This window comes from Serratia sp. CoH_122_TC_1, from assembly GCF_058191755.1.
Genome location: NZ_JBXWLA010000007.1, coordinates 114,410 through 281,010 on the forward strand (window position 1 = coordinate 114,410; position 166,601 = coordinate 281,010).

Annotated in this window: 157 protein-coding genes, 2 tRNA genes and 2 pseudogenes (1 of these 161 cut by a window edge); 67 read left to right on the forward strand and 94 right to left on the reverse strand. The window is 55.0% G+C overall.

Going from position 1 to position 166,601, the window contains the following annotated elements; genetic code table 11:
- Together ttrC and ttrB are read right to left on the reverse strand one after the other, a co-directional pair.
- Window positions 1-920, reverse strand: the 5' portion of a protein-coding gene (gene ttrC, locus AC2FC2_RS10860) for a tetrathionate reductase subunit TtrC (RefSeq protein WP_490659201.1). The gene continues 139 nt to the left of window position 1, outside the view; the window shows 920 of its 1,059 coding nt (coding positions 1-920); it begins with the start codon at window positions 918-920; its stop codon lies off the left edge, out of view.
- Window positions 917-1,651: a tetrathionate reductase subunit TtrB gene (ttrB, locus tag AC2FC2_RS10865; RefSeq protein WP_490659202.1), complete on the reverse strand. Its 735-nt coding sequence runs from the start codon at window positions 1,649-1,651 to the stop codon at window positions 917-919. Before ttrB ends, ttrC begins: the two co-directional genes overlap by 4 nt.
- A 153-nt stretch (window positions 1,652-1,804) precedes the next feature.
- Between ttrB and ttrS the strand changes: the two genes are divergently transcribed.
- Entirely contained in the window at window positions 1,805-3,562 is a 1,758-nt protein-coding gene (ttrS, locus tag AC2FC2_RS10870) for a tetrathionate respiration histidine kinase TtrS (RefSeq protein ID WP_490659203.1), read from the forward strand.
- Window positions 3,537-4,136, forward strand: a complete 600-nt coding sequence (ttrR, locus tag AC2FC2_RS10875; RefSeq protein ID WP_490659204.1) for a tetrathionate respiration response regulator TtrR — start codon at window positions 3,537-3,539, stop codon at window positions 4,134-4,136. The genes ttrS and ttrR overlap by 26 nt, the downstream gene beginning before the upstream one ends.
- 81 nt (window positions 4,137-4,217) lie before the next feature.
- Here the strand turns inward: ttrR and secF are convergent, their stop codons facing one another.
- The 5 genes from secF to queA all read right to left on the reverse strand — a co-directional run bounded on the left by secF (window position 4,218) and on the right by queA (window position 9,828).
- Window positions 4,218-5,186 carry a protein translocase subunit SecF gene (gene secF / locus AC2FC2_RS10880; protein ID WP_209636579.1) on the reverse strand — a complete coding sequence of 323 codons (969 nt, stop codon included), beginning with the start codon at window positions 5,184-5,186 and terminating at the stop codon, window positions 4,218-4,220.
- 10 nt (window positions 5,187-5,196) lie between these two features.
- On the reverse strand, window positions 5,197-7,044 hold the full coding sequence (secD, locus tag AC2FC2_RS10885; protein ID WP_209636581.1) for a protein translocase subunit SecD: 1,848 nt from the start codon (window positions 7,042-7,044) through the stop codon (window positions 5,197-5,199).
- A 25-nt stretch (window positions 7,045-7,069) separates the two neighbouring features.
- A complete protein-coding gene (yajC, locus tag AC2FC2_RS10890; protein ID WP_004949246.1) occupies window positions 7,070-7,402 on the reverse strand; it encodes a preprotein translocase subunit YajC in 333 nt (110 codons plus the stop codon).
- Window positions 7,403-7,559: 157 nt separating this feature from the next.
- Complete coding sequence (tgt, locus tag AC2FC2_RS10895; protein WP_209636583.1) at window positions 7,560-8,687, reverse strand: tRNA guanosine(34) transglycosylase Tgt; 1,128 nt, start codon at window positions 8,685-8,687, stop codon at window positions 7,560-7,562.
- 70 nt (window positions 8,688-8,757) lie between these two features.
- The gene (gene queA / locus AC2FC2_RS10900) at window positions 8,758-9,828 is read right to left on the reverse strand and encodes a tRNA preQ1(34) S-adenosylmethionine ribosyltransferase-isomerase QueA (protein ID WP_265554630.1); all 1,071 of its coding nucleotides are present in this window, start codon (window positions 9,826-9,828) and stop codon (window positions 8,758-8,760) included.
- A gap of 246 nt (window positions 9,829-10,074) precedes the next feature.
- Here queA and AC2FC2_RS10905 point away from each other — a divergent pair, with 246 nt between their 5' ends.
- The 3 genes from AC2FC2_RS10905 (at window position 10,075) to ggt (ending at window position 13,481) form a co-directional block, all read left to right on the forward strand.
- Window positions 10,075-10,656, forward strand: a complete 582-nt coding sequence (locus AC2FC2_RS10905; RefSeq protein WP_209636588.1) for an ACP phosphodiesterase — start codon at window positions 10,075-10,077, stop codon at window positions 10,654-10,656.
- A gap of 229 nt (window positions 10,657-10,885) precedes the next feature.
- Window positions 10,886-11,488: a peroxiredoxin C gene (locus tag AC2FC2_RS10910; protein ID WP_012005499.1), complete on the forward strand. Its 603-nt coding sequence runs from the start codon at window positions 10,886-10,888 to the stop codon at window positions 11,486-11,488.
- Window positions 11,489-11,717: 229 nt separating this feature from the next.
- Window positions 11,718-13,481 carry a gamma-glutamyltransferase gene (gene ggt / locus AC2FC2_RS10915; RefSeq protein WP_265554634.1) on the forward strand — a complete coding sequence of 588 codons (1,764 nt, stop codon included), beginning with the start codon at window positions 11,718-11,720 and terminating at the stop codon, window positions 13,479-13,481.
- Window positions 13,482-13,546: 65 nt separating this feature from the next.
- Here the strand turns inward: ggt and malZ are convergent, their stop codons facing one another.
- Window positions 13,547-15,370: a maltodextrin glucosidase gene (malZ, locus tag AC2FC2_RS10920; protein WP_490659205.1), complete on the reverse strand. Its 1,824-nt coding sequence runs from the start codon at window positions 15,368-15,370 to the stop codon at window positions 13,547-13,549.
- 247 nt (window positions 15,371-15,617) lie between these two features.
- Between malZ and AC2FC2_RS10925 the strand changes: the two genes are divergently transcribed.
- Window positions 15,618-16,883 (forward strand): mechanosensitive ion channel family protein, encoded by a 1,266-nt coding sequence (locus tag AC2FC2_RS10925; protein ID WP_209636594.1) that lies wholly within the window; start codon window positions 15,618-15,620, stop codon window positions 16,881-16,883.
- Window positions 16,884-17,014: 131 nt separating this feature from the next.
- Window positions 17,015-17,278 (forward strand): hypothetical protein, encoded by a 264-nt coding sequence (locus tag AC2FC2_RS10930; RefSeq protein ID WP_490659206.1) that lies wholly within the window; start codon window positions 17,015-17,017, stop codon window positions 17,276-17,278.
- A 540-nt stretch (window positions 17,279-17,818) separates the two neighbouring features.
- Here the strand turns inward: AC2FC2_RS10930 and proY are convergent.
- The 5 genes from proY to phoB form a co-directional block, all read right to left on the reverse strand.
- Complete coding sequence (gene proY / locus AC2FC2_RS10935) at window positions 17,819-19,225, reverse strand: proline-specific permease ProY (protein WP_265554642.1); 1,407 nt, start codon at window positions 19,223-19,225, stop codon at window positions 17,819-17,821.
- 71 nt (window positions 19,226-19,296) lie between these two features.
- Window positions 19,297-20,616, reverse strand: coding sequence for a branched-chain amino acid transport system II carrier protein (gene brnQ / locus AC2FC2_RS10940; protein WP_209636599.1), 1,320 nt, complete (start codon window positions 20,614-20,616; stop codon window positions 19,297-19,299).
- Between the two features lie 600 nt (window positions 20,617-21,216).
- Window positions 21,217-22,155: a PstS family phosphate ABC transporter substrate-binding protein gene (locus AC2FC2_RS10945; protein WP_209636602.1), complete on the reverse strand. Its 939-nt coding sequence runs from the start codon at window positions 22,153-22,155 to the stop codon at window positions 21,217-21,219.
- Window positions 22,156-22,170: 15 nt separating this feature from the next.
- A complete protein-coding gene (phoR, locus tag AC2FC2_RS10950; protein WP_265554646.1) occupies window positions 22,171-23,487 on the reverse strand; it encodes a phosphate regulon sensor histidine kinase PhoR in 1,317 nt (438 codons plus the stop codon).
- A gap of 24 nt (window positions 23,488-23,511) precedes the next feature.
- On the reverse strand, window positions 23,512-24,201 hold the full coding sequence (phoB, locus tag AC2FC2_RS10955; protein WP_004949222.1) for a phosphate response regulator transcription factor PhoB: 690 nt from the start codon (window positions 24,199-24,201) through the stop codon (window positions 23,512-23,514).
- A 215-nt stretch (window positions 24,202-24,416) separates the two neighbouring features.
- Between phoB and sbcD the strand changes: the two genes are divergently transcribed.
- The 3 genes from sbcD to licT all read left to right on the forward strand — a co-directional run bounded on the left by sbcD (window position 24,417) and on the right by licT (window position 29,939).
- Window positions 24,417-25,649: an exonuclease subunit SbcD gene (sbcD, locus tag AC2FC2_RS10960; protein ID WP_490659207.1), complete on the forward strand. Its 1,233-nt coding sequence runs from the start codon at window positions 24,417-24,419 to the stop codon at window positions 25,647-25,649.
- Window positions 25,646-28,897 (forward strand): exonuclease subunit SbcC, encoded by a 3,252-nt coding sequence (gene sbcC / locus AC2FC2_RS10965; RefSeq protein ID WP_490659208.1) that lies wholly within the window; start codon window positions 25,646-25,648, stop codon window positions 28,895-28,897. The genes sbcD and sbcC overlap by 4 nt, the downstream gene beginning before the upstream one ends.
- A gap of 193 nt (window positions 28,898-29,090) precedes the next feature.
- Entirely contained in the window at window positions 29,091-29,939 is an 849-nt protein-coding gene (gene licT / locus AC2FC2_RS10970; RefSeq protein ID WP_209636611.1) for a BglG family transcription antiterminator LicT, read from the forward strand.
- On the opposite strand, the gene AC2FC2_RS10975 is transcribed toward licT, so the two are convergent.
- From AC2FC2_RS10975 to mak, 3 genes are all read right to left on the reverse strand, one after another.
- Window positions 29,936-30,322, reverse strand: coding sequence for a type II toxin-antitoxin system VapC family toxin (locus tag AC2FC2_RS10975; protein ID WP_265554654.1), 387 nt, complete (start codon window positions 30,320-30,322; stop codon window positions 29,936-29,938). The two genes, licT and AC2FC2_RS10975, sit on opposite strands and share 4 nt — an antisense overlap.
- The gene (locus tag AC2FC2_RS10980; protein WP_209636615.1) at window positions 30,319-30,552 is read right to left on the reverse strand and encodes a type II toxin-antitoxin system Phd/YefM family antitoxin; all 234 of its coding nucleotides are present in this window, start codon (window positions 30,550-30,552) and stop codon (window positions 30,319-30,321) included. The genes AC2FC2_RS10975 and AC2FC2_RS10980 overlap by 4 nt, the downstream gene beginning before the upstream one ends.
- A gap of 102 nt (window positions 30,553-30,654) precedes the next feature.
- Complete coding sequence (gene mak / locus AC2FC2_RS10985) at window positions 30,655-31,563, reverse strand: fructokinase (RefSeq protein WP_404760184.1); 909 nt, start codon at window positions 31,561-31,563, stop codon at window positions 30,655-30,657.
- A 210-nt stretch (window positions 31,564-31,773) separates the two neighbouring features.
- Here mak and AC2FC2_RS10990 point away from each other — a divergent pair, with 210 nt between their 5' ends.
- Window positions 31,774-32,514 (forward strand): response regulator, encoded by a 741-nt coding sequence (locus AC2FC2_RS10990; protein ID WP_209636619.1) that lies wholly within the window; start codon window positions 31,774-31,776, stop codon window positions 32,512-32,514.
- Here AC2FC2_RS10990 and AC2FC2_RS10995 read toward each other — a convergent pair.
- The 6 genes from AC2FC2_RS10995 to AC2FC2_RS11020 all read right to left on the reverse strand — a co-directional run bounded on the left by AC2FC2_RS10995 (window position 32,489) and on the right by AC2FC2_RS11020 (window position 38,871).
- Window positions 32,489-33,502 carry a carbohydrate kinase family protein gene (locus AC2FC2_RS10995; protein WP_490659209.1) on the reverse strand — a complete coding sequence of 338 codons (1,014 nt, stop codon included), beginning with the start codon at window positions 33,500-33,502 and terminating at the stop codon, window positions 32,489-32,491. The genes AC2FC2_RS10990 and AC2FC2_RS10995 overlap by 26 nt on opposite strands.
- The gene (locus AC2FC2_RS11000) at window positions 33,502-34,362 is read right to left on the reverse strand and encodes a ketose 1,6-bisphosphate aldolase (RefSeq protein WP_490659210.1); all 861 of its coding nucleotides are present in this window, start codon (window positions 34,360-34,362) and stop codon (window positions 33,502-33,504) included. Before AC2FC2_RS11000 ends, AC2FC2_RS10995 begins: the two co-directional genes overlap by 1 nt.
- Before the next feature lie 11 nt (window positions 34,363-34,373).
- Window positions 34,374-35,060, reverse strand: a complete 687-nt coding sequence (locus tag AC2FC2_RS11005; RefSeq protein ID WP_265554665.1) for a D-lyxose/D-mannose isomerase — start codon at window positions 35,058-35,060, stop codon at window positions 34,374-34,376.
- A 185-nt stretch (window positions 35,061-35,245) separates the two neighbouring features.
- A complete protein-coding gene (locus AC2FC2_RS11010; RefSeq protein ID WP_265554668.1) occupies window positions 35,246-36,187 on the reverse strand; it encodes an ABC transporter substrate-binding protein in 942 nt (313 codons plus the stop codon).
- Window positions 36,188-36,328: 141 nt separating this feature from the next.
- Window positions 36,329-37,318, reverse strand: coding sequence for an ABC transporter permease subunit (locus AC2FC2_RS11015; RefSeq protein ID WP_209636630.1), 990 nt, complete (start codon window positions 37,316-37,318; stop codon window positions 36,329-36,331).
- Window positions 37,319-37,350: 32 nt separating this feature from the next.
- Complete coding sequence (locus AC2FC2_RS11020) at window positions 37,351-38,871, reverse strand: sugar ABC transporter ATP-binding protein (protein ID WP_209636632.1); 1,521 nt, start codon at window positions 38,869-38,871, stop codon at window positions 37,351-37,353.
- A 141-nt stretch (window positions 38,872-39,012) separates the two neighbouring features.
- On the opposite strand from AC2FC2_RS11020, the gene AC2FC2_RS11025 reads away from it, so the two are divergent.
- Entirely contained in the window at window positions 39,013-41,625 is a 2,613-nt protein-coding gene (locus tag AC2FC2_RS11025) for an ATP-binding protein (RefSeq protein ID WP_404760186.1), read from the forward strand.
- 88 nt (window positions 41,626-41,713) lie between these two features.
- Window positions 41,714-42,625, forward strand: coding sequence for a recombination-associated protein RdgC (gene rdgC / locus AC2FC2_RS11030; RefSeq protein ID WP_006321205.1), 912 nt, complete (start codon window positions 41,714-41,716; stop codon window positions 42,623-42,625).
- Window positions 42,626-42,804: 179 nt separating this feature from the next.
- On the opposite strand, the gene ppnP is transcribed toward rdgC, so the two are convergent.
- The 3 genes from ppnP to AC2FC2_RS11045 all read right to left on the reverse strand — a co-directional run bounded on the left by ppnP (window position 42,805) and on the right by AC2FC2_RS11045 (window position 44,022).
- Window positions 42,805-43,095 carry a pyrimidine/purine nucleoside phosphorylase gene (ppnP, locus tag AC2FC2_RS11035; RefSeq protein WP_044548616.1) on the reverse strand — a complete coding sequence of 97 codons (291 nt, stop codon included), beginning with the start codon at window positions 43,093-43,095 and terminating at the stop codon, window positions 42,805-42,807.
- A gap of 275 nt (window positions 43,096-43,370) precedes the next feature.
- A complete protein-coding gene (locus AC2FC2_RS11040) occupies window positions 43,371-43,571 on the reverse strand; it encodes a YaiA family protein (RefSeq protein WP_037423273.1) in 201 nt (66 codons plus the stop codon).
- Between the two features lie 46 nt (window positions 43,572-43,617).
- Window positions 43,618-44,022, reverse strand: coding sequence for a nuclear transport factor 2 family protein (locus tag AC2FC2_RS11045; RefSeq protein WP_404760187.1), 405 nt, complete (start codon window positions 44,020-44,022; stop codon window positions 43,618-43,620).
- Between the two features lie 101 nt (window positions 44,023-44,123).
- Between AC2FC2_RS11045 and AC2FC2_RS11050 the strand changes: the two genes are divergently transcribed.
- On the forward strand, window positions 44,124-44,873 hold the full coding sequence (locus tag AC2FC2_RS11050; protein WP_209636641.1) for an AraC family transcriptional regulator: 750 nt from the start codon (window positions 44,124-44,126) through the stop codon (window positions 44,871-44,873).
- A 109-nt stretch (window positions 44,874-44,982) separates the two neighbouring features.
- Here AC2FC2_RS11050 and aroL read toward each other — a convergent pair whose 3' ends face one another.
- From aroL to AC2FC2_RS11070, 4 genes are all read right to left on the reverse strand, one after another.
- Entirely contained in the window at window positions 44,983-45,507 is a 525-nt protein-coding gene (gene aroL, locus AC2FC2_RS11055; protein WP_037423282.1) for a shikimate kinase AroL, read from the reverse strand.
- Window positions 45,508-45,622: 115 nt separating this feature from the next.
- Entirely contained in the window at window positions 45,623-46,141 is a 519-nt protein-coding gene (locus AC2FC2_RS11060; RefSeq protein WP_265554678.1) for a GNAT family N-acetyltransferase, read from the reverse strand.
- Window positions 46,142-46,231: 90 nt separating this feature from the next.
- Window positions 46,232-48,355, reverse strand: a complete 2,124-nt coding sequence (locus tag AC2FC2_RS11065) for a TonB-dependent siderophore receptor (protein WP_490659211.1) — start codon at window positions 48,353-48,355, stop codon at window positions 46,232-46,234.
- Entirely contained in the window at window positions 48,348-49,463 is a 1,116-nt protein-coding gene (locus AC2FC2_RS11070) for an ABC transporter substrate-binding protein (protein WP_490659212.1), read from the reverse strand. Before AC2FC2_RS11070 ends, AC2FC2_RS11065 begins: the two co-directional genes overlap by 8 nt.
- A 220-nt stretch (window positions 49,464-49,683) precedes the next feature.
- On the opposite strand from AC2FC2_RS11070, the gene AC2FC2_RS11075 reads away from it, so the two are divergent.
- Complete coding sequence (locus AC2FC2_RS11075; protein WP_209636649.1) at window positions 49,684-50,145, forward strand: GNAT family N-acetyltransferase; 462 nt, start codon at window positions 49,684-49,686, stop codon at window positions 50,143-50,145.
- Here the strand turns inward: AC2FC2_RS11075 and AC2FC2_RS11080 are convergent, their stop codons facing one another.
- Window positions 50,146-50,703, reverse strand: a complete 558-nt coding sequence (locus tag AC2FC2_RS11080) for a class I SAM-dependent methyltransferase (protein WP_209636651.1) — start codon at window positions 50,701-50,703, stop codon at window positions 50,146-50,148.
- Between the two features lie 246 nt (window positions 50,704-50,949).
- Window positions 50,950-51,234, reverse strand: a complete 285-nt coding sequence (locus AC2FC2_RS11085) for a YdgH/BhsA/McbA family protein (RefSeq protein ID WP_209636653.1) — start codon at window positions 51,232-51,234, stop codon at window positions 50,950-50,952.
- A gap of 308 nt (window positions 51,235-51,542) precedes the next feature.
- On the opposite strand from AC2FC2_RS11085, the gene AC2FC2_RS11090 reads away from it, so the two are divergent.
- Window positions 51,543-52,721 (forward strand): low temperature requirement protein A, encoded by a 1,179-nt coding sequence (locus AC2FC2_RS11090; RefSeq protein WP_209636654.1) that lies wholly within the window; start codon window positions 51,543-51,545, stop codon window positions 52,719-52,721.
- A gap of 32 nt (window positions 52,722-52,753) precedes the next feature.
- Here AC2FC2_RS11090 and AC2FC2_RS11095 read toward each other — a convergent pair whose 3' ends face one another.
- Window positions 52,754-54,118 (reverse strand): esterase-like activity of phytase family protein, encoded by a 1,365-nt coding sequence (locus tag AC2FC2_RS11095; RefSeq protein ID WP_490659213.1) that lies wholly within the window; start codon window positions 54,116-54,118, stop codon window positions 52,754-52,756.
- Window positions 54,119-54,562: 444 nt separating this feature from the next.
- Here AC2FC2_RS11095 and aqpZ point away from each other — a divergent pair, with 444 nt between their 5' ends.
- Entirely contained in the window at window positions 54,563-55,258 is a 696-nt protein-coding gene (gene aqpZ, locus AC2FC2_RS11100) for an aquaporin Z (protein WP_037423302.1), read from the forward strand.
- A 102-nt stretch (window positions 55,259-55,360) separates the two neighbouring features.
- On the opposite strand, the gene AC2FC2_RS11105 is transcribed toward aqpZ, so the two are convergent.
- Window positions 55,361-56,131, reverse strand: a complete 771-nt coding sequence (locus AC2FC2_RS11105) for a class I SAM-dependent methyltransferase (protein ID WP_490659214.1) — start codon at window positions 56,129-56,131, stop codon at window positions 55,361-55,363.
- 115 nt (window positions 56,132-56,246) lie between these two features.
- Between AC2FC2_RS11105 and AC2FC2_RS11110 the strand changes: the two genes are divergently transcribed.
- From AC2FC2_RS11110 to AC2FC2_RS11120, 3 genes are all read left to right on the forward strand, one after another.
- Window positions 56,247-57,032 carry a helix-turn-helix transcriptional regulator gene (locus AC2FC2_RS11110; RefSeq protein ID WP_265554692.1) on the forward strand — a complete coding sequence of 262 codons (786 nt, stop codon included), beginning with the start codon at window positions 56,247-56,249 and terminating at the stop codon, window positions 57,030-57,032.
- Window positions 57,033-57,158: 126 nt separating this feature from the next.
- Entirely contained in the window at window positions 57,159-57,914 is a 756-nt protein-coding gene (locus AC2FC2_RS11115) for a DUF2076 domain-containing protein (protein WP_209636663.1), read from the forward strand.
- 98 nt (window positions 57,915-58,012) lie between these two features.
- Window positions 58,013-58,564: a GNAT family N-acetyltransferase gene (locus tag AC2FC2_RS11120; RefSeq protein WP_265554694.1), complete on the forward strand. Its 552-nt coding sequence runs from the start codon at window positions 58,013-58,015 to the stop codon at window positions 58,562-58,564.
- Here AC2FC2_RS11120 and AC2FC2_RS11125 read toward each other — a convergent pair.
- The 5 genes from AC2FC2_RS11125 to AC2FC2_RS11145 all read right to left on the reverse strand — a co-directional run bounded on the left by AC2FC2_RS11125 (window position 58,561) and on the right by AC2FC2_RS11145 (window position 61,565).
- Window positions 58,561-58,815, reverse strand: coding sequence for an ABC transporter ATP-binding protein (locus AC2FC2_RS11125; protein ID WP_209636667.1), 255 nt, complete (start codon window positions 58,813-58,815; stop codon window positions 58,561-58,563). The genes AC2FC2_RS11120 and AC2FC2_RS11125 overlap by 4 nt on opposite strands.
- Before the next feature lie 86 nt (window positions 58,816-58,901).
- Entirely contained in the window at window positions 58,902-59,354 is a 453-nt protein-coding gene (locus tag AC2FC2_RS11130) for a thiol-disulfide oxidoreductase DCC family protein (protein ID WP_209636669.1), read from the reverse strand.
- 64 nt (window positions 59,355-59,418) lie between these two features.
- Window positions 59,419-59,754, reverse strand: a complete 336-nt coding sequence (locus AC2FC2_RS11135; protein ID WP_209636671.1) for a hypothetical protein — start codon at window positions 59,752-59,754, stop codon at window positions 59,419-59,421.
- Window positions 59,755-59,924: 170 nt separating this feature from the next.
- Entirely contained in the window at window positions 59,925-60,551 is a 627-nt protein-coding gene (ycaC, locus tag AC2FC2_RS11140; protein WP_209636673.1) for an isochorismate family cysteine hydrolase YcaC, read from the reverse strand.
- Window positions 60,552-60,677: 126 nt separating this feature from the next.
- Window positions 60,678-61,565 carry a pirin family protein gene (locus AC2FC2_RS11145; RefSeq protein WP_265554697.1) on the reverse strand — a complete coding sequence of 296 codons (888 nt, stop codon included), beginning with the start codon at window positions 61,563-61,565 and terminating at the stop codon, window positions 60,678-60,680.
- 126 nt (window positions 61,566-61,691) lie between these two features.
- Between AC2FC2_RS11145 and AC2FC2_RS11150 the strand changes: the two genes are divergently transcribed.
- Window positions 61,692-62,600, forward strand: a complete 909-nt coding sequence (locus tag AC2FC2_RS11150) for a LysR family transcriptional regulator (protein ID WP_209636677.1) — start codon at window positions 61,692-61,694, stop codon at window positions 62,598-62,600.
- On the opposite strand, the gene AC2FC2_RS11155 is transcribed toward AC2FC2_RS11150, so the two are convergent.
- Window positions 62,601-62,984, reverse strand: a complete 384-nt coding sequence (locus tag AC2FC2_RS11155) for a VOC family protein (protein ID WP_209636679.1) — start codon at window positions 62,982-62,984, stop codon at window positions 62,601-62,603.
- Window position 62,985: 1 nt separating this feature from the next.
- A complete protein-coding gene (locus AC2FC2_RS11160; RefSeq protein WP_490659215.1) occupies window positions 62,986-63,768 on the reverse strand; it encodes a DeoR/GlpR family DNA-binding transcription regulator in 783 nt (260 codons plus the stop codon).
- Between the two features lie 134 nt (window positions 63,769-63,902).
- On the opposite strand from AC2FC2_RS11160, the gene AC2FC2_RS11165 reads away from it, so the two are divergent.
- Window positions 63,903-64,592, forward strand: coding sequence for a ZIP family metal transporter (locus AC2FC2_RS11165; protein ID WP_490659216.1), 690 nt, complete (start codon window positions 63,903-63,905; stop codon window positions 64,590-64,592).
- Window positions 64,593-64,699: 107 nt separating this feature from the next.
- Entirely contained in the window at window positions 64,700-65,317 is a 618-nt protein-coding gene (locus AC2FC2_RS11170) for a hypothetical protein (RefSeq protein WP_209636685.1), read from the forward strand.
- Window positions 65,318-65,326: 9 nt separating this feature from the next.
- Here AC2FC2_RS11170 and AC2FC2_RS11175 read toward each other — a convergent pair whose 3' ends face one another.
- The 3 genes from AC2FC2_RS11175 to pagP form a co-directional block, all read right to left on the reverse strand.
- Entirely contained in the window at window positions 65,327-65,590 is a 264-nt protein-coding gene (locus tag AC2FC2_RS11175) for a putative hemolysin (RefSeq protein ID WP_209636687.1), read from the reverse strand.
- 108 nt (window positions 65,591-65,698) lie between these two features.
- The gene (locus tag AC2FC2_RS11180; RefSeq protein ID WP_209636689.1) at window positions 65,699-66,184 is read right to left on the reverse strand and encodes a YjjA family protein; all 486 of its coding nucleotides are present in this window, start codon (window positions 66,182-66,184) and stop codon (window positions 65,699-65,701) included.
- A gap of 248 nt (window positions 66,185-66,432) precedes the next feature.
- Window positions 66,433-67,026, reverse strand: a complete 594-nt coding sequence (gene pagP / locus AC2FC2_RS11185) for a lipid IV(A) palmitoyltransferase PagP (RefSeq protein WP_404760200.1) — start codon at window positions 67,024-67,026, stop codon at window positions 66,433-66,435.
- An 809-nt stretch (window positions 67,027-67,835) separates the two neighbouring features.
- Between pagP and AC2FC2_RS11190 the strand changes: the two genes are divergently transcribed.
- On the forward strand, window positions 67,836-69,512 hold the full coding sequence (locus AC2FC2_RS11190) for an alpha-keto acid decarboxylase family protein (RefSeq protein ID WP_404760201.1): 1,677 nt from the start codon (window positions 67,836-67,838) through the stop codon (window positions 69,510-69,512).
- Window positions 69,513-69,533: 21 nt separating this feature from the next.
- On the opposite strand, the gene AC2FC2_RS11195 is transcribed toward AC2FC2_RS11190, so the two are convergent.
- Window positions 69,534-70,406, reverse strand: a complete 873-nt coding sequence (locus AC2FC2_RS11195) for a LysR family transcriptional regulator (protein WP_490659217.1) — start codon at window positions 70,404-70,406, stop codon at window positions 69,534-69,536.
- Window positions 70,407-70,513: 107 nt separating this feature from the next.
- Here AC2FC2_RS11195 and AC2FC2_RS11200 point away from each other — a divergent pair, with 107 nt between their 5' ends.
- Window positions 70,514-71,356 (forward strand): alpha/beta fold hydrolase, encoded by an 843-nt coding sequence (locus AC2FC2_RS11200; RefSeq protein ID WP_490659218.1) that lies wholly within the window; start codon window positions 70,514-70,516, stop codon window positions 71,354-71,356.
- A 28-nt stretch (window positions 71,357-71,384) separates the two neighbouring features.
- Window positions 71,385-71,990, forward strand: a complete 606-nt coding sequence (locus tag AC2FC2_RS11205; RefSeq protein ID WP_490659249.1) for a glutathione S-transferase — start codon at window positions 71,385-71,387, stop codon at window positions 71,988-71,990.
- On the opposite strand, the gene AC2FC2_RS11210 is transcribed toward AC2FC2_RS11205, so the two are convergent.
- A complete protein-coding gene (locus tag AC2FC2_RS11210; RefSeq protein ID WP_209636697.1) occupies window positions 71,987-73,105 on the reverse strand; it encodes a DUF1615 domain-containing protein in 1,119 nt (372 codons plus the stop codon). The genes AC2FC2_RS11205 and AC2FC2_RS11210 overlap by 4 nt on opposite strands.
- A 130-nt stretch (window positions 73,106-73,235) precedes the next feature.
- Here AC2FC2_RS11210 and AC2FC2_RS11215 point away from each other — a divergent pair, with 130 nt between their 5' ends.
- The 4 genes from AC2FC2_RS11215 (at window position 73,236) to AC2FC2_RS11230 (ending at window position 77,272) form a co-directional block, all read left to right on the forward strand.
- On the forward strand, window positions 73,236-73,706 hold the full coding sequence (locus AC2FC2_RS11215; protein ID WP_209636699.1) for a GNAT family N-acetyltransferase: 471 nt from the start codon (window positions 73,236-73,238) through the stop codon (window positions 73,704-73,706).
- Between the two features lie 122 nt (window positions 73,707-73,828).
- Window positions 73,829-74,689, forward strand: coding sequence for an SAM-dependent methyltransferase TehB (tehB, locus tag AC2FC2_RS11220; RefSeq protein ID WP_490308957.1), 861 nt, complete (start codon window positions 73,829-73,831; stop codon window positions 74,687-74,689).
- A gap of 168 nt (window positions 74,690-74,857) precedes the next feature.
- Window positions 74,858-75,496 carry a leucine efflux protein LeuE gene (leuE, locus tag AC2FC2_RS11225; protein WP_209636703.1) on the forward strand — a complete coding sequence of 213 codons (639 nt, stop codon included), beginning with the start codon at window positions 74,858-74,860 and terminating at the stop codon, window positions 75,494-75,496.
- A gap of 276 nt (window positions 75,497-75,772) precedes the next feature.
- Window positions 75,773-77,272: an aldehyde dehydrogenase family protein gene (locus AC2FC2_RS11230; RefSeq protein WP_209636706.1), complete on the forward strand. Its 1,500-nt coding sequence runs from the start codon at window positions 75,773-75,775 to the stop codon at window positions 77,270-77,272.
- 36 nt (window positions 77,273-77,308) lie between these two features.
- On the opposite strand, the gene feaR is transcribed toward AC2FC2_RS11230, so the two are convergent.
- Window positions 77,309-78,223 (reverse strand): transcriptional regulator FeaR, encoded by a 915-nt coding sequence (gene feaR / locus AC2FC2_RS11235; protein ID WP_490659219.1) that lies wholly within the window; start codon window positions 78,221-78,223, stop codon window positions 77,309-77,311.
- A 250-nt stretch (window positions 78,224-78,473) separates the two neighbouring features.
- On the opposite strand from feaR, the gene AC2FC2_RS11240 reads away from it, so the two are divergent.
- Complete coding sequence (locus tag AC2FC2_RS11240; protein WP_265554714.1) at window positions 78,474-79,196, forward strand: acid phosphatase; 723 nt, start codon at window positions 78,474-78,476, stop codon at window positions 79,194-79,196.
- Window positions 79,197-79,199: 3 nt separating this feature from the next.
- On the opposite strand, the gene AC2FC2_RS11245 is transcribed toward AC2FC2_RS11240, so the two are convergent.
- Window positions 79,200-79,841: a DsbA family protein gene (locus AC2FC2_RS11245; protein ID WP_209636712.1), complete on the reverse strand. Its 642-nt coding sequence runs from the start codon at window positions 79,839-79,841 to the stop codon at window positions 79,200-79,202.
- Between the two features lie 210 nt (window positions 79,842-80,051).
- Here AC2FC2_RS11245 and AC2FC2_RS11250 point away from each other — a divergent pair, with 210 nt between their 5' ends.
- From AC2FC2_RS11250 to AC2FC2_RS11260, 3 genes are all read left to right on the forward strand, one after another.
- A complete protein-coding gene (locus tag AC2FC2_RS11250; protein ID WP_209636714.1) occupies window positions 80,052-80,300 on the forward strand; it encodes a hypothetical protein in 249 nt (82 codons plus the stop codon).
- Between the two features lie 147 nt (window positions 80,301-80,447).
- Complete coding sequence (locus AC2FC2_RS11255; protein ID WP_209636716.1) at window positions 80,448-80,591, forward strand: hypothetical protein; 144 nt, start codon at window positions 80,448-80,450, stop codon at window positions 80,589-80,591.
- Window positions 80,592-80,651: 60 nt separating this feature from the next.
- Window positions 80,652-80,888 (forward strand): hypothetical protein, encoded by a 237-nt coding sequence (locus tag AC2FC2_RS11260; RefSeq protein ID WP_209636718.1) that lies wholly within the window; start codon window positions 80,652-80,654, stop codon window positions 80,886-80,888.
- Window positions 80,889-80,951: 63 nt separating this feature from the next.
- On the opposite strand, the gene AC2FC2_RS11265 is transcribed toward AC2FC2_RS11260, so the two are convergent.
- The 4 genes from AC2FC2_RS11265 to AC2FC2_RS11280 form a co-directional block, all read right to left on the reverse strand.
- A complete protein-coding gene (locus tag AC2FC2_RS11265) occupies window positions 80,952-81,536 on the reverse strand; it encodes a flavin reductase family protein (RefSeq protein ID WP_490659220.1) in 585 nt (194 codons plus the stop codon).
- Between the two features lie 215 nt (window positions 81,537-81,751).
- Entirely contained in the window at window positions 81,752-82,984 is a 1,233-nt protein-coding gene (locus AC2FC2_RS11270) for a YncE family protein (protein ID WP_209636722.1), read from the reverse strand.
- A gap of 46 nt (window positions 82,985-83,030) precedes the next feature.
- The gene (locus tag AC2FC2_RS11275; protein WP_490659221.1) at window positions 83,031-85,952 is read right to left on the reverse strand and encodes a condensation domain-containing protein; all 2,922 of its coding nucleotides are present in this window, start codon (window positions 85,950-85,952) and stop codon (window positions 83,031-83,033) included.
- A gap of 101 nt (window positions 85,953-86,053) precedes the next feature.
- Window positions 86,054-88,177, reverse strand: a complete 2,124-nt coding sequence (locus AC2FC2_RS11280) for a TonB-dependent receptor (RefSeq protein ID WP_209636727.1) — start codon at window positions 88,175-88,177, stop codon at window positions 86,054-86,056.
- Between the two features lie 506 nt (window positions 88,178-88,683).
- On the opposite strand from AC2FC2_RS11280, the gene AC2FC2_RS11285 reads away from it, so the two are divergent.
- Window positions 88,684-90,285 (forward strand): condensation domain-containing protein, encoded by a 1,602-nt coding sequence (locus tag AC2FC2_RS11285; RefSeq protein ID WP_490659222.1) that lies wholly within the window; start codon window positions 88,684-88,686, stop codon window positions 90,283-90,285.
- 72 nt (window positions 90,286-90,357) lie between these two features.
- Window positions 90,358-93,444 carry an amino acid adenylation domain-containing protein gene (locus AC2FC2_RS11290; protein ID WP_490659223.1) on the forward strand — a complete coding sequence of 1,029 codons (3,087 nt, stop codon included), beginning with the start codon at window positions 90,358-90,360 and terminating at the stop codon, window positions 93,442-93,444.
- Window positions 93,445-93,552: 108 nt separating this feature from the next.
- Here the strand turns inward: AC2FC2_RS11290 and AC2FC2_RS11295 are convergent, their stop codons facing one another.
- Complete coding sequence (locus AC2FC2_RS11295; protein WP_490308949.1) at window positions 93,553-94,899, reverse strand: condensation domain-containing protein; 1,347 nt, start codon at window positions 94,897-94,899, stop codon at window positions 93,553-93,555.
- A 500-nt stretch (window positions 94,900-95,399) separates the two neighbouring features.
- Between AC2FC2_RS11295 and AC2FC2_RS11300 the strand changes: the two genes are divergently transcribed.
- From AC2FC2_RS11300 to AC2FC2_RS11320, 5 genes and pseudogenes are all read left to right on the forward strand, one after another.
- On the forward strand, window positions 95,400-96,998 hold the full coding sequence (locus AC2FC2_RS11300; RefSeq protein ID WP_265554731.1) for an ABC transporter substrate-binding protein: 1,599 nt from the start codon (window positions 95,400-95,402) through the stop codon (window positions 96,996-96,998).
- 118 nt (window positions 96,999-97,116) lie between these two features.
- Window positions 97,117-97,641 carry a cytochrome b561 gene (cybB, locus tag AC2FC2_RS11305; protein ID WP_490659250.1) on the forward strand — a complete coding sequence of 175 codons (525 nt, stop codon included), beginning with the start codon at window positions 97,117-97,119 and terminating at the stop codon, window positions 97,639-97,641.
- Window positions 97,642-98,179: 538 nt separating this feature from the next.
- On the forward strand, window positions 98,180-98,719 hold the full coding sequence (locus AC2FC2_RS11310) for a hypothetical protein (protein ID WP_209636736.1): 540 nt from the start codon (window positions 98,180-98,182) through the stop codon (window positions 98,717-98,719).
- 200 nt (window positions 98,720-98,919) lie between these two features.
- A pseudogene (locus tag AC2FC2_RS11315) lies at window positions 98,920-99,051 on the forward strand (helix-turn-helix domain-containing protein); the annotation flags it as partial.
- A 321-nt stretch (window positions 99,052-99,372) separates the two neighbouring features.
- A complete protein-coding gene (locus tag AC2FC2_RS11320) occupies window positions 99,373-99,906 on the forward strand; it encodes a cysteine hydrolase family protein (protein ID WP_490659224.1) in 534 nt (177 codons plus the stop codon).
- Window positions 99,907-100,092: 186 nt separating this feature from the next.
- Here the strand turns inward: AC2FC2_RS11320 and proA are convergent, their stop codons facing one another.
- The 5 genes from proA to gpt form a co-directional block, all read right to left on the reverse strand.
- Window positions 100,093-101,346 (reverse strand): glutamate-5-semialdehyde dehydrogenase, encoded by a 1,254-nt coding sequence (proA, locus tag AC2FC2_RS11325; protein ID WP_490659225.1) that lies wholly within the window; start codon window positions 101,344-101,346, stop codon window positions 100,093-100,095.
- Between the two features lie 9 nt (window positions 101,347-101,355).
- Window positions 101,356-102,459 carry a glutamate 5-kinase gene (gene proB / locus AC2FC2_RS11330; RefSeq protein WP_182824943.1) on the reverse strand — a complete coding sequence of 368 codons (1,104 nt, stop codon included), beginning with the start codon at window positions 102,457-102,459 and terminating at the stop codon, window positions 101,356-101,358.
- A 115-nt stretch (window positions 102,460-102,574) separates the two neighbouring features.
- Window positions 102,575-102,976, reverse strand: a complete 402-nt coding sequence (gene crl, locus AC2FC2_RS11335; RefSeq protein ID WP_209636745.1) for a sigma factor-binding protein Crl — start codon at window positions 102,974-102,976, stop codon at window positions 102,575-102,577.
- A gap of 60 nt (window positions 102,977-103,036) precedes the next feature.
- Window positions 103,037-104,284, reverse strand: coding sequence for an esterase FrsA (frsA, locus tag AC2FC2_RS11340; protein ID WP_209636748.1), 1,248 nt, complete (start codon window positions 104,282-104,284; stop codon window positions 103,037-103,039).
- 226 nt (window positions 104,285-104,510) lie between these two features.
- Window positions 104,511-104,969 (reverse strand): xanthine phosphoribosyltransferase, encoded by a 459-nt coding sequence (gene gpt, locus AC2FC2_RS11345; protein WP_209636750.1) that lies wholly within the window; start codon window positions 104,967-104,969, stop codon window positions 104,511-104,513.
- A 324-nt stretch (window positions 104,970-105,293) separates the two neighbouring features.
- Here gpt and pepD point away from each other — a divergent pair, with 324 nt between their 5' ends.
- Window positions 105,294-106,754: a beta-Ala-His dipeptidase gene (gene pepD / locus AC2FC2_RS11350; RefSeq protein WP_490659226.1), complete on the forward strand. Its 1,461-nt coding sequence runs from the start codon at window positions 105,294-105,296 to the stop codon at window positions 106,752-106,754.
- Between the two features lie 78 nt (window positions 106,755-106,832).
- Here the strand turns inward: pepD and dinB are convergent, their stop codons facing one another.
- Window positions 106,833-107,894: a DNA polymerase IV gene (dinB, locus tag AC2FC2_RS11355; protein WP_490659227.1), complete on the reverse strand. Its 1,062-nt coding sequence runs from the start codon at window positions 107,892-107,894 to the stop codon at window positions 106,833-106,835.
- Between the two features lie 195 nt (window positions 107,895-108,089).
- Here dinB and AC2FC2_RS11360 point away from each other — a divergent pair, with 195 nt between their 5' ends.
- Window positions 108,090-108,974 carry a glycerophosphodiester phosphodiesterase family protein gene (locus tag AC2FC2_RS11360; protein ID WP_490659228.1) on the forward strand — a complete coding sequence of 295 codons (885 nt, stop codon included), beginning with the start codon at window positions 108,090-108,092 and terminating at the stop codon, window positions 108,972-108,974.
- A gap of 37 nt (window positions 108,975-109,011) precedes the next feature.
- Here the strand turns inward: AC2FC2_RS11360 and nqrM are convergent, their stop codons facing one another.
- The 8 genes from nqrM to AC2FC2_RS11400 are packed head-to-tail and all read right to left on the reverse strand — an operon-like array spanning window position 109,012 to window position 116,121.
- Window positions 109,012-109,239 (reverse strand): (Na+)-NQR maturation NqrM, encoded by a 228-nt coding sequence (gene nqrM, locus AC2FC2_RS11365; RefSeq protein ID WP_209636763.1) that lies wholly within the window; start codon window positions 109,237-109,239, stop codon window positions 109,012-109,014.
- A 7-nt stretch (window positions 109,240-109,246) separates the two neighbouring features.
- A complete protein-coding gene (locus tag AC2FC2_RS11370; protein ID WP_209636765.1) occupies window positions 109,247-110,278 on the reverse strand; it encodes an FAD:protein FMN transferase in 1,032 nt (343 codons plus the stop codon).
- Window positions 110,279-111,502 (reverse strand): NADH:ubiquinone reductase (Na(+)-transporting) subunit F, encoded by a 1,224-nt coding sequence (gene nqrF / locus AC2FC2_RS11375; RefSeq protein ID WP_490659229.1) that lies wholly within the window; start codon window positions 111,500-111,502, stop codon window positions 110,279-110,281.
- Between the two features lie 15 nt (window positions 111,503-111,517).
- A complete protein-coding gene (gene nqrE, locus AC2FC2_RS11380; RefSeq protein WP_012005400.1) occupies window positions 111,518-112,114 on the reverse strand; it encodes an NADH:ubiquinone reductase (Na(+)-transporting) subunit E in 597 nt (198 codons plus the stop codon).
- A 6-nt stretch (window positions 112,115-112,120) separates the two neighbouring features.
- Entirely contained in the window at window positions 112,121-112,750 is a 630-nt protein-coding gene (locus tag AC2FC2_RS11385) for an NADH:ubiquinone reductase (Na(+)-transporting) subunit D (protein WP_020825369.1), read from the reverse strand.
- Window positions 112,743-113,537: a Na(+)-translocating NADH-quinone reductase subunit C gene (locus AC2FC2_RS11390; RefSeq protein WP_209636767.1), complete on the reverse strand. Its 795-nt coding sequence runs from the start codon at window positions 113,535-113,537 to the stop codon at window positions 112,743-112,745. Before AC2FC2_RS11390 ends, AC2FC2_RS11385 begins: the two co-directional genes overlap by 8 nt.
- Complete coding sequence (locus tag AC2FC2_RS11395; protein ID WP_209636769.1) at window positions 113,527-114,768, reverse strand: NADH:ubiquinone reductase (Na(+)-transporting) subunit B; 1,242 nt, start codon at window positions 114,766-114,768, stop codon at window positions 113,527-113,529. The genes AC2FC2_RS11390 and AC2FC2_RS11395 overlap by 11 nt, the downstream gene beginning before the upstream one ends.
- Window positions 114,769-114,771: 3 nt before the next feature.
- A complete protein-coding gene (locus AC2FC2_RS11400; RefSeq protein ID WP_265554760.1) occupies window positions 114,772-116,121 on the reverse strand; it encodes a Na(+)-translocating NADH-quinone reductase subunit A in 1,350 nt (449 codons plus the stop codon).
- Between the two features lie 580 nt (window positions 116,122-116,701).
- Here AC2FC2_RS11400 and dpaA point away from each other — a divergent pair.
- Window positions 116,702-117,472 (forward strand): peptidoglycan meso-diaminopimelic acid protein amidase, encoded by a 771-nt coding sequence (dpaA, locus tag AC2FC2_RS11405; RefSeq protein WP_209636773.1) that lies wholly within the window; start codon window positions 116,702-116,704, stop codon window positions 117,470-117,472.
- Here the strand turns inward: dpaA and AC2FC2_RS11410 are convergent.
- On the reverse strand, window positions 117,404-118,210 hold the full coding sequence (locus tag AC2FC2_RS11410) for a class II glutamine amidotransferase (RefSeq protein WP_209636775.1): 807 nt from the start codon (window positions 118,208-118,210) through the stop codon (window positions 117,404-117,406). The genes dpaA and AC2FC2_RS11410 overlap by 69 nt on opposite strands.
- A 101-nt stretch (window positions 118,211-118,311) precedes the next feature.
- Entirely contained in the window at window positions 118,312-118,893 is a 582-nt protein-coding gene (gene lpcA, locus AC2FC2_RS11415; RefSeq protein WP_004949058.1) for a D-sedoheptulose 7-phosphate isomerase, read from the reverse strand.
- Window positions 118,894-119,138: 245 nt separating this feature from the next.
- Between lpcA and fadE the strand changes: the two genes are divergently transcribed.
- Both fadE and AC2FC2_RS11425 read left to right on the forward strand, forming a co-directional pair.
- Window positions 119,139-121,595 (forward strand): acyl-CoA dehydrogenase FadE, encoded by a 2,457-nt coding sequence (gene fadE / locus AC2FC2_RS11420; RefSeq protein ID WP_490659230.1) that lies wholly within the window; start codon window positions 119,139-119,141, stop codon window positions 121,593-121,595.
- Window positions 121,596-122,003: 408 nt separating this feature from the next.
- A complete protein-coding gene (locus AC2FC2_RS11425) occupies window positions 122,004-122,156 on the forward strand; it encodes a Hok/Gef family protein (protein WP_041414251.1) in 153 nt (50 codons plus the stop codon).
- An 86-nt stretch (window positions 122,157-122,242) separates the two neighbouring features.
- Here AC2FC2_RS11425 and mtnK read toward each other — a convergent pair whose 3' ends face one another.
- Window positions 122,243-123,442: an S-methyl-5-thioribose kinase gene (gene mtnK / locus AC2FC2_RS11430; protein ID WP_209636779.1), complete on the reverse strand. Its 1,200-nt coding sequence runs from the start codon at window positions 123,440-123,442 to the stop codon at window positions 122,243-122,245.
- Between the two features lie 144 nt (window positions 123,443-123,586).
- On the opposite strand from mtnK, the gene mtnA reads away from it, so the two are divergent.
- Window positions 123,587-124,615: an S-methyl-5-thioribose-1-phosphate isomerase gene (gene mtnA, locus AC2FC2_RS11435; protein ID WP_209636781.1), complete on the forward strand. Its 1,029-nt coding sequence runs from the start codon at window positions 123,587-123,589 to the stop codon at window positions 124,613-124,615.
- A gap of 17 nt (window positions 124,616-124,632) precedes the next feature.
- On the opposite strand, the gene AC2FC2_RS11440 is transcribed toward mtnA, so the two are convergent.
- Genes AC2FC2_RS11440 through AC2FC2_RS11450 form a run of 3 tightly spaced genes read right to left on the reverse strand, consistent with a single transcriptional unit; the run spans window position 124,633 to window position 126,472 of the window.
- The gene (locus AC2FC2_RS11440) at window positions 124,633-125,175 is read right to left on the reverse strand and encodes a 1,2-dihydroxy-3-keto-5-methylthiopentene dioxygenase (RefSeq protein ID WP_209636782.1); all 543 of its coding nucleotides are present in this window, start codon (window positions 125,173-125,175) and stop codon (window positions 124,633-124,635) included.
- Entirely contained in the window at window positions 125,172-125,861 is a 690-nt protein-coding gene (gene mtnC, locus AC2FC2_RS11445) for an acireductone synthase (protein WP_209636784.1), read from the reverse strand. Before mtnC ends, AC2FC2_RS11440 begins: the two co-directional genes overlap by 4 nt.
- On the reverse strand, window positions 125,858-126,472 hold the full coding sequence (locus AC2FC2_RS11450; protein ID WP_209636786.1) for a methylthioribulose 1-phosphate dehydratase: 615 nt from the start codon (window positions 126,470-126,472) through the stop codon (window positions 125,858-125,860). Before AC2FC2_RS11450 ends, mtnC begins: the two co-directional genes overlap by 4 nt.
- A 162-nt stretch (window positions 126,473-126,634) precedes the next feature.
- On the opposite strand from AC2FC2_RS11450, the gene AC2FC2_RS11455 reads away from it, so the two are divergent.
- Entirely contained in the window at window positions 126,635-127,795 is a 1,161-nt protein-coding gene (locus AC2FC2_RS11455) for a pyridoxal phosphate-dependent aminotransferase (RefSeq protein WP_490659231.1), read from the forward strand.
- Window positions 127,783-128,556 (forward strand): amidohydrolase, encoded by a 774-nt coding sequence (locus AC2FC2_RS11460; RefSeq protein WP_209636790.1) that lies wholly within the window; start codon window positions 127,783-127,785, stop codon window positions 128,554-128,556. Before AC2FC2_RS11455 ends, AC2FC2_RS11460 begins: the two co-directional genes overlap by 13 nt.
- 33 nt (window positions 128,557-128,589) lie before the next feature.
- Here AC2FC2_RS11460 and AC2FC2_RS11465 read toward each other — a convergent pair.
- The 10 genes and pseudogenes from AC2FC2_RS11465 to AC2FC2_RS11510 all read right to left on the reverse strand — a co-directional run bounded on the left by AC2FC2_RS11465 (window position 128,590) and on the right by AC2FC2_RS11510 (window position 137,480).
- Window positions 128,590-129,943: pseudogene (locus AC2FC2_RS11465) on the reverse strand (nucleobase:cation symporter-2 family protein).
- Window positions 129,944-130,086: 143 nt separating this feature from the next.
- Complete coding sequence (gene uraH, locus AC2FC2_RS11470; RefSeq protein WP_209636794.1) at window positions 130,087-130,422, reverse strand: hydroxyisourate hydrolase; 336 nt, start codon at window positions 130,420-130,422, stop codon at window positions 130,087-130,089.
- Window positions 130,415-130,915, reverse strand: a complete 501-nt coding sequence (gene uraD / locus AC2FC2_RS11475) for a 2-oxo-4-hydroxy-4-carboxy-5-ureidoimidazoline decarboxylase (RefSeq protein ID WP_490659232.1) — start codon at window positions 130,913-130,915, stop codon at window positions 130,415-130,417. Before uraD ends, uraH begins: the two co-directional genes overlap by 8 nt.
- On the reverse strand, window positions 130,896-132,170 hold the full coding sequence (gene hpxK / locus AC2FC2_RS11480) for an allantoate amidohydrolase (RefSeq protein WP_490659233.1): 1,275 nt from the start codon (window positions 132,168-132,170) through the stop codon (window positions 130,896-130,898). Before hpxK ends, uraD begins: the two co-directional genes overlap by 20 nt.
- Window positions 132,170-133,411, reverse strand: a complete 1,242-nt coding sequence (locus AC2FC2_RS11485; RefSeq protein ID WP_265554791.1) for a pyridoxal-phosphate-dependent aminotransferase family protein — start codon at window positions 133,409-133,411, stop codon at window positions 132,170-132,172. The genes hpxK and AC2FC2_RS11485 overlap by 1 nt, the downstream gene beginning before the upstream one ends.
- Before the next feature lie 158 nt (window positions 133,412-133,569).
- Window positions 133,570-134,316: an amino acid ABC transporter ATP-binding protein gene (locus tag AC2FC2_RS11490; protein ID WP_209636803.1), complete on the reverse strand. Its 747-nt coding sequence runs from the start codon at window positions 134,314-134,316 to the stop codon at window positions 133,570-133,572.
- Window positions 134,297-134,953: an amino acid ABC transporter permease gene (locus AC2FC2_RS11495; RefSeq protein ID WP_490308933.1), complete on the reverse strand. Its 657-nt coding sequence runs from the start codon at window positions 134,951-134,953 to the stop codon at window positions 134,297-134,299. Before AC2FC2_RS11495 ends, AC2FC2_RS11490 begins: the two co-directional genes overlap by 20 nt.
- Window positions 134,953-135,618 carry an amino acid ABC transporter permease gene (locus AC2FC2_RS11500; RefSeq protein ID WP_404760231.1) on the reverse strand — a complete coding sequence of 222 codons (666 nt, stop codon included), beginning with the start codon at window positions 135,616-135,618 and terminating at the stop codon, window positions 134,953-134,955. The genes AC2FC2_RS11495 and AC2FC2_RS11500 overlap by 1 nt, the downstream gene beginning before the upstream one ends.
- A gap of 12 nt (window positions 135,619-135,630) precedes the next feature.
- A complete protein-coding gene (locus tag AC2FC2_RS11505) occupies window positions 135,631-136,422 on the reverse strand; it encodes a transporter substrate-binding domain-containing protein (RefSeq protein ID WP_209636809.1) in 792 nt (263 codons plus the stop codon).
- A 218-nt stretch (window positions 136,423-136,640) separates the two neighbouring features.
- Entirely contained in the window at window positions 136,641-137,480 is an 840-nt protein-coding gene (locus AC2FC2_RS11510; protein WP_209636811.1) for a MurR/RpiR family transcriptional regulator, read from the reverse strand.
- Between the two features lie 269 nt (window positions 137,481-137,749).
- On the opposite strand from AC2FC2_RS11510, the gene AC2FC2_RS11515 reads away from it, so the two are divergent.
- From AC2FC2_RS11515 to AC2FC2_RS11540, 6 genes are all read left to right on the forward strand, one after another.
- Window positions 137,750-139,336, forward strand: a complete 1,587-nt coding sequence (locus tag AC2FC2_RS11515) for a gamma-glutamyltransferase family protein (protein WP_490659234.1) — start codon at window positions 137,750-137,752, stop codon at window positions 139,334-139,336.
- Between the two features lie 24 nt (window positions 139,337-139,360).
- Window positions 139,361-139,552 (forward strand): oxalurate catabolism protein HpxX, encoded by a 192-nt coding sequence (gene hpxX, locus AC2FC2_RS11520; RefSeq protein ID WP_265554804.1) that lies wholly within the window; start codon window positions 139,361-139,363, stop codon window positions 139,550-139,552.
- Window positions 139,549-140,949, forward strand: a complete 1,401-nt coding sequence (locus AC2FC2_RS11525) for an AtzE family amidohydrolase (protein ID WP_490659235.1) — start codon at window positions 139,549-139,551, stop codon at window positions 140,947-140,949. The genes hpxX and AC2FC2_RS11525 overlap by 4 nt, the downstream gene beginning before the upstream one ends.
- 3 nt (window positions 140,950-140,952) lie before the next feature.
- Complete coding sequence (gene hpxZ, locus AC2FC2_RS11530) at window positions 140,953-141,339, forward strand: oxalurate catabolism protein HpxZ (RefSeq protein ID WP_490308931.1); 387 nt, start codon at window positions 140,953-140,955, stop codon at window positions 141,337-141,339.
- Between the two features lie 85 nt (window positions 141,340-141,424).
- Entirely contained in the window at window positions 141,425-141,703 is a 279-nt protein-coding gene (locus AC2FC2_RS11535) for a CopG family ribbon-helix-helix protein (protein ID WP_209636820.1), read from the forward strand.
- Window positions 141,691-141,975, forward strand: coding sequence for a type II toxin-antitoxin system RelE/ParE family toxin (locus AC2FC2_RS11540; protein ID WP_490659236.1), 285 nt, complete (start codon window positions 141,691-141,693; stop codon window positions 141,973-141,975). Before AC2FC2_RS11535 ends, AC2FC2_RS11540 begins: the two co-directional genes overlap by 13 nt.
- Before the next feature lie 9 nt (window positions 141,976-141,984).
- On the opposite strand, the gene AC2FC2_RS11545 is transcribed toward AC2FC2_RS11540, so the two are convergent.
- Complete coding sequence (locus AC2FC2_RS11545; RefSeq protein ID WP_265554811.1) at window positions 141,985-142,869, reverse strand: siderophore-interacting protein; 885 nt, start codon at window positions 142,867-142,869, stop codon at window positions 141,985-141,987.
- A gap of 4 nt (window positions 142,870-142,873) precedes the next feature.
- Window positions 142,874-144,097, reverse strand: a complete 1,224-nt coding sequence (locus AC2FC2_RS11550) for an MFS transporter (protein WP_209636832.1) — start codon at window positions 144,095-144,097, stop codon at window positions 142,874-142,876.
- Between the two features lie 138 nt (window positions 144,098-144,235).
- Between AC2FC2_RS11550 and AC2FC2_RS11555 the strand changes: the two genes are divergently transcribed.
- From AC2FC2_RS11555 to AC2FC2_RS11585, 7 genes are all read left to right on the forward strand, one after another.
- On the forward strand, window positions 144,236-145,981 hold the full coding sequence (locus tag AC2FC2_RS11555) for an IucA/IucC family protein (RefSeq protein WP_490659237.1): 1,746 nt from the start codon (window positions 144,236-144,238) through the stop codon (window positions 145,979-145,981).
- Window positions 145,978-146,928 (forward strand): GNAT family N-acetyltransferase, encoded by a 951-nt coding sequence (locus tag AC2FC2_RS11560; protein ID WP_490659238.1) that lies wholly within the window; start codon window positions 145,978-145,980, stop codon window positions 146,926-146,928. The genes AC2FC2_RS11555 and AC2FC2_RS11560 overlap by 4 nt, the downstream gene beginning before the upstream one ends.
- The gene (iucC, locus tag AC2FC2_RS11565; protein ID WP_404760241.1) at window positions 146,925-148,673 is read left to right on the forward strand and encodes an aerobactin synthase IucC; all 1,749 of its coding nucleotides are present in this window, start codon (window positions 146,925-146,927) and stop codon (window positions 148,671-148,673) included. Before AC2FC2_RS11560 ends, iucC begins: the two co-directional genes overlap by 4 nt.
- A complete protein-coding gene (locus AC2FC2_RS11570; protein ID WP_490659239.1) occupies window positions 148,670-149,998 on the forward strand; it encodes a lysine N(6)-hydroxylase/L-ornithine N(5)-oxygenase family protein in 1,329 nt (442 codons plus the stop codon). Before iucC ends, AC2FC2_RS11570 begins: the two co-directional genes overlap by 4 nt.
- 161 nt (window positions 149,999-150,159) lie before the next feature.
- Window positions 150,160-152,397, forward strand: a complete 2,238-nt coding sequence (locus tag AC2FC2_RS11575) for a TonB-dependent siderophore receptor (protein WP_490659240.1) — start codon at window positions 150,160-150,162, stop codon at window positions 152,395-152,397.
- 286 nt (window positions 152,398-152,683) lie between these two features.
- Window positions 152,684-152,881, forward strand: coding sequence for a type II toxin-antitoxin system RelE/ParE family toxin (locus tag AC2FC2_RS11580; RefSeq protein WP_490659251.1), 198 nt, complete (start codon window positions 152,684-152,686; stop codon window positions 152,879-152,881).
- Window positions 152,868-153,197, forward strand: a complete 330-nt coding sequence (locus AC2FC2_RS11585; protein ID WP_490659241.1) for a helix-turn-helix domain-containing protein — start codon at window positions 152,868-152,870, stop codon at window positions 153,195-153,197. The genes AC2FC2_RS11580 and AC2FC2_RS11585 overlap by 14 nt, the downstream gene beginning before the upstream one ends.
- 26 nt (window positions 153,198-153,223) lie before the next feature.
- Here the strand turns inward: AC2FC2_RS11585 and puuE are convergent, their stop codons facing one another.
- From puuE to AC2FC2_RS11600, 3 genes are read right to left on the reverse strand one after another with little or no spacing between them, the layout of a single operon-like run.
- Window positions 153,224-154,162, reverse strand: a complete 939-nt coding sequence (gene puuE, locus AC2FC2_RS11590) for an allantoinase PuuE (RefSeq protein WP_490308925.1) — start codon at window positions 154,160-154,162, stop codon at window positions 153,224-153,226.
- Between the two features lie 19 nt (window positions 154,163-154,181).
- Window positions 154,182-154,925, reverse strand: a complete 744-nt coding sequence (gene hpxA, locus AC2FC2_RS11595; RefSeq protein ID WP_490659242.1) for an allantoin racemase — start codon at window positions 154,923-154,925, stop codon at window positions 154,182-154,184.
- A complete protein-coding gene (locus tag AC2FC2_RS11600; RefSeq protein ID WP_490659243.1) occupies window positions 154,922-155,671 on the reverse strand; it encodes a GntR family transcriptional regulator in 750 nt (249 codons plus the stop codon). Before AC2FC2_RS11600 ends, hpxA begins: the two co-directional genes overlap by 4 nt.
- A 165-nt stretch (window positions 155,672-155,836) precedes the next feature.
- Here AC2FC2_RS11600 and AC2FC2_RS11605 point away from each other — a divergent pair, with 165 nt between their 5' ends.
- A complete protein-coding gene (locus AC2FC2_RS11605; protein WP_209636850.1) occupies window positions 155,837-157,297 on the forward strand; it encodes an NCS1 family nucleobase:cation symporter-1 in 1,461 nt (486 codons plus the stop codon).
- 46 nt (window positions 157,298-157,343) lie between these two features.
- Here AC2FC2_RS11605 and AC2FC2_RS11610 read toward each other — a convergent pair.
- Window positions 157,344-157,420: transfer RNA gene (locus AC2FC2_RS11610), tRNA-Asp, on the reverse strand.
- Window positions 157,421-157,577: 157 nt separating this feature from the next.
- Window positions 157,578-158,318, reverse strand: coding sequence for a DNA polymerase III subunit epsilon (dnaQ, locus tag AC2FC2_RS11615; protein ID WP_209636851.1), 741 nt, complete (start codon window positions 158,316-158,318; stop codon window positions 157,578-157,580).
- A 72-nt stretch (window positions 158,319-158,390) separates the two neighbouring features.
- Between dnaQ and rnhA the strand changes: the two genes are divergently transcribed.
- The gene (gene rnhA / locus AC2FC2_RS11620; RefSeq protein ID WP_209636853.1) at window positions 158,391-158,858 is read left to right on the forward strand and encodes a ribonuclease HI; all 468 of its coding nucleotides are present in this window, start codon (window positions 158,391-158,393) and stop codon (window positions 158,856-158,858) included.
- Here the strand turns inward: rnhA and AC2FC2_RS11625 are convergent.
- A complete protein-coding gene (locus AC2FC2_RS11625; RefSeq protein WP_265554833.1) occupies window positions 158,855-159,574 on the reverse strand; it encodes a class I SAM-dependent methyltransferase in 720 nt (239 codons plus the stop codon). The two genes, rnhA and AC2FC2_RS11625, sit on opposite strands and share 4 nt — an antisense overlap.
- 170 nt (window positions 159,575-159,744) lie before the next feature.
- On the opposite strand from AC2FC2_RS11625, the gene gloB reads away from it, so the two are divergent.
- Window positions 159,745-160,500, forward strand: a complete 756-nt coding sequence (gene gloB / locus AC2FC2_RS11630; protein WP_209636926.1) for a hydroxyacylglutathione hydrolase — start codon at window positions 159,745-159,747, stop codon at window positions 160,498-160,500.
- 71 nt (window positions 160,501-160,571) lie between these two features.
- Window positions 160,572-161,960, forward strand: coding sequence for a murein transglycosylase D (gene mltD / locus AC2FC2_RS11635; protein WP_209636928.1), 1,389 nt, complete (start codon window positions 160,572-160,574; stop codon window positions 161,958-161,960).
- 64 nt (window positions 161,961-162,024) lie between these two features.
- Here mltD and AC2FC2_RS11640 read toward each other — a convergent pair whose 3' ends face one another.
- Together AC2FC2_RS11640 and AC2FC2_RS11645 are read right to left on the reverse strand one after the other, a co-directional pair.
- The gene (locus tag AC2FC2_RS11640) at window positions 162,025-162,819 is read right to left on the reverse strand and encodes an endonuclease/exonuclease/phosphatase family protein (RefSeq protein WP_490659244.1); all 795 of its coding nucleotides are present in this window, start codon (window positions 162,817-162,819) and stop codon (window positions 162,025-162,027) included.
- A 234-nt stretch (window positions 162,820-163,053) separates the two neighbouring features.
- A complete protein-coding gene (locus AC2FC2_RS11645) occupies window positions 163,054-164,229 on the reverse strand; it encodes an MFS transporter (RefSeq protein WP_490659245.1) in 1,176 nt (391 codons plus the stop codon).
- A gap of 105 nt (window positions 164,230-164,334) precedes the next feature.
- Between AC2FC2_RS11645 and yafC the strand changes: the two genes are divergently transcribed.
- Window positions 164,335-165,222, forward strand: coding sequence for a DNA-binding transcriptional regulator YafC (gene yafC / locus AC2FC2_RS11650; RefSeq protein ID WP_490659246.1), 888 nt, complete (start codon window positions 164,335-164,337; stop codon window positions 165,220-165,222).
- 42 nt (window positions 165,223-165,264) lie between these two features.
- On the opposite strand, the gene dkgB is transcribed toward yafC, so the two are convergent.
- Complete coding sequence (dkgB, locus tag AC2FC2_RS11655; protein ID WP_490659247.1) at window positions 165,265-166,068, reverse strand: 2,5-didehydrogluconate reductase DkgB; 804 nt, start codon at window positions 166,066-166,068, stop codon at window positions 165,265-165,267.
- A gap of 294 nt (window positions 166,069-166,362) precedes the next feature.
- Window positions 166,363-166,439, reverse strand: a tRNA-Asp gene (locus AC2FC2_RS11660).
- Window positions 166,440-166,601: the final 162 nt, after the last annotated feature.

Genomic DNA, 166,601 nt, shown 5'->3' on the forward strand with positions numbered 1-166,601 from the left:
GCATTGAATTTGGGTAACGTTTGGGTTTGCATCAGCAACATCCAACGCGTACCCCAGCAAAGCAACAGCGCCGCAATGCACTGCATCAACAGCCCATGAACACTTAGCCGCTGGTCGAACATTCGCCATGCCAACATCAACAGCAATAACGTCATCGCGATAAAGGCGATACCGGCCACCCACCAGGCAATGCCCTGAGCCGCCAACGTGTGTAACGCAGAAGAAGAGGTGCTGCCATCCACCCACCAACCAAGACAAGAAAGACACAACAGCACAAGCGTGACGGCCTGATAACGCGCCAGGCGTGGCTGCCATTGAGGTTCCTGACGTAGCCAGTAGGCCAGCAGCGGCGAAACGGCCTGCATGGCGGTAAGCAGCAGTAACCAAGGCAGCCAAAGGCTGAACCACAGCGGCTGCGACCGAAGAACGGAAACCTCACGCCCGGTATAGAGCAAGATACTGGCCGCCGACACCAAGGTCGCCAATGCCACCCAGCGCAGCCACGCTTCCTCACGCCATGCCGGTCCGACCATCAGCCAACGTGCCCAAAGCGGCAAGGTTTTTGGCCTTAACTGATTACGCAGCAGCAAGACGAAATAGCTGACCACTAACAGGGTAAACAGCGGTAAAAACAGCGAGCCGAGTGACATCCACGACCAGGGGGCGAAGTACGCGTAGAAATGCCAGATGCGCGCGGGTTGATGCAAATCGGCACTCAAGGCCAAGGGCGCAACGGTACCGCTTACCACTGCCAACGACACGGCAGCCAATTCCAGACGTGACGTCTTATTTGGATCGCGCCAACGCAGCCAAACGGCAATAATGATGCAGCCGCATGCCAGGCCAATAAAGAAAAAATACTGTACCGCCCAAGGTAACCAGGCGATCTCCTGCGGGCGGGCCATAATTTCGCGAATCATGCGTGCACCTCCTGCCACAGCGCCGGCTGTCCCCGAACGTGACTGACAAATGCCTCATCAAGCCCCAGATAGAACACCTGAGGATGGGTTCCCTGTTCAGGTTTCAGTACCTTAAGCTGCGCCTGATGCTCATCCAGAGCACGCCTTAGTGCACCTTGGCGATCGTTGAGATCACCGATCATTCGCGCACCACCAACGCAAGACTCGACGCACGCAGGCAGCAGGCCGGCATCCAGCCGATGCACGCAGAAAGTACATTTATCGGCAGTCTGGGTTTCATGATTGATAAACCGTGCCTCATAAGGGCAAGCCTGTACGCAATAGGCACAGCCGACGCAACGGGTGTTATCGATCACCACAATGCCATCCTGACGCTGGAAAGTGGCCTGTACCGGACACACCGGCACGCAAGGCGGATTATCACAATGGTTGCACAACCGCGGTAACAGCACGTTGGTGGTCGAATCCTGTCCTTCAAGAGTGACCTGGTATTGCAGTACACTGGTGCGAAATTGCCCCTGCGGCAGCCGGTTTTCTACTGCGCAACTGACTGTACAGGCCTGGCAACCGATGCAGCGGCGCAGGTCAATCAACATCGCCATGCGCCTTTTACTGTCACCTTCCCGCCGAGCTGGCTGCAACTGCCACCCTGACTGTGCCAATGGCACCAGTGCGGCACCGGCGGTCAGCGCACCGAGTCGTTGTAAAAATTGCCGTTTCCCACTGTCCATTGATTTCTCCCAATAAGTATTCGCCGGGGAATTGATACAACGGAGTGTAAAAACGGCAACCGATCGCCAATATTGTGGTTTACCACATTCCCGGCATCGGCTTGATCCAGGACAATTCAACCTGGTGATACAGATCATAAAAGCGGAGATGATGTGAAAAGAGCGGCGCTATTCCTGTTGCTGAGCAGTTGGTTAAACGCGGCTTGGGCGGGACAATGGACTATCGCAGTACTCGCACTGCGTGGTGATGCTCATGCACTGGCCCAATGGCAACCCTTGGTCGACCATCTCAATCGTCAGTTTCCCCAGGACAGCTTTCAATTGTCGCCGGTGAGTCTGTCCGGTATGGGTGAAGCAGTCCGCAGCGAACGCGTCGATTTTTTGCTCACCAACCCGGCACAATACGTCCAGTTGGATAACCGCTACCCATTGCGTTGGCTGGTTTCACTGCGTTCCTCCCCATCGTCGCAACAGGCGTCAAACAACGTGGTCGGTAGCGTCATATTGGTGAGGCGCGACAGCCCTGTCACCACCGCCAGCCAGCTCGTCGGTCGAAAAGTTGGCGCAGTCGCCGCTGACGCATTTGGCGGTTACCTGCTGGGATATAAAGAACTCCTTGGCGCGGGTCTGCGCCCGGAAAAAGATCTGACGCTGCACTTCAGCGGTTATCCGGCAGATGCCTTGCTGTATCAGTTGCGCGATGGCGCACTGGACGCCGTGATTGTGCCCGTTTGCCTGTTGGAAAAAATGCAAACGGAAGGGTTGCTGCAAGCCAGTGACTACCGCGCCCTGTTGGAAAAACACAGTGACCAGCACTGCCTGACGAGCACTGAGCTTTACCCTAATTGGTCATTTGCAGCCTTAAACCACGTGCCAGATCGGCTGGCCGACGAGTTGACCCGCCAGTTACTGCAAATGGACATACCCCGTTTACCTGTTTGGGGTGCCCCAGCATCATCTCATCAGGTCAATCAGTTGCTGCATGATCTGAATATTCACCCAACGCAGCGCTCACTCTGGCAGGACGTGTCTCTTTGGGCGCAACAGCACCTGCTGTTACTCAGCGCCATTATCGGCGCGATGGTGTTGCTGGGCGCCAACCATCTGTGGATTGGTCATTTGGTGCACCGGCGTGGACGTCAGATCGAACAGATGCATCAGACGTTACGCGCCAGAGAAGCAGCCCTGGCTCAAGCGCAAAGACTCAGCACGCTAGGCGAGATGGCCTCTGGCTTTGCTCATGAGCTGAACCAACCGCTGGCCGCAATCCGTCATTATGCGGAGGGGTGCCGCATTCGTCTTGAACGTAGCGATAGCCAACATGCGCTGCTGCCGATACTCGAACAGATTGGCCAGCAGGCGCAACGTGGTGCGGAAAGCATTGTCAATTTGCGACGCTGGGCGAGTAAAACACCGCAACATGAAAGCGCGAAGCCACTCTTGCTGCGCCCACTGGTGGAACACCTTATAAAATTGATGCAGATCGAACAACAGTACCCGCAGTGCCGTTTAACCCTTGCCATCCCGGCCCAAAGTCAGTTGTACAGCCAGGCAACGCTGTTGGAGCAAGTGCTCACCAATATATTGAGTAATAGCCTGCAAGCCGGTGCCCAACACATTTTTTTGCGGCAGGAAACCGACCAACATCAACAACGGCTAATCATAGAAGATGATGGCGGCGGCCTGAGCGCAGAACAACTGGCACTGCCGTTTGTACCCTTCCGCAGCACTAAGCAGGAAGGTCTCGGGTTGGGGCTGGTGATCTGTCAGAAACTGCTCAAGAGCCAGGGTTGCGATCTGACGCTGGAAAATTATATGGCTCCCTCACAACGGCAAGGGCTACGCGTTACCTTGCACTTCCCTGTTATTCAAAAGGAAACTCGCCATGGCGCTGATACATCTGGTCGATGACGATTTTGCGGTTACCGACGCCTGCCGCTTTTTACTCGAGGGACTGAACTACCGGGTACAGATCTGGCACGACAGCCAAAGGTTTGTCGACAAGGTCGATCTTTACCAATGTGGCGTAGTCATGTTGGATATCCGCATGCCAGGATTGGACGGGCAGCAAGTTCATCAGCAACTGCGCCGGCAGGAAAGTACGCTGGCGGTGGTGATTGTCACTGGTCACGGTGATATTTCTATGGCGGTGGCGGAAATGAAATTGGGCGCATTGGATTTCTTGCAAAAACCGATCGCCGCCGCCCCGCTGATTGAAGCGCTCGAACGCGGGTTAGCCCACTCCCAACGCCTGGTTGAGCGCCACCAACTGCAACAGCGTTTCAGTGCGCTGACGCCGCGCGAACGTGAGATTGCCCGTGCTGTGGCCGCCGGGATGACCAATAAACTGATCGCCGACCGGCACTTTATTGCGGTTCGTACCGTAGAGGTTCATCGGGCCAAAGTGATGGAAAAAATGCAGGCAGCCAGCCTTGCGGAACTGGTGAACTCACTCAACCAACTGACGTCGATTGAGCACCCGTAAACCCAAAAGTCATGGTCTATAGGCAAAAAAATGCCGGTCGGAATAAACCGACCGGCATTGTATTTTCAACTCACGGGCAAATCACGGCATAATCGAAGGCTGATCTGCGCCTTCTTTTTCCACTTTCTGCTGCAGCATGTGTTCGCGTTTCATACCCAGTTTCAACGCCAGCGCGGACGCCACGTAGATAGAAGATATGGTACCGATAGACACACCGATCAACATAGCCAGAGAGAAGCCATGCAGCATCGCGCCACCGAAGATGTACAGCATCAGAACAACCATCAAGGTTGTACCGGATGTCATCAGCGTACGGCTTAGCGTCTGGGTCAGCGACACGTTCATGATTTCGTAAGGCGTCCCGCGGCGGATCTTGCGGAAGTTCTCACGAATACGGTCAGAAACCACGATGCTGTCGTTCAACGAGTAACCGATAACCGACATCAATGAAGCGACGATGGTCAGGTCAATCTCAATATGGAACAACGACAACACGCCCATGGTGATGATCACGTCGTGCGCCAACGCAATAACCGCCCCCAGCGCCAAACGCCATTCGAAGCGGAAACCGACATAAATCAGAATACAGATCAGCGCAACCAGCAGCGCCATGCCGCCGTTTTGCGCCAGTTCGGTGCCCACGCTCGGGCCGACGAACTCAATCCGTTTTACGCTCGCGTTTTTATCGACCGACTCGTTAATGACGCCGATCACTTTGTTACCCAGTTCCTGGCCTGCGGTACCTGTCGCAGGTGGCATACGCACCATCACGTCACGGCTGCTGCCAAAGTTCTGAATAACCGGGTCCTGGAACCCGGCTTTTTCCAGCGTGTCGCGCATCAGATCGAGGTTGGCAGGTTTCTCCAGGCTGATTTCAATGACGGTACCGCCAGTGAAGTCCAGACCCCAGTTAAAACCACGCACCGACATAATGGCGATTGACGCGATCAGCAGCACCAGCGAGATGCCGAAGGCCACGTAATCCCAGCGCATAAAGTCATAAACTTTACGGCCGTAGTTGAGTTGTTCAACAGTATAATCCTGTGCCACAACGCACTCCTCAGATAGACAGCTTATTAATGCGCTTGCCGCCGTAAAGCAGGTTGACGATGGCACGGGTACCGACAATTGCGGTGAACATGGACGTCGCCACACCGATTGCGGTGGTAATCGCAAAGCCCTTGATTGAACCGGTGCCCACTGCGTACAGAATGACTGCGGTAATCAGGGTAGTGATGTTGGCGTCAACGATACTGGAGAACGCGCCTTTATAGCCTTCATGGATTGCCTGCTGAACGGAACGCCCGTTCTTCAGCTCTTCCTTGATACGTTCGTTAATCAGCACGTTGGCATCGACAGCGACCGCCAGCGTCAGCACGATACCGGCAATCCCCGGCATGGTCAGTGTCGCCCCGGGTAACAGGGACATCACGCCGACAATCAGCACCAGGTTGGCGACCAGCGCCGTGGTGGCGATCATGCCGAACTTACGGTACCACACCACCATAAATACGATGGATGCCACCAGGCCCCACAAGCAAGCTTCCAAACCTTGGGTGATGTTCTGTTGCCCCAGGGTTGGGCCGATAGTACGCTCTTCCACAATCTGGATAGGCGCAATCAGCGCACCGGCGCGCAGCAGCAGCGAAAGCTGGCGTGCTTCGTTCGGGTTGCCAATACCGGTAATACGGAAGCTGTTGCCCAGACGCGACTGAATGTTAGCCACGTTGATAACTTCTTCCTGTTTCACCAGAATTGCACGGCCGTTGGCGTCTTTCTTGCCGCTGTCCTTGTACTCCACAAACAGGGTCGCCATCGGTTTACCGATGTTGTCCTTGGTGAAGTTAGACATGGCAGTACCGCCGGCGCTATCCAGAGAGATATTAACCTGCGGCTGGTTGTATTCGTCGGTGCTGGACGTCGAGTCAGTGATGTGATCACCGGTCAGGATCACACGCTTGTACAGCACAACGGGCTGGCCTTCACGCGTGTCTTTTACTTCTGAGTCACCCGGCACACGGCCGTTGGCTGCCGCTGTGGCATCCGCATTGGTGTTAACCAGACGGAACTCCAGCGTCGCGGTAGCGCCCAGAATCTCTTTGGCGCGCGCAGTATCCTGAATACCCGGCAGCTCGACCACAATGCGGTCAGAGCCCTGACGTTGCACCAGCGGTTCGGCAACGCCGAGCTGGTTAACGCGGTTACGCAAGATAGTGATGTTTTGTTGCACCGCATATTCGCGAGCTTCGCTCAGACGGGCATCCGTCAAGCTGGCTTTCAGGGTGTTGGTGCCGTTGGCAGAGAACACCATATCGCGCTGACGCGGGCTGAGGTAGCTGATGGCCTGATCGCGGGTAGCATCGTCACGGAAGCGCACTTCCACGCCGTTGTTGTCCAGCTTGCGGATAGACGCATAAGGAATGCCCTTCTCACGCAGCTCGCTGCGCAGGGTATCCATAGTCTGCTCCTGCAGCTTGCTCAGCGCAGTGTCCATGTCCACTTCCATCAAGAAGTGCACACCACCGCGCAGGTCCAGACCGAGTTTCATCGGCTCTGCACCCAGCATGGCCAACCAGGCCGGCGTAGCCGGAGCCAGGTTCAGCGCAACGACAAACTTGTCACCCAACTCAGCCATTAAGGCTTCACGGGCGCGCAGCTGAATGTCAGGATTGCTAAAGCGAGCCAGGATAGCGCCGTTTTCCAGCGCAATCGACTTGCTCGCGATCTTGTCTTTTTCTAATACGGTACGGACTTGGTCCAGCGTAGTTTCACTGGCGGCGACACCGCGCGCGCCAGTGATTTGTACAGCCGGATCCTCACCATAGAGGTTGGGAAGCGCATAAAGCAGACCGACGATGATCACCACGATCAACATCAGATACTTCCACAAAGGATAACGGTTTAGCACGGCAATTCCCTTAGGGAAAACAAAATTACAGGGCCTTCATGGTACCTTTCGGCAGAACGGCCGCCACGAAGTCACGCTTGATCATCACTTCCGTGGTGTCGTTCAGCGCAATGGCGATGATGCCGGTGTCAGCCACTTTGGTTACGCGGCCAATCAGGCCACCCGTGGTCAGCACTTCATCACCTTTACCGATCGAGTCCATCAGTTTTTTGTGCTCTTTAGCGCGTTTCTGCTGTGGACGCAGGATCATGAAATAGAAAATCAGACCAAAAACCACCAGCATAATGATCAGAGAGTACGGGCTTCCCTGAGCCGGGGCCCCTGCGGATGCGACGGCGTCAGAAATGAAAAAGCTCATTGAAATTCCCTCATTAAGTTATCAATTATTAATTCAAGCGTTTCTACCCTTCATCTTTCAAACTGCGGCGGTGTTGGCTTTCCTCTTTCACCCCAGCCACTTAGCTATCTAAGCTCCTGGGGATTCATTCGGTTGCCGCCTTGCTGCAACGTGAAATCTATTGGGCAGTTAAAGGTGGAATCGGTTTACCGATCCGACCGTAGAAGTCCGCAACAAACAGCTCTAATTTACCCTGTTCAATGGCCTCGCGTAAACCCGCCATCAGGCGTTGGTAGTGACGCAGGTTATGAATGGTGTTCAATCGAGCACCCAGTATTTCGTTGCAACGATCGAGATGATGCAAGTAGGCGCGGCTGTAATTGCGACATGTGTAGCAATCACAGTCTTTATCCAGCGGAGAAGTATCATCCTTGTGCTTGGCATTACGGATTTTTACCACACCGTCAGTCACGAACAGATGGCCGTTACGGGCATTACGCGTTGGCATCACGCAGTCGAACATATCGATACCGCGACGCACGCCTTCAACCAGATCTTCCGGCTTGCCAACGCCCATCAGGTAACGTGGCTTATCTTCCGGAATTTGCGGGCAAACGTGTTCAAGAATACGGTGCATATCCTCTTTTGGCTCGCCTACTGCCAAGCCGCCCACAGCGTAACCATCAAAACCGATATCCACCAGCCCTTTTACTGATACATCACGTAAATCTTCGTAAACACCGCCCTGAATAATACCGAATAACGCATTCTTATTATTCAGTTCGTCAAAACGCTGGCGGCTACGCTGCGCCCAGCGCAGCGACATTTCCATCGAACGCTTCGCGTAATCCCAATCTGCCGGGTAAGGCGTACATTCGTCGAAGATCATCACGATGTCAGAACCCAGGTCATACTGGATTTCCATCGATTTTTCCGGGCTAAGGAACACCTTATCGCCGTTAATCGGGTTACGGAAATGAACGCCTTCTTCTTTAATCTTGCGCATCGCCCCCAGGCTGAACACCTGGAAGCCGCCTGAATCGGTGAGGATCGGGCCGTGCCACTGCATGAAATCATGCAGATCGCCGTGCAGCTTCATGATTTCTTGCCCTGGGCGCAGCCACAGGTGGAAGGTGTTACCCAACAAGATCTGTGCACCGGTCTCTTTCACTTCTTCCGGCGTCATGCCCTTTACCGTGCCGTAGGTGCCGACAGGCATAAAGGCCGGCGTTTCTACCACGCCACGGTCAAAAATCAGGCGGCCACGGCGGGCGCGACCATCGGTAGTGTCTAATTCGTACTTCACAAAGCCTCCAGCATCAGAGAAACAGTCTGATGTCATTAATACCCAATGATTTAGGGCATACCTCGAAAATTTATTTGCCGACGGACTCTTGTTCCGCCTGCGGGTTACGGCTGATGAACATCGCATCGCCGTAGCTAAAGAAACGGTATTGCTCGGCCACCGCCTGCTGATAGGCATGCATGGTATTTTTATAACCGGCAAAAGCGGAGACCAACATAATCAGCGTCGACTCCGGCAGGTGGAAGTTGGTCACCAGTGCGTCAACCACCTGGTAATGGTAACCCGGGAAGATAAAGATGCTGGTGTCGTCGAAGAACGGGGCAATTAATGCCTCTTTACTGGCGTTGGCGGCGCTTTCCAGCGAACGCACCGACGTGGTGCCGACGGCTACCACGCGCTTGCCGCGTGCTTTACACGCCAGCACCGCGTCAACCACATCCTGCGGCACTTCCGCGTATTCGGCGTGCATGACGTGTTCTTCAATAGTTTCGACCCGCACTGGCTGGAAGGTGCCCGCGCCCACGTGCAGGGTGACAAACGCCATCTCTATGCCTTTCTCGCGCAGCGCAGCCAACAGCGGCTCGTCGAAGTGCAGCCCGGCGGTCGGGGCCGCGACGGCACCCGGTTTTTCGCTGTAAACCGTTTGATAAAGCTCGCGGTCGGCGTCTTCGTCCGGGCGATCGATATACGGCGGCAATGGCATGTGGCCGGCAGCATTCAGGATAGTGAACACGTCGCGTTCATCGTTGAAACGCAGTTCAAAAAGCGTATCGTGACGCGCCACCATAGTCGCCGCGATACTTTCATCGTCACCCAGCAGCAGGTCGGTGCCTGGCTTGGGGGCTTTAGAAGCGCGCACATGTGCTAACACCCGATGATCGTCCAGCACGCGCTCCACCAGGACTTCAATCTTGCCGCCGCTGACCTTACGGCCGAACATACGTGCGGGGATCACACGGGTGTTGTTGAACACCAACAGGTCACCTGCTTCCAGGTTATCCAGCAGATCGGTGAAGACGCCATGCTTAAGCTCCCCGCTCGGCCCATCCAACTGCAGCAAACGGCAACCGCTGCGCTCAGGTTGGGGATAGTGGGCAATCAGGGACTCGGGAAGTTCAAACGAAAAATCGGCGACGCGCATGGCTCTATTCACTTCTTCATTGTTTATACCCGATGGCTTTCAAGTTGCAGTTAGGCAGCCAGCCTGCGCATCCCCGCTGGCTCACTTGAGTAAGTGACCGGGATGGGCAAGTGCAGCCAACAACACTGCGGCTTGAAAGGCGACGAGTATGTTGGTCATAAAAAAACAGGCGGCCTAGTCTAAAGCTGCGGGCGGTCAGCGGCAAGAAATAAGGAGGATTTGCATGACTTCAGGTATAGTTGCCCGATGAATTATCTCGCTCATCTCCATTTAGCCTCACTGGCGGAAAGCTCACTACTGGGCAATTTGTTGGCCGACTTCGTGCGTGGCAACCCCGCAGGCGAATACGCTCCCGAGGTCGTGGCCGGCATTATGATGCACCGTCGCGTCGATGTGTTGACCGACAGCCTGCCGCAGGTCAAGGCCTGCCGCGACTACTTCACCGATGAGCATCGGCGCGTAGCCCCCATCACACTCGACGTCGTGTGGGATCACTTCCTTGCGCGTCACTGGCAGCAATTGGAGCCCTCTCTTAGCCTGCAGGGTTTCACGCAGCAAGCCCGTAACCAGATCGCCCCGCATCTGCCGATGACACCACCGCGCTTTCAGAATTTAAATGGTTATTTATGGCCGGAACGTTGGTTGGAGCGTTACGCAGAGCTGCCGTTTATCGGCAACGTGCTGGCTGGCATGGCTAGCCGTCGTCCACGCCTGGCGGCACTGGCTGGCTCCTTCGCCGACGTGGAACGCAACTATCATCAGCTTGAAATACAATTCTGGCAGTTTTATCCGCTGATGATGCAACAAGCCAAAGATAAAAAGCTGTAAGGCCGAAGTAAAACCGTTGAAAATGCGACGCTTTACAATAAATTGCTTTTTAACCCTTGCCCTTTTGCGGGAAAAGGTTATTTTTAAAGCTCGCTAAATTTAATTGCCGATTTTGATAGGTAAAAGCTATCTCATCGATTGGTCTTTTACCCTTTATTCACCACGTCGTGGCCCCTATACTGGCCCTTGCTTTTACATCAACCCCTTAACACCTATTACAGGAGTAATTATGGTCCTGGTAACTCGTCAAGCCCCTGACTTCACCGCAGCTGCCGTACTGGGCAGTGGCGAAATCGTTGAAAACTTCAACTTCAAGAAGCACCTGAACGGCAAACCAGCTGTCCTGTTCTTCTGGCCGATGGACTTCACCTTCGTATGTCCTTCTGAGCTGATCGCTTTCGATCACCGCTATGAAGAATTCCAGAAGCGTGGCGTTGAAGTGGTTGGCGTTTCATTCGACTCCGAATTTGTACACAACGCATGGCGTAAAACCCCCGTCGAGAATGGCGGCATCGGGGAAGTGAAATACGCAATGGTTGCTGACATCAAGCGTGAAATTCAGAAAGCTTACGGCATCGAGCACCCAGAAGCAGGCGTTGCCCTGCGTGGTTCTTTCCTGATCGACAAAGACGGTGTGGTTCGTGCTCAGGTTGTTAACGACCTGCCAATCGGCCGTAACATCGACGAAATGATCCGTACCGTTGACGCGCTGCAATTCCACGAGCAACACGGCGAAGTGTGCCCGGCTCAGTGGGAAAAAGGCAAAGCAGGTATGGGCGCATCTCCAGACGGCGTCGCTAAATACCTGTCCGAGAACGCTTCCAAGCTGTAATTTCAGCCTGTGAGTGTATCAACCGGCCCTTGCGGCCGGTTTTTTTTGCGCCAAATTAGGGCGCGCTGCCCACTTTCCGTGCTTCATTTCCTTGTTTCCGCTCACATTTCTCCGGCTGTTTCCCGCGCAATCCCTTAACTGTAGCTAGTATCAATAGGCTGGCCCGCACTTTGCAGTGCAAACATGGCAAGCCAAACACAATAAGAAAACTGACAGGGTAGGAATAACTATGTTTTTACAAAAATGGAGCAAACCGCTGACCATGGCAGCGCTGCTCGTCAGCAGCAGCCTGTATGCTGCGTCCAATCCAGCTGTTGAAGCCAAAAACGGCATGGTGGTGACATCACAACATCTGGCATCACAGGTTGGTGTCGATATCCTTAAGTTGGGCGGTAACGCGATTGATGCCGCAGTCGCTGTTGGCTATGCGCAGGCGGTGGTTAACCCATGCTGCGGCAACATCGGCGGCGGCGGTTTTATGACGGTGCATCTGGCTGATGGCACCGATACCTTTATTAACTTCCGTGAAACTGCGCCGGCAGCGGCCAGCGCCAATATGTATCTGGATGCCGACGGCAACGTGAAGAAAGGCGCCAGCCTGTACGGTTATCTGGCGGCGGGCGTCCCCGGCACCGTGCTTGGCATGGAAACCGCGCGCAAGAAATACGGCAAACTGAGCCGCGAACAGGTGATGGAACCGGCCATCAAACTGGCGCGTGAGGGCTTTGTGCTGACCCGTGCCGATACCGATATCCTCGACACCACTGTCGCACGCTTTAAGCAGGATCCGGAATCCGCCAAGATCTTCTTGCGCCCAGACGGCACGGCGCTACAGCCGGGCGATCGTCTGGTGCAAAGCGACCTGGCCAATACCCTGGAAGCCATTGCCAAAGGGGGGCCTGATGCCTTCTACAAAGGAAAAATCCCGCAGGCGGTAGAAGCGGCAGCCAAACAAGGTGGCGGTATACTGACAGCAGCCGACTTCGCCAACTACAACGTCACCGAAACCCCGCCGATTACCTGCAGCTACCGCGGTTATAAATTTGTTTCGGCACCGCCACCCAGCTCAGGCGGCGTGACACTGTGCGAAATCCTCAACGTGGTCGAAGGTTACGATCTCAAAAGCATGGGCTTTAACTCGGCGGCAGCGATTCACACCATGACCGAAGCCATGCGCCACGCCTATATGGACCGCAATACCTACCTCGGTGACCCGGAATTCATCAAAAACCCGATCGACAGACTGGTCAGCAAAAGCTACGCCGAAGAGATCCGCAAGAAAATCGTCGCCGATAAAGCCACGCCGTCAGAGAATGTCCAACCCGGCATGGAACCTCACGAAAAACCGGAAACAACCCACTACTCGATTGTCGATCATGACGGTAACGCCGTCTCCACCACCTATACCGTCAACGGTCGCTTTGGCGCGGTGGTGATTGCTCCGGGTACCGGCTTCTTCCTCAACGATGAAATGGATGACTTCACCGTCAAAGTCGGTGAGAAAAACCTCTATGGGCTGGTGCAAGGTACCGCCAATAGCATTGCCCCCGGTAAGCGCCCACTATCGTCAATGAGCCCAACACTGGTGACCAAGGACAATAAAATCTTTATGGTGCTTGGCTCGCCGGGGGGATCACGCATCATTACTATTACCTTGCAGACGGCACTGAACGTGATCGACCACGGTATGGCTCCGCAAGAAGCCGTAGATGCGCCGCGTATCCACCATCAGTGGCTGCCGGATGAGGTTTACTACGAACAGCGTGGGGTTTCGGCCGATACGCTAAAACTTCTCAGCGGTATGGGCTACAAGATGGTAGAGCAAACGCCGTGGGGTGCAGCTGAATTGATTCTGGTCGGTTTACCCGGCGCGGTTGGCGTCAGCCCGGCCAACTCCGGCAACGACTCAGCAGTCTCTGGCAAGGTGCGCGAAGGCTACCTGTACGGAGCTAACGACGTTCGTCGCCCAGCGGGCTCTGCGGTAGGCTATTGATTTCACTGGGCGTGTGAACGCCCACTAACCCAGTCAGGGGCCGGTTTACCGGCCCCTGTACAGCGTTAACCGATTCGTCGCCACAGGGTCACTGATTCCTCGCCTAATTGCAGCGAGACAGCATTCTGCCCGTCATGCAACTCGCCGTCCCCTTCCAGCCGTTGCCATTTGCCTGCGGCCAGCAGTGGACTATGCTGCAAGGTCACTGCGCCACTGCCTCCACGCTGTAACGCCACCAGCACTTGCTCCTGTTGATAGATGCGCACAAACACCAACGTTTCACCGGAGGCGTGCAGTACCTGACAACCACCGCGGCGCAGCGCCAGGCTCCGTTTACGCAATGCCGCCATACGCTGGCACAGGGCCAACAAGCGCTGGTCCCACTGGTTTTCGTCCCACGGGAAAGGCTTGCGACAGAAGGGATCATTGGCACCATCCAGGCCAATCTCGTCGCCATAATATAAACACGGCACGCCGATCCAACTCATCAGCCACACCGCCGCCATCTGCATGCGCGCCTGATTGCCTTGCAATAGCGTCAGAAAACGTGCGGTGTCGTGGCTGTCGAGCTGGTTGAACTGGATCAGTTGGCGGCCATGTGGCAGCCCGGCTCGGTAGTCATCCATCCACTGGGCGCAGTCCGCAGCATCCATCTGCACCGGATGGTGTGCGACGTCCAGCCCAGCAAGGAACCCTCGTACCGGTAGAGCGAACCCCATGTAGTTCATTGCTGCATCTTCCACGCCGGCATGCAACCAGCGGCGTGCATCACCAAAATGCTCACCCAATACGTAAGCTTGTGGATTTTCCTGTTTTACCGCCTGATAAATACCCGCCAGATGCTGCAAATTGCCGGTAGCACCGCCGTTCTCCCCCAACATATGTACGACATCCAGTCGCCAACCATCAATGCTGTACGGCGGGCGTAGCCAGTGGCGCACCACGCTGCCCTCCCCCCGGTAAATCGCCTCCGCAACCTGCGGTTCGGCAAAGTTGAGTTTTGGCAGGCTGGCATTGCCTTTCCAATCAAGCGCGCGGCCATCCGGGTAGAAATTAAACCAACCACGGTACGGCGAGTCTGGGTGGTGGCAAGCGCCGTTCTCACCTTGCTGGTGACGATCAAACCACGGATGTGAATCGCCGGTATGGTTAAACACCCCGTCTAACACCAGTTTCATCCCTACCTTGTGAGTGCTCACTCGCAAACGTTGCAACGCGGCATTACCACCGAAATAGGGATCGACCTGATAATAATCTTCAGTATCGTATTTATGCACACTCGGTGCGGTGAAAATCGGGTTCAGGTACAGTGCCGTTACGCCTAACGCCTGCAGATAAGGCAGCTTTTGGCTGATACCATCCAAATCGCCACCATAGAAGGTGGACGCGGCATGACGGTCCTCCAACGGATGTTGCCAGTCATGGCGCACAACCTCACAACCCGCTGCATGATGCCTATAGCTCCCGTTTTGAATACCGTGCTCACCACCGCTACTGGCAAAACGGTCAGGGAAAATTTGATAAAAGACCTGATCCGCCACCCAGTCCGGGCTGCTATCAGGCACATCGACCGCAAACTGCGTCAATTGCGCAGGTGGCGTAACCAACCCCCCCAGTGGCCCAAACCATTGTTGGCGATCGTTCCAAACCAGCTTGAAGCAGTAACGGCGGGTCGGTTCTCCTTCATTTAGCGTCAGACTGGCCTGATAGCGAGACATGCCATCAACGCGCTGCACTTTCATGATCAACAGCCATTCTTCATTGTCCGGCTCGGCACGTAAAAACACGCGTTCGGGCAGATCATCCCCTTGTAACCAGAGCGTGATATCCAGGCGTTGTCCCTTTTTCACCACAAAGGGCGGGACCGGTTGATGCCAGGCATTAAGCATACTGTTCTCCTGCTGTACAAAACGAAATCGACGACGTTATTCAATGCCACGAACAATGCCACGTTGAGTGCAAGTCCCCCTCCTCTCTGGCCTGCAAACTCGGGGAGGAGCCGGGGGGTGGAGAGCGTCAGTCAGCGGCAACCCTATGTAAAAAAGGGTAAACAGGCGCACATTATGGCCCGCAGCCATTAGGCTAACGTCTTTTGAGTGTATTGGATATTTCTTGCGCATTTTTTAAGGAGCCGTAATGCAACAACAGATAACCCTTTGGCTGGAGAAGTTTGGGCTGGAATTCAGTGGGGTGATGTCTCTGCTCATGGTGCTGGGATTGATCGTGCTGATCTCGGTGGTGATCCACCTGGTGTTGCATCGCGTCGTATTGGCGGCGATCCAACGTCGTGGTCAACAATCGCAACGGGTATGGCAGCAAGCGCTTACCCAATACAAACTCTTCCAGCGCGTGGCTCTGTTACTACAAGGGGTGATCATTAATGTGCAGGCGGTACTGTGGCTGCACGCAGGCAGCCAGACACAGGCGATTATCGTCACCGCCGCACAAGTCTGGATTATGGGCTTCGCTCTGTTGTCGCTGTTTTCCCTCCTGGATACGCTGTTGGCAATGCTGCGCCAAAGCCCGATCTCAAACCAGTTACCGTTGCGCGGTATTTTTCAGGGGCTGAAGCTGGTCGCCGCCATTTTGATTGGCATCATGATTGTTTCGTTATTGATGGGCAAATCGCCATTGCTGCTGCTCAGCGGCCTGGGGGCGATGACCGCAGTGCTGATGTTGGTGTTTAAAGACCCCATTCTCGGTCTGGTGGCCGGTATTCAGCTTTCCGCCAACGATATGCTGACCATCGGCGACTGGCTGGAAATGCCGAAATACGGCGCTGATGGCGCGGTCACCGACATCGGTCTGACCACGGTAAAAGTACGCAATTGGGACAACACCGTCACGACAATTCCGACTTATGCCCTGATTTCCGACTCCTTTAAAAACTGGCGTTCAATGTCGGAGTCCGGCGGACGCCGCATTAAGCGCAGCATCAATATCGATACCACCAGCGTACATTTCTTGTCGGACGAAGAGCAACAGCGGCTGAACCGCAATCCGCTGCTGCAGCGTTATCTGAACGATAAAACGCAGGAGCTGAGCCAGCATAATCAGCAGATTGCCGTAGATCTCAGTTCTCCACTCAACGGCCGCCGTCTGACCAATCTGGGCACATTACGTGCTTATCTGGTGGCATACCTGCGCGCTCACCCAGGTATCCATCAAAATATGACGCTCATGGTGCGCCAGCTAGCCCCGCAGCCGGAGGGATTGCCGCTGGAGATTTACGCCTTCACCAACACCACGGTCTGGGCGGAATACGAAAGTATTCAATCTGATATTTTTGACCATATTCTGGCGGTGATTAACGAATTCGATCTGCGGGTGCATCAGATGCCAACCGGCAACGACATGCGCAGCATGCTCAGCCAAATGCGGCAGGCAACAGAGATTTCCTGACGCAGACTGACGTAACTGTTTCTGCCGGTAATGACTATCAACCTATGGGTAACGGATGTCTCAGACCTCTTTTCTTTCGGCATAAAAACAGCGTTAATGCGCTGATTATCGCCCGCTGAAGGAAAAGAGGATTGCAGAAAAAATTACGCCACCGACTGTTTACCCTACTGGCTGCCCTGATGTTTGTCGGCTGCCTGCACAGCGCCTCACTGGACGAAAGCCGTCTGAGCCGCACTTTGCAACCCGCACTGAGTACCCTGAGCAACAAAATGCAGGATATCCGCGAGATACTGGCACGCACCGCAGGCGATGAGCAGGAAGAACGATTGAATGACAGCAGCCTGCGCGTTGAAGCCCGCGCCTCTGGTGACGACGAACCGGAAGATAAGCGATAAAAAAACACCGGCGCCAGGCCTAATGCCGATCGGCTAAGCCCGATTGGCATTTTTTATTCGGTCTCTGTAGGTTCAGTGCAGCCAGAATTGCCGTAAATATCTTATCTTTCTCTGTAGCCACAATGAACGGCAATTGGAAGGGCCGAGGGCGCGGCCCCTATGTCTTCAGTGTGACGTTGCGAGATGAAAGACAGTGGAAATGATGAGATGAGCATTGTGTTGGACGCCCTTGAAGACGTCGAACGCAAGAACAACGCATAGGCGAAACCGCCATGGACGGCGGTTTCAGGCGAGACAGGCAGGGACGCCTGTCGTAGCCGGCCGTGATGCGGCGTGATGAAGTGAGAGCCGTTGGCGCAGCCAACCGTCTGAGTGGGCAAAGGCGCGGGTAGCAAGGGACCGCGCCTTACGGTCCCTTGCTCGGTCGAGGCGTATGAGCGTCATGGTACGTTGCTCGTTTATCGACCGAAAAAAACGCTGAGCCCGCTAAAAAAACACCTTAAGTGACCAGCATTCGGCGCCAGGCCGGTGTCTTTATGTTCAATCCTGCTGTTGCGCCAGCAACGTCAATTTCTTCTGGCGATTAACCTTGAAGTAATACCCCGCCAGCAGCACCACCACCCATACCAGACCGGCATACAGGGATACGCGGGTCGTTGGGAAGTAACCTATCAGACCGATGATAAACACCAGGAAAATGATCGCCACCACGGAAGTGAACACGCCGCCTCGTAGCGGGAAGGCCAGGTTCTTCACCTGTTCTTTACTCAGGCTACGGCGGAAAGCAATCTGAGAGAACAAGATCATGATCCACACCCACACGGTAGCGAAGGTCGCCAGTGAGGCGATCACCAGGAACACATTTTCCGGCATGATGTAGTTCAGATACACCGCCAGCAGCAACGCAAACATCATCACCACAACCGTGACCCACGGAATGCCGCGTTTAGAGACCTTGCTGAACATCTTCGGCGCGTGGCCCTGTTCGGCCATGCCGTGCAACATGCGGCCTACACCAAACACATCGCTGTTAATTGCAGACAACGACGCGGTGATCACCACAAAGTTAAGAATACCCGCCGCCACGGTAATACCCATGTGTTGGAAAGTCAGTACAAACGGACTGCCGTTAGTACCCACCTGATTCCACGGGTAGATCGACATGATGACAAACAACGTACCGACGTAGAACACCAGGATACGCCACGGAACCGAGTTGATGGCCTTGGGAATCGAGGTTTTCGGGTCTTTGGCTTCGCCAGCGGTAATGCCGATGATTTCGATACCGCCGTAGGCGAACATCACCAGTTGCAGCGAGAGGATCATCCCCATAAAGCCGTTGCTGAAGAAACCGCCGTTGGACCACAGGTTATGGATCCCGGTCGGTTGCCCGCCGTTGCCTATCCCCCAGATAATGATGCCGATACCGGCAGCAATCATGATGATGATGGTGGCCACTTTAAAGAACGAGAACCAAAACTCCAGTTCACCGAAGACCTTCACGCTCATCAGGTTGATGGCGCCGATCACCAGCACCACGCTCAGCACCCAAATCCAATGCGGCACCTCAGGGAACCAAATGCCCATATAGATACCGAAAGCGGTCACATCGGCAATGGCGACAATCAGGATTTCGAAACAGTAAGTCCAGCCCGTGATATACCCCGCCATAGGGCCAAGGTAGTCCTGCGCATAGCGTGAAAACGAACTGGCCTGCGGGTTGTTGACCGACATCTCGCCCAGCGCGCGCATGATAATAAAGGCGACGATACCGCCAATCAGGTAGGCCAGCAAAACGCTCGGGCCTGCCATTTTAATGGCGTCTGCCGAACCGTAGAACAGACCGGTACCGATAGCCGAACCCAGAGCCATAAAGCGAATGTGACGCGTACTGAGACCGCGTTTTAGCTTATTGGCCGCGGGGACGGCAGGTGACTGTTGTTGCATGAAAATAACCCGTGTTTTTTAAACGTAAAAAAGCCACGGACAAGTCCGTGGCCCAAAATTTAGCCGGGAGATTAGGAGTGCGCGGTCACTTCAGTGCGCGTACAAACCCGGTCATAAATGGCGACCAGCACCAGTATCAACAGAGACGGCGGCAACCATGCCAACCCCTGATCCGCCAGTGGCAGGTGATTCGTCCAATTCGGCAGTAAAGACTGGAAGGTGGACGCTTTCACTGCGTCAAGGATACCAAACAACAGGCTGACTAACATCACCGGCGCAATGATACGCGGCGCGCTGTGCCACCAACGCAGGGTGAAGCTCAGCACCACCAGGACGATACACGGCGGGTAAATCGCGGTCAGCACCGGGATAGAGATCTGAATCAGATGGCTCAGGCCCAGGTTTGAAACCAACATCGAGAACAGCCCCAGGATAAACACCAGCGTCTTATAGGAGAACGGCAGGTACTGGGCGAAGAACTCGGCACAGGCGCAGGTCAGGCCCACTGCCGTTACCATACAGGCGATGAAAATCAAGGCCGCCAGGAAGAAACTGCCCAACCCACCGAAGGTGTTTTGCACGTAAGCATGCAGAATCACCGCACCGTTGGTGGCATCAGGAACCAGCACGCCGCTACCGGAACCCAGTTTGAACAGGCTCAGGTAAACCAGCGTCAGGCCGACACCGGCGATCAAACCGGCCAGAATGGTATAACGCGTCAGCAAACCGGCATCTTTAACACCACGGGAACGCGCGGCATTAACGATAACGATACCGAACACCAGCGCACCCAGCGTATCCATGGTCAGATAGCCGTTAACGAAACCGGTAGAGAACGGAACGTTCTGATAAACCTCAGTCGCCGGAATTGGCGTACCCGCAGGCCAGGCCAGCGCGGCAATGCCGAGTGCACCCAGCGCAACAATTTTCAGCGGTGCCAACACGTGCCCCACGGTATCGAGCAGACGGCCCGGATACAGGGAAATGCCGATCACCAGTGCGAAATACACCAGGCTATAAATAAACAACGGCATGGCGCCATCACCGGTCAGGGGGGCAATACCCACTTCGAAGGAAACGGTCGCGGTGCGCGGTGTAGCAAACAGTGGGCCGACGGCCAGATAGCAGACCGTTGCCAGCAGCAAACCCGCGCGACGGCCAATTGGCGTGCTCAGGGCGTCAATGCCGCCACCCACACGAGCCAAGGCAATCACGGTCATTACCGGTAGGCCGACAGCGGTAATCAGGAAGCCGATAGCTGCGGTCCAGACGTGTTCACCGGACTGTAAACCGACCATCGGCGGGAAAATGATATTCCCAGCACCGACGAATAAGGCAAAGGTCATAAAACCCAATGCAATAATATCTTTTGACGTTAAACGATGACTCATACGATGTCGTGTTGCCTGTTCAAATGAAAAAAAGTGCCCGATATCGTGGTGGCGTTATGCCCCACCCGGTTGCCGGCTTGCCATTTCATCGCGAGACCAATAAGAGCAGAAAACGCATTTTTTCCGGCGTTTTGTCCTTATTCGAAAGTGACCACTCATGATGATGGGCAGAGTTTTAAGAGTTATAAATGGAGGTTTAGTCCGACAACGAGGCCTAAGTTAAACGTTTATAGCGTTGAAAGGCAAGGCGCATGACAAAAAGCAGAGCTATCGACCAGATAATCTTTAAGCACCAGTCGATCATAGTGGTTATCAATAAATATACAATACATGATTTGTATCATTTTTGAGCAACCATCTCACAAAACGTGAAACCTATAGCCAATGTCCGCGCGAAAACGCCAATAAACACTCAGTTTCCGCGCGGTATGAACGGGTTTCAGCCCTTATCAAAGCCGCCAAAAGAGGCTCATGACGTTTTTGCAGCTTATTCCACTGCAGCTGTCTGCCAACCTTTAACATGCGTGCAAGCCGCTGCAAAACGCGGCGCTTCGCCGCCGCCCGCGCAACGCCAAATCATGATGCGTGTTTCTGGAGCACTTATTTCAAGCCCAATGCCAATCGGGTTTTATGCAGGGTATCGGGGGGCAGCGGCAGATAACCGTCGTGATTAACCAGGTCTTGCCCGGTATCAGACAGTACGCGATCGAGGAAGGCTGCGGTCAGCGGCTCCAACGGCTGGTTGGGCGCTTTATTGATGTAGATATACAGGTAGCGCGACAGCGGGTAACTGCCATTGCGTACATTGGCATCATTGGGAGTGATATAGTTTTCACCAGACTCAGCCAACGGCAGTAGCCGCACACCACTGGCACGAAAACCGATGCTGGCGTAACCAATGCTATTGAGTGAACCGGCAACGGCCTGCACCACCGAGGCAGAACCGGGCAATTCATTGACGCGCGGCATAAAGTCGCCGCCGCACAGCGCACGCAGCTTGAAATAGCCGTAAGTACCGGAGGCAGAATTACGCCCAAAACGTTGCAAGGCTCGCTGCTGCCAATCACCGGTCAGCCCCAGTTCCCCCCAGCGCGTCAATGGTTGGCTTTCACCACAGCGCAGAGTGGCGGAAAAAATTCGGTCAAGCTGCTGCAGGTTAAGCCCACGCAGAGGGTTGTCCTGATGGACCAACACGACCAGCGCATCTACAGCGACCGGTACCGCCAACGGCGCATAACCGTAGCGGTGTTCGAACGCCGAAACCTCTGCCGCCTTCATCGGTCGGCTCATCGGCCCAAGCTGCGCCGCCCCTGCCGCCAATGCGGTGGGGGCAGTGGAGGACCCCGCGGCCTGGATCTGCAAATTAACGTTGGGATAATGCTGACTGAAATCCTGCGCCCACAGCGCCATGAGATTTGCCAGCGTATCGGAACCGACGCTCGACAAATTACCGGACAGCATGCCGTCCGGCTGCGCCAGCGCGCCACGACTCGCCAACAGCACCAGGCAAAGCAGTAGCCCTCGGGTAATTCGGATCATTGAGCCTCTCGCGCGTTAATTTTTCACCGCATTCTCTGATAAAGCTGCGGGAACAATCAACCGGTTAGGCAAGGTAAAAATGAATCGGGTACCCATGCCCTGTTCGCTGAGGATCTCCAGACGTGCGTCATGATGACTTAATGCATGCTTAACGATCGCCAACCCCAACCCACTGCCGCCAGTCTGGCGTGAACGGGCCTTATCAACGCGGTAAAAACGTTCGGTCAGACGTGGAATATGCTCTGCAGCGATGCCCGGCCCGTTATCACTGACCTGGAACTGCGCGCCGTTTGGCGTTTGTTGCCAGCTCACCTCAATATTGGTGCCCTTTGGCGTGTGATTCACAGCGTTATACACCAGGTTGGATACCGCACTGCGCAACTGGTCGTCGTTGCCAAAGACCTTAAGCTGTTCGTTCACCCGGAAAGTAATCTCATGGTTCCCGCCGCTCAATGACTGCGCTTCGCGTTGCAGCACTCGCAGCATCAACGGAATATCGACCCGCTCGTTCATTTCTACATTTGGCGCGGCTTCAATACGCGACAGTGTCAGCAGCTGCTTGACCAGACCATCCATGCGGCGAGTCTGTTCCTGCATGGTGCCCAACGCTTTGCCCCGCAGCGAACCATCCAGCTCTTCGTCGCTCATCATTTCCAGGTAGCCCTGCAATACCGTCAGCGGAGTGCGCAACTCATGACTGACGTTGGCAAAGAAGTTGCGCCGGGCGCCTTCAAGCTGACGCATTTGGGTAACGTCACGCGCAACCATCAACAGCTGCCCTTCTGAATACGGCATCACGCGAAACTCAACGTAATGCTCATTGTTCAACTGCAGCGTTAACGGTCGAGAGAACTCCTGCTGTTGCAGATAGTGGCTGAATTCCGGATAACGCAGCAGGTTCAGGATGTGTTGGCCGTTATCTTCAGGCCAACGGAAACCCAGCAGATGCTGCGCCAACCCGTTACACCAGAAGATGTTACCTTCAACGGTCGTCATCACCACCGCATCAGGCAGTGACTCTGCGCCGCTGCGGAAACGTTTGATCAATAACGCCAGCTCACGACGTCGGCGACGGTTTCGCTGTTGCATCTGGTATAAGCCGTAAAACAGCGGTTCCCAGCTCCAGCGCCCAGGTGGCGGTGTCATGCTGCGGTCAACCCACAGCCAGTGAGAAAGTTTAAGTTGGTTGTAGAAGTTCCACACCAGCGCAGCCAGCACGGAGGCAAGCAGCAACCAGGGCAGATAACCGAAAATCAGCCCCAGTAATAAGGCAGGTAGGCAGAAAAGGGCCAGCTCCAGGGCCAGCCTCTTCCAGGATAGACGTTCTAACACGGCATATTCTCCAGCGCGGCGCGATCAGTAGCGCGTTGAGAATCGGTAGCCTGTGCCCCGAACGGTTTGAACCATTTTGTCATGACCAGTGGTCTCTAACGCCTTACGGAGTCGGCGGATATGCACGTCAACGGTGCGGTCTTCCACATAAACGTTAGTGCCCCAGACGTGATTAAGCAACTGTTCGCGGCTATAAACTCGCTCAGGGTGGGTCATAAAGAAGTGCAACAGCTTGAACTCGGTCGGCCCCATATCCAGCGCTTGCTCGTTAGCCATCACGCGGTGTGAGGAAGGGTCCAGGCTCAGCCCTTGCATTTCAATCACTTCTTCCACTGCCATGGGTGAAATACGGCGCATTACCGCCTTGATACGTGCCACCAGTTCCTTCGGCGAGAAAGGTTTGGTGATGTAATCATCCGCACCGACTTCCAGACCACGAACCCGGTCTTCTTCTTCACCACGCGCTGTCAGCATCATCACCGGAATATCGCGGGTTAGCGCTTCACGCTTCATATGCTTGATAAACTGAATGCCGGATCCCCCGGGTAACATCCAGTCGAGCAACACTAAATCAGGGAACGGTTCAGACAGGCGTGTCACGGCACTGTCATAATCCTCGGCTTCCAACGGTTGGTAACCATTCTGTTCCAACACAAAGCACACCATCTCACGGATCGGCGCTTCGTCTTCCACCACCAATATGCGTCTTGCCATCGTCAATCCTGCCAATGTGTTAGCTATCTGCGGGCGCCATTATGCGTCAGTTTTATGACACTTTTATGAAAAGAACACCCTGTTATAGGCAGTAAGCATAGCGATTATTTCCAACGTCAAAGAAAAATCATTCAGTTGTCATAATGATTCCGTCACGACAGCCGCCGCGGTGCCCTTTATAATCACCGCCATTAGCTTATCGCCCCGGGAGTGTCATGCGCCTGATCCACACCTCTGACTGGCATCTTGGCCAGTACTTTTTCACCAAAAGCCGTGCCGCCGAGCACCAGGCTTTTCTGCGCTGGCTGATAGACCAAATCGAGCAACATCAGGTGGATGCACTGATCGTCGCCGGGGACCTGTTCGATACCGGTTCGCCACCCAGCTATGCCCGCGAACTGTACAACCGCTTCGTGGTAGAGCTGCAACATACCGGCTGCCAATTAGTGGTGCTGGGAGGTAACCACGATTCCGTGGCGACCTTAAATGAGTCGCGTGAATTGCTTTCTTGCCTGAATACGACGGTGATCGCCAACGCGCAGGCTGAAACCGAACAGCAAATCGTGGTCCTGAACCAACGCGACGGCCAACCGGGCGCCGTGCTGTGCGCCATCCCGTTCTTACGCCCGCGAGATCTGCTTACCAGCCGAGCCGGTGAGTCAGGCGTGCAAAAACAGCAGGCGCTGCAAGAGGCCATCGCAGAACATTACCAGACGCTTTATCACTCCGCCTGTGCACGCCGCGACGCGCTCGGCCTGGCACTGCCTATCGTTGCCACGGGCCACCTGACGACGGTTGGCGTTACCACGTCCGATTCCGTGCGCGATATCTATATCGGCACGCTGGATGCCTTCCCGGCGCAAGCTTTCCCACCGGCCGACTACATCGCCTTGGGGCATATTCACCGTGCGCAGAACGTCGCAAAATCCGAGCACATTCGCTACAGCGGTTCGCCGATCCCACTCAGTTTCGACGAATTGGGCAAAGCAAAAAGCGTGTTCATGGTGGATTTCTCCGCAGGTGCTTTGCAACAGGTCAGTACGCTGGACATTCCCAGCTTCCAACCTATGCAGCTTATTAAGGGTGATTTAGCGCAGATCGAGCACCAATTACGGCAGTTCGCCGATTATCAAGGTGAGTTGCCGGTGTGGTTGGATATCGAGGTCGCTACGCAGGATTATCTCAGCGACATTCAGCGCCGTATCCAACTGCTGGCCGATCAACTGCCCGTAGAGGTGGTGTTGCTGCGCCGCAGTAAAGAACAGCGCCGCCAGGCGATTGAACAACAGGACAAAGAAACGCTTAACGAACTGAGCGTCAATGACGTCTTCGAACGTCGTCTGGCGCAAGAACCTGATATGGCCGATGATCGCCGGCAACGCATGAGTCAAATGTTCCAGCAGGTCGTCGAAGCCGTTAGGCACCAAGATCAGGAGCCGAGCCAATGAAAATTCTCAGCCTGAGATTAAAAAATCTCAACTCCCTGCAAGGTGAGTGGAAAATCGACTTCACTGCGGAGCCTTTTGCCAGCAATGGGTTGTTTGCCATCACCGGGCCGACCGGGGCAGGTAAAACCACCCTGCTGGACGCCATCTGTCTGGCGCTGTACCACCAAACGCCGCGCCTGAATGTCACACCGAGCCAAAACGAGCTGATGACACGCCATACCGCCGAGTCGCTGGCAGAAGTCGAGTTTGAGGTCAAAGGTGTCGGTTATCGCGCATTCTGGAGCCAGCGCCGCGCCAAAAATGCGCCAGACGGTAACCTGCAGGCTCCTAAAGTCGAATTGGCACTGCGTGACGATGGCAAGATCCTGGCGGACAAAGTGCGCGACAAGCTGGATCTTACCGCCGCAATTACCGGGCTGGATTTCGGGCGCTTCACCAAATCGATGATGCTGTCCCAGGGCCAGTTCGCCGCCTTCCTTAACGCTGATGCCAATGATCGCGCCGAACTGCTGGAAGAGCTAACCGGCACCGAGATCTACGGCCAGCTTTCGGAGCGGGTTTTCGAACAGCACAAACAGGCCAAGGTCGAACTGGACGCGCTGCATCAACGCGCCAGCGGTATTGAACTGCTAAATGACGAACAACGACAACTGCTGGAAAACCAGTTAGTTGAATTGGCGACACAAGAAAATACCCTCAGCGACCAAACCCGTCAGCAGCAGCAGGCGTTGAACTGGTTGCAATTTTGGCAGCAAACGCAGCAAAAACAACAGGCATATCAACGCCAACTGGACGCGGTGGAGCTAGAGCAAACCGCAGCAGAACCGCAACTACAGCAACTGGCACGCAGCGAACCGGCAGAAAAACTGCGGCCGTTGCTTAACGAACGTAACCGCTGCCGTCACGATCACCAGACGCTACAACAGCAGATTGCCCAGTTGACGCAGCAGCAGGCGCAGCAGCTCGCCCAGATAGCACCGTTGCAACAGGCTGTGGAACAGGCCCGTATGCAACTACAGGCACATGTTGAACACCAGCAGGAACAACAGCGGTTGATCGACGATCACGTCGTCCCGCTCGATAACCGGATTGCCCAGTTAAAGAAAACGCAGACCGAACTGCAACAGATGTGCGATAGCGCCGCACAGCAGTATGCCCAGCAAAAAACGGCGCTGGAACAACTCGAGGTTCAGCGAACCCAGTTGACCGCACAGGCCGGTCAGCATCAGGAAAAGCTTAACGCCCTCACCGCCGCGCTGACGGCGCAGCAGCAACAGCAACATGCGCTGGAAGCCCAGTCGCCCCTGGCAGCACTGCGTCAGCGTCAGGCTGAGCTGGCCGAGTTACGCCCGGTGCGCCAGCAGTTATTCACCCTCTCCTCGCTGTTCAGTCAGGTCAGAGAACGTCTGGATCAACAACGTAAAGAGTTTGCCGCCCGTCAGGCGCAACTCAGCGAACATGAAAAACAGCTCGAAGAGACGCGGCAGCAATATAAACAACAAAAAGCACACCAGTCGGACGTGGAAAAAACCCTCGAACTGGAACAGCGCATTGTCAGCCTGGAAGCCGAACGCGCCCGCCTGCAAACCGGCGAACCCTGTCCACTCTGTGGCTCTTGTAATCACCCGGCCATTGAGCAGTATCAGACGGTAAAACCTTCCGAGACCGCATTGCGCCTGGCAGAGATGCGCATCAAAACTGAGGCCTTGTACACCCTGGGTACCGAACTGCGTACCCGTTGTGAAAGCCTGAGAGAACAGCAACAGCGCCAACAGCAACTCATCGCGCAAGATGAGCAGCACGTTGTTGAGCACCAGCAAAACTGGCAACGCTTGACCGCGCCGCTGGCATTTGACTTTACCCTTCAGGACAGCGATCGCCTGAGCCAGTGGCTAACCACCTGCGACAACGAAGAACGTCAGGGTCAGGCCGCTCTGTTGCAACACGAACAAGCGTCGCACGCAGTGCAGCAGGCCAAAGACCAGTTGGCTTCACTGCAAGCACAGCAGCAACAGGCACAGCAAGACAAGGCGCGACTGGACGAGCGTTTCATTCTGCTGGAGAAAAGCCTCGCAGAAGCCCTGTTGCAACAGCAGCGCCTGCAGCAACAGTGGCAGGAAGGTGAACAAGCTCTGGGCGAGCAACGCGCACAGCGGCTGGCCCTGTTTGGTGAACGGCAAATCGCGCAGGAGCGCGAACAGTTGCGCGCCAAACAAGGGCTTTGCGAACAGGCCAGTCAACAAGCCGCCGAGCACTGGCAGAAAGCACAGGAGCAACGCGATCGTCTGAGCGGCCAACTTGCTGGATTACAGCAACAGCTGTTGCAACAAAACGAACGGCTGCAACAGGCGGAACAAGACTGGCTGCAGGTGCTAGCCGCCAGTCAATTCAGTGACGAGGCCACGTTCAATGCCGCTCTGCTTGATGATGCCCAACGCCAACAGTTGCAACACCGCAAAGAGCAATTACAACAGCGACACGTTGAAGCCCGTGCACTGCTGGCACAGGCTGTCGAAAGCCTGCAACAGCACCAACAACAGCGTCCGCAAGGGTTGGATGAGACCCAGGCCGATCCCCAAATCCTGAGCCAGAGCCTGGAAACGCTGGCACAACGGTTAAAAACCTTGCAGCTGCAACAGGGGGAAGTGCGCAATCAGTTAGGCAGTGACGCCGCGCGCCGAATCAATCAACAGTCACTGTTTGAACACATCAGCCAGAGCCAGCAGCAGTACGACGATTGGAGCTATCTCAATCAGTTAATCGGCTCCAAAGAGGGCGACAAATTCCGTAAGTTTGCTCAGGGGTTAACCCTTGATCACCTGGTGTATTTGGCCAATAACCAGCTTGGCCGACTGCACGGACGCTATTTGCTGCAACGTAAAGCCAGCGACGCACTGGAACTGCTGGTGGTGGATACCTGGCAGGCAGACGCGCTGCGCGATACCCGCACCCTGTCCGGCGGTGAAAGTTTCCTGGTGAGTCTGGCGCTGGCACTGGCGCTATCCGATCTCGTCAGCCACAAAACCAGTATCGATTCGCTCTTCCTCGACGAAGGCTTTGGCACGCTGGATGCAGAAACCCTCGATACCGCGTTGGACGCCTTGGACAGCCTGAATGCCTCGGGGAAAACCATTGGCGTGATCAGTCACGTTGAGGCAATGAAAGACCGTATTCCGGTGCAAATTAAGGTGAAAAAGGTCAACGGCCTCGGCGTCAGTAGGCTGGAGCCACAGTTCCGGCTGGAATAGCCTGACTGGGCTGAGAAATGTGACCGCGGTGGCACTCCCTGGCGAAAAGCGTTGAGCCGCCGCGGACAAGGGTTATGATACTACCGATAACAGGATTGCTACTGTAGATATACAGGCAAAACCTGACGCACGGGATCGCTCCCGGGCGTCAGGTTTTTTCGTTTTCAGCGCGCTGAAACATCCGGGAAGAACCATGAAGATCGCTAAAATACTCAATAATAACGTGGTGATTACGCTGGACGACCGTCAGGAAGAGACGGTGGTGATGGGCAAAGGTATTGGCTTTAAAAAGAAGGCGGGGGATCTGCTGGACGAAGAGCTGATCGAGAAGATCTTTACGCTGAACGGCAGCGAAATGGCCGAGCGTTTTAAAACGCTGTTGTCTGAAATCCCACTGGCTTGCGTCACCACCGCCGACAAAATCATCACCCTCGCCCGCCAGCGCCTGCCAGGTAAGCTGCACAACATCGTCTACATCACGCTGACCGATCACATCCACTTTGCGTTGCAGCGCCATGCGCAGGGGCTGGACATTAAAAACGTGCTGCTGTGGGAAATCAAAAAACTCTACCCGGCCGAGTTTGCCGTCGGGCTTGAGGCGTTGGCGCTGATCGCCCAGCGGCTGGGCACCGCCCTGCCGGAAGATGAAGCCGGATTTATCGCCCTGCACCTGGTCAACGCACAGCTGAATGATGAAATGCATAACACCCTGCACATCACCCGCGTGATGCAGGAGATTTTGAACATCGTCAAATACCACTTCCGCTTTGACTATAACGAAGAAGCTCTGAGTTATCATCGCTTTGTTACCCACCTCAAGTTCTTCGCCCAACGCCTGCTGGGGAAAAACTACGTCGACAGCGACGACGATTCGCTCTATCTGGTGGTGAAAGAGAAATACCCTGAGTCCTTCGCCTGCGCGGGGAAAATTAATCAGCACATAGAAAAGAACTACCAACACCAGTTAACCAGCGAAGAGATGATGTTTTTGACTATTCACATCGAGCGGGTACGCAGCGAAAGCGAGACGAAAGAGGGTTAGCGTCGGGCGTCAAATACCCTGATGCCATATCTTGGAAAAACGGCATCGGCGGAAATCAGTGTTAACCCTTCCGCCTGCGCCTGGGCGATCAGCATGCGGTCAAAAGGATCGTTGTGATGCGGTGGCAACTGGCCCGCCTGCTGGCCGTGAAAAGCCGTCATTGGGAGCGACAGGAAATCTTCGGCATCAATCACCTCGAAAATGTCCTCCGGCAGCACCAACTTACCCAACGCCTGCTTAATCGACATTTCCCAAATGCTGGCCGCACTGATAAACACCCTATTGCCGGGATCGGCGATCTGCTTTCTTGCCCCTTCCCCCAGGCTGGCATCGTCTATCAGCCACCACAGCAGTGCATGAGTATCCAGCAGCAGGCGCCTCATTCATCGCCCTCAAACAGCGCGGTAATGTCTGCATCGCCGTCATTGAAATTCTCCGGCACGGTAAATTTGCCCTTGGCGGCACCGGGTTGGCGGTTTTTCCCCTTGATAGCCGTCAACTGAACATATGGCTTCCCTGCTTTCGCTATAATCACGGTCTCTCCCTGTGCGGCTTTATCCGCCAGTTGGCTCAGGTTAGATTTGGCTTCGTGCATATTGGCCTGGATAGGCATACGCGACCTCCTTAGCTAAGTTAGCTAAAGCATAAAGGAGAGTCTAGTTTTTGTACAGAGAATTGATTAAAGCGCGAGCAGGCCCGCGCTTTTTTGCAACGATTACAGCTGCGGCCACAGCCAGGCTGCACCACGCACGCCGCTGGAATCACCGTGGACGGCTTTGCGGATCGGGGTTTCGCACTCGCCGCCGAAAACCCAGGACTTCACCAGCTGTGGTACGTGCTGATACAAACGATCCACATTGCTCATGCCGCCGCCCAATACCACCACGTCCGGATCAAAAATATTGATCACGTGCGCCAGCGATTTCGCCAACCGCAGTTCATAACGGCTGATGGCTTGCTCTGCCAAGGCATCGCCTTGTGCCACCAGGGACATGATCTCATGCCCTTTGAGCGGGGTGCCGCTCAAGCGTGCATAGTCAGTGGCAAAACCCGTGCCGGAAATAAAGGTCTCGATACAGCCTTGTTTGCCACAGTAACAGGGGACCTCAGCACGAAAACGCAGTTCGTCACTATCCAGCCACGGCAGCGGATTATGCCCCCATTCGCCCGATATGCCGTTACCGCCCGAGTGCGCCTGTCCGTTGATTGCCACCCCAGCACCACAGCCGGTGCCAATAATGACGGCAAACACCGTTTGTTTGCCGGCGGCTGCGCCATCGGTAGCTTCAGAAACCGCTAGACAGTTAGCATCGTTTGCAATACGCACTTCGCGCGCCAGCATTCGTGATAAATCTTTATCCAGGGGTTGCCCATTCAGCCACACCGAATTGGCATTTTTTACCAGGCCGGTAAAAGGCGACAATGTGCCGGGAATGCCGACACCGACGGAGCCCTGTTGGCCGGTATTCTCTTCCGCCAGCATCACCAGGCCGGTAATGGCATTCAGCGTTTGCTGATAGTCATGACGCGGCGTGGCAATACGATGACGGAACAGCTCCTGCCCGTCATTGGCCAACGCGATTACTTCAATTTTGGTGCCACCCAGGTCGATACCAATGCGCACGATTTTTCTCCTCAATGCACCACAACGTTGCCACAGCCTAATATATTCAGTTGCCAGGATCACTCAATGACCGCCGAGTGTGACGGTGATGGCAATTTCCACATCCGAACACGTCCGTCTGCCGCTTATTAATTGGTCATCGGGTACACTGCATTTAAGCAGTTAACCTATTGATAACATTTTCCGCATAATATAATCCGGAGAGCAGCGATGAAACCTGCCGTATTGATCGTCGATGACGATCCCGCTATCTGTGACGTACTTTGCGACGTGCTCAATGAGCACGTGTTTACCGTCCACGCCTGCCACCGGGGCAGTGAAGCGCTCACCTTGATCAACCAGCAGCCGGATATTGCACTGGTGCTGCTCGACATGATCCTGCCGGACACCAATGGCTTGCTGGTACTACAACAGATCCATCGCCTGCGCCCGGATCTACCGGTAGTGATGCTGACGGGGCTGGGTTCCGAGTCCGACGTGGTGGTCGGTCTGGAAATGGGCGCCGACGATTACATCGCCAAACCCTTCAACCCACGCGTGGTCGTTGCCCGCGCCAAAGCCGTATTACGTCGTACCGGCGCACTGGCGCTGGAGCCGGCCCTGCTCTCCTCGAGTAAACCCGAAGGCTGGCAGTTCAACGGTTGGTGCCTGGACACAAGCCGCTGCACATTGCATAACCCCCAGCGACAACCGGTTGACCTCACCCAGGGCGAATACGGCTTGCTGCTGGCGTTGGTACAGCATGCACGTAAAGTGCTAACCCGCGATCGCCTGCTGGAACTGACCCATAGCGAAACGCTGGAGGTGTTCGATCGCACTATCGACGTTTTGATCATGCGTTTACGGCGTAAGATCGAAAACAATCCACATCAGCCCGAACTGATCCGCACCATTCGTGGGCTGGGTTATGTTTTTGCTGCTGACGTCAGCCAGCCTGTGGCTGCCGTCTGATGTAATCCAACAATTCCGGCAATGGCCGTGCGCCATCGATCGCGTTGGCGCACAAGAGATTGAAACGCGCGCAGGCATGCGCTAACTGCAACGTCTCCTTCAAAGACCCGTCTTCATGGCTGGCGTACAGCACTCCGGCACAGAAGGCATCCCCAGCACCCACGCTGCCAACAATCTCGGCGTCACTCACTGGCCACGACGGCTGCCAGCGTGCTTCGCCCGACGTTTCCAGCCCGTAGGCACCTTCAGGGCAGTGGATCACCACCCGCCGCCGCACACCGGCCCGTAATAATTGTTCTGCGGCTTGGGCCATCAAGGGCTGTTGCAACGCGCCGTCGGCCGCACGCAGCGCCAGCCCGGTAAACTCCCCAGCTTCTAACTCGTTGATCACCAGGTAATCCAGCCAGCGCAGCGCGGGCAGCACCAATGGTCGATAACGCGGATCCCCTTGGCGTGACACCAGATCGAGTGAGGTTTGATACCCGCGTTGCTGCATCTGTGCCAAAAGACGTGCGCTACGCGTACCGAATTCTTCATCCGGGCGATCCAGGCTGTCGAGCAGCAACAAATAGCCTAAATGGAAAATTTTATGTTGGCTGTACAGTCCGTCAAAATCGGCCAGATCCAGCAGCCGATTGGCGCCGAGCGCATGGAAAAACGTCCGCTGCCCACCCGGTTCAGTCATCACTTGTGACATGGACGTCATCGCCGCTTCACTGCGCCGTACAAAACTGCTGTCGACCCGGTGTTGCGCCAGCATCTGCAAAATGTAGTCACCGTCGGCGTCGCAACCAATCAGCCCAAGCGCAGCCAGCGGTAAACCGGTTTCCATACACGCCAGCGTCAACAACACATTAAGCGGCGCGCCGCCGGTGGCACGTTGGCTGTGTTCAATCTCCACCAGCCAGCCCGGCTGTGGCCAGTGGGCAATTTGATGCACATGATCCACCAGCATGTTGCCTGCCGAAAAAATACCGCGGCGGATCATCACAGGCGCCCGGCGCTGCCGAAAATATGCATTTGCTGCTGCACAACTTCAGCGATCGACTGTTCCACCGCCAGCAGCACTTCGGCAAACTCATCGTAAATCGCGTGACGTTGCGTTATCCGCTGCTCAACCGCCCCCAGCGCTGCTTGTGACATACCGGTGTAGAAATTAATTTTGTGAATCCCCAGGCCAATCGCCCGTTTGAAATCGGCATCGCTGATGCCAGAACCGCCGTGCAGCACCAACGGAATTCCCGCCTGATGCTCAATAGCCGCCAGCCGCTCAAAATCGAGCTTTGGCTCACCTTTGTATTTGCCGTGCGCATTGCCAATCGCCACCGCCAACGCATCAATTTCGGTCAATTCGACAAATTCACGCGCCCGCTGCGGATCGGTAAATTTATTGCTGTCGGCTTCGCCGTACAGCGCACCGCCTTCGTCACCGCCGACCGCGCCCAGCTCTGCCTCTACAGAAACGCCGACCGCATGGCACATGCGTACCACTTCTTGCGTCTGACGCACGTTCTCTTCGTAACTCAAACCGGAACCGTCAAACATCACAGAGCTGAATCCCAGCCGCAGTGCCTGCACCACCGCGTCGAAATGCAGGCCGTGATCGAGATTCAACACCACGGGAATATCATGCTGTGCCACTTCACTTTTAATCGCCGCCACCAGAGATTCCAGCGAGACATATTTAAAGTGCACTTCGGCAATATTAATAATGAAGGGCGACCGTGCCGCCTCCGCTGCTGCAAACAGGGCCCGCAGGAAGTGGCTGTCGAGCACGTTGAACGCACCTAACGCATAACCCTGCTGACGCGCATGTGCCAGCCCCTGTGCCAATGAAATCAATGCCATGCTGGTTCTCCTTAATCGATAAAGCGCAAATAGTCGTTACACAACAACCACTGCGGCGGCTGATCTTCTAGGATCTGGCTAAAGCGCTTGAGCGGTGTCAGGAAACGGTTGTCATTGTCGTCATCGTTCACCGTGGACACTTCACCGACCAGCACGTCGCCAAAGCCCTCCTCCCCCCAAAAACTGTGGTAGATACCTGGCGTCAGGCAAATGCTTTCTCCGGGTGCCAGCCGCAGCCGCGAACCGGCAGCGTGGGTCTGTTTGCAACCGTCCAGCGTGACGGTCACGGCGCTATCGGCCAGCGCTTCCTGCGAGTCGGCATTGTGTAACTCCACGATCAGGTTGCCTCCACCACGGTTGATGATGTCTTCCCGCTTACGCCAGTGAAAATGCATCGGCGTTACCTGCGCTTCGCGGCAATGCATGATCTTTTCCGCATAGCCTTTGGCATAGGGCTGCCCGCCGGGTGAACCATTACGCAGGGTAAACAACGTAAGTCCCTGACGGGCAAAATCATCGCCGCCGAACGCCGTAACATCCCAACCCAGCTTCAGGTCGAACACCTCTTGCCACGGCTGGCGATCAAGCTGCCGCCAAACGGGTGGGCTGAAATGGGCAAAAGGGGGTAACTGAACGTCAAAACGGGCAAAAAAGTGCTGGGTTTGCTGCAGAATATGATTCACGGCGGAACGGTTCATGGTGCCTCCGGAAGCGCTTAAGGAATGGGGGGCCCGATCTGGCAGGCCCCGTAAATATACCCAAAATCATTCAAGATGCGTCTAGCCGGCAACTGAGTGAATCCCGATGAGCTTACTCAGGTAAGTTGTTCGGGTTAACAAAGGCAGCCAACAAAGAGGCAGCTTGAAGGATAAGGGTATAACGGTTATTTCACCGTCCAGCCTTTGTAGCTGCCAATATTGTTTTTATCGATCATGGTGACCGGGATCAGCACCGGACCGGTCGGTGCAGGTTTGCCCTGCAGGATTTGATAACCGATCTCGACCGCTTTGGCCGCCATAACCTGGGGATCCTGTGCAGGCGTCGCCACAAACAGTGAATTGCCGCGTTTAAGCGCTTCCTCGCCGTCCGGCGATCCGTCTACGCCAACGATGAAGAATTCGCTACGCTGTGCTTGTTTCGCCGCCAGATCGGCACCGATCGCTGTCGGATCGTTAATCGCAAAGACACCGTCGATCTTCGGATTGGCCGCCAGCAACGCGGTCATGATCTCCAACCCGCCTTCACGGCTGCCTTTCGCGTTCTGGTTATAAGACAGCAGCTTGATCTCTGGGTGTTTCTTCAGCTCGGTCATGCAGCCTTCCACCCGGTTTTGCACGGCAGATACCGGTGGCCCATTGATGATCACCACGTTGCCTTTCTCTTTCAGGCGGTCGCTGATGTATTTACATGCCATGGCACCGGCCTGAGTGTTGTCCGAGGTAATGGTGGCATCGGCACCTTCGGCCGCCACGTCAACCGCCACCACCACGATACCGGCATCCTTGGCGCGTTTGACGGCTGGGCCAATGCCCTTGGAATCCGCAGCGTTCAGGATGATCATATCGACCTTGGCAGCGATAAAGTTATCAATCTGCGCCACCTGCTGACCAAGATCGTAACCGCTCGACACCAGCGTGACGTTTACCTTGTCACCGGCCAGCTCACGCGCCTTCAGCTCAGCCCCCTTGGTGATCTGCACGAAGAACGGGTTGGCCAAATCCCCTACCGTCACCCCAATCGATTTCAACTCTTTTGCCTGCACCAACGACGCACTGCCGAGCGCAGCGGTAACCAGTAAAGCGGTAATCAATGGCTTGAAACGCATAGTGTTTTCCTCATTATTTTCTAATCTATGAAAAACCTGCCCCGGTGGGCGCTAACCAACTGATTTCTCTCACTCACTCAAACTTGCTCTAGGGTTTTCAAGCTGCAGCCAGCAAGGCTGTCGCTTGAAAGACAACGGGTATTAGTGTTGATAATTACGGGTGCGGTATTTATCGATCAGCACCGCGATGATGATGACGGCCCCTTTGATCACTAATTGCCAGAAGTAAGAGACCCCCATCAGCGTCATGCCGTTGTTGAGGGTAGCGATAATCAGCGCCCCCACCAGCGTGCCGGTAATGGTGCCAATGCCGCCGACAAAGCTGGTACCGCCGAGGATCACCGCAGCAATCGCATCCAGCTCATAGCCCATACCGAGATTGCCGTTGGCGCTATAAAGCCGTGAGGCACTCATTATCCCCCCCAGCCCTGACAGCAAACCGCTCATACCGTAGACGAACAGCAGCACCGCACCCACCTTGATCCCGGTCAGACGTGCCGCCTGGATGTTGCCGCCCACGGCATAGATATGTACGCCCAGCGTGGTGCGGCGCAGGATAAACCAGCACAGCGCAATGACGGCAAAAGCGATGATCACCAGCCAAGGGATCGGCCCCAGATAAGCATTGCCGATCCATTCAAAACTGATATTGGAGTTGATAATGGTAGTACCGTCTGCCAGCAGATAAGCGGCACCACGCAGTGCGGTATAGGTCCCGAGCGTGACGATAAACGGCGGCAAACCGGCGTAGGCCACCAAGAAACCGTTAAACAACCCCATGCCCAAGCCGGCCAGAAGCGCCAGCGGAATTGACATTCCGGCGAAGCCCGGCATCAATGAGACGGCCATTGCCACCACTGCCGTGGTGCCCAGCATCGAACCGACCGAGAGATCGATACCGCCGGTCAGGATGATAAAGGTCATGCCCGCCGCCAATACGATGTTAATTGATGCCTGCCGGGCGATATTCAGTAGGTTGGCATCAGTGAAAAAGTTTGGCGCAACAAAACCGAAAACGGCGACGATCAAGATCAATATCGGCAAGATACCGACGGTTTGCATCATATCGCCCAGCAATGCCCGTTTTAGCGTAGGGTTCTTTGCACCTGGCGGCAGCGAATTTGATGTCATGGCAGGCTCCTTGAGCGTGGGGATAGAATTATTCATGCGGTTGTCACCTGCGGCTGAGGGGAGTCGACGCCGGTTGCCAGCGCCATAATATTTTCCTGGCTGATATCACCGCCGTTCAGTTCCCCAACGATGCTGCCTTCGTGCATCACGTAGACCCGGTCGCTCATACCGACCACTTCAGGCAGTTCACTGGAGATCATCAGGATCGCCACACCCTGCTGTGCCATCTGGCTCATGATGCGGTAAATTTCGCTTTTGGCACCGACGTCAACGCCGCGCGTCGGTTCGTCGAGGATCAGAATGCGCGGGCCGATCGCCACCCAGCGTGAAATCAGCAGCTTTTGCTGGTTGCCGCCGGACAGCCCACCGGCACGTACCTGGGCATGCGGCACGCGGATATTCAACAAGCTGATAGCGTCACTGGAAATACGCTGTGCCTTGCGGCGATTGAGCAGGCCATAGCGGCCGTCACGTTCCAGTGTCGCCATGACGATATTTTCATGCGCAGCCAGATCGAGGAATAACCCCTGCTCTTTGCGGTTTTCCGTAAGAAAACCGATACCCAGGGCAATGGCATCGCGCGGTGAATGGATATTGGCCAACGTGCCGTCAATCTCCACCGTGCCACCACTGGCCTTGCGCACGCCAAATATCAGCTGAGCCAGTTCGGATCGCCCGGCGCCTACCAACCCGGCAAGGCCAACAATTTCACCGGCGCGCACTTGCAGGCTGACGGGTTTCACCTTCTTGCCATCGGTCAGGCCGTGCAGCGTCAGGCGTGGTTCGCCTACCGCAATGCCCGGTTCCTTATTGAACAAATCACTTAATGGGCGGCCCACCATCATGCGCACCAATTCGCTGGCGGACAGTTTGTCGCGCATCAGGCTACCGACATATTGGCCGTCGCGCAGGACACTGACGCGGTCCGACAGTTCATACACTTCCGCCATGCGATGGCTGATGTAAATAATCGCCATGCCCTCATCACGCAGGCGCTTGATCAGCTCGAACAATCGCTGCGTCTCACGTGAAGAAAGCGCCGCCGTCGGCTCATCCATAACCAGGATACGGCTGTTGCGATGCAGCGCACGGGCAATTTCTACCTGTTGCTGCTCGGCGATGGTTAATTTCATCACCCGATCGCCGGCGCTGAACTGAGCCCCCAAACGATCGATCACCTTCTGCGCGTCCAGCAACATCTGTCCGCGTTTTACCAGGCCACCGCGCTGGATCTCGCTGCCCAGAAATATGTTCTCTGCCACCGTCAAGTTCGGTGCAAGGTTCATTTCCTGATAAATCAGCGTGATGCCTGCTGCCAGGGCATCTTTTGGCCCTTTAATGGCGAACGGCTGCCCATCGATAAAAATTTCCCCGCTGCTGGCGATATAAGCGCCGGCCAATATTTTCATTAAGGTACTTTTACCTGCACCGTTTTCCCCCATCAACGCGTGAATTTCCCCGCGATATACCGTCAGATTGACGCCTTTAAGCGCATAAAACTGACCAAAACGCTTGGCGATGTTGTGCATTTCCAGAATCGGGATCGCGCTCATCGTCATACCTCAGGTTAGGGTTCGGATTGAGAGCAGTTAACCACGCATAAATAAATGCAAAATGTCAGCGTCCATTCATCTTTGTCATATTGTTAATGGAACGGGGATCTATACTGCGAACAGTCAGTTACGGGAGATACGATGCGCAGATTGCCTTTCCTTGCCGGTGCTCGTGGGCGCTTGCTGATGTTCAACCTGCTGGTTGTGGCGGTGACGCTCATGGTCAGTGGGGTGGCAATCGTCGGTTTTAACCATGCGGGCAAGCTGCAGGAACAGGTGCAGGCGCAGACGCTGAAAGAGATGAACGGCAGTATGGCGTTGAGCCGGGACACGTCAAACGTGGCGACCGCCGCGATTCGGCTTTCGCAAGTGGTTGGCGCGCTGGAGTACCAAAGCGAATCCGCTCGACTGAAACAGACTCAGCTGGCGCTACAGGCTTCACTCAGTCGGTTGGCAGAAGCACCCCTGGCACACAGTGAACCGGCCCTGGTCAAACGCATCATCAGCCGCAGTAACGCGTTGGAAACCAGTGTAACCCGCATGCTGGATCTCGGCCACGCGCGGCATTTACAACGCAATATTCTTCTCAGCGGTCTGTATCAGTCACAAAGCACGCTGCGGCATATCGCCAGCCTTAACCAGCGCCATAACTTGAACCAACCTTCGCAGCCGCTTCTGAGCCAAATTGATCGGCTGCTGGCCATTGCCATTCAAACCCCAACGCCCAAGGCAGCAGCCCAACAGCTCGATAGCGTGATGGCCTACTGGCCGCAAAACAGCCCAGATGCGTTGGTGGATGAGAAAATGCGGCAATTTCGGGACAATGAACAACGGTTGCTGCCTGAAACACTGGAGTTGGAGCAAAGCGATCTCGCCCTGGCCTATTACACCTACCATATCAAAGCGTTAGTCGCGATGCTCAACGATGATATCAATCTTTACGTACAGAAAGTGGCGGACGAATCGGAGCTACGTACCCACCAAACGCACCATGAACTCAGTTCCATCAGCGTATTTATCGGCCTGTTTGCGCTGCTGGCGCTGGTGATTACCGGTTTCGCCGGGTTGTATATCTACCGCAACCTCGGCTCGAACCTGACCGCAATTGCTAACGCCATGACGCGGTTGGCACGGGGTGAGCGCGATGTCAGCGTACCCGCGCTGCAACGCCGCGATGAATTGGGCGAACTGGCACGCGCATTCAACGTTTTTGCACGTAATACCGCCTCACTCGAACAGACTTCCCGCCTGTTGAAAGAGAAAAGCACCCAGTTGGAAACCACGTTTCTGGCGATGCGCGACGGCTTCGCACTCTTTGATAACGACGGTCAATTGGTCGTGTGGAACCCGCAATATCCTCTCCTGTTGGGATTAAACGAACACCAATTACACCGGGGACAACACTACCGCGAGCTGCTGCAACACGTGACACCTCCGGCCGGCCAGCGTTGGGATGCGGTGTTGGCCAACCTCTCCAGCGAACTGCCGCAACCGCAGGAGCTAAGGCTGAGCGATGGGCGCACCGTCGAGCTGCGTTTTAGCCCAGTACCAAACCGTGGCGTGGTCAACGTGGTGCTGGAGCGTACCGAGCGTAAAGCGTTGGAAGAAGCACTGTTGCACAGTCAAAAAATGAAGGCAGTCGGCCAACTCACCGGCGGATTGGCGCATGATTTTAATAACCTGTTGGCGGTAATTATCGGCAGTTTGGAGCTGACGACCCAGCAGACACAGGACGCACAGACTGAGCAACGCATCGCTCGCGCACTGAAGGCTGCCGAACGCGGGGCACAGCTCACCCAGCGACTGCTGGCGTTCTCTCGTAAACAGGCACTGCACCCGCAGGCCATCACGCTTCACCTGCTGGTGGAAAATCTGCAGGAGTTGCTACGTCATTCACTGCCCACGACGCTGTCCCTGGTCATTGAGTCTCAGCATCCTGGCTGGCCGGCGTGGGTTGATGCTAACCAGTTAGAAAATGCGCTGATCAATCTGGTGGTCAACGCCCGCGACGCCATGGAGGGCCGCAGCGGCATAGTGAAGATCCGGACCTACAACCAACGCGTGGTGCGCAGCGGCGGCAAGAAACAGGACATGGTGACGCTAGAGGTGATCGACACCGGCTGTGGCATGTCGGAAGAGGTCAAAGCGCAGGTGTTCGAACCCTTCTTCACCACCAAGGCCGTGGGCAGCGGCAGTGGACTGGGGCTGTCGATGGTATACGGGTTTGTTCGCCAGTCAGGTGGCCGGGTACAGATTGAAACCACTCCGGGCCAAGGGACACTGGTGCGCTTGCAGTTGCCACGAGCGCCTACGCCAGCACTGATAGACGCACCGGCCCTGCCAACCGAGGAAGATAACGACAGCGGCAACCTGGTACTGGTATTGGAAGATGAAAACGACGTGCGCCATACGTTGTGTGAACATCTACACCAGCTCGGCTACCTGACGCTGGACTGTGCGGACAGCCATGAAGCACTGGCGCTGTTACGTCAGACGTCGGATATCGGCGTACTGATAAGCGACCTGATGTTACCGGGCGAGCTGGACGGCGCACAGGTGATTGGGCTGGCGCGAGAGATTAATCCGCGCATCACGGCCTTGTTGATCAGCGGTCAGGATATACGTCGAAACCACGAAGACACGCTGCCTAATGTGGAATTGCTGCGCAAGCCTTTCAGCCAGCGTCAGCTGGCGATGGCGTTGCAACGGGCACGTCGTTCAAACGCGGTCGACGACGCAATTGAGAGGGAATGAGGCGATTTTTCGCCTCTGATTCGTTATTATGCCGCCCTGCTTTTGATGAATAAGCGTGCCAGATGCACGCCCAGCCAGGGATAACATTATGCTGTGGTTTAAGAATTTGATGGTTTACCGTTTGAGCCGCGAAGTTGCGCTAAACGCGGATGAAATGGAAAAACAGCTCAGCGCCTTTGCTTTCACCCCGTGCGGCAGCCAGGACATGGCGAAAACCGGCTGGGTCTCCCCGATGGGCTCGCACAGCGACGCATTGACGCATGCAGTGAATGGCCAGATCGTCATCTGTGCGCGCAAGGAAGAAAAAATCCTGCCGTCGCCGGTCATCAAGCAAGAGTTGCAGGCCAAGATTGAACGCCTGGAAGGTGAGCAACACCGTAAACTGAAGAAAACCGAGAAAGACGCACTGAAAGACGAAGTGCTGCACAGCTTGCTGCCACGTGCCTTCAGCCGTTTTAACCAGACGTTTATGTGGATAGACACCGTCAACGATCTGATCATGGTTGATGCTGCTAGCGCCAAGCGTGCGGAAGATACACTCGCGCTGTTGCGCAAAAGTCTGGGTTCTCTGCCCGTGGTGCCGTTGACCATGGAAAGCCCAATTGAACTGACGCTGACTGAATGGGTACGCTCCGGCGAACTGCCTGCGGGCTTTATCATTCAGGACGAAGCGGAACTGAAGGCAATTCTGGAAGATGGCGGCGTTATTCGCTGCAAAAAACAGAACCTGATCAGCGATGAGATTGCGGTGCACATTGAAGCCGGCAAGCTGGTGACCAAACTGGCGGTTGACTGGCAAGAACGCATTCAACTGGTCCTGGCGGACGACGGCTCGTTGAAACGTCTGAAGTTTGCTGATGCACTGCGTGAGCAGAATGACGACATCGATCGTGACGATTTTGCCCAGCGTTTTGACGCCGACTTCATCCTGATGACCAGCGAGCTGGCGGCGTTAATCAAGAACACCATCGAAGCTCTGGGTGGCGAAGCCCAGCGTTGAGCCTGCAAAAACTGCGCCTTTGCTCCAGATGCGCAGCTTTTGCCAAATAAACAACCTACCCAAATTAATTTGAGTTGCAGCCAGGTGGCAAGTGCGAGAACCCCAGGGACTTACGCAAGTAAGTGACTGGGGTGAGTGCGCGCGGCCAACAGCGCTGTGGCGTCAAGTAAAGGGTAGGATTATTTACTTAAGTAGCGGCACAGATAGGCCGTTGCATCGGCAACCTGCAGGTTGAACTCACTGTGGCCCGGTACGAAGAACTTCTCACCCGGCATAAATACCTGCCAATCCGGCGAGCCCGGCAACAACACTTTCAACGCGCCGGTAATTACGGTCATTTCTTCCGGCTGGGCGGTGCTGAAGGTGTACTCTCCCTCTTCCATAACACCGACGCTGGTAAGGCCGATGCTGCTACTATCGAAACCGATAGACTTCACTTTTCCGGCAAAATACTCGTTCACTTTCAGCATAGACTGGCACCCGCGTAATCAACTTTATGGGGAATCCATATTGGGGGATTAAGGTTGATCTGTCACTGGTTTTTCACGCGAAATGCGATCGAGACGCAGAGTAAAGTTCTGCAGAGTGGAGACGTGCCAGATAGCCCTTCTGCATCCTGGCTTCAAAAGGCACCGCATACCAGATTCAGAAAGTGGCATACAACTTTATTCGCTATTTTAATCAGTCAATTAGCAAAAAAATGAATAAAAGAAACCGGCCTTGCGCCGGCTTCTGGGGATGTCGATTAATCTTCCAGCGCAGGATCTTCGTAGCGATGCTTGGCATCAAGCGCTTCCTGCTCGGTAGGATGCTCACTGAGCAGCGTGTTCGGCTCAATGTCATCGGTACGCACCTCAAAACGGTGCATATGCAAGCTTGGATCGCCCCGGTCAACGGCGACCACTCGGGCGGTTCTCGGATAACCAGGTCGGTCATTTTCGCGCATGCTCATCTCCCCTGTGATTCCACAAGCTTAAGTATAGCAGCGCTATTTAGACCGACACGCATGACCCCAGGTCGCGATCGCCGTGCTCCCCCTCCAGCAATTGCGTCAGTTCATCGCAGGCGCTGATTTTTCCGTCACGCACAGTGAAATGCGCCAGCACCTTGACCAAGCTACTGCCGCCATCGCGTTTTTCCACCCGTACCAGATGGTGCGTCAACACCGCGTCGCCCTGCCCGGCAACCGCGACAAACACCAATGTCATGCTACGGGTGAGCTGCTTCAGCAACGCCATATGTTGTACAAACTGCGAATAATCGAGCGTTTTACCATCCACCTGCTGGTGGTAATCCGCATGGAAGAATTCAGCGATCAGCGCCGGTTGGTGCTGCGGGGCAGCAACCACCTGCTGCAAGGCGTCGAGCACAATGGCGGCTGGGGTCTTCAAGGTCATCAGCAATCTCCAGAATTGAATGAAGCGGAGATCATAGCGCGGCCAGAGCGTGGCATAATAAGCGCACTGGGACTTTTTATACTGTAAATCGGCCAATCAATATGATCCTGCAAAGCGAGCGACTCTGGCATGAGAAAAAACACCTGACGCCTTGGCATCAACATACCGAGGGGCAAATCTATTTGTTAACCCATGGCATGATCGCGCTGGAAACCCACGAGCGGCAATGGGCAATGACCGCGGGTAATATTGGCTGGCTGCCCCCTCATTGCGCACATCAGGCGGTGGCGTGCGGCAACGTAGCAGGCTGGAGCCTATATGTGCCGGAAGCTTACTGTGGCGGATTACCTGAACAACCCCGGCTAAGTACCGCCTCCGGGTTGATTCAGGCGCTTGTGGAACGCATAACGCCCTTCGCCGGGCAAAAGTTGAACGCGCCGCAGCGGCGGCTATTGCATGTATTGTTAGATGAAGTCCGTGCTCAGGAAAGCGCCCCGCTCCAACTGCCGCTACCGCAGGACGCGCGGTTGTTGAAAATTGCGCGTGCACTGCTGAACGATCCTGCTGACAACCGGAGCCAGATTGAATGGGCTGCCTGGGCCGGACTGAGCGTCCGCACCCTGAGCCGCCGTTTTATTGGCGAAACTGGCGTCACTTTCGCCCGCTGGCGCCAACAAGCCCGGGTGATTCGCTCGCTGGAGCCATTGTCGCGCGGCGAGTCCGTCAATCGGATCGCCGGCGACTACGGTTACGAGAATGTCAGTGCCTACATTGCCGCTTTCCGTCAACGTTTTGGCATCACGCCGGGGCTGTATTTTACAGCGCACCCAGCCGATCAGGCACACTCGTAGTGTCCTCATCCCAACACTCAGACGCGTGAGGCGGTTCGACACGGGGGAAAGCAGGGGAAATGCAGAGAATCGGGCACAGCCTAGTGTGCCCGCACGTACCCTTTAGGTATTACTTTACCGTTTCACGCTGTAACGCGGCGAGGATCTGAGCCACCACCTGTTGTGGGTTGCCGGTACCGTCCATCACGTAATGCGCAGCTTCCTGATACAAGGCTTCGCGAGCGGCCAACACTTCCAACATCTCTTCGGCAATAGGGCGGCCGGTCAAGGTTGGGCGCTGTGCGTCTTGTGGGTATTCTTCCAGTCGTTGTGCCAGTACGTCAGCCGGCGAGCGCAGGTAAATCACCGTGCCGTGCTGACGCATAAAGCGGCGGTTCTCTTCTGCCAGGATTGCACCACCGCCGGTGGCAACTACAGTTGACGGTTGCGTCACGGTTTGCAGCGCGATGCTTTCACGGCGGCGAAACCCCAGCCAGCCTTCTTTTTCGACCATTTCCGCCACGCTCATCTGCGTGGTCTGCTGCATAAACAGATCGGTATCGATGAATTGATAGCCCAGCGCCAACGCCAGTGCATTGCCCACCGTGGTTTTACCGGCTCCGCGAGCGCCGACCATGAAAATGGTTTGTGTCATTACGGGTTGTCCCTTATACGGTGACGTGATTGCGTTTGCATGCCAGAATCTGGCGTGCAGATCGTGCGATGGCGTAGTTGCTGCATCATACCGCCATCAGCCTGTATTTCAATATTTACGACAGTGTAAATTCCATGGCACAGCGGCTGTCCGCAGCAAAACCCTGCGCACTGTCTTCAGCCAACTGATGCTTCAATGACGCACTGAGTTGCTGGGCGGCGATCGGCCTGAACCCAAGGCGCTGGTAATAGGGTGCGTTCCAGGGCACATCAATAAAAGTCGTCAACGTCAAACGCTGTGCGCCTTGCAATGCCGCCTGTGCTGCAACCTCCGCGATCAAACGTCGGCCAATGCCCTGGCGCTGCCAATTGGCGGCTACCGACAGCTCGGCGATATGCCAATCCTGTGATTGCGGTATGACGGCAATAAAGCCGGCGACCTCTCCTGACGCGCCTTCAACCAACCATTCGTGTTGCCGCTGAATAAAATCAGCATGCTGTTCTGAACTCATCACCGGGCCTTCGGCGATAAAACACCAGGCAGGCTGTTGATGAAACAGCTGCGCCGCCGAGCGCTCAACGGCGATCAACTGAGCGATATCCTGCGGCTGCGCTAAACGGATTTGCAGGCTCATCGGGTTCTCCTTAACGTCAGGGCCGGCTATTTAATCAGATTTACCCGGCGGCAGATACCCGCCGCCGGGCAGACATTCCTGTGCGTAAAATCAGAAGTCGACGCTGGCACGCAGCACCACTTCACGTGGTTCTCCCACCGCAACGCGCAAATTGCCACCGCTGGACGGGTAATAGGTTTTGTCGAACAGGTTCTTCACGTTTAACTGCCATTTCACCCGGTAACCCTTCACCGGTAGAGTGTAAGCAGCGAAAGCGTCGGCAACAGTGTAGTTGTCGAGATTAAAACTGTTGGCGGCATCACCAGGGCGGCGCCCCACATAGCGTGCACCTGCACCCACGCGCACGTTATCTCCGCTGTATAGCCCCGTTGATCCCAGATCCTGGGTCATAAACAGCGAGGCAGTATGACGCGCCACGTTGGTCATTTCTTTGCCTTTGTTGTCGGGATCATCCACCACCCGCGCATCGGTATAAGCATAAGAACCGATCAGGCTCAATGAATCGGTAATGTTGCCTGCAACATCCAACTCCACGCCCTGAGAGCGCACACGTCCTGCAGTGCGGGTGACTGTTTCACCATTTACCAATTCGTTGACCATCACGTTGCGTTTAGTGATGTCAAACAGCGCCAGCGTGCCGGTGATACCCTTTGGCAACTCAACCTTGCTCCCCACTTCCCAGGCCTTGCCTTGTTCCGGTGGCAGCGAACCAATCTGGCTGGCAATGGAAGAGTTCGGCTTGAAAGATTCGGTGTAACTGCTGTACAGCGAGACATTCGGCGTCAGCTTGTAGACCACCCCGGCACGCGGTATCAGCTTGCTGTCGGAACTGTCGGTATTGGTGACAAAGGGCCGCCCTTTCCCGGCGAAAACGTCAAAGGCGTCATAGCGCAAGCCGCCCATCACCAACCACTTTTCGGTCAGTTGGATAGAATCCTGCATAAACCAGCCATAACTGGTGAGGTTTTCACGCTGATCGCTGTCTTTGGCGCTGACGGCATTCGAGGTCGGCATCAGGCCATACACCGGATTATAGATGTTGAAATCGCTGTTCTTTTTGCCGCGAATCATGTCGCCGCGGTAGGTGCGGTTATCTTCAAAATCAAACCCGAATAGCATCTGGTGGTTGGTTTTGCCCCAATCGACGTCGCCATTGAACGTCAGCTGTACCGCGTTGGCATGGCTGACAGCATGGGCCGTAGAGTCGGCCTGGCGCGACAACACCCCCGTATCAGGGTTCAGCGCCAGCGCACGTGCCTGATTATCGCTGTAGCTATTGCGGCTGTAAGCGTAGGTCAGCGAGCTTTTCCAGCTTTCATTCAGTACCTGATCGACCTGCAGCGTAACGCTGTCCTGATCGCCCCGCGTGGCGTTATAGCTTTCGTCAAAACGGCGATCGCGCGGCGTATTCACCGGCTTGCCGGTGCGTGAATCAATGATGGTCCCGCGATCAAAGGGCACTAGGTATTCCATATGTTCGTAAGCCACACGCACCGTGGTGCTTTCGCCGTACCACATCAACGAGGGTGCAATCACCGTTTGGCGATTGCGTCCAAAATTGCGCCAGTAATCGGTTTCATCGTGATCGACAATCATCCGATAGGCAAAACCAGAGGTGCCCAGCGGCCCGGTAACGTCTAACTGGCCACCGCCGCCTTTAAAGCTGCTGCCCCACCCTTCCACATGCGTGTGCTGCTGCAACTGCGGCTTTTTGGTGATCATATTGATCATCCCGCCCGGCTCGCCCATGCCGTATAGCATAGATGCCGGACCTTTCAATACCTCAACCCGCTCAGTGGTCGGGGTAAAGTTGCGTGCCTGAACCGAACGCACGCCGTCGCGCAGAATGGAGCCATCGCGGTTATCGCCAAAGCCACGTTTCATTACCGCGTCCTGGGTGCCTCCCAACGTGTTTGCCTGTGTGATGCCGCTGACGTTATACAGCGCCTCGTCCAGGCTGCTGACAGCCTGATCGGTAATCACTTGTTGCGGGACAACGTCGATAGCCTGCGGCACGTTCAGCAGAGAGGTTTCGCTACGGGTACCGGTCACGCTTGTCAGCGGCTGGTAGCTTTTTACACCGTCCGATGGTGGTTGACCCACCACCACCAGGGTTTCGCTCTTTTCTGCTGTTTTGTCGACGCTGAACGCCGGGGCCGATGCACAGGCCGCCAGAGGCAATGCGCACCACCAGCCACGCTGGGTGTTATTCATTATTTAACTGACTCCAATAAGTCCCTGAAAAAGGTAACGGCAAAAATTGTTGATATAACTGCTTAAAGGTCTGCTGCGGGTTGATGTCTGCAAACAGATCCGGGTAGAAAGCTTTAGCGAACATCTCAACGGCCACAACGTGGTAAGGGCTGAGATAGAAGTTGTGCCAGATGCTCCAGGCCTGGTGGTTTTTTACCGCTTTCAGGTTGGCGAGCATCGGCTGCTTTTGCATGATCATCCGGAAGCTTTCGTCAGCTTCCTTCTGGGTGACCAAGGGCCCAAGGCGCAGATCGGAAAAACGCTTGCCCTCTGGCCCGGCCATGCCGGTAGCAATATAGATATCGGGATTAGCGGTCAAAATGGTTTCCGGGTTCAGCTCACCATAAACGCCTTTGATGCTGGCATTGGCGATATTGTCCCCGCCGGCAAAAGCCAGCAGATCGCCGAGGTTGCCATGTGCCGCCGTAGTGCAACAGGTTTCACGCCGCCCAAGGTGCAAATGCAGCATTACCTTGGGTTTTGGCCCCTTGTAGCCTGCCAATCGCTGCTGGATCACCGCCATATGCTGCTGGTAGAAGCTGATGAACTGCTCCGCGCGCTGCTGACGATTGAGAACTTCCCCCAGCAAACGGACACTCGGCACGGTGTTATTCAGCAAGTCGACCCGTAAATCAACGTAGATCACGGCGATTCCGGCCTTACTCAGCGTATTGAGCAACACGTCACTGTCACCCTCTTCCCGCGCGTAACGTGCGAGAATCACCAGATCCGGCTTTAACTTGATCAGGTTTTCGCTATTAACCTGACGGAAATTCCCCTTGCTAATAGAAGGGATCGCTTTGATCTGCGGAAACTTTTGTGTGTAAAGCTGCCAGCTTTGCGCATCAAAACGCGCCATGTCTTCCGGCCAGCCGACGATACGCTGAGCGGGATTCCCCGGCTCCAAGAGCGACAGCGTATACAACATACGGCTTTCGCCCAACACGATGCGTTGCGGGTTATCCGGCACTTCGACCTGACGACCGGTAATGTCAGTCACCATTTTCGCCTGAACGCTAAAAACGCCGAGCAACAGAGAAAGCAGCAGTAAAACGAGGGGATTGCGCATGAACAGGCCGGATCAAGGTAAGAAGATGCGCGCATGATAATCACTCTCATTAACACTTTCAATCACAACCCGCGCCAGGCGGCCTAAATCCGCTGAATGACGCTGTTTCGCCGCTGATACATGCAAAACCGCTGTAAATACGGTTTTATAAAGTTAAAAAATCGGGCGATAATCCAATAAAAGGTGGGCTAGCGTGGCAGGTAATCTAGGAGGAACAACGATGACCCAACGTATTATCCCATTGGTGGAATGTCCCCATTTTAGCGACGTCTGTGCCGCATGGGCATTTGGTCAGTGGGGCTCCCAGCGTGGCGGTTCGCTGGAACGCACGCGCCAACGATTTGCACAGTGCGCACAACCCAGTGAAGACTACACCACGCTGTTGGTGCTCGAGGGGGAATGCCCGCTGGGTATGGCTAGCCTATGGCCAAGTGACGATCATCACCGGATGGATCTTTCCCCTTGGCTGGCAGGCGTATTTGTTCATCCAGACCACAGACGACAAGGTATCGCTCAGCGCCTGGAGGCGGCCATCGTGCAACTGGCGCGCCAGCGCAACCACCCTGTCCTGCATCTGATTACCGATAAATCCGAGGCGTTGTATTCAGGTTGGGGCTGGCAAACCATCGAGCGTCGCCAGCAATATGGCGGCGACGTGGTAGTGATGGAAAAAAGGCTTTAGTTAACGCGGCGTGCAGATATAGACCAACGCCGGGGGGAAATTACGGACGACCCGTAGCCGTTTCCAATGGAAATAGCGAGACAACAGCTTTTCCGACAAATGGCTGTATTGAAACAACACCAGCGTGCCATTGCGCGCGCGCAAGCAGTGCTGCGCCTGTTGCAAAATACGAATACTGATTTTAAGCGGGATGGATAACAAGGGCAGGCAAGAGAATATCACGTCGTAATCGCGGGCCATCTCTTCGGCAGAACGGTCCATTACCTGCAAACGACGGTCGTCAATTTTCCGCAGTTGATGCACAAAATGAGATTGAATTTCAAAGGCCTCAAGCGAGGCATCGGCGCGCATACGTCCCAATATACGCTTGGTCAACACGCCGTCAGCCGCGCCTAATTCTGCAATGGACAGTGCCCCGGTCCATTCAATCTGATTCAGCATCGCCTGGCATAACCAAGGGGAAGAAGGCGCCAGCGTACCGACAGTACGCGGTGAAGCCATAAACTGCTGGAGATAGCTAAAGTGGTTCTTCAGTTGCAGCCGTGTCGCATTTAACATTGGGGCCTCCTTACGTTGAGTAGCCACCAATCTGAACTCAATTCCTTAAGTATTCATTAACATGTTTCCTAAAACCACCGACACAGTTGTAATGAAATGCAACCGACAGACGAAAAGATAAAAAAAGGCTGCGAAAATAATCTTCAGGTAATCAATAAACAGCATTACCGGTCAGATTATATTCCACAGCCGTTTGTTTTATCGGCCACCCTTTACAGTGACCGAGGTTTATTTACTGCCAGGCGATTAACGGTATATTTCTGCATTACCACGCCAGTTGCTGGAATCCCCCGGGGTGTCCAGCCCGATAATACGAATACTGCTGGCGCCATCCGCCTGCGCTTTTTCTTTCAGCGCGTGAACCGCATCGGCTGGAGAGCCACTAACGCCGGAAACCGACACTACGCCAAGGCTTTGCATGCTGCTGGCCTGTTCAGTATTCACCTGTTTTACTGATGACAGCGGCGCTGCAAATGAAGAAAATGAAGCGGCTGCCAAAAGAACTGCTGCGATGCCAGGTAATAGTTTCATGATTAACTCCAGATGTTTTTGTTTATTTTCTCGTATCAGTGGAGTTAATTATCTACCAGGCAATGAAAGCAGACGTAATCCAATGTAAAGAACATCAATCATTGTGATGAAAATAAGGAGGAAGTGCATGCAGATATGTCTTTGGCTGGGTAACGCGGGGGTAATGTTGCCACTCTACCCCTGGCAGATGACAATTAAAAGTCCGTTTGGCCAAATGCGATAAAAATCCTCATCTTTAAGATTCTTCTCTTAGCACCCGCGACTGAACTACGCTATTTCTGAAGGTTATCATTATGGAAGGACTCCCTATGTCGCAAACCTTACTGCGTGTGCGTGATGGCCATGGTGCCTCGGTTTCATTTTCAGAACTGCTGTTCGATCTGATTTACGTTTTTGCCGTTACCCAGCTCTCTCACTATCTATTGCACCACCTGACACTGACCGGCGCGCTCGAAACGCTGTTGCTTTGGTTCGCCGTCTGGCTGGCCTGGCAGTACACCGCTTGGGTCACCAACTGGTTTAACCCGGATACCCGCCCTATCCGCATCCTGCTGTTCGGCATCATGCTATTGGGGTTGTTCGCCTCTTCTGCGCTGCCACACGCGTTTGGCGAGCGTGGCCTGCTGTTCGCACTGTTTTACGTGGCTATCCAGGTTGGACGTTCACTGGTGATCTTAAATCTACTGCCCATCGGCCACCCATTAAAACAAAATTTCCGCCGCATTCTTGGCTGGATGTGCATTTCAGCGGTGTTCTGGATCCTGGGAGGGTTGGCGGAAGGCAACTACCGGCTGTTGCTGTGGGCAATAGCCGTATTGTGCGAATACGTTTCGCCAATGTTCGGTTTCCGCTTGCCGGTACTCGGTCGTTCCGACAGCAGTAGCGAATGGACTATCGAAGGCCATCACCTGGCGGAGCGCTGCCAATTGTTCGTGATCGTAGCGCTGGGTGAAACCATTCTGATTACCGGTTCGACCCTTAGCGAAATGGCGTCCTGGAACCCACCGGTACTGATTGCCTCGCTGGTTGCCTTTCTCGGCAGCCTGGCGATGTGGTGGGTTTATTTCGATACCAGCAGCAAAGCCGGCAGTCACGCCATTAGCCAGGCGGAAAACCCGGGCCAACTGGGCGCCAACTTTCACTATGTTCACGTGATACTCGTCGGTGCCATCATCGTTTGCGCCGTCGCCAACGAACTGGTGATTGCTCATCCTGACGGCCATATTAACAACGTCACGGCAGCGGTACTGCTCCTCGGTCCTGCAATCTACCTGTTCGCTAACGCCTTGTATAAAAGGTTGGTTTATCGTCGCTTTCCCCTATCGCATCTGGTGGGGCTCATTGCGCTGGCAGTGCTGGCACCGATCGCCTACCTCACCGATTTACTGATGGTGAACGGTTTGACCACGTTGATTATGGTGGCGGTCGCGGTGTGGGAGAGCATTTCACGAGGCAGGACGCCGCAGGTCAGCGGCACTCACGGATAAAAACAGGGGGCATCGGCCCCCTGTTGCCGTCTCTACTTCAGCGGCTGCGGCAGCGTCAGCACCCACAATTCGCTGAGCGACTCCGGTTTCTCCAGCGGTTGCAGCTCAATACGGGCCGACACGGCTTTACCGTCCAGGCTCAGGTTGCCCTGCTTATCCAACTGATAGTCGCCGATTTTCTTCGCCTTGGGCTGCGCGTCCACCAGTTTGGCCTGCAGGCCAAAATCGTTATCGTTAATCACCGCCAGAGTGTGATCGTCGATCAGCGATAGACCCTCTACCTTCTCCTGCTGCCAACCCAATTTGCGCAGATCGACCACTTCACGCTTCTGCGCCAGCTTCACGTCGCGCTTGGCGAGCGCTTGCGCATCGTCAAACTCCAGCGCTTTGCCCTTGCCTTCGAAGGCCGTCAGATCGGTCGCCTGGCTGAAATCGACCAGATAGATCTTGTTGATCATCTGCTTGTCTTTATCGCTGCCCTGCTCAACCAACAGGATGTGTTGGTTGTCTACAGCCACAATGTCACCCACTTTGGCGTCTTTGGCCTTTTTATAGCTGTCGATATCGATCGGGTAGCCGTACATCGCCGTTTTGCCGCTGGCCGGATCAAAACTGACCAAGCGCGTAAACTGTGCTTTGTTCTTGGTCTTGCCGTCCACGTCGAGCGTGCTCTGCACCGCCGCAAGAATACGCCCGTCCGGCAGGCGGGTGATGCCTTCAAAACCGCGGTTTGGCTGACGCCATTTGATGATATTTGGCAATCCGCCTGCCACCGCGTGCTCTCCCTGCTCCGGCGTCGGGCCGTATTTGGCGAGGATCTTGCCCTGATTGTCGATATGGATCAGGAACGGGCCATATTCATCACACAGCCAATAACCGCCTTTTCCATCCGCCGTAATGCCTTCAGTATCCAGCCCGCGCGGATCGCCCTGCAAGATTTTCAGCGTATCACTCAACGCAACTTCATTGGTTGAACCAATCAGACCTGCCGGCAGTGGCAGCCCGCTAATCGGCCCCTGCTGGTCATGCAGTGGGCGTGAATTGCTGGCAACCGCCTTCCCCCCACCGACACGAATATCCATCAACAGCGGAACGAAAGCAGGGTTAGCGAAAATTTTGGCGTCCTGTTCACCGACCGTAGGCGCATCGGCATTCGGGCCGCGATCGGTCACTGTCGTCAACAGCAGGTCATTGCCTTCACGACTATTGAATACCAGACCCGAGCCGATACCTACCGGCAATCCCTGTGGGAAGTGCTTAGCGAAGGCGCCCTGGTAACTCACATGCTCACCACCAGGAAAACTGACAATATAGCGTGCAACCTCAACGTCAGTGGCGGCATAGGACAACAGAGGGAATAACGAACTGATTAACAGTGAAACCGATTTTATTTTCATGGTTATGGCTCAAAATTAAGAATGTAGGCTTGGCAGTTTGCCAATGTATTCGCTCCACATGACAATCTTATGACAAGCCCACTAATACCATGAATTGGCTTGAAAATTAAAGATGGCAAATAGGAATTAACAATTAACGCGGACAAAACCAATGGAAAAAACATAGGAGAGTGAAAATTTAACGCTAGCTATTTTCAACAAAAAAAACCTGTCGCTTAAGCTTAGGGTAAATTCTTATAACAAAGATAAAAAAAACAGCAAACGCGCCGTAATTAGAAAAATATAGCCGTATTCGCATAGACAAAGTTAATTCCCAGGGATTTAATATCCACCGTTATTCAAGGTGCATTAAGAAAATATTGATAGAAACCTGCATTAATTTAAAAAGGTGTTCTATAGTTTTTAGTGCTAACGCCCGTTAGTATTTTCCGTAGGATGGAATCTATGTCAAAGCGACTTTTTGCCGAATTTTTTGGCACATTTTGGTTGGTGTTCGGTGGTTGTGGTAGCGCCGTATTAGCAGCAGCATTCCCACAGCTGGGTATTGGTTTTCTCGGTGTCGCACTCGCTTTTGGTCTTACCGTGGTAACAATGGCCTATGCCGTTGGCCATATTTCTGGCGGGCATTTTAACCCAGCCATTACCGTGGGGTTATTTGCCGGTGGCCGTTTCGCCGCAAAAGATGTTATTCCTTACGTGATTGCTCAGGTGATTGGCGGGATTGCTGCAGCGGCGGTGTTGTATTTAATCGCCAGCGGTAAAGCAGGTTTCGATGCCACTGCTGGCGGCTTTGCCTCCAACGGTTACGGTGAGCACTCACCGGGTGGTTATTCTCTGCAATCTGCTATCGTCATTGAATTGGTGCTGACAGCATTTTTCCTGATCGTTATTCATGGTGTCACGGACAAACGTGCGCCAGCCGGTTTTGCCCCCTTAGCGATTGGTTTGACATTAACGCTGATTCACTTGATCAGTATTCCGGTAACCAATACTTCTGTTAACCCTGCGCGCAGTACCGGCGTGGCCATCTTCCAAGGTACCTGGGCATTGCAACAGCTTTGGGTATTCTGGCTAGTCCCCTTAGTGGGCGGTGCTATCGGTGGCCTGATTTATCGCTGCCTGTTGGAAGACAAAAAGTAATTTATACCCGGTAATACTCTGTCAGGGCAGCCGCTATATCCGATGGTTTTCCGCGTATTTCTCGCGGAAAGAGGAAGGGTATATTGGTTGCCCTGACGTTATTTATCCCCTGCTCACTTCAAACATCATGATATCGCTGGTAAATGATCCGTCTGGCTGGATGGCGAAATGCCGCAGCACATCTTCAGAAACCCCTTGTTGAAACGCACGAATAGCCGTAACGAAATGCTCTGGCGTACGCATGCGCGCCACCCAGCTGCTAAATTCCAGATACAACCGATCTGACGTCACCTCTCGAACCTGCAACCCAGATTCTGTTATCAAGCTCAGCCATTCGCCCGGTGCATAATTGCGGACATGTGACGTATCGCGCAGGACTTCAACGGTTTGCAGATAGATATCCAACAAAGGATGCCCTGGTGAGACCACATCCATAAAGATAGCTTTTCCACCCGGCTTCAGCACCCGACGCACTTCGCGCAATGCCTGGCCAACATCATGCCAGTGGTGCGCCGAATAACGGCTGATCACCAGATCAAAGCTGGCATCATCAAACGGCAGTGATTCGGCTACGCCCTGCTGCACCTGGATATTAGTAAAGCCTTTCTCCACTGCGGCCTGGCTTACTACCGCCAACATCTGTACCGATAAGTCGTAAGCCACCACCTGCGCCACTTTTGCCGCAGCCGTAAAACTGGCGTGTCCTGCACCACAGCCCAGATCGAGCAGCCTGGCATCGGCATGGGGTTCCAGCAGCAACCCCAGTCGTTGTAAATCCTTCCCCTGCGCATGGACTGCGCTGGTCAGATAAGCGCTGGCCTGCTCGCCAAACTGACGATCGACCGCATTTTTATGGCTGTTGCTCTTGCTCATATGTGCCCCATTTATTGTATGGCTTACGCCTGTGCCGGATGACTTTTGTTACTATAATCAGCTTAATATACGGGTACAATATGAGCAGTTATCCTAGTATCAGGGGTACCAGTCTATGCAATCAGAAGCCTTATCCGGTCCCAAGGCACTCGGTGCCTTTTTGCGTGCCCACCGTGAGCGTATTACACCGGACATGCTGGGTTTACCCAGCGCACCACGCCGTCGCACCAGCGGCCTGCGCCGTGAAGAGCTGGCGCAAATCAGCGGTATTAGTGCCACGTGGTATACCTGGATTGAACAGGGCCGGGAGGTGTCCATCTCTCCGCATACACTGGCACGCATTGCCAAAGCGCTCCGTTTGGGGCATGCCGAACGCCACTATCTATTTACCCTGGCGCGGGTAGCCGATCCCGAACAAGAACAGCATCAGGAAATGGCTAACAGTGCGGTTTTACAAAGCGTTCATCAGGTAGCGGTGCCTTGCTATCTCCTGGATATCACCTGGAATGTCGCGGCCTGGAATGCGCCCGCGGAAAGCCTGTTCAGCGGCTGGCTGGGCCAAACCAACACGCCCAATCTGCTGCACTTTATGTTTTTCCATCCGTTAGCGAAAACGCTGGTCAGCGACTGGGAAGATCGTGCGCGGCGCGTGGTCGCCGAATTTCGCGCCGAAACCAGCCATCACCAAAATACCGAAGAGATTCGTGCTTTTGTGCGCAATATGACCCACAACAGCGAGGCGTTTAACCACTGGTGGAAACAGCACGATGTCATGGCACGCGAAGGGGGCGAAAGGGGGTTCGAACACCCCCAACGCGGTCCCTTACGCTTTCAGCAACTGACGTTTCATCCTGCGGAAAACAGCGGGCTAAAGCTGGTGATGTTAATCCCTTTGCCGTAACTGGTAACAAATTCATAATCAGGTTTACCTACCATTTATTTATTGCTTCATACAAACGCGCTAGGGTGAGAGTTACCGATGATATCGATCATCCAGTACCGTAATTAATCTCCTTGAGGTAATCCTATGCAATCTGAAGAACAACGCCTTATCGATGGTCTGTTTGGCCGCTTGAAAGATGCCGAGACCAAGACAGGCCAGAGGGATCTCCAGGCAGAGCAGCAAATCAATCAGCACATTCGTGAGCAGCCTTCAGCACCTTATTACATGGCGCAGGCAATGATTATTCAGGAAGCGGCCTTGAAGCAGCTGGACCAGCGGGTAAAAGATCTGGAAAGCCAGATTGCCCAACAACAGCAAAATAGCGCCAACCAGCAAAGCAGCGGCGGTTTCCTGGCCGGCCTGTTTGGCGGCGGTAACCGCAACACGCCAAGCCCGCGTGAGCAATATCAGGCGCAACAGCAGAACAACGCGGCATGGAACAATCAGCCGCAAGCAGGCTACGCTCCACAGCAGCAGCAACCCGCTTATAGCCAGCCACAACAGGCGGCACCTTCACGTGCTGGCGGGTTCCTTGGTGGCGCATTGCAAACTGCAGCCGGCGTAGCGGGAGGGGTGGTGCTCGCCGATATGCTAACCGGCATGTTCCGCCATTCACAGCCGGAAGAGATTGTGAACATTATCGATGAGACACCGGCAACGCCGGTAGATGACAGCGCAATGCGTAACTTCGACGCATCCAATAATCTCGATACCTTTAATAACGGTGGCGACAGCCGTTTCCTCAACCAGGATAACGGGTTCCAGAACGCGGACTATCAAAACGACGATAGTAACGACTTCTCTGATGACGACTACAACGACGACGATTCATTTATCTGATCCATTCCCCCTCTCCACCTGGAGAGGGGGGTGTGTTCCCTTCTCCGCACAGCGGGTCTACAGTTAAACCTGCCTTTTACCGCAGCTGACGAGAAACCATGCCACAGACTCACCCTACCGCTCCTTTTATTAGCGCCCGTCTGCTGATGCGCCCGCCCGTCGCCGACGATTTAGCTCGCTTTTACGCCATTTTTGGCGATCCCGACACGCAACGTTTTAATCCGGCCGGCCCCATTGCCAGCGAGGCGCAGGCGCAGCAGGCGTTGGCTGAACGGATCGAAAATTGGCAGCATCACGGCTACGGCTCTTGGGCTATTGTGCGGCTTGAGCGACCGGAATGGGTCATCGGTTTTGGTGGGATATCCTGGCGGCCGCTGGGCGCGCAGCGCACGGTGAATCTGGGTTATCGTTTTGATACGCAGGTTTGGGGCGGTGGGTTAGCCACAGAACTGGCACAGGCCTCACTCGAATTTGGTTTCGAACATCTACGGCTGGCAGAAATCTCTGCGATTGTGCGTGAAAAAAACCTGGCCTCACGCCGCGTGCTGGAAAAAGCGGGTTTACGTTTGGTCGATACCCTGGATGACGTGCCTGGCGATACGCCAAGCCTGGTTTACAGTATCACAAGCCGTGAATATCAGGGTCGCTAAGCCGGTGGTTCATCGTTGATTTTCGCCAAAACCCGGCGATAGGACTTCACTTTTTGACGCTTCTTCAGCCAGGTCGTGGTGGAGACGATAAAAATCAGCCCTGACATCGTCAAGACCCCCATCGGATGACCGTAAAACACCATCATGGCGAAGTAAATGGCAGAGACAATTGCTACCCATTTCGCCGTATTCCCCACCGCGTTCTTTTCCTGACTTAAACGGCGGAGATGCTCTTCTTCACTGATTCCCATACACGCTCCTTTTCGGCTGAATGCTCCATTATATGCGGCCAGAGTGCTGATATTTCAATCGATTAAAGGGTAAAGAAGCGTAAAGTTCAGCGGGTATAGTCAGAGCGATGATGCAAATAACGCCCCGGCAGATGCTCCCCGGGTAAGGCGGTGCCTTCATTGCGGCCAAACAGCCGGTAGCGGTTGCTGGCCACCAGGTTATAAAACGCATCCGCCAGCCGAGGGGGGAGAAAACGCGCCAGCGCCAGTAACCGAAATGGCCAACCAAGCTGGCGCATTGCCTGAAAAAAAGCTGCCGATCTTAGCCAGTACTGCCCTTGTTCAAGATACACAATGGAGTCAATACGGTCGGTCGGTAAGCCCAACCCGCCTAAGATGGCTTGCCCTTCCGCAGATTGCACCGTAGCCAGCAGGATCTTGCCCTGCCGATCCGCACGGATCAAAAATCTCACCAGTCCGTGGCACAGGTTGCATTCGCCATCGAATAACAACACCCGATCATCAGGTTGGAGATAAGGGGGGAGCGTTAATAGATTCATCCTGCCTCCTGAGGAAAACCTCCTCAGACTACCCTGCATTCCCCCTCAGAGCTAGCCGGTCCGTTTAAGGCGCGAGGGGCACGGGTGGCGTATCTGGCAAGGCAACGACAGAAACACGGACTTCATAATGTTTGGCGCTACTTGCCGGGATCACCGCAGTGAGCTTATTGATGGTTTCGGTTGGGTTATCGCTGGCAGACGTCGCGCAGAACAGTTCCCCTCCGTGACAGAAACCCGGTTTAGGCATATGTCCGCCCGGGAACGGGGGTAAGCGGAAACCTTGTTCTGCCAGCGGTGGGGCATTTTTCTCTGCCGGTGCCGGAGCGGAAAGCGCGCTAACGCTAAACAGCGTCACAGCAGCCAGAAAAGGCAGTGTCAGTACGTTAATTGCATTTTTCATGTCATGTCCTCATTTGCCGGGATTGGGCTTAACCTACCCCGCCCCCGGCCAATGAGAAAGCCGCTTTTCACGACCTTTTCACCCCGATGATCTTTGCTTACATCCCGCCGCTAACGTGATGAAAATTTAAGGATTATGTAAAGAATCATCGGTTTTTCTTTCTCGCGGGATTACTTGCCTTTGGTCAGCGTGCTGTAGCTGGTCATCAGGTTGCGGTAATCAGGAATATGGTTGGAGAACAAGGCCCCCAGCCCTTCCACATCATTGCGCCAGTCGCGGTGCAGTTCACAGGCGACGCCGAACCAGGTCATCAGCTGCGCACCTTCGGCTTCCATACGGCTCCACGCCGATTGACGCGTCAGTTCGTTGAAGGTGCCGGACGCATCGGTAACCACAAACACCTCAAAACCTTCGCTGAGGGCCGACAGCGCCGGGAAAGCTACGCAGACTTCGGTGACGACACCGGCGATGATCAGCTGCTTACGGCCGGTGGCTTTCACTGCGTTGACGAAATCCTCGTTATCCCAGGCATTAATCTGGCCAGGGCGCGGAATAAAGGGGGCATCGGGGAATTGAGCCTTTAGCTCAGGCACCAGCGGACCGTTAGGGCCATCTTCGAAACTGGTGGTCAGAATGGTTGGCAGGTTGAAATACTTCGCTAAATCACCCAGCGCCAGTACGTTATTTTTAAAACGATCGGGATCGATATCGCGTACAAGAGAAAGCAGCCCTGCCTGATGATCCACCAGCAAAACGACGGCCTGATCCTTATCGAGGCGTTTGTAGTTTGCAGTCATGGTTTACTCCTTTTGGGATTGATTATCGCGGTTAAAAGTTGCCTTTGACCGACAGGCCAAAGCGCAGAGGTTACCTAAGTGTAGAACCCGATCCGGAGATCACTTTCCGGATCGGTTCTGAGATGCTTATTGCGGGCTGGCGTCATGTTCTGCCGTCATGCTGCCAAACTTGCCACCGTTGAAGTCACGGAAAGCCTGCTGGATCTCCGCGTCGCTGTTCATCACGAACGGGCCATAACCTACGATAGGCTCGTCGATTGGCTCGCCACTCAACACCAGCAAAGCAACATCGTTATTGGCTTCGATAGTGATCGTATCGCCCGCACGATCAAACCTGACCATTTGGGTTTCACGTACCACTTCCTCGCCGTTAACGTGAACAGCACCGTGCAATATCACCAGCGCCAGCGTATGGCCTTCTTTTACCGTCAACGTGGTGGTATGGCCTGCATTTAACTTCATGTCCCAAACGTTGAGCGGGCTGAAGGTGCGTGCCGGGCCGTCGTGACCGTCAAAGTTGCCGGCAATTACGCGAATTTGCCCTGCCCCATCCGCCAGCGGAACGACCGGAATATCGGCATTCAGCAGCGTCTGGTAACCCGGCTCGGCCATTTTGTCTTTGGCTGGCAGGTTCACCCACAGCTGCACCATTTCCATGGTGCCGCCATTGCGCGAGAAATTCCGTGAATGGAATTCTTCGTGCAAGATGCCCGAAGCAGCGGTCATCCACTGAACATCGCCGGGGCCAATCACCCCGCCGCTACCGGTAGAATCACGGTGCTCCACTTCCCCCTGGTACACGATGGTGACCGTTTCAAACCCGCGATGCGGATGTTGACCGACGCCACGCGTGCCGGAGGCAGAACGGAACTTGGTGGGCGCGGCATGATCCAACAGCAGGAACGGGCTCATTTCCGCCCCCAGATCGTTATAGGAGAACAGCGAATTCACCAGGAAACCGTTGCCGACCCAGTGGGCTTCAGGGCTGTTGTAAATACCGAGGATTTTTTTCATCTTGAACTCCTGTTTCAGGTCTCACGACCTTACGTTGATGCCAGAAGTTTAATCCAGCCCACTTTGCTGCAGTAGTCGTCAAGATGTACACTCAGCGTTCTATATATAGGACGATAAGGACAGGCGATGTTCACCGATTTAAACGATCTGTTTTATTTCGCCAGCGTGGTCGATCATCAGGGGTTCGCCCCCGCCAGCCGCGCGCTGGGCATACCGAAGTCAAAATTGAGCCGCCGCGTAGCATTACTGGAAGAACGCTTAAACGTGCGCCTTATTCAACGCTCAACGCGGCGTTTTTCCGTCACCGACGTGGGCCTGAATTACTACACGCACTGTAAGGCGATGCTGGTTGAAGCCGATGCAGCGCAACAGGCTATTGAACAAACCCGCGCTGAGCCATGCGGCACCGTGCGCATGTCTTGCCCGGTAGCCATCCTGCATACCCGGGTCGGCAGCATGGTCGCGGCTTTTATGGCCGATTACCCGAAAGTCACTGTGCACCTGGAGGCCACCAACCGCCGGGTTGACGTGGTCGGTGAAGGATTGGATCTGGCGATTCGCGTGCGGCCGCCACCGTTGGAAGACAGCGATCTGGTGCTGAAAATTTTGGCACAGCGAACCTGGTGTATCGCCGCCAGCCCTGCGCTGGTGAGAACCCTTGGCCCAGTACAACGACCGGAGGAATTGCGTAAATACCCCACGCTGGATCTCGGGCCGGCACGTGCGCAGCACCTGTGGCAGTTGACCGGGCCCGACGGTGAAAAAATGGAATGGGAGCATAGGCCACGGCTGGTCACCGACGACATGCTGATGCTGCGAACCGCCGCAATTGCAGGGGCCGGGATTGTACAGCTGCCGTCTATGATGATGCGCGACGACATGTTGCGTGGCGAACTGGTACAGCTGTTGCCCGGTTGGCAGCCCCAGGGCGGCGTGGTGCATGCGGTCTTCCCATCACGCCGCGGACTGCTACCGGCGGTGCGGCTTCTGCTCGATTATCTGGCGCAGCAGTTCGCCACCCTCGAAGAAGAGTGATCAGGCCGTAATTTCTATGGCATTACCATCAGGGTCGCGGATGACTGCCTCGTAAAATCCATCACCGGTCTGGCGCGGCGCTGCCAGCAGGATCCCCTCTTGCTGCGCGCGCTGCGCCAACCGATCGACCAGGCCTTCGTCGCCGACCGACAGAGCTATATGCGCCCAACCCACACGCTCATTAGCCTGTTCCGCCGGCAATAATTCTGGCAGGCCCATAATTTCCAGCGTCGGACCGGTGGCCAGGCGAACAAAGCGGGACACAAATCCCGGGCGGTTGCGGCTAACATACAGCTCCCCGGCATCGCCGTTGAAATAACGCTGCCAAAATGCCACTTGTGCATCAATATCGCGGGTCCACAGTGCAACATGGGCTATTTGCATTTCACTCTCCCGTAATTGAAGGGTTGTACACGACTTTGCCGCCGCTGTGAGTCACTTGCTGCTCAAGCTGCGGATGTCGACCGGGCGGCGTGACCAAATAATCAACCCGGCTGGCGGCCAGAAAAGGATAAGGGGCGTAGGTATTGAGTTTGTCGTCGGTGCACAACACCGCCACGTTACCAGAACGCGTCAACAAACGTTTCTTGAACTGGGCATCCTGATAGTTCATCGCCGAAAAACCGCTGGTGGGGTCATAGGCACAGATGCCGGTAAACGCCAGATCGAAATGGAAACCGTCAATGTCCTGCACCGCTTTGGCGTCCACACAACCGCCAATATCCGCGTCCAGTTCACCGCCAATCAAAATAGTGCGGATCCCCGGTTGCTCCAGCATTTTACTGGCGATACTCAGTGCATTGGTCACCACGGTCAGCCGTTGGTCGCGCGGCAACAGCTCAGCCAGATAAAGGTGGGTGCTGCCGGCATCCAGGAAAATAACCTGCCCTTCTTTGATCAGCTCAAGCGCAGCCAGCGCCAATGCCTGTTTCTCATTACTGCTCAAATGTAGCCGCGCGCTTATAGGCCCGGTTGCTGGCGTGGGGGCCAGCGCGCCGCCATAAATGCGTTTGCACAAGTTTTGCGCCGCCAACTGGCGTAGATCGCGTCGAATGGTCGCTTCAGTCGTATTCAGGCGTTCCGCCATGTCAACGGCCAGCACGCGCCCCTGTTGCTGTAATGCAGTGAGGATAACCTCATGGCGTTGATTGGGTAACAGCTTGGACATTCTGTCTCTCAATGGCAAATAAGCGATCATAAATGTACACAAACGTACAAAAACGTACAAATGTTTTATGTCTTGCATCGACGAGTCAGGACTAAGCTAGACTGAGGTTCTACGTCACAGATAAAGGAATATTGATGACTTCTGCCGTGCTTTATACGCTGTTCCCCGCCGCAGCTACCCTTGTTGGTGCCGCCGTAGCGCTTTATCGCCGCCCTGGCGATGCGACCATGCGCATCATTCATCACTTTACCGCCGGTATTGTGTTTGCCGCCGCGGCGACCGAAATCCTGCCTGATCTCAAGCAACAATCACCCTGGGCGGTTCTGCTCGGGGGCAGCGTTGGCGTGTTGCTGATGCTGTTGGTCAGGCGCTTGGGGGAACGTGCTCAGGGGCCGGTTGGCTTTGTGGCCGCGGTCGGCATAGATATATTTATTGATGGCTTGGTTTTGGGGATCGCCTTTGCCGCCGGTGCAAAAGCCGGTTTTTTATTGACCCTGGCGCTCACGCTGGAAGTGTTATTTCTGGGATTATCGATCGTCGGGGACCTGCGTGATTTCCTCGGCAAACGGATAAGAGCCATGTTGGCAGTCGCCGGTCTGGCACTGTTGCTCCCCATCGGCGGGATGTTGGGTGCCCCCATTGCCACTCTGGGTGCCTTTTGGCTAACGGCATTTCTGGCCTTCGGCCTGATTGCCTTGCTCTATTTGGTCACGGAAGAACTGCTGGTCGAAGCACATGAAGGGGGTAAAGACACGCCGCTGACTACCGCTATGTTCTTTGCCGGTTTTTTATTGTTGTTACTGCTGGAAGAAGGGATGGGATGACTGCGCAATAATTTCATAGGGCAGAACAACTCACCTCGAACGATTTGGCTATACTGAGGCAAGCAACGTTACCGCAGAACGTAACGGCTTGGGCGCGAAGGAAAAAGATGCTGTCAAAAATTGCGAAGTGGCTATTTCAATTACCGGGCAGGCTGTTCGGAGGGGTTTTCAAGAATCGCCTGACAATATTTATCTTCTTTATGCTGATAGCTGCCGGGCTCTTCAGCGCTAAACGCTATCTGCGTGCGCATCAAAACGACGATGAGTTTATCAGCATTACCGCCACTGATTACAATCGGGCTATCCAGCGTGAATTGCCACTGCGAGAGGCGCGCGAGCAATGCGGTGGCCCGCTGCATGACAATGCGGGGCAGCCCTGGCCACCGTCAGCCGGTTACTTGCATCAACCGGAACACAAAACCACTGGCCGCTTGCAGCAACTGACGTTGGACAACCAAAACAACGATTTTGCCGTGCTGGTCAAACTGGAAACCCCCGGGGAACCACAACAACTGGCCGAGGTATTTATTCCCGCCGCAGGCAGCTTCAATATCAAAACCAATCCGGCCGGTGAATATGTGATGAAAATCAGAAATATCAAAAGCGGCTGTAACTTCCGCTCCAAGCCCTTCACCCTCAGCAGCCATCAAGACTGGCGCCTGCCGTTAAATACGCAAACGGGCGGCAGCGTGAAGCTGCAGCCCATCAGCGATCGTGAGTTTTAACCGAGGTACTTATTTCTTCACGGGATGATCGCGGCGGAACAACTCCCAGCTTTCAATTTCCTGGCCGTTAGGCAGGGTACAGGTGGAATACTGGCCATTGGCATTTTGCTTGGCGTTTAATTTCCCACCTATCTCTGTGCAATACACGTCTGCCGGGTTCGCCATACCGATAGGTTTCATCTGCGGCGGCGGTGGCGCGTCGTTGGATTTCATCGTGCACCCCTGTAGCATCGCCATCCCAGCCAGCAGGGAGACCATTAGCATTTTTTTCATTTCTTCTCTTACCACTCCCGGCCCCAGTCAAACAGCAGTTAGCCCGTTTACACTATGGCGGGAAGAATTGGAAACGGCGGCAGCCTAGGCATACCGCCGTTTATGCCATCAGGAAATAAAGGACGCGCCCTGCTTCAGAACCAGATCACAGGCTTTCTGTTTCACTTTTTCGGTGATTTGCGACGTTCCCAGGCTGTTCAGATCCAGGCTCTTGCCTTCGCCTGTTTTCAGCAAACCGCCCAGCCCTTGCTGGTAGTCCTGGCTTTTGGCATTTTCAGTGCTGCTGATACCCAGCTTGCTCAGCAGTTGGTTTTTCACTGCCTCGGTTCCATTGGCTGACAATACGTTATTTTTCACACAGTACTGCAAAATACCGGCGGCGTTAGTCATGCTGCTGGAACTCAAGGCTTTATCGCCACCGTTCAACAGACCGGTCAATGAAGACAGCGAAGTGCCGCCCGTGCTGCCACCTGATTTGCTTAGCTCACCGGCTGCGCTGCTGAGAGAATCCATCAGCCCGGCAGCCTGAGCTGCCCCGCAAGCCATAGTCGTGGTCAATGTCAGCGCCAACAGTAAACGATGCTTGGTATTCATGGGGTAAAACTCCTGTTTATCTCGCCATCCCTTCGTCTTTCCCGTTTTCTCTGGGATTCGGGAAATCTGCTGGGCATATCATGTGCAATAAGCGCAATGCGCCGGATCACCTCTTCGGACGCCACCTCCCGCGACAAGTTCCTTTTATCTGGCAATGCCGCGGTTTTTTCAGAATTCAGGTAATTTTCTGGTGGGAGAATGTACAAACAGGATGATAGAGAACGGCAGACCGAATGGCCCGCCGGTAATCAGAACTGCCAACGCAGCCAAGCGAAAAACACGTTGCCGTTATTGTAGGTACCAGGGATATAGGTCGCCTGGAAGGTCAATCGTTTATAACCGATAGATGCCAGCGGCAAAGGAGCCGGGATCGGAATGTATTTCCAGTTGTCGCGCGCAGTGACACTGGCCGTAAAGCCCAGACCCAGACGGAAATCCTTGTCATCGAGTGGACGCCAGATCTTCTCATAAGCGTAACCACCGATCGGTTCCCACTTATTGAACGAATCCTTAAACACCATCATATAGAGGCCGTGCCAGTCACCGTCGCTATCATAACGCGAGATACCATAGCCACCGCCCCAAGGCCGCTCGTTGTACGAGTCGATTTTTTCTTGGCTGTAGGTCAAACGGTTGTGCCAGGTGATGGCCGGCAGATAGATATCTTTATTGGGTGAGTTGTTCCAGGTCTCTGCCACGTTATCCGTGAAGCGCTGCCATAACCCCGGCTTTTCAGCCTGCGTAGCGTTGCTATTTTCTGCACCAACCTCAGCGTAAGAAGGTAGTGCAGAAAATATCAACGACATTGAGCAAGCTAACATTGTCCGTTTAAAAAACATCATAAACTCCTGTAAAAAATAAGGCCGGCGATTCTTACCGATCGCCACATCAAGATCAAGCTGTATCTTATTTACCCAACCTGTTTCTTACCCCTCGTTTTCCTTTGGTTAAGTTTAGTTGCCGCAAATGACAAAAGCCCGGCGTTGCGATCCGGGTCGCACAGGCTACTGCGCACCCAAGGCAGCGTCTGTCGGAATATTCCGCAATAGCGGCGATTCGCAGGAGCGACAGACAGCACACCAGCATGCGAGATAACTTCTTTTCTACGCTGAGCGTAGCAAAATGTTTACTGGCACCCGGCAACCGAATGTAACAGCGATCACGTTTTTGGTTGCTGCCGAAACCCCGCCTCACAGGCGATCCAACCCCGATGAGGCTTTGCCTGCGCAATGACAGTGTAAATGTCCAGTTACATACCACAGTAGAGAATGGCCGAACCCATAATTTTCAAGTTACAACTGGCGACGTAACCCACAGGTAAAGTACCGGACGTTCATCCCCCCCTGCATGATCTGGCTAGAGAAGCCGGATTTTACATCTCCATTACATTCAATGAAAAATACCATCCGCAATATCCACACTCTTTATAGTGAATGTTCAGCGCGTAAACCCGCGAATACAATCGACCGATCTCCCATACCTCTGCACCAACTTGAACAAGCCGACAGTTTAAATAATTGTTAAAGCTGATGAGCGCCCCCGGTTTGAAACGGGTGACGCATTATTTCACTGTTCGCTACACAACATCGCCAGCAATATTTTTTGCTGCTCTCTGCCTGATAAAAGAAAGATAAAAAATCCGGAGAAACACATGAAAATCACTATTGGAGCTTTCATCCTGCAACAGCTCCGCACCCTGAACATCGATCGTATTTATGGCGTGCCCGGCGACTATAATCTGGCGCTGCTGGAATTGATCGAGCAGGATAGTCATCTTGAGTTTGTCGGTAACTGTAATGAATTGAATGCGTCCTACGCGGCCGACGGTTATGCGCGGCTAAAAGGCGCAGGAGCACTGATCACTACCTACGGCGTCGGCGATCTGGCCGCGCTGTCCGGCATTGCCGGCGCTTACGCCGAATCTGCACCGGTAGTTTGCCTGTCCGGTACACCGCCACTGCACGCGATGAAAAACCATCTGCTGTTGCACCATACGCTGGCGGACGGTAATTTTGATAACGTCATGAACTGCTTTAAACAATTTACCGTTGCCCAAGCGCTCATCACGCCTGAAAATGCCGCAGTGGAAATTCCTCGCGTTATTTCCCGCGCCTGGACGGAAAAGAAACCGGTTTATTTGCAATTGCCTTCTGATATTTGTGATGTAGAAATTGAAATCGCTCAGGCTGTCACCGCGCCGCAATTACCCCCAAGCGACAAATATAATGTGCAGTTGGCCGCTATGGCGCTGTTGGCACGGATAAAACTCGCGAAAAAACCGATTATTCTGGTCGACCAAATGGTAGACCGTTTCCAGTTACAGCAATTAGTGATCGACGTCGCTCATAAATTCGCGATTCCACTGACCAATATGCCAACGGCAAAATGCATTATTCCTGAAACCACGCCAGGTTGGATGGGCGGGTATAGCGGTAATTTGTCGCGCCCTGAGCTGTATGAACACATGGCGCATGCCGACTGCGTATTGAGCTTCGGCGTGCGTCTGGTAGATTCCACGACCGGCTATTTCTCGCATCGGATCCCGTCCGACGCGCAAATTGATATTCAGCCGTTTTCACTGAATCTGGGCAACACCTCCTACCCGGCAGTCGCTGCGGCAGATCTGTTACAGGCATTGCTGGCACTGGGTGAAAACGTGGCAGACCACCACCCGGCACCGTTGCCTGAAGCACGCCATCGGTTGGCTACACCGAGCGAAACGCCGATCGACCAGGCTTATTTATGGCAACGTATACAGCGTTTTATTCGAGCCGATGACGTGGTTGTGGTCGAGAATGGCACCTCGGGTGCCGCGATTGGTGGCATGCGTATGCCGGACGGCGTTCAAGTGGTCAATCAGCCGATCTGGGGATCGATCGGGTACACACTGCCGGCACTGTTGGGTACCATGATGGCCGCACCGGATCGGCGGCACCTGTTGTTTATCGGTGACGGTTCTTTCCAACTCACCGCTCAGGAAGTTTCCACCCTGCTGCGCTATGATCAAAAGCCGATTATCTTCCTGATCAATAACGACGGTTACACCATCGAACGCTACATTCTGGGGGAAAACTCGTCGTATAACGACATCGGGCCGTGGGACTACGCCAAACTGCCAGCGGTACTCAACACCCAAGCAACGCCGTTCAGCGTGTCAGTTGAAACCACCCAACAGTTGGAATTAGCGTTGGAGCACGCCTCACGGCAAGATCGGTTGGCATTTATCGAAGTGAAGGTGCCCATGATGGACACCCCGCCCGTGATGAAAGAATTCTGCAACCGCTGCAATAACTTTAACTTCGGCCTGACCAATCCACGCCGCGCATAACGGCGCCCAGCCCGCCGTTGCTCAGGTAACGGCGGCCTTTCCCAGCGCTTGCACTACCTGCCGCTGCAACGTCTGCAGCAGCGGCTGTTGCCGCTTGGCCCCCAGACGCAGTGCATGTGCTACCGCCGGTAATGGCAGCATCTGATCAAAGGCCGTTTCAATCTGTACTCGCCGATCGATAGACTGCTGGCTGAGTAACCCAACCCCCATTCCTGCAGAGATGGCAGCCAGCATCCCCGCCACCGATGGGCACTCCACCGACACCTTATAAGCGATCCCCGCGGCCCTTAGGCGCTCTTCAGCCAATCGACGGTAAAAACAATCCGGCCCGTAACTGACCAGCTTTAGGTTATCTCCTGGCTGATAACGCCAGCCGGGTGGCACACACCAATGAATAGGTTCCGTCGCCAACACGATATCTTTTGCACTCAGTGCATCACAAAACTGCTGATGCAGTACCAGGTCTAACGTCCCATGATCCAGCGCGTTTCGCAGCACATGACTTTGCTCAATCACCAACTGTATATCAACCTGCGGATGCTCATGAGTAAATGCCGCCAACAAGGCCGCCAACTGGGGCAACGACATCTGTTCTGTGGCACCAAAACGCACCGTCCCCTGCAATAAAGAAGGGGAAAAATGCGCCAACGCCCGATCGTGAGCATGCAAAATTTGCCGCCCATGCGACAACAGCGCCTCGCCATCCACAGTCGCGGTCAAGATACTGCCCTGACGATCGACCAGAGTCCGGCCCAACTGCTCTTCCAGCCGTTTGATTTTCCAGCTCACCGCCGACTGGCTGAGATTTAGCTGTTGTGACGCACGCGTCATGCTGCCGGTGTCGATAACACTTTGCAGTGCCCGCAATGCATCAATAGATAAGCGCTGGTTCATAGGCCTGATCATGACAAAAATTGGATTTAACTACCATAACTTGTCATTAGCGTCATGGAAAGACGATGGGTATGGTTTATGTACAAGGCCAAAACGGGAGGAGCTTCATGAATGGCTTAGCATCTTTGCTTAATCAGCAGGTTATCATCAATGGTCATCGTATTGCTGCCGGCGTACATGGCGTGGGCGAACCTTTGGTACTGGTGCATGGCACCCCTGCCCACTCGATAATCTGGCGGGATCTGCTGCCCCGATTGACATCGGCAGGCTTCAACGTCCATATCTACGATTTGCTGGGCTACGGTGCCTCGGAACGTCCATTGTCAGCAGATACCTCAATTGCCGCACAAGCGGAATTACTGATCGGCCTATTGGACCATTGGCAACTGGCGTCCACCCACGTGTTTGGCCACGATATTGGCGGTGCATTGTCGCTACGCGCAGCTTTTAGTCACGCCGGGCGTTTTCGCTCGCTGAGCATTGCGGATATTTGCAGCTATGATTCCTGGCCTTCGCCTAGCTGGCGCGGCATCCGTGATAACTATCGTCAGTATGCCGTCTTGGACGCATCGCAACATGCGCAAATCCTAACGCGACAGCTGGAAATGGCGGTGTTCAATAAATCCCAGATGACGGGAACGCTATTACAACAGTATCTGGCGCCTATCGTCGGCGTGGTCGGCCAACCCGCATTTTATCAACATCAAATCGCCCATTACGACGCCCGCTATACTGATGATTTCGCACTGCGCTTGCCGGAACTACGTTTGCCGGTGCAAATTCTGTGGGGGGAAAACGACGAATGGCAGCCGGTCAGTTACGCTTACCGTTTACATGGCGACATTCCCGGAGCCAGGCTGCAGGTAATCCCGCAGGCGGGGCATTTTCTCATGGAGGATGCACCGGAAACCCTAGCTCAACAGCTGGTCGCATTTATTCATTCACTTTAAACCGGGCGAATAGGCTCAGGAGTACATGATGCAATTGATAGGCATGCTGGATTCACCCTACGTGCGCCGGGTCGCCATTTGTTTAAAATTATTGGGGATCGCGTTTGAGCACCATGCCATTTCAGTCTTTAGCGGCTTCGATCGGTTTAAAGCCATTAACCCGGTAGTGAAAGCCCCGACGCTGGTGCTGGCCGACGATCAAATCCTGATGGATTCTTCCTTGATCCTGGAATACGCCTCAAGCATCGCCCCCACAGGGAAGATCTTGCTGCCGACCCAGGGTGCAGAGCGGCTACGTGCCCTACAGCTCAACGGCTTGGCACTGGCGGCCTGCGAAAAAACGGTGCAAATCGTTTATGAACAGCAACTTCGCCCGCAAGAAAAACAGCACCAGCCTTGGCTGGATCGTATTCAGAACCAACTGCTGGCCGCCTATGCCGAACTCGAAAAGCAGTTGCCACAGGCCGCAATGCCTGACTCGATGGGCAGCGCAGAGGTCAGCGTGGCTGTTGCCTGGAGCTTCACCCAACTCATGCTGCCCGGGCAGATAAGCGCCGAACAACACCCTGCATTGGCGGCATTTTCCGCCAATGCAGAAAAACACCCGGCATTTGTCAGTACTCCGCAGGTTTAACCCGCTGAAGCGCGCGTCATGCAGCGCTGATGCCGCTCATCCACCCGCTTGGCGAACCAGGCGGTGGTCAACTTACGGGTGATTTTCGGGCTTTCCAGTTGAATACCCGGCAGCATTTCCCGCGGTAATTTCTTGCCCGTGCTTTTCTCCGCCAAGGCATAGACCCGCTCATACAGGTCAGTGTCAGAAAACTCGAACCTATCGCCCTTTTCCAGCGCCCGACGAATCGCCGAATCACTCATATTCAGCCGTTTGCCGAGGGTGCGCACTGCCAGCTCAGTGGTGCCGGGTTTATCCGTACCGTAGTTGATCAAATCGCCATCCAACGCCAACGGAATGCCCGTCGTTCGGCTGACTGCACTCTGGAACGCCGCGTTGCGGCTGGCGTACCAACCGGCATTGAAGTCGGCGAAGCGGTAAATCGGCTGACTGTAGTTAGCGGGGTAGCCCAACAAATGGGCGATCCCAAAATACATGCCACCACGGCGGCTGAACACTTCACGGCGAAGGGTACCGTCAATCGGATACGGGTAGCCTTTGGCATGCGCTTCGGCGAAGGCAACGCTCACCTGCATCGGCCCAGCGGTATGTACCGGATTCAGGTTACCAAACAGCGTTTGGCCCATCGGCACCGAATTGATCATGTCATCAAAAATATCGCTAAGATCTTTCTCGGTACGTACCTTATCCAGACGTTCGCTATAGCTCTTACCGTTCGGTGATTTGATCAACAAAGCGGTATGCACCAGGAAATTCGGAATATGCAGCTGATCAGCACGGCGGTCGATCTCTTTCCAGGCAATTTTTGGTAGCCCCGGTACCGGCGGATTTGCCTGGAAGGTCGACTCCTGCTCGGTGACCGCCAGAACCGAACATAGGTTTTGAACGCTAGGTTCAATGCCCTGCGCAGCAAAAGCGGCAGTGATGTCGGTGGCCCACCCTTGACGATCGGCCGTATTGGCCGGCATCAGCCTTACCAGTTGGGCTTTAACGTCTTCCGGGCGTTGTACCGGTGTCGTTGTCGTAGTCTTAGTGGTACAACCGACCAGCACCATCAGCGCAGCCAGGCTCAATGGACGCAAAGTCATCGGGTTGATAAAACGGCGAATAAGCATCTTTTCCCTGATCGTTTTAGCATAAACTGCACTGACGTTAGCCCAGCGGAGGGCCGTGATCCAGTTTAAATATGCCCTCGGCTATCAGAACCAGGCTATGACAGGACATTAATCGTAAAGGAATAGCGTAATGATTGAACTCATAGACATGAGCCAACAGGACTTCGAGCGTTATCGCGTTCATGGGATCGAAGAATATGCCCAGGATTTGGCGCGTTCGTTGTCGTTGAGCCAGGAGCAAGCCCGAATAGAGGCCACAACATCCTACAACGATGCGCTCCCCAATGGGTTGGCAACACCACACCATCGACTGGTTTGCGCTCGCTTAAGTGGGTCTACGGAAAAGATAGCCATCGTCTGGTACAGCATTAAACAACGCACCTTCGGCAGGCAGCTGTTTGTCTACGATTTTGAAGTGGATACTGCCTGGCGGGGCAAAGGCTATGGTGAGAAAATCCTTAGCGCCGTGTTGAATGCCGGACGAGCTGCCGGTGCAGAATATGCCGAGCTGGCAGTTTTCGACGACAATCCGACGGCGGCCCGTCTGTATACTCGGCTCGGCTTTAAGGCCGTCAACACACGAATGCATCGTAAACTCTAAATCACGCCTTTGATGATATCAGGCATGTTCAAAGCCCCCATAAACATGTATTTTATATGCAACATATAAAATCATTCTATTCGCCCGCCCTGTGCGGCAATACAGAACCTGAGGAGAGATGCATGACCGAGCTGCTGCGTTATAAAACCCTGCCGGAATGGAACAGCACCACGCTGCCAGAGAGTTTCCAGCAAAAGCACAACACCCAAAGTGGCACCTGGGCCAAACTCACCCTCCTGAGCGGCACACTGACCTTCGCGCTCATGACCGAAGAGGGCGAAACCACCGAAACCTGGCAGTTTAGCCCCGAAAGCCAACCGCCGTTTATCGAACCGCAGCAATGGCATCGCATCGTTTCATTTTCCGATGACATGACCTGCCAACTGGCGTTCTATTGTTCGCCTGAAGATTACTACCACAAGAAGCATCAACTGACGCGCACCCATTCCGAAGTGATTGAGGCCGCGCAACGTATCGCGCCCGGTAAAACGCTGGATCTGGGCTGTGGCGGCGGACGCAACTCGCTCTACCTCAACCTGAAAGGCTTCGATGTCACTGCCTGGGATAAACACACTCCCTCTATTGATAATCTCAACGCCATTATCGACAGCGAAGGCCTGTCACATATTCGCGCCAGCGTGCAAGATCTCAATACACACGGCTTCAGCGGTGAGTACGACTTTATTCTTTCCACCGTGGTATTGATGTTCCTCAACCCGGCGCAGATCCCCGCACTGGTGAAAAACATGCAGGACAGCACTGTCAGTGGCGGTTACAACCTGATCGTCGCGGCGATGGATACCCCAGACTACCCTTGCACTCTGCCCTTCCCGTTCACCTTTAAGCCAGGTGAATTGAACAATTATTACGCTGGCTGGGACGTGCTTAAATACAACGAAGACGTTGGCCAACTGCACAAAACTGATGCTGCCGGCAACCGTATTTCTTTGCGTTTCGCCACGCTACTGGCACGCAAGCCCTAACATTCCTGTACTCCCCGTCCAACGGGCTCGTGCCTGCCTGCGCCGAAATGCGGCAAACAACATGAAGTTTATTACGTTGCCAACCCGTGGCTGCGGCGTTAGGATCGCGCCCGGCTACGGGTGTAGCCAGTGTAATGAGTTGTCAGTTCCGCGCATGGAGAGGTAATTGTGTTAGAAAGTTTTGGCGTCCTGAATCTTTGGACCTATCTGGTCGGGGTGATTTTCATCATCATTTTGCCAGGCCCGAATACGCTGTACGTTTTAAAAACCGGTGTTACACGTGGCGTACGCGCTGGCTATACCGCCGCTCTGGGCGTGTTTATTGGCGATGCTATCCTGATTTTTTGCGCCTATATTGGCGTGGCCTCACTGATCCGCACGACGCCGTTTCTGTTTACGCTGGTGCGATTTCTCGGTGCGATTTACCTGTTGTTCCTGGGTGCAAAAATTCTCTATGCCACCTTTATCCAGAAAAATGCGGAGCAACATCCCCAGGTTGAAGGCGGCCATAGCATCCTGCGTAAATCACTGACGCTCAGTCTGACCAACCCGAAGGCGATCCTGTTTTATGTTTCGTTCTTCGTGCAGTTCATCGACTTTGACTATGCCCACACCGGCCTGTCGTTCACCATTTTGGCGTTGATCCTCGAATCGGTCAGTTTTATTTACATGACTACGCTGATCTTCAGCGGCGCCATGCTGGCACACTTCTTTAATCACAAGAAAGGTCTGGCAAAACTGGGTAACGGTCTGATTGGTCTGTTGTTCCTGGGTTTCGCTACCCGCCTGGCAACCCTCAGTTCCTAGCCTCGCTCACAACGGCTGACTTGCTCAGCCGTTAGCCCTCCCCCCGTTATGTCACGCAGGACAAACCGATTGTCAGGCAGACCAAAGTCGATCTTCTCAACCTGCTGTAGACTTTCAAGGTTAACGATTTACCCAAAATAATTGGCGTGGTATCAGGGCAGCCCGCGCGCAAATCCCGATGCGCTTACACCAGTCGGTGATTCGGATGAGTGCAGCCAACGCAGGTATCGCGTCAAGAATTAAGGGTACGACCTTTTTTGTCTGACAGGAGGGCGTATGCCTGACAATACCCTAGCAGTGATGGACAACGTTTCACGTTTTCTCGATCGTCATCATGGGCTGTATATCGACGGCCAGTGGTGTGAATCCAGCGCCGAAGGTCGGTTGGCAGTGTATAACCCCGCCGATGGGCAACAAATTTCCTCCACCGCAGACGCCAACGCGCAGGACGTCGCACGCGCCGTCCAATCGGCCCACAACGCGTTTACCTCTGGTGTCTGGGCGCAACGCTTACCCGCAGAGCGCGAACGCATATTATTGCGCTATGCCGATCTGGTTGAGCAACACACTGAAGAGCTGGCACAGCTGGAAACGCTGGAACAAGGCAAGTCGATCAATATTGCCCGTATGTTCGAGGTTGGCTGTACGCTGAACTGGATGCGTTACACCGCCGGGCTGACCACGAAAATCACCGGCCAGACACTCGATGTGTCAATCCCGATGCCGCCGGGTGCCAAATATCAGGTGTATACCCGTAAAGAACCGATTGGCGTGGTCGCCGGTATTGTGCCGTGGAACTTCCCACTGATGATCGCCATGTGGAAAGTGATGCCAGCGCTGGCCGCAGGTTGTTCTATCGTCATCAAACCGTCGGAAACCACCCCGCTTACCGTACTGCGCATGGCAGAACTGGCAACCGAAGCCGGTATTCCGCCAGGCGTATTCAACGTGGTGACCGGTAAAGGCAGCGGTTGTGGCAAAGCGCTGACAGAACACCCGCTGATCGCCAAAGTGAGCTTCACCGGTTCCACGCCCGTTGGCAAAGGGATCGCACGTGCCGCGGCAGATCGTCTGACACGCGTGACCCTCGAACTTGGCGGTAAAAACCCGGCTATCGTGCTGAAAGATGCCGATCCGCAACAGGTCATCGAAGGCCTGATGGCTGGCAGCTTCCTCAATCAGGGTCAGGTGTGCGCCGCCAGTTCGCGAATTTATATTGAAGCGCCGATCTATGACACTCTGGTCGCGGGGTTCGAGCAGGCGGTGAAATCACTGTCTGTTGGGCCGGGAATGGATGCCAGTGCGCAGATCAACCCGTTGGTCTCCAGCGATCACCGCAATAAAGTGGCCGCGTATCTGGATGACGCCAGATCCAAACATGCGGAGCTGATCAGCGGCGCATCCGGGCCAGACTCACAGGGGTTCTATATCCCCCCTACGCTGGTGATTAACCCGGATGACAAGCTGAACCTGACGCGCGAAGAAGTCTTTGGCCCGGTGGTCAATTTGATCCGCGTCGCGGACGCCGAAGAAGCCTTGCAAAAGGCCAACGATACCGACTACGGCTTGACTGCCAGCCTGTGGACCACCAGCCTGCAATCGACCATGGCTTATACGCCGCGCATTCAGGCCGGTACGGTTTGGGTCAACACCCATACGTTGATCGACGCCAATATGCCTTTCGGTGGGTTCAAACAGTCGGGCAGTGGGCGTGATTTTGGCCCGGATTGGCTGGATGCCTATACCGAATCCAAATCAGTGTGTATTCGTTACTGATCGTGCCCCAAAGCATCAGTAGCCCATTTTATGAGGCTACTGATGCTGTTTGCGGTATTCGCTCGGCGAGACGCCAAAACGGCTCTTGAAGGCGGTAGAGAAGTGGCTGTGATCGGTAAAACCCCAGTCATAACCGACAGTCGCCAGCTTTTGTCGTTCCGGTGCACGGCGCAAGGCCTGCGCACACAGATCCAGACGGCGGTGCTTGATATATTGCGCCACCACCAACCCCTGGCGGGAAAACATCCGATACAAACTGCGTACCGATACGCCCAACTCACTGGCAATCCATTCCGGCCGCAACTGCGGCGATTGAATATGCGTATCGATAAACGCCAGCGTTCGGGTGAAGCTGCGAGGGTGGCTATCAACCTCAACCTCGCGATCAACCAACGCCGGGCGTAACAGCGTCGCGACGGCGCTCAGTATCGCTTCGCTCTCTGGGGCGCTCATCAGCGGGTCCTGCATACAACCCAGCACCAGCTGCCGGCTAAGTCGCACTACGCTGCTTTGCGCGTCGAGACGCCGCGCACACTGCACATCGGCCCCGTGCGCCGAGGGTTCGAAATAACTGCGTGGCATCAATAACGAAATTTGGCGGGAATCTTGTTGAAAGGTAAAGCTGCTGGTGCGTGAAGCGTCGATCAAGGTAACGTCGCCGGCGGACAGTACCGCCTGCCGCTCCCCCTGTTCCATCAATGAACTGCCACGCAGTTGAAAGACGGTGAAAAAGTGCGAACCGTCGCTGCGGGAAATCTCTTGAGAGGTACGATACAAGCGGGTGTGAGCGGCATCAACCACACTCAGACGTAGCGCATGGGCGCGGAACTCTTGCATCGCACCGCTAAACCCTGGCCCCAGCGTCTTGGCGCAAAACCGGCCGCAGGCGGAGTTGATTTTCGCCAGCCACTCCTCAAAGCCAACTTCCCTGCTCTGGGCGGAAATTGTCATGGCTTTCCCCTTCAAACATCAGCGATAAACGCTGTCGAACCGCAAGCGGCATTGAACAGAAAACCAACATAACAATCCGATAACATACAATCAATGCCGTGACCGGGATCTGGCGCAGGGATCACATATTGCTCCCACCACACGGGCACAGTCATCAAATTGACACCCAGCCGTCATGTAACCATCACATGACTCGCCAAATATAGAGCTCAGTTTGATGACAGCCACCTTCACACCATGGGTATTCCTAATGAAATTATTACAAAAATCTGCGCTGGCACTGTGTTTGTTCACGGCTGCCGCCCTGCCTGCGTTCAGCGTTTATGCCGCCGAAGATGCACAACCCTTCACAACCTCACAGCAGGTTGATCTGACCCAGATCCTGCCGCCACCGCCGGCCAATGACTCCGTGCAAACCAAACGGGAACTGCAAGAAGTCGTGGATATGCAGCAGAAACGGACGCCGGACATGGCCACGCAGGCCAAGGCAGATGCGGAAGAGAATGTGTGGGTATACAGCAATGTGATGGGGCCGAAATTCAATGCCCAGGCGCTGCCGGTACTGAGTGCTTTCTTTGATCGCGTTGTCGCGACAGAAGCCGCCGTGGTTGATCCCGCCAAAGACTTCTGGAAACGCCCGCGCCCACACATGCTGGACAGCCGCATTGAACCGATCGTAAAACGCTCTACCTCCGGCTCCTGGCCTTCCGGTCACACCACGCTGGGCACGTTGATGGGCATTACGCTGGCCAATATGGTGCCGGAAAAGCGCGCCGAGATCATGGCACGCGCCTGGCAATACGGCGACAACCGCGTGGTTGCCGGTATTCACTATCCGTCGGATATTGAAATGGGTCGGATCGCCGGCAGCGTCATCAGCCAGCAGATCTCACACCAACAAGATTTCCAGCAGCAATACCAGCAGGCCCGCGAAGAACTGCGTCACGCATTGGGCCTGCCTGCCGCAAAATAATGCTTAAGGCTGGGTATCCAGCAAATAGCGAACGACGGCCGCGTACTCTTGTGCGTAGCCGTCGATGCTTTGACTCGACATGCCGGCATTGTCGATCTTGTACTTACCGGAAACGTAAAATGATGGCGTTGCGCGTACATCCAGCGCTTTTACTGCTTCATTCTGCTTGGCAATCATGCCTTTCACCAGCAGGCTGTGGCGCGCATTCTCATAAGCCGCTGCGTCAACACCGGCGGCGGCAAACACCCGCTGAATATCCTCTTCACTGTTGATGGCACGTTTCTTTTGCAGCGCGTCAAACAGCATTCCTTCAATTTTATCCTCAATGCCCATCACCATCGCCACCGACCAGGCTTCGGTCAGTTCATTGCCTAATTTCCCCATCAGGCCAACGTGATACTTGGTCAGTTTGGTGCCCTCAGGCAACGCCTGGCTAACGGTGCTACCCACGTGGTAGGTATCAGCAAACTGGTAGCAAGGGCCGCAATAGAAGGAGAAGAATTCCACGACAGCCGGCGCAGAGGCCACTGGCTTATCCAGACGAGTATATTGTTCGCCTGCACGATAATCCGCCGCGGCAGCAAGGGTCGGAAGTAACAGCACCAGTAATGAACCGGCGATCAATCGATTAATTTTAGCCAACATACCTACTCCATTTCAGATGAGATCATTGTCCCTAACGCCGGTGTTTATAATCAAATTGTCGGCTTAAGGCCAGGCTTTATTACCTTATATTTATGTGGGATTGATGCACATCAAAGCCATAGCCTGGCCTGTCAGTGGCATTCTCCAGCCCAGGAACTATGCTTGAAAGAGGGTGCGAATTGCCGCTGGCGTGCCTGAGTCGAGGTAAAAATGACAGTAATTAATAAAGGTATTGGCGAATATGACTTCACCGCAGAGAAGAGGGACGGTGTGATCACCGGAACCATCAGCGGCGAATTCCCAGACAGCGATGCCAGCCTCCCACTGTTGCCTTTCACCGGTACCTTTTCGGCTACATCGGTCGCAGAAGCCATTGACGATATTACCCGGCAATTCCCTGATATAGAGCCAGCGATTATCGATTTATTACGAGATGAAATGCTCAGCGCCGGATATTAACTCGCGTTATCTCAATGACCGATATCCTCCCGATTAGAATAATCTTACTTACAGAACCTTTTCGGTTTCCCTACCTTTTCCCTATTGCTAACGCCCTTAGCAGAAGATGATACTAACGGCCTCAATCTAAAGTTAAAAGGTTATATTATGCGTCGTATTCTGATGTTCATCAGTGCGCTGACTATTAGCGCCATGCTTTCCGGCTGTATATTCCCGCCACCAGGTGGCGGCGGTGGCGGTGGGCGTGGTGGCCCAGGCGGACCGGGGCATTATTTTAACGGGCCACGTTAAATAACGTTCATATCCTTGGCGCGTGACTTGAATATAAATTTAAGCCTGTAGGTCATCATAATGAAAAAAACACGTCTTATTATTTCATCCGCATTGCTATTAACCTGTGTATCGGTTTTTGCTGCGCCGCCTGCCAATGAATTTAACGGCAAGCCAGTGGTTCATCAGAATAATAAAAAACCTCATGACAATAAAGTACAGCCAAAATCACACCACAATAAAAAACCACTCAGGAAACCGGATAAGAAAGCGTCAGAAAAACGGGTTCAAGCGTTCCACCACGCGCGCAACGATTAATGTCAGTGATTAGGTCAGTCATGGCTAAACGATTCCCCCTACGCATGCGGCAGGGGGAATCGCTTACATCGCTTTAGCGCGCAGGGTATCGCCGCTGCGAATAAAATTGCCGGCGCCCAGATGATGAATAGTATGTAATTGCGGATCTGCGTCGGCAAAGTTCCAGCGGCCCCCCTGAAACACGCGTTCGTCTGCGGCGGCGGCAACCACCTCACCAAAACACGTATCGTATTTCTGTTGGGCACCACGTTCAGGTAACAGGCGACACTCCAACCACGCCACACACCCCTGCTCTATCAAGGGAACGTTCAGCGAAGCGCTGGGGAAGCTGGCAATATTAAAGCGAGAAAACTTGTCTTCCACGTCTTGCCCCGAGATGCTGCCCACCGCATAGGTCGTGTCGATAAACATAGCCGCCGGGATGCAGATGCCAAATACGCCACTCTCTTCGATCATCTGTCGGGAATGCGCATTTTTATCGACCACGATAGCAATCCGTGGCGGGGTAAATTCAACCGGCATCGACCAGGCAGCCGCCATCACATTACGCCGCGCAGCATCCTGGCTTCTGCTGGTAATCAACACCGTCGGGCCATGGTTAAGCAAGCGGCTGGCATGTTCCAGTGCAACGGGACGAAAATGATTCATGGGAGGCCCTTATTGATGTCTTTGGGTAATCAAACAGAAGGTAGTAACGGAGACTGTCTGTGTTTTGCAGTGTAGATCTGCGTTGCCGTGGGGATCAATCACGTTGGCGGCACAGAAGCACGGAATGTGTGCCTGTAATAAGCCTGATGTTGCAGAAGCCTTGAGGTTTGACGAGGAAATATTGCGCCAGCATCCACTGGCGCAATAGGGTAAAACTAGTTTTTTGGCAGTTGAATGCGCACGACGCTTTCTGGTTTGCCGGCCTTGGTACTGGCACCGTCATTTTTCACGCTCACAAACAACACGTTGTTGCGGGTATCGAGCGCCAGGCTGTTCGGATGCGGTGGCAATTCTACCGTCTGCAGCCGCTTAAGAGTCTTGGAATCAAACACCGTCAACGTACCTACCCCGTGCTCGACGCGTACCCCTTTGCGGTTGGTGACATATACCCGTTGATTGTTCTCATCCAGCAGCAGACCAATCGGCACCTCATCGGTCAGTTCGCTGGCCAAGACCTTGCCGCTGTCCGCGTCCAACGCAAAGACCCGGTGCCCGCTACTGCGCTTCACGTAGTCGTGCCCCAGATGCGTATTACGGTAATTGTCGCGATCGATCCCCTGATCCACACCCAGCAGACGGTTGTTCTTACCGTCATACACCAGGTTCAGCAATTGATCCGCCTGGATCTCTTTGGTGGACGTGATTGCCAGCGTATCGGCATTCAGCGTGATCAACTGCCCCTGCATATTGGAGACAAAGACGCGCCGCCCTTTCTCATCAAGCGTGATGCCTACCGCGTTATAGCCAAAACCGGGGATCATTTTCTCCAGTTTTTTGTTGCGGGTATCCACCACAAACAGCACGCTGTCCACCCCGAAGCCCAGTCCCGGTAAGAAAAGACGGCCAGTCTGCGCGTCGTACTTCATTTCACGGATACGGTACTGGTAGTCTTCCGTGATCTTGAAACGCTTAAGCTCCTCAAGTAAGAATTCCAGCCGTTTACCGCTGATGCCTGCGTCTTTATACGTCTTCTCAAGCATCGACTTTTCGGTCACCAGGATACTGCCCACCGCACGATTGGTGGTGGTATCCACCACACCGACCGAGCCGTTAAACCCCTGGGTCAGATACAACCGGTGACCGGCATCATCCAGCGCCACGCCGAAGCCTTTCACCTGCAAAGGGATCTCCGCCTGCACCGCCAGCGTGGTCGGATCTAAACGCAACACGCGGGATTTTGCCTCTTCTTTCCAGTCTGGTGCACTGACAAACAGCGACTGCTGGCTCGGGCTATAAGCCATCTCCACCAGCGCCGACGACAACGGCTGGCGCTTGATATCCTCAGGTTTGATCCCTGTGTCACGGGCCTGTGCCGCACCGGCCACCACCAACGACGTTGCGATCAACAGCGACAGTAAAGCGCGAGGTGTTCCTATTGTTCCAGACATCCATTTATCTCCATGAAAGTAATAAAGTCAGTTAGGGTGAACAACGTCATTGCTGCGGTGCCGGTGGCAGGTCCGCAAGCGGCATGTTCCCACCGTCCTGCTGGGAAAAATGCGCGAACACGTGCTGAATGGTCCCGGCGATCAGTCCCGCCTGTTGCGCGGTGTAGTGATCGGTCCGATAGGTCATCATCACGCGCAGGGATTTCACGCCGTCGAGGTTCTCTTCCATCACTTCAAACTGCAAACCGAGCAGTGATTCGGTTTTCTCCGGCTCAATCTGGCGATACGCTACCGTGCTGCCGTCTTGCAGGGTGAATGCCCCATTGAGCTTGATGCGGCTGTGGATCTGGATGAACACTTCAAACATGTGATTCTTGCGATCGGCATGCGCGCCAAATAGCCCCTCTTCCACCAGGTCAATCGGAATATCGGTGTAGGGCATCGAGCCATTGATGGTGTTTTTGACCTGATCGATCAGGCCAGCCACCGTGAGTTGCTCGGCGAAGCGCACCCGGTGTACCACCACGGTAGTGAAGTAGCCAATGGTGTCGAAGTACTCAGCATCGTTGCGCCCGGAAGTCGAGGTGCCCACCAGCAGATCTGCCGGGCCACCGAGAAGACGCAAAGCCGAGGTGATACCGGCATAGACCACGTTGAACAGCGAGGCATTGTTCTTTCTGGCCTGTGCGTACAAGCCGTCTGCCACCGCCGGGTCGACGTCGAACTCCAACCATCCTCCGTTGACATCGGCCTCTGCCGGTACTGCTGGATGGTGGGAAGGCTCCTGTTGGAACAGCGGCTGCCCCACTGGCGCATCCCGCAGGTTATCGAGCCAGTAATCCAGGTGTTGCTGTGCGACGCCGCCCGCCTGCTGCTGCCGGGCAAAGGCATAAAACTGCGGCACGTCGTTCGTCCACTGTGGCTTCTGCCCGGCAACGCGGTGGCGATAAGCGATACCCAGTTCGTCCATCATCAGGTTCAGCGACCATTCATCCAGCACGACATGGTGGAACAGCAACGACAACCATTGCTGGCCGGTGGCCGCGTCACGCAGGAAGGTGGCACGCAGCGGCAGCTCGATGGCGAGGTTGAAGCGGTGGTCGCCAGCATTGGCCAGCAATTCACTGCCGTTACCGGCCGGTGTTTCATGAGAGAAGCGGAACCAGGCATAGTCGAGCAATTCAGCTGCAGGCACCACTTGCTGGCATACCTCACCGTCACGCGTGATAAACAGCGAACGCAATACGCTGTGCCGTGTCATCACGTCGATAAATGCTTGGCGCAACGCCGTTTCGTCTACCGGGTCAAGGAAGCTGATGGCAAATGGCAGGTTGAAGATCTCGTCATGACCGAACGCCTCATACACTTTCCACAGGGAGTGCTGTGCCAGCGACAAGGGTGCCTGGACGGTGTCGCCCTGCTGTTGCATGACGCCTTCCTGGGCTGCCGGCGCTACAGCGGCCTGACGTTTGGCATAGACTGACAGCCCGCGGGCAGTGGCATGGCTGAACAGATCGTTAATATTGAGCTCTATGCGATGCAAGCTGAGCAAACGGCCGATCACTCGAGTAGCCACCAACGAATGCCCGCCGCGATCGAAGAAATCCTCATCAAGGGTCATCTCTGGCGCAACCAGGGCATCGCGGAACTCCGCCAAGATCAGTTGTGCAATAGCGTCGTTTTCTTGCCCATCATTTACGGGCAAAGCGTGCTCAACCACGGCTAACGGCGGCTCAATGGCAGGAAGCCGCGCCGTCGTGATCGTCCGCCCCGCAAGGAAAGCGACAAACTGTTCCAACAGGAACGGGGCCGCGTGCGGAGTTAAACGAGGATCCGCGCTCAGCTCAAGCACCACCGAATCCGGATCGGGCAGGCTCAGCGCCAGCACCAATTCAAAAGGCGTATGCAGAGGCGGCAACAGCAGACGTTCAGCATTGACGCCGTCAAGTTGCAGAGCCACTGACGGGTCCGCCAACCAGGTCACCAACAGTTGAGCCAACTGCGGATTAGGGGCCTCCGGCGTGTGCTGCGCCAGCAGTCGGCTTTCCAATTCGGGATCGGCAGACTGTAGCGTCAGGCGTTTCAACCGGGCAGCGCTCATCCACGCGTCCACGCCGTTTGCCTGTTGTGCATCGTCCTGTGGTACACAGAGTTGTACCGGTAATCCGCCGGACTGGGCTGAGATAAAGCAGCCAAAACGCGTCGCGATCGCCGCCAACAACGTTGCCGGGTTATCAGCAACAGGCAGGATTTTACGCGCAACACGGGCCGCTATACGTACCCCGGCCTGTGCCAGAACGTCATCCTGCACAACCGACGTACGATAGTCCCGCAATGTCGCCGCCTGTCGCGCCCACGGCAGCACGAGATCGGTCACTTCCGGCAGTGGCGCAACCGGTGGCATCCCCTCAAAACCTTGCGCAGGGTCATTCCCGTTATACAGTGCCGATAACGTCTTCAATAACTGTCGGCATGACAACGTTTCCGCCAAAATATCGTGCGCCACAACGCCCAATACCACGCCGCTACCGGTGAAAACCCAAAAGCGTACCGGCGCTTCACGTGCCAATTCGAGAGGGGTGGCCTGTGCCTGCAGCAAACGGCTAACCGCCTGTTGCTCATTCGCCACAGACTGAATGTTTACCGGGTTGAGCGCCGTATTACCGCGCAGCTTGCGTAAGCCTTGCTCGTCATCAAAGTCATAGCGAACATCCAGTTCCGGCATCAATCGGCTCAGGGCTTCCAGCGCACTGACCAATCTGCCGATATCCGGTTCACCACCTAACCGCCAGGCCATTGCCTGCTGGCTCCCACCATCACCCCGCTGCTGGTGCATGAACCATGCCAGCTCTTCCGCTTCGCTCAGCGACTGAACGGCATCTGCCGCACGCTCGCCCAGTGCCTCGAACGCCAGATCCAGACGCTGGGCCTCATCATCGCTGAGAATATTGTCAAAATAACCGCTCACTGCTCTATCTCCTTGCGCCCGGTCAGCCCGGAACATCGGGGAAACGCTGGTCATTAAAAGGGGCGTTTATACGCCCCTTGCGCAGACTGGCTGTTACCGCATCAGAATGTCAGTTCAAGTGCCGCACCCACCATGCGTGGACGCTGCTGGGTTGCCGTATACACGTCATTGCCACTGACCATCACACGACGCTCTGAATCAAACAGGTTCTGTGCATACAGGGTGGCGCGACCATAGGCGAAGGTGTACGCCAGTTGGGTATTTGCCGACCAGTAAGAACCGATATGTCCGCGAGAGTCATTGTCATACTGCGAGTAGTAGGAATCAGAGAATGCGACGTTGCCGCTCAGTTCCAACCCGGCCATCAATTGGTACTTGGCGCCCATATTGGCGGTATAGGCTGGCGCACGCGCCAGTTCGTGCCCATCTACACCGCTGCCCGAGAACTTCTTGATCTTGGTTTTCAGCAGGCCAACGTTGGTAAACAGTTCGAAGTCCCAGCGCGGTTGCCAGGTCGCCCCCATTTCTGCCCCGTAGGTTTCCACCTTGTCGGCGTTGCGGATCACCGATGAGTTCGGCCCCAGGGAATACGGCAGTTGCATGTCCTTGTAGTCGTTGTAGAAGATGTTGCTGGTCAGAATGACATTGGCGTCTTTCAGGTGGTGACGGGTGTACAGCTCATAGTTCCAGACATATTCAGAACCATAGGTGTAGTTGACCACCGGCGTGCCGATGGTGATGCCCGCGCCACCGGCGTTATAGCCACGCGCTACCTTGGCGCCGTAGGTCTGGGTATCTGTCGGCTTCCAGGCCAGATCGAGCTTCGGCAGGAACACGTCATAGGTTTCGTCGAAGTCGATACGCACGGCCTTGCTGCCGCCGGTACGCTGACGGTGCTCACGCTCCAGACGGCTGGCGGCTGTCAGGTCTACCTCAGGTGTAATGGCGTAGGTCAGTTCGGCAAAGGCGGAATGGGTGTCGGTTTTATCCTTGAAGGTGGAACCACCGAAAATATTGACGAACTCATCCTGCTTAGCGTGGAAATAACGCAGCCCCGCCAACCCATGCAAACGGCTGCCCGGCCCACCAAAGCGCGCCACCGGCTCCACGTGCACCTCTTTGCCGCCGATATCAGCGTATGGCAAGGCATAAGCGGTAGGACGGTTGATGTTAAAATCAGTGTAGATCACCCGGTTTTCGAGCGTCAGGCTGTCGGATTGCTCCCAGGCCAGATCCCAAACGCCGCTGTTGGTGTTGCTTTTAAACACCGCGCGGCGCGGATCGTGACGCAGGCTGGTCGGGTGCACCAGCGGATTGAGACTCTCGTTCTGTGGTGAGGTGCTGCCAAAATGGTTAAAGGTCAGCTTGGTGGTCAACTCGCGCATACCTGCCGGGTTGAACAACAGTTTGGCGCGAGCCGTCGTGGCTTCAACCTCGCGCGGATCGCCCACGGGTGCATAGGCGGGCAGGTCGACATCACTGCGGCGGCGCTGGCGATCGACGCTGACGCGGAACGCCAGTTGATCTTCCACCAGCGGGCCAGAGACCATGGCAGACAGCTGTGAAGAATGCTGATTACCCGCCCCACCTTTGAAGGCGCTTTCCCAGTCAAACGTCGGATCTTTACTGGCCATCACGATGGCGCCGGCAATGGCGTTACGCCCCTGAATATAGCTTTGCGGGCCAAGGAACACTTCGACGCGATCCAGATCCCACAGCGACTGCGGGCCGTATGCCTGCTCGTTATAGGTGAGAGAACGGCCATCCAGTGACAGGTTGAGGCGCGGACGGGTACCGCTGAGGAAGGCATTGGCGCCGGTGTTTGGACCAGAACCGTCGATACCACGCACGGTGGGGAGATCGTTACCGATGCCGACATCCATTACGTTGGCCGTCATGCGCAGCAAATCGGGGACCTGCAACGCATTGGGCATGGAAGATATCCGCTCGCTGTCGAAGACTTGCACGCTGGAGCCGGTATCAAAAATGCTGCGTTTAATTTTTTCACCGGTTACCAGCAGGCTCTCTGAGTCCTGCCAGTTGTCCTTACGTTTGCTGTCTGCGGCTTCCTGAACCTTTTCGTCCACTGCGGCGGCGTTAACGCTCCCTACAGATAAAGAACAAAGACCCAGAAAGAGTGAGGAAAATGCCCCAATGGCCTGTAAGCCTGCTTTTTCCTTGTTTCCTACGATTTTATGCCTTTGAGCCGCTGAATGCTTGCTCATAGATGTATTCTCCTTTCATCCCAGATGCACAAAAATTTACTTGTTTTCACATAGGTAACGACGCTGATTCTCACACTAACAATGGCATTACGGCCTTCCTGACCTTGCTATTGCATATCCCTGCCGCAGACGACCGCCCCACCCCAGACGCACAGCGGGCGAGAGCAGTTTTTTTGTCTGGAAACGTAAAGAAATGTTAATAATGATAATATTTTACATATTTTAATGCAAATCATTATCACTTAAGAAAATAACCGTGCAGATAAAAAGCCACAACGCACAGAAATAAAATCGAAGTTACCCGTAACGATACAAACCAATAATTTCATTTAAAATGAATGTAAAACATAACTATATTGAAATTAACAATTTCACCCGCCGAGCAAAAACCGGTATTAACCGTATTATTTACATGCGTTATTGAAACAAATAAAAATAGTAATAATTTTCATTCCCATTAACATTGACATATATTCTTACAGTCTCTCAATACTGATGGAAACCCGATGAAAGCGTTGACCACGATGCAGGCTGCCTACTGGGTTGGCAGGCAATCTGAAGCGCCGCTGGGGGGCGTATCTGCCCACCTGTATGCGGAATTTAACTGCAGTGACCTGGACGTCGAACGACTGAGACAGGCCGTTACCGCTCTTTACCTGCATCACCCCATGTTGCGCCTGCGCGTGACGGCGGATGGCCAGCAGACAATCGATGCCAGTGGCCCTCAACATCGCCTGCATCTGGACGATTTTAGCCACGCCGATGCTCCTGATGTTGCCAACCGGCTAGCCCATAAACGCCAAACGAAAAGCAGCCAAAAATTGCCGCTGGAACAGGGTGTCCCCTGCGATATCAGCCTTAGCCTGCTGCCCGGTGGTCACAGCAGACTGCATGTGGATCTGGACATGATTGCCGGTGATGCGATGGGTTTTCGTGTATTGATGGAGGATCTGGCGCGTTTTTATCATCAATGCCCAACAGCACCCGATGACAGCAGCATTCCCTATTTTGATTACCTGGACCGTCACCGTGCCGACACGGCGCTACAGGCACGCCGCGCCCGTGCCCAAGCCTGGTGGCGTGAACGTCTGACTCAGTTACCGCCCGCACCGCATCTGTTGCGCACGCCGGATCGCTGCCGTAGCGATCGGCTGGCGCTGCAACTGAGCGCAAGAGAAACCCAAGCGCTGGAAGAGGCCGCCAAGGCACATCACATCACGCTGTCATCACTGTTTCTGGCGCTGTTTGCCGTGACCGTCGGCCATGGCTGGAACCTGTCACGCTTCCGGTTGAATGTGCCGCTGTTCCACCGGGAAGCAGAAAACGTCGATAACATCATTGGCGATTTTTCTAATCTGGTGCTTCTCGGCATCACGCTGAATCCGACGGAAAACCTGTCAACGTTCAGCCGCCGCCTGATGGACCAACTGGCGGAACTGATCGCGAACGCCGACTACCCCGGCGTCAGCGTGATGCGCGACCTGTCGCGCCTGCAAGGCAGCATGCAACCTTCGCCTGTGGTGTTTACCGCCGGTTTTGGCATCCACGGCAAAGCGCTGTTTTCTGATGATGTCACCCGCACCTTTGGTCCGCTGGAATGGGTGATTTCCCAGGGCCCGCAGGTTGCGCTTGATGCCCAGGTCGCGCACGCCAACGGCGGCATTCTGATCAACTGGGATGTGCGTCAGGACGCTTTCCCGGATCGGCTGCTGCCGCAGTTGTTCGCTACCTACGGTGCCTTGTTAAAACGGGCCGCCAACCAGCCGGACAGTTTCAACCAGCCGTTGGCGCAGTGGCTGTCACAATGTTCCGCGCAGGCATTGAGCCGCCAGGCGCCGGTACGCCAACTGTTACACCGGCTGTTAGCGCGCGTCGCGCCGGACGCCCAGCTGGGTGATGACGACGACATCAACACCCTGCAGCTACCGCAGGATGGCCTGCTGGCCTTACTGGCCGTGCTTAACAAATATCTGTCGGTGGCGCTGACCCCAGAAGATGTGGCGGCCCACCCTACCCCAACGGCACTTGCCGCCCTGATCTGTGAACGGGCCCCCAATGCCGCTGAAGGTGTGCACATGCTGCTAAAGGTGCTGGCACCCAAAGCTTGATATCGGTTCCGGGTGCGTGGCCTCACGCGCCCTGTTTTCTTTTTCGTTGGTTAGCGACAATAGGGAAATACCATGGAGACACCATTAAGCACGCTGCAGCAGGCTTACCTGCTCGGGCGCAGCGAACAATGGCCGCTAGGCGGCGTGGCAATGCACGACTTTCGCGAATATCGCGGTCTGCAGTTGGACGTGGCGCGGTTGGAAAACCGACTGAGTGAACTGGTGCAGCACTATCCAGCGCTGCGCACCTGTATTGATCCTCACCGTTTCACCCAGCATGTACGACAGGAAGCTACGCTAAACTTGGATCGTCACGATCTGCGTGAGTGCGATCATGAGGTTGCACAACAACGGCTGGCAGCCCTGCGCGATCAATACTCGCACCAGCGGCACGATCCTACGCAGCCTTTGTGGCGTATCGCCGTCATTCAATTGCCGGAGATGCAGGACGCCCATCACGACAGCGTGGTTTTCACCAGCTTCGACGCGCTGATCCTCGACGGCCAGGGCATTTCCACCGTGATTGCCCGGTTATTTGACGACACCCCGCTGCGGCCCGTCGCCCCCCCGGTGCCACCCGCCGCCGCCAGCGCAGAACAGCGCCAGACGGATGCGGCCTATTGGCAGGCCAAGTTGCAGAACGTCACCACGCCGTCTGCGCTACCCTGGCGTACTCCGCTGGCTAATATCAAGTCTTCACGCTACCGCCGCGCCACGTTGACGCTGCCACGCGAAACGTTAAAACAGTTCTCACGCCTGGGCTCTGCCCACGCATTGCTGCGCAACAGCAGCCTGTCGGCACTGATCCTCGATACGCTGGCGCAGTGGACCACCGACGGCGAGTTGTGCGTCGGCGTCCCCGTCGCCTTTCCCGCTGCGGACGGCGCACTCAGCAACGCCTCCACCTTCGTGGCAGTACGCTATGCGCGTCAGGGTGGCACCTTTGTCAGCCGCGCGCAGGCATTGCAAGACGACGTATTAGGTGCGCTCGATCACCTGACATTTTCCGGTGTTGATTTGGCGCGACAGTTGCTGAACCACAGCCAGGGATCGCCTGCGCTGCCGGTGATCCTCACCAATTGCTTAGGTTGGGAGACGCTGCCAGCCAATGCCCCCGTGCGCTACCATGACGGCGTGACGCAGACACCGCAGGTGGCGATCGATATTCGGCTGACGCAGGACGCCGACAAGAATTTGCTGCTGTGCGTCGACTATGCCGAACAGGCACTGGACGGTGAGCAGGTACAGGCGATGCTGAGTGCGCTGCAACGCCGGATAACGTTAATGTGCCGGGACGGCGATTTGGAGATCGCTCCAGCGCAATTTATCGATTATCAGCACTATCGCCATAACCACAGCGAGACGGCATTTACCGCCTATCCATACCTGGCGCAGTTAGCTGACCGGCTGTTTAACGATCCACAGCCGCGACCGGCCTTGATCTGCGATCAACAGAGCCTGACATACCCAGAACTTGGCCGGCAAGTCGGCAGCGTAATGACCAATCTGCAACGGCGTGGCCTGAAACCTGGCAGCGTGCTGGCCTTGTATCTGGCACGCAGCCCAGAGCATGTGACGATCTCCCTCGCCTGTGCACTGCTGGGTATTATTTGGGTGCCGATCGACATCAACTCCCCCCCCGAGCGCACCGCTTATCTGCTGAGCAACTGTCGGCCGGATCTGGTAGTACACCAGGGTGAGCTGGAAACGGAGCACGGGGTAACGCCAGAAGAACTTTTGGCCCCCACGGCAGACGCAGCCAAGCTACCGGACAGCCAGACGCTGGCCGATCGCAGCGCCAGCACCGAGGCCAGTTATTACCTGTATACCTCCGGCACGACCGGCAAACCAAAATGCGTGGTGCTCAACAACCGCGCAACGGCCAACGTCATCGGCCAAACCCTGCAACGCTGGGCGGTTACCGCTGATGACGTGATGATCTCAGTCACGCCGCCGCACCACGATATGTCGATGTTTGATCTGTTCGGCTCGCTCAGCGCCGGGGCGACGCTGGTACTACCGGCACCGCATCAGGAAAAAGACGCCATCAGTTGGAACCAGTTGGTAGAGCGCCATCGCGTTAGCCTGTGGTGTTCGGTGCCCGCCATTTTGGAAATGCTGCTCACCTGCAAAACAGACGACAGCCTGCGCTCACTGCGCTTGGTGGCCCAAGGCGGTGATTACATCAAACCGGCAACGGTGCAGCTGTTACGTGGTTTGCGCCCCGACATCAGCCTGTTCTCACTCGGTGGCCCGACCGAAACCACCATCTGGAGCATCTGGCACCCGATTGCGGAACAGGATACCGGCACCGTGCCTTATGGCCAGCCGTTGCCGGCCAACCAATACTTTATCTGCCATGACGACGGCACCCATTGCCCGGCAGGGGTGGTTGGACGTATTCATACGGCGGGGGTTAATCTGGCATTGGGCTATCTGGAAGACGGCGCTCTAAAACAACATGACTTTGTCACCCTGGACGGCCCCGACGGGCAACCGCTGCGAGCCTTCCGCACCGGCGATCAGGGTTACTATCGTGCAGACGGCAATATTCTGTTCGCCAGCCGGGTAAACGGTTATGTGAAAATCCGTGGCGTGCGCGTCTCATTACCGGAGATTGAAGACGTGCTGCGCGGGCATGAGGCCATTCTCGATATCGTGGTCGTGGATTACCCAGGCGGCGACAATGCCGAAGCCACGCTGGGGGCGATGTACCTTACCCATGACGGCAAACCGCTGTCGCTAGCGGCCATCCGCGCCTTTTCCACCGGCTATCTGCCTTGCACCCATATTCCAACGCGCTTTATCCACGCCGAAACGCTGCCGCTTTCCGGCAACGGTAAAACGGACCGTCACCGCATCCGGGCGGCGTTCAGCGCTGAGCGTGCAGCTCCGGGGCTAAACGCCTGCGCGGCGCCGTTGCCACATGCACCCGCGGCAAACAGCGGCAAGATTTTGGCTATCTATTTGCAGGCCATCGGTGCAACGCCGCGCCCTGAGTGGGGGGAAGAAACGGCCTTTATCAGCATGGGGCTGAAGCTGCCACATATCCGGCAAGTGGCTACCCAGCTCAATGATGCCTTTGGCACCCGGCTCCCCCCCACGCTGCTCATTCCTTGTAAAAATGCGCGGGAGGTCGCAGCGCTGCTGGCGCGTTAACACTGTTTAAACGTCGTGGCGCAGCATGCTGCGCCCGCTCACAAAGGCAAATCGGGTCGAACGTGTTCGACCCCTACCGGTTGCGCTATTACGCCGGGTTATTCCCCCTCAGGCGGGCACCGCCATCAGTTCACCCACCGCGGTCTCCAACGCTTCTTCCCGCAATGCTCGCAGTAAAAAATCCTGCAGGGCGTTACCGTAGTCAGCAACCCCAATGCCAGGGAACTGCTGCACGTAGATATCAATATCCAGATGTAAATCGTCGGCATCGGTGCGCCCGCGGAAGGTCAGATTAGCGCCGTCACCCGAGCCACCCGCCAATACCTTGCGTGTGCTGTTGCACCCGCTGAAACCCGCAGGATCAAACGGCTGAACGTTGATAAACGGGGAAATAAACAGACGCGAAGCCGGCGTCACGCCACGATCGGCGGCGATCTGCCGCAGGCGATAACCGGCGTGGCTGCGTAGCTCACGCAAGGTCTGCGCCAGGTTGGAAAGAAAATGCCCGAGAGTCTCTTCCACGCGCAGCGACACCAAAAACGGCAGTGTATTGACCGCCAGTGCTGGTGTACTGGTCGCCTTGCTACTACGACGGTTCATTACCGGCATCCACATGGTGCGCGTATCGCCCTTATCGTGCGGTAGCGGCGGTAAGGTAAAGAACAGCCAGGCGGCGGACAGTGCCAGCAGCAAATCGGGCCAGCCGATGCCGCTACGTTCCGATAACCCACGCAGCCGCTGTGAGATCTCGCCCGGCAGCGCCGTGCTGGTGCTCAGACATTTCACGCCATATTCCCTGCCGCCTTTGCGTACCGTGGGTAACGTCTGTGACGGCGGTAAATAACGCTGCCAAAAAAGACGATCCTTAGTGCAGCGTTCAGACGTGGCATAGGCCAGCTCATGACGTTGGAAGGTGTCGAACGCCCCCAATGCTTGCCCTGCCGCACCCTTGCCAAGGAAGTGTGCATACAGCGCGGCGCAGCGGTGTTCGATCAGCGCCATGCCGAATCCATCGATGACGATATGGTGCGCACGAACGAACCAGATAAAGCGCGACGGCCCCAGTTTGATTAACCACATTGCCGCCAGCGGCCGATTGCACAGATCCATCGGTTGCCCAATATCCGCCTGGATCAAGCGCATCGCGGATAGGTAGGGATCGGGTTGCTCTTGCAGGTCGATACAATTCAACGCCGGTGCCCAGGAAGGATCATAACGCTGCTGCGGCGGACGGTTGCCAATACCCGCATTAAAGCGCAGTGCGAATGCCTGCGTTTCGGCAAGCGTGAGGGTAATCGCCCGGCACAGCGCTATCTCGTCTACCGCTCCGCGTAACTCAGTGGCGTGGGCGACGGTGGAAAACGGCTGCCCGGGATGCAAAGTAAACTCTTCCCAGAAGTCTAACTGAGCCGGTGTCAGCGGCAGCCATTCTGTAGCCAAAACAGTTTCCGACATGTTACCTACCTTTGATAAGCCATAAACAAATGTTGAAACAACGGAAGCCAAAACCCCGCCGCCGCAGATTGCGTCTAATAACGGCCAATACGGGGTAAATACCGGATACGGCCTGCCGCCCTATACACAGGCTGCCTGGCGTGATCCTTTTTATTGTGGTTTGCGTGCTTGCCCCCCTGGCGCACGTAAAACGGGACGGCGCATCCGCCTTTTGCAAGGCCATGACAACGCACAGAAGATGTTTCGGTTCGGTTACAAATGAAAATGATAATAACACTTATTATCATTTTCATGAATATAGAACAACCTGTTCATACTGTAAATTTGCCTGACGGGGAAGGCTCTATACCGAAAAGCGCTGTTGAGGATGCTGTGACAAAAACAACAATCGACAGCTAGCTCCCATATTCGCGATCAATCACTTATATTTAAATTGAGGGCTGCCTGAATGCCACAGCGGCGGCAGTGTCCTCGATTAACCTGAGGGAGCCATCCATTTTATGCATTTTAAACAAAGCACTGTGGGTCTGTTATTGGCGGGAACCGGTTTGTTGGCGGCGGGCAGCGCACTGGCCGCCACGGATACTCTGGTCTATTGCACCGTGGCCTCACCGGAATCATTCAACCCGCAGCTTTCCAGCTCTGGGACCACCTTTATCGCGACGTCGCAGGTGTTGTACAACCGCCTGCTGACATTGCGTGAAAGCGATAAAACCCCGGCGCCCTCACTGGCGACCGAGTGGACCATCAGCCCGGATGGCAAAACCTACACCTTTACGCTGCGTAAAGGCGTGAAATTCAACAGCAACAAGTTCTTCACCCCCACGCGTGACTTCAACGCCGAGGACGTCGTGTTCACCGTGATGCGTCAAAAAGACCCCAATAATCCGTATCACAAGGTATCCGGCGGCAACTACGAGTACTTTACCGACACCGGGCTGGACACGTTGATCACCAAGGTAGAGGCAGTGGATAACGACCACGTGCGCTTTACGCTGAGCCAGCCTAACGCCGCGTTCCTGGCTGACTGGACAATGGATTTTGCGTCGATCCTTTCCGCCGAATATGCCGACGCCATGCTGAAAAAAGGCACGCCGGAAAATGTCGATAACTGGCCTATCGGCACCGGTCCGTTCGCACTGCAACAGTACAAACAGGACTCACTGATCCGCTACATCGCCAATCCCCATTACTGGCAGGGCGAAGTGGCCAGCAAGCACCTGATTTTTTCCATTACACCCAACCCTGAAACCCGGCTGGCCAAGCTGAAAACCAACGAGTGCCAGATCATCCCTGCTCCGCTGGCGGAGCAATTTGACGCCATCAAGAGCGACAAAAACCTGCAGTTGAACAGTATCGACGGCCTGAACGTCGGCTATCTGGCGTTCAATACCCAGAAGAAGCCGTTTGATAACGTGCTGGTGCGCCAGGCGCTGAGCTACGCGGTAGACAAAAAGGCGATTGTGGCTGCGGTATTTAAAGACAGCGGCACACCGGCCTATTCGATACTGCCGCCGGGCATGCTGGGCTATAACGACAAACTGCCTGAATACGCTTACAACCCGGAAAAAGCCCGTGAACTGCTGAAGCAGGCCGGTTTGGAGAAAGGGTTTGAGACCGACATCTGGTCGATGCCGGTGGCGCGACCTTACAACCCTAATTCACGGCGAATTGCCCAGATGATCCAAAACGACTGGGCGAAAGTGGGTGTGAAAGCCAAAATCGTCACCTGGGAGTGGGGCCAGTACCTGGCCGGGCTGCGCAAAGGGGAACAACAGAGCGCCCTGTACGGCTGGATGTCGGATAACGGCGACCCGGATAACTTCGCTACCCTGCTCAACTGCGCTGGCGTGCAAACCGGTGCCAACGCGGCCCGCTGGTGCGACAGCAGCTATGACAAACTGATCCAGCAGGCGATTCAGGTCAGCGTCCCTGCCGAACGCGCCAAGCTTTATCAGCAAGCGCAGGTGATTTTTGCCCAACAGGCTCCGCTGCTGCCACTGGCTAACGGCAAGGTGTTCTACGCCACCCGCAGCAACGTTAGCGGTTATGTGGTTGACGTTAACGGCAGTGACTTTGCCAAAGCCAAGGTCAACTGAGTGTGACTGCCGCGCCGGATGAAATTCGCATCCGGCGCTTTCCTCGCCTGTAACATTTCGTTACTCTCAGCAGCTAGACGATTTAACATCAAAAGGTAACCCGGTGCAGAACTCTTATATGCCAATGCAGATCCGCCTGCACTGGTTGGTGGCGATCCTGCTGGTCGTGACCTGCACAACGATTGAGCTGAGAGGTTTTACCCTGCCAGGCACCCCATTGTGGTACCTGCTGGTCGTGACCCACTTCAGTTGCGGCGTAACGGTCTTTGTCTTGATGATCGCCCGCCTGTTCCTGCGCTGGCGCCACACCAGCCCCGCTATTGCCCCTAAACCGGCAAAATGGCAAACCGGCGCGGCTCATTTGGTGCATAGCCTGATTTACCTCTTACTGCTGACACTGCCGGTTCTGGGTGTCTATTCCCGCTATCTGGGCGGTAAAGAGTGGTTTCTATTCGGTTTGCCAATGCCCTTTGCCGACGTTGCCGACCGCCCGCAGGCGCGGGCTATCATCGGCTGGCACAAGACGCTCGCCTCTTTTGGCTACTGGCTGATTGGGCTGCATGCCGCCGCTGCGCTGTTCCATCACTACATCGTGAAGGACAACGCGCTGGTGCGGATGCTGCCGTGGTTAAATAAGCGCTAACATCAAATGTTAATAAACCGCCCTGCGGCTGATAGACCCTTGGTTAAAGGGCTGTTTATTACAGAGCGCCTATTCCAGGCAAGAAAATAATCAAAGCAATAATGACCACATGCATACATATCAATTGAAATAATAAATAGCCTCATTAATTAGAGGAAGACCTGATTGCAGGCAAACAGGGCTGACAAATTTACCGTAGATAAATATAACCCTTTGTAAGAAAATGAGTTATATCAACCCACCAACTCAACCTTAAATTCAAGATAAAAAATTCTTATATGTCGAGTTGTATCTATTCCAGATTTTGACTAAGGTTATTCATACAACGAATATGCCAGCCAACTGGCCGACAACGTTAAAACAACATTCATTTTATACAGCTTAAAAACGCCAGTTAATTTTCGGGTTAACTCGTCATTTCTCATATCTATATGAGACGACAGAGTGCTGCCTATGACTTTATTAATTAGATCCCACCGACTACACACACAGGAAAGTTAATAGGGCTTTCCATTCATAAAAAGTCAGGAGAAAAGTAATGAAAGTAATGACTGGCATTATTCTACCGACAGTTGCCGCCATCACTATGGTTGGTATGGCACAGGCAGCAGACAGCAAACAACCGGTGACCGGCAAAGAGACGGTCACCCTGGAACACGTTCATGCCGTACAAGAAAATGGCAGCCCTGCACCCAAGCACGATGCCGCCTGTATGAAAGAGCTTTCGATGCCCACATCCAAGTATGTCGGCATGAAAGTCACCAGCGAATACACCGTTAACCCCAGCTCTATGATGATGTCCGCAAAATCTATGCTGCCGTCCCCAATGGCCACGCAGCCGATGGAATTGACGATTGATTTATCGGCACTGGGTCTGGAAGGGGTTTATGCGTTTGGTGCCTTTAAACCCAGCGCTTTACCGCAGGACTATGTTTATTTCACCATCGGCAAAGATTTTAAAAACCCCGTCAGCACCTTTATGATTATTAATAAAGGCAAAGAATATAACTGCGTTATTTCCAGCTCAAACAAAGCGATGAGCAAAGAAGAACGAAAGCATCTTATGGTTAAGAAATAGCGTGGGATATTGATGGGTAATAATGGGGGCGTGGGTGGTGTTTATTGTCCAGCTCCCATGCTAATAAGACGATAACGTCCGTGGGTACCGGCTTCGTTTATTCATCATAATTAATTCCTCTAGTTAACTGATTGCTTAACAATCCCTTTCTGGGATAATTGCAGATATTCTGCTTTGGGATATCACTCGCGAAAAACGCCATGATTTCAGTTTATTCAACCGAGTATCAATTAGTTATAAAAATACTTCGGGATGCTCGTATAGAAAAAGGTATCACTCAGGCTAAGTTGGCCGAGGCGCTGGGCCACCCGCAGTCCTTTATCCCCAAGCTCGCTTAAGGTACTTTGTCTGGCCAGCCTGAGGCCGCTAAGGCCGAATTCCCTTCAGGCAAAATATTTATTGAAATCGGTATTTACTCAGTGCTACAAGAAAAGAGCAGTTTTTATAATTTCTGTTCCAAATACTCAACAAATACGAAAAGGTCAGAAAATGATTAAGTCAGTTCAGCCAGCAACCACATTTACCACCACCGATACCTTCGGCGAGGTGGACGTATCTGTGACTAGCTCCTGACAAAACAGATTCTGAATCCCCGCCAAACCGGACGGGGAAGAAAATCGCTCCGTTCATAACGTTCTGAATGGAGACACATCATGATTTTATCTGAAAATGCACTTTTAGTTATCGACATGCAAGAGGGGCTTTTCCGTGGCCCGGCTTCCCCGCAGTCCGCAGACGCAGTTCTGTCGAATATTCGTCTGCTGATTGAAAAAGCAAGGCAGGCTCAGGTACCCGTTTTTTTTGCCCGCCACACCGGACCCAATGATTCCCCATTCTCAGAGCAAAGTCCGTTAACGCAACTGATACCCGAACTGAACGTAAACGCTGAGCAGGATATCGTGTTTATTAAAAAGTATCCCAGTTGCTTCCGTGATACAGGTCTTCAGCATCAGCTCAGCCAGCGAGGCGTTAAACAGTTGGTTATCGCAGGTATGAAAACAGAATTCTGTGTGGATTCTACCTGCCGCGCAGCGCCAGAGCTAGGATTCAGGACCGTGCTGATTTCAGATGCGCATACAACAACGGATAACGAACATTTATCAGCGAGTGAAATCATCAGCCATCACAACGTTACACTGGCAGGGCCGTTTGTAACACTTGCGACCACGGCAGGCTGGAGTTTTTAATTCTGAAAAATGAGTCGCAACCTGGAGCCGCCCCCCGTGGCGGCTAAAATGTCCAACGTCTGCTCACAGCACAAAGCCGACTGTCAGATAAGGTTTCACCTAGGCCAGTAACGATGCCAGTTCAGGTATAAACAAAGGGCGCAGCATGCTGCGCCCCTACATTAAACCTAAACACCGCACCTAACGTTAACTGCGAACCAAATCGTCGCCATAACCGATCCACTTATAGGTGGTCAGTGCATCCAGGCCCATTGGGCCGCGGGCATGCAGTTTCTGGGTGCTGACGGCCACTTCTGCGCCCAGGCCAAACTGGCCGCCGTCGGTGAAGCGGGTGCTGGCGTTGACGTATACCGCGCTGGAGTCCACTGCGCGCACAAAGTGCTCGGCGCTGCTCAGTGAGCGGGTGAGGATCGCGTCGGAGTGGCTGGTGCCGTGGGTACGGATATGGTCGATGGCCTGATCGATGTCATCCACCAGCGCCACGTTCAGGTCCAGCGACAGCCATTCGTCGTCATAATCCTCCGCCGCTACCGCCACCACCGTTGCCGGGCCGTCTTGCAACAGCGGCATCGCGTTCTCTGCGGCATGCAGAGTGACGCCAACTGCAGCCATTCGGGTGCTCAGCGCAGGCAGGAACTCAGCAGCGATATTACGGTTCACCAGCAACGTCTCCAGCGAGTTACAGGCGCTTGGACGTTGGATTTTGGCATTCTCGATGACCGTCAACGCCTTGTCGAAATCAACGCTGTCGTCAACGTAGGTATGGCAAACACCAATACCGCCGGTGATCACCGGAATGGTCGACTGTTCACGGCACAGCTTGTGCAAGCCAGCACCACCGCGTGGGATCAGCATATCGACGTAACGATCCAGGCGCAGCAGCTCATTCACCAGTGCGCGATCCGGGCTTTCAATCGCCTGCACCGCTGCAGCCGGCAGGCCGCACTGTTCCAGCGCCTGCTGGATCACTTTCACTGTCGCCTGGTTGGTGTGGTGCGTTTCTTTGCCGCCACGCAGGATCACTGCATTCCCGGTTTTCAGGCACAGGCTGGCGACGTCGATGGTGACGTTCGGCCGCGCTTCATAAATCACGCCAATCACGCCGAGCGGCACGCGGCGACGCTCCAGCTTCAGCCCGCTGTCCAGCAGGCTGCCGTCCAATACGTGGCCGACCGGGTCGTTCAAACGGCACACCTGGCGCACGTCGTTGGCGATCGCTGCCAGCCGCGCCGGGGTCAGCAACAGGCGATCGAGCAGCGCTTCGGTCATCCCGCTGGCGCGTGCCTGTGCCATGTCCTGTTCATTAGCCTGTAAAATCACTTTGCTTTCGGCTTCCAGTCTGTCGGCGATCACCGACAACACCTGATTTTTCTTTGCCGTGCTCAGCACCGCCAGTTGCCAGGAAGCCTGTTTGGCGGCCTTCCCCATTTGCTCTAGCATGCTCACTCCTTAACTGACTATCATATCGTCGCGGTGCACTGCCACCGGGCCGTATTCATAACCGAGAATTTCGCTGATTTCCTGTGAGTGATGCCCGGCAATCATGCGCATCGCGTCGCTGTTGTAGCGGCTGACGCCGTGCGCCAGATCGCGCCCCGCCAGGTTGCGAATGCGGATCACTTCACCACGGGAGAAATCGCCTTTAACTTCGCGGATGCCCTTCGGCAGCAGCGAACTGCCACGCGCCATAATGGCGTCGACGGCACCGTCGTCTACGGTGATCTCGCCGGCCGGTGGTGCACCAAAGATCCAACGTTTGCGGTTTTCCAGCGGGGTTTCCAGCGCATGGAAACGCGTGCCCACCGGTTTGCCTTCAATCACGTCGCCCACGACGCCTGGCTTGCTGCCGGCGGCGATGATCACGTCGATACCGGCGCGGCAGGCCACGTCAGCGGCTTGCAGTTTGGTCCCCATACCGCCGGTACCCAGGCCGGAAACGCTGTCGCCAGCGATGGCGCGCAGTGCGTCGTCGATGCCGTGCACTTCACGGATGAGCTCAGCCTGCGGGTTGTTACGTGGGTCTGCGGTGTATAACCCCTGCTGATCGGTCAGCAACAACAGCTTATCGGCCCCGGCGAGGATCGCCGCCAATGCCGACAAATTATCGTTGTCGCCCACCTTGATTTCTGCGGTCGCGACCGCGTCATTCTCATTGATTACCGGCACGATACGGTTGTCCAGCAGCGCCGTCATGGTGTCACGTGCGTTGAGGAAGCGTTCACGGTCTTCCAGATCGGCACGCGTCAGCAGCATCTGCCCGACGTGGATACCGTAAATGGAAAACAGTTGTTCCCACAGTTGGATCAACCGGCTCTGCCCAACCGCCGCCAGCAGCTGCTTGGAGGCGATGGTGGCGGGGAGTTCGGGGTAACCCAAATGCTCGCGCCCGGCGGCAATCGCGCCGGAAGTCACGATAACGATGCGGTGACCCGCTGCATGCTGTTGTGCGCACTGGCGTACCAGTTCGACAATATGGGCACGGTTAAGACGCAGCGATCCGCCGGTCAACACGCTGGTGCCCAATTTCACAACCAGTGTCTGGCTGCCGTTCATAGTGTTTCTGCCGTATAAGATGAGAAGAATAATACTAGGGACTTTGTAACAGGAGAGACGCGTTATGCCAACAGGCACAACGCGAAATCAGCAGAATACTTGTGGTCAAACGGGGTCAGGCGGAAAGTTTAATCAGTTTTTCTTTGAAATCAGCGGCGGGCTCTAACGTCAGTTCCATTGTATTCAGCAGTTCGCCCAGACGGCGGTGGAAATCACGCAGGGTAGTTTCCAGCTTGGTTTTGACTTCAGTATCTTTAATCTTTTCCGGCGTCCAATGCCCTTCTTTATCAAACAGGCCGAACTGATAGGCATAGGTGAAGCGCGTATCTTCAGCATGCAGTTCGATCCACCAGCCCCAGAACTCGCGTTTCTCTGGTGCGGGCTTAACATTGACGCAAACGGCTAAACAATCAAAGAAAAAACGGTCGTTCTCACACTGCCCTTCACGCAGATACGGCCCCAAGCTGGCGAAACGTTTCATTAGTCGGCTTTTAGGGTGACCACTCGGTAACGTCATTCTTTAACCTCCTCAATGTAGACCACTCTTTTTAACAAATTGTTAAAATTTAGCAACTATTTAACGCATTTTATCTTTCATCCAATGTGTCATCTGTAGCAATGCCTTGTGGAAACTGCTGTAGACAGGCGCGCGCGGTATGGCGATCAGCTTGCCGTCCATAGAAGACGACGCGATCAGTTGCGCTTCCTCTTTCGGGCTGAGGGGATCTTGATCCCAGTAACCGGCCAACATCGGCGTCGGACAGCGGCGGCCCAACAATCCCTGGGTTTTCAGCGAATAACTGTTCAGCTCAATCTTCAACACGTTATCCGACGCGTTGGCCATGCCCATGCGGCTGGCCAGCACGTCCATATACATATCCGGCACGTGTCGCTGCGTGTTGATGTCGCACAACAAGCGGTGCACCACCGGCCCCAGACAAGCCACACCCCGCAGCCGCTGCGGCTCCAGGTAGGCAAGACGGACGGCGACGTTGGCGCCGAAACGGAAGCCAAACGCCGTCACCCGCTGATGATCAACCCACGGCACCGAGGCCAGTTGAGTGAGCACCTGCTGGTGCAGGAAGCTGGAATCTTGCGTGAGTTTCCACTTATAAGAAGAACCGATAGAAGGCATATCAATGGTCAGCATGGCAATGCCATGCGGTGCCAGATAGTCGCGGAAAAAGCGGTGATAATCGGTCTGTAACGTGTCCAAACTGCCGCACATCAGTACCGTTGGGAACGGCGCTTCGCCTTTCTCTGGCATATGCAGGAACCCGGTGATACTGCTGCCGCCCTCAATGCGGAACTCCAGCTCTTTCAACTGGTACGGCAGTAACAGCGCGGCCTCTTCGTAGGCCCGACAGGACAGCGCTTCAGCCTGTTCGGCCAGCTCATCCCCTTTCAGATGCGGGTAACCGGCGATGCTGTAAAAATTGGCGGCGTTCAGCCAGTGCTGCCCACCGATCAGGGGATCTTGCTGTTCCAGCGCGCTCTGCTGCCAGCGCATGCCCTGGTGTACCCACTCGTAGATCCAGTTGCCGTTACGGTAACCGACCACGGTATCGAGCCACTTGTCGTTGGTGTGTTCCACATCTGCGACCGCAATGCGCGCCAGCACTTCGTTGATCTCGATCGGATCGACACCGCGCCAGGTCCACAGCAGGGGGTTAAGCATGCGATACCAGTTACTGACGGTATTGCCTTCTAGCGTGGAATGCAGCTCTGCACTGACTTTGTTGCGCGCACGCATGACCAGTGTCGAGGTCTCTGGGTGCTTAAATGAGGGTTTAAACAGGATTTCAGAAAGGTTGGCCTGTGCCATGGTAACAACAGTCTCCGTAAATCTGGCCGTAGGCCGCAAACAGCCTACTAATTAACTCGAGGTAGTGTACCGAACTCTGGCGCGATATACCCGTCATACTTGAAGCGACATCTGTGTCGGCCCCGCTCGCTTGCTGCCTTGATGCACACCCCATGGCCCAGTGGCGAATATCAGAAACAAAAACGCCCGGCGGAGCCGGGCGTTTTCACGAATCAGTGTGGCGAACTTAACGGCCGCCGATCGGTGGCACAAAGGTCACCGCCATGTCCCATGGCTGTTCGATCCAGGTGTCTTGCGGGATATCAACCACATAGTCATCCACCAGCGGGCGACCCGCCGGCTTGGCGAAGATGGTGACGAAATGCGCTTTCGGGTACATATCACGGATCGCTTTCGCGGTGCCGCCGGTATCCACCAGATCGTCGATCACGATAAAGCCTTCGCCGTCGCCTTCCGCACGCTTGAGCACTTTCATTTCGCGTTGGTTGTCATGGTCATAGCTGGAAATGCAGACGGTATCCACGTGGCGAATACCCAACTCACGGGCCAGTAAGGCTGCCGGCACCAGGCCGCCGCGGCTTACGGCAATAATGCCTGTCCATTGGTCAGCAGGCAGCAGGCGGTGAGCCAGTTTGCGCGCTTGCATTTGCAGCATATCCCAGGTAACAACGTATTTTTCGCTCATAGAATGGTGTCCCAGCCAGCAGTGGTGCGGCTTACTCAGTAATCAGGGGAAAAAAGGTTGCGCGAGATTATAAAGACTGGGCGCACCAAATACCAGTTGAACCGTGGAATTCATAAGTAATTCGTCTGGTGATTGATGCTGAAGAAATGAGCAACGACGCGTCAAACGAGTGTGATCAAGCGCTTAAACAGCGCAATACGGTACGGGCACCGCCCGGAATAAAGTGATATTCTCTGGAGATCGTGCCAAAGCCGCACAGATGCCCCTAACCCTAACCGAGCGGCATTCCCGCCTTGCCGAGAATGCTGTTACAGGAGACTTATAGTGTCTGAATTGTCTCAACTTTCACCACAGCCGCTGTGGGATATTTTTGCCAAAATCTGCTCTATTCCGCATCCTTCTTATCATGAAGAAGCGCTGGCACAGCACATCCTCGAGTGGGCGAAAGAGAAACACCTGCACGCCGAACGTGACCATGTAGGCAACATTCTGCTGCGTAAACCTGCCACCAAAGGCATGGAAAACCGCAAGCCCGTCGCCCTGCAGGCGCACCTGGATATGGTGCCACAGAAGAATAACGACACGGTGCACGACTTCGCCAAGGATCCGATTCAGCCGTACATTGACGGCGAGTGGATTAAAGCACGCGGTACCACGCTGGGCGCCGACAACGGTATCGGTATGGCTTCTGCCCTGGCAGTGCTGGCCGACGACAGCGTTGAGCACGGCCCGCTGGAAGTGCTGTTGACCATGACCGAAGAAGCCGGTATGGACGGTGCATTCGGGCTGCAAGCTAACTGGCTACAAGCGGATATCCTGATCAACACCGACTCCGAAGAAGAAGGCGAGATCTACATGGGTTGCGCCGGTGGTATTGATTTCATCACCACCCTGCCACTGCAGCGCGAAGCCGTACCTGCTGGTTATCAGACCCTGAAGCTGACGATCAAGGGCCTGAAAGGCGGTCACTCCGGTGCCGATATCCACGTGGGTCTGGGCAACGCCAACAAACTGCTGGCACGCTTCCTGTTTGATCATACCGCTGAGTTGAACCTGCGCCTGCTGGATCTGAACGGCGGTACCCTGCGCAATGCTATCCCGCGTGAAGCCTCTGCAGTGGTTGCCGTACCGGCCGAAAAAGCCGATGCCTTGAAAGCGCTGACCCAGGCGTTTCTGGCAACCTTGCAAAACGAACTGGCCGCGAAAGAGAAAAACATTACCGTGCTGTTGGAGCCAACCACCAGTGCATCTCAGGCAATGACCGTCGACTGCCAACAGCGTTTCGTCGCGCTGCTTAATGGCACACCAAACGGCGTGATCCGCATGAGCGACGCGGTCAAAGGCGTGGTAGAAACCTCACTGAACGTAGGCGTGGTCACCACCAGCGACAGCGAAGCAGAAATCATCTGCCTGATCCGTTCACTGATCGACAGTGGCAAAGATTATGTGGTGGGTATGCTGACCGCTCTGGGCCAATTGGCTAACGCCAAAGTGGCACCAAAAGGGGGCTACCCGGGCTGGCAGCCAGATGCTGACTCACCGGTCATGCACCTGGTGCGTGAGATCTACCAGGATCTGTTTAACAAGACGCCAAACATCATGGTGATCCACGCCGGTCTGGAATGCGGCCTGTTCAAAAAGCCGTATCCAAATATGGATATGGTATCAATTGGGCCAACCATTACCGGGCCACACTCGCCGGATGAACAAGTGCATATCGAAAGCGTGGGCCTGTACTGGAAGCTGCTGACCGCACTGTTGAAGGCTATCCCGGAGCGCGCGTAATCTGCCGGGTTCGGCACGCTGAACCCCAAAAATGACCGAGCCGTTTACATAAAGGCGCAATCTTGCATTGCGCCTTTATTATTCCCACGGCAGCAGCAGCTGACGCTCCAGTTGCGGGTCCAACAGCGTCACGTGCAAGCCGACCAGCCGCACCCCACGCCCTTCACGCCGCTCGCGCCATACCTGCCGTGCCACGTTGATCAAGTCGTCTTTATTGAGCACCGGCCAGACGTGTTCCTGCGTCGTTTGCTGGAAATCCTGGAACTTCAGCTTCACCCCTTGGCGGGCAATGTGCAGATCCGGTTTCACTTTACGCAACCGCATCTCCAGCTCGGGATAGAGCTTATCGACGATCAAGGTTTCACACTCCTCCCAGTCATGGATATCTTCCGCCAGCGTACGCTCAACCCCCACCGACTTACGCAGCCGTTCTGGCGAAACCTCACGCAGATCTATCCCCTGGCAGCGCTCCCACAGCACACGGCCAAACTTGCCGAAGCGCTTTAACAGAGCAGCAAGATCGTACTGTTGCACATCTGCGCAGGTGATAAGCCCCACCTCTTCCAACCGTTTTGCGGTCACCTTCCCCACGCCGGGGATTTTGCTCAGCGGCAGTTGCTGTAAAAATGCCGGCACCTGCGCCGGCGTGATGACGTATTGCCCATTCGGCTTATTGAGCTCTGAAGCAATCTTGGCGAGGAACTTGATGGGGGCAATACCGGCAGACGCGGTGAGGTTCAGCTCATCGGAAATAGCCTGACGGATTTGCTGGGCGATCAGCGTCGCCGAACCGTTGCACTGGGTGCAGTCGGTCACATCCAGATAGGCTTCATCCAGGGATAACGGTTCAATCAGCGGGGTGTAGCGCGCAAAGATTTCGCGGATGTGTTGCGAGGCTTCTTTATAGGCAGCCATACGGCCTGGCAGCAGTTTAAGATGCGGGCAAAGCTTGAGTGCCATCGCTGTCGACATCGCGCTGTGCACACCATAACGACGCGCAGGATAATTGGCGGTGCTGATCACCCCGCGCCGATCGGCACTGCCGCCGATCGCCAGCGGAATCTCACGCAAACTGGGATCGTCGCGCATTTCTACCGCTGCGAAGAAGCAGTCCATATCGACATGAATGATTTTACGCATTGCGCCTCCAATAACACTGTATAAGTATACAGGCAAAAAGAGAAAGCTCAAGCCTCGGTTCAGTTCGAAGAAAACAGGGTTTCAACCAATTATCTTCGACTTGTTAAAAAAGCGTAATTTTTCAATAGTACGCTGTGAAAATTAATCCCCCCAGTGACTGACAACCATAACGCCTCGCACAGGATGGTGCCCTACATGAAAACATTATCTGTCTATTTGTTGGCTTCTGCTTTATCTCTGATATCCATTGCCGCTCAGGCCGCCCCTGCCATTATTGCGCACCGGGGTGGAACCGCCGACGCGCCTGAAAACACCCGCGTCGCTATAGAAACGGCACTGAAAAACGGCGCAGACGCCATTTGGATCACCTTACAGGAATCCAAAGACGGCGCGATCGTGCTGCATCGCCCTTCTGATCTGAAAGCGCTGACCAACGAACAGGGATTGGTTTCCGCCTTTACCGCCGCGCAGTTGGCAAAAGTCGATGCCGGTTGGTCATTCACCCAAGGCGAGGCACACCCGTTCCGCGGAAAAGGCATTGGCATTCCAAGATTGGATGAGATTCTGGCGGCGTTCCCCAAGGTCAACTTCTATCTGGATATCAAGTCGCCGGACGCAGACCCTGTTCAATTCGGCAAAGCCCTGTTGGCGACATTGGAGAAAACCAACAGCCTGGACCGCACCCGCGTGTATTCCACCGATGCCAACTATCTGCAGGCGCTACCGAAAGCCATCAAACGTTTTGAGACGCGCGATGAAACCCGCGACCTGCTGGCAAATATCAGCCTGTCACATCAGTGCGAGCTGAAACCCGATAATCAGCAACCGCGCTGGTACGGGTTGGAACTGAAGCGAGAAGTGGAAGTCGTGGAGAAATTTACGCTGGGTGAAGGGCGTTCCAAGGCGTTTTTGACCTGGGATAAAGAGTCGATCGACTGCTTCCGTTCGCAAGGACCTGCACACATTATTCTGTTCGGCATTAATTCACCGGCGGAATACCAGCAGGCGCTGGCGTTGGGTGTAGACGGCGTGATGGTCAACTCACCGGCCGAGGCGAAAAGCTTTCGCCAAGCCAAATAACAGATAGCGAAAGGGGCGCTGCATGCGCCCCTTGTATTCAAATAATCCGGTGCTTGTCCAACTGCTTCTGACGCATCGCCTCTTTCTCCAGACGCTTCTTGCGTGCATCGCAAGGTTCAGGGCAATCACACACTTTATCCATCCCCAGCGCGGTAATACCCCCACAGCTGCCTTGCAGGCTTTTGCGTTTGAACACGTAGCCCAATGACATCCCGCCGACAATCAGCAGAAACAACACGAAGCTGGCGATAAATACGGTCAACATAGCGACCTCACGAGTTATTGTTCAAATAGGGTTTAAACGCATCGGAGTAGCGCTCTTCAAAACCGGTCGCGGTTTTCACAATCATAAACACCGGGATCCCCATCAGGTTCGCCAGCGCCATGCCGCGTTCCGGCCCCAAAACGTTCAGCCCGGTCGACAAACCATCGGCAGCCATACAGGTAGGGCTTAACACCGTGACCGACACTAAATGGTGATGGATCGGCCGGCCGGTGATGGGATCTATCGTATGCGAATAGCGCACGCCGCCCTGCTCGAAGTAGTTGCGGTAATCGCCCGAAGTGGCGATCGACATCTCACCCGGTTGGATCACCAGTTGCGCTTTCTGCTCCATGCCGGCGGTTGGTCGCTCAATGGCAATACGCCATGGTTTTTTCTCGCCGTTATGGCCACGGGTACGCACCTCACCGCCAATATCCACCATGTAGTTTTTAACCTGCTGCGATTGCAGATATTGGGCAATCACATCCACACCATAGCCTTTCGCGATCGAAGAGAGATCCACATATAGCTCTGGAATGCGCTTAACCAACGCATTGCCCTGCACCGACAGCTTGTCGATCCCCGTCCAGGCGCGACGTTGTTCCAGTGCCGCAGCACTCGGTACCTTTTCCGGTCGCCCTTCTGGCCCGAACCCCCACAGATTGACCAACGGCCCGACGGTCACGTCCAGAGCGCCATCGGTGACGCGGTTAATCCGTAGCGCTTCCAGCACCACTTCGGTCGTCGCGGCAGAGACCGGGAAAGGCTTATCCACGACGCGGCTGGCATTGAAGCGGCTCAGTTCGGAATTCGGCCGGTAGGTAGACATTTGATCGTTGACCAACTCTAACCGCTTGTCGATCTCCGCCTGTATTTTAGCGGCAGACGGCGTGTCGTCGCCGGTAACATAGCGGATCGAATAAGACGTCCCCATGGTTTTACCGTCGAGATTCACCTGCTCCGGCCCGCAGCCAGTCAATAACAGGGTGGCGCTCAGCGCCACCGTCGTTATTAACCCCTTCATTGCCCATCCACGCATTTAGCCACCAAAGTCATCGAGCATGATATTTTCGTCTTCGACACCCAGATCTTTCAACATCTTGATCACCGCAGCGTTCATCATTGGCGGACCGCACATATAGAACTCGCAGTCTTCCGGCGCAGGGTGATTCCGCAGATAGTTTTCCAACAGAACATTATGGATAAAGCCGGTGTAACCCGTCCAGTTATCCTCCGGCTGCGGATCGGAAAGTGCCACGTGCCAGGTGAAGTTCTCGTTCTCTTCCTGCAACCGATTGAAATCGTCCTCATAGAACATTTCACGCAGTGAACGCGCACCGTACCAGAAGGTAATTCTGCGCTTCGACTTCAGACGATTGAGCTGGTCAAAGATATGCGAACGCATCGGTGCCATACCCGCACCGCCACCGATGAAGATCATTTCAGCGTCGGTGTCCTTGGCGAAGAACTCGCCGAACGGCCCGGAAATGGTCACCTTGTCACCGGCCTTCAACGACCAAATGTAGGAAGACATGATGCCCGGTGGCACGTCCGGATCGCGCGGTGGTGGCGTGGCGATACGCACGTTGAGCATGATGATGCCCTTTTCGTCCGGGTAGTTCGCCATCGAATAGGCACGCACGGTGGTTTCATTCACCACCGAACGGTAGCGGAACAGGTTGAACTTGTCCCAGTCGCCACGGTACTCGTCCGGTACGTCAAAATCGGCGTAGCTGATGTCGTGTGCCGGCGCTTCAATCTGGATAAACCCACCTGCGCGGAACGGCACGTCTTCACCGTCAGGAATTTTCAGCTTCAGCTCTTTGATAAAGGTGGCTTTGTTATCATTGGAAATAACCTCGCACTCCCATTTCTTCACGCCGAAGATCTCTTCCGGTAACTCGATTTTCAGGTTCTGCTTCACATTCACCTGACAGGCCAATCGACAGCCTTCTTTCGCTTCACGCTTGTTGATGTGTGACAGCTCGGTCGGCAGGATATCGCCGCCGCCCTCTTTGATCACGACACGACACTGGCCGCAAGATCCCCCGCCGCCACAAGCGGACGAAACGAAGATCCCCTGGCTGGAGAGCATATTCAGCAGCTTGTCACCCGCCGGAGCGGTAAAGCTTTTGTCCAGATCGCCGTTAACTTCCACCGCGATGTCACCGGTGTTCACCAGTTTTGATTTGGCGAACAGGATGAGCAGCACCAGCACCATGACGATGCCGGTAAACATCGCGACGCCTAAAATAATTTCCATATCTTCTTCCCGCCTTTACAACTGAACACCGGAGAAGGACATAAAGCCCAACGCCATCAGCCCGGTGGTGATAAAGGTAATGCCCAGACCGCGTAACCCAGCGGGGACATTGGCATACTTGAGTTTTTCGCGGATACCCGCCATCGCGACAATCGCCAACATCCAGCCAGTGCCGGAGCCGAAGCCGTACACGACCGATTCGGCAAAGTTGTAGTCACGTTGCACCATAAAGGAAACGCCACCGAAAATGGCGCAGTTCACTGTGATCAATGGCAGGAAAATACCGAGTGCGTTGTACAGCGACGGGAAGAAGCGATCGAGGATCATCTCCAAAATCTGTACCAGCGCTGCAATGACGCCGATAAAGGTAATGAAGTTAAGGAAGCTCAGATCAACACCTTCCACCAGCGCGCCGTCACGCAGGATCAGGTTGTAGACCAGGTTGTTCACCGGTACGGAGATCCCGAGCACCAAGGTCACCGCGATGCCCAAACCAAAAGCGGTCGATACCTTCTTCGACACGGCCAGGAAGGTACACATCCCCAGGAAGAACGCCAACGCCATGTTCTCAACGAACACTGCACGTACAAACAGGCTGATATAATGTTCCATCGGCCATTACTCCTTTTCGATCTGCGCTGGTTTCAGGGTGCGAAGCGCCCAAATCAGCAGGCCGATGATAAAGAACGCACTCGGTGCCAGCAGGAACAGGCCGTTTGGCTGATACCAACCGCCGTTCTGCACCGTTTCCAGCACGGGAATGCCAAACAACTTGCCAGACCCGAACAGCTCACGCAGGAAACCGACCAACACCAGGATCACGCCGTAGCCCAGCCCGTTGCCGATACCGTCCATGAAACTCTCGATGGGCGGCGACTTCATGGCATAGGCCTCGGCGCGCCCCATCACGATACAGTTAGTGATGATCAAGCCGACAAACACCGACAGCTGCTTGGAGATCTCGAACGCATAGGCACGCAACAGCTGATCGACCACAATGACCAATGACGCGATAATCGCCATCTGCACGATAATGCGCACGCTGTTTGGAATATGGTGGCGGATCAGTGAAATAAAGAAGCTGGAGAACGCCGTTACCAGCGTCACTGCAATGGTCATCACCACGGCCGTCTCCAGCTTGGTGGTCACGGCCAACGCAGAACAGACCCCAAGCACCTGCAGGGCGATCGGGTTGTTGTCGAACAACGGCCCCAAAAGGACCCGTTTAATCTCTTTGGAATCAGCCATTTTTCAGCGCTCCCTCACGAACTTTTTTCAGGAACGGGCCAAAGCCGTGCTCGCCCAACCAGAAGTCAAAAGTATGCTGCACACCGTTGGAGGTCAGCGTGGCGCCGGACAAGCCGTCCACCCCGTGTTCATCCCCCTGACGCGCCCCGCCTTTCACTACGCGGATCGCCGGCTGCCCGTTGTCATCAAACAGCTTTTTACCGATCCACTGCTGACGCCAGCTGGCATTCTCAACCTCACCACCCAACCCCGGAGTTTCCCCTTGCTGGTAGTAAGTGATCCCTTTCACCGTGTTACCGTCGTTATCCAACGCAACAAAGGCGTACATCATCGACCACAGGCCAGTGCCGTAGACAGGCAGGACAATTTTATTCACCGCACCGCTATCGTCACGCACCAGGTAAATCTCTGCCTGATTGCTGCGGCGTTTGATACCTGCCGGATCCTGAGCTGCCGGCAGTGCCGCGCTTTTACTGTCGTCACGCAATGCTGCAGCCAAATCGAACGCAGCCGCCTTGCCCGTCACAAACTCACCGCTGTTTAAATCCAGCAAGCGTGGTTCGATACGTTGTGTGAACAACGCTTTAACCTGCTCACCTTCCATCTTCGGTTGCAGCAAGCCTGCCACGTCGAGGATATTGCGCTGTTTGTCGAGCAACTTCTGTTCCTGCTGTTTGGACTTCAGGCCGACAGCGGAACCCGCCACCACCACAGAACACACCAGGCACAGCAGCAGTACCACCAGCAGCGTTTTACCGATGCTGTCGTTTTTAGATTCATTCGCCACGGGCTTTTCTCCGCTTGATGTTGGCCTGCACCACCAGATAATCGAACAGCGGCGCGAACAGGTTGGCGAACAGAATCGCCAGCATCATGCCTTCCGGGTAGGCTGGATTGACAACCCTAATCAGCACGCACATCACGCCAATCAGAATGCCGTACCACCATTTGCCTTTGTTGGTAAACGAGGCAGAAACCGGGTCGGTGGCCATAAAGATCATGCCGAAAGCAAAACCGCCCAACACCAGATGCCAGTACCACGGCATGGCAAACAGCGGGTTGGTGGTAGAACCGATGGAATTGAACAAGAAGGCCGTCGCCATCATGCCCAGCATCACGCCGGCGACAATGCGCCAGGACGCCACGCGACCAAACAGAATTATTGCGCCACCAAGCAGGATCATCAGCGTAGAAACTTCACCAACTGAACCGGGGATGTTACCGAGGAAAGCATCCATCCAACTGATAGACTGGCCAGTCGCCACGTTGCTCAGGCTATGCGCCCCACCCACGCTCCACTGCGCGAGCGGCGTTGCGCCGGAGAAGCCGTCAGCAGAGGTCCACACCAGATCACCAGAAATCTGTGCCGGGTAAGCGAAGAACAGGAACGCACGCCCTGCTAACGCCGGGTTAAGGAAGTTACGCCCGGTGCCGCCAAATATCTCTTTCGCGACCACCACACCAAAGGTAATACCCAGTGCGGCCTGCCATAAAGGCAGCGTTGGTGGCACGATCAGCGCAAACAGAATCGAAGTGACGAAGAAACCTTCGTTAATCTCATGCTTGCGAATGATGGCAAACAGCACTTCCCAAAAGCCGCCGACCAGAAACACCACGGCATAGATCGGCAGGAAGTAACAGGCGCCCAGCACCATTTTACTGATCCAGCCGGCATCCGCCGCCAGGGACGCCCCCAGCCATTGTGCAAGCCGGTAGTGCCAATCGCCCGCCAGCACCTGTTGCAGCTGATCGCCGCTGTAAAGGTGGTGCAGGGCCGGGATGGCCTGTTGACCGACGTTGTACATACCCCAGAACATCGCAGGGAATACCGCCAGCCACACCAGGATCATCATACGTTTCAGATCGATGGCATCGCGCACGTGTGAAGCGCCGCGCGTTACCAGACCTGGGGTGTAAAACACCGTCGTCGTCGCTTCAAATAACGGGTACCACTTCTCCAGCTTGCCGCCCGGAGTGAAGTGATGCTCTATCTTGTCAAAAAAATTCTTCAGGCCCATCGGTTATCCTTCCTGCTCAATCTTGGTCAGCACGTCGCGCAGCACCGGAGCGTATTCATACTTGCCGGGGCAAACGAAGGTGCATAGCGCCAGATCTTCTTCGTCCAGTTCCAGACACCCCAACGCCTGTGCACTGTCGCTGTCACCCGCCAACAGATCACGCAGCAGCAGCGTCGGCAGGATATCCAGTGGCATGACGCGCTCATAGTTACCGATCGGCACCATTGCACGCTCACCGCCGTGGGTGGTGGTCGAGAAGGCAAACAGTTTGTTCTTCAGGAAGTGGCCCAGCGTGGTGCGGGTGATAGAAAACTTATCCGGCGACGGTGCGATCCAACCGAATAACTCTTTATCGCGCCCTTCCTGCAGTACAGAAACCAGCGAGTGGAAACGGCCAAGGTAGGCGTTCGGCCCGGCGACATGCGTCCCGCTTAACACTGAGCCAGAAATCACGCGGTTTTCACCGGCTTTCAAACGGCCTGCTGTCAGTTCATCGAGGCTGGCGCCCAGACGGGTACGCAGCAGCACGGGGTTTTCCACCTGCGGTCCAGCCAACGCAACTACTCGACGAGTATCGAGCTTGCCTGTGGTGAACAACGTGCCAATGGCAATCACGTCCTGGTAGCCGATATGCCAGACGGTCTTTTTCAAACTGACCGGTTCGAGGAAATGAATATGGGTCCCCACCAGCCCCGCAGGGTGCGGGCCGGCGAACTCGTTATAGGTGACCTGCGCATCGGGCTGTTTACCCAGGTTCGCGCCGGCAGCGTGACAAACATGCACCTTGCCGTCGGTCATACGCGCCAATACCGCCAGCCCAGCGTTGAACGCCGCTAGCTGCTCGGCAATGATCACCTGCGGATCGGCAGCCAGCGGCTGGCTATCCATTGCGGTGACGAAAATTGCACGTGGGGTGGTACCGGGAGCCGGTGTTTTACTGAACGGCCGGGTGCGCAGCGCGGTCCACAAACCGCTGGCGAGCAGTTCGCTTTCGACCTGTTCACGCGGCAGCATGGCCAGCTCAGCTACGGGGTAATGAGCAAACGCCAGTTGATCATCACCGCCGTTCTCAACAGCGATCACAACCGACTGCAATACGCGCCGCTCACCACGGTTGATGGCCACAATACGGCCACTGGCGGGCGCGGTGAAGAAAACCCCGGGGGTCTTTTTATCTTCGAACAGCGCCTGACCTTTCTTCACGGTATCGCCTTCCTGCACCAGCATGGACGGGCGCATTCCGACGTACTCTTCCCCAAGCAGGGCGACATGCTGAATTATTGGGCCGTCCTGAATCGCCTGAATCGGTGCTCCGGCAATGGGCAGATCTAACCCTTTTCTGATTTTAATCATAGGATTTATACGATGTTGGTTAGTTTCACACGTCTTACCGGCCCCAGAGGCTGGTGCTGACGATGCCTGGATGATGAGGCTGCATCAACAGCCTCTGGGTTGGGCGCAACGGCATCACGCTCAACATGAAATCTTGCGCACTGACAAAATGGGGTCACGTACATTCCGTTGATTAACTCCTGCACCCATTTTTTGGCGCGATAAAAACGCTGTTAATATTTTGCTGCCGCCGAATGTCCACATACTAGACAGGGTGATGACATCAACACCTCTGCTCCGCGACCCTAACAGCAGGTTTATTCGAGACGGAATATTAACATTTTCCACAACATTTTTCTGCGTTGGGCAGTGACCTGAGTCAAGCAAACGCAATTAAATTTTGGCCCTTTTACATCACTAATCGTTAAAATCTGCCTGTCGATTCACTTTTATCGAAGTTTGTAGTTTTTTTATACATATCGCATATTGCTAAAATAGAACACACTGGTAATCTGACGGTGTTTTAAGACCGTAAAACAATAATCAGTGGCATGTTGGCCATGAACATTGAGCCAGCAGATAAATATAAGCAGGAATAATAATGAGAAAAATCGCACTGTTGTTTGCGATGCTTTTTTCTATGCCGATGATCACGGCCTGCAGCGCCAGCGAGCAGGTTCCCGAGGTTCCGGTAGTTAAACAGCAATTAGTCGGTTCACCGGTCTATATTCAGATTTTCAAAGAAGAACGCACGCTGGAATTGTATGCCAAAATGGGCAACGAATTCCGCTTGGTAAAGTCTTTCCAAATCTGTAATTTCTCCGGCGGCCTCGGCCCAAAACGCCGTGAAGGTGACTTTAAAAGTCCAGAAGGCTTTTATAGCGTTGACGCACGTCATCTGAAACCCGACAGTAAGTATTATCGGGCAATAAATATCGGTTTCCCTAATGATTACGATAAATCACAGGGGTATTCCGGCGCTTATCTGATGATCCACGGTGAATGTAAATCGATTGGTTGTTATGCGATGACCAACACGTATATGGACGAGATTTACCGTTACGTCGAAGCTGCATTCGCTTACGGCCAGAGCCGGATTGATATCAGTATCTATCCGTTCCGCATGACCGATCAGAATCTGAAACGCCACGGCTCATCCAACTACATCGCCTTCTGGCGTCAGTTGAAGCCAGGCTACGACTACTTCGTCAAAAACCATCAGCCGCCGATGGTCAGCGTTGCCAACGGTCAGTACGTGCTGGGCCAACCCGTGCTGAGCAGCAGCCAGATGACGCAATATGCGTCAACCACGGCTCCCGCTGTCAGTACCAATCCCTTCGCTCAGGCCAAGCCGCTCACCGAAGTGAAATAGCGCGAATTCGCCTGGTGCAATCTTGTGCCAGGTTTCATTCGCCGTCAGTGGCTGGGTGGCGATCACCGTGACCACATCGTTAGGTGTGGTCTGCTGCTGAAAATCAATCTCTACATCCTGATCGAGCAGCGTCGCTTTACCAAAAGGTGCGCGACGCGTAATCCAATACAGATTGGTGGAGCAATAGGCCATCACAAAGCGCCCATCCGACAGCAGCATATTGAATACCCCTTTCTGACGCAGTTGATCCGCCAGCAAAGCGATATAACGGAAGACCGGTGGCCAGCGGCTAGGGGTGCGCGGGTATTTAAGTGAAAGCTGGTGCAGCAACCAGCAGAAAGCGTACTCACTGTCGGTCTGACCAACAGGGCGGAAAGTGCCGGTTTCCAGCTGGCGGTAGCCTTTCAGCTGGCCATTGTGTGCGTAGGTCCAATTACGTCCCCAGAGTTCACGGGTGAACGGGTGTGTATTTTCCAGCGAAACTTCACCGCGATTGGCCTGACGGATATGCGAGACCACAGCGCAGGATTTGATGGGGTATTCTTGCACCAGGCGTGCTATCGGCGAGTCGAAACTCGGCTGGGGATCCTTAAACGTGCGGCAACCGTTCCCTTCGTAGAAGGTAATGCCCCAACCATCTTTATGTGGCCCTGTACGGCCACCGCGCTGAACCAACCCGGTAAAGCTAAAGCAAATATCGGTCGGTACGTTTGCGCTCATCCCGAGCAGTTCACACATCGCCAGCACTCCTTAACCACACTGACACCGTCTATCTATACGGGTGCAGTAGGCGGCACCCGTACTATAATTAATGAGGGACCAGGGCCCCTCAGCAGCTATTACGCCTTAACCATCTCTTTTTCGATCAGTTGAATCAAGATGTGAATCGCTTTGATATGGATTTCCTGAATGCGGTCGGCATAGCCGAAGTGCGGCACACGGATTTCCACGTCGGCGGAACCCGCCATTTTGCCGCCATCTTTGCCGGTAAGGGTGATCACTTTCATTCCCTTCGCACGCGCCGCTTCGATAGCTTTAATGATGTTGCCGGAGTTGCCGGAGGTGGAAATGCCCAGCAATACGTCACCTTCACGGCCTACCGCTTCCACATAGCGTGAAAACACGTACTCATAGCCGAAATCGTTGCTGACGCAGGACAAGTGGCTAACGTCGGAAATGGCAATCGCCGGATAGCCCGGACGGTTTTCACGGTAGCGGCCCGTCAGCTCTTCGGCAAAGTGCATGGCGTCACAGTGGGAGCCGCCGTTGCCGCAGGAGATAACTTTCCCACCGGCTTTAAAGGAATCGGCCAGCAGCACCGCTGCACGTTGAATCGCGTCGATATTGGCGTCGTCATTGATAAATTTTGCCAGGGTATCGGCCGCTTCGTTCAGTTCACTACGAATAAGGTCGTGGTACATGAGGAACCTCTTGTTATCGTCAATCTTCCGCCCCGCAGTGTAACGGATCGGGGAAAAACCGAGAAGCACTGTGAGTTAAACAGCACCGCGGTTGAGGCACCAATGAGGTTTTTGATTATTGATGCGGTCAGTTTGTGACTTAAGTTGTAATTAAACTGTAAATGCATTGATAAAAATATGGCGTTGTACTAAAACCTATTACATACACACAACAGGTCAGACCTCTTGCCACTTTGGAGCTTCTTATGATGGTTCTTAGTATTGTTGTTTTGCTGGCACTCATTGGTGTGGTGTTTTATCACCGAGTGAACCTCACCCTCAGTAGCCTTATTCTTCTGGCATACACCGCTGCTATGGGCGCCATTGGTCTGTGGACCTTTTGGATGCTGCTGCCGCTGGCGATTATCCTGCTGCCATTGAACGTCGCCTCATTGCGTCGTTCAATGCTCTCTGCCCCGGCGCTGCGTGCGTTCCGCAAGGTAATGCCACCTATGTCCACCACCGAAAAGGAAGCTATCGAAGCCGGTACTACCTGGTGGGAAGGCGACTTGTTCCGCGGTACGCCGGACTGGAACAAGCTGCATAACTACCCGAAACCGCAATTGACCGCCGAAGAGCAGGCGTTTATTGACGGCCCAGTGGAAGAAGCCTGCCGTATGGCGAACGACTTCCAGATCACCCATGAACTGGCCGATTTGCCGCCGGAACTGTGGGCATATCTGAAAGAACACCGCTTCTTCGCGATGATCATCAAGAAAGAATACGGCGGCCTGGACTTCTCTCCTTATGCACAGGCACGCGTGCTGCAAAAACTGTCCGGCGTTTCCGGTATCCTGGCCATCACCGTTGGCGTGCCTAACTCCCTCGGCCCAGGTGAATTGTTGCAGCACTACGGTACTGATGAGCAGAAAAATCACTACCTCCCAGGCCTGGCTCGTGGCGATGAGATCCCTTGTTTCGCCCTGACCAGCCCGGAAGCAGGCTCCGATGCCGGCGCTATTCCAGATGTCGGTACCGTCTGTATGGGCGAGTGGCAAGGCGAACAGGTCTTGGGCATGCGCCTGACCTGGAACAAACGCTATATCACGCTGGCTCCGGTTGCGACTGTGCTTGGCCTGGCGTTCAAACTGTATGACCCGAACCATCTGCTCAGCGATAATGCATCTCCGGGCATCACCTGTGCGCTGATCCCAACCAGCACCCCAGGTGTGGAAATCGGCAACCGTCACTTTCCGCTGAACGTCCCCTTCCAAAACGGTCCGACGCGCGGTAATGACGTGTTTGTCCCCATTGATTACATCATCGGTGGGCCAAAAATGGCCGGCCAGGGCTGGCGTATGCTGGTTGAGTGTCTGTCTGTCGGTCGCGGTATCACGCTGCCTTCCAACTCCACCGGCAGCGTGAAATCCATGGCGCTGGGGATTGGTGCTTACGCGCATATCCGCCGTCAGTTCAAACTCTCTATTGGCAAGATGGAAGGTATCGAAGAGCCGTTGGCACGCATCGCCGGTAACACCTATGTGATGGATGCAGCAGCTACGTTGATCACCAGCGGCCTGATGCTGGGCGAAAAACCGGCTGTCCTCTCAGCTATCGTGAAATACCATTGTACCCACCGTGGCCAGCAGGCAATCATTGATGCAATGGATATCGCCGGCGGTAAAGGGATCATGCTCGGCAAATCCAACTTCCTGGCCCGTGCCTATCAAGGTGCACCTATCGCCATCACGGTTGAAGGGGCGAACATCCTGACCCGTACCATGATGATCTTCGGTCAGGGCGCTATCCGCTGCCACCCATACGTTCTGGACGAAATGGCAGCAGCGCAGAAGAACGATCTGAACGCCTTTGACAAATCACTGTTCGGCCACTTGGGCCACGTGGGCAGCAACAAGGTACGCAGTTTCTGGCTGGGCCTGACGAACGGCCGCACCAGTGGCACACCAACCAAAGACGCAACTCGCCGCTATTATCAGCAGTTGAACCGTCTGAGCGCGAACCTGGCACTGCTGTCGGACGTATCCATGGGTGTTCTGGGAGGTAGCCTGAAGCGTCGTGAGCGTATCTCCGCCCGTCTGGGGGATATCCTCAGCCAAATGTACCTGGCATCCGCTACGCTGAAACGTTTTGAAGATGAAGGCCGTCAAAAAGAAGATTTACCGCTGGTTCACTGGGGCGTTCAGGGCAGCCTGCACCAGGCAGAGCAAGCGTTGGACGATCTGCTGCGTAACTTCCCGAACCGCTTTATCGCCGGTGCAATGCGCTTCGTGATCTTCCCGTTTGGCCGTGTGCATACCGCCCCGTCCGACCGCCTGGATCACCAGCTGGCCAAGATCCTCCAACAGCCGTCTGCCACCCGTAGCCGCCTGGGCCGTGGCCAGTATCTGACGCCAAGCGAGCATAACCCAATTGGCCTGATGGAAGCCGCGCTGGTTGATGTGATCGCCGCCGAACCGATTCACGACCGTCTGTGCAAGGCAGCAGGCAAGAATCTGCCGTTCACCCGACTGGATCGCCTGGCGCAACGTGCGCTGGAAGAAGGCAAGATTAACGCGGATGAAGCGAAGATCTTGGTGAAAGCCGAAGAGAGCCGCCTGCGTTCCATTAACGTTGATGACTTCGAGCCGGATGCGCTGGCGGCCAATAAGCCGGAAAAGTCGCTAAAGCTGGATAAGCGCCAGAAACAGACCGAAGCCGCGTAACTGCAATAATCACATTTCCTCAGGGGGCGATAATTCATCGCCCCTTTTTTATTGCCGCTAGAAAATGCGCAGCAATTCGCAACATTGAAAAACGACTAATTTAATCTTGGGAATAATTGGATAGGCTGCGGATGGGTGCTCTGGATCTTTCTGTCCGGAGCCTTGGCAACGGATTAACCCAATGGATTTCATGTTGCAGCTAGGCGGCAAGTTCGGGCATCCCCGCGAGCTCACTTTGGTGAGTGACCGGGGTAAGCGAATGCAGCCAACAACGCTGCAGCTTGAAAGACGAAGGGGAAGAAAGAGAAAGGCCCCGAGTCGATATTATCAACCCGAGGCCACTCTCATGTCTAAGCAACATCAGGTTAGCCTCTTACCCGCCGCAAGGCAAGGACAAGGAGGTCAAAAATGCAGCAAGAACGGGTCGTTCTCAGGCTGATGATTATCTGCATCACGTTGATAGCGCTGATGTGGATTACCCGCGGTTCGCTATGCGAATTGCGCATCAAACTGGGGGACACGGAGGTTGCAGCCATTTTGGCTTACGAACCCGAAAGGTAAGGCAACCCAACGGCGGGGCTCGCCCCGCCTGTTGGTTGTTGACGACTGATCCATGAGCCCCCTCCCCCACGGCATCCACCACGCTTCTAACCGTTCTGGCGGATACGCGCCAGTAAGGCATCAATATGCTCAATCTGTGGCGCGTTCACGATCAACGCACGGCCCAACCCCAAGGCATTCCGCTGACATTCAATGCGCATCTCGGTATCGTCTATGCTGTCCAGATCGGCAACATGTGCCAGGCCAATAGTGCGACGAATCAGCTCACTGCCACAGTAACCTACCGCATCCGTCCACACCTGTTGCAGGAACTGTTCGGCATAGCCTGGTACCGCCAACGCAAGTTCACGGGTCTGTTGGTGACATAATGCCAGGAAACGATCGGAGAAAATCAGCCAAAGCTCGCGCACATCTTGTAAACGCTGCTCACGCCCAGCGGCGGCGTCACGCGGCCCGAGAAGTCCCGGCAAACCGCAGTAATTCAACAACAGGTTCCCCAGCACGCTGCCGACGTCAAAGCCGATCGGGCCGTAGAAACCAAACTCGGCATCTATCGCCTTCAGTTTACCTTCTGCGACAAAAATCGAGCCGCTGTGAATATCGCCATGCAGCAGCGCTTCTGCCTTGCTCAAGAAGCGATGCTTCAACCCGGCTACCGCCAGTTTTAGCGGCGCATCGTTACGCAGTTCAACTACTTGCGGCAACAACGCCGCATCGAATTGATTACGTTCATGATCAATATAAGGATCGGTAAAGAATAGATCTTCGGTGATCTGGCACAGTTCAGGATTGGTAAAGCGGCTGACCTCCGCCTTTTTCTGCTGTGCCGACTGATAAAAGTCGGAGGTATGGAAGAGGGTCTGGGCCAAATATTCCGCCAATTGCCCAACCGCCAACGGATAATACTTGCCCTTGAGCAATTCACTGCGCCAGATGTGGTGGTCAGAGAGATCTTCTTGCACCATCACGGCCAGCTCGGGATCGTGATGAAGCACCTTTACCGTATGCCGTGGGCAAAAACCACCGTGGATCAACAAGGTTTCCGCTTCAATACGCGCACGATCCAGGGTCAATGGCCAAGATTCACCCACACAACGCACGTACGGAAGCGCCTGTTTGACGATCACCCGGCTTATGCCGTCACGATCGCGGATCTTGAACACCAGGTTTAAGTTACCGTCGCCAATCTCGTCGGCGCTAACAAGCGCGTGAGGATCGGCCAACAGCCCATATTGGCGGGCATATTCAACGGCATCGGCAGCAGTAAACGTACGATAGTGCGACATTCCCAACCCCTCTTTCCTGTCTCTCTGACACAGCGATTATTATTTTTTAGACGTAAAAGCATTTGGACGTCTATACATCTGGAAGTCATGTTGGCAGAATAGCTTTCCAGATGCAATAACTACGCAACAAGGAATTAACCGCCGATGCAAGCGCTTAACACCACCAGTTTGACCCTGAGAGACAACCGACTTTGGATCCTCGATCAACAGGCTCTGCCGCAGGAAAAACAATGGCGTCCCTGTGACAGCGTGGAAGAGTTGGTGGGACATATTCACAGCCTGCGAGTACGGGGCGCACCGCTGATCGGCCTGTCCGCCAGCCTGCTGTTGGCCCTGTTGGCAGAGCGCGGCCTGCCGCGTGAAGAGCTGGAGCAAGCGCTGATGACCCTACGTGCCTCAAGGCCGACGGCGGTCAACTTGATGAACAATCTGGACCGCATGAAGCTCGCGCTGGCGCAACCTCACTGGGTACCCGCGATGGTGGAAGAGGCATTGCGATTAGTGGATGAAGACCGCAAATTGTGTGACCGCATTGCCAATCACGGTGCCGAATTGGTGAAACCCGGCAGCCGCCTGCTGACACATTGCAACACCGGTGGTTTGGCAACCGCGGGTATTGGCACAGCCATTGGCGTGCTGCTGCGTGCTCATCAGCAAGGCAAGGTACAACAGGTGTGGGTCGATGAAACCCGTCCGCTGCTACAGGGAGGGCGGCTGACCGCTTGGGAACTGGGCGAACGGGGTATCCCATATACGCTGATTTGCGACGCCATGGCCGCTAGCCTAATGGCACAGGGCCAGGTAGATGCCGTGTGGGTAGGTGCCGACCGCATCGCCGCCAACGGTGATGTCGCCAATAAGATTGGCACCTATAGCCTGGCGGTACTGGCGCATTATCACCGCATTCCGTTCTACGTCGCTGCGCCGCACACCACCCAGGATCCGCACTGTCCCAATGGAGCGGCAATCCCGATTGAGCAACGGGCTGCGGCTGAGGTGACCGGCGTCGCCGGGAGCTTTGGTTCATGCCAGTGGGCGCCTGTTGATGCCCCGGTCTATAACCCGGCATTTGACGTGACGCCAGCGGCACTGATTAGCGGTTGGGTATTCGACAGCGGCGTAATCACACCGCAACAAGTCAATGAGGGGATATTCACGCGGGCGTTAGGTTAACGCCCGCATCATTGCGGTCAGTCGAGACGTGGATACGCATCGGCGATGTCGTCGCCGGTGAAATGTGCCACCCAGCCTTCGGGATTATCGAATACGCGGATCGCCGTGAAATTCGGTGCCGAGCCCATATCAAACCAATGGCGGGTATCGGCCGGTACCGAGATCAGATCGTTCTTCTCACACAGGATCTGGAAGATCTTGCCCTCCAGATGCAGGCAGAACAGCCCTGCTCCCTCCACAAAGAAACGCACTTCATCTTCGCCGTGTGTGTGTTCGGAGAGGAACTTGCTGCGTAACACGTCGCGCTGCGCATTGTCAGGACGCATGCTAATCACATCCCAGCTCTGGTAGCCTTTTTCTGCCACCAGCCGATCAATTTGCTGCTGATAGGCGGCAATCACCGTGGCTGGTTCTGGGTTTTCACCCAGTTCGCGATCCGCCTGCCAGCGTTCGAAGCGTACGCCAATCTGCGCCAATTGCTGCTGAATCGCCTGCGCATCGTTGCTCTGCCACAAAGGTTGCTGCGGCTCTTTATCACTGAAAATGGTTAATCCACTCATGAGGCAAACTCCCCTAAATCGATATGATCAAACCGGTTAACCTGCAGATGCTGGCTTTGCTCATCGGCATCATCGCGGATCAGTTGGCAGGTATGCCAACCGGCAGCACGCGCGGCGTCCAGCTCTTGGTGAATGTCAGAAAGAAATAACAGCGCGTCGGGAGCAATACCGATTTCACGGGCAATATTGCGGTACGAAGCAACGTCGCGCTTGGCACCCACATGGGTATCAAAATAACCGCTGAACAGCGGCTGAAGATCCCCGGCATCGCTGTATCCGAACAACAGTTTCTGCGCCTCTACCGAACCGGATGAGTAGACATACAGCTTCAGCCCTTGCTGCTGCCAGGCCGCCAATTGTTCGGCCACTTCGGGGTACAAATGCCCACGAAAATCACCGTTCTGGTAGCCACTGCGCCAAATGATGCCTTGCAGTGCCTTCAGCGCGGTAGATTTGCGATCTTCGTCCATAAAGCGATACAGCGTAGTAATCAGCTGTTCAATGTCCGCCTGCGGCCGATCAATTTCCTGGCGTAAGTCGTTCAGCGGCGCGGCCACTTCGGCATCAGCGGCGTGCTGACGAAGAAACGCCGCCAACCTTTCACGTGCATAAGGGAACAAGACTTGATGTACGAAGCGGATATCGCTGGTTGTGCCTTCAATGTCGGTGACGATAGCGCGGATCATTTTGCCTCCAGTAAGCGGCGTTGCAGTTCGCACTGGAACAGAAATTCCAGTCCTTCGAGATGGCGGCGAGCCTCTGCGACCTGGCTGCCCCAGCAGTACAAACCGTGGCCCCGCACCAGAAAACCATATTGCAACGGCGTCACTTCAGCATAAGCCGCCACGCGCGCCGCTAAGCGCGGGATGTCCTGATCGTTATCGAAAATGGGGATAACCAGGCTATCCAGATGCGTGCGTTGTCCACTGAGTGATTTTTGCATCTCATAGCCCTGCAACAACAGCCCATCACCCGGTTCAACACGTGACAACACCGTCGCATTCACTGAATGCGTATGCAACACCGCGCCAATCTGCGGATAGAGGCGGTAAATCAGGGTATGCAGGCCGGTTTCCGCCGACGGCGTGCGGCCGCTGGGTACGTGATTGGTGTCCGTTTCTACCAGCAGGAAATCCGTTTCAGTCAGGCTGCCTTTATCCTTGCCGGATTCGGTTACCAGACAGTGCCGATCGTCGAGACGCAACGACATGTTGCCGCCCGTCGCCGGACACCAACCCCTTTCACCAATCCAGTGGCACGCAGACAATAGCGCTGTAAGTTGCGGATTTTCGGTCATTATCGTTTCCCGGTCTGTAAGGTCGTCCAGCAGATGAAGCTTAGAATGATTTGATTGATGGTTAGATCTTTTCTTCATTTAGCCATCTAAGCGTCTTGATTGCCAAATACTAACATCGTGTTATATTGACGGCAACATAAGCGCCAGGAGTATTAGCCTGCTATGAGCACTTCAGCATGGATCCCCGAAAGTAAATTGCCCGCACTGGGCACGACCATTTTCACCCAGATGAGCGCACTGGCGGCGCAGCATCAGGCGATCAACCTGTCGCAGGGCTTTCCCGATTTCGATGGCCCCGATTACCTGAAAGAGCGCTTAGCCTGGCATGTCAGCCAGGGCGCTAACCAATATGCTCCAATGACCGGCGTCGCCTCTTTACGCGAGGCCATCGCTGAAAAAACGGCGGCTTTGTATGGCTGGCTGCCAGACGCCACCACCGAAGTCACCGTCACGGCCGGTGCCACCGAAGCCCTGTTTGCCGCCATCAGCGCGTTAGTACGCCCCGGCGATGAAGTGATCTGTTTTGATCCCAGCTACGACAGCTATGCTCCGGCGGTGGCCTTGTCTGGCGGCACGCTACAACGCATTGCGCTGCAACCGCCGGCGTTCGGCGTAGACTGGCAACAGTTTTCTCAATTACTGTCGCCACGCACCCGTCTGGTGATCCTCAATACGCCACACAATCCGTCCGCCACAGCCTGGCAAGCGGAGGATATGCAGCAACTGTGGCGCGCAATCAGCGATCGCGAAATCTATGTCCTCAGCGACGAAGTCTACGAGCACATTTGTTTCGCCAAAGGTGGCCACACCAGCGTATTAGCTCACCCACAATTGCGTCAGCGTGCGATCGCCGTGTCCTCTTTCGGTAAAACCTTCCACATGACCGGATGGAAAGTGGGTTACTGCGTGGCCCCGGAAGCGCTGAGTGCTGAAGTACGTAAAGTGCATCAATACCTGACCTTCTCTGTCAACACCCCGGCGCAATTGGCATTGGCGGATATGTTGCGCAGCGAACCAGAACATTGGCAGCAGTTATCGGCGTTTTACCGCGCCAAGCGCGATCGTTTTGTACAGGCATTGTCAAACAGCCGACTGGAAATTCTCCCCTGTGAAGGTACATACTTCCTGTTGGCAGATTACAGCGCCGTCTCCGATCTGGACGACGTGGAGTTCTGCCATTGGTTAACTGAGCACGTGGGCGTGGCGGCGATCCCGCTGTCGGTCTTCTGTGCCGATCCTTTCCCCCATAAATTGATCCGGCTGTGCTTCGCTAAACAAGATGCCACGCTGGATGCAGCTGCGGAGCGGTTATGTCGACTTTAAAAATTACCCTGTTGCAGCACCCCTTGGTCTGGCGTGACGGTGAGGCCAACCTGCGTCATTTTGATACGCTGCTGGCACCGTTAAGTGGACGCGATTTGATTGTGCTGCCGGAAATGTTCACAACCGGTTTTGCTATGGATGCCGGGGAAAGTGCACTGCCGGAACGGCAGGTGATCGACTGGCTACACGGCTGGGCGAGCAAAAGCAACGCGCTGGTCGGTGGCAGCGTGGCGCTAAAAACTCCCGAAGGCGCGGTAAACCGGTTCCTGCTGGTTGAGCCGAACGGTCGGGTACATGCCTACGATAAGCGCCATTTATTCCGCATGGCTGGCGAGCACCTGCATTATCAGGCGGGCAAACGGCGTGAAATTTTCGAATGGCGTGGCTGGCGGATTCTGCCGCAGATTTGTTATGACTTGCGCTTCCCGGTGTGGTCCCGTTATCAACAAGATTACGATCTGGCGTTGTACGTCGCCAACTGGCCAGCGCCGCGCAGCAAACACTGGCAAACACTGTTGGCAGCACGCGCCATTGAAAACCAGGTGTACGTGGCGGGTTGCAATCGCGTTGGCGAGGACGGCAATGGGCTAAACTACAGCGGTGACAGCCTGATCATCAGCCCACAGGGAGAGACGCTGGCGCACGTTGAGCCATTCGCCGCCGCACAGTTGGATGCAGAATTGTCGCTGGAAACCCTGCAAAGCTACCGCAGCGCCTTCCCGGCCTGGCGTGATGCCGACAGCTTCCTGCGCCACGATTAATGATGACGGGCGTGGTCCTCTACGCCCGTAACGTCAAGACAGTTCTTCCTCGCCCGTTTTTTCTTCTGCGCTCTCAATACGGTTAAACAGCAGGTTTAACAGTAACGCCACCAGGCACGAAGCGCTGATGCCGGAATGCAGCAAGGTACGCACCCCATTTGGGAACTGATCGTAAAAGGTCGGCATCACTATCGGGATCATGCCGAAGGCAATCGCCGTCGCCACCACCACCAAATTCATGTTGTCCTTATAATCCACTTTTGCCAGGGTACGAATGCCGCTGGCAGCCACCGAGCCAAACAACACCACGCCGGCACCGCCCAGTACCGGTAACGGAATGCAGGCGACTAACCGACCCAGCACCGGCAAAACGCCCAGCAGCACCAAAATTGCACCGCCAGCGCTGACGACAAAACGGCTCTTCACGCCGGTGATTGCCACCAGCCCAATGTTCTGGGCAAACGAACTTTGCGGGAATGAGTTGAACACCGGCGACAACGCACTCGACAGCATATCGGCACGCAAGCCGTTAGCGATCCGGCGCGCATTGACCGGTGAACCGACAATCTCGCCAACCGCCATTAGCCCCGCCGTGGTTTCCGTCAGCAGCACCAGTACGATCAATAGCATGGATAACACTGCGCTCAATTCGAAGGTGGGCCAGCCATACGCGAAGGGCTCGGGGAATGCCACCCATGGTCCGTTCCACACAGCAGTAAAACTGACCTTGCCCACCAGCACCGCCACCCCGCAGCCGACGGCCATCGCCAACAGCACGGATAAGCGTTTCAACGCCGGTGACCCCACTTTATTGAGCAATAAAATGACCGCCAGTGTGAACGCCGCCAGACCAATATTTCCGGTTGATCCCCAGTCTGCCGCCTTGGCATTCCCCCCCCATCGCCCAACGTACCGCCACTGGCATCAATGACAACCCGATCACCGTCACCACCGTGCCGGTCACCACCGGTGGGAAGTAGCGGATAATCTGCGAGAAAAATGGCGCGATCAGCAGCCCCACCAGAGAAGCGACGATCACCGCGCCAAATACCGCGGGCAGGCCGCCGTCGCCGGTGACGATGGTCACCATGGTCGCAACACCCGCAAAGGAAATGCCCTGCACCAACGGCAGACGAGAACCGAAGCCGGGCACACCAAGCGTTTGCAACAGCGTAGCCAACCCGCTGACAAACAACGCCGCCGTCACCAGCATGCCAATCTGTGGTGCGCTTAATCCTGCGGCTGAACCTATTATCAGCGGCGGCGCAATGATCCCGCCGTACATCGTCAGAATATGTTGCAGACCGTAGGCGAACGTTTTTACCAACGGCAATTTTTCATTTTCCGGGCAGCACGAAGCCGCACCCTTATCCTGAGACAGAGCCATAAGAACCTCGTCAATATGCATGTAGAACAACGTCAATTGGCGTTATTGTCGCCGTCAGTGTGGGGATCCCCAGGGCATACATGAAGTCCGTGAGGAGGCCGAGCACTGCCCCAACCCAAAATGGCCCCCATTAAACACGGCGTTTAGCTGCCCCGGTAGGTTGAGTAGGAATACGGGCTGATGAGCAGCGGCAAATGGTAATGCTGGGCATCATCATTGATGACAAAATCGATAATTGCCGTCGCGTACAGCGTCGCACGCCGATCGGCAGCAAAGTAAGCGCCAAGATCGGCAGACAGGCGGTAATGTCCGGTGGCCAGGCTGTCAGCGGTCAGATCGCGCGCGCGGCCATCGGTATCCGTATGGCCTTCGGCCAATGTCTGCCACTGCCCGTCTTGCTCGAACTCCAGCCACAACCGTACACCTGCAGCAGGTTTACCGAGTGACGTATCCAAAATATGGGTGCTTATTTTACTCATCGCTCAGTAACTCCTTAAAACGCAGCATCACGATCTCACGCAGCTGTTCGGCGGTTTCCTGCCGTTCCTGCTCCGCACTGTTTTTCAATCGTCTTTCCAGTTCACGCAGGATGGCGAACCCATCTCGACCGGCGGCACGGATTAAAAATACCTGACCAAATTGCGCCTCATAACGCCGGTTTCCTGCCTGCAGCGCTTGGGCAATCTCAGTATCCTGTGCGTTGACCGCCGCTTGCTCACGCGCTGAAAACTGGGCGTCCTGCTCCATGCCTTTCGCACGCTCACCGATACGCGGATGCTGCACCAAGGCCAGGCTGACCTCTTCAGGCCGCCAGTTCTGTGCCGCCTGCCAGGCGACAGCCAGCGCGGCATCACTGCTGCTGAATGGCCGCGCTGCGATCACCGCGGCTATCCAGGCGGCAATGTTTACGCAGGGCCGCAGCCGCAGCTCGGCTTCCGCCACGGATAATTGGTTAAACTGTTGCAGGTTCATCAGGAAACTCCCAACTGGCTACCGTTTGGCAGTAAGCCTGTATGGCCAACGCCACATCTGCCTGACTTACGGCTTCAGCCGGATGGTGGCTGATGCCACGATCGCAACGAACAAACAGCATACCCACTGGCCAACAGGCCGCTAACGCAATCGCGTCGTGCCCGGCACCGCTCGGCAACGCGATGCTGCGCCCTTGCGCCGCGACCACGCTCTGTTGCCAGCGACGTTGCAAATTTGCATCACACTCTGTTGCATTTATGCGGTAAAACTCCTCACTGGAAAAACGCAGTCCCCGACGTGCGCAAATCGCGTTTGCCTGCGCCAATAGTTGCGTCAGCAGCACCGCCAGCGGGCCGTCTTCCGGGCCACGCACGTCGAGCGACAATGTGACCTCTCCGGGGATCACATTGACCGCTCCCGGCAGGCTTTCTATCTGCCCCACGGTCGCCACCAAGTGCCCATCGCTGGCGCAGGTTATCGCCTCAACCGCCACCATCCACTCCGCCGCTGCCGCCAGGGCGTCTTTACGTTGCCCCATCGGCACGGTACCGGCATGGCCTGCCTCGCCGGTGAAGGTGCAGTTTAGACGCCGAGCACCGTTAATCGCCGTTACCACACCCAGCGCCAGATCGGCGGCTTCCAGGCATGGCCCCTGCTCAATGTGCACTTCCAAATACCCGCAGATATCACTTTGCGCGCGCCGCGCCTCACCGACCGCCGCGGGATCAAGACCAAAATCACGCAGTGCCTGCGCCACACTGATACCCTCGACGTCAGTCCTTTCCAGCCAGTCTGCCGGCCACTGGCCGGTAATGCCCCGGCTACCCAACAGGGCGATACTAAAGCGCGTGCCCTCTTCATCGGCAAAGCCAATCACTTCAACGGCGATCGGTAAACGCCGTTGCTGCTGATGCAAATGCGCCACCACTTCCAGCGCAGTCAATACGCCGAGCATGCCGTCATAACGCCCAGCGTTGCGCACCGTATCCAAATGCGACCCGAGCAACAGCGCGGGAGCGCCCGGCGTTTGGCCTTCATAACGGCCACAAATATTGCCAACGCTGTCTTGCCAGACCGTCATGCCGAGGGTCCGCATCCAGTCGCCTACCAACAGGTTGGCGCGTCGATGCTCCGGCGATAAATAAACCCGCGTCAATTCGCCTGGCGTCGCACTGATCGCTGCCAGTTCGTCACAACGGGCCATCACCCGCGCCGCCGCCAGCTCCGCCGCTTGGGCGGTTAACAACGCCGTCATCAACGGCTCCCGTCGTCGTAGGTGTTCCAGGCCGCCTGTAGCGCTTCCCCCTGTTTACTGGCGAAGCCCAGCCGATTCAGCACGGCTTCCAGCGCGGTGAGCGTCTGCAACACACAGTCTTTACGTGCGTTGTAACCCATGGTACCGATGCGCCAGATCTTGCCTTGCAGCGGGCCAAAGGACGTACCGATCTCGATGGCAAAATCATTCAGCATCATCTGACGTACCTGCTCGCCCTGTACCTGTGGCGGGATCACCACGCCAAGCACGTTATTCATCCGGTTATCGAGATCGCCGAAGACCTCAAGCCCCATACCCTGAATGCCGGCCAACATTGCGGCACCGTGCAGCTTGTGGCGGGCAATGGTGTTATCCAGCCCCTCTTCCAGGATCACCCGGGCGCACTCACGCGCGGCGAACAGCATACTGGTGGCTTCGGTGTGGTGGTTCAGGCGCTCTGGCCCCCAGTAATCCATGATCATGCCGAGATCGAAATAGTTGGAGTAGATCATCTCGTCGTCGCCATCGGCATGGTCTGCGGTGCGAATGCCCTGCTCCACACATTTACGGCGGCGAACTATCTCTTCAAATTGCGGGCTGAGGGTGATGGGCGAACTGCCGGACGGGCCACCCAGGCATTTCTGCAACCCGGCGGAGACTGCATCTAGCCCCCATGCATCTGTTTCCAGCGGGTTACCGGCAAACGAAGCGGTCGCATCGGTATAAAACAGCACACCGTGGCGGCGGCAAATATCCCCCAACGCCTCCAGCGGCTGTAACATGGTGGTGGAGGTATCGCCCTGCACCGTTAACAGCAGGCGCGGGCGCACCTTCTTGATGGCATCTTCAATCTGGTCCGCACTGAACACCTCGCCCCAGGGAACCTCAATGGTGTGCACTTCAGCACGACAACGGCGGGCAATCTCACACAGCAGATGACCGAAACGGCCAAATACCGGTACCAGCACCTTGTCCCCTGGGCGGATTGAGGAAACCAGCATCGCTTCAATACCCGAACGGGAAGTACCGTCCACCAACAGGGTCCAGCGGTTTTCGGTGCGGAACAAAGCGCGATACAGTTCCATGACCTGATTCATGTAGCCCGTCATCGCGGGATCGTACTGGCCAATCAATTGACTCGACATGGCACGCAGCACACGCGGATCGGCGTTGATCGGCCCCGGCCCCATCAGAAGGCGGGCGGGGGGGTTAATCTGATCGAATTTTGCGATATCTAACATGTTCATTCCTTGCCAACTTAATATACCCTTCATCTTTCAAGTTGCAGATGCGTTGGCTTTCCTCGCTCGCCTTGGTCACGTACTACTTGTACGCTCCCAAGGACTCACTGCGTTGCCGCCTTCCTGCATCTTGAAATCTATTGGGTAGAGATTTACGTTTATCCGTTCTCGGACAAACCGCGGACCGACGCGATAAACTGTTTTAATTCCTGCGTTTGCGGGTTGGCAAACAGCGTGCGGCTGTCGCCTTGCTCCCACACTTTGCCCTGGTGCATAAACACCACCCGGTCACCGACCTCACGGGCAAAATTCATTTCATGGGTCACCAGGATCAGCGTCATGCCCTCTTTGGCCAGCTGTTCCAACACTTTCAGCACTTCGCCCACCAGCTCGGGATCCAACGCGGAGGTAATTTCGTCACACAGCAACACCTTCGGGTTCATCGCCAAAGCGCGGGCAATCGCCACACGCTGCTGCTGCCCGCCGGAAAGGTTCGCCGGTGAATAATGCATACGTTCGCTCAGCCCAACCTTGTTCAACATCTCTTCCGCCAGCTCGCGGCATTCAGCCGGGCTTTTTTTCAGCACCCGCCGAGGCGCAAGCATCACGTTCTCTAGCGCGGTCATGTGCGGGAATAAATTGAAGTTTTGGAACACCATGCCTACGGATTTACTGATTTCTCGCGCCTGTGAATCGCGATCGGTGATGGTCATGCCACCCAGTTTAATGCTGCCTTCCTGATAACCTTCCAGCCCATTGATGCAACGTAACAGCGTGCTTTTACCGGAACCGCTGCGACCGATGATTGAAATCACCTGCCCCATATCAATATCCAGATCCACGCCCTTCAGCACATGGTTCTGACCGTAATACTTTTGAACCTGATTAATTGTGATGAGCGGCATGGAATTTCTTCTCCAAATAATGGCTGTAGCGCGACAACGGGTAGCACATCAGGAAATACCCCAGTGCGACCAGACCGAAAACTTTAAAAGGTTGATACGTGACGTTATTCAGCATGGTGCCGGCCTTGGTCAGCTCGACAAAACCAATGATCGACGCCAGTGCAGTGCCTTTAATGACCTGAACGGAAAAACCGACGGTCGGTGCGATGGCAATGCGTACTGCCTGTGGCACCACCACCCGCGTCAGTGTCTGACCAAAGCTCAGCCCAAGGCAGCGTGATGCCTCCCACTGGCCCTTCGGTAATGCAGCAATGCTGCCGGACCAGATATCCACCAGGAATGCGCTGGTGAATAACGTCAATGCCAACGCGGCGGCTGTCCAGGGGCTAACATCAATGCCGAACAGTGCCAGACCAAAGAATGCCAGGAACAGCTGCATCAGCAACGGCGTCCCCTGAAACAACTCGGTATAGCCGCGAACAAAACGCAGTGCCCCCTTACGCTTGCTCAGGCGTAGCAGTAACAGCGGCAAGGTCACCAAAGTACCGCCAATAAATGCCGTTAGTGATAACAACAGCGTCCAGCGCGCCGCCAACAGTAAATTGCGCACAATGTCCCAATCGGTAAATGTCAGCATCACCCTTGGCTCCCTAAAAAACGGCGTCCGGCGGCCAGCAAGAGTTGGCGCATCAATATGGATAACAGCAGGTAAAACAGCGCCGTCACCAGATACACCTCAAAGCTGAGGAAGGTGCGCGACTGGATCAGGTTGGCAGCAAACGTCAGCTCCTCAAAAGACACCTGTGACACCACCGATGAACCCAGCATGACAATGATGCACTGGCTGACCAGCGCCGGATAAATCCGTTGAAGCGACGGCGGTAGCACGATGCGTAAAAACGTCTGGCTTCGACTGAAACCGAGCACTCGCCCCGCCTCCCACTGGCCTTTCGGCGTGACCTGAATACCTGCACGGATGATTTCGGTGCTGTACGCGCCCAGATTAACCACCATCGCCAGCAATGCCGCCTGCCCGGCGGTCAGCTTCCATCCCAGACTTGGCAGGCCAAATACAATAAAGAACAGCTGCACCACAAACGGCGTATTACGCACAATCTCAACGTAAACACCCCAAACGTGGCTGAGCAGGTTAGCCTTGCCGCTGCGGAGTGCCGCGCCGAAAATACCCAGTGTGACCCCCAGCACCGTGGCCATGGCCGTCAGTTCAATGGTGGTCAGCAGACCCGCCAGCAACTCAGGCAGGTAAGGCCACAGAGCAGGAAAGTTAAGCTGATAGGTCATCAGGTGCCCCCGTTATGCGCCAAAGTTGGCAGGCAACGGCGCTTTCAGCCATTTTTCCGACAGGCCATTCAGGGTGTTGTCTTTCAACGCCTGTTCAATCAGTTCATCCACTTTTGCTTTCAGGGCCGGCTCACCCAAGCGCAGGCCTACGTAGCACGGGGAATCTTTAAGCATGAATTTGGCTACTGGCGCTTTGGCCGGGTTCTGCCGCGCAATCGCACTCACCACCAAATTCCCGGTGGCGATGTATTGCACTTGCCCGGAAAGATAGGCCGACAGCGTAGTGTTGTTATCCTCATATCGCTTAATCTGCGCGCCCTTGGGCGCAGTGTCGCTCAGTACCATGTCTTCCACCGCTCCGCGCGTGACGCCAATGGTTTTACCGTCCAGTTGTGCAGCGTCGCCCAACGCAGTGTCTTTAGGGCCAAACACCCCAAGGAAGAAGGGTGCATAGGTGCGGCTGAACGCGATGGCCTTTTCACGCTCTGCATTTTTCCCCAAACTGGAGATCACCAGATCGACCTTGTTGGTCTGCAGATAGGGCACGCGGTTGGCGCTGGTCACGGGCACCAGCTGCAACTTAAGTTTCATCTTGTTGGCCAGATACTGCGCCATATCGATGTCATAACCCTGAGGCTGCAGATCGGTACCCACCGAGCCAAACGGCGGAAAATCCTGAGGTACTGCGACCCGCAACACGCCGCGCTGCTGGATTTCTTGCAGTTGATCCGCCATCGCCGTTGCGGCCTGCGCCATCAACAACACCGCACCTAACGCCGCTACCCCGATTTTCTTGAAGTTCATAGATTATCCCCGATGGTGAAATGATGAAACAAAAGATTCTTTGATTATCACTCTGCAACTAATGTGCCAATTCACGGTATTGGGAATGTTTGGTATGACTGCCCGTCAGTGAGGGCATCAGGAGGGGGATTAGCCTGCCATGGACAGGGCAAGGCTCATCCATCAAACGGGAAAATAACGCACCATCAAAGTGCGAAAGCACCAAAATAGCGCTGAGATCAGCGCTGCTCCAGCTCGTCCAAATCGCTATACAGATCTGCGATCTGGTGAATGCGTTGACGCCCTTGCGCCAGCGTCTCGTGCAGCAAGGCGTTGCTCAGCAGATTCGCCAGGCTCATGGCTGCGGAATAACTGTCGAAAGCAGAAACGCTATCAAGTGGCGTCGCCAGATGCCAGCTCGCCAACGGGATCAACGCCTGTGCTTGAGGCTCGCACACCAGCAGCGTCGGTACCTGTTGCCCCTGCAGCTGCGTCAGCAATGCCCGCAACTGCCGCGGCCTGCGGCGGAAAGCCACCACCACGGCCACATCCCGTTTATCCAAATCAACCAGCTCTTCTGCCAGCGTCTGGCCAGGTTGCGGCACCAGTAGGACCTGCTCACGGACTTGCATCAGCTGCTGGCGCAGGTGCATCGCGACCGGGTAGCTGTTGCGAAACCCCATCAGTACTACGCGCCGCGCCTTCACCAAAGCGGCGATCACCGCCGTGAACTGATGGGTATCCATGTGGTTCACCCAGTGGGTGAGATTAGCCATTTCCTGTTTGTAGTGCCGCGCCAACAAGGTGTTGCCCTGTACCGCATCACGATTATCCGTCAAGGGCATACCGCTTTGGCGCAAGGTGCGCAATTCGTCGCGCATAGTACGGTAGCTCGGGTAGCCCAGGCGTTTGAACAGGCGGCTGACCGTGGCTTTGGACACGCCGCTCAGGCGCGCCAGCTCAGCGCTGTTGTAGCTGATCAGGTCATCAAAGTGATCGAAAATAAAGTCAGCCACCCGCTGTTCCTGCGGCGTGAGCTGCGGATATTCACCGCGCAAGCGTTCGTCTATCTGCTTCATTCCTGCTCCTGCTGTCCCCCATAATTATCAACGTGCAGCCCGGTGGCAACCGAGCAATCCCCAGAAGCTCAGTCAGTTAAGTGACTGGGGGTGGGCGCAGAAGTCAACGCCGCGGCAATGTGAAATAGGACGGGGTTGTAACCTTTGTTTCAGCGGAACATAGCACGCTCAAGCTACCTGCTGGCAAGCGATTATTGCCCTTCACGAAAACATGGAACGTCTCTTGCTTGTGTTTAAGGCAGATGCTGACTTCAAACAAGGGCCAAGAAATGATTAACAGCAACACTGCGCCATTGGGCATGGCCGTCACGCCGCATCACCTCGCCAGCGAAAGTGCACTGGCGGTATTGCGTGAAGGCGGAAACGCAATTGAAGCGATGGTCGCCGCTGCCGCCACTATCGCCGTGGTCTACCCACATATGAACGGTTTGGGGGGTGACGGTTTTTGGTTGATCGTCCCGCCACAGGGCGATCCGGTGGCGATCGATGCCAGCGGTGCAGCCGGCTCTTTGGCGACGCTGGATTTTTACGCCGGCGAAAGCCACATTCCGCATAGAGGCCCCAAAGCGGCACTGACTGTCGCGGGGACCCTTGGCGGCTGGCAGGAAGCGTTGGATTATTCGGTCGAACTGGGCGGCGAACAATTACCGCTCCCACGCCTGCTGGCCGATGCCATTCGCTATGCCGCAGATGGCATTCCGGTCACCGCCTCGCAAGAGGCTGCCACGCGGAGCAAATATCACGAACTGGCGGATTTGGAAGACTTTGCCTGCACCTTCCTGCCGCACGGCGAAATACCTCACGCCGGGCAACGTTTTTGCCAGCCGCAGCTGGCGGACACGCTGATTACGCTGGCCGAAGAGGGTTTGGACAGTTTCTATCGCGGCCCACTGGCACAGAGTATGGCGGCGGATATGGCTAAGCTCGGCATGCCACTCACCGCGCAGGATCTGGCAGATTATCGACCACGCCGTCGTACCCCCTTGCGGCTGGAGCATCAGAAAGGCGAGATCTTTAACCTGACGCCCCCGACTCAGGGTCTCGTGTCGTTGGCGATCCTCGGGTTAACCGACCGGCTACCGCTTGCCAGCCGCAGCGAAGGTGCCGTCGTGCATGGAATTGTTGAAGCCACCAAGCTGGCATTCAGCCTGCGCGATCAATTCATCACAGATCCGCGGCATATGACGCAAGATCCACAAGCATTGCTGACAAACGAGCATCTGGATGCGCTGGCCCAACGCATCGATCCCCAGCAGGCCGCTCTCTGGGGGAAAGGTAAAGGCCCCGGCGATACCGTCTGGATGGGCGTGATGGACAGCAGCGGTCTGGCGGTGTCCTTTATCCAAAGCATTTACCACGAATTCGGCAGTGGCGTGGTGCTGCCGCAAAGTGGTGTGCTGTGGCAAAACCGCGGGGCCTCTTTCAGTCTGGATGCGGCCCACCTGTTGGCACTGGCCCCCGGCAAACAACCCTTCCACACCTTAAACCCGGCGGCTGCACGTTTGTATGACGGGCGCACCCTGGTGTACGGCTCCATGGGCGGAGACGGTCAACCGCAGACTCAGGCGGCCGTATTTGTCCGCTATGTAGTGCAGGGTTTACCGCTGCAACAGGCGATCAGTGCGCCACGCTGGCTACTCGGCCGCACCTGGGGCGAAAGCTCCGACTCGTTGAAGCTTGAAGGACGCTTCTCTGAGGAAACCCTGACCTATTTACGCCAACGCGGACACGATGTGGAACTGCTGCCTGATTTTAGCGAAGCCGTCGGCCACGCCGGGGCCATTGTTCGCCATACTAACGGCATGCTTGAAGGCGCTTTTGATCCACGCAGCAACGGCAGCGCCGCTGGCTTCTAACCGCTCTATCTAGAAGAGGACACAATGAACAACTCACTCCCCACAGACTGGGCAGCCTATATCCGCCAGATGGAAGCCGTATTGGCCCTGGAGCTGGATGAGGTGCGCCGCCAGGAACTGTTGACCCAGTACAACCGCATCGCGGCGATGGCCGAACCGCTGATGGCTTTGCCGCTCGATCAGCGTCTGGAAATTGCCGGGGTATATCGAGCATGAATCCGTTAAGCGAACTGTCGATCGCCGAGATCCGCGCCGCTCTGAATCAGGGTGCGATTTCTGCCCGTGAGATCGCCCAGCACACGCTGGAACGTCTTGATGATCTCAATCCTTCGTTGAATGCCTACACCCACATCACCCGCGAACGAATGCTGAGCGAAGCCGATCATATTGATCGCATTCGTGCCAAGGGCCAGGTACTGCCGACTTTGGCAGCCATTCCCTATGCGGTGAAAAACCTGTTCGATGTCACAGGAGAAACCACCTTAGCGGGTGCCAGCCTGTTCAGCGATAACCCGCCCGCAAAACAGGATGCCTGGGTGGTGAGTAAACTGGCAGCACAAGGTGCGCTGCTCTCCGGCATGCTGAATATGGACGCCTATGCCTACGGCTTCACCACCGAAAATAGCCACTACGGCGCGACGCGCAACCCACACGACACCACACGCATTGCCGGCGGCTCCTCCGGCGGTTCAGCGGCGGCAGTCGCGGCCGGGTTAGTGACATTTTCGCTCGGCAGCGATACCAACGGTTCAATACGTGTGCCCGCCTCGTTGTGCGGTATCTTTGGCCTGAAACCCACTTTCGGTCGCCTGTCGCGGAGTGGCAGCCAACCCTTTATCGCCAGTCTGGATCATGTTGGCCCCTTTGCACGCCGGGTCCGCGATCTGGCAACGGTGTATGACGTCATGCAAGGCACCGACATCGACGATCGCTTCCAGGCGGATAAACCGATCACCCAAACCGAGTCTTTGCTGTCGCGTGGACAACAAGGGCTACGTTGCGCAGTGCTGGCAGGGTATTTCCAGCATTGGTGCGATGACGACGCAAAAGCGGCGGTTCAGCAGGTCGCTCAGGCACTTGAAGCCATCGCCGACGTCGAATTGCCACAGGCTGAACTGGCACGTTCTGCCGCGTTTATACTCACCGCAGCCGAGGGCGGTAATCACTACCTGCCACTGCTGCGTAGCCAACCTGAACGCTTTGAGCCATTGTCGCGTGAGCGCTTGTTGGCCGGCGCTATGCTGCCTGCCGCTTGGTATGTGCAGGCACAACGCTTCCGCTCCCATTTCCAGCAGCAGGTATTGCCCTTGTTTGAACACTGGGACATTTTGATTGCCCCAGCAACCCCGTGCAGCGCCACGCTCATTGGCCAGGAAACCATGCGCATCAACGGAACCGATCTGCCCATTCGTGCCAATATGGGGATGCTGACACAACCTATTTCCTTCCTTGGCTTGCCGGTGGTGACAGTACCGCTGAAAACGGCCTCTGGCCTGCCAATTGGTCTACAGTTGATCGCCCCGCCGTGGCGGGAGGATCTGGCACTGCGCGCCGCCTTCGCGCTGGAACAACGCGGCGTGGCGGCCTGTGTTTTACCGGGCAAACAGGATTAACAGATGAAGAGTGACCATATTGATCGCCCAGCGGTATTGGCAGAGGTGAACGCCGCCTTTTATCGCTATGAGCAGGCGTTGATTAGCAATGATATTGACGTATTGGATGAGCTGTTCTGGCACGATGGACGCACCGTCCGTTATGGCGCGACGGAGAATTTGTACGGTATCGATCAGATCCGTGATTTCCGCCTGCAGCGCCCATCAAAAGGGCTGGACCGCGTGTTGGAAAACACCGTCATCACCACCTACGGTGACGATATGGCGGTAGCCAGCACCGAATTCCGCCGTCCAGGCAGCGAACGCATCGGCCGCCAAATGCAAACCTGGGCCAAACTGCCCTGCGGCTGGCGTATTGTAGCAGCGCACGTGAGTTTGATGGCCAGTTAAATCACATCGCACAAAAATTGGACAACATGGCATGCGCAGTCTTATAGTCGCTAAAGGTATTACCTTTAATTAATTGAGGCTACTTATGACTACTGCTACATCGATAAAAATTGATGATGAGCTTAAACAACGGGTGCAACACATCGCGGCCACACGTCAGCGGAGTACGCACTGGATTATGCGTGAGGCGATCCGCGAATACGTCGAGCGAGAAGAAAAGCGCGAAGCGCTACGCAAAGATGCGCTGCAGGCGTGGGAAACCTATCAGGCCAATGGTAAACATCTGACTCAGGATGAGGCTAACAGTTGGCTCACCAACCTGGAAAAAGGTGACGATACGGAGATACCGGAGTGCCACAACTGATATGGACGCCTGCAGCCCTGCTTGATATACAGCGACTGTACCGATTTCTGGCGGCAAAAGATCGTCATGCGGCTCAAAGAGCTATTACCACCATACGTAGCAATATATTGGCCCATCATCCACAGGCCGGTCGGCCGGTTGATGATATGGAGATTGAATTTAGGGAATGGCCGATCGACTTCGGCGGCAGCGGCTATATCGCGTTGTATCATTTTGATGGTCGCACCGCAGTTCTGCTGGCGGTGCGTCACCAAAGTGAAGCCGGTTATTGATGGATTAACTCAACACCAATACGCCATAAAGTTAACGGTGGATCGATCCAGATCGCGCTCACCAATCAGGTAACGGCGTAAAGCCTTCACCGCTGAAGACTCCGCTGCGACCCAGGCATAGAAGCTTTTCGCGCCTTCTGCACGTTCCCACAACAAATCGCCTCCCAGGCTATTTTCCGCCAGCGACTGCGCTTGTTCACGTGCCGACTCAGGAATATTCACCCGCTGGCGCACCGACTCCACCAGCAGCGTACCCTGCACCTGCTGATGCCCGACGTCACGCGGTAACCAGTACACCTCGGCAAAGGGGAAACGGTCCATGTTCAGGCAGTCGCCCGCCACCGGCACCTCGAAGAACGCCTGCACTCGCGGCGGATTGGCCCGTTGCGCCAACTGTTCCAGAATCCCCATCGCCGCCGGCACGGCCGTTTCGTCGGCAATCAGCAGAGCCTGTTGTAACGCACTCGGCGGTGACCATTCGTAGCCACCGCTGTCACCGTCAAAATCAGCATTGGGTGCCACCGTCTGAAGAGTATCTCCCGGTTTGGCCTGCGTCGCCCAGGCAGAGGCTGGCCCATTCACACCATGCAGCACAAATTCGACGTCCATTTGGTTTTGTTCGACGCGTAAGGCACGCAGCGTATAGGTGCGCATCACCGGGCGCTGCGCTTTCGGTATCGCCATATAGTCCCGATACCAGTCGTCGCTGTTTTCCAGACGCAAGATCTGCCCCTCCTCCGCCGGGAATAACAGTTTGATGCGCTGATCCGGCGCTTCCAGCTTCATGCGATGGACGTCCGGTCCCTCGAAAACGCAGCGCAGCAAGGAAGGCGATACGTTCTCTTTTACTTTCAGTGTGATATCAAAAATTCTATAGCTTGATACGCCGGACATGTCTTTACTCTCCCGCAGACTTTACGCTGATGCGATGCTGGCGCCACAGCCAGCCGCTGATGCCACCCAGCAGAACCGCCATCGTCAGAGCCGCCGCGATCAGCTGCGACTCACCATAAAACTTTGCTACTACCGGAACCATCAGTGCGCTAAGACCGTAACCCAACGTATGACTGGTCGCGATCGCGCCAGATCCTTTGCCGGTGGATAATTTGTCGTTCAACATCAACTGATAACCCGGCGTTGCCATCGCTGCACCAAAAGAGGCCAGCGCGCAGCCGGTGTAAAATAGTGCCAAGGGTTGAGCACACATCAAGCCCAATCCCACCACCATCAATACTGCCGCAATCAGCAGTAGCTGCGGTGCGCTAAAGCGTTGTGGACGCACCACCAAGAACTGCGCCAACAACGTACAGGCTGCCGCTACGCTCAGCAATACCGCCACATGATGGCTGACGGTCGTGGCGGAGTGGCTAAACAGACGCGTCAAATGCGGTGCAAGCCCCAATTGCATCAGGCTAACCGACGCGGCCAACAACAACGCGCACAGTAAATAAGGTGCCATATTGAGACGCAGCCGATTTTGCTGATGCGCAACCGGCGGCAACGGAGGATCGTTTTGCTGGCGACACACCACCAGCAAGGCGATTAAGGGGGCAATCGCCATCAGCCACAGCGGCGCCATAGGATGAATCGACAGCGCCAATGCCGCGCACAATGGTCCAAGCAGTCTCCCACAACTCAGGCCAGAACTGATGGTCGCCAGCGCCGACATGCGCTGTTCATAACCTGCACGCTGCAAAGCCCAGGTCTGGCTGGCAGGCACCATGCCGGATACCGTCAGCCCATAGATAATCCGCGCCACGATTAGTCCACCTAGCCCCACCATCGGTGAAAGCCAACCGGCAGACAACCCCCAAACGGCCAATGCCAGTAAAGCGAAACTGAACAAATACCCTGCTAATGCCATGGTTACCACAAACTTGCAGCCCCGTATTTCAGACTGCCGACCCCACCACGGCGAACCGACCAGAAACAGCATTGAGCCGAGCGTCAATAGCCCGGCCCAGACTGAAAGCGACAATTGAGTCATGCTCACCAACACCGGCAATGCCACCAGCAGGCCGTTTTGCCCGATGCCCAACAGCCCGGCACACAGCGCCAAAGGCCAATTGGAAGGAGACGTATTCCCAATTGTCGGTGATTTAGGGGGAGAGTAAATAGGCATCAAACGTAAATTTACCGTTAATAAAATTATAAGGTTATGTTCAATTCATTGAAAAATTGTATCATAGGACGATTGATAACAATAAATATTATTGATATAAGAATCATTCTCAATTGATTCAAACAGTGAAATGGGATCATGACAATCCAGTTTGAAACCGCGACGACCGACGTGGCTGCACAATGTTTTCTCAACGCATTGATGCGTGAAACTCGGGACTGGCAAATCGTTCCGCCAGCCAGCCACCAACAGTATCCACAACTCCACATTCCACTTTCGTCTTCTCAGGCTATTCGCATCGCGTTACGCCATACCTCCCCCACTCAGCATCACCAATATCTGTTCCCGGCACGTCTGCATCAGCAGGACGATGGGGCTGGCGTGGCGCTGAGCATAGAGCAACTGGTCACTCTGTTGCTGGAGAAACCGGCGGTGAAAGGTGAATTGTCGGATGACGTGGTAGCCCGCTTCCGTCAGCGTGTGCTGGAAAGTCATGATAATACCCAACAGGCGATCACTGTTCGCCTGGACTGGCCTGCGCTGCGCGACAAGCCATTGAATTTTGCCCAAGCGGAACAGGGCCTGCTGGTCGGCCACGCCTTCCACCCGGCACCAAAATCCCACGAGCCATTCAATGAGCAGCAGGCGCGCCGCTATCTGCCAGACTTTGGTGCCCGTTTCCCGCTACGTTGGTTTGCTGTCGATAAACGCCACCTGTGCGGTGATAGTCTTAATCTGACACTGCAACAACGCCTGCAGCGTTTTGCTGCCGAAAGTGCCCCGCAGTTGCTGGCGCACTTTACCGATGACGTCTGGTTGTTGCCGATGCATCCGTGGCAAGCCGACCATTTGCTGACGCAAGTCTGGTGCCAGGATCTGGTGGCTCAGGGGCTGCTGCGCGATCTGGGCGAAGCCGGTGAACGCTGGTTACCAACCAGTTCCTCGCGCTCGCTGTACAGCGCCAGCAACCGCGACATGATCAAGTTCTCCCTCAGCGTACGCCTGACCAACTCGGTGCGAACCCTGTCGGTAAAAGAAGTGAAACGCGGCATCCGTTTGGCCCGTTTGGCACAAACGCCACGTTGGCAGCAATTGCAGGCACGTTATCCAACCTTCCGTGTGATGCAGGAAGACGGCTGGGCCGGTCTGCGCTCTGCGGACGGGACGATTCAGGAAGAAAGCCTGATGGCACTGCGCGATAATCTGCTGTTCGACCAACCAGAAAACCAGACCAATGTGCTGGTGACCTTGACCCAAGCGGCACCGGACGGCGGCGACAGCTTGCTGGCTGCGGCAGTGCGCCGTTTAGCCACTCGCCTGAACTTGCCACTGCAGCAGGCCGCCCATACCTGGCTGGATGCTTACTGCCAACACGTCTTACTGCCGCTGTTCAGCACCGAAGCCGATTACGGACTGGTGCTTTTGGCCCACCAGCAAAACATTTTGGTAGAGATGCAGCAGGACCTGCCGATCGGGATGCTGTACCGCGACTGTCAGGGCAGCGGCTTTACCCGCGACGCTGGGCCGTGGTTGGAAGAGATTGGCGAGGCCGATGCGGAAAACCGCTTCAGCGAACAGCAGTTGCTGCGTTACTTCCCTTACTACCTCCTGGTGAACTCCAGCCTGGCGGTCACCGCTGCGCTGGCGGCGGCCGGTTTCGACAGTGAAGAACAGCTGATGGCCCGGGTGCGCGATGCACTGAGCGGCCTGCGGGCCAACGCCAAAAATACCCTGTGCCTTGACTACGTGCTCGACAGCAACCATTGGAACTGCAAAGGCAATTTCTTCTGTTACCTGCACGACCATAACGAAAATACCATCGTCGATCCGGCGGTGATTTACTTCGACTTCGTCAACCCGCTGCGCCTGGGGGCTACCCAATGATGCCGCACGCCAAACTGATGCATGCCGGCAGCGGTTTTCGCTGCGAGCAGTTGAAAAAGGAGCTGCAACTCGGGCTGGGGCTGGACGGCAGTGCCGTGCTGCACTACCCGGGACCACTGCCGCAGGGCTGGTTAGTGCAGGCGCTGGATCAATTACTGATCGCGGCCCCCCAACTTAGCGGTATTACCCTGCCCTACGCGCAATGGTGCGAAGAACCGCAGGCTCAGGCGCTATTTACCTTGGCAAGCAGTGATTACCTGGATCGCGACACCTTTTATCAACTGCCATTGTGGCTAGGTGCCGAACGCCACACTGCGTCAGGGAAGATGCAGTATGACGCCGAACGTGGCCTGTGGTTCCCGCAACGCCCGGCACGGCCCAGCGGCGAGGTGTATCGCCGTTACGATCCGCAGTTGAAGAAAACGTTGAGCTTCCGCCTGCCAGAAGTGGAACGCGACGCCGAACAGTTCACCCGCTGGATGAACTCACCTCGCGTCGACGCATTTTGGGAAATGAGCGGCCCACTGGAAACCCAGGCTGCCTACCTGCAGCGTCAACTGGACTCCAGCTACTGTTACCCACTACTGGGTTGCTTTGACGATCGCCCATTCGGCTATTTCGAAGTCTATTGGGCGCCGGAGGACCGTATCGGGCGTCACTACCGCTGGCAGCCGTTCGACCGCGGGCTGCACATGCTGGTCGGTGAAGAAGACTGCCGCGGCGCGCAGTACATCCGCAGTTGGCTACGTGGCCTGACGCATTATCTCTATCTGGACGAGCCACGCACCACAAGGGTCGTTGCGGAGCCACGCGCGGATAACCAGCGCCTGTTCCGTCATCTGCCGGCCGCGGGTTACCACACCGTCAAAGAGTTTGATTTCCCGCATAAGCGTTCACGCTTGATCATAAATCAGCGTGATGAATTCTTTCGGGGGGGTTCAGTATGATCACCACAGATTATGTCGACTGGCAGCGCGTTAACCGCCAAATGATCGCCAAGATCCTTGCCGAGCTGGAATACGAGCGCACGCTGCATGCCAATCAGCACGACGGGCAATGGCACATCACGTTAGGCGACGCCCACTATAGCTTTAGCGCTGAACGCGGTATCTGGGGTTGGTTGCATATCGATCCGGCTACGCTGGTTTGCGATCAAACGCCGTTAGCTGCCGACCAGACGCTGCGTCAGTTAGCGCAGGTGCTGAAAATGGACGATGCGCAGATCGCCGAGCATTTGGAAGATCTGTACGCCACGCTGCGCGGCGATATGCAGTTACTCTCCGCCCGTCATGGCATGAGCGCACAGGATTTGATTGCGCTGGACGCCGATGCGCTGCAATGTCTGCTGGCCGGGCATCCCAAGTTTGTGTTTAACAAAGGTCGCCGCGGCTGGGGGCTGACCGCCTTACAGCAGTATGCGCCCGAGTATCAGGGGCAGTTCCGCCTGCACTGGGTTGCAGCCAAGCGAGGTAGCTTCGTCTGGTGTGCTGATGAAGAGTATCCACTGGAAAATCTGCTTGGCAGTGCGATGGATTACGCTGAACGCCAGCGCTTTGACCGCCGTTGGCGCGAGCTGAGACTGACCCATGATTGGATCCCGGTGCCGCTGCATCCGTGGCAGTGGCAGCAAAAGATTGCCCTGCACTTCCTGCCGCAGCTGGCCGAAGGCGAATTGGTGGAGCTGGGTGAATTCGGCGACCGCTATTTGGCACAGCAATCGTTGCGTACCCTGACCAACATCAGCCGCCGCTCCGCATTCGACATTAAGTTGCCGCTGACCATTTACAACACCTCGTGTTATCGCGGGATCCCGGGTAAATACATCAGCGCCGGACCCGCCGCCTCGCGCTGGTTACAGCAGATATTTACCGAAGACAGCACGCTGCAGGGCAGCGGCGCCGAGATCCTTGGCGAACCGGCGGCAGGCTATATGACACACCCAACCTACGCCTCTTTGGCCAAAGCCCCCTATCGGTATCAGGAAATGCTTGGGGTGATCTGGCGTGAGAACCCGTCTTGCTATCTGCAGGAAGGCGAACAAGCCATTTTGATGGCGACGCTGATGGAAACGGACAACCACGGCCAACCACTGATCGCCGCCTATATCGCCCGTTCCGGCCTGAGCGCCGAGGCTTGGTTGCAGCAAATGTTCAGTGTGACGGTGGTGCCTATGTATCACCTGATGTGCCGCTACGGCGTGGCGTTGATCGCCCACGGCCAGAATATCACGCTGGTGATGAAGGACCATGTGCCGCAGCGCGTGCTGTTAAAAGACTTCCAGGGCGATATGCGCCTGGTGGATCAAGACTTCCCTGAAGCGGCATCGCTACCAAACGTCGTGAAGGATGTCACCGTACGTCTGTCTGCCGACTACCTGATCCATGACTTGCAAACCGGGCATTTCGTCACTGTGCTGCGTTTTATTTCGCCGCTGATGCAAGCCTGTGGGATCAGTGAAACCCGTTTCTATCAACTGCTGGCGCAGGTGTTGAACAGCTACATGGCTCAACACCCCGACATGGCAGAACGCTTTGCTCTCTTTGATCTGTTTAAGCCACAAATCATTCGCGTGGTGCTCAACCCGGTGAAACTCACCTATTCAGAACAGGACGGTGGCAGCCGCATGTTGCCAAACTATCTGCAGGATCTGGATAACCCTCTTTACCTGGTCACCAAGGAGTTTGCCCAATGAATCAGCCCCTGGATTTCATCGGCATTGGCATCGGCCCGTTCAACCTCAGCATTGCCGCGCTCGGCAGTGAAGTCGCCGGTTTTAACGCTAAGTTCCTCGAGCGTAAACCTCATTTTTCCTGGCATCCCGGCATGATGGTGCCTGATTGCCATATGCAGACCAGTTTCCTGAAAGACCTGGTCAGTGCGGTATCGCCGACCAACCCCTACAGCTTTATTAACTATCTGGTAAAGCGGAAGAAATTTTACCGTTTCCTGACCACCGAGATGCGCACGGTGTCGCGTGAAGAGTTCGCCGACTACCTGGACTGGGCCGCCAATGGTTTAAAGTCGCTTGAGTTCAGCCAAGACATTCAAAGCGTGGACTTTGACGACCAGCAGCGCCAATTTGTCGTCACCACCCAACGTGCAACCTATCGGGCACGCCACGTCTGTCTGGGCATCGGCAAACGCATCAAGCTGCCGGACTGTGTCACCGAACAAAACGACCGCTGCTTCCACGCCAGTGAAATGACGTTGCGCAATCCAGACTTGACCGGTAAGCGTGTCACCATCGTCGGCGGTGGCCAGAGCGGTGCGGATCTGTTCCTCAATATTTTTCGCGCCGAGTGGGGCCAGCCAGCCCAGTTGAACTGGATCTCACGCCGCAACAACTATAATGCTTTGGACGAAGCCGCCTTCGCCAACGAGTACTTCACCCCAGACTACGTTGACGACTTCTACGGCCTAAACGACAGCGCCAAGCAACGCATGCTGACCGAGCAGAAGATGACCTCTGACGGCATCACCAGCGACTCGCTATTAGCGATTTACCGTGCGATGTATCACCAGTTTGAAGTGCTGCGTGAAAAACCTTGGGCACATCTTTTGCCAAGCCGCTCTCTGGCAGCGATACAGGCCGCAGGCAACGGCTGGCAGTTGGTCACGCATCACCATCTCGATCAGGGCCGGGAAACCTTCGATACCGACGTGGTGATCTTCGCCACCGGCTACCAGCAGGATCGCCCTGCGTTCCTTGAACCGCTGGCAAACCGCCTACTGACCACCGCCGATGACCAGTACTCTGTGGCCCCAGACTTCAGCCTGGAGTGGGAAGGCCCCAAGGAAAACTGCCTGTTTGCCGTTAACGCCGGTATGCACAGTCACGGCATCGCCGAACCCCAGCTCAGCCTGATGGCCTGGCGATCGGCTCGTATTCTCAACCGGGCTTTAGGACGCGACCAGTTCGATTTAACGTCCACCCCGGCTGTGATCCAATGGCGCAGTCGGCAGCCGGGCACACCAGCCCGCGCCGATCACGTCATGCTCAATTACACCGAGTTTTAACTCTACCTTATAGCTTTCAAGTTGCAGCCAGGCGACCAGCTCACTCATCCCCAGGCGCTTACTAAAGGTAAGTAACTGGGGTGAGTGAGTGCAGGTAACAACGCAGCAGCTTGAAAGATGACGGGTATACACACCAATACGGGAAACACAGGTCCATAACGATGAAACGCAAACACCTCTGGGTATTAAATCCTTGCCTGCTGGCGATGCTCGCACCCGCGGCGGCTTGGGCAGAAGAACAAAAAAACGAAGAGCAAATGGTCGTCTCAGCCAGCCGTTCCCACCGTACGGTGGCAGAAATGGCACAAACCACCTGGGTGATTGAAAGCCAGGAAATTGAGCAACAGGTTCAGGGTGGTAAAGAGATCAAGGACATGCTGGCACAGTTGATCCCTGGCATGGACGTTAGCGGCCAGGGGCGCACCAACTACGGCATGAACCTGCGCGGTCGTTCAATGATGGTGATGATCGACGGCGTGCGTTTGAACTCTTCACGCAGCGACAGCCGCCAGTTGGATTCGATTGACCCGTTCAATATTGACCACATTGAAGTCATCTCCGGTGCCACCTCGCTCTACGGCGGCGGCAGTACCGGTGGTCTGATCAACATCGTCACAAAAAAAGGCCAGAAAGAGCAGCAGGTCGAACTGCAAATCGGCGGCAAAACCGGCTTTGGCGGCCATACTGACCACGACGAGAACGTAGCGGCGGCCGTCAGCGGCGGCAATGATAATGCCTCAGGCCGTCTGTCGGTTTCTTATCAGCGCTATGGCGGTTGGTACGATGGTAAGGGCAATGAAGTCCTGATCGACAATACCCAGACTGGCCTGCAGTATTCTGACCGTCTCGACGTGATGGGTACCGGCACCATTAACATCGACGACCACCAGCAGTTGCAGCTGACCACTCAGTATTACAAAAGCCAGTCCGACGGCGACCACGGCCTGTTCCTTGGAGAAAATTTCGCGGCGGTAACCGGCAACGCCAAGGCGTACAACAGCGGTAACCTCAATTCAGATCGTATTCCGGGTACCGAACGTCATCTGATCAACCTGCAATACTCCAATACCGACTTCCTCGGGCAGGATCTGGTTGCGCAGGTCTATTACCGCGATGAGTCACTGACTTTTTACCCGTTCCCGACGCTGGCGGGCAAAGCACCAAACTATTACGTCAGCAGCATTGGGGCTTCACAGCAGAAGACCGACTTTTACGGTGGCAAGCTGACGCTGAACAGTAAGCCAATCGACGACCTGACGTTGACCTACGGCATCGACGCCGAGCATGAGACGTTCAACTCCAACCAGCAGTTCTTCAATCTGGCAAAAGCGCAGCAGTCCGGCGGTATGGATCTGCAAAATGCTTATAACACCGGGCGTTATCCTGGCTACAGCACCACCAACCTGGCTTCATTCCTGCAGGCCAGCTACGACATCAACCCAATCTTTACGCTGAGCGGCGGCGTCCGTTATCAGTACACCGAAAACAAGATTGACGACTTTGTCGGTTATAGCCAACAGCAGGCCATCGCCACCGGCGGTGCGACCTCCGCGGACGCGATCCCTGGAGGGAAAACTGACTATAACAACGCCCTGTTCAACGCCGGCCTGTTAGCACATCTCACCGAACGCCAACAAACCTGGGTCAACTTCTCACAGGGTTACGAGATCCCGGATCCGGGCAAATATTACGGCAACGGCACTTATTCACTGAACAAGGGCCACTATCAGTTGAACAAAAGCGTCAACGTGGGTGATTCCAAGCTGGAAGGCATCAAGGTTAACTCCTATGAGCTTGGCTGGCGCTATACCGGTGATAACCTGCGCACGCAGATCGCCGGCTACTATTCCCTGTCCGATAAGAGCATTTCGATCAACAAGACCGACATGACGATTAACGTCAACTCGGACAAACGCCGTATCTACGGGGTGGAAGGCGCGGTCGATTACTTCTTCGAAGACAGCGACTGGAGTGCCGGTACCAACTTCAACGTCATTCGCTCTGAGACCAAGGTCAACGGCGAATGGAAAAAGTTGGTGGTGGATACCGCCAGCCCATCGAAAGTGACCGCCTATGTCGGCTGGGCGCCGGGCGATTGGAACCTGCGTCTGCAATCACAACAGACCTTTGACGTGTCGGATGACGGCGATTACACCAAAGCCGGCTCCACCCAGGGCCGCAAAATTGATGGCTACAACACCATCGACTTCCTCGGTAGCTATGCCCTGCCGGTGGGTAAACTCAGTTTCAGCGTAGAGAACCTGCTGGACAGGGAGTACACCACGGTATGGGGCCAACGTGCACCTATCCTTTATAGCCCAACCTACGGCTCACCAGAGCTATACAGCTATAAAGGCCGCGGCCGCACCTTTGGTCTGAACTACTCCGTCCTGTTCTGATCCTTCGGGCGGAGGCCACTCCGCCCAATCCCCTTGCCACATTGCCGATTTATATCAGTTGTGTAATAATTCCAATATATGATCAAGGAGTGATCGTTCATGGATGCACACCGGGTAAAACGGTTAGTATGGATCGCCAGCAGTAAAAAAGATCTGCTTTCTCTGCCGGATGAAGTCATAAAATCCGTCGGTTTTTCCCTTCATTGTGCACAGGCAGGATTAACGCCCCCTGGCGTAAAGGTGCTCAAGGGGTTTCAAGGGGTTTCAAGGCGCAGGAGTACTGGAAATCGTTGAAGACCACGACGGTAATACTTACCGCGCGGTTTATACTCTACGATTTGAGGATACCTTGTTTGTGTTGCACTGCTTTCAGAAAAAATCCAAGACAGGCGTAGCGACGCCTAAAGCGGATATTGAACTCATCAAGTCTCGCCTTAATAGAGCCAAACAGGTTTATGAGGACATGAAAAATGGCAACGTATGACGAAAATGATTTTGAGCTTGGCTCGGATAACGTTTTTGCCGATTTAAATCTGCCTGATGCCGACAATCTGCAACTAAAAGCCGACTTCGCTATTCAGATCATCAGTACCATCAAGCAACTTGGCCTCAATCAGAACCAAGCCGGTAAACGCATGAACCTGCCGCAGGCGCGTGTCTCCGCACTGTATAACGGTAAGTTCTTCAATATGTCGGAAAAAAAGTTGATGGAATGCCTCAACCGTCTCGGCTATGACATTGAGATCATTGTCAGGCCGAGCCAAAATCCCGTTGGTCACCGAACCCTCTCGGTGGCATGAAAATTCAGGGCCGTATCGGCCCTTTTTTACTTCTTGAACGGATGCTGTGCCAGCCAGTGGTCGGCAATATCCTGGCGCCGGCATACCCAGACGCGATCATATTGCTCGATATAATCCAGGAATCGCTGCAACGCACGAAACTTGCCCGGACGCCCCAATAAACGGCAATGCATGCCGATCGACAGCATTTTCGGTGACTCAGCCCCTTCGGCATACAGCACGTCAAAGCTGTCTTTCAGGTAGGTGAAGAACTGCTCGCCGGTGTTAAACCCTTGCGGTGAGGCAAAGCGCATGTCATTCGCCTCCAGGGTATAAGGCACGATCAAATGCGGTTTTTTCTCTCCGTTGGCGCACTGTACCTCGGTCCAAAACGGCAAATCGTCGCCGTAATAGTCGCTGTCGTACATCAGACCACCTTGTTCCACCACCAGCCGCCGGGTATTTGGGCTATCGCGGCCGGTATACCAGCCGAGCGGAGCCTTGCCAAACAGGTCGCGCAATACCCTGATGGCCTGTTGCATATGCTGCCGTTCGGTAATTTCGTCCATATGCTGGTAATGGATCCAGCGCCAGCCGTGGCTGACGACGTCGTAATTGGCGTTTTTGATCGCTTCAACCACCAATGGGTTGCGCGCCAGCGCCATCGCCACACCAAATACCGTCAACGGCAGGCCGCGGCGCTGAAACTCATTATAAATACGCCAGAATCCCGCGCGTGAACCATATTCGTACAGCGAATCCATCGACATATGCCGCTCGGGATAACTGGCGGCACCGATGATATCGGAGAGAAATTGTTCAGAGCCGGCGTCGCCGTGCAGCACGTTGTTTTCGGCACCTTCCTCATAGTTGAGGACAAACTGCACTGCAATGCGTGCCTGCCCAGGCCAACGCGCATGGGGCGGTTGCCCACCGTAACCGATCAAATCACGGGGGTAATCTTTATTGAACTGGTATTCACTCATCGCCGTTTCCCTATGCTGATTACCCGTTAAAATCGCTAAACATGCCGGACAAAGATTTTGCCGGTGGGAAATCCAGATCGCCGTGTTTACTGGTGCTTAGACCGAGTGCATTCAACGACTCGATCATCTTCACCGCTGCGCTGACGCCGTCGATCACCGGGATCCCCAACTCCAGCGTCAGTTCTCGCGCTAAATCGGCCATACCACCGCAGCCGAGAACAATCGCCCCGCTGCCGTCCTGCTGTTTTGTTCGGATGCATTGTTCACGCACTTTCTGCTGGGCCAGACCGCTGCCATCTTCCAGCGCGAGCACCGGTAGATCAATGGCATGCAGTGCAGCACAGTGCCGTTCAAAGCCATATTGATGTAGCAGATGCCGTGCAATGACCAGCGTGCGTGGCAGCGTGGTGACGATAGAGAAACGCGTCGCCACCAGCGTCGCCATATGCATTGCTGCTTCAGCGATGCCAATCACTGGTGCACTGGCCAATTCACGCGCCGCCAGCAGGCCCGGATCGCCGAAGCAGGCGATAACATGCCCGCTCACACCCGCTTCTCGGCCCAGCCTCACCTGCTGCAATACGCCGATGGCGGCGATAGCCTCGTCAAAATGGCCTTCTATCGACGGGGCCCCAGCTTGCGGACAGACTGCCTGAATCTCGGTACCCGGCGCCGCTGCCGCTCGGGCAGCAACGGCTATGGTTTCGGTCATCGCCAGACTGGTATTCGGATTAATGACCTGAATGATGCAGCAAACGGTCATCGCGCCTCCCGTGATGCGGTTGCAGCAAAAATATGGGCGAAATCCGGCACCTCATGGGTGCCTTGATCAAAGCGTAAATTAGCCACGATATCGTCAAAATGACGGGACAGATGATCCACCAACGCTGCGCTGTCCTTCGCACACAACAACGCCAATAGATCGCTGTGATCATGGCAACGACAGCCTTGCTGCCACGGAGAGCCGTAAACAGCGATCACCAAGGATGAGCGCAGTGTGAGCAGCGAAACCATCTCCGTTAGCACCTGATTGCCGGCAATGGCCTGCAGCTGCACATGAAACGACGCCGACAGGCGAATCGCCGCCGCCCCGTCCTGATCGCGGTGCGCCTGCTGTTCCTGCGCCACGATCTCTTCCATCGCCAACATATGACCTTCACCGCAGTGCGCAATCACCTGCGGCAGGTTGGCACACTCCAACATTTTTCGCGTTTGGAAAACGTGAGCAGCTTCGTCCTGCCCCGGCGTTGCCACCTGTGCACCACGTTTGGGCAGTTGGGTAACCAGTTGCACTGCGGCAAGGCGCTGTAATACCCGCCTAATGCCGGTCCGGCTGACACCAAAGGTTTCTGCCAGCGCCTCTTCCGGCAGTTTACTGCCGGGCAGCAACCGGTGTTCGACGATGGCTTTCACCAGCGAGTTATAAATATGATCGTCTTTATCTTCAATGAAATACGTGGCCTGTTGCCCGTGCCACACGGCGCTGGCGTCCTTCGTCATACCGATCATTTTTCTGCCCCTCGTCCCCTTCGATAGTCAAATCGTATACAAAAAATAGATATTTTGTATACAAGAAAGCACAGTTTGGCCTGGATCCTGCAAAAGCCCTCTCAGCACGCTTTACCAAAAACAGATAACGACATCCGGGTGACGTTCTTGAGAGGAGCACGATTTATGCCAAACCCTAATGAAAACTACAGTCCCAAGCTGTGCAACGATGACCTGGCACCCACGCGTGACCAGAACTGGAGCTGGTACAACATCTTTTCTTTCTGGATGTCGGATGTACACAGTATGGGCGGCTATGTGGTGGCAGCCAGCTTCTTTGCTCTGGGTCTGTCGAGCTGGCAGGTGTTGATTTGCCTGTTGGCGGGAATTTGCATCGTACAGTTTTGCGCTAATCTGGTGGCCAAACCCAGCCAACTTGGCGGCGTGCCTTACGCCGTATTAAGCCGTCAGGCGTTTGGCGTGTTTGGCGCCAATATTCCCGCGGTAATCCGCGGCATGATTGCCTTCGCCTGGTATGGCATCCAAACCTACCTGGCGTCCAACGCGCTGATGCTGACGCTGCTTAAATTCTTCCCGTCGCTGGAGCCAATGACTCTGCCGCATTTTCTTGGGCTATCGCAACTTGGATGGTTTTGTTACATCACCATGTGGCTATTGCAGGCAATGGTGTTTTGGCATGGCATGCAGGCCATTAAGCGCTTTATCGATATCGCCGGGCCGGCCGTTTATGTGGTGATGTTCGCGCTGGCGGGCTGGATTATTTACCGCGTTGGTTTTTCCAACCTTTCCCTCACGCTAACAAGTAAAAATCTGAGTGCCGGCGAACAAGGCTGGCTAATGCTGACGGCTACTGCGCTGGTGGTATCGTATTTTTCCGGTCCACTGCTTAACTTTGGCGATTTTACCCGCTACGGCAAAAGCTTTGCCGAGGTGCAACGCGGTAACCGTTGGGGGCTGCCGTTCAACTATCTGTTATTTTCGCTGGTGACGGTGGTGATTGTTTCCGGCACCTTGCCGCTGTTCGGGCAGCTCATCACCGATCCCATCGAAACGGTCACCCGCCTCGACAGTGATATTGCCGTCGCCCTTGGGTTGCTGACCATGATAGTGGCCACTATTGGCATTAATATTGTGGCCAACTTTGTGTCACCGGCGTTTGATTTCTCTAACTGCTCACCGCAGAAAATCAGCTTCCGTACTGGCGGGATGATTGCCGCTGTCGGTTCATTCCTGCTCACGCCGTGGAATTTGTTCCAGTCGCCCGAGTTGATTCATTACACGCTGGATGTTCTGGCGGCCTTTATCGGCCCGTTGTTCGGTATTTTGTTGGTGGATTTTTACATCATCAAGCGGGGGGAATTGCATGTCGATGACTTGTATAACGCCACACCGACGGGCCGCTACTGGTACAAAAATGGGTTCAACCCAAATGCTATCTGGGCGCTGGTACCCGCAGTGATAATTGGACTGGCGATCAGCTTCACACCGGGTTTGCATGAGGTGGCAAACTTCAGTTGGTTTATTGGTGCTGCATTGGGTGGGGGATGTTATCGAATCATTGCCCGCCGCGAATGGGCGGCCAATCAGGCGGTCACCTTTGCCAAAGCCGAATTGAGCAAAGAGTAAAAACAACGAAGCCCTGAGTTATTGCTAACTCAGGGCTTCTGAATGTTGGCGGAACGGACGGGGCTCGAACCCGCGACCCCCTGCGTGACAGGCAGGTATTCTAACCAACTGAACTACCGCTCCGCGCCGTTCTTCTCTTTCGAGAGGAACGAGGCGCATATTACGGTTGAGTCAGTATTGCGTCAATGCCTTTTTCTTACCAAATGAACCGTTTGCGCAGTTTTTCAGCTAACACGACGCAAAGGCTACTCAACCGCCTTTTTATACGCAAAAAACAGCGTTACTCCACGTCAGTACGCCACAGACAACTGCCACCTTTTTTCGCCACCAGATCCAGGCGAGCTTCGTGTGCGGCTACTTCTGCCTCGCTGGCGTAAACCACTTTCATCGTTGTCGCCGGGCGAACAATACGCTGAATGTCCTGCGTTGAGTTGTTATTCTGGGTATCACCTTCCATCTGGAACGCGATCGACGTCTGACCACCGGTCATCGCCAGATACACTTCCGCCAGGATCTCGGCATCGAGCAATGCGCCGTGCAACGTACGCTTGCTGTTGTCTATCTCATAACGGCTGCATAAGGCGTCGAGGTTATTGCGTTTGCCCGGAAACAGACGACGCGCCATTAACAGGCTGTCGGTGATGGTGCAGAAGGTATCGGTCTTCGGAATGCCCTGCTGCAACATGCGGAATTCGTGATCCATAAAGCCGATGTCGAACGCTGCGTTATGGATGACTAACTCACCGCCACGGATAAAGTCGATAAACTCATCGGCAATTTGGTCAAACGTCGGTTTATCTGCCAAGAATTCATCGCTGATACCATGAACGCCATAGGCTTCAGGATCGACCAAGCGATCAGGCTTGATATAAACATGGTAGTGACGGCCCGTCGGGCGACGGTTAATCACCTCAACGGCACCAATTTCAATGATGCGGTGGCCTTCGTAATGCACCCCGAGTTTGTTCATACCGGTGGTTTCGGTATCGAGGACAATCTGTCTGGTGGTTGTAGAGATCATATTGCAGTGCTCACAGCGCTCGTTTATGTCAGACTTGGCTTTTATAAAACTGATAGGAAGAGTCTACCAGAGATGCTCAAACAGGTAGAAATTTTCACCGACGGCTCCTGCCTTGGCAATCCGGGCCCCGGTGGTTATGGCGCAATATTGCGTTATAAACAAACTGAGAAAACCTTTAGCGCGGGCTTCCGCCTGACCACCAACAACCGTATGGAGATGATGGCGGCCATTGTCGCACTGGAAGCTCTGACAACGCCTTGTGAAGTGATCCTCAGTACCGACAGCCAATATGTGCGCCAGGGCATCACCAGTTGGATCCACAACTGGAAAAAACGCGGCTGGAAAACTGCCGACAAAAAACCGGTTAAGAATGTCGATCTGTGGCAACGGCTGGATTTGGCTATTCAGCGCCACAGTGTCAAATGGGAGTGGGTTAAAGGCCACGCCGGCCACCCGGAAAACGAACGTTGTGACGTGCTGGCACGTGATGCGGCAGGTAACCCAACCCAAGATGACGTGGGTTACAAGCCGGAAAACTAAGGCAGCTTGCGATAACTCTTGGTCGCGCCAACCGCGCGGCTGAGAGAAGGCTTTCTCGCCCCGAGCTTCATCGGCGTTGGCGTCAACGGCAAAGTGCGTTTACGCGCAACGATCACGCTCATGCACCCCAGCGCCGGTAAATGTGTACACAGAAACTTCCCGCCTTTGCGCTGCCACGGCAGCACATGAAAACGCGACTGATATAACACTTCATAATTCAACAGGCTCAGCCAGTCCAGCAAGCGCATCTGGGTGAACATCCGGCTGACATAGGGCTGACGACGACGCAATCCAGGCACCAGCTTGCCTAAGCCCAGCAAACTGAACGGGTTGAAACTGCTGATCACCAGCCAACCGTCATCAATCAACACGCGATCGACTTCACGTAGCATACGGTGCGGATCGTCAGCATAAGACAACGTATGCGCCAATAAGCAGGCATCCACGGATTTAGCGGCAAAGGGCAACTGGTAGGCGTCCGCGATCACCTGCAGGTTTTCACCTTCCAGACTCACATTCACCTGATGCGAAATAGCGCACTTGTCGGTGGCCAGGCTGGCGCTGAGATTACCAAGCTTAAGCAGATGGAAACCAAACAGCTTCGGCCACCAGGGTTGCAACTGTCGCTCGAGCGCCTCACGATAGTATTCCCCCCACGGCAACTCTGCCCAAGACTGTGGGCCGGTGAGCTTTTGTAGAGTATGGGCTGGTTTCATGATTTAGTGTCTTCTCTACCCAATGGATTCAAATTGCAGCCAGGCGGCTAACTTGTGCGTCCTCAAGCGCGAATGCCCGTCAGTCACTGGGGGAGCGCGTGCAGCAACAAATAACGCTGCGTTTTGAAAGACGACGGGTAAATCAAGCCGTTACCAACAAGAGGTCTTACATGAATCTTATCAGCATTCCCGCCTTCCAGGACAATTACATTTGGTTATTGGATAACCAGAAAGGCCATTGCATTATTGTCGACCCCGGCGAAGCGCAACCGGTGCTCGACGCGCTTGATCGCCTGCATCTGGTACCTGACGCCATTCTGCTTACCCATCATCATCACGATCACGTTGGCGGCGTAGCGCAAATCACGGCGCGCTATCCTGAGCTGAAAGTCTATGGCCCACAGGAAACGGCCGACAAAGGCGCCAACCACGTCGTTCATGACGGCGAAACCATCGAAATAGACGGCCTAAAATTCGCCACAATCGCCGTTCCCGGACATACATTGGGACATGTGGCATTCTATAGCGCCCCTTATCTGTTCTGCGGAGACACTATTTTCTCTGCTGGCTGCGGCAGGCTGTTCGAAGGGACCGCCGAGCAAATGTTCGACTCATTTCAACAACTCGCGCAACTTCCCGATAACACCTTAATTTGTTGCGCGCATGAATATACGCTTTCAAATCTTAAGTTTGCGCGGGCTATTTTGCCGGAAGATCGAGAGATTGAAACATATCAGCAACAAGTCACTGCGTTACGGGCAAAAGGCCAACCCAGCGTGCCCACCACGCTACAATTAGAGCGTAAAATTAACGTATTTTTACGCTGTCATGACGCTGATTTACAAAGGAAATTAGGCTTTCATACGCCACCGCAACACCTTCATTCAGTTTTTTCCGAATTACGCCTGCGGAAAGACAACTTCTGAGCTTTTAGTTGTGTTATTTGACGAAGCAAAGTATGATTGCTCGTCTTTTAAGCAACTACATTGACACACACATGAAGGCTAAAGCGATATTTCTCGCCTCAGTCTTGCTAGTGGGGTGCCAGTCGTCCAGGCAGGACGCACCGGCCCCAGAACAGCATGCACAGAGTTTGTCTTCGGCAGGTCAAGATGGTGAAGCAGGAGAGTACACAGCGAATGGTCGAGCGAGCTCGGCGCGGTGGCTAGATAACAATAGTGGTGCCGCGCAACAGAACCTGTGGAACTTCATTAGCGACGAGCTGAAGATGGAGGTTCCGGAAAATTCCCGGATCCGTGATCAAAAAAGAAAGTACCTAAAAAGTAAGAGCTATCTCCACGATGTAACATTACGGGCAGAGCCGTACATGTACTGGATAGTCGGGCAGATTAAGAAACGTAATATGCCGATGGAACTGGTACTGCTACCCATAGTGGAGAGCGCTTTTGACCCACACGCCACGTCAAATGCCAACGCCGCAGGGCTATGGCAAATCGTGCCGCAAACGGGTCGGAATTATGGTTTGAAAAACAATCAGTGGTATGACGGGCGACGCGATGTTGTAGCCTCGACGACCGCTGCGCTTGATATGATGCAGTATTTGAACCGCATGTTTAACGGTGACTGGTTACTGACCATTGCCGCTTATAACAGTGGTGAAGGCCGTGTCATGCAGGCGGTTAAGGCGAATAAGCGCCAGGGTAAGCCAACCAATTTCTGGGCATTGTCGCTTCCACGTGAAACGTCAATCTATGTCCCGAAAATGCTGGCACTGAGCGACATCATTAAAAACAGCAAGAAGTACGGTATCAATCTACCTAAGACTGATAACACCCGTGCACTGGCGCGTATTGATGTTGGGCAGCAGATACAGTTAACTCAGGCGGCTGAGATGGCTGGGCTTTCACTTACCAAGATGAAAGCTTACAACCCAGGCTACAAAAAAGGCGTTACGGCACCCAACGGGCCCCATTACATTATGGTTCCCAAAGGCCATGCCGATCAGCTGAAAGACTCGTTGGCCGACGGCCAAATCGCAGTGACTCAGCCAACAACCCAGTTGGCAAAGAACAGCGGTTTGACAGGCGGAAGTTCGTATAAAGTGCGCTCCGGCGACACGGTATCGGGCATCGCAAAACGGTTGAACATTAAGTCCAGCGATTTGCAGAGTTGGAACAACTTACGTGCCAAGAGCACCTTAAAAGTTGGGCAAACCCTGCAAGTGGCCAGCAACACTGGCAATAACAGCAGTATCACCTATCAGGTTCGTAAAGGTGATTCGCTCGCCAGTATTGCACGTCGTCACGGCGTCGATATTAACGACGTGATGCGTTGGAACTCAACGCTTGCAAAAGCCAACAACAGTCTGCAACCAGGTCTGAAATTGACCTTGTTTGTCAGCGATAAAACGTCGCCGGACACCTAAATTTCCGGCACAAAAAAAGCACCCTTCGGGGTGCTTTTTTATTGTCTGAATATTGGGCCCTGCCCTACCAGTGCGGTTTATCGGCTTCAGGATGAAACTCCACCAGTAGCGGGTTATGATCCGACGCACTGGTCACCAGCACCGAAGCCTCAGCCACACCCATATTGCGATAAAATACAAAGTCTAACGGACGCCCAAAGGCCTTACGGCGGTGATCATCCGTGAAGCTCACCTCACGCAATGCCATATCACTGGCAAACTGGTACAGCGCATTAATACGTTTACGGCTCCAGGCATTAAAATCACCGGCCATGATGACCGGTCCATGATGATTGGCAATTTGTTCACCTATCGGCCCCAGTTGCTTGCTATAAACGTCCACACCCAGGCTGAAGTTCACCGCATGGATATTCACGACCATCAATAGCTGGCCATTAAATAACGGATAGACGGTGATCAACGCCGACTTGGCTAATCGCAGCAGGGGTTCACGCTCGCGCAACGGGCAACAATAGACCGGATGCGCCGCCGCCAGCGTCATTACACCGGACGGGTGCTGTGGCAACACAAAAGCAGGAACCTGATCGGCAGCCAGATAATTTGAGGTGGCAAAACTCACCAGTTCAGGCGTCGTTTGCGCTTCCTGCAACAGTACCAGTTGCGCATCCTTACCATAACTTTCCAGCACCGAAAGCCAATCTGCCCGTTGCTGTTTAAAGATATTCCACACCATCACCCGTAACGCACCAGATGTGGGCAATGCAGCCCCGGGTGGCAGCGGTTGATTAATGGCGCCAGGGAAAATTCGCTCAACTGGCTGGCCTGCAACATACCTCATTGCATAAGTTCGTTTCGGCACGCTATTCGCCTATTTCCCATTAGGATGAAACTGGCGGTGACATTCCCGCCAACAATAATTCGATTATACGCCTGCCCTGACATGACGGCATGGCTTTTACGGGGCATACCCTTTTCAGTTATAGGGGCGTAAGGCGGGGAATTCAATCTTCTGACAGTATATGTGTGTAAAGGTTGGTGACGGTGAAGCATAAATGCAAAAAGGCCCGCAAAATGCGGGCCATGGAAAGGGGGATCAGGCCAGTTGCTGCCGGTATTTCTTATCCAAGCGTCCGCTAATGCCAACCAGTAACAGTGCCGCCAACACAATCAGCGCACCTATCCACGGCGTTTGCGCCAATCCCAGGCTTGCGACTGTTTGGCCGCCAATCACCGAACCCAGTGCAATACCCACGTTAAAGGCCGCGATATTCAGACCGGAAGCAACATCCACGGCATTTGGCGTGTACTGCTCTGCCTTCTGCACGACATACACCTGTAGGCCAGGAACGTTACCAAAGGCAAATACGCCCATCACGATCACCGTCATCAACGCAGCAACGCTGTGGCTAGCGGTGAACTGAAACACCAACAGCAACGCGGCCAGTGCGGCAAAAATAAAGCTGAGTGCGCGCACCGCCCCGTGTCGATCCGCCAGTTTGCCCCCCCAAATATTGCCCATCGCCACTGCAATACCGTAGGCCAGCAGGATCCAACTGACCGCCGGTGCGGAAAAGCCCGCCAGTTCCTGCATCATTGGCGCCAGGAAGGTAAAGGTTGTGAACACACCGCCGTAACCCAATGCAGTAATCGCGTAAATCAGCAGCAGGCGCGGATGGGTCAGTACTTTAAACTGCTCACCAATACTGGCACTGGCCTGATTTTTAATCGTGTTTGGCACCAGAATAATGCTGGCGATGGTCGCAATCACACCGATCAACGACACTGTCAGGAAGGTTTCACGCCAACCAAAGTGCTGACCGATAAAAGTCCCCAACGGCACCCCGGTCACCAGCGCGACAGTCAGGCCACCAAACATGATGGCAATCGCCGACGCCGCTTTCTCTTTCGCCACCAGGCTGGTGGCAATAGTGGAACCAATGGAGAAAAACACCCCATGAGCCAGCCCCGTCAGCAGACGTGCCACCACCAGCGACTCATAGCTTGGTGACTGCCAGGCCAATAAGTTACCCAAGGTAAACAACACCATCAGGCTGATCAGCAACAGCTTGCGCGGAACCCGACCCGTTAATGCCGTCAGGACCGGCGCACCAATGGCCACACCGATAGCGTAAATAGTCACTAACAGTCCGGCAGAAGGGACTGTCACCCCAAGTTGTTCTGCAATCGTCGGGATTAACCCAACAATCACGAACTCCGTCGTGCCGATAGCAAAGGCACTGATGGTCAATGCAAGTAATGCGAAAGGCATCTTTTTACTCCAAATAGCGTTCCAGTTGATGACGGCTATTATCGGCCCGTGCTTAAATGATAAAAATGCTCAAAATATCAAATTAATTTTGCCAAAGGAGCAATAGTGAAAGCGAACTCGGATGAGCTCATCACCTTCGTTACCGTGGTTGAAAGCGGCAGTTTCAGCCGAGCGGCGGAGCGGCTGGACCAAGCTAACTCGGTCGTCAGTCGTACGGTCAAGAAGCTGGAGACCAAGCTGGGCGTCACGTTGCTCAATCGCACTACGCGCCAGATCAGCCTGACGCAGGAAGGGGAAAACTATTTCCGCCAGGTGCAGAAGGTACTGAGTGATATGGCTGCGGCAGAAAACGCCTTAATGGAAAGCCGCCAGCGCCCTCAAGGGTTACTGCGCGTTGATGCCGCAACACCGGTGGTGTTACACGTATTAACGCCGTTGGTGGCTGAGTTTCGGGCGCTCTACCCGGAAATGTCCTTGTCGCTGGTGTCCTCAGAAAACTTTATCAATCTTATAGAACGTAAGGTAGATATTGCTATTCGCGTCGGCGAATTGACCGACTCCAGCCTGAAAGCACGTAAACTGATGACCAGCTATCGGCACATACTGGCCTCCCCTGCCTATTTAGCGCAACACGGCACGCCACAATCCGTAGAGGATCTGGCGCAGCACTGCTGCATAGGTTTTAACGACCTGCCCAGCCTGAACCGCTGGCCGCTCGCTTGCGCCGACGGTCGACAGCTAGAAATTACGCCGAGTCTGACCACCAACAGCGGTGAAACCCAGCGCCATCTGATCCTGCACGGTAACGGCATTGCCTGCCTGTCGGACTTTATGACTCATGCCGATATCAAACGCGGCGATCTGGTGCCAATCCTGGTGAAAGAGACCCTGCCGGTCGCGATGCCGATCAATGCGGTGTATTACAGCGACAGCGCCGTCAGCAACCGCCTGCGCAGCTTTATCGATTTTATCAGTGAGCGTCTGGCGCAATAAAAAAGGCGCCCATTAGGGCGCCTTGATGCGTATGGTGTTAAATCAATCCCAGTTCGGTGCCAAGCCTTCCGGGCTGACCAAACGGCCATTATTTTCCAACGTGGCGATCTCCGCCATGTCCTCGGCAGTCAGCGTCAACTGTTGCGCCAGCAGGTTGCTCGCCAGGTTTTCACGTTTGGTTGATGAAGGAATCACCGCGTACCCCTGCTGTAGCGCCCAAGCCAGAATGACCTGTGCCGGGGTAGCATTGTGGCGTGCCGCGATCGCCTTGATTGTCTCATCCTGCAATGCTTTGCCATATGCCAGCGTCATGTAGGAAGTAATAGCAATGCCATGCTGTTGGGCAAACGCCACAACTTTGCGGTTCTGCAGGTAAGGTGAAAGCTCAATCTGATTTGTGGCGATCTGATCGCTCCCCACGGCGTCAATCGCCTGCTGCATCAGATCCAGAGTGAAGTTGGACACACCAATCTGGCGCGTCAGGCCCAGCGCTTTGGCCTCGGCTAACTCAGCCATAAACTCTGCGACAGAGACCTCATCATTCGGCGAAGGCCAGTGGATTAAGGTTAAATCAACATAGGACGTTTGCAGCTTTGCCAGGCTTTCTTGCAGGCTTGGGATCAGCTTGCCCTTAGCCAGATTGGCGATCCAGATCTTGGTGGTGATGAACAGCTCGTCACGCGGAACACCGCTGGCGGCAATCGCCTGGCCTACCGCCGCTTCGTTTTCGTAGATCTGCGCAGTATCGATAACGCGGTACCCCAGCTCAAGTGCGCTAGTGACCGAGTCGATCACAACCTGATCCTGAAGACGAAAGGTACCTAAACCAAATGCAGGGATGCTCATAATTTTATTCTCTCATTAGGATGTTGAAACGATATGAGAGGATTATGGCAACTGTTTTGTTGATCAAAAACGCCCTATTGTGCATAAGACTTTTGATTAAACAGCAACAATTGCCGAAGCATTAACCCGGCAGAGATAATACTGCCGGGCATAGTGTTCTTTATATCGGCATTTATTTAGATAAATCTTTATAAAAACAGGGTTTCACCACATAAATCATGCAGAAATATTATGTTTCTTTGGATTTTGCATATGAAAAAGCCCTGAGTCATAGACTCAGGGCTTATCAATTAGTGGCGGAACGGACGGGGCTCGAACCCGCGACCCCCTGCGTGACAGGCAGGTATTCTAACCAACTGAACTACCGCTCCACCGGTTCTTTCACGTCACATCTGTCGATGTGGGCAAAACCGCACTTGGCGATTCTGCTCATTACCGGGTGTCAAACCGATAACGTTTAATTGATGCCTGGCAGTGTCCTACTCTCGCATGGGGAGACCCCACACTACCATCGGCGCTACGGCGTTTCACTT

What these genes read in the sequence shown, in the direction of transcription:
- ttrB (WP_490659202.1), bottom strand. Translation starts at nt 1,651, where the DNA reads ATGGACAGTGGGAAACGGCAATTTTTACAACGACTCGGTGCGCTGACC.
- ttrR (WP_490659204.1), top strand. Translation starts at nt 3,537, where the DNA reads ATGGCGCTGATACATCTGGTCGATGACGATTTTGCGGTTACCGACGCC.
- yajC (WP_004949246.1), bottom strand. Translation starts at nt 7,402, where the DNA reads ATGAGCTTTTTCATTTCTGACGCCGTCGCATCCGCAGGGGCCCCGGCT.
- queA (WP_265554630.1), bottom strand. Translation starts at nt 9,828, where the DNA reads ATGCGCGTCGCCGATTTTTCGTTTGAACTTCCCGAGTCCCTGATTGCC.
- AC2FC2_RS10905 (WP_209636588.1), top strand. Translation starts at nt 10,075, where the DNA reads ATGAATTATCTCGCTCATCTCCATTTAGCCTCACTGGCGGAAAGCTCA.
- AC2FC2_RS10910 (WP_012005499.1), top strand. Translation starts at nt 10,886, where the DNA reads ATGGTCCTGGTAACTCGTCAAGCCCCTGACTTCACCGCAGCTGCCGTA.
- ggt (WP_265554634.1), top strand. Translation starts at nt 11,718, where the DNA reads ATGTTTTTACAAAAATGGAGCAAACCGCTGACCATGGCAGCGCTGCTC.
- malZ (WP_490659205.1), bottom strand. Translation starts at nt 15,370, where the DNA reads ATGCTTAATGCCTGGCATCAACCGGTCCCGCCCTTTGTGGTGAAAAAG.
- AC2FC2_RS10925 (WP_209636594.1), top strand. Translation starts at nt 15,618, where the DNA reads ATGCAACAACAGATAACCCTTTGGCTGGAGAAGTTTGGGCTGGAATTC.
- proY (WP_265554642.1), bottom strand. Translation starts at nt 19,225, where the DNA reads ATGCAACAACAGTCACCTGCCGTCCCCGCGGCCAATAAGCTAAAACGC.
- brnQ (WP_209636599.1), bottom strand. Translation starts at nt 20,616, where the DNA reads ATGAGTCATCGTTTAACGTCAAAAGATATTATTGCATTGGGTTTTATG.
- AC2FC2_RS10945 (WP_209636602.1), bottom strand. Translation starts at nt 22,155, where the DNA reads ATGATCCGAATTACCCGAGGGCTACTGCTTTGCCTGGTGCTGTTGGCG.
- phoB (WP_004949222.1), bottom strand. Translation starts at nt 24,201, where the DNA reads ATGGCAAGACGCATATTGGTGGTGGAAGACGAAGCGCCGATCCGTGAG.
- sbcD (WP_490659207.1), top strand. Translation starts at nt 24,417, where the DNA reads ATGCGCCTGATCCACACCTCTGACTGGCATCTTGGCCAGTACTTTTTC.
- sbcC (WP_490659208.1), top strand. Translation starts at nt 25,646, where the DNA reads ATGAAAATTCTCAGCCTGAGATTAAAAAATCTCAACTCCCTGCAAGGT.
- licT (WP_209636611.1), top strand. Translation starts at nt 29,091, where the DNA reads ATGAAGATCGCTAAAATACTCAATAATAACGTGGTGATTACGCTGGAC.
- AC2FC2_RS10975 (WP_265554654.1), bottom strand. Translation starts at nt 30,322, where the DNA reads ATGAGGCGCCTGCTGCTGGATACTCATGCACTGCTGTGGTGGCTGATA.
- AC2FC2_RS10980 (WP_209636615.1), bottom strand. Translation starts at nt 30,552, where the DNA reads ATGCCTATCCAGGCCAATATGCACGAAGCCAAATCTAACCTGAGCCAA.
- AC2FC2_RS10990 (WP_209636619.1), top strand. Translation starts at nt 31,774, where the DNA reads ATGAAACCTGCCGTATTGATCGTCGATGACGATCCCGCTATCTGTGAC.
- AC2FC2_RS10995 (WP_490659209.1), bottom strand. Translation starts at nt 33,502, where the DNA reads ATGATCCGCCGCGGTATTTTTTCGGCAGGCAACATGCTGGTGGATCAT.
- AC2FC2_RS11000 (WP_490659210.1), bottom strand. Translation starts at nt 34,362, where the DNA reads ATGGCATTGATTTCATTGGCACAGGGGCTGGCACATGCGCGTCAGCAG.
- AC2FC2_RS11005 (WP_265554665.1), bottom strand. Translation starts at nt 35,060, where the DNA reads ATGAACCGTTCCGCCGTGAATCATATTCTGCAGCAAACCCAGCACTTT.
- AC2FC2_RS11010 (WP_265554668.1), bottom strand. Translation starts at nt 36,187, where the DNA reads ATGCGTTTCAAGCCATTGATTACCGCTTTACTGGTTACCGCTGCGCTC.
- AC2FC2_RS11015 (WP_209636630.1), bottom strand. Translation starts at nt 37,318, where the DNA reads ATGACATCAAATTCGCTGCCGCCAGGTGCAAAGAACCCTACGCTAAAA.
- AC2FC2_RS11020 (WP_209636632.1), bottom strand. Translation starts at nt 38,871, where the DNA reads ATGAGCGCGATCCCGATTCTGGAAATGCACAACATCGCCAAGCGTTTT.
- AC2FC2_RS11025 (WP_404760186.1), top strand. Translation starts at nt 39,013, where the DNA reads ATGCGCAGATTGCCTTTCCTTGCCGGTGCTCGTGGGCGCTTGCTGATG.
- rdgC (WP_006321205.1), top strand. Translation starts at nt 41,714, where the DNA reads ATGCTGTGGTTTAAGAATTTGATGGTTTACCGTTTGAGCCGCGAAGTT.
- ppnP (WP_044548616.1), bottom strand. Translation starts at nt 43,095, where the DNA reads ATGCTGAAAGTGAACGAGTATTTTGCCGGAAAAGTGAAGTCTATCGGT.
- AC2FC2_RS11040 (WP_037423273.1), bottom strand. Translation starts at nt 43,571, where the DNA reads ATGCGCGAAAATGACCGACCTGGTTATCCGAGAACCGCCCGAGTGGTC.
- AC2FC2_RS11045 (WP_404760187.1), bottom strand. Translation starts at nt 44,022, where the DNA reads ATGACCTTGAAGACCCCAGCCGCCATTGTGCTCGACGCCTTGCAGCAG.
- AC2FC2_RS11050 (WP_209636641.1), top strand. Translation starts at nt 44,124, where the DNA reads ATGATCCTGCAAAGCGAGCGACTCTGGCATGAGAAAAAACACCTGACG.
- aroL (WP_037423282.1), bottom strand. Translation starts at nt 45,507, where the DNA reads ATGACACAAACCATTTTCATGGTCGGCGCTCGCGGAGCCGGTAAAACC.
- AC2FC2_RS11060 (WP_265554678.1), bottom strand. Translation starts at nt 46,141, where the DNA reads ATGAGCCTGCAAATCCGTTTAGCGCAGCCGCAGGATATCGCTCAGTTG.
- AC2FC2_RS11065 (WP_490659211.1), bottom strand. Translation starts at nt 48,355, where the DNA reads ATGAATAACACCCAGCGTGGCTGGTGGTGCGCATTGCCTCTGGCGGCC.
- AC2FC2_RS11070 (WP_490659212.1), bottom strand. Translation starts at nt 49,463, where the DNA reads ATGCGCAATCCCCTCGTTTTACTGCTGCTTTCTCTGTTGCTCGGCGTT.
- AC2FC2_RS11075 (WP_209636649.1), top strand. Translation starts at nt 49,684, where the DNA reads ATGACCCAACGTATTATCCCATTGGTGGAATGTCCCCATTTTAGCGAC.
- AC2FC2_RS11080 (WP_209636651.1), bottom strand. Translation starts at nt 50,703, where the DNA reads ATGTTAAATGCGACACGGCTGCAACTGAAGAACCACTTTAGCTATCTC.
- AC2FC2_RS11085 (WP_209636653.1), bottom strand. Translation starts at nt 51,234, where the DNA reads ATGAAACTATTACCTGGCATCGCAGCAGTTCTTTTGGCAGCCGCTTCA.
- AC2FC2_RS11090 (WP_209636654.1), top strand. Translation starts at nt 51,543, where the DNA reads ATGTCGCAAACCTTACTGCGTGTGCGTGATGGCCATGGTGCCTCGGTT.
- AC2FC2_RS11095 (WP_490659213.1), bottom strand. Translation starts at nt 54,118, where the DNA reads ATGAAAATAAAATCGGTTTCACTGTTAATCAGTTCGTTATTCCCTCTG.
- aqpZ (WP_037423302.1), top strand. Translation starts at nt 54,563, where the DNA reads ATGTCAAAGCGACTTTTTGCCGAATTTTTTGGCACATTTTGGTTGGTG.
- AC2FC2_RS11105 (WP_490659214.1), bottom strand. Translation starts at nt 56,131, where the DNA reads ATGAGCAAGAGCAACAGCCATAAAAATGCGGTCGATCGTCAGTTTGGC.
- AC2FC2_RS11110 (WP_265554692.1), top strand. Translation starts at nt 56,247, where the DNA reads ATGCAATCAGAAGCCTTATCCGGTCCCAAGGCACTCGGTGCCTTTTTG.
- AC2FC2_RS11115 (WP_209636663.1), top strand. Translation starts at nt 57,159, where the DNA reads ATGCAATCTGAAGAACAACGCCTTATCGATGGTCTGTTTGGCCGCTTG.
- AC2FC2_RS11120 (WP_265554694.1), top strand. Translation starts at nt 58,013, where the DNA reads ATGCCACAGACTCACCCTACCGCTCCTTTTATTAGCGCCCGTCTGCTG.
- AC2FC2_RS11125 (WP_209636667.1), bottom strand. Translation starts at nt 58,815, where the DNA reads ATGGGAATCAGTGAAGAAGAGCATCTCCGCCGTTTAAGTCAGGAAAAG.
- AC2FC2_RS11130 (WP_209636669.1), bottom strand. Translation starts at nt 59,354, where the DNA reads ATGAATCTATTAACGCTCCCCCCTTATCTCCAACCTGATGATCGGGTG.
- AC2FC2_RS11135 (WP_209636671.1), bottom strand. Translation starts at nt 59,754, where the DNA reads ATGAAAAATGCAATTAACGTACTGACACTGCCTTTTCTGGCTGCTGTG.
- ycaC (WP_209636673.1), bottom strand. Translation starts at nt 60,551, where the DNA reads ATGACTGCAAACTACAAACGCCTCGATAAGGATCAGGCCGTCGTTTTG.
- AC2FC2_RS11145 (WP_265554697.1), bottom strand. Translation starts at nt 61,565, where the DNA reads ATGAAAAAAATCCTCGGTATTTACAACAGCCCTGAAGCCCACTGGGTC.
- AC2FC2_RS11150 (WP_209636677.1), top strand. Translation starts at nt 61,692, where the DNA reads ATGTTCACCGATTTAAACGATCTGTTTTATTTCGCCAGCGTGGTCGAT.
- AC2FC2_RS11155 (WP_209636679.1), bottom strand. Translation starts at nt 62,984, where the DNA reads ATGCAAATAGCCCATGTTGCACTGTGGACCCGCGATATTGATGCACAA.
- AC2FC2_RS11160 (WP_490659215.1), bottom strand. Translation starts at nt 63,768, where the DNA reads ATGTCCAAGCTGTTACCCAATCAACGCCATGAGGTTATCCTCACTGCA.
- AC2FC2_RS11165 (WP_490659216.1), top strand. Translation starts at nt 63,903, where the DNA reads ATGACTTCTGCCGTGCTTTATACGCTGTTCCCCGCCGCAGCTACCCTT.
- AC2FC2_RS11170 (WP_209636685.1), top strand. Translation starts at nt 64,700, where the DNA reads ATGCTGTCAAAAATTGCGAAGTGGCTATTTCAATTACCGGGCAGGCTG.
- AC2FC2_RS11175 (WP_209636687.1), bottom strand. Translation starts at nt 65,590, where the DNA reads ATGAAAAAAATGCTAATGGTCTCCCTGCTGGCTGGGATGGCGATGCTA.
- AC2FC2_RS11180 (WP_209636689.1), bottom strand. Translation starts at nt 66,184, where the DNA reads ATGAATACCAAGCATCGTTTACTGTTGGCGCTGACATTGACCACGACT.
- pagP (WP_404760200.1), bottom strand. Translation starts at nt 67,026, where the DNA reads ATGATGTTTTTTAAACGGACAATGTTAGCTTGCTCAATGTCGTTGATA.
- AC2FC2_RS11190 (WP_404760201.1), top strand. Translation starts at nt 67,836, where the DNA reads ATGAAAATCACTATTGGAGCTTTCATCCTGCAACAGCTCCGCACCCTG.
- AC2FC2_RS11195 (WP_490659217.1), bottom strand. Translation starts at nt 70,406, where the DNA reads ATGAACCAGCGCTTATCTATTGATGCATTGCGGGCACTGCAAAGTGTT.
- AC2FC2_RS11200 (WP_490659218.1), top strand. Translation starts at nt 70,514, where the DNA reads ATGAATGGCTTAGCATCTTTGCTTAATCAGCAGGTTATCATCAATGGT.
- AC2FC2_RS11205 (WP_490659249.1), top strand. Translation starts at nt 71,385, where the DNA reads ATGCAATTGATAGGCATGCTGGATTCACCCTACGTGCGCCGGGTCGCC.
- AC2FC2_RS11210 (WP_209636697.1), bottom strand. Translation starts at nt 73,105, where the DNA reads ATGCTTATTCGCCGTTTTATCAACCCGATGACTTTGCGTCCATTGAGC.
- AC2FC2_RS11215 (WP_209636699.1), top strand. Translation starts at nt 73,236, where the DNA reads ATGATTGAACTCATAGACATGAGCCAACAGGACTTCGAGCGTTATCGC.
- tehB (WP_490308957.1), top strand. Translation starts at nt 73,829, where the DNA reads ATGACCGAGCTGCTGCGTTATAAAACCCTGCCGGAATGGAACAGCACC.
- AC2FC2_RS11230 (WP_209636706.1), top strand. Translation starts at nt 75,773, where the DNA reads ATGCCTGACAATACCCTAGCAGTGATGGACAACGTTTCACGTTTTCTC.
- feaR (WP_490659219.1), bottom strand. Translation starts at nt 78,223, where the DNA reads ATGACAATTTCCGCCCAGAGCAGGGAAGTTGGCTTTGAGGAGTGGCTG.
- AC2FC2_RS11240 (WP_265554714.1), top strand. Translation starts at nt 78,474, where the DNA reads ATGAAATTATTACAAAAATCTGCGCTGGCACTGTGTTTGTTCACGGCT.
- AC2FC2_RS11245 (WP_209636712.1), bottom strand. Translation starts at nt 79,841, where the DNA reads ATGTTGGCTAAAATTAATCGATTGATCGCCGGTTCATTACTGGTGCTG.
- AC2FC2_RS11250 (WP_209636714.1), top strand. Translation starts at nt 80,052, where the DNA reads ATGACAGTAATTAATAAAGGTATTGGCGAATATGACTTCACCGCAGAG.
- AC2FC2_RS11255 (WP_209636716.1), top strand. Translation starts at nt 80,448, where the DNA reads ATGCGTCGTATTCTGATGTTCATCAGTGCGCTGACTATTAGCGCCATG.
- AC2FC2_RS11260 (WP_209636718.1), top strand. Translation starts at nt 80,652, where the DNA reads ATGAAAAAAACACGTCTTATTATTTCATCCGCATTGCTATTAACCTGT.
- AC2FC2_RS11265 (WP_490659220.1), bottom strand. Translation starts at nt 81,536, where the DNA reads ATGAATCATTTTCGTCCCGTTGCACTGGAACATGCCAGCCGCTTGCTT.
- AC2FC2_RS11270 (WP_209636722.1), bottom strand. Translation starts at nt 82,984, where the DNA reads ATGTCTGGAACAATAGGAACACCTCGCGCTTTACTGTCGCTGTTGATC.
- AC2FC2_RS11280 (WP_209636727.1), bottom strand. Translation starts at nt 88,177, where the DNA reads ATGAGCAAGCATTCAGCGGCTCAAAGGCATAAAATCGTAGGAAACAAG.
- AC2FC2_RS11285 (WP_490659222.1), top strand. Translation starts at nt 88,684, where the DNA reads ATGAAAGCGTTGACCACGATGCAGGCTGCCTACTGGGTTGGCAGGCAA.
- AC2FC2_RS11290 (WP_490659223.1), top strand. Translation starts at nt 90,358, where the DNA reads ATGGAGACACCATTAAGCACGCTGCAGCAGGCTTACCTGCTCGGGCGC.
- AC2FC2_RS11295 (WP_490308949.1), bottom strand. Translation starts at nt 94,899, where the DNA reads ATGTCGGAAACTGTTTTGGCTACAGAATGGCTGCCGCTGACACCGGCT.
- AC2FC2_RS11300 (WP_265554731.1), top strand. Translation starts at nt 95,400, where the DNA reads ATGCATTTTAAACAAAGCACTGTGGGTCTGTTATTGGCGGGAACCGGT.
- cybB (WP_490659250.1), top strand. Translation starts at nt 97,117, where the DNA reads ATGCCAATGCAGATCCGCCTGCACTGGTTGGTGGCGATCCTGCTGGTC.
- AC2FC2_RS11310 (WP_209636736.1), top strand. Translation starts at nt 98,180, where the DNA reads ATGAAAGTAATGACTGGCATTATTCTACCGACAGTTGCCGCCATCACT.
- AC2FC2_RS11320 (WP_490659224.1), top strand. Translation starts at nt 99,373, where the DNA reads ATGATTTTATCTGAAAATGCACTTTTAGTTATCGACATGCAAGAGGGG.
- proA (WP_490659225.1), bottom strand. Translation starts at nt 101,346, where the DNA reads ATGCTAGAGCAAATGGGGAAGGCCGCCAAACAGGCTTCCTGGCAACTG.
- proB (WP_182824943.1), bottom strand. Translation starts at nt 102,459, where the DNA reads ATGAACGGCAGCCAGACACTGGTTGTGAAATTGGGCACCAGCGTGTTG.
- crl (WP_209636745.1), bottom strand. Translation starts at nt 102,976, where the DNA reads ATGACGTTACCGAGTGGTCACCCTAAAAGCCGACTAATGAAACGTTTC.
- frsA (WP_209636748.1), bottom strand. Translation starts at nt 104,284, where the DNA reads ATGGCACAGGCCAACCTTTCTGAAATCCTGTTTAAACCCTCATTTAAG.
- gpt (WP_209636750.1), bottom strand. Translation starts at nt 104,969, where the DNA reads ATGAGCGAAAAATACGTTGTTACCTGGGATATGCTGCAAATGCAAGCG.
- dinB (WP_490659227.1), bottom strand. Translation starts at nt 107,894, where the DNA reads ATGCGTAAAATCATTCATGTCGATATGGACTGCTTCTTCGCAGCGGTA.
- AC2FC2_RS11360 (WP_490659228.1), top strand. Translation starts at nt 108,090, where the DNA reads ATGAAAACATTATCTGTCTATTTGTTGGCTTCTGCTTTATCTCTGATA.
- nqrM (WP_209636763.1), bottom strand. Translation starts at nt 109,239, where the DNA reads ATGTTGACCGTATTTATCGCCAGCTTCGTGTTGTTTCTGCTGATTGTC.
- AC2FC2_RS11370 (WP_209636765.1), bottom strand. Translation starts at nt 110,278, where the DNA reads ATGCGTGGATGGGCAATGAAGGGGTTAATAACGACGGTGGCGCTGAGC.
- nqrF (WP_490659229.1), bottom strand. Translation starts at nt 111,502, where the DNA reads ATGGAAATTATTTTAGGCGTCGCGATGTTTACCGGCATCGTCATGGTG.
- nqrE (WP_012005400.1), bottom strand. Translation starts at nt 112,114, where the DNA reads ATGGAACATTATATCAGCCTGTTTGTACGTGCAGTGTTCGTTGAGAAC.
- AC2FC2_RS11385 (WP_020825369.1), bottom strand. Translation starts at nt 112,750, where the DNA reads ATGGCTGATTCCAAAGAGATTAAACGGGTCCTTTTGGGGCCGTTGTTC.
- AC2FC2_RS11395 (WP_209636769.1), bottom strand. Translation starts at nt 114,768, where the DNA reads ATGGGCCTGAAGAATTTTTTTGACAAGATAGAGCATCACTTCACTCCG.
- AC2FC2_RS11400 (WP_265554760.1), bottom strand. Translation starts at nt 116,121, where the DNA reads ATGATTAAAATCAGAAAAGGGTTAGATCTGCCCATTGCCGGAGCACCG.
- dpaA (WP_209636773.1), top strand. Translation starts at nt 116,702, where the DNA reads ATGAGAAAAATCGCACTGTTGTTTGCGATGCTTTTTTCTATGCCGATG.
- AC2FC2_RS11410 (WP_209636775.1), bottom strand. Translation starts at nt 118,210, where the DNA reads ATGTGTGAACTGCTCGGGATGAGCGCAAACGTACCGACCGATATTTGC.
- lpcA (WP_004949058.1), bottom strand. Translation starts at nt 118,893, where the DNA reads ATGTACCACGACCTTATTCGTAGTGAACTGAACGAAGCGGCCGATACC.
- fadE (WP_490659230.1), top strand. Translation starts at nt 119,139, where the DNA reads ATGATGGTTCTTAGTATTGTTGTTTTGCTGGCACTCATTGGTGTGGTG.
- AC2FC2_RS11425 (WP_041414251.1), top strand. Translation starts at nt 122,004, where the DNA reads ATGCAGCAAGAACGGGTCGTTCTCAGGCTGATGATTATCTGCATCACG.
- mtnK (WP_209636779.1), bottom strand. Translation starts at nt 123,442, where the DNA reads ATGTCGCACTATCGTACGTTTACTGCTGCCGATGCCGTTGAATATGCC.
- mtnA (WP_209636781.1), top strand. Translation starts at nt 123,587, where the DNA reads ATGCAAGCGCTTAACACCACCAGTTTGACCCTGAGAGACAACCGACTT.
- AC2FC2_RS11440 (WP_209636782.1), bottom strand. Translation starts at nt 125,175, where the DNA reads ATGAGTGGATTAACCATTTTCAGTGATAAAGAGCCGCAGCAACCTTTG.
- mtnC (WP_209636784.1), bottom strand. Translation starts at nt 125,861, where the DNA reads ATGATCCGCGCTATCGTCACCGACATTGAAGGCACAACCAGCGATATC.
- AC2FC2_RS11450 (WP_209636786.1), bottom strand. Translation starts at nt 126,472, where the DNA reads ATGACCGAAAATCCGCAACTTACAGCGCTATTGTCTGCGTGCCACTGG.
- AC2FC2_RS11455 (WP_490659231.1), top strand. Translation starts at nt 126,635, where the DNA reads ATGAGCACTTCAGCATGGATCCCCGAAAGTAAATTGCCCGCACTGGGC.
- AC2FC2_RS11460 (WP_209636790.1), top strand. Translation starts at nt 127,783, where the DNA reads ATGTCGACTTTAAAAATTACCCTGTTGCAGCACCCCTTGGTCTGGCGT.
- uraH (WP_209636794.1), bottom strand. Translation starts at nt 130,422, where the DNA reads ATGAGTAAAATAAGCACCCATATTTTGGATACGTCACTCGGTAAACCT.
- uraD (WP_490659232.1), bottom strand. Translation starts at nt 130,915, where the DNA reads ATGAACCTGCAACAGTTTAACCAATTATCCGTGGCGGAAGCCGAGCTG.
- hpxK (WP_490659233.1), bottom strand. Translation starts at nt 132,170, where the DNA reads ATGACGGCGTTGTTAACCGCCCAAGCGGCGGAGCTGGCGGCGGCGCGG.
- AC2FC2_RS11485 (WP_265554791.1), bottom strand. Translation starts at nt 133,411, where the DNA reads ATGTTAGATATCGCAAAATTCGATCAGATTAACCCCCCCGCCCGCCTT.
- AC2FC2_RS11490 (WP_209636803.1), bottom strand. Translation starts at nt 134,316, where the DNA reads ATGCCGCTCATCACAATTAATCAGGTTCAAAAGTATTACGGTCAGAAC.
- AC2FC2_RS11495 (WP_490308933.1), bottom strand. Translation starts at nt 134,953, where the DNA reads ATGCTGACATTTACCGATTGGGACATTGTGCGCAATTTACTGTTGGCG.
- AC2FC2_RS11500 (WP_404760231.1), bottom strand. Translation starts at nt 135,618, where the DNA reads ATGACCTATCAGCTTAACTTTCCTGCTCTGTGGCCTTACCTGCCTGAG.
- AC2FC2_RS11505 (WP_209636809.1), bottom strand. Translation starts at nt 136,422, where the DNA reads ATGAACTTCAAGAAAATCGGGGTAGCGGCGTTAGGTGCGGTGTTGTTG.
- AC2FC2_RS11510 (WP_209636811.1), bottom strand. Translation starts at nt 137,480, where the DNA reads ATGAAGCAGATAGACGAACGCTTGCGCGGTGAATATCCGCAGCTCACG.
- AC2FC2_RS11515 (WP_490659234.1), top strand. Translation starts at nt 137,750, where the DNA reads ATGATTAACAGCAACACTGCGCCATTGGGCATGGCCGTCACGCCGCAT.
- hpxX (WP_265554804.1), top strand. Translation starts at nt 139,361, where the DNA reads ATGAACAACTCACTCCCCACAGACTGGGCAGCCTATATCCGCCAGATG.
- AC2FC2_RS11525 (WP_490659235.1), top strand. Translation starts at nt 139,549, where the DNA reads ATGAATCCGTTAAGCGAACTGTCGATCGCCGAGATCCGCGCCGCTCTG.
- hpxZ (WP_490308931.1), top strand. Translation starts at nt 140,953, where the DNA reads ATGAAGAGTGACCATATTGATCGCCCAGCGGTATTGGCAGAGGTGAAC.
- AC2FC2_RS11535 (WP_209636820.1), top strand. Translation starts at nt 141,425, where the DNA reads ATGACTACTGCTACATCGATAAAAATTGATGATGAGCTTAAACAACGG.
- AC2FC2_RS11545 (WP_265554811.1), bottom strand. Translation starts at nt 142,869, where the DNA reads ATGTCCGGCGTATCAAGCTATAGAATTTTTGATATCACACTGAAAGTA.
- AC2FC2_RS11550 (WP_209636832.1), bottom strand. Translation starts at nt 144,097, where the DNA reads ATGCCTATTTACTCTCCCCCTAAATCACCGACAATTGGGAATACGTCT.
- AC2FC2_RS11555 (WP_490659237.1), top strand. Translation starts at nt 144,236, where the DNA reads ATGACAATCCAGTTTGAAACCGCGACGACCGACGTGGCTGCACAATGT.
- AC2FC2_RS11560 (WP_490659238.1), top strand. Translation starts at nt 145,978, where the DNA reads ATGATGCCGCACGCCAAACTGATGCATGCCGGCAGCGGTTTTCGCTGC.
- iucC (WP_404760241.1), top strand. Translation starts at nt 146,925, where the DNA reads ATGATCACCACAGATTATGTCGACTGGCAGCGCGTTAACCGCCAAATG.
- AC2FC2_RS11570 (WP_490659239.1), top strand. Translation starts at nt 148,670, where the DNA reads ATGAATCAGCCCCTGGATTTCATCGGCATTGGCATCGGCCCGTTCAAC.
- AC2FC2_RS11575 (WP_490659240.1), top strand. Translation starts at nt 150,160, where the DNA reads ATGAAACGCAAACACCTCTGGGTATTAAATCCTTGCCTGCTGGCGATG.
- AC2FC2_RS11585 (WP_490659241.1), top strand. Translation starts at nt 152,868, where the DNA reads ATGGCAACGTATGACGAAAATGATTTTGAGCTTGGCTCGGATAACGTT.
- puuE (WP_490308925.1), bottom strand. Translation starts at nt 154,162, where the DNA reads ATGAGTGAATACCAGTTCAATAAAGATTACCCCCGTGATTTGATCGGT.
- hpxA (WP_490659242.1), bottom strand. Translation starts at nt 154,925, where the DNA reads ATGACCGTTTGCTGCATCATTCAGGTCATTAATCCGAATACCAGTCTG.
- AC2FC2_RS11600 (WP_490659243.1), bottom strand. Translation starts at nt 155,671, where the DNA reads ATGATCGGTATGACGAAGGACGCCAGCGCCGTGTGGCACGGGCAACAG.
- AC2FC2_RS11605 (WP_209636850.1), top strand. Translation starts at nt 155,837, where the DNA reads ATGCCAAACCCTAATGAAAACTACAGTCCCAAGCTGTGCAACGATGAC.
- dnaQ (WP_209636851.1), bottom strand. Translation starts at nt 158,318, where the DNA reads ATGATCTCTACAACCACCAGACAGATTGTCCTCGATACCGAAACCACC.
- rnhA (WP_209636853.1), top strand. Translation starts at nt 158,391, where the DNA reads ATGCTCAAACAGGTAGAAATTTTCACCGACGGCTCCTGCCTTGGCAAT.
- AC2FC2_RS11625 (WP_265554833.1), bottom strand. Translation starts at nt 159,574, where the DNA reads ATGAAACCAGCCCATACTCTACAAAAGCTCACCGGCCCACAGTCTTGG.
- gloB (WP_209636926.1), top strand. Translation starts at nt 159,745, where the DNA reads ATGAATCTTATCAGCATTCCCGCCTTCCAGGACAATTACATTTGGTTA.
- mltD (WP_209636928.1), top strand. Translation starts at nt 160,572, where the DNA reads ATGAAGGCTAAAGCGATATTTCTCGCCTCAGTCTTGCTAGTGGGGTGC.
- AC2FC2_RS11645 (WP_490659245.1), bottom strand. Translation starts at nt 164,229, where the DNA reads ATGCCTTTCGCATTACTTGCATTGACCATCAGTGCCTTTGCTATCGGC.
- dkgB (WP_490659247.1), bottom strand. Translation starts at nt 166,068, where the DNA reads ATGAGCATCCCTGCATTTGGTTTAGGTACCTTTCGTCTTCAGGATCAG.